Genomic DNA, 230,686 nt, shown 5'->3' with positions numbered 1-230,686 from the left:
GGAGACCCAGTCCGTGCGCTTCCAGGAACGCATCGTGAACCCGCTTAAGTACTGGAAATACTCCAAGAACGACGAAAAGGTCCGCGAATACTGGGACGTGCTCACCAAATACAAAGAGCAGATGTTTCAGCAAACCTCCTCCGTCAAGAGCCCCTGGGTGGTGATCGGCTCCAACAACAAACTCGAGGCCCGCCTCAAGGCTATGCTCTACGTGCTCACCACCATCCAGCACGACGAGTGGAAGAAGTTCAGGCCCCTCGCCAAAAAGAAAACTCGCACCCGCTACAGCAAGACCATCGAAGGCGTCCAATTCAACAACCTGAACTACCGCCAGTTCAAGCTGCTCGAAACCCTGCAAGCTCTCTACGATGCATAAACTCCCCACCGTCGAGGCGGCAGGAAGCCTCACCATCGACAAGAACGACCGCATCCTCTTCATCTTCAAAGACGGAAAATGGGACCTGCCCAAGGGACTCATCGACCGCGGGCGATCCGCCGCCAAAACCGCCCTGCAGGAAACCTGCGAGGAAACGGGGCTAAAGGCGGAAAAGCTACGAGTATTGACGGAGCTGATACAGACCGTGCACCTCTCGAAGTTCGCCAAGACCAAGTCGCTCAAGGAAACCCGCTGGTTCCTCCTGCGCTACAGCGGCTCCGACGCCAGCTTTTCGCCCCAGCGGGACGAAGGGATCGAACACTGCGCCTGGATCCCGCTCTGGGACCTGGAACGCCCCCTCGGCAATTGTCCCGCACGCATCAACTACCTCGTGAACTTCTGGCTCAAGCTCCGCAAGGAGCTAGACTACTAGCTCCCCATCGACCAGCGCTCGCGGCCACCAGCGGCGAACGCTAGCGCCCTCAAACCAACGCCTCCTTCCTCTTCCCGAGGCGGCAAAGGCGAACCCACTATCTGGATACAACAACGGCGACTTACCTTTCGGTAAGCCGCCGTCTGAAGTGGCACGGAGTAAGGGAGTCGAACCCCTAACCTCCTGATTCGTAGTCAGGTGCTCTATCCAATTGAGCTAACCCCGCTTCAGTGGTTAACCGCCGTAGTAGCGATTAGGGTCGAGAAGAAAGTAGCTTTAACGCGTCCTGACAAGGACTTTTTTCAAAAAAAATAAACCGCCCGATTTTCACCGGGCGGCCTCCTTAAAATTCGTGTTGTTTGCGTGAGAAGCTTAGACTTTCGGCAAGCTAGCCGGGATATCCACTTCGTGCGTGTCCTTGCGCTTCACTCGCTGCAGACGAGAACGGCGACGCAACATTCGGTCGAGCTTGTCGACAAGCAGGTCAACTGCCTTGTAGCAATCAGGATCGGCCACGGAAACGTTCATCGACGGGCCATTGATCTCAATATGCCCTTTCGCGATAAACTCGTGCTCGCTGCCGCCCTTACCGTAGACGCATTCTAGTTCAACCTTGACCCGAATGATGCGCTCCTCATGCCTGAAGAGTCGCTCCACCTTATCCGTGACGCTCTGCTTGATTGACTCAGTCAGATCCATGTGGATACCGGTGATAATTAGGTCGTGGTTGTTCTCAGTGTACATGATACTCCTTTGGTTATTAGTTTTTCGACGGAAAGTCCCAGCAATTCAGAGCAATACGTATGGGCTCTAAATACGACCTAGCCATAATAACGGGAGGTTCTTCTGGGATTGGAAATTCAATCATCGAGTCAGTTTCGAAGCTAGAACCGGACGCCTCGCTTTTCAATCTTTCTCGGCGAATTCCGGCATCTTTTTCCAACGACCCGAAGCGGGTCCACCTTGAGTGCGACCTCGCCGATCGAGCCGCGCGAAGCACTGTATTAGACGAGCTGGTACGCCGCATAAGTGAGTCCCCGCAAAAAGGGCCAATCCTCCTCGTCAACAACGCCGGTTTCGGCATCTACGGCGACGTCGTCCAGCACCCTCCCGCCGAACACCTGGAACTTCTCGAAGTGAACGTGTGCGCCCTGGTCGAACTGACCCTCCGGCTACTCCCGCTCCTAAAGGAACGCGGCGGCGCCGTCATGAACATCGCATCTACCTCCGCCTTCCAGCCTACCCCGTACCTCGCGACCTACGGAGCCAGCAAGGCCTTCGTCCTGAACTGGACCCTCGCCCTCGGCGAGGAGCTTAAAGGCAGCTCCGTCCACGCCATCGCCGTCTGTCCGGGCCCCACCAAAACCGAGTTCTTCCAGCGAGCCGGCTTCTCCAAGCGCGTCGTTCCGGCCGGCTATTCCCACCAGCCGGAAGAAGTCTCCCGCATGGCCCTCGACGCCCTCTACCGGCGCCAGCGCTTCACCGTCACCGGAGCGCTCAACAAAGCCGCTTCCCTCTTTTCCTACCTGCTTCCGCTCGCGCTGCGAACCCGCGTGGCCGGCAGGGTGATTCGGCGCTTCCGCCCCAATCCAAACAACTGATATAGATATGCCCGCAACTGAATGGGGATGGCTCGTAACGCCTGAAGAACTCGAGGATTGGATCCTGCAAAACGACGACCACGTCGTCCTGGTCAACAAACCGGCCTTGCTCGTCTGCCATCCTTCCAAAAACGGCCCCTGGTCCTCACTGGCCGGCGCTTGTCGCGAATACCTCCAGTCCGAGCGCTCCCACCTGGTTTCCCGGCTCGACCGCGAAACCAGCGGCATCGTGCTATTCGCCAAGCATCGCCTCAAGGCGCGACACCTCCAGATGGCCCTCGAGCAGCGGAAGGTGGAGAAGACCTACATCGCTATCCTCGAAGGCGAACTAGCCGAGGAAACCCTCGTCGACGCCCCGCTCGGCCCGGACACGCAAAGCATCGTGCGAGCCAAGAACTGCGTTCGCCGCGACGGCAAACGCCAGGAGGCCCAAACCAAGTACACCCCGCTCCACAGCAACGGCCGCTACACGCTCGCAAAGGTCGACCCCATCACCGGCCGCAAGCACCAGATCCGCGCCCACGCCCTGCACATCGGCCACGCCATCGCCGGCGACAAGCTCTACGGACCCGACGAAGGACTCTTCCTCGATTTCATCGAGGACGGATGGACCGAGAAGATGGCCCAGGTCCTGCCCATCAACCGCCACGCCCTGCACGCCTACCGCATGGTCTTCGACATCGAGACCGGTTCCGAAACCTACATAGCCCCGCTCACGCAGGATCTCGTCGACTTCTGCCAGGAGAACCTCGGCCTTTCCCCCGAGGCCCTAGAGGAGATCCTCCAAAGCGTTTAGGCGACCGCCCTCTACTCCATTCCCCCATCTGTAAAGCGATTGTGAATTTACACTTTATTTAACAAGCCAGATGGGTTCTAATCCAAACATGAGATTCAACATGTTTGGCATCATTTCCCTCATGATCTCCGCGATCTTCATCTGGATATACGTGGTAGACTCATTGTGGACGATCGCCCGCTCGTTGGTCGCATAAAGAATAGCTCAGCTGTCCCAAACCTTGATTTTCAAAAAGGCCGCTCTTATCCCGAGAGCGGTCTTTTTTGCGTTCCCAAACAATCAAGGCCGATTCCCCAACGTAGGGTAGCCTTGCACCGTCCACTCCTCCTCCCGCCGTGTCCGACCAACCGAACCTAGATCCCCTTTCCTTGGGCAACGTGAAACGCTTCATCGCTTTTCGCATCCTCTTCAACGCCCGCTTCTACTACCCGGTCTTCACCATCCTCTTTCTCGATTTCGGACTGACGCTGGAACAGTTCGCCATCCTCAACGCAGTCTGGGCCCTCACTATCGTCTTGCTCGAGGTTCCCTCCGGGGCTCTCGCCGACACCATCGGGCGTCGCAACCTCGTCGTCCTCTCCGCCGTCATCATGGTCGCCGAAATGCTGCTGATAGCCTTCGCTCCCATCGGCAATACGCAAGTCGTCTTCTACCTCTTTCTCGCCAACCGCATCCTCAGCGGGGCCGCCGAAGCCGCTGCCAGCGGCGCCGACGAAGCCCTCGCCTACGACTCGCTCAAGGAACACGGACTGGAAAGCCAATGGGGCAAGGTTCTCGAACGCCAAATGCGCCTCCAATCCATGGCCTTCATCGTAGCCATGAGCCTCGGCGCCATCCTCTACGACGTCGACAAGCTCAACGCCGGCATCGAACTCCTCGGACTCGACTGGCAACTCGCCAAGTCGACCGCCATGCGACTCCCCCTCTTCGGCACCCTGGCCCTCGGCCTGCTCGCAGTCCTGACCACCATCGGCATGCGGGAAACCAGCGGAACGGAACCGCTCGGCAACTCCTGGGCAACCGTCAGGAAATCCTTCGCCAACACCCTGCAAGCCGGCTCCTGGATCCTGAAAACGCCCCTCGCCCTCGTCGTTATCTGCGCCGGCATGCTCTTCGACCACATCGTCCGCATGGTCCTCACCCTAAATAGCGAATACTACCGCCAAATCGACCTGCCTGAATTCAGCTTCGGCTTCATCGGCGCCGCCCTGGCATTGCTCGGAACCGTGATGCCCAAGCTTGGCAAAGCCATGGCGGAAAACAGAAGCAAGACCTTCAACTACCTCGTCCTCTGCCTTTCCATCGGCACCGGACTCTGGCTCATGTCGCGCTTCATCCCCTTCTGGGGCGCCTTGCCCATGGCCCTCGTGTACAGCGGCATCTTCCTCAACGGATTCTTCGTCAGCCATTACCTAAACCAAATCACCGACTCCCGCCATCGGGCAACCGTGCTCAGCTTCAAAGGCCTCTCCTTCAACCTTGCGTATGGAGCGATCGGATACATTTACGCCACTACTATCGCGAGTCTGCGGGACAATCCCGATATCGCAGCCCTTCCCGAAACCGAAAAAAGCGGAGCCCTTTTCCAAACCGCATTCACCTGGGGTCCGACCTACTTCGTCGCCCTCGCCCTCGCCGTACTCATCCTGGCCACAATCCGACTCAGGTTCGGACCGGGGACAAACGAAGCCACCCGCTAGGCAACCTCGCTATGGGCCACGAGATCCAGCTCCTGGAACCACTCCGGAAGGCACGCCAGAATTCGCAGCACCGTACCGACATGAATCAACTGGCTCAACGCCAAGCTGTTTTCGCTCACCTGCTGAATGTTCTCCGTGATCGCATCCGATAAGCGAGCCGCCACTTCCAGCCGCACCCTCAGCTGCTTGAACTTCTTGTAATACTCCGTATCCGTTATTTGGACGCGCCGATTCTTGCGCGGACGCATCTCCGACTGCAGCTTTACGATTTGCTCGTTGATCCAGACCTTGCACTCTTCCTGGTAAAAGTTTCGAAACCCGTCCACCGCCTTGAGCAACTGCTCCTGCAAGGCGCGAACCTTGTCCTTGGGAACCACCCGCATCAAAGCCACCAACTCTTGGGACCTCAACAACTCCGGACTCAAGTCCACCGTCTCGGCGTTAGCATGCTTCTGCCCCACCAGCATTCGATGGTTCGTCAAGATATGGCGGAGATGCTCCTGGATATCCATGTACGAAACGTAGCCGATATCGCTCCGCAAAGCGCCCCACTGACGCTCGCAGACCGTCAAAAACTTCTTGCTGCGAACCGCATGCGTCTCCCCTTCGTGCCCGAAGGAATTCGAAGCATAGCCATCCGCCACCTGGTTAAAGGTATCCGAGGCGACCTGGGAAAACTCCTCCAACCTGCTCTGGGCTCCGTCGATCACCTCGTGATAAAACTTTTCGCAATGCTTCTCCAGCTCCTCGAGCTCGTTGACCTCCTTCTTCGGCTCCTCCTTCTTTTTCTTCTGCTCCGCCTCCTCGCTATAATAGTCGTTCAGCGAACTCGAAGCCGGCACGCTCTTAGCCGAACCGTCCTTGAACACCTGCATCGCGATGTAGCAGGCGATCCCGAAAAAGGCGCAGACAGCAACAATCCCCAACACATCAGTGATGGCGTCGCTAGGGTGGCCCCCCGGTAGACTGGCAAGCAGCAACAAATTCATGAGCTAGTGAAAAGGTGGAATCGGTCACCTTCTAACTCGGCAAAATTCGTGCTTTGTTTACCGGAGCGAGAGATTCGAAGCGCCGGGGATACTCCCTAGCGCATCATTAACCTCGTTTTAACAAGCGGAGCGAGCTCACCCACGCGAATCCAAAAGCGTGCCCAACATCTCATGATGGGCCTGGATCACGCGAGCGTTGGCGCCGTACATAGCCTCCGCATTGGCCATCTCCACAATCGGGTTCGGCCCGAAGTCTCCACGAGCAACCTCCTCCGCGGCCTTGTTGTGCTTGCGCACGCTGCGGCCCATTCCCTCTCGAGCCTTTTCGAAGATTGTGGAGGAGCTAGTGGTTACGGGACGGATTGACATGCTTTATTCTAGCAAACCCGATCAAGAAAAACCATCGAGCAAACCGCTCAAAACGCCATGAGCTCCGCACCCTACCGCCTAGCGCCACTCGTGCTTAGGATAACGCCCTTTGAGCTCCTTCTTGATCCCCTCGTAGGAACCCGTCCAAAACGCCGCCAGATCGTTAGTCATCTGGATGGGCCGCATATTCGGAGCAAGCAGCTCCACTCGCGGCTTCGCCCGCCCTTGGCAAAACAGCGGCGTATCCGGAATGTCATACAAGCACTGGATCTTGGCCGACAAGGTCAACTGCCCCTCCGCATCGACCCGCAGGCGAGCGGGCTTCCCGTTGGACAGCTTGATCTTCTCCTCCAACTCCCTCTCCACCATGGCCAGCGTTTCCGGACCTACCCATTCCCGCAAAACCGGCAGCACTTCCTTTCGCTTCAAATCCTTGACGCTTTTCACTCCCTGGCAGCACTGCTCCAAAATCAGTTCGCGAGCATCCTCCTCAATGGGATCGAATCCGTATTCAGAAAACGTGGACGCAATAAAATTCACCTTGCGGATGAAATGCTCAACCTCGTCGTCCCACTTCGCCAACTTCGCCTTGCCGTCGCGAATCAAGCGAGCGAATGCTTCCGCGGCTTTGTCCGGATCCGGCTCGAAGCTTTCCTTGGCAGCGATCTCCAAATCCTGAAAGCGAACCACTCGCCGCTCCACGACCCGCTTCTGCCTTTCATCGAAGGCCGTCTCGACGACATCGCAAAACAGATCGGGAAACAGTTCCTCCAACCAAGAAACCTCAATCGCGGAACAAAGGTTAAAGACCGTATTCACCTGTCCGCCTTGGCGACCGATTTCGTTGACCTCGCAAGCCACGAAGAGCTCCGCATCGCCCACCCTGCTCTCCCGAGCCAGATCCCCTCGGCGATTTCCCACCATCGTGCAACGCAGGGTACCTCGATCCAAGCGACGGCAAACGCGATCGGGAAAACCGAACAACAGGCACTTCCGCACCGCCTCGTCCTTAGACAAATTGCCGGGACTCGCCGCCGACTGCTCCATCAAGCCACTCGCTTCCGCGTATTGAGAAAGCTGATTCGCGATCTTGAGCACCTGCCTCGAACTCTGGGCGTGCACGCCGATCTCCTGGCAGAAGCGCATGTCGAACCGCTCCTGCAACGCAGCTTCCCAAGCCGCCATCTGAGCGATGATATCGCTTCTGCTCGCATCGCCCCAAAGGGCCTCGCGGCGAGCTTCCACCGACTTGTCCACCTTTCTCAGCAAAATGCTGCGCGACTGAGCCAAGGCCGCCGCGAGAGCGATCTCATCGACGCAGCCAAAATCCTGGGCCGCCAAAAGCATCGACGCGTAACGCGGGTGCAACGGAAAGCCGCTCATTTTCCTGCCGCGTCGCGTCAAGCGACCCTCCGCATCGATAGCCTCCAATCCATGCAAGAGCTGAACCGCATCCCGCAACCGCTCCTCGTTCGGACGCTCGAACCATTCGAACGCATCCACATTCTCGATACCGGTCGCCAAGAGCGACAAAAGCATCTCCGAAAGGTCTACGCGACGCACCTCGGGTTCCTCGAAACGAGCCCGCCCCGCGTGGTCTCGCTCGCTCCAAAGCCTGATCGCCCGCCCCGCAGCCGTACGCCCCGCGCGCCCCGCGCGCTGCTTCGCCGAAGCGTCGCTGATCTTCTCGATCCAAAGCGTGTTGATGCCACGCACCGGATCGTAGCGCGCCACCCGAGCCTGGCCGCTGTCCACCACCAACCTCACGTTATCGATGGTCAAAGACGTCTCCGCCACGTTCGTGGCCACGATCACCTTCCGACGGTCGCCACCCTCCAGAGCTTTATCCTGGTCCTGAGCGCTCAGTTCGCTATGCAGCGGGAGCAACTCGAACTCGCGAGCTGACAAACGACTTCCCAGTGCCGCGATCGTCTTTCCGATCTCGAAGGCGCCCGGCATAAAGACCAGAGCATGTCCCTCGCGCTGCTGAGCCAGAGCCTCCACCGTCGCCTTCGCCGCCAACTCCCAGATAGGCAAATCGCTGTTCGCCAATCGGTTCTCCAAGTAGTCGATCGCTACTGGAAAAGTTCGGCCTTCGCTCTTGAGAACCTCGCAGGGTCCCAGATACGCCTCCAGTTCGGAGGCGTCCAGAGTCGCCGACATGATGATCAGCTTCAAGTCCGGACGCTTGCTGCGCTGCAGCATCAAGGCCCGAGCCAGCGTCAAGTCCGCATGCATGCTGCGCTCATGGAACTCGTCGAAGACGATGCAGGAAACGCCCTTCAAGTCCGGATCCGCGATCATGCGACGCAGTAGGATCCCCTCCGTAATGAAGTGTACTTTCGTATCGCGGGAGGCCACGCGGTCGTGCCTCACCTGGTAACCGATCGTTCGCCCTAAGGGTTCGTTCAGTTCCCAAGCGACCCGCTTCGCCAGCATGCGCGCCGCGATGCGACGCGGCTGCAGCACGATCGCCTCGCCACCCTCCAGAAAGCCGCCCCGCAACAAGAACTGCGGGGTTTGCGTGGACTTGCCCGACCCCGTCGGCGCTTCTAGCACCAAGCGATTCGTATCCGAAAGTTTCCTACAAAACTCGGATTCGATCTCCAGAATCGGCAAATCCATAAAACGGGAAGCGGGGCAATTGCCGTCGCTCTACAATACGGCGACCTCGTTGGCCCAGACCTGCTCCAAAGGTTGACGCTCGCGAATAACCGCGACGCGACCGCCCTCACGCACCAGCACCTCGGCGGACTCGGGAAAGCTGTTGTAATTCTTCGACGCCATCGAAGAGCAGTACGCGCCCGCTCCTCCCACTACGAAATAGTCGCCGAGCTTGGCTTCCGTCAAACGGCGCGGGCTCAAGGCCTCCGGATCACCCGGAGCCGGAGTCAAGATATCCCCCGACTCGCAGCAATGGCCGACCACGATGTAATCCTCCTCGCCCCGCTCGGAGTCGTCCGCCGGCAACACCCACATCGGATGCTGGGCCCCGTACATGGAGGGTCGAGTGTTGTCGGTCATGCCTGTGTCCAGCTTTAGGAACTTGTATCCAGATTCTCCCGTCGACGTCTCGTCCTGAACGCGCGAAAGGATCGCAGTGCTATTCGCGACCAAGTACGTGCCAGGCTCTACTTCGAGGTGGATCTTTCGACCCGTGCGAGCTGCAAACTCCTCAAACTCGACCTTCATCTTCTGCCCGATGACCTGCAGGTCCGTGGTCTTCTCTCCCTCGACGCGGCCGACCTTGTAGCCGCCGCCTAAGTTGAGGTTGGTTACCGAAGGAAACTGGTCCACTAGGTCCAAGTTCATGCTTACGACCCGAATCCAAACCTCAGGATCGCTGCCGCTGCCGATGTGCGAGTGGATTCTGAATACATCCAGCTCGTACCGTTCGACCAAAGCCTTCACTTCCTCCAGCTGCTCGTGCCAGATGCCAAAAGACGACGCAGGACCACCCACGTTGGTACGTTGCGTACCGCCGGAGCCGAGACCTGGATTGAAGCGCAAACCGACTTTTCCACCCGGAAGAGCCGCGCCAAAGCGCTTGAGCTGGCTGAGCGAGCAAACATTCACCGATATCCCAGACTCTACCAGGCTATCGAAATCCTCGGGCAGCTCCTGGGTACTCAAGGAGATCCGCTGCGGCTCGATGCCAGCGGCAATGGCCCGACGCACCTCGTATCCAGAGCTCGCATCGAAATGCAATCCCATCGACGCGAACAGGCGCAGGATGTTGGAGTTCGGGCTCGCCTTCATGGCGTAGCGGGCCGTCAAGCCGTAGGCGTTCGGAAAGGCCAACACCTTGGCCGCGCTATCGCGCAACGCTGCTTCGCTGTACACGTAACACGGCGTACCGACCTTGCTGTGGATTTGTTCCGCGAGCTCGCGGTCTATGAAATTCTCTGCGCTCATCTTATCAAAATTCAAAAGCTGCGGCGACTTCTGCCAAGCCGCCATTCGATCCAATGCCCTTACGGCATCCAAGGATACTTCGAGAAGTCTGGCTTACGCTTCTCCAGGAAGGAGCGTTTTCCTTCCGTCCCTTCTTCGGTCATATAATAAAGGTAGGTCGCGTTCCCCGCCAGCTCCTGGATGCCGGCTTGGCCGTCGAGGTCCGCATTGAAGGCGGACTTCAGGCAACGGATAGCCGTCGGGCTGTGCTGCAAGACTTCCTGCGCCCACTTCACCCCTTCCTCCTCGAGTTGCTCGACCGGAACGACCGCGTTGACCAAGCCCATGTCCAAAGCCTCCTGGGCATTGTATTGGCGACACGTATACCAAATCTCGCGGGCCTTTTTCTGGCCGACCATGCGAGCAAGGAAGCTCGCCCCGAAGCCACCGTCGAAACTGCCGACTCGCGGCCCGGTCTGTCCAAAAATCGCGTTGTCGGCTGCGATCGTCATGTCGCAGATCACGTGCAAAACGTGTCCGCCGCCGATCGCGTAACCAGCGACCAAGGAGATCACAACCTTCGGGATGGAACGGATCATCTTTTGCAGGTCGAGCACGTTGAGACGCGGCACGCCGTCATCTCCCACATAGCCCGCATGCCCGCGCACACTCTGGTCTCCGCCCGAGCAGAAGGCGTACTTACCGTCGGTGTGCGGCCCCGCTCCCGTGAGCAGGATCACGCCGATCGACTGGTCCTCGCGAGCGTCGCAAAACGCGTGAAACATCTCGCTTACCGTCTGCGGACGAAAGGCGTTACGCTTCTCCGGCCGGTTGATCGTGATCTTCGCGATACCGTTCCACTTATGGTAGAGGATATCGTGGTACTCGTTGACGGCTTGCCATTCTGCTTGAGACATAGGGCCGGGATTCTGGGATCCGAGGCGACGCCTGCAAGCATGAAGCGAAATTGACTCGCCCCTACAGAAACGACTGGAAATCCGCCGGCAGCTTGGCCTCCAGCTCCATTTCAGCCTGGGTCAAGGGATGCACAAATTTCAGGTAACAGCTGTGCAGCATCACCCGCTCCGGCTGCTGCTTCAGCTTGGGCAAAGGTTTATAGCCGTAAACGGTGTCTCCTAAAATGATATGGCGGATGCTCTTCAAATGGACGCGAATCTGATGCGTGCGGCCGGTGTGGATCCGGCACCGCAGCAGGCAATAGCCCTTGTCCTCGAAAGCCTTCACCAAGGTCCAATCCGTCTTCGCCTCGCGAGCGCGTCCGCGCCCCTCGAAACCGACCCGCATCTTGTGACGCTGGTTAGGATTGCGCTCGATGGGACGCTCCACCGTGCCGCCCATCAGCTCCGGCACGCCGCAAGCGAGGGCCAGATACTCCTTGATCAAGGAGCGCGACTGAAACAGTTCGCTCAAGGCGCGGTGCGCCACGTCGGTCTTCGCCGCCATGATCAACCCCGAGGTTTCCCGGTCCAGCCGGTGCACGATTCCCGGGCGCTCGACGCCTCCGATACCGCTGAGCTGTCCGGCGCAGTGGTGCAGCAAACCGTGGGCAAGGGTCGGCTCAGCCGGTCCCGCTCCAGGATGCACCACCAGCCCTGCCGGCTTGTTGACCACCACCATGTGCTCGTCCTCGAAGACGATATCCAGATCCATGTCGATCGGACTCATGTCGAGCTTCTCGACCCGAGGCATGGAAAACTCGACCACATCGCCTTCAGACAATTTCGTCTTCTTCTCGATCGGCTTGCCATCGACGAGAACCAAGCCCGCCTCGAAGGCTCTTTGAAAATCCGAGCGGCTATGGTCCGGAAAAGCTTCCGACAACATCTTATCGACACGCGCCTTGTAGACGCCCTCGGGAACTTCCCAGCTGATAGTTTCGCTCATTAGATTAAGGCCGCATCAATTTGGGCGGCGTATTCGCGTTTCAAGGACGCGTCGAGTTGAGAATGCTCAAACCCGTTCTTTGCAAATTGACCTAGCTCCTTCTTGCTGAATCCCAAACGCTGGGCCAAGGCTCGATATTCGTCGAGGATGTCGTTGGCAAAGCAGAGCGGATCGTCGGTGCTGATCGTACAAGTGATTCCCGCATCCACCAGTTCCCGCAGCGAGTGCTCTTCCAAGGAACGGAAAACCCCTAGCTTCTCGTTGCTCAAAGGACAAACGTCGAGGACCGCGCCTTCGTCAGCCAAACGCTTGACGAGCGACTTATCCTCCACGGAACGCACTCCGTGTTGGATGCGACGCGAGCCGAGCCGGTCGAGCGCTTCGTAGACCTTGTCCGGACCGCCAAACTCGCCTGCATGGCATTTGATGATCTTACCGGCGTCGCGGCATCGCTTCCATATGGGCGGCGCCCAATCCTCCAAGGCCAGCCACTCCTGCCCATGCAAGTCGATCCCGTCGAGTTCGTCCCATTCGTGCAGCTTATCCAAAATCGGCCGCATCACATCCGTATACCCATTGCGCACCATGCCGCCGATCACCCTGACCTCCAGGCCGGCGGGAGCAGCCGACTTGATAGCGGAGATGATCTCCGGCCCATCCACCCCAATGAACTCGATCATATGCAGGTGAAAGCTGGTCTCCACGTATTTGATATTCAGGGACACCATCTTTTCGAACATGCGCTTGCAAGCGAGGTGGTACCTTTCCGCCGAGTTGAACCAAACCACGGCGTGATCGATCAGCAGGTTCTCGAAATCCACGAAGCTCGGATACCGGTAGCCGGGCTTGCGAAACTCGGGAATAGGAGGAAAGCGTTCCCCGTCGAGTTCGTGCAGGAGCTCGTACGGCAGAGCCCCTTCCACATGCAAGTGCGTCTCCGTTTTCGGGATACGTCGAATAAACTGTTCCAGATCGGGCAGGCTTTCGCTCATACTACTTGGAAACCAAGTTGTTCGGATTGAGCGACAGCAGCTCGTCCGTCACGAACAAGCCATCCTGGCGAATCAAAACGTCGTCGAACCAGATTTCGCCGCCCCCGTAATCCGGTCTTTGGATACAAACCATATCCCAATGCACCTGCGACTTGTTCCCGTTGTTCGCATCTTCGTAAGCCTGACCGGGCGTGAAGTGGAAGGAACCTGCGATCTTCTCGTCGAAGAGGATGTCGCGCATCGGCTCCTTGATGTAGGGGTTGAATCCGATCGCGAACTCGCCGATGTAGCGAGCGCCCTTGTCGGAATCGAGGATCTCGTTGAGACGCTTCGTGTTGTTGGCGGTCGCCTCGACGATGCGTCCTTTCTTGAACTCAAGTCGTATGTCATCGAAGGATACGCCTTGGTAAACCGTCGGAGCATTGTACTGGAGCACTCCCTCCACGCTATCGATCACCGGACAGGAGAACACCTCGCCATCCGGGATGTTGTGCGTTCCCACACAAGCCACCGCTCCGATGCCCTTGATGGAGAACTTCAAATCAGTGCCGGGACCTTTAAGGTGAACGCGGTCCGTCTTCTGCATCAAGGCAGCCAGAGCGTCGCTGCCTTTCTTCATGCGCGAGTAGTCGAGGTTGCAGACCTTGAAGAAGAAATCCTCGAACGCTTCCGAGCTCATCATCGCCTGCTGGGCCATCGCGGAAGTCGGCCAGCGCAAGACGCACCACTTCGTTTTGTTAACCCGCCAATCGAGCACCGGCTTCATAACCTGGGAAACGAGCTGAGCTTGCTCGCTGGGCACGTCGGAAGCCTCGAAAATATTGTTCGACCCACGGAGCGCGATGTAAGCGTCCATGTTCTTCATGCGCTGCAACTCGATGGCGCTTTGGATACGCAGCGATTCCTCCGTCGTCTCCATGGAGAGCTCGCGGTTCACGCGGGCGTGGTTGAGATTCACATACGGGATGGCTCCTATCTCGCGAGCCGAACGGATGAGCTCGACGATGATCTCGTCCGGCACGTCGAACGCGTCGATGAGCACCCGCTCCCCTTCCTTCAGGTTGGTTGAATAGCGCGTCAGGTTTTTGGCCAATTGCGAAAGGCGTGGATCGATCATGCCTACTCTACGAATGCATTTCCCGCCGGGTTGCAACGCTTTAGGTGGAAAGCGGGCCAGCTAGACAGTTAGTTTACGCTCCACCTTTTCGGTAAAACAAACCCGAGACACCGCTTCGTCGAAGTCGTCTGCGCCTCGCATGATGTCGATTTCCAGCCTCAAGTAGTAGAGCGGGATCGAGAAGGAAATCGTATCCGGGATGCGGACCGCGTCCTTCTCCGTCGTCACGATATATTCGAGTCCCGCCGCCTTCGCTTCGTCCACTATCTCCAATAGCTCGTTGGCGTCGAAGCGATGGTGATCCATGAAACGCCGCGTGTAGAGAAGGTTCGCTCCTAGGTTGCGCAAGAACCCTTCGAAGCTCTGCGGAACCGCGATTCCACTGAACGCCCCGATGCGACGGTTCTTCAAGTCCGACAGCTCCAGCCGCTGCGTTCCATTCACCTCCTGCAAGTACTGCGGACGGTGGGCGCACTCGATGATGTCCACCCCGGGATTGTGCTTCTGGATCAAGGCCTCCAGCTCTGGATCGGGCCGTCCATCCGACTTCGTCAAAAAGACGTAGGAGGCGCGCTTCAGGTGCCGCACCGGCTCGCGCAAGATCCCTCGCGGCAACAACTTGCGGTTTCCAAACGGGTTGCTCTTGTCCACCAGCAGCAGATTGAGCCTCCCCTTCAAAGGGAGGTACTGCATGCCATCGTCCAAAATCAAGGTATCGCAGCCAAACTTCTTGATCGCATAGGAACCGCTCTTGACCCGGTCCTTGTCCACCAGCACGACCACGCCCGGCAAATTCTTGGCCAACATGTACGGTTCGTCGCCCGCCAACTCGGAATCCAGCAGCACCCGCTTGCCGTCGCTTACGATCTTGGGAGCCGGCGGTTCCGCCCCGGTCACGTAGGTTCGCCAAAGCTTTTCCTTTAGCGATTCCTTCTTCACCGCCTTGCTCTTGTATCCGCGACTGAGGATCGCCACCTTGCGACCGCGATTGTGCAGCGACCGAGCGAACTTCTCCACTACCGGCGTTTTGCCCGTTCCCCCTACGGTGAGGTTTCCCACTACGACCACCAGGCAGCCCAAGGGCTGGTCCTTGAGGATACGATTGCGGTAGAGGAAAAAGCGCAGGTGTACCAATCCGCCGAATACAAACGAAAGGAGCCTCAACAAGATCTTAAACGCGACCGCTCGTTTGCCGCGACGGCGATCGTTGACCACCTCGACCGCGAACTCCTCCAGCCGATTGAGCATTCGCTTCGTATTGCTGCTACTCATTCGCTAGGTTCGATTTCCGTTAATCTGAGGACGCCCCAAAGTCATAAAACGCCCATGCTTAGACACCCCTTCCCCCCTCGCCAAGACCAATCGCGAAGACCCGCCATTTGAAGCCGGACTGGCGAGCGCCTTCCAAAATTGTACTTGCAAGCCTCCGAATTTGTCCTCATCGACCGAAAAATAGCGACCTTTGCTCCCCACCACCGCTCAAACGGAGCCGGCGGGACCCAGAATCGCGCGCAGACAATTCTCCTAGCCACCTCAGGCAACCAACTTTTTAGCCAGTACATTATATATAATGAAGTCTCTTGTCATCGCGGAAAAGCCGAGCGTAGCTCGCGACCTTTGCAAAGCAGTCGGCGGAAAATTCGCCAAGCACGACGAGTACTTCGAAAGCGACGAATACGTGATCACCTCCGCCGTCGGCCACATCGTCGAGCTCTGCATGCCGGAGGACTACGACAAGCGCGACGCCTTCTGGAGACTGGCAAACCTCCCCATCATCCCCGAAACCTTCAAGCTCAAGCCGATCGAGAAGACCGAGGCGAAGTTCAAGTCCATCAAGAAGCTGATGAAGCGCAAGGACATCGACCAGGTCATCAACGCCTGTGACGCGGGCCGCGAAGGTGAACTGATCTTTTCCTACGTCTATAAGCTGACCAAGTCCAAGCTCCCCGTTAAGCGACTCTGGATGCTGTCCATGACGCCCGCCGCCATCCGCAAGGCCTTCCAAGAACTGCGCGACGGCGAGGAGATGAAAAACCTAGCCGACGCCGCCCAGTCCCGCTCCGAAGCGGATTGGCTCATCGGCATCAACTGTACCCGAGGCGTCACCAAGCGACTCTACGGCTCCCGCGCCGGAAACGTAGCCGGCGTAGGCCGCGTGCAGACCCCGACTCTCGCCATCGTGGTCGAGCGCGAACGTCTCATCGAGTCCTTCCAACCCCGCGACTACTGGCGCATCGTCGCCGACTTCGGCATCACCAACGGCACCTACCAAGGCGTCTACCAGAAGCCGAACTTCAAGAAGGGCGACGACGAACACAACCGCATCGACCGCATTTGGGACGAAGCGGAAGCCAAGCAGATCGCTGCTGCCCTGGAAGGCAATCCGCTAGCCCTCGTATCCGAAGAAAAGAAGAAGTCCCGCCAGGCCGCCCAACGCCTCTACGACTTGACCACTCTCCAACGCGAGGCGAACAACCGCTTCGGCTTTTCGGCCCGCCGCACCCTGCAGCTCGCCCAGTCGCTCTACGAAAAGCACAAGATGATCACCTATCCGCGTACCGATTCCCGAGCGCTACCGGAAGATTATCCCGAAACCGTTCGCAACACGCTGCAAAACCTCGAGTCCTCCCTCGGCGAAATAGCGACGCGACCTGTATCCAAAAATTGGGTAAACCCCAACGACAAGCGAGTCTTCAACAACAAGCAGGTTTCCGATCACTTTGCGATCATCCCAACTGCCGACTCCCACAAGAAGCTCAACGACGACGAAGCCAAGATCTTCGACATGATCAGCCGTCGCTTCGTATCCATTTTCTACCCTAGCGCGGAATTCGCCATCACCACCCGCGTCAGCGAAGTCCAAGGGCACAACTTCAAGACGGAAGGCAAGGTCCTCGTCTCCCCCGGTTGGCTCGAAGTCTACGGCAAGAGTGTAACTGTCGCCGGCGTCGACGACACCCTTCCCGCCCTCTCAGAGCAAGACGGCGACCCCGCCAAAGCCCAAGTCGAGAGCTTCGAAACCCTCGCCGAAGAAACCAAGCCACCTCCCAGATACACGGAAGCGACCCTGCTTTCCGCCATGGAAGGGGCCGGCAAGCTGGTCGAGGACGACGAGCTCGCGGACGCCATGAAGGAAGGCGGACTCGGCACGCCAGCGACCCGAGCTCAGATCATCGAGCGCCTCATCGCCGAGCGCTACATCGAGCGCGACCACCGCGCCCTCTGCCCCACTCCCAAGGCGGAAACCCTTCTCGATTTCCTCACCTGCATCAATGCCGAAGTCCTCACCAAACCGGAACTGACCGGCGAGTGGGAATACAAGCTGCACAAGATCGAGGACGGCGAACTCGATCGCGATGTCTTCGTGAAAGAGATCATCGGCATGACCGAAAAGATCGTAGACAGCATCAAGAACTTCCAGGAGAACGACGACGACCTGCTGCCCAGCGACCTCAAGTCTCCCATCGACGGCCAGCCCCTCTTCGAATCGATGCGCGCCTTCAAAACCAAGGGCGACGTGAAACCGGAAGAAGGCGAAAAGGATACCCGCTTCGCCATCTACAAGATCATCGGCAACCGCAAGATGGAGGTCGAAGAGCTCCGCGAGCTGCTGGAAAAAGGAAAGGTCGGCCCGATCGACAACTTCCGCTCCAAGTCCGGCAAGCCCTACAGCGCCAACCTCTACCTCGACCCCGAAACCCACCGCGTCAAGTTCGACTTCGGCAACGGCGAAGGCGAAAACGGCTCGGTCGACTTTTCTAGCATGACTCCCGTGGCCAAGTGCCCGCGGACCGGAGGCGACGTCTTCGAGACGCCAGCCGCCTACGTCGTGCGCGTCATGGAGGGCGACAAGGAAACGACCCCGATCCGCGTGAGCCGCAAAATCCTCGACCGCGAAATTCCGCTCGACCAGATGATGAAGCTGCTCACCGACGGAAAGACCGACCTGCTCGACAAGTTCTGGTCCAAGCGTACCAAGCGTCCCTTCGACGCTTACCTCACCTTGCAGAAGAGCGGCCAAACGAAGTTCGAGTTCCCGCCCCGAGCCGCGAAAAAGGGAGCCAAGAAGGCCACGAAAAAGGCAGCTAAGAAAGCTGCCAAAAAAGTCGAAACCTCCGACTCGGAATAAGATTTTAGGAATCAAGGCCGTCTTCCCAGCGAAGGCGGCCTTTTTTCTACGCTACGATCATCGGATCGATAGCGCTCGTCATGAAAGTGAAAACCGAGAGCACCGTGGTCGCGAAAGAGTACTTCCAGTCCTGGGAACGCTTCACTACGAGGTAAGCGATTCCAGCGCCGAGAAGCCCGTTCGCCAAAAGCTGCGATCCCGCCAGCAAGGCGATCGTGTCGTAGCCCAGAGCGGAAGATTCAGCGAGGACGTAGAAGCAGGACGAAACCGCCTTGAGGATCGCGAATACGACCGCAGGTAAGACGATCTTTTTGCTCTGGTAAGCAATGACCGCGAGGATGATGAGGAAGAGAAGGCTGAGCAGCATGATCAATCTGGTTCGATAATATGGAGGAGGCTCGCTTCTGCTCATCGGAAGCACAGCCCAAAACCTGAGTTTTCACCCGCAAAACAACTGTGTTTTAACGATTTCCGAGGGATCATCCCCAGAACCTAACCTAGGTAGCGTCCTCCATCTCCGACAAAAAAAGCGGCCCGCATCACAGATACGGGCCGCCCAAGAAAAGAGATTGGAGTCGATTTCAGGCCTAACGGCCGATCGCGAACACCTCGAAGCCGATCTCGCGCAGCTTTTCGTGATCGAGAATGTTGCGGCCGTCGAAGACGAACGCCGGCTTGTACATGCCTTCGTAGATCTTCTTGAAATCCAGCTCCTTGAAGGAATCCCACTCCGTCATGATCGCGAGGCCATGGGCGCCCTTGGCCGCTTCGTAGGGGTTCTCGCAGATGACGATCTGCTTGTTCGGATTTCCTTCCGCATCCGTCTTGGACTCCTTCAAATCCTTGAACATCTGCTCCGGCGACACCTTCGGGTCATGGATGGCGAGCACAGCCTGCTCGTCGAGCAAGTCGCGCCCCACGTACATTGCCGCCGTTTCGCGGGTGTCGTTGGTATCCTTCTTGAAAGCGAAGCCGAGCATGGCGATGCGCTTGCCGTTCACGGTGTTGAAAAGCGTGGAAACGATCTTCTGGGAGAAGCGGCTCTTCTGCCAATCGTTCATGATGATCACCTGCTCCCAATAGGCAGCTACGTCGGGAAGCCCGAAATGCTCGCAGAGGTAGACCAGGTTCAGGATGTCCTTCTGGAAGCACGATCCGCCGAAGCCGACGGAGGCCTTGAGAAACTTCGGGCCGATTCGAGAATCCGTGCCGATCGCGAAAGCAACCTGGTCCACGTTGGCCCCCGTGCGCTCGCACAGGGCGGATATCGAATTGATGCTGGAAATACGCTGAGCCAGAAAGGCGTTCGCAACCAGCTTCGACAACTCGGAGGACCAAAGGTTGGTGGTGATAATGCGGTCCCGAGCAACCCAGTTCGCGTAAACCTCGACCAAGGTCTGGATCGCCTTGAGACCTGCTTCGCTATCTTCGTCGCCGCCAATCAAGACACGGTCCGGATTGCTGAGGTCTTCGATCGCGGTCCCTTCCGCGAGGAACTCGGGATTCGAAAGAACTTGGAACTCCAATCCCGGACGCGAGTTGGCTTGCAGCACCGTCTTCAAACCTTGTGCGGTACGGACCGGCAAAGTCGATTTCTCGACCACGATCTTCGAGCCTTCCGAGTATTCAGCGATGTCGCGAGCACAGAGCTCGATGTACTTCAAGTCCGCCGCCTTGCCCGCTCCCGCGCCGTAGGTTTTCGTGGGAGTGCCCACGCTTACGAAAATGATGTCCGCTTCCTTGATGGCCGCGATCTTGTCCGTAGTGAAAAAGAGGTTACGCCCGCGAGCCGCTTTCACGACATCGTCCAATCCAGGCTCGAACACGGGCAGCTCGTCCGAATTCCAAGCGTTAATGCGCGCTTCGTTGATGTCCGCTACGGTGACCGTGATATCCGGGCACTTGTAGGCGATCATAGCCATCGTTGGGCCACCAACGTAGCCAGCTCCTAAGCAACAAATTTTCATGGTATAGAGAGTTGAGAAATCGCAGCCTCAATAAATCAAGGCCAAGAGAAATAAGGCAAAAGATAGGGTTAAAACCCGATCGATTTGCCGCATAAACCAAGCCTAATTCGTCAAAGCTTCAATAAAACTTTAACAATACCTTTTTACGTCCAACCGATGATCGATCCCGAACGCTTTTGCGAATCGCTCGCCCAACTTGCAACACAAGCTGGTTTCGCCCAGCAAACCTTAGCAGAAATATCTGGATATCCCCTCCTCGCCTTCCAGCGAAACGCTCGCGGAGCAGGCGAATCTCCCTTCCGGCTCTACCTCTCCTCCGGAGTGCACGGCGACGAGCCCGCCGGGCCCCTCGCCATCGCCCGCATGCTTGAAAACGACCTCCTTCCCCAGCGCCTCGAACTCGTCCTCCTTCCTTTCATCAACCCGACCGGATTCGCCTTGCGAACGCGCGAAAACGCTCTCGGCCAGGACCTCAACCGCGACTTCCGTCACCCGAAAAACCAGGAAACGCTAGCCGTCAAAAATCTGATAGACTCGCTGCCGCCGTTCGATTTGAGCCTCGCCCTGCATGAAGACTGGGAAAGCGTCGGCTTCTACATGTATTCAATTTCTCCGGATTCCGATCCCAGCAAAGCCCGAGCGATCCTGGAAGCCGTCGAGCAAGCCGGCCCCCTCGAGCGCTCCTCCCTTATTGACGGCAGTCCGGCCCACGGTGGCCTCATCGACCGTCCTGCAAATTTCGACATCGAAGGCCGCGACGACTGGCCCGAAGCCTTCCTGCTGTATTCAAAGTCTAGGCACGCCCATTATACCTTGGAATCCGCCAGCTCCGCGCCTCTCGAGCAACGTATCGCCCAACATACCGCCGGAGTCCTCCGCGCCATCGAGCTCCATTGCAGCTGAATATTTGAGCGGATTCCCCGTCTAAACTCGCAAATACGCCAAACGCACCAAGACTCCCACGAATATTCGCTCTCAGGTGGCATCCGATGAAACAACAGACGCGCTCGTATCCCGAGCGCTCGGAGGCGACAAGCAGGCCTTCAACCAGCTCGTCACCCTCCACTACGACAAGGTCTACGGGCAAGCGCTCCGTATGACCAAGTCCGAGGAGGACGCTAAAGACGTAGCCCAGCTCACCTGGATCAAGGTTTGGAAAAAGCTCTCCACCTTCAAAGGCGACTCCGTCTTCACCTCCTGGCTCTACCGCATCACCACCTTCACCGCGCTCGACCTCATCCGCAAACGCAACAACAACCGCGAGACCGCCTCCGAGCCCGACTACCTCGAATTCGCAGCCAACAGCGATGCATCTCCCATTGCCTCTCCCGAACAAGTCCGTAACATTGAAGGCAAAGAACTCAAAGCCCGCATCGACGAAGCCCTTTCCAAACTCCCCGAAAAACTCCGCACCGCCCTTCAACTCCGCGAGATCGAAGGACTCACCTACGAAGAGATGGCCCAAAAGCTCAAGTGCAAGACCGGCACCGTCATGTCCCGCCTTTTCAACGCGAGAAAAACCATCCAGAAACACCTAGCAGATTTAGTCTCATGAAAAACTTTCGCGCCCCCCAATTCGCCGCCTTCGCGCTAATCGCCATCTTGGCGAACTGCCTTGCCAACGTCGCTCATGCCGCCGACAGCATCAACATCCGCGCCACCCTCATCCTCGGCTCCAACGAAGGCGGCGGCGTCGACTCCTCCCTCCACCAATACGAGACCAATCTCAAGAAAGTCCTCCCCTTCGACACCTTCAAGAACCAAGGCTCCAGCCGGGCCCGCGTTTCCGTACCCGGTTCCAACATCATCGGCCTCAGCGGCGAGCACGACGTCAGCGTCAAGGTCGACCCCGCCGGCGACGGCAAGTACCGCATCTCCGCCCAGTGGAAACGCAGCGGCCACACCCTCGTAAACACGACCGTAGTCGCCTCCAAGGACCGCCCCACCGTGCTGGTCGGTCCCTCCTCCGGCAACGGCAGGATCATCCTCCTGCTGATCGCCCACTAAAACGCCGATCGGGCATGCATCCGCTTCCCGGACAACAACCCGCCTGCCCCTACTTCTTCGACTTGCGACCGTGGTCCGCCCGGATGAAGAGCCACGCCCCAATTCCCTGGTAGGCCAGGTTCGGAATCCAGAACAACAGCTCCGGCCGCCATTCCGGCTTCCCGTCTAGCCAGCCGATCGAGATCATAGCCAGGTAGTAGAGCAAGCCCATCCCAACGCCTAAGCCTAGGTTCGCCGAAGTTTCCTTGCGCGAGGTCTTCAGGCCCAGGGGAATCGCGATGCACGCAAAGGAAAGCACCGCGAAGCCCATAGCGAAATTCTTGTGGAAAATCATCTTCGCCTTCAGGAGATTCTTGAGGGCCTCTTCCCGCACCTCGCCGGTGGAAGTCGCGGCGATTTCCTTGTAGCGAGCGACCTCCGCCTGCAGCTCGTCGAAGGTCATCCAAGTCAACTTGCGAGCCAGCGTTTCCTCGCCGATGATCTCCGCCATCGGGAACATGAACGGCACGCGGTCCATCGAGAGCGGATAAAACTTCTTCGTGCGAAAACTCTCCGGATCCTCCTTGTCGCGGTACTCCACGATCGTCTGCTCCGTATCGAGCTGCAGCTCGGCGCTACCCTCCAAAAAGGCGAACCTCCCCTTCTCCGCCCGAGCGAAAAGCGTCACCTGGCTCTTCTCATTGAGCTTCCAGATCCAAACGTCGTACAGCATCTCGTTCTCCTTCTCGCCCACGTAGATCACCGTATCCGAAAAGTCCCTTACAAAGGTCTTCTCCACAATAAAGCCCAAGGGGTTGGTCTGGATCGTATTCTTGAGCTCCTGCCGGTACTGCGTCTTCGCCAGCGGCCCATAGTAGAAATTGACCACCAAGGACGCCGTCGTGCCTAAAATCGCCAACAGGAAAACCGAACTCGAAAGCCGGATCACGCTCACCCCCGCCGCCCGCAGCGACGTGATTTCGTTCTCCGCCGACAAACGCCCCATCGTCAGCAATGCCCCCGTGATAAAGCCCATCGGTAGCGCGTAAACGAATACAAACGGCAAAAGCAACCAGGTCAGGCGAAAGAAGGCGCTCAAGGTCAACTGCCCCTCCGCCAACAAGTTGAGCATGTCCTTCACCATGCTCATGGTCAGGATCAGAAACGCGAACATCGCCACCGACGCGAGGCAGGAGGCGAAGACGTTTTTAAAAATGTAGCGATGGATCAAGCTCACCGCCGCCTACACTTATTCCCCGTTCCCCATCCGCAAGCCGAAAACCAGAAGCCCGCCAAATCCCGATCCCCGCGACGCCGCTCCCCAATAAAAGCCGCAACCCAGACTTCCCCTTTCCCCGTTCACGCTTCACCATCGCCCCTTTCAAATGAAGTACGTTCCGGAAAAGCCACCCATCTACGGCGAGTCGCTCGACAGCCTGCAAGACCGATTCCAAGAACTCGGCGAACCCAAATTCCGCGCCAAGCAAGTCCTCGAATGGCTCTACAAGAAACGGGCCAGAAGCTGGGACGCCATGACCAACCTGCCCAAGCCGCTGCGCGAAAAGCTGGCCGCGACCTTCGAAATCGCCCCCTCCAAACGCGTGCTCGCCAAGGAATCCGCCGACGAAACCGAAAAGCTCCTCCTGCAAATGGGCGACAACTCCATGGTCGAAACCGTGGTCATCCGCGCCCCCCAAATCGGCGTCGGACAAGAAAACTCCCGCAAAACCATCTGCATCTCCACCCAAGTCGGCTGCGCCTACGGCTGCAAGTTCTGCGCGTCCGGACTGGCCGGCTGGAAACGCGATCTCTCCGTCGGAGAAATCGTCTCCCAGCTTATCCACGTCTGCCACATGGAAGACGCCACCACCGAGCGAGCCTCCGAAGAGATCGCCTCCTTCGACAACATCGTCGTCATGGGCATGGGCGAACCCATGGCCAACTACAAGAACCTCCTGCCCGCCCTGCGCATCCTCAACGCCGACTGGGGACTCAACTTCGGCGCCCGCCGCATCACCATCTCCACCTCCGGCGTCGTCCCCCGCATCCTCGAGCTGGCCGACGAGCGCGAGCAATTCCGCCTGGCCATCTCCCTGCACGGAGCCACCAACGAAGTCCGCGACCAAATCATGCCGGTCAACCGCAAGTACCCCCTCGAGCAGCTCCTCCCCGCTATCCAGAAGTACGCCCAGACCAAAGGCCGCATGATCACCCTCGAGTTCATCCTCATCGAGGAAATCAACGACACCCTCGAGCAAGCCGACGCCCTCATCAAGATCGCCCTCGACCTCAAAGCCCACGTCAACCTCATCCCCTACAACACCGTCGACGGCCTCGAGTGGAAACGCCCCTCCATCACCCGACAAGACGTCTTCTATAATAGACTACGCAACCGCGGCGTCTCCGTCACCATCCGCCGCGAAAAGGGACACGACATCGCCGCCGCCTGCGGACAGCTCAAGCTCAAGAACGAAGCCGACCTCGCCGTGTAACAAGGGCGGTAGGTTGAGAACCCCTTCGCGCCACCCCCTCAAATTTCAGCTTGATTCACGCAACAAAGCATACATATCAACAAATCCTGATACGTTGATATCTTAAAGCCCTTTTCCAGAAACGCATGAGCCAGACACCCATCAGCCAACTCTTTTCCGCCGAAAAGCCCCTCCTTTCGGTCGAGTTTTTCCCGCCCAAGACGGACGAAGCCCTCGAGGCGCTCATGGACTCCGCCGACGACCTCGCCATCTATCAGCCGGACTTCGTATCCGTGACCTACGGAGCGGGCGGCAGCACCCGCGACCGCTCGGCCAAAGCCTGCGACCTCCTGCGCCAAGACCACGAGTACAACATTATGCCCCACCTCACCTGCGTGGGAGCCAGCCGCGACGAACTCGCCGAAACCATCGACGGCCTCTACCAGTCCGGCTACCGCAACATCATGGCCCTGCGCGGCGACCCGCCCAAGGACAGCGATTCCTTCGTGGTCGCCAAGGACGGCTTCGCCTACGCCACCGATCTCGTGGCCTTCATCAAGGAACTCCACCCCGACATCTCCATCGGTGTAGCCGGCTACCCGGAAAAGCACCCCGAAGCCCCGGACCTCGCCACCGACCTGCGACACCTCAAGACCAAGGTCGACGCCGGAGCCTCCTTTATCACCACCCAACTCTTCTTCGACAACGGCGACCTCTACCGCTTCCTCGACGAAGCCGACAAGCTCGACATCGCCGTCCCCGTCATCCCGGGCATCATGCCGGTGCTCTCCGTCAAGCAGATCAAGCGCATCACCAGCATGTGCGGAGCGAGCCTGCCCGCCGAGCTCGAAAAGCACCTCAACGACGCCGGCGACAACGCCGACCTTGTCCGCCAAATCGGCATTCGCTGGGCCACCGAGCAAATTCAAGACCTCATCGAAGCAGGCCTGCCCGGCGTACACCTCTACGCCCTCAACCGCTCCGACGTAGCCACCGAGCTCATGTCAGCCTTCCGCGCCGCTACCCAAAGCGGAGCCTAGCGAACTTCAACCTCCCGCAAATACCACGCGAAACCCAGCGTCCTCCAGGACTGCCCGGGTTTCTTCGCGTTTGTCGCCCTGGATCTCGATATTGCCGTTCTTTACGGCTCCACCGACGCCGCAACGCTTCTGTATGGTTTTCGCCAATACAGTCTTTTCCTCGGCCGCGATTCCCTTCCAACCGGAAACCACCGTTACCGTTTTTCCGCCGCGGCCCGACTTTTCCCGCTTCACGTCCAAACGGCCTCGGTCCTTCCTCTCCGCCTTGCGAGACGGTTTCGGCTGCGCCGGAGGCGCCGCAGGACCGCTCGGCAAGCCGCCCAAATCCAAGGCACCGAACGGATTCGCGCCTAGATCCTTCCCGCCTTCCGTCGAGATCCGCTTCTTGCCCTTGCCCATCCTAGGAAAAATCCTTTCGCCCTGCGCAACGCCCCTTCGGGATGTCCGTCTCGTGCTGCAACAAGGCCAAGGCCTTCATATAGCTGCGATTCTTGAGAAAGTGCCGCAGTTGCGGGTCGATCTCGCGACGATGCTCCGCCAAGGCCCCGTCGATCTCCCCCATGCTTTGCTTGATCTGGGCCGCGTCCGCTCCCGCGATCGCATCCTTCAGCCTCAGCAACGAATCCTTGATGTGCGTTTCAATCATCTCGATCTCCCAATCAAACGCCCCGCCAGCCCGCCGCAAGCCCGATGTTCACCCAAACGTTACTCCCGTCCAGCCCCGTCGCGAGCCGTTTCATTCATCAAACTATCCCAAAAATCAGAATTCGCTCATGGACCAAGCCATTGTTAACTAATAGCTCCCATTATTTAACCCGTTTTGCTTTACTCCCTACTCCTGCGTGCTTAACGGTGGTGCTTACTTTTTAACAATCTCCCAACACCATCACACCCTTAGGGACATACAGGAATGGTCACATTCGCAACGCGTTCTAACGCTGACTTGATCGATCTCAACTACGAGAAGTGGAAAGCAGACCCCGCTTCGGTAGACGAGAAATGGCAGGCCTTCTTCGAAGGCTTCGAGCTCGCCCTCGCGACCGCTCCCGCCAGAAAAACCGCTAAAGGCTCCTCCGGCGAGGTTACCAGCAGCGCTGCCAAGCAGATGAACGTCTCGAGCCTCATCTACGCCTACCGCAGCCTCGGCCACACCCAAGCGAAGATCAATCCGCTCGACGAGACCACCCCGCAAAATCCGCACCTCGCGCTCGAGGAATTCGGACTGAGCGAAGCCGACCTCGACGCCTCCTTCAACTCCGGGCACTTCCTCGACGGAAAGCCCATGAAGCTGCGCGACCTCATCGACGCCCTCCGCAAGACCTACTGCTCCAGCATCGGCTACGAGTACGTGCACATGCAGAACACCGAGGCCCGCCGCTGGATCCAGACCAAGATCGAGCCCGCCCTCGGCCGCATCGAATTCTCCGACGCCGTCAAGACCCGCATCCTGCGCAAGGTCTTCGCCGCCGAAGCCTTCGAAAGCTTCCTGCACACCCGCTACACCGGCCAAAAGCGCTTCTCGCTCGAAGGCGGCGAAACCCTCATCCCCTGTCTCGACAACGTCCTCGAACACTGCGGACGCCTCGGCATCAAGGAAGTCGTCATGGGCATGGCCCACCGCGGCCGCCTCAACGTCCTCGCCAACACCCTCAAGAAATCCTACGAGTTCGTATTCGAGGAATTCGGCGAAGAGTACATTCCAAATACCGTCGGCGGCGACGGCGACGTAAAATACCACCTCGGCTACGAGAAAGTCATCGAAACCAAGGAAGGCCACTACGTCGAAATCCGACTCGCCTCCAACCCCTCCCACCTCGAAGCCGTCGACCCCGTCGTGGAAGGCAAGGCCCGAGCCCGCCAGCGCATCCTCAACGACACCAAGCGCGACAAGGTCCTCCCCGTCCTCGTGCACGGCGACGCCGCCTTCGCAGGACAAGGCCTCGTCACCGAAGTCCTCAATTCCTCGCAGCTTCCTGGCTACCGCACCGGCGGCACCCTGCACATCATCGTCAACAACCAGATCGGCTTCACCACCACGCCGCAGGAAGCCCGCTCCACGCGCTACTGCACGGACGTGGCCAAGATGATCGAAGCCCCCATCTTCCACGTAAACGGCGACGATCCGCTCGCCGTCGTCTACGTCACCCTGCTCGCTATCGAGTACCGCCAAAAGTTCGGCGCAGACGTCGTCATCGACATGTACTGCTACCGCAAGCACGGCCACAACGAGGCGGACGAGCCGATGTTCACCAACCCGGATCTCTACGACAAGATCTCCAAGCATCCGCCCGTCAGCGAAATCCTCACCAAGCGCCTCATCGAAGAAGGCACCTTGACCAAGGACGAGGTCGCCAAGATCCAGAAGGAATACGAAACCTCCCTCGCCAACTCGCTCGATCGAGTAAAGAAGGCGGCCGAATCCAAGATCGAGGTCAAGAAAGCCCTCGCCGGCTCCAACGCCATCTTCCAGCCCAAGTTCAACTTCGACCCCGTCGAGACCGGCGTCAGCAAGGAGATTCTGAGTACGGTCGTGCAAGGCCTCACCCGCCTGCCCAACCACATCAAGCCGAACCGCAAGATCAAGCGCTTCCTCGACAACCGAAAGACCGCTTTCGAAAACAACGAGCCCATCGACTGGGCCTACGGCGAAGCCCTCGCCTTCGGCACCCTCCTGAACCAAGGCACCCCCGTGCGCCTCTCCGGCCAGGACTCCGAACGCGGCACCTTCAGCCACCGCCACGCCGTTATCCACGACGTCAAGACCGACGAGCGCTACATCCCCCTGCTCAACATCGACAAGGACCAAGCTCGCTTCTGCGTCTACAACTCGCTCCTCTCGGAAGCTGCCGTGCTCGGCTTCGACTTCGGCTACTCGCTCGACTACCCACGCATGCTCTGCATCTGGGAAGCCCAGTTCGGCGACTTCGCCAACGGCGCCCAAGTCATCATCGACCAGTTCATAACCTCTTCCGAATCCAAGTGGGGACGCGTCTCAGGACTCGTGATGCTCCTCCCCCACGGCTACGAAGGCCAAGGCCCCGAGCACTCCTCGGCCCGCCTCGAGCGCTTCCTCCAGTCCTGCGCGGAAGACAACATCCAGGTCTGCAACATGACCAACTCCGCCCAGTACTTCCACGTGCTGCGCCGCCAAATGATGCGCGAGTTCCGCAAGCCACTCGTCATCATGGCCCCCAAGTCCATGCTGCGACTCAAGGATGCCGCCTCGCCATGGAGCAATTTCGAGTCCGGCTCCTTCCAGGAAATCCTCGACGACGATCAAGCAACCGCTTCCAAGACCAAGCGACTCATCCTCTGCTCCGGCAAGGTCTACTACGACCTCCGCAAGAAGCAGGCTGAGATCAAGGACAAACACTCCGCCATCATTCGCGTCGAACAGCTGTATCCACTGCACACCGAAAAGCTCGCAGAGATCGCCGCGAAGTACAGCAAGGTCACGAACCTCGTCTGGTGCCAGGAAGAATCCCAAAACATGGGAGCCTACACCTACATCGCGCCCAAGCTCGAAGAAACCTTCAAGAAGAAGCCCGCCTATGCAGGACGCGGCGAGTCCGCCAGCCCCGCCGTCGGCGTCATGGCCCTCCACAAGAAGGAACTCGCCCAGCTTCTCGAAGACGCTTTCACCCTTTAATTTTTGTAACGACAATTCTGATACAGCATGGCAACTGAAGTAAAAGTGCCCGCCCTCGGCGAATCCATCACGTCCGGCATCATCGCCGCGTGGAACGTTAAAGACGGAGACTACGTCGAAAAGGACCAGGTCCTTTACGAACTAGAAACCGACAAGATCACCTCCGAAGGTCTCGCCGAAGTCGCAGGTGTCATCAGCCTCGCTGCAGCCGAAGGCGACGAAGTCGACATCGGAGCCGTCATCGCAACCATCGACGAATCCGCTGCCGCGCCGGAAAAGTCAGAAAAGTCGGATACGAAGGAAACTTCCGAAGAACCGGCCGCCGAAAAGCCGGCGCCCGAGCAGAAGTCAGACGCCATCTCGCCCGCCGTTCGCCGCATCGCCGAGGAAGAAAAGATCGATCCCGCCACCGTGACGGGCACCGGCAAGGATGGACGCGTCACCAAGGGCGACATGCTCAAGGCAACGCCCGCTTCCCGCATGCCAGCGGAAGAGAGCAAGCCAGCCGCCGCCGCCAAGGCCCCGGCCGCGAAGCCTGCTCCCACCGGCGAGCGCACCTCGCGCAAGCGCATGACTCCGCTCCGCGCCAAGATCGCCGAGCGACTCGTGGCAGCCCAGCAGGAAGCCGCCATGCTCACCACCTTCAACGAAGTGGACATGAGCGCCGTAATGGGACTGCGCAAAAAGTACCAGGACGCCTTCGTTAAGAAAAACGGCGTGAAGCTCGGCTTCATGTCCCTCTTCGTCAAAGCCGTCGTCAACGCCCTTAAGGAAGTCCCAGGCATCAACGCCCAAATCGACGGCAACGAGATCGTACAAAACCACTTCTACGACATCGGCATCGCCGTATCCACTCCGAAAGGACTGATGGTTCCCGTCGTTCGCGACTGCGACCAGCTCAGCCTCGCCGGAATCGAGCAAGCCATCATCGGCTACGCCAACAAAGCCCGCGAAGGCAAGATCGGCATCGATGATCTGCAAGGCGGCGTATTCACCATTACCAACGGCGGCATCTTCGGCTCCATGCTGTCCACGCCGATCCTTAACGCCCCTCAGAGCGGTATCCTCGGAATGCATACGATCCAGGAACGCCCGGTCGCCATCAACGGCCAAGTTGAAATCCGTCCTATGATGTACCTCGCCGTCTCCTACGATCACCGCATCGTCGACGGCAAGGAAGCGGTAACCTTCCTCGTCAAGGTCAAGCAAGCCCTCGAAGATCCAGCCCGCCTCCTTCTCGAAGTTTAACTTCAATCAGCACCTTCTAGACCAGCGAACCTTCGCGATCATTCGCAGTTCCCAAAGACAACATGTCAGATTCGTCCCAATTCGATGTAGCCGTAATCGGCGGTGGCCCAGGTGGCTACGTAGCCGCCATCCGTTGCGCCCAGCTCGGGCTCAAGACTGCCCTCGTTGAAAAGCGCAAAGCCCTCGGCGGCACCTGCCTCAACGTCGGCTGCATTCCTTCCAAGGCCCTGCTCCACACCAGCGAGCAATTCGAGTTCGCCGCCCACAACGCCAAGGCGGCCGGCATCGAAATCGACGGCAAGGTTTCCCTAAACCTGAAGACCGTCATGGAAAAGAAGGACAAGGTCGTGAAGCAACTCACCGGCGGCGTCGACATGCTGGTCAAGAAGCGCGGCATCACCCGCTTCGAAGGACACGGCAAGCTCCTCGGCGAAGGCAAAATCGCCGTCGACGACAAGGAAGCCCTTTCCGCGAAGAACATCATTCTCGCCACCGGCTCCGCCGTCGTAGACCTTCCCTTCCTCAAGCAGGACGGGGAAACCATCGTTTCCAGCGACCAGGCCATCGCCTTCGACTCCGTCCCGGAAAACCTCGTCGTCATCGGAGCCGGCGCCATCGGACTCGAGCTCGGCTCCGTCTGGGCCCGCTACGGCAGCAAGGTCACCGTTCTCGAATTCCTCCCCAACGTCGCCGCCGGCTACGATACGGACGTATCCAAACTCCTCGAGCGCAGCTTCAAGAAGCAAGGCCTCACCATCCATACCGATACGAAGGTAACCGGAACCAAGGAAATCGACGGCAAGCTCATCGTTGTCGCCGAAAAGAAGGGCAAGGAAGTGACCGTCCCCGCCGACAAGGTCCTGGTGGCGGTCGGCCGCAAGCCCTACACCGAAAACCTCGGCCTCGACACCGTCGGCATCACGCCCGACAAACGCGGCTTCATCGAGATCGACGACCACTTCAAAACGAGCGCCGCAGGCGTCTTCGCAATCGGCGACATCGTTCGCGGCCCCATGCTCGCCCACAAAGCGGAAGAGGAAGGCGTCGCCCTCGCGGAAATGATCGCCGGCAAGGCCGGCCACGTAAACTACGACGTCATCCCTAACGTCATCTACACCGAGCCTGAAGTCGCCGGCGTCGGCCTCACCGAGGCTCAAGCCAAAGAAAAGGGCATCGCTGTAAAGGTAGGCAAATTTCCACTACAGGCCAACGGTCGCGCCATCGCGTCCGACGCCACCGATGGCATGGTCAAGATCATCGCCTGCGCCGAGACCGACAAGATCCTCGGCGGGCAAATAGTAGCCAAGGGCGCCAGCGAAATGATTTCCGAAATCGTGACCCACATGGAATACGGCGGCAGCGCCGAAGACCTCGGTCGCACGGTACACGCCCACCCGACCATCTCGGAAGCGATCAAGGAAGCCGGCCTCGCAGTCGACGGAGCCGCCATCCACTCCCTCTAGGTCCGAACCTCGGGCCACGCCGCAGAGCCCGTACTTCTATTCAAACGCTGCTTCTCCAAAGCAGCGTTTTTTTATGGGCGGAACTCCGGTCCGAATTCTCATTGCAGCCATCAGCCCCTCCGATTAGCCCTACTCCTACCGTATCCGTCCCAACGCCGCGATGTACCCACAGATTTCCGAAGCACGAATCCAAGCCGCCATCGAAGAAGCCAAGGCTGCGCCCGCCTACCCCTACCCATGGGACACCCTGGAGAGCGCCTTGAAAAGCGAGGGGCAAAGCTACTTCTGGCTCGTGGGCTACGGCAGCCTCCTTTCCCTTGGTTCCGCAGCCCGCACCATCGACACCTCGGACCGAGCCGCACGGGAACCTGCCATCGTTTTTGGAGCCCGCCGACAATACTCCTACCGCTTCCCCGCAGCCTTCCTGCAAAAACGCTACCAAAAAACAGGCGATTTCGCCGCCCTGGACAGCAAAGCCACCTACCGCCCGGAAGACCGATACAACGGTATCCTCACCCGCGTATTCATAGAAGACATACCCGCCTTCCGCGAAAGGGAATTCGCCTACGGACTCCAGCCCGTGCCCGCCTTCCGCTGGAACTCGCCAAACGCCCCCTATCGCATCGCCTACACCCTCGACTGCCCTGCAAACGCGTCCTCCCCAAGCCACCCCTTTACCGCTGCCAGTCCGCCGCTTCCCGAATACCACAAGATTTGCCGCGACGGAGCGGAAGACGTATCCAAGGACTTCCTACGCTACTTCCTCGACACCACCTACCTCGGCGACGGAGAGACCCCCATTTCCAAGTGGGAAGAATCCTCCGGATTCCTTAAAGCCTAAGCTCCTCACTCAATGAATTCGCCGCCGCACCCCGCTCCTCCCCAATCCTTCTGGAAAGCGAAAGCCCTGCCCGCCCTCCGCAACGCGCTGATCGTTATCCTCGTCCTCGCGTTGCTGGCCGTCGAATTCGGCCCCCAGTCGCCCCTCGTCAAGTACGTCTTCTACGGACTGATCGCACTCTACCTCGGCTCCATCGGTCTCCGAGCCTTCCGCTACCGCAAGCACATCCTCTACTTCTTCGCCCCCGGCACCAAAGAAGCCCTCGGAAGCGACTTCAAACAAGCCGACCGACTCCTCCGATCCGAGCTGAACCGCCTCTCAGAAGGCTACGAGATCGGCTTCGTAAAAGCCTTTGCCAGCGAGTTCCGGCAGATCGACAAATCCGCCCGCAACGAACCCACGCTCCTCGATCGCATTCTCGACTTCGTCGAATACGCCTTCCCGCTGCAAAGCAACCTCATCTCCATCCTCTCCAAGCCGCTCAAGGGAACCGTCAACAAGCGCTCCTTCCGCATCTCCATCGCCCGCTCTCGCCCAGACAACGTCAGCGCCCACGCCTTCTCCCAAAACGAGAACACGCACGACATCCAAGTCGACGAGTCGACCCTCGAGACCTGCATCCGCGAAACCGCATGCCGCATGTACCACGAGATGAACGCCGCGGAGCTCACCACCCATTACGCCGCCTTCCGCCACTACGACCAAGCCTTCCGCATCTGGGAAAAGATCTACCAAACCGGCGAAGCCGACAGCGACGAGTTCGAAGAAGCCGCCCAACAATTTCGACTCGCCCTCGAGGACGACCCCAGCTTCCTCCTAGCCGAGCTCTACCTCGCGGCCATGAACGCCTACCGCCGCACCAACACCGCCTACCTGGAACGCTCCAAAAACCGCCTCACCCACGTCTTGCAGCTTTGCGAGGACAAGGAACGCCTCCCCACCAAAGCCCTCCGCTCCAAATACAAAGGCCTCGCCACAACCCTCCTCTGCTTTCTCACCAACCAGTGGCTCCACCGCATCGGCAAGTACGACAACGAGGAACAAGCCATCCTCATCGCTCGCGACAACCAAGAAAAGGCGAAACAAGCCGTCAAGCTGCTCAAGGACTCCCCCATCGCCCTCCACCAATACGCCTTTTCCCTGCACAGCCTCGAGCAGATCGGCCTGCAAAACCCGCAGTCCCATAAGGAAATCGCCGACTCCTACGCCGCCGCCTACGACCAGTACTCCCGCGCCATCCAAGTCGCCACCGCCAAAAAGGCGCCCGATATCGTGGACCTGAGCTCCGGCAACCGGGCCTACGTCGCCATGTGGCTGGGAGCCATCCTGAGCAAAGAGCCGCAAGCGACGATCCGCCTCGCCGCTTGTGCCAACGAGCCCCTCGCCCACTCCGACGCCGCCGCCAAACTCTGGAAACAAGCCGAATCGGAAATGAAAGCCGTGTTCGCCCGAGCTACCGGAGCGGCCGGCCACTACTCCATCGCGAACCTCATCCTACTCTACGCCCTCATGGGGCGGTTCAAAGAAATCCCCCACTACGGCCGCCTCCTGATCGAAGGCCAGACGAAAGACTCCCCAGAACAGCCGCCCAGCTACCGGCTCCAACAAGTCGAGCAGCTCTCGCCGCAGAACACCGAATACCCCGAAGGCGCAAACGACCTTGCCAGCGCCCTGCTCACCGCCTGCGCCAACGGCGTGCTCACAGCCGAAGAACGGCCCGTTTGGCTCGCCCAGGGTCTCGCCTTCCACGAACGAAGCCTCCGGATAATCCAAGCCAAGGAAGCCCAAAACGTCGAAGCCCAGCGCATTCGCGTCATCAAGCAAATCACCAACCTCCTCAAGCTCATCCACTACTCCAAGCAAGTTTCCAGCTCCGACAAAGAAAACATCTTCCAAAAGCTGGACAACAGCCTGAACGCGCTGCGAAACGCCCAGGAAAACATGGACGAATTCATCTCGCGCTGGCTGCTTCAACTGGAAACCGCCCTGCTCCCCGCCCAAGCCACCCACGCCGATCCGCTCGACGCCTAGAACCATGTCCCAGCAAGCAACCATCGAATTCCTCAACGCCCGACGCGACTGGGCCCTCGCCGCTCCCAAGGACCACGCCCCCATCCTCACCTTGTGCGTGCGCCCCAACGAAGGCGAACGTACCTTCGTATCCAAACTTCAACTCCACCCCGAACAAGGCGTCGTAGGCGATCGCTGGATACGAAAAACCTGGATGTACACCGCCGACGGCAAGCCCGATCCACGCATCCAAGTCTGTATCCTCGGTTCCCGCATCCTGCAGCTCATCCGCCGCGATCCCGACTGCATGACCTACCCCGGCGACAACATCATCGCCGACATGGATTTCTCGGAAGCAAACCTGCCCGTCGGCCAACGCCTCAAGATCGGCACCGCCGTCATCGAGGTTTCCGACGTCTTCAATACCGCCTGTTCCAAGTGGAACAAGCGCCACGGCAGCGAATCCATCAAGTGGATAAACCTCCCCGAAAACAAGCCGCACCGCTTCCGCGGCATCCTCTGCCAAGTCGTACAAGCCGGCGAAGTCGCCCTCACCGACTCCATCCAGAAGCTGTAGCCCAGCCGATCGGATTCGCCGCTAGGCCTCCCCCGCAGCTCCCACCTGACGAAGCCGAACAGGCTTCCCTGCCTCCGGCGGGCTTCTGAAACAAACGCTGCTTTTTCCTTTACTTGGAACGATTCCAATTTTCACTTGATATTTAGAATTATTCCAGTTTGATACTGCGACTTAGAGTTATTCTAAATAAGAACGCCGCCAAAATCCAAATGAACAACGAAGTCAGATCAGAGATCCTCCACCAGAAGCTCGCCGCTTCCGGTCTTCGTTCGACTCGCCAGCGCGAGATCGTATACGACGCGATCCTATCCAAGCGGGACCACCCCACCGCCGACGAAATCTTCGCCCGCGCCAAGCAAGAAATGCCAACCATCTCGCTCGCAACGGTTTACAACTGCCTCGATACCCTCGTCCAGTGCGACCTCGTCAAGCAGGTCCACCTCGAGCGCGAATCCACCCGCTACTGCCCCAACCTCACCGAGCACGCCCACTTCCACGACAACGAGTCGGGCACCATCTACGACGTGCAGCTCGACCCCGCCACCATTTCCCAGCTGACCCACCTCCTCCCCGAAGGATTCGACGTCAGCTCCATCGACATCACCTTCCGCGGCAAGGCAGCCAGATCCTAAACCCAAGCAAAACCTTTCTAAATAACAAACCCGCCAGCCAAAGCAGCGGACAAAACACATTCAGATCATGAGCAACACACTCGAAATCAAGAACCTCAACGTAAGCATCGGCGACAAGCAGATCCTAAAAGACTTCAGCCTCACGGTTCCAAAGGGCGAAGTGCACGCCATCATGGGTCCAAACGGCACCGGCAAGAGCACGCTCGCGAAGGCGATCGCCGGACATCCGGACTACGAGATCACCAGCGGCGAGGTTTATATCGACGGTGAAAACATCCTCGAGCTCGAAGCGGACGAGCGCTCCCGCGCCGGCCTCTTCCTCGCCTTCCAGTACCCGATGGAAATCCCAGGCGTCACCATCGCCAACTTCATCCGCGCCGCCCTCAACGCTCGCCTCCCCGACGACGAGGAGCTCAACGCGCCCGAGTACTACAAGGAACTCTACGCCAAGATGGACATGCTCAAGATCGACCGCAAGTTCACCGCCCGCTCCGTAAACGACGGCTTCTCCGGCGGCGAAAAGAAGCGCTGCGAAATCCTCCAGATGGCCATGCTCAACCCGAAGTACGCCGTCCTCGACGAAACCGACTCCGGCCTCGACATCGACGCCCTCAAGATCGTTTCCGAAGGCGTCAACGCCATGCGCGGCCCCAACCTCGGCGCCCTCGTCATCACTCACTACCAACGCCTCCTCGACTACATCGTGCCTGACGTCGTTCACGTCATGTACGACGGCCGCATCGTCAAGAGCGGCCCCAAGGAACTCGCCCTCGAACTCGAAAGCAAGGGCTACGAATGGGTCAAGGAACTCGCCGGCGAAGCCGCCGCTTCCTAAGCCTCTAGGTTATCAACGAACCTAGCACCTAAAACCTAGAACCAAGTACCCAAATCATGGTTACACCAAATTCAGAGATCGAAGTCGATCGCGAGAAAGGCAATTTCCGCTTCACCGAAAGTCACAAGTACGACGCAGGAATCGGCCTTTCCGAAAAGGTTATCGACTACATTTGCGACGTCAAAGAAGAGGACCAATGGATCCGCGACTTCCGCAAGCGCGCCCTCAAGGTCTTCGAGTCCAAGCCCATGCCCACCAACTGGGCAACCAAGGACCTCGAGAACATCGACTTCGACAAGATTCGCTACTACCTGTCCGGCGGCAGCCGCGCCTCCAAGTCTTGGGACGACGTGCCTGACGACGTGAAGCAAACCTTCGAACGCCTCGGCATCCCGGAAAACGAACGCAAGTTCCTCGCCGGCGTCGAAGCCCAGTTCGACTCCGAAGCCGCCTACTCCAACATCAAGGAGAGCGTCGGCAAGCAGGGCGTCATCTTCATGGGCTCCACCGAAGGCCTCATGAAGCACCCGGAAATCTTCAAGAAGTGGTTCGGCAAGGTCATCCCTACCGGCGACAACAAGTTCTCCGCCCTCAACAGCGCCGTGTTCTCCGGCGGCTCCTTCATCTACGTGCCGCCAGGCGTCAAGGTCAGCCACCCGCTGCAAGCCTACTTCCGCATCAACGCGGAAAACTTCGGCCAGTTCGAGCGCACGCTCATCATCGCCGACGAAGGCTCAGAGGTCACCTACATGGAAGGCTGCACCGCCCCTAAGTTCGACACCGCCACCCTGCACTCCGCAGTCGTGGAACTGGTCGCCATGCCCGGCGCCAAGATCGAGTACGTCACCGTACAGAACTGGTCCTCCAACGTCTTCAACCTCGTGACCAAGCGCGCCATCGCCCACGAAGGCGCCACCGTCAAGTGGATCGACTGCAACATCGGCAGCCGACTCACCATGAAGTACCCAGGCGTCGTCCTCAAGGGCAAGAAGGCTCGCGGAGAAGTACTCTCCATCGCCCTCGCCAACGACGGACAGCACCAGGACACCGGAGCCAAGATGATCCACGCGGCGGACGAAACCACCAGCAACATCATCTCCAAGTCCATCAGCGTCGGCAAAGGCCGCTCCACCTACCGTGGACAGGTCCACATGCCCAAGAACCTCAAGGGCTGCAAAAACAACACCGAGTGCGACGCTCTCCTCATCAACGAGAACTCCCGCACCGACACCTACCCAGCCATCACCGTTCGCGGCAACAAGAACGCCGTGCAGCACGAAGCCTCCGTATCCAAGGTCTCCGCGGAACAGATCTTCTACATGCAGCAACGCGGCCTGAGCGAAGGCGAAGCCATGAGCCTCAGCGTCAACGGCTTCGTCAACGACCTCACGCGCCAGTTCCCCATGGAATACAGCGTGGAGCTCAAGCGCCTCATCGAACTGGAAATGGAAGGCTCCGTCGGGTAGTCCGAATCTTCAAATTTTGAATCTCCAATTTTCAAATACCAAGTGAGTTCACTTACATCAGACACACCCATGAGCGAAAGCAGCGACGCGATCAATCCGATCAAAGAGGCATTCAATCGCCATATCGAAGATCTGGATACAGCTCCAGCATGGTGGAAAAGCAGCAAGGCCGAAGCCTTCGAAACCTTCGAAAACATCGCCCTGCCAACCCGCCGCGACGAGCCCTGGCGCTTCGCCACCGTGAAAGGCCTCGAGCTGGACGACGTCAAGTTCGCCGCCCTGCCTAGCATCAGCGACGCCGCCTCCCTCGTAGCCCGCTCCAACTTCATCGAGAACTTTTCCGGACGCTTCGTCTTCGGCGACGACCAAACCCTGCAAGCCGACCGCATCTCGCCAGAGCTCGCGGAAAAAGGCGTCATCTGGGCGCCCTTCCGCGAAGCGATCACCAAGCACGCCGACATCGTGAAGGACTACTTCATGAAGCAGAAGGCCGACCTTGGCTCCGAAAAGTTCGCCGCCTTGCACCAGGCCTTCATGGAAAACGGAGCCCTGCTCTACGTTCCCAAGGGCGTGGAGATCGAAGACGCCTTCGTCGTCTACAACTGGAGCATCAACGCCGGTTCCGCCATCTTCCCGCACACCCTCGTCATCACCGAGGACTTCGCCAAAGTGAAGCTCGTGGAAGCCAACCTCTCCGCCACCGAAGACGCAGCCGCCTTTTCCTGCGGCGTGAACCACATCTTCGCCGGCGTCGGTTCCACCGTAGACTACACCCTGCTGCAAAACTTCAATGAGCAGACGCTCGGCTTCCAGCTCAACTCCAACGTCGCCGGCAAGGACTCCAACGTTAAGACCATCAGCGTCAACGTTGGCTGCAAGCGCTACCGCTCCGAAACCCACGGCCAAATCAAAGGCTCCGGGTCCAAGGTGGAAATGCTCTCCCTCGCCGTCGCCGACAACGAGCAGGAAATCGACCAGCGCACCTTGCAGACCCACTCCGCCCCGCACGCGGTTTCGGACCTGCTCTTCAAGAACGCGCTCGTAGACAACGCCCGCACCATCTTCTCCGGCTTGATCAAGGTCGACCCCGGCGCCCAGCAAACCGACGCCTACCAGACCAACCGCAACCTCCTGCTCAGCGGCACCGCGGAAGCCAACTCGCTGCCCGGACTGGAAATCGACGCCAACGACGTCAAGTGCAGCCACGGCGCCACGACCTCCCAGATCGAGGACGAAGAGATCTTCTACATGCTCGCTCGCGGCATTCCGCGCGAGAAAGCGCAGGAGTTAATCGTTTACGGTTTCTTCGAGGAGGTCCTCGAACGCATCTCCTGCGAAACCGTAGCGGAAAACGCCCGCCGGATCATCCAAAACAAGTTCACACGCCGCTCCAAGTAGAAGGCGCCCGCCTCACGCAGCCCTGGATCAGCGAACCACAATAGACTACCATGCAAACAGAAGAGCAGCAGCAACGCAGCCTCACTCGCGAGGTTGAAGCGGTACAAATTCCCAGCGGCGAGCCCATCCAGCTCCCCGCTCTCTCAAAAGTACACATCACCCAGCAGTTAGGCGGCAGCTACACGGTCATGACCGACTACGGGCTCGCCCGTATCGACGGTCGCGACGCCGACGCTCTCGGATCCGACATCGCCGCAGAGCAAGCTGCAGCCGAAGAAGCCGCCAAGCAGTCGAAGGCCGAACCCTCCGGCGAAGCCCCCGACGAAGAGGCCATCTGGCAACAGCTCCGCAACGTCTACGACCCCGAAATCCCGGTCAACATCGTGGACCTCGGCCTCGTCTACTCCATGGTCGTCGAAGAAACCGAGAACAGCGCCAACAAGGTCGTCGTGCAGATGACCCTGACCGCTCCCGGTTGCGGCATGGGGCCCGCCATCGCCGAAGACGCCAAGAGCAAGATCCTGCTCGTTCCCGGCGCCGACGAAGCGGAGGTCAACCTCGTCTGGGAGCCAGCTTGGGACCAAAGCATGATCAGCGAAGAAGGCCGCATGATCCTCGGCCTCGTTTAGGCCAACCGCGAGCCCGCTCGCCATCGAAAACTTTGAGCAAAGGCGAGAACTTCAGTTCTCGCCTTTTTCGCCGAATTCCTTGCCAATCGCAGCTTGTTGGCTACCAACAACTACAACCAACAATTTACAAGATGCCCAAAAAAGAAGACAAATCATCAGAATCTCCAATCGGCTCGCAGATCCAGAAGAAGTTCCTGGAAGAGCGTAAGATTTTCCTATGGGGACAAGTTTCCGACGAATCCGCCAAGGACGTCACCGAAAAGCTGCTCTACCTCGAAGCTGACGCTCCCGGCAAAGACATCACTTTCTACATCAACACTCCCGGCGGATCCGTAACCGCAGGCCTCGCCATCTACGACACCATTAAGCTCATCTCCTCGGAGGTAACCGTCGTAGTGACCGGCCTCGCCGCCTCCATGGGATCCATTCTCCTGTCGGCGCCCAAGAAGGGCAACCGCCTGCTCTACCCGCACGCCAAGGTCCTCATCCACCAGCCGCTCATCGGCGGGCAGTTCCAAGGCCCAGCGGTTGACATCCACATCTTCGCCCAAGACATGGAAAAGACTCGCGAAGAGCTCAACCGCATCCTCTCCGAGGCATCCGGACAGCCGCTCGAAAAGATCCAGACCGACACCGATCGCGACTTCTACATGAGCGCCCAAGAGGCCATCGACTACGGTCTCGCCGACAAGATCATCGACAAGATCTAATCCGAACGAAAAATCATTTCAACAAAGCCGCGTATCCAAGATCTGGAACGCGGCTTTTTCATTCCGTAGCGCCGCCCGCCTTAGCCTGTGACCGCGATGCAGGATCGATACCCTAGCCCCACAAAAGCTGCCCTAGCTTCCAGCCGCAAAAGACTGCCAACAAGCAAGCCACGAAACTCCCCGCCGCATTCAAGCCCGCCAAACCATAGTAGCCCCCTTGCAAGAGCTTGAGCGTCTGCAGCGAAAAGGTCGAAAAAGTGGTATAGCCCCCGAGCAAACCGAAAGACAAAAAGAGCGGAACCGCCTCATCCTTGCCCCATCCAAACTTTGAATACAAAGGAAGCAGCAGCCCGATCAAAAAAGAGCCCACGACATTTGCCACCAAGACGCTGAACGGAAAATCCCCCGTCGCCTTCCGGTCCACCCAAAGCACCGTCACGTATCGCAAGCTGCCGCCGAGCGCGCTTCCCAGCCCCACGATAAGTATCGACTTCAAGTCCATGCCGAATCGCTTCGCCTAGCTATCCGCTTCCACCCCTGCGTATCCAAGGATAGCCTCCGCCAAAGCCTGGGCGACTCGCTCCCGATAGCCAGCCGTACTTACCAGCAAGGCTTCGTCATCGTTGGAAACAAACCCGCACTCCACCAAGACTCCCGGGCATTCCAAAGTCTTCAGAACTGCCCAGCGACCCTTTTTAACGCCCCGATCCTCGCGACCCAGCCGCGTCAGCATCGACTTCTGGATAGCGTAGGCCAACTCGAAATTCTGCAGATCCAAGCCGTTCGCAGGATAAGGGATCGCGTCGTCTCCCACTTCCGTGGCCGAACTGCTGGGATAGCCAGCTGGCGTAAACATGTAAGTCTCCAGCCCCACCGGCTCCGGCTTGCCAGCCGCGTTGAAATGCACGCTGACGAAAAGGTCCGCCTTCAAACCGTTGGCAACGCTGGGCCGGTCCTTCAATTCGATATGGCGATCGTCGTAACGGGTGAGCACGACCTTGAAGCCCTGAGCCTCGAGGTGCCCTTGAAGCCGAAGCGAAACGTCGAGCGCCAACTCCTTCTCCTTGATGCCGATCCGCTCGTTCTTGGCGCCGTCGTGAATGCCTCCGTGCCCCGGATCAATCACGATCGTTCCCGCGCCAATGCCTCCGGCCTTCGAGGCTCCAAACGCGGAATTGAGCACGATCCGGCGATCGCTCTCCCCTAGCAGCCAATTGCCGCGAACCCGTTTCAACGGCGCGTCCAAGATGACCTTCACCCCATCGAGCTGAGCGATGCGGCTATCTTCCTTCAGGATCAGCGTCCGGTCTCCCTTGCTCAGCTTCCACTGCTTCGTCTCCGCAAGGCGAGTCGCCTTCGCTCCGAAAAACTTGGCCTGCTCGGAGAGCGAACGCGGCTCTTTCAACCTAGATTGAGCCTCCGCGGCCAAAGCCTCTTCCAACTCCCGAAGTTCCGCCTCGTTCGGTTTGGCGATGTCCTCCTCGCTCGGCACCTCGCTTTGGAGCTCCACCGGAGCAGCCTGGACCGGAGGCACGAATTCCCCCGTCTCCTCGGCCTGGTCGGAGTTCGTGCTCTGGCAACCGCTAAACAAAAAAGAAGCGGCAACGCCTACTACTGTGAGCGTGCCGCTTCGATTGAAAAGATGCATCCGTGTTTTGGAAATCAGCGATCCGTTTCGATCAACTACTCCTTGGCGTCTTCGCCTACCACGTCGTCCGCATCGTCGTCGCCATGATCTTCGTCATGGTGCTCGGAAGCTTCGATTTCGTCGTGGTCGTCGTCCTCGCGGAGGAACTTCGGCTTGCGCTTGTTGGCCGGTAGTGGCGAAACCATTACGTTGATATTGCGGCCGATCAAACGGGGCTGGTTGTCGGCATGCCCCATCGTCTCGAGATCGGCGATCGCGCGGCGAATGGTTTCGAATCCGATTTCCGTGTGCGACATTTCGCGACCGCGGAAGGAAAGAGTGAGCTTGAGCTTGTTGCCCTTGGAGAGGAAGAGCTCGGCGCGACGCAGCTTGGTTTCGTAGTCGTGCTGCTCCACCCGCGGGCGGAACTTGACTTCCTTCACCTTGCTCGAAGTCGTCTTGCTGTCCTTGGACTTCTTCTGCTGCTCGTACACGTACTTGCCGAAGTCCATGATGCGACAGACCGGAGGACGAGCCTGAGCCGCGACTTCGACCAAATCGAGTCCTGCTCCTTGTGCGACTTCCAAAGCCTCTTTTGTGTCCATTACACCGTACTGCTTTCCGTCCGGTCCTACGACTCGGATTTTGGGAACCCGAATACGGTGATTTCGCCGAATTTGGGCGAATGGGTCTACTTTACGTGGGGGTCTACGCTTACCTCGTGGCTTTGGCATTCAATATTTGTACTTCGATTAAATCAAATGAAAGCAGCATCTAATCGCGGCTTTCCCCTCATGATCAACACTAATCACGCCTAAACTCTTGAAATCCAAGTGACAAACGCCCTCCCGCCCAGCCAAATACGAGATTTCCCTTAAACGCTGAAGCTCTCCCCGCAGGAACAGCTCGAGGTCGCGTTCGGGTTGCTGAACTTGAAGCCGCCGGAAATCAAGGCATCCGAATAATCGAGATGCGTCCCCTTCAAATAAAGGGCGCTCTTGCTGTCGACGATCACCTGGGCGCCGCCAAAATCCACCAGGATATCCCCCTTCTTCGCGTTCTCGACGAAGCGCATCTTGTAGGAGAGGCCATTGCAACCGCCGCCGGAAATGCCGACTCGTAAGAACGGCTTGTCCGCCTCCTTGGCCGCGAGCTTCGCGACCTTCGCTACGGCGGCGGCGGTGAGCTTGATCAGGCGCTCGTCGCCTTTGCGAACGCCCTCGGGCAACTGAATTGCATCTTGTTCTGGCACGGCGGGAATATCGGTGCGTCTTTCCGCAAAATCAAGTCCAGCCTGACGCTCGTCCGCGTCCCGCCGCTACTTCATGCGGCAAGCCAACTGGATCGCATGGTGCGTACTGCCCTTGCTGGCGATCCCCTTGCCGGCGATCTCGAAGCCAGTTCCATGGTCCGGACTGACCCGCAAGTGCTTGAGCCCCAGGGTCACATTCACCCCGCTATCGAAATCCACCGCCTTAAAAGGTGCCAAGCCTTGGTCGTGGTAAAGCGCCACCAACACGTCCGCCTGCCCCTTCATGGCCCGTCCAAATGCCGTATCCCCGGGAACGCAATCTTCGATCGACGCGGACGGCAACTCCTCGCGCAGTTCCGCCAGCCACGGATTCAGGCGCTCCATCTCCTCGCTCCCGAGCAAGCCCCCTTCCCCTGCGTGCGGATTCAAGCCGCAAACCAAGATGCGCGGCTGGTCGAAACCCAACCGCTGCCCCAGCTGGCTCGCGGAACGCACGCTGCGCTTAAACGTCAGCTCGTCCAGGGCCGCCGGCACCGCCGACAAAGGGATATGCCAGGTCGCCAAACAAAGCTTCAAGTGCTCGCCCACGAAAGCCATGGTGGGATCTCCACCCCAACGGTCCGCAAAAAATTCAGTCTGGCCGGGAAAGGGATAACCGACCTCCACGCACAAGGCCTTAGAAATCGGACCGGTCACCACCGCGTCGCACTCGCCATCGACGCAGGCCTTGGCCGCTGCCTCCATGGCAGCGATCGCCAAACGTGCCCCCTCGGGGTTCGGCGTTCCGGCAACGAAGTCCGCATCGCTCAAAGCGACCCCGCGCACGCGCCCGCCTCCGGCCGCCTCCAGACGCTCGCACCAAGCCCTGCTTCCAAATACGACGAAGCGGGCATCCCCATAATCCTCCTCTCGCAAGCAGGCCTCGATCAATTCTGGACCGAGACCGGAAGGATCGCCGCAGGTAATAGCTATTCGTCTCATGGCAAATTATTTGGACGAGCGCCCCGGCGTCGCAAAGCCACGCTTGCCGCCGGCAAAAAAGTCGAGAAATCGGACCGCCTCCGGCGACAGTCCCTCGCCCGCGTCCTTCGCCTCAGCTGCTAATACTCGCATATTTCCTGTACCCAGAAAAACCTTACGGTAACACCGCTGCAGCTCCGCGATCGTCTCCTTGGAAAAACCGCGACGTCTCAACCCCACCAAATTCAAGCCGAACAAGGTGTTGCGCTCCGCGAAAATCGTAAAGGGAGCCACGTCCATAGTCGCCGTCGACTGCCCGCCAAACATGACGCTCTCGCCGATGCGGCAGAATTGGTGAATCCCCGAGCAGCCGCCCAGAAAGGCGCTGTCGCCCACGCTCACATGCCCGCCGAGCAGGCTGGCATTGCCCACCACCACTTTGTTGCCCACCACCGAATCGTGGCCCACGTGAGCCTCCGCCATCACGAAGCAGCTCTCGCCTACCACCGTGCAGCCGCCTTCCTTGGTCGCTCGGTTAATAGTAACGCCTTCGCGCAAGGTCGTCTTGTCGCCAATTCGAGCAAAGGTCCTGATCGACGGATCGAAACTCAAATCCTGAGGCAAGCCCGCCACCACGGCAAAATTTCCCACTGTAACCGATTTTCCAATACGAGCCCCGTCCTTGAGAACGGCATGGGCCTCCAGCTTGGAGCCCGCCCCGATCTCCACGTCGCCCTCGACGATTGCATACGGGCCGATCTCAACCCCCTCGCCTAGGATAGCTTCGGAAGAAACGATCGCGCTTGAGTGAATACTCGCCATCGCCTTTAGAAATTAAGAGGTCGTCGGCAGGAGCTGCAGCGCCTGCAAGCGGACCAGGATCAAGCGCAAGGCGCTCGAGTAACGATCCGGAGTGAAGCCCACCCCTTCCAGCAGCTTTGAGATCGGCTTCCATTCCCCGATCTCGATCTCGTCGTGGTTCAAGCGAAACGGGCCGTTGCCGGTCACTCGATAGACATGGATGAACTCCTCCCCCGTCTCTTCGCAGGGAAGCAGCTTGAAAAGCATCTCCAGTTCCTGCTCCGGCTCGTAGCCGAGCTCTTCCTGCAGCTCTCGATGGGCCGCAGTCAAATAATCCTCGCCGCTGTCCACATGCCCCGAGCAGGAAGAATCCCAAGCCCCCGGCCAAGTGTCCTTCGTCTGCGAGCGCTTCTGCAGAAAGACTTCCCCTTCCTTATTGAAGATCAACACGTGCACCGCGCGGTGGCGCAGCTTCTTGGCGTGGGCTTCGGAGCGGGTCGCCTGACCGACGACCTGATCGTTTTCATCAACGATGTCGAAAATATCTTCTTGCATGGAGTGGGAGGAGCGGAAATCTGAGAAGGCTGTTAGAGACAAACGCCAGCAGAGCGCGTACCACGACACGAGTAAAAAAATCTCCGAAATACCACCATGCCAAAAGTTTCCGTAGAACTGATTCACGAAGTCCTCACCAACAACAACCTCGAGCCGGACATGATCCAAGCCGTGCTCAAGCAGATCGAGGAACAAGCAGCGGCGGAAGCGGAAGCGGAAAAGGCCAACAAGGAGCCAACCGTCAAGAAACAGTTCGTCCTCATCGTCTCCGACCCGAACGGCACCATTCCCGACCAGGACTACGTCGGCTGGGTCGCCCAAATCCCCGAAGACGATCCCGTGGGCGAAACCATGGACCGCCTCATCCGCGCCACCTACGAATACAACATTTCCAAGAAAGGCCGCAAGTACCCCTGCAAGACCGTTGGCGAAGCCTGCGAAGCTGTCGGAGCCCGCTTCCTCAAGGAGCAAAACATCGCCATCAAAAACAAGGTCCCGGTCACCGTCGTCAAAACCGACAACAAGATCCCCGAGATCGAGAGCGACTTCTAGCCACCCAGCTTCCCCCCGGAAAGATGGGCTGGCAAAAAGCAGCCAAGAAAACCGCAAGCCGGCGCTCCTTTTCGAGCGCCGTTTTTTTTGGCTCCGCCCAGGACCATGCGCCCAAAGCAAGCTTCCCCTTGAGTCGCTACCGCTTTTGGCTACGCTTGCCTTTCGTCCGCTACTGCGCGTTTGGATCGGTAACCGATTCACCTGCAGCCGCCCTGAAACCTCGTTCGTACCCAAAGGTACAACTCCAACCGACTAGCTTACTATGATTACGAAATCGGCCCCCTCCGAGATAAAGACGCCCTACACGGTCAACCTCGCCGAAGGCGATCCGGAAGAAAAACGCGAGGAGATCCGTCGCTACTTCCACGAAACCTACGACGCCTACGAAGCCCTCTTCGAGCCCCTCCTCGAAAAAGTCGCCTACCGCACCCGCGCCGACGCCCTGCGCCACCCGCTCATTTTCTACTACGGCCACACCGCCACCTTCTTCATGAACAAGCTGGTGCTCGCCAAACAGGTCGATCGCATCAATCCGAGCTTCGAGTCCATCTTCGCCATCGGAGTCGACGAAATGTCCTGGGACGACCTCAACGAGTCCCACTACGAATGGCCCGACCCCGACAACGTACGCGAATACCGCCAAAAGGTTCGCGACTGTATCGACAATCTCATCACAGAGCTCCCGATCAACCTTCCCATCGGCTGGGAGAGCCCCTTCTGGCCCATTATGATGGGCATCGAGCACGAACGCATCCACCTCGAAACAAGCTCCGTGCTCATCCGCCAGCTCCCGCTCGAGCTGCTCGACGGCCAGCACCCGACTTGGAAAATCTGCGACCGGGACAACGCCCCCGCCACCAACGAGCTCATCGAAGTCCCCGGCGGCACCGTCAAGCTCGGCAAGTCCCGCGACGACGCCTACTACGGCTGGGACAACGAATACGGCAGCTACAGCAAGGACGTCACTACCTTCTCCGCCAGCAAGTACCTCGTATCCAATAAAGAATACCTAGAGTTCGTGCAAGACGGCGGATACACCACTCGCGACTACTGGACCGAGGAAGGCTGGAACTGGGTCACCTACGAAAAGGCCACCTGCCCCCGCTTCTGGCTTCCGCAAAAAGACGGCAGCTATAAATTCCGCGCCATGCTCAAGGAAATCGATATGCCTTGGTCCTGGCCGGCCGAAACCAACTACCTCGAGGCTAAAGCATTCTGCAACTGGAAGGCCGCAAAAACCGGTCAACCGGTCCGGCTTCCCACCGAAGAGGAATGGTATCGACTTCTCGACTACAGCGAACTTCCGGACGCTCCTGAATGGGAAAAAGCCCCGGGCAACCTAAACCTCGAAGGCCCTGCGTCCTCCGTGCCCGTCGATACCCACGAGTTCAAGCACGGCTTCTACGACATCGTCGGAAACGTCTGGCAACACACCGAGACGCCTATCCGCGGTTACGCCGGCTTCGAAATCCATCCGCTTTACGACGACTTTTCCACGCCGACTTTCGACACCAAGCACAACATCATCAAAGGCGGCTCCTGGATCTCCACCGGCAACGAGCTCATGCGCGACTCGCGCTACGCCTTCCGCCGCCACTTCTACCAGCACGCCGGCTTCCGCTACATCGTAAGCGACGCCCCCGTAGAAATCCCCGACGACTCCTGGGAAACCGACCCCGAAGTCGTACCGTATTGCGAATTCAACTACGGCAAAGAGTATTTCGGAGTAGCCAACTACCCAGAGAAGATCGCCCAGGTCTGCCTCGACCTCGCCACCAAGCGTCCCCGCGGCAAAGCCCTCGCCCTCGGCTGCAAAACCGGTCGCTCCGCCTTCGAGCTCGCCGCCGGCTACCAATCCGTCACCGGCATCGACTTCTCCGCACGCATGATCCGCATCGGCGTGCAAATGAAGGACAAAGGCTACACCCAGTACACCTTGCCCGAAGAAGGCGAAATCGTCTCCTTCCACCAAGCCAACCTGCAGGACCTCGGGCTCGACTGCGTACGCGACAACGTCGAATTCATGCAAGGCGACCTCGCCAACCTGAAGCCCATCTACACCGGCTACGACCTCATCCTGCTCGATACGCTGCTCGAGCGCTCCTACAACCCCGCCAAGTTCCTCGAGTCCGTTCACGAACGACTCAACGCAGGCGGACTGCTCGTCGTTTCCTCCACCTACGACTGGCAGAAAAGCGTCACCGAACAGGATCACTGGCTCGGCGGCTTCAAGGTCGACGGAGAAAATGTGACCACCCGCGACACGCTGGAAAAGCTCCTGTCGGCCAACTTCCAGCAGCTAGGCGAATCCAGGGACATCGAATACGTGCTCCGCAAGACCGCCCGCACCTTCGACCACAACGTGGCCGAGCTCACCGTCTGGGAGAAGAAGTAGACCCCAGCGCAGCGCCGAACACCAGCCAGCGTCCGCCCTACAGGTTCCATCCCTGAGCGGACGCTTTCTCCAGCGCTCTTCCAAACGATCACAAAAAAAGACGCACCCCAATGGGTACGTCTTTTAGAAATTCAAAATCTCGGCGCCGACGACTAGTTGTCGTACTTGCAGCGGATCATGTTGTTGAAGGCAGCTACCTTCTTCTGGCGACGCTTCGTTTGCGAAGGCTTTTCGAAGTAGCGGTTAGCGCGTACGTCCTTGATGACGCCTTCGCGGTCGAGCTTCTTCTTCAGACGGCGGAGTGCACGTTCTACGGGTTCGTTTTTGCGGATTTTTACTTCGATTGCCATGGTGGAAAAATTGAAAGACGCCCAACAAGGCCGTTTTCCTCGCCCTCGTCAACCCTTTTTCTGGGTATGATCCCCTTCTAGGCTGCGGATCGGCGATTGCTCGAACATTTTGATCTCGCCGCCAAGGGCCAACTCGATCGTCGACTTCAAGGAAGCCCGCCTCAAAGGCTTCGTCAAGTACGCATCCATCCCCGCGGCGAAGCAGAGCTCGCGATCCCCCTGCAGGGCATTGGCGGTCAGGGCTACGATCGGAGTACGCTCGCCTTCCCGCTCCGCCTCCCGGTAGCGTCGAGCGAACTCGTAGCCATCCATTCGCGGCATCTGGCAATCGAGCAAAATCAAATCGAAGGTATCCTTCTCGCAAACTTCCAAAGCATGGACCCCATCCTCTGCCAACTCGCAGTCGTAGCCAAATCGCCTCACCATGTGGGCCGCTAGCCGACGGTTAATCGGATTGTCCTCCACGATCAATATCCGCGAGCTCCGGGTGGGGCCGGCCGCCGCCTCCTTCGGTTCGGCCGCTACGTCGCAAGGAGCTTGGCCCAGCTTGTACAACCACATGACCGACTCCACACTGCGACCGAACTGGCTCGGCCGAATCGGCAAATAGACATGAGCATGCCGCTTCAAGCCAGACTTGACCAAACGCATGCCGTGCTTCGGGTACACGGAAATCCACGCCGCCCCCGACAAGGCCTTGTCCCGGAGGTCACTGGCAAAGCCCGCTTCGCAGACCACTAAGTCGACGCCCACCCCGCAATTTCGCAGCAGCTCCTCGAAAAGCTCCGCCGTGCCCGCGGACAAGCACACGATGTTGCGGCAGAGCAGCTCCCGCTCCACTTGCCGCGCCGCCGTCGCGTTCTCTATATAAAGAAGCGCCACACTTTCCCGTTCCGCCCCTATCGCCGGATACCGATTGCTGCCGCCCGTCCAAGCTTCTGCCTTAACGGTGAACCAAAAGGTCGAGCCCTGCCCTTCCTGGCTCTTCACCCCAATCTCGCCCCCTAAGGCCTTAGCCAGCTGGGAACAGATCGCCAAGCCCAGCCCCGTACCGCCAAACCGACGCGTCGTCGACGAGTCCGCCTGCATGAACGGCTGAAACAAACGCTCCTGCGCCTCCGTCGAAATCCCGACTCCCGTGTCCTCCACCTCGAAGCGCAACTCCTCGCCGTCCGCCGTCCGATTCCAGCTAACGCCCAAGCGCACCCGCCCTTTTTGGGTAAACTTGACCGCATTGCCCAACAGGTTGGCCAACACTTGGCGAATGCGGCCGCTGTCCGAAACGATCGCCAACGGCACCTCCGTATCGATATCGCAGACCACTTCCAAGCCCGACTCGTGGGCCGACTCGAGCATCAGCGTCAGCACCGACTCCACCAGTTCGCGGATCTCGAAACGGCGCTTCTCCAACTCGATCCGTCCCGATTCCAAACGCGAAAAGTCCAAGATATCGTTCAGGATGGAGAGCAAGGCCTCGGCGCTCTGGTTCGCCGTGCTCAACAATTCCCGCTGCTCCGCATCGAGCGTGGAATCCCCCAGCAAAGTCATCATGCCGATCACTCCATTGAGCGGCGTTCGGATTTCGTGGCTCATCACTGCAAGGAACTCGGACTTCGCCCGGGCCGCCTGCAAACCTGCGTCCCGAGCCTTCTCAAGCCTCTGGTTCGAGAGGCGCAGCTCTTCCGTGAGCGACTCCAACGACCGCTTCCGCTCCTCCAGGTGCTCGATCTTCTCGCCGAGCAGCTCGCTCTGCAAACGCACCAAGGTATTCGCCCGCAACAGCCCCACATAGGTCCCGTCCGGATCCGTCACCACCACGTCCTGCCAATACATCCTCTCGTCGCGGGCAAACGCCCTCAGCAGGATCGCCTCCAAGCTCTCGCCCATCACCACCGTCAAGCTGCCGTCCTCCAGGAAATCCCGCACCCTGGAGCGCGAGTGCAACGCAAAGCCGAACTGCGACCCCAGCAGGGCCCCGATCCGCGAACGGCTGCACACCCCTAATACCTGCCCTTCGCTTAAAACTGCAGCGTAACGGCAATCCTCCTTCTGGAAGAACTCCGCAGCCTCCGAAAGAAGCGCGCTCCCGTCCAGGTAGGCCTGCTCCACCATCAGCTTGTACAGCTCAAACTCCCGGCTGGCGGGCGATAACAGTTCGTCGAAATTCATTGGGGTAAACCATCGGACGTTTTACAACTCACGCCAACAACGCTACGTTACAGTAAAGCGCCTTTTGCGTTACAAGACCGCGAAACAGGCGCTTGGGCCCTGTGAATAACTCCTAAAACCTTTCCCTTTTCACGCTTCCCTTTTCCCTCTTCACTGCTCCCCATGTCCAATCCCGCCGAAGGCCCCTTCGTCCATCTCCACAACCACACGCACTACTCCCTTCTCGACGGCTGCGCCAAGCCGATGCGGGCCGCCCAGCGCTGCCTCGAGCTCGGCATGCCGGCCCTCGCCATGACCGACCATGGCAACCTCTTCGGCGCCATCGACTTCTACCGCTCCTGCAAAAAGGTCGGCATCAAGCCCCTCATCGGCTGCGAGCTCTACTACGTCAACGACCACAAGCAATCCGAGCGCCCCAAGCGCGAGCGCAAGCGCACCGACGACATCGGCGACATCCCCGAAGACTACATCCCGCCCAAGGAAGATTTTCCCAAGTACCAAATCCACCACAAGGGCGTCATCGCCAAGGACTTCGAGGGCTATCAAAACCTCTGCAAGCTCGTCTCCGACGCCCACGTAAACGGCGTCTACTACAAGCCGCGCGCCGACATCGAAACCCTCGCCAAGTACTCCAAGGGCCTCATCGGCCTCTCAGGCTGCATCAACGGCGTCGCCGCCCAGTATTTGATTTATGGCGACGAAGAAAACGCCCGCAAGGCTACCGCCAACTTCGTCGACATCTTCGGCAAGGAAAACTACTTCATCGAAATCCAGGACCACGGCATGCCGGTCCAGCGACGTATCATCCCCGGCCTGCTCAAGCTCGCCAAGGAATTCGACCTGAAGGTCATCTGCGCCAACGACTCGCACTACGTCTACAAGGAAGACGCCAGGCCGCACGACGCCCTGCTCTGTATCCAGACGGGCAAGATCATCGAGGACGAAAACCGCATGAAGTACCCCTCCCAGGAGTTCTACCTCAAGAGCCGCCAGGAGATGTACGAGATTTTCAAGGAAGTCCCCGAGTCGCTCGACAACACCGTGCACGTCGCCGAAATGGTCGACCTCGAAATCAAGTTTGGCGAAGACCACTACCCCATCTTCGAGTGTCCCCCAGAACTTGGATACAAGGACGACCACGCCGCCTTCGACCGCATCCTCGACATCTACGAATCCGAGAAAACCAAGGTCAACAAGCAGAACGGCGACGACACCGTCTGCAAGCTCACCCCCGAAGAACGGGCCAAGCACAAGAAAAACGGCTTCGTCCTTCTCGACCTCTGCAAGAAAGGCCTCAAGGAACGCTACGGCGTCGACTACGACAACCGCTCCACCTACGTCCCCAAGGAAGGCCAACGCGAAGACTTCGCCGATTTCGTCTGCGGCCAAATGGACTTCCAGCTCGCCATCATCACCGGCACCGGCTTCGTCGACTACTTCCTCATCGTTTGGGACTTCATCAACTTCGCCCGTAGCCAAGGCATCCCCGTCGGCCCGGGCCGCGGTTCGGGCGCCGGCTGTATCATCGCCTACGTATTGAAGATTACCGACATCGATCCCCTCCGCTTCGGCCTGCTCTTCGAACGAATGCTCAACCTCGAGCGCGTTTCGCCGCCGGACTTCGATATCGACTTCTGCATGCGCCGTCGCGACGTAGTGGTAAACTACGTACGCGAAAAGTACGGCCACGACTCCGTGGCCAACATCATCACCTTCGGTACCTTCGGAGCCAAGATGATCGTGCGCGACCTCGCTCGCGTGAACAACCTGCCGTTCGCCGAGGCCGACAAGATCGCCAAGATGATCCCGGACGAGCTCAACATCTCGCTCGACGACTCCGTCGAGAAGTCCTCCGACCTGCGCAACGAGATCGCCGTCAACCCCGTCGCCAAGACCATCGTCGAACACGGCAAGGTTATCGAAGGCATGGTGCGCAATACCGGCAAGCACGCCTGCGGCATCATCATCGGCGACCAGCCCATCTCGAACCTCGTGCCGGTCACCCTCCAGGAAGGCGACCTCACCACCCAGTACCCGAAAGGTCCTTCCGAAGACCTCGGCCTGCTCAAGATGGACTTCCTGGGCCTCAAAACCCTCACCGTCATCTCGGACGCCCAGGACAATATCCAGCGCACCCGCAACATGCCGGACTTCGATATCGAAAAGGTATCGCTGGAGGACCCCAAAACCTACGACCTGCTCAACGCGGGCAACACCGTCGGCGTCTTCCAGCTCGAGTCCGGCGGCATGCAAAACCTCTGCAAGCAGATCGGCCTTTCCGTCTTCGAAGAAATCATCGCGTTGATCGCCCTGTATCGCCCAGGGCCCATGCAGTTCATTCCCCAATTCATCGAAGGCAAGCGCGACCCCAAGAAGATCCAGATCCCCCACCCCCTGCTGAAGGAACTCGTATCCGAAACCTACGGAGTCCTCGTCTACCAGGAGCAGGTCATGGAGTCCGCCCGTATCATCGCCGGCTATACGCTCGGCGGCGCGGACATGCTTCGCCGCGCCATGGGCAAGAAGATCGCCTCCGTCATGGAAGCCCAAAAGCAGATCTTCGTCGACGGCGCCGCCGCCACCCACGGCATCAAGGAGAAGGAAGCTCTCAACATCTTCGCCATCCTCGAAAAGTTCGCCCAGTACGGCTTCAACAAGTCCCACTCCGCCGCCTACGCGATGCTCTCCTACCGCACCGCGTTCCTGAAAGCCAACTACCCGGTCGAGTTCATGGCCGCCTTGCTTTCAGCGGAACTGGGCAACGCCGACAAGGTTTCCCACTTCATCGACGAAGCCAACAGCATGGGCATCCGCGTCCTTTCGCCGGACATCAACAAGTCCAACGAAATGTTCACTCCCGTGATCGACAGCGAAGAGGACAAGGAAGACGGCAAGCTCGGCTCCATCCTCTTCGGTATGGGCGCCGTCAAGGGCGTCGGCGATTCCGCCGCCAAGACCATCATCGCGGAACGCGACGCCAACGGCCCCTACGAGGGACTCGACGACCTGCTCGAGCGCGTCGACACCAAAGCCGTCAACAAGCGCGTGCTAGAAAACTTGATCAAGACCGGCGCCTTCGACTTCACCGGCGAACCGCGCGGATCGCTCTTCCATCGCCTGGAAGGCGCCATGAACCAAGCCGCCGAAGCGCAGCGCGACAAGGAACGCGGCCAAGAGTCCTTCTTCGATATGATCGTGGAGGAACCCAAGGAAAAGGACGCTCCCCAGTGGGACCTCAGCAAGCAATTCTCCAAGAGCGAAATGCTCCGCTTCGAAAAGGAACTGCTCGGCTTCTACGTCTCCGGGCATCCACTCGATGAATACAAAGGCCTCGCCGAAGCCCTCACCAACTTCGATCTGGAGAAGGTAGACAACCTCGGCGACAAGGTCGAATTCCAAGCCTGCGGCGTGGCTGGTGGCGTCGTCAAGAAGCTCTCCCGCAAGGACAACCGTCCTTGGGCCTTCTTCAACCTCGGCACCCGCAAGACTTCCCTCACCGTCAATTGCTACGCCGACGCCTTCGAGGAATACGGACACAATCTCGAGAACGACAAACTCGTCGTCATCAAGGGCACCGTCATCCGCCGCGACGGCGAAGTGCGCCTCAACGTGCTCGAAGTCCATCCCCTCGACGCCTTCATGCCGGGCCAAATCAAGCACATCACCTGGGTGCTCGATCCCGACAAGGATACCGACAGCTTTCTCTACAAGCTGCGCGAAGTGCTCGACCGCTCCCGCGGCTCCACGCCTAGCGATATCGCCTTCCGCATCACGGACAGCTGTATCACGTCCGCCGCTACGGCCAGCTCGCTGGGCTGGCGCGTGAACACCAAGGAGTGGACCGAGCTGCGAAAGCACAAGGCCGTGGTCGGTTGCATCGTCGAAACCGAACCGGTCAAAGTGAAGCAACGGGAACGTCGCTGGGCTCCGAAAGCGAGCTAGAAGCAAGCTCGCTCGCGGTACCACTCCGCGAGCGCCCACTTTTCGCGCGCCAAATCGAGCGCCGCCCCTCCGTGGCGCGAAATCGGCTAACGGTAGGCCAAAAGATGTCTACCTTATGAACCGACGCGACTGGATCAAATCCGCTTCGATCGCCGTGGGGGCTGCCTGCGTTTCGCAGAAAGCCTTCGCCCAAGATCAAACCTTCACTACAATCTCGAGCTCCCACGGCTACACGAACCTCTCCATCAACGAGAACCAGTTCGGCCCCTCGATCAAGGCGATCGCGGCCATCCGCGCCTCCCTCTTCTACGCCAACGAATATCCGCTCGAAGCCCAAGAGAAGCTCAAGCGACTCATCGCCGCGAAAGAGGACGTCCTGCCTTCGCAAGTCATACTCGGCGCCGGATCGTCCGACATCACCATGGGAGCCGCCACCGCCTTCAGCGCCCCGGGGCAAAACATGGTCAGCTCCGATCCCTCCTTCCACCCGCTCATGCTCTGGGCGGAAAAGTTCGGCGTCGAACACGTCAAGGTCCCCTGGACCGCCGACTACCAAGTCGACCTCACCCGTATCGAAGAATCCATTACGGAAAACACTAGCCTCGCCTACGTCTGCAATCCGGAAAACCCGGTCGGCACCCTCGCGGATCCAAGCGAACTCTACGCCTTCTGCAAAACAGTTTCCGAGAAATGCCCCGTCCTCGTCGACGAAGCCTATATCGACTACGCCGGCGATGTGGACCAGCTCTCCATGATGCGCTGCGTGCGCGAAGGCCTGCCCGTCATCGTCCTGCGCACCTTCTCGAAAGCCTACGGTCTCGGTGGCATGCGCGTCGGCTACGCGGTCACGAGCAAGGAACTCGCGGAAAAGATCGCCAGCTACTACGTCACCGGAATCGGTTGCGGCTGCAGCCACGCATCGCTCGAAGCGGCCATCGCCGCCTACCAGGACCAGGAATGGCTGAAAACCGTCCGACGTCGCACCGCCGAATCCCGCAGCTACCTTTGCAAGTACTACGACTCGATCGGACAAGCCTACATCCCATCGGTCACCACCTTCGTCCTGGCCCCCACCCAAAAGAATTCCAAGATGATCGCCGACGCCATCTTCGGCGCCTATAACCTGAAAATCAGCCCGCGCAGCTACTTCGGCCAAGACTACCTGCGCATCAGCATGGGACGCATGGAACAGATGAACCAGCTCACCGACGCCCTCTCCTATGTTCTCTAAGTCCATCCTCCGAGCGATCCTCGTATCGACCCTTTCACTACTCGCGGCATCCCATCTCCGCTCCGAACCCTCGGCCCACCAACGATTGGCCGCGCTCGGCATCGAACTTCCGCCCGCCTCCAAATCCGTCGCGAACTACCAGCCAGCCGTCCGCTCGGGCGATCTTGTCTTTCTCGCAGGAGCCATCGCCAAAGGCCCCGACCAGCAGTTTATCAAAGGAAAGCTCGGCTCCGACTTCAGCGTAGAGGACGGCTACCAAACCGCCCGGCTCGTCAGCATCGCCCTCCTCGCCGCTCTCAAGGCCGAAATCGGGGACCTCGACAAGGTGGAGCGCATCGTACGGATCGAAGGCTTCGTGAACTGCACCTCCGACTTCGAGCAGCAATCCCTCGTCCTCAATGGCTGCTCGGACCTGCTCGTCGAAGTATTCGGGGAAAAAGGCAGGCACTCCCGCATCGCGATCGGCGCCCAATCCCTCCCCTTCGGAGCTCCAGTCGAAATTTCGGCTATCGTGAAAATCAAGGACTAATCCCGTTCCAAGTCTTTGCTTTTCAAAGCATTTTCACGGAAATCCGTGATATTTTAGGTCGGCAGTTCAAGAACTGCGCAGGGGCGACGATTTCTGCACTATCGCTTTAGCGGTACCCTATGCAGAAAACCAAGTCCAGACCTAGCAAGCACCGCGTCGTCGTCGTCGAAGACGACAATACTTCGCGCAAGCTCATCGCTCGCATCCTCGAGCAAGCAGGTTACGACGTGCTCGAGTGCGCCCACGGCAAAGACGCCCTGCACATCGCCGAAATGAATCCTCCCCGCGCCATGATCGTAGACGTCATGCTGCCGGACACCAAAGGCACCAAGATCGTCCAGGAACTCACCTACAACAAGGACTGCCGCTTCACCAAGTACCTCTTCCTCACCGGAATTCTCTCCAAGCGCTCCGAGAAATCCAATTACTTCTTCGAGATCGACGGGGAACGCTACCGAGCCCTGCCCAAGCCCATTCGCAAGGGCCAGCTCCTGCGCCACCTCGCGGAAGCGGTGATCCACTCCCTCGAGATGGAAGATTCCGAGAGACGGGAACGAGAAGCCGAAAAGCTGCCCCCGTCCGCCTCCCCGAGCAAGAATTCCTCCGGCGAAAACGGGGAAATACCAGACGATCAAGTCATCCTCTCCGAAGGCCTCTACTAGCCTTCCCGCAACGCCCCCGCGAAAAAGAATTCATCTTTTTCCTAGGCGAAGCCCTCTCTTTGCGCTAACCCTCCGCAACTTACACGCGTTTGCCTTCTGATCGGCCGACGCATCGCTCCGGTAGGAAATGACTTTTATCGCGGCGAACCTTAACAACGCCTCACAGGCAATCGGAAGTCGCCAGATCGGAGCCAACGTTCGCAAGACGTGTGGCCGCGACCGCCACTACCGCACACCATATGCCATTCGCAACTCTCGGACTCCGTCCGGAAATCACTGCCGCTGTCGCCGCAAAAGGCTACACCGAGCCCTCCCCCATCCAGGCGAAAGCCATCCCAGCCATCCTCGAAGGACGCGACGTCCTCGGCGGAGCCCAAACCGGAACCGGCAAGACCGCTGCCTTCAGCTTGCCGCTCCTGCAACGCCTCTCGGAATCGAGCTTTAAGAACAAGCGCCCCCGCGCCCTCATCCTAGCTCCCACCCGCGAGCTCGCCGCCCAGGTGCACCAGAGCATCCTCGACTACGGCGACGGCCTAGGCCTCCACTCCGCCTGCTTCTTCGGCGGCGTAAACATCAACCCGCAGATCTCCAAGCTGCGCCGCGGACTCGACATCGTCGTCGCCACGCCCGGCCGCCTGCTCGACCTCTGCCAGCGCGGCGAAGCCAATCTCGGCGCCATCGAAACCCTCGTCCTCGACGAAGCCGACCGCATGCTCGACATGGGCTTCATCCATGACATCAAGAAGATCCTCAAGCTGCTCCCCCACGAGCGCCAAAACCTCTTCTTCTCCGCCACCTACGCCAAGGAAGTAAAGAAACTGGCCGACACCATTCTGCGCAATCCCGTCGAGGTCGAAGTCGCTCCCCGCAACTCCACCGCCGACCAGGTAGCCCAGGAAGCCTACTCCATCGGCCAGAAGAACAAGCGCGAAGCCCTCGCCGCCCTCATCAAAGACGGCGACTGGCAACAAGTCCTCGTTTTCACCCGCACAAAGCACGGAGCCAACCGCCTTGCCAAGCAGCTCAACTCCGATGGCATCACCGCCGCCGCCATCCACGGCAACAAAAGCCAAGGAGCCCGCGAGCGCGCCCTGGAAGACTTCAAGACCAACTACATCCGCGTCCTCGTCGCCACCGATATCGCCGCCCGCGGTATCGATATCGCAGACTTGCCGCATGTAGTTAATTTCGAACTACCGAATATCGCCGAAGACTACGTGCACCGTATCGGCCGCACCGGCCGCGCCGGCAAGAAGGGCAAGGCCATCTCCCTCGTTTCCTCCGACGAGGAAGCCTACCTCGTATCCATCGAGAAACTTCTCAAACGCGAAATCAAGCTCCTCGAGCTCAGCCCCAAGGGTGTCATCGGACGCGAAGCCCAGCGCATCGCCAACCCGCAAAAGCCCAAAAAGGTTCAGCAACAAAGAGGACCACGGCAAGGCGGCCCGCGCCAAGGTGGCGGTGGACGTCCCGACGGCAATCGCTCCGGCAAGCCCTCACGCCGCTCCGGAAAACCGGGCTCCAAGCCCTCCGTCAAGCCTGCGGCCTCCGGCGCGAGCCAAAGCTCAGCCCGCCCCGCAAGCGACTCCGGAGGAACAGCAACTGCTGCCCCCATTCGCAGCCGCCGCAACCGCCGCCCGCCCAACCGTCCCAAGTTCTAGGCCTCGAGCCAGAATCATTGCCCGCGATCCAAGGGCAATCAACGGGGACTCAACTCCTCGATTCTTTCAAAGACGCTCCGCCATTCAGGCGGAGCGTTTTATTGCGCCTACTACAATCAAGCTCGCCGCAACGGGCCTAGAAAGTGCAGTATCCCTCGATGATCCGCACCATTGACGAGGTAATAGACGAACTCGATAGAATCGTCCGCGCCTGCATCGAAACCAATGATCCGCTCGGCTACTTCCCCTCCCTCTACAAACGTGTCACCATCGCAGTGAAGGATGGAATCGACCGCGGATCCTTCGAAGACAACGAGCGTATGGAAAAACTGGATATCATCTTCGCCAGCCGCTACCTCGACGCCTACCGAAGCTTTCGCGAAAGCAAGCAGAGCTGCAAATCCTGGGATGCCGCCTTCCACGCCCGATCCCCGAAACTCGTCACCCTGCAACACCTGCTCCTCGGGATGAACGCCCACATCAGCTTGGACCTCGGCATCGCCGCCGCGCAGGCTGCCGCCGCAGATTCCCTTTCGCTGAAAAACGACTTCCACTCCATCAACCGGATCCTCGGAAACCTCATCGACGATACCCAACAACGCCTCACCCACATCTTTCGCCCACTTGGTTTGCTGGATCGACTCGTCGGTCCCATCGACGAAAAGCTCAGCATCTACAGCATTGCCTACGCTCGCGACAAAGCGTGGACCCAAACCTTGGAGCTCTCCCTCGCCAGCCCCGAAAAACGCGACCAATTGATCGCCGAACGCGACACCGCCGTAGCCCGCTTTTCCGAATGCCTCACTTCCCCCGCCCAACTGAGCGTTCGCCTACTGCTCCTCGTGGTCCGCGTACTCGAGCGCGGCAACGTCGCTTCTCGTATCAAAATACTCAATACCCCGTAAACCCGGACCCTTCCTAAAAAGCTACTTCGCAGGAAAGTAGACCGTGCTCAGAAGCTCTTCCTCGCCTACCGCGCAAGGATCGTTCCGGTACACCTCGAAAGGCGGGCTTTCCTTACTGCCTGCGAACACCTTGGAGCGCTGGTGCATCATTCCCGCCGCCCAGGCGTTGCCAAGGTGGCGATACGCTCCGGTATGGTGAATCGCATAGGCCTTGATTTCGCCCAAAGTCCCCTTCTCAAGCCCTTCGGGGCAAGGCGTGCCAGCGGCCACCGGCAGAGCGATCCGGTAGCGAGTCGTCCCTTCGCTCATGTCGAAACGCTCGTAAAAGCAAACGGGCGGGCCCTCCATTTCAATCCCGAGAGCGCTCAGGATCGAAGCCGCCTGCTGCATGTCCGCGCCCATGCGATCAGAGATCTCGGACAATTTGCAATCCCGGCTCAAGCCCACGTACTCGAAGCCCTCCACCGTTTCGAAACCGGCGAACTTCAAAGTGGACGGCACCTGTCCCAGCTCGACCTGGTCCTTCAACATGCGCAACCCGCGATCGTAGTCCATGGATATCGCCGCCACCATCGTCCGCTTCATCCAAAAAAGGAAAAACGGCAGCGAACCGGACATCGTCCAACGCGTATTGGTTTCGCCACTACCCTCGTCAAAATAAAAGGAGACGGAAGACACCGACTTGAACGGCTTCAAGAAGCTTAGCCGATAGTGGATCTCCTTGTTCTCGACGACATCGAGCACCTCCATCTTGCCGGCGCCGATGATATCGCCGGACCAACTGTAGCTGCGGCCGTCTTCCGCGTACTCCAGCCGACACATCGGCTCCGCCAAGATCCAAGGTGACCAAGCCACCCAGTTCCTGAAATCCTTAACGTTGGAAAAAACCGAGGCTGCGGGCGCCTTGATAGAGATAGTACGTTCGAGACTGAACTTTGGCATGGCAAGTCTTGGCGTTGGGAGTTGGAATACGTGCGCGTAACAGGCCCCAAAGCTAGGCCAGCTTCCCCTCGATGTAAACCCTCATAGGACCGTTGCCGCAAAGATTGCAGATTTAACTGGTCTCCGCCCTCCCCCTTCAAATAAGTGGTCGCAACCATGCGAGTTCTGATCCTAGGAAAAATCTGGCCGGAGCCAAGCTCCTCCGCCGCGGGCACCCGCACCCTCGACCTCATCCGAAGCCTCTGCCAGGCCCGGTGGGAAATCCATTTCGCCAGCGCCGCCCAAACCTCCGAGCACAGCCACGATCTCGCTAGCGACTTCCCCATCGCCACCCACGAAATCCAACTGAACTCCTCCAGCTTCGACGCCTGGGTCGCCCAACTCGCCCCTGACATCGTCATCTTCGACCGCTACATGACGGAAGAGCAATTCGGCTGGCGCGTCGCCCAAGCCCTTCCCGAAACCCTACGCGTCATCGACACCAGCGATCTGCACTGCCTGCGCGAAGCCCGCCACCAAGCCCTCAAGAGCGGAGCCGCCCTCGATCTGCAAAACCCAATCGCCCTTCGCGAAATCGCCTCCCTTCTGCGGGTCGACCTTTCCCTCATCATCTCGGAATACGAGCTGCAGCTCCTCCAAGAAACCTTTCCGATTTCGCCCCCGCAAATCGCCTACTGGCCCTTCGTCCTGCCGGAGCCTGAGACGGCCGCTACCCTCAGCTACGACGAGCGCCAGGATTGCGTCATGATCGGCAGCTTCCTGCACCAACCGAACTGGGACGCCGTACAATTCTGCCGCCACGAAATTTGGCCGCTCATCCGAGCGCAGCTCCCCGAAGCGCGCCTAGACGTCTTCGGCTCCTATACGCCCGAAAAAGCAAAGCAGCTCCACAACGAAAAGATCGGCTTCCACATTCGCGGCCGAGCGGAAAACGCGATCGAAACCCTCTCGCGCTATCGGCTCAACCTCGCCCCCCTACGCTTCGGGGCCGGACTCAAGGGGAAGCTCGCCGACGCCTTCCTCGCTGGGACTCCCAGCATCGCCTCTCCCATCGCAACCGAAGGCATGCTCGGAACCCTCGAATGGGGGAGCAACGTATCCATCGATCCACGACAGTTCTCCGACACTGCGATCAACACCTACACCGAGGAGCCGGCCTGGCTACAAGCCCAAGCTTGCGGTTACCGGATCGCTCGCGAGCGTTTTTCAGAAAGCCATTGGCTCGCCAAGCTGCCTGAGATCCTCGAGCAAGCCTTCTGCGATCGCCATGCCAACCGCCAAGGCAACTTCCTCGGCAAGCTGCTGAACCACCACCAGCATCGCTCCACCGAATTCATGAGCCGCTGGATCGAAGCGAAGCAGAAAAAGTGAAGGCAAAGCCTAGCAGCACTACACGAGCTCCGGAGCCCTTCCAAAAAGACCTGCGCCCACCTCAGCCTCGCGTTGCAGGCTTAGCTTTTTCCAAGACTTAGGCTTTCGAGCCTCGACGAACTGTCGATAAAGGTATTTCTCGCCGTTTCCCGTTTCGACTCAAATTTCCACGCGCTTTTGAATGATTCCATTTTCTACCAGATATCGCTGGGCCTGGCTCGTTTGCCTGCTCCTTCTCATCGGGTTCCTAACCAATAGCCTCAGCAGCTATTTCGTCTCGAAACGCAACGTACGGCGAACCATTGTCGAAACCTCGCTTCCGCTCACTTCCGACAACGTATACTCAGAAATACAGCGCGACCTGCTGAGGCCCATCTTTATTTCATCGCTCATGGCCAACGACACCTTCCTCAAGGATTGGAGTCTGGAAGGCGAATCCAAGCAAGACGCAGTCACCAAATACCTGCACGAGCTAAAAATCCAGTACAACACGATCAGCAGCTTCTTCGTCTCGGAGAAGACGAGAACCTACTACCATCCCCAAGGCATCCTGAAAAAGATACGCGAGGACGACCCACGCGACGAATGGTATTTCCGCGTGCGCGACCTACCTGAGGACTACGAGATCAACGTCGATCCGGATCTCGCCAACCAGGACGAGATGACCATCTTCATCAATTACCGCGTAAAGGATTACCAAGGAAACTTCATCGGAGCCACCGGAGTCGGTCTCACCGTTAACCGAGTCAACCACCTCATCAGCCGCTACGAGGCTAAATACGACCGGCAGATTTACTTCGTGAATACAGACGGAAAGATGGTTCTGCGCCCGTCCAACAGCCCCTTGCTTAACATCCCGAGCTTGCAAGAGATTGAAGGCTTAGCGGAACAATCCTCCGCTTTGCTCAACGGCGAGATCGCCAATCTCTCCTACGAGCGAGACGGCAAGACGCGTTTGCTCAACTGCCGCTTCGTACCCGAACTAGACTGGTTCCTCATTGTCGAACAAACCGAGGACGCCCAGCTCGCCCCGCTCAGAAAAGAGCTCTTGATAAACGTTATCATAGCTCTGCTTACCACCGCCGTCGTTGCATGGATCTTCATCGTATCAATCAAGCGCCACCACGACCGGCTGGAAAGGCGCAACCAAGAGCTCTCCCGGATCAACGACCAAATCGAACGCCAAAAGAAGAAGATCGAACAATCGGCCGCATCCCTTGAAAAAGCGAACGACGAACTATCGCGACTCAACCGGGAAAAAGATGAATTCATAGGAATCGTCGCCCATGACCTGCGCAATCCGCTCAACGGCATCTTAGGGCTCTGCGCGGTGACCGATTTCGACGAAGACGATCCGGTCGAGTTCATACAAGATATCGAGGACAGCGCCAATCGCATGCTCTCCCTTGTCGAAACCCTACTCGATGTATCAAGAATAGAAGGACACGACGTTCAAGTCTCATCGCAACACGTCAACCCGTTCGAACTGGTCAAGAATTCCTGCGCCCAGTTCACGGAGCATGCCGACCGCAAAAACATAAAGCTCTCGATCGAAGGCGATACAAAGAGCGAACTGCGGATCTTCACAGACCCAGACTGGTTCTCCATTTGCCTGAACAACCTCATCAACAACGCCGTCAAATACACGCCTGAATACGGAAAAGTCCAAGTGAAAACCTATGCCGAAACAGGCTCGAACTGTATCGCCATATCAGATACCGGACCCGGCATCAGCGAGGAAGACCAAAGGAAACTGTTCGGCAAGTTCGCGCGTCTTTCCGCTAAGCCCACCGGAGGAGAATCCTCCACCGGGCTCGGCCTCTATCTGGTCAAAAGCATGTGCGAACGTTTGGGCATCGAAATCACGGTTCGCAGCGTCCTCGGCAAAGGAACGACCTTCACTCTCAAAGTGCCTAGCAAGTCCGAAGTCTAGGGGACTAGAAGCGCTTCCAAATCATCCATCTCCAGCTTGGAGTTCAACGAACCGTCTTCCCCAAACAACGCGGCCGCCAGCTCCGCCTTCTCTTGCTGGATCTTGCGAATCTTTTCTTCGACCGTATCCTTGGCTAGGATACGGTAAGCGATCACTTGGTCGGTCTGCCCGATGCGATGGGCCCGATCGATCGCCTGCGCCTCCACAGCCGGGTTCCACCACGGATCGAGCAAGACCACGTAGGAAGCGGCCGTCAACGTGAGCCCCGATCCCGCCGCCTTCAGCGACAAAAGGAAAACCTGTTCGCTCCCATCCCCTTGAAACCGTTCCACCAGCTCGCCTCGATTCTTGGTCTTGCCGGTCAGCTTCAACAGGGAAAGTTGCCGCTTGCGCAGCTCCCCCTCCACGATTTCGAGCATTTGCACGAACTGGCTAAAAACGAGCACCTTGTGCCCTTCCGCAACCAAAGGTTCCAACAAGTCGAGCAGGGCCTGCACCTTGGCCGAAACCTCCGCTTCCTGCCTCGCCGCGCCTTTCAGCAACTTCGCATCGCAGCACACCTGCCGCAGGCGCAACAAGGCCTGCAAGACGTTCAAGCTTCCGCCTTGCCCCTTGGCCGACTTCAGCAGGGCTCGAGCGCTCGCGAGCTCCTCCTCGTAAAGCTCCCGCTGCTCGCCCTCCAGCTCGCAATAGATGTCCTTCTCGATGCGCTCGGGCAACTCCTTGGCAACCTCCCGCTTCAAGCGGCGCAGCAAGAACGGCCGCATCCGCTGACGCAGGTCCGCCAGGGCTTCCTCGCCTCGCGCCCTGCTGTAGTTCACCTGAAAGGTGGGCAAGGGCCCAAACAGGCGAGGCATGGCGAAGCGCATGATGCTCCACAAATCCGTGAGGCTATTTTCGATCGGCGTGCCCGTCAGGGCCAAGCGATGACGTCCACGCAACTTGTAGGCAACCTTGCTGGTCTGCGAGGTCGGCGACTTGATATACTGCGCCTCGTCCAGCACCACCGCATCCCAATCCTGGCCCGTAAACAGCTCCCCATGGATCCGCAGCTGGGCGTAGTTGGCCACCACGATGCTCGACTCCCCGATCCCCTGCTCTACGGAACGAAATAGCTCGGTGCTCAGACCGGTCTTAAACTTGATCGGTTCCTGTACCCAATTATCGGTTACAGACTTCGGGCAAACGACCAGAACCCGAAACCGCGGCTTGCTTCTCTCGGCCAGCCACAGCAGCCAAGCGATCGTCTGCACCGTTTTACCCAGCCCCATATCGTCCGCCAAAATTCCGCCCAATTCCAGCTGGCTCAGCCGACAGAGGTAGGAAAAGCCCTCGATTTGGTAAGGCCGCAAGACGCCTTCCAAAACCTTCGGCACCCTTGGAGCTTCCCGTCCTGACAAAGCTTTGGCCCGAGAGCGAAGCTCCTTCCATCTCGCCTTCCCCAGCATTTCCTCCGCCAGGAGATCCTCCACCTGGCAAAGGTGGATCCGCTGCGAATTGCCGCGATCCGGATCGAGTCCCAAGGAGGACAAGGCTCGGGCGTCCTTCTCGTCGAGCTCGCGATCGAGCCGACACCAGCCCTTCCCGTCGAGCTTTACCAAAGCGCCCTCCGCATCCCGCAGCTTGCGGATCTCCTCCGCGGAAAAGCCTCCCCCTTCGACCTCCCATTGCGCTCGCGCTTGAAACCAGTCGCGATCGGGCGACTCCTCCAAACCAATACGCACCCGGAGCTTCAAGGCCGGCCGATCCCATTTCGCTTCGCTCGGCGCCGGAGCAAAACCTCCCTTGGATCCCCGCGAGCGAACCGGCCGCTCGAACCCGTCTACCCCTTGGATTCCCTTGTATTCGAAATAGTCGAACAAAAGCCCGCTGAAGTCCTCCACGGACTTCGGAGCCTCCTGCTGCAAAACTCGCTTGAGGTCCCGAATCGGTTCCCGTCCCGCAACCCCAAGGCCAGCCCGATTCGACACCAACTTGTAAAGGTCCTTTGGATACAGCAGGTAGCCCGACTGCTTTGCCAACTTCCAGACACGCTCCAATTCCGCCTGCAGCGGGCTCAGGGGCTCCACCTTCGGCGGGGAATTCCGCGTCGGCGAAGAAACCTTGCCCACCAAGCGATCCCGAGCCACCCGCGCCAAAGCGTAGGCGTGGGCGCAATTGAAGAACTCCGCGCAACTGCAGCTCCCGCTCAATCCCCCCGCATCGTTCACCGCGAGGCTCACTTGAAACGCCCCCTCCCGCTTCTCGATCACCGCCCCACGTATCGAGGAGCCGCCCAAGGCATCCACCCGCGCCGCCCCCGCCTCGTACAGTTCGGTCCCCTTCGCCAGGGCCGCAGAATCAACCTGCCCCACGAACTTGGCAAACCGCTGGTCGAATACGAATGGATCCATCGCCGCAATCAGAGGGCTGCCGCCCCAATTTGCAACAACGACTCCCGCCAGAATCGCTCCTTGAGACCCAAAAATCGCTCCGATCTCCCCCTCAATATGACCCTTGATTTTTCCTCTCCGGGCAGCATCTTTGAAAAAATCAATGACGCACGCCCAACACGCCGACCGTAGCACCGGTTCCGCTTTTCTCCAATTCGAGGGGGAAGCCGACGAGGAACCTGACTCGCGAAGATCGAGTTTCTTCACCAGTCACCATCCAGAGCAATCGAGCCGAGCTAACTCGCCAGATCTCCCCAACAGCCGACGATGATTACGCAATTCGTGCTCGCCGTCGCCTTCACCGTAGGCGTTTCCTTCGTCTGTTCGATGCTCGAGGCTCTCATCCTGAGTACCACCATCGCAGATATCGAGTCGCTGAAGAAGCGTCGGCCCAAGAAGGGGGAGCTCCTCGAGTTCCACAAGACCGACCTTTCCAACACAATTTCGGCGATTCTCACCCTCAACACCATCGCCAACACCGCCGGCTCCACCTTGGTCGGCTCCCTCGCCATCCAGATCTGGGACAGCAACGTCATCGGCTGGATCACCGGCATCCTCACCCTCAGCATCCTGATCTTCTCCGAGATTATCCCTAAGAACCTCGGCGTCACCTACCGCATACAGCTCCAGCCCTGGGTCGTTAGCCCGCTCCGCTGGATGAAGATCGCCCTCTGGCCCGCCACCACCCTGACCAACTTCTCCGTGCGCTTCGTGGTGCGGGAAGAGCAAAACAACGAAGACTCCTCCTCCAACGAAGAGGAAATCATCCTGCTCGCCGAAAAAGGGGCCAAGGACGGAACCCTCACCAGCAGCGAGTCGGACATGGTAACCAACGCCCTCAAGCTCGACGAGGAAATGGTGAGCTCCATCATGACCCCGCGCGTGGTGGTGACCGCCCTCGAGAAGACCCTCACTATCGGCGACATCTTCCGCGACTTCCCCAATATCCCCTTCGCCCGCCTCCCCGTCTACGACGAGGAAATCGACCAGATCGTCGGCCTCGTGCGCCGCCGCGACCTGCTCAAGTTCGTAGCCGAGGACCAGGACCGCATCCGCCTCAGCGAGATCATGAACGAAGTGCACTTCGTTCCCGAAACCGTCACCGTCGCCGCCGCCCTGCAAACCATCCTCAAGACCCACCAGCAGCTCCTGGTCGTGGTCGACGAATTCGGCTCCATGGCCGGCGTGGTCACGATGGAAGACATCATGGAATACATCCTCGGGCGCGAAATATTCGAAAAGGACGACGTCGCCATCGACATGCGCGAATTCGCCCGCTCCGAAGCCAAGAGCAAAAGCAACGACGAACCCGCCGAGGACGCCGCCATCACCGAAACCGAGAGCGAAGGCCGAGAAAAATAAGCAGTTTCTTCATGCATGTTGTAGATAAAGCGACCCACGATGGTAGCTACCTACGGGTACTCGGTTGGTGCTTCAAATCGAATTCGCGAGTTGTATCCACCCATGCAATCATCGGGGAAAACCGATTCGCAATCGAAGGCTATGGGCGGAAGAGCGAGGATTTGATCCAGCACTTCGGCGAAGCAGGGCGCGACGCGCGCTTCGATTTCGAGATTCCTACCCGATCGCAAACCTGCGTTATCGAAATAACTTTCGACGACTCATCCACCTCGCGGATCGCTATCGATCTTACAGCAGAAGCCCCCGCTCTGACAGCTCTCGAGCATCGTATCCACAATAAAACCTACAGCGGAAAATTCCTCCTGCTCGACCCTTCGCCGATTGAAAGCGTCCATTTTCTCCCGAAGTCCGACGACCCGAATAAACGCTCTGCTCCGCTTCCCTTCACTGAGTCCAGCGAACAAGGCAAGCGCACCTTAACAATTGAAACCCTCGTCGCCGAAGACTGGGACAGTACAGAACTCGGATTGCTCGTGCAGACCGCTACCGGATCCCATTTGCTCAGCAGTATCGGCAATCTAGCCCGTTCGCTCGACCGGTCCCATCAAATTTGCGCGGAGTTCTTCGAGAGCCTTTGCCAGGCGCAATCCCCTCTAAAAGTTGTGGAGATCGGTTCTCGCGCAAGATCGGGCATCACCCGCAAGCATCAGTTTGGGGAACGGAACGACTATATCGGCTTCGATATCTTGGACGGCCCAAACGTCGATGTCGTGGGGGATATCCACTCCCTATCAAGCTACTTCCCGCTAAAGTCATTGGACGCGATCGCAGGGTTTTCGGTTTTCGAGCATGTCGCGATGCCCTGGAAAGCCGCTATCGAAATCAACAAAGTATTGAAATTGGGCGGACGTTGCTTGTTCCACACGCACCAGACCTGGCCTGTGCACGAGTCGCCCTACGATTTCTGGCGTTTCTCAACCGACAGCTGGAGAGCTATCTTCAACAAGGCATCCGGATTTAAAATCATCGAAGCCGCCTGCGGAGAGGCAGCGACGATCCATCCGCTTATCCAAAGCTCAGGAAGCAAGCAATTCGAAGCAGCGCTCGGCTACCTTAGCAGTTCAGTCCTCGTAGAGAAGATTTCGGATACCAACCTAAATTGGGACGTCGACATCCGCGAAATTCATCAAGAGGAATACCCTGCCTAATCCCTTTTCCCTATGCCATTCTCGCCTCCCTGGACCCACGATCTCGATCCCATCATCTTCCAATTCACCGAGTCGCTCGCGATCCGTTGGTACGGGCTAGCCTACGTGCTCGGCTTCATGGTCGGAGCCTGGCTGCTGCACATCTACTACAAGAAAGGCCTCTCCCCGCTCGATACCAACCAACAGAGCGACCTCTTCCTCGCCATCATCGCCGGCGTCATCGTGGGCGGACGGTTGGGCTACTTCCTCTTCTACTCGCCGCAAACCTTGCTCGAAGACCCGCTCGCCTTCTTCAAGTTCACCGACGGCGGCATGGCCAGCCATGGCGGCTTCATCGGGGTCATCCTTGCCGGATGGCTCATGTCCAAGCGACTGAAGGTTCCCTTCCTCAAGCTCGGCGACATCCTAGCCACCCTCGCCCCTCCAGGCCTCCTGTTCGGTCGCCTCGCCAACTTCCAAAACGGCGAACTCTGGGGCAAGCCCACCGACGGCAGCTGGGGAGTCATCTTTCCCGGAGCCGGCCCCTTTCCGCGCCATCCCTCCCAACTCTACGAAGCGGGACTCGAAGGCCTGCTCATGCTGGTCTACACCCAAGTCCGCATCTGGACCTCGCCCGTGCTCAAGAACCACCCTGGACAGCTGGGCGGCGAATTCCTGCTCGGCTACTCCATCGTGCGAGTGATCGGCGAACAATTCCGCGAGCACGACGCCGGCATCCTGCCCGTCATGGGCCTGAACCGCGGAGCCATCTTGTCCATCGCCATGGCCCTCGCCGGCATCGCCCTCATCGTCTACGCCCGCCGCAAAAAGGCCTCGGCAACAGAACGCTGAGCAGCTCGAAAGGACGGCTAGAGGCAGCCTCGACTAACCCCAGAGAACGCGCACGCCCACGTTCAGGATCACGGCAACGATCAAAGCCGCCGCCACGTCGTCGGCCACCACGCCAAAACCTCCGTGGTAGCGCTGCAGCTTCTTGATGCCCAAGGGCTTCAGGATGTCGAAAAAGCGAAACAGCAAAAAGCCCGCCAGCAGGATCAGAAAGTACTGCGGATGGTGGTTGATCCCGGACAGGCCAAGGAAGCAGATCGGCATCGCCACGAACTCGTCGAGGATGATTTCGCCCGGATCCACCTTCTTCAGGCGCTTCTCCGCCTCGCCGCAGACGCCGATCGCGAAATAGGACGCCGCCGCCAAGAACAAGGCCGCCGCAAAATCGCTCAGGTGGGCCACGAAAACCACGTAGAACACCACGCCCATGACCGAACCCCAAGTGCCCGGGGCCTTGAACTGACCGAGGCTGCCGATGGTGGCCAACTTAACAACTACTTGCTCCGGCCAAAACCGGGCCCATCTTGGATTCTTAATCATCGAAAAATAATGCGTTTCGCTAGTCCTTAAAAACCAGTTCTCCGTACTTCTTGAAGTATTTGGCGCCTGAATACAAAGTCATCACCGTGCAAATCCAGAAGAAGGCACGGCCGACCCACTCGACCCAGAAGGCGATGTCCGACGCGTAGGCTACGCCCCAGCGAACGCAGTCGACCTCGAATACCACCGCGAGCAGAAACCCGCCCAACGCGATGATCTGCGTCACCGTCTTCTGCTTGCCCGCGCTCTCCGCCGCCATGACGACGCCCTTCGTCGCCGCCACCAAACGCAAGCCGGTAATCATAAACTCGCGGCACAAGATCAACAGGAAGAGAAACATCCGGATACCGCCCGCATCCGGCCCCTTGTCCACCAAGGCGACCATGATGCCCAAGACTAGGATCTTGTCGGTCAAGGCATCCATCAGGATCCCGAAGTTCGACACCTGATTCAGCTTCCGCGCCGCATAGCCGTCCGCCCAATCCGTAATCCCAGCGACCACGAAAAGCACGAACGCCGCCGTAGCCGCTCCCGTAAACGACTCCCGCATGAGCCACACGATGACGAACATCATCGGGATCCGGGACAAGGTTAGGAGGTTGGGCAAGTTCATTTGCCGCACTCAAGAAGCTCTGCCCGCCAAAGTAAAGCTCGCTTCCACCGCAAAATCGAATCCCAAGCCACCGTCGGCCCTGCAGTCCCCCGCCAGCCCGCGAGCGGCTTCGCCCCCGCTTCGCAGACCCGCCCTACTCCTCCCACGCCAGGCTTCGCCGCACCGCCTTGCGCCATTTCGCCAAGCGCTGGCGCCGCTCCTCGTCACCCAAGGCAGGCTGGTAACTCCGATCCGCCTCCACCAAGGCGACCAACTCCTCCCGCGACTTCCAAAAGCCAACCGCCAAACCCGCCAAGAAACCCGCCCCCAGAGCCGTCGTTTCCAGGATCTTCGGACAACTGACCTCCGCGCCAGCCACGTCAGCCTGGATCTGCATCAGCAAAGCATTCGCCGACGCCCCTCCGTCCGCCCGCAACTCCTTAAGCTCCCTCCCGGAGTCGCTCTCCATGGCTTCCACCACATCTCCCACCTGGTTCGCAATCCCATCCAAGATCGCCCGAGCAATGTGAGCGGCCGAGCTTCCTCGAGTCAGCCCCATGATGGCCCCACGGGCATGCGGATCCCAGTACGGCGCCCCGAGACCCGTAAAGGCTGGCACCACCACCACGCCATCCGCATCCTCCACTTGGCTCGCCAAGGCCTCGACCTCGCTGGCGGACTTGATCACTCCCAGCTGGTCCCGCAACCACTGCACCGCAGATCCCCCTACGAAAACGCTGCCTTCCAAGGCGTACTCGACCTGGCCGGCGATCCGCCAAGCCACTGTGCTCAGCAAGCGATTGCGCGAAACAGCTGGGCCTCGGCCCACGTTCATCAAAACGAAACAGCCCGTCCCGTACGTGCTCTTGACCATTCCCGGCTGAAAACAGAGCTGCCCGAACAAAGCAGCTTGCTGGTCCCCCGCGATCCCTCCGATCCGGATTTCGCGCCCCCCCGTCACCTCCGCCGCGGTCATCGCCAACTCGCCGCTGGAGTCCACGATTCGCGGGAGAGCCGACTCGGGCACGCCAAAAAGCTCGCGCAGCTCCGCGTCCCAGGAACAGCTTCGCAAATCCATCAATTGGGTGCGGGACGCGTTCGACACATCCGTCACATAGCAGCTCCCGCCGCTCAATTTCCAGACCAGCCAGGTATCGATGGTGCCGAAGCGCAGCCTGCCCTCTTCCGCCAGAGCAGCCGCTTCCGGCCGATTCTCGCGTATCCACTTCATCTTTCCCGCCGAAAAATAGGGATCCAGCAGCAAGCCCGTCCGCTCCTGTATCCAAGATTCCTTACCTGCGTCCCTCAGCGTCGCGCAAAAGTCCGCCGTGCGCCGATCCTGCCAAACGATGGCCGTGCCCAGCGCTTCGCCGGAATCCGCATCCCAGGCCACCACCGTTTCTCGTTGATTGGTGATGCCGATCGCCGCAACTGCGTCCCAACCGCAGTCGGCAGCTTCCAAGGCCTTTTCGATGGAATTCCACTGCGAAGACCAAATCGCCTCCGGATCGTGCTCCACCCAGCCCGGCTTGGGAAAGAGCTGGGGAAACTCTTCCTGCCCCGTCGCTACGATTTGCCCCTTTTCGTCAAGCAACACAGCCCGCGAACTCGTCGTACCCTGATCCAAGGAAAGTATATACTTCACCCCCTCAAACTAGAGAGCCGGACGAGCCGAGAAAAGAGATTAATTCCCCCGCCCCACCGCGGGAGCAGCGAACGCCCGTTCGCAAGGCCAAATCGCTGCTCAAAGAAACAGTATCCACCGTTTCGGTACCATCACCGCCACGCAGCCGCTCAAGGTATTGAGCAACACGTCCAGCTGGCTCGAATCCCGATGCACCATGAACCCCTGCATCCACTCGATGCTCAGACTCAGGCAAAACGAGGCAGCGCCCACCGCCACCAAGACCCCAACGAAGGACTTCAGCCGGCGCCGCGCCGCCGCGGCAAAGCAGATCCCGACCGGAATGAAGCCCAGCGAATTGACGATGATATCGCTGCGATAGCTGGGCTTGTCCAAATTCACCGCGTTCACCGCGTTGAGCACCTTGCGCTTGGCGGGCTCGAAGCGCTCGGGCAACAGCAGCCCCTCCGGAACCGTGGCGCCGCTCAGGTCGAAGACCATCACCGGCTTGGCCCGAGCGAAGGCGCTGGACTTGGCTCGGTAAAAGGCGTCGTAAAGGGCCACGCTCCGAATCTCGCCCGTAAACGGACGCGTCCCGTCCGCGTTGTTCCCGATCGCCAAGCGGCCCACGAACTTGTTGTCGGGACCTAGCAGGGAAAAGTTGCTGCGCGACTCCACGATCTGTCCGTCCACGTAGACATGGGTCTTCTGCCCCTCCGAACTGAGCACCAGCTCCACGAAATCCGTGCCGGAAAACAGCTCCCGATACCCGATTTCGGAATAGCCCCGCTTCACCTGCGCCTTGTCGCGACGGCTGCGCATGGCCAAGTGGTCCTGCCACTGGGAGACCAAGAGCGCCGGCAAGCCTTCGCCCTCCTCCTCGAAAAACTCCAGAAAGACGCCCAAGCCGCTCCCGTTCGGTCGCCCTCGCAGCAAAATCCGAATGGTCACCCCCGACCACGCCCGCGTATCCAATACCGATTCCGCATACGCCACCCCGCGAGCCGACGCCTTTCCCGCCTCGTACTGCCCGTTGAAGCTCCAGGCTCCCGCCTCCGGACGATAGGCCACGTCGTTGTCCGGCGAAAAGGCAAACGGCCACCAGCCGAAGCACAAAGTGACCGCTACCAGCAACAAAAGCACGCTACGCCTGAAGGTCGGCTGCAGCCCCATCGCTAGGCAGACGCTCCTTTACAGGCTGGTTTTGTTGGCTTCTCGATCATGAAAAGCCGGACAAAAACAGCTCGCCCCACTCCGCGCAACCCTTCGATCCACGCAGTTCCCAAAATCGACTCCGCCTCAGAGAACCAAGCCCTAGCGACCGAAATCTCTAGAAAACGTCTTCCATCAAGCTACGCAAACAGGGCTTGCCGCAGTAGTCGTACTCGTGGTCCGTTTCGTCCTTGTTAACCGGATCGTAGGCCCAGTAGCGACGCATCGAAACGAGATCCTCGCTCTTGAGCTTCGTCATCAAGCTCGAGCTCGACCAATCCAGCCGCGTGACCGACTCCATGTCGACCAGGTACTTCCGGGAGGGAATTCCGTGCCGCGTATCCAGCACCAAATAAGCGATCCGCCAGTTTTCCATGTCGAGAATCAAGTCCCCTACCATGCCCAGCGTCTCGTTCTTGCCCACCGCATGGTAGCCGATCACCGAGCGAGCCGAGTGCAAATGCTCGCCCGCTATTTCGCCCATGCGATCGAGATGGTTGCGGATTTCCTCCTCGGTGTGGTCGTAAGCCGTCACCGGCGGCATGTAGCCCGCGTAGCCCAAGCTGCCAAAGAAGGGCCGCTCGTCGTAGATCGCGTGGCGGAAGAAGCGGCGAAACTCCATCTCGTACTTTTCCTCGGCCGGCAAGTGCGCCCCGAAGCCCTCGCATTTGCTCACCTCTTCCACGCTCAAGCGAGTCGGGATCTCCCTGCCGTCCAATCCCAGCTTCGGCACACCTAAGTCCTTAGCCTCGATCAAGCGGCGAGTCACCTGGTCCTCCTCCGTCTTTTCCTCGCTCAAGTAGCGAAGGTTCAAGCGGAAGCCGACCCGCGTTTCCACGTCCAAATAACGCACCCGCCAGTGACGGTCGCCAAACAAGATGTCCTTCACCTTGCCAGCTTTCCCGTCGGTTGCCATGACCGGGTACCCAAACAGATCTTTCATGCTCCGTAACATCGTAATCACTCTCCTCCTTTAACGTTCTACGAAGGCCGAAAAACCACGGACTCCGCCTAGGCTTAAAGGTACTTTCCCCCAGCTAAAACGGCAACTTGTCGCCTAGCCTATTCGAGCAACTGATAATCCTATAAGATAGGCTAAAGCCTCAAGGCAGACACTTAAGAAAGAACCCCGCACGGAGCGCCTCTGAACCGCGGAGCAGAGGATGGCGCCAGCGACTACTTTTGCCCGTAGTAGGCGCCGGGGCCGTGCTTGCGGTCGTAGTGCTTCTTCAGCAAATGGTCCGGAGCCCCGGCCGCGTCCGGATTCGAGGCCAAGGTCTTCGCCGCCATGTCCGCTACGATTTCCAAGGCGAAGGCCGTCTCCACCGCCTTCGCCCCGCTCTTCCCCCAGACGAAAGGGCCATGGTTGCGCACCAAGGCGGCCGTGACTTCCAAGGGATTCACCTCCGAGAAAAGCTCCACGATCACCTTGCCCGTTTCCCACTCGTAAGCCCCTGCGACCTCTTCCTCGGTCATGGCCCGCGTTACCGGTACCGCGCCGCGAAAGTAGTCGCAATGCGTGGTACCCAAACAAGGGATACAGCGCTCGGCTTGAGCAAAAGCTACCGCATTGCGGGAGTGAGTGTGGACCACGGAGGTGATTCCCTTGTCGCCCAACTCGATGAAGAGCCGACGATGCGTGGGCTCGTCGGAAGAGGGACGCAGGTCGCCTTCCACGATCTTGCCTTCCAAGTCGACGATAACCATCTGCTCCGGAGTCAGGGCATCGTAGGGAACGCCGCTTGGCTTGATCGCAAAAACGCCCGCCTTGGGATCAAGCACGCTAACGTTGCCGAAAGTGATATCGATAAGCCCCAGCGATTGCAGTTCCTTGTTCGCCGCGACGCATTCTTCCCTTATTTCCCGGTAGTTCATTTTCAATTACAGTCCCCGGATTCCATAGGCCGCATTGTTCCAGCGGATTTCGTTTTTGAACTCGCGAAGCTTCGTATCCTGGTCGATCAGCAAGTACTCGATACCCGCCATCGCCGCGAACATCTCCATGTCGTCCGCATTCACCGTGTAGCTAAAACCGGTGTGGTGGGCGCCGCCGGCGTAGATCCACGCCGCCGCTCCATCCTGCAGGTTCGGCAGAACTTCCCAAAGCACGCGCGCGACTGGCAGCTTCGGCAAATCCTGTTCCGGAGGCATGGCCTTGACCTTGTTCACCAAGAGCCGGAAACGATTCCCCATGTCCACCACGGAGGCATTGATCGCCGGACCTGACTTGCCATTGAACACTAGCCGAACCGGATCCGACTTGCCGCCGATCCCGAGCGGATGGATCTCGCAGGATGGCTTCGCATCCGCAATCGAGGGACAAATCTCCAGCATGTGAGCGCCTAGGCAGCGGTTTCCGGCCGGATTGAAGTGGTACGTGTAATCTTCCATGAAGGACGTTCCTTCATCGATGCCGCTGGCCATGATCTTCATAGTACGAACCAAGGCGGAAGTCTTCCAATCCCCTTCGCCCCCAAACCCGTAGCCATCCGCCATCAAGCGCTGCACCGGCAAGCCCGGCAACTGGGCCATCCCGTGCAGATCTTCGAAGGTGTCGGTAAAGGCGCCGAAGTCGCCCCCTTCCAGAAAGGCTCGCAACCCAAGCTCGATCTTCGCCGACTCGCGCAGCGAAGCATGCAGCTCCGCGCCCTTCGCGAGCTTGGAGGCAAGCTCGTACTCATCTGCGTACTGCGAGCAAAGCGCGTCGATTTCCGCGTCGCTGATCCCCTTGATCACTTCCACCAAGTCCCCGATACCATGAGTGTTCACCGAATAGCCGAAAACGGATTCCGCCTCGACCTTGTCGCCGCAGGTAACAGCGACCTGACGCATGTTGTCGCCGAAGCGAACGACCTTAAGTTCCTGGCTCGCCGCCCAAGCGCCCGCAACCCGCGTCCAGCGAGCGAACTTGGCGCGAACCGTCGGATCTTCCCAGTGGCCTACGATCACCGCCCGCTCCTTCTCCAGGCGAGCGCAGATGTGGCCGAACTCGCGACCTCCATGAGCGGACTGGTGCAAGTTCATGTAGTCCATGTCGATGCTGGACCAAGGCAAATCGCGAGCGTACTGCGTATGCAGGTGACAAATCGGCTTCGTCAAAGCCTTCAATCCACGTATCCACATTTTGGATGGCGAGAACGTATGCATCCAAAGCGTTACCCCCACGCATTGCGGAGCCGCGCTCGCCTCGCGGCAAACGGAGAGAATTTCGTCCGGAGTCGTGACCAAGGCCTTGAAGACGACTTTCACCGGCACGTTCGCGTCGGAGTCGAGCGAATCCGCTACCGCCTGCGAATCAGCCGCAACTTGCTTAAGGGTCTCTGGACCGTAGAGATGTTGGCTACCGACGACCAACCACACTTCCTTCGTATCAAATGCCGATTTCATGTATTCGTTTTATGGGGATATAATCTAAACTGTTTCGCCCGAAAAAAGCGGACGCTTACTTGCCTTCCTTAATGTCGAGCAACTCCTTCATCACCGGGCCAAGGTCGACCGCTTCAACACCGCCAAAGCTGTCATGAACTTTCTTATACAAAGCGAAGAGGCGATTGTACTGGGCATGCCTGTCGGGATCGGGCTGGTAGCGATCCGGCTTCAGGCCCGTCATGGCCTTCTGGGCGGATTCGAAATCCGCATGGCCACCCTTCTCTTCGCCCGCAACGACCGCAGCAGCGATCGCCGCTCCTAGAGCGCAACTTTGCGACGAAGCGGAAACCAACATCTCGCGACCCGTGATGTCCGCGTAGATCTGCATCAACATAGAATTCTTTTCGGCAATGCCGCCTGCGCAGACGATGCGGTTAACAGGAATGCCGTACTCGCTGATACGCTCCAGAATCATTCGGGCGCCGAAAGCCGTCGCCTCGATCAAGGCGCGATAGATTTCCGCCCGGCTCGTGTGCAGCGTCTGCCCTAGCACCAGACCGGTCAGGCGCTGGTCGACCAGTACGGTACGGTTTCCGTTGTTCCAATCGAGAGCCAGCAAGCCGCTTTGCCCCGGAGCCAACTTGGCCGCCTCTTCCGTCAATTCGACATGCGTCGCATCGTTGCCTTTGCAAACGCCTTCGACCCACCACTTGAAAAGGTCGCCCACTGCGGACTGCCCCGCTTCCACCCCGAAGTAGCCCGGCAGGATGGAACCGCGGACGATGCCGCAGATGCCCGGCACGTCCGGAACCTCGCCGCTCGCCTTGACCACCGCGCAGTCGCAAGTCGAGGTCCCGATCACCTTGACCAAGGTTCCCTCCTCGACGCCGCAACCGATGGCCCCGTAGTGAACGTCGAACTCGCCCATCGCGAGCGGGATGCCCGCTGGCAAACCGAGCCGAGCCGCCCACGCTTCGGAAAGCGTACCGGCGATCTCGGATGCGTCGTAAGCTTTTGAATACAAGCGATCGCGCAGGGCGGCGATCTTCGGATCGAGCATCGCGAGAAATTCCTTGTCCGGCAGTCCGCCCCACTCCTCCGCGTAGAGGGCTTTGTGCCCCGCCGCGCAGACGCCGCGCTTAATCTCCTTGGGATCCGTCACCCCCGCCAACTGGGACGGGATCCAATCCGCGATCTCCACCCAAGAATACGCAGCTTCAAAAACATCGGGCGCCACCTTCAAGCAATGCCAGATCTTGCTCCACCACCATTCCGAAGAGTAGGTATTGCCGCACTTGGCCACGTACTGAGGGCGTTCCTTGGCCGCGATCTCCGTGATGCGCGCCGCTTCTTCGTAGCTCGTATGGTCCTTCCAAAGCCAGCATTGGGCGGCGAAGTTGTCCTTCCACTTCGAGTCGTCCGAAAGGGCCTGGTTGTTCTCGTCAACCGGCAAAGGACTGGAGCCTGTAGTGTCGATGCCAATACCGATCACATCCGCTGGATCGAATCCCGGATAGCTGTCCTTGGCGATCGCAAGCGCCTCGCGTGTGGCTTTGGCAAGAGAGTCGAGGTAGTCAGCGGGGCTTTGGCGAGCGAGGTGGTGGTCGCTGGACGACAACAAGATGCCTTGATTGCCGGAGGGGTAGTTGACGACAGCCGTGGAAACTTCGCCTTCGCCATCCGTTCTTACGATCAGACAGCGCACGGAATTGGTGCCGAAATCGAGGCCAATAGAAAACTTCATGGCAACGGTTCTACCTCTTCCTTTAAGGTTGCAAAAGGTGCCGCCTCCTTAACCGTTAAACAAAAGCTAGGTCGTCGCTGGCCGCCACCCTTTGGATTACTCCACCCCTTGTCCGAAATGCCCCAAAAAGTTTCCATGAGCACCATCGCAGCGGAGGTTGGCGTCTCCAAAGCCACCGTCTCGCTCGCCCTGCGCAACAGCCCGGAAGTATCCGCCGCGATGAAAAAGAAGATCCGCGAAACCGCGGACCGGCTCGGCTACCAACTCAACCCCGCCCTCGGCCAGCTGCTCTCCCAAATCCGCAACCGCGACAGCTACCGGGCCACCATCGCGCTGGTAAACGCCCACTCGGACAACGACTCCCTCAAGAAACATCCGACCATCCCCGAATACGTCGCAGGCATCAACCAGCGAGCCGACTCGCTCGGCTACCGGCTCGATTACTTCTGGCTGAACGACCCTGATCTCAAGGCCCGCCGCCTCAAGTCCATCATGCTGGCCCGCGGCATCAAAGGCGCCCTCGTGGTGGGCCTTATGCACGACTGCCAATTTCCCGAGAAGCTGCTACCCATCGCCGAAGCGCTCCCGCTGGTCATCACCGGCGTGCGCACCCGCAATCCCACCCTGCCCTACGTCTGCGTAGACCACCATGGCCTCGCCCTGCAAGCCGTCGAAAACGCCCTACGCCTCGGCTACCAGCGCCCCGGCCTCGTGCTCGACGAAAAGATCGACCGCCTCGTGGAAGGACGCTTCTCCGCCGGCTACCTCTACGGGCAAATGCGGTTGCCCGAAGACGCCCGCCTTCCGCCCCTCTACCAAACCACCGACGCCGACCAAGACTTCGCCCGCTTCAAGCTTTGGATGGACCAACATCGGCCCGACGTCATTTTCACCCTCTACAACGACGTCTTCCACTGGCTCCACCAACTCGGTTTGGACGCCCCTCAGGACGTCGGCCTCATCCAATTGGAATGGCGCAAAAGCTCCCCCGACTGGTCCGGCATGCGACAGCACAACGACCACACCGGCGAAGCAGCCGTCGACACCCTCGTCGGCATGGTGCACCGCGGAGAAACCGGCCTCCAAGCCGAACCCCGCGCCCTCCTCATCGCGCCCTCCTGGCAAAGCGGCAAAACCACCGCCCCCCAAGCCACCCCGTAGCGCGGAGCTTCAGCCCGCGTCCGCGGAGAATGGATACGCCCCAAAGGGCGAACCACAAAAAAGCCGCTCCCCTGCAGGAAGCGGCTTTCTAATTCTTGAAGCTGAAGCCGAGCCTTAGCTCTCGGCTCGTTTGCCAGCGTCGTCGAGGATGGCTTGCTTGAGCGCTTCCAAGGTTTCCTTGGTCTTGCCCTTGGTAGCTTCCAACTCGTCCGCGCTCGCCACGTCGTCCTTGGCGAAAATGTAGAACTTGATCTTCGGCTCCGTGCCGCTGCCGCGTACCGCGTAGCGGTATCCATTTTCCAACTCCACGAAGTAAAGGTCCTGCTTCGGCACTTCCTTGCCGTCGGGATCGAGCACGGTCTCTACGCCGAAATCCGTAAACTTGGCGACCTTGCTGCCGAGGAACTCCGTCGGCGGGGTCGAACGGTAGGTCTCGAGAATGCGAGCGATCTTCGCCGCTCCGGCCGCGCCTTCGTAAACGAGTTGGCCTAGCCCTTCCAGGAAGTAGCCATTTTTCAAGTAGATCGCGTCCAGGTACTCCAGCATGGAAGTGCCTTGAGCCTTCAGGCTTGCACCGATTTCGCAGAACAGGGCGCAAGCCGCGTTGGCATCCTTGTCGCGCACCGTGTCGTTAGGCAGGTAGCCGTAGCTTTCCTCCCCGCCGAAAACGTAGAAGGTGCTGTGCTTTTGCAGCAGCTCCGCGCGTTCCTTGAGCGACAGGGAATCGTAGTCGGAGACTCCCCCCTTCTCGCAAGCCTCGTCCTGGTAGATGCGCAGCTTTTCGCCGATCCACTTGAAGCCAGTAAGCGTATTCACAACCTTGATACCATGGCTGGTGGCAATCGCATCCTGCAGCGGCGAGGTCACGAAGGTCTTGACCAAGGCGCAATTGTCGCCGCCCGCTTCCGGAATCCAGCCCATTTCCTTGAGCTTGGAAATACGGTATTCCGCCATGATCGATCCGATCTGGTTGCCGGTGAGCAGGACCATCTTGCCGTCAGGCCCCTTCACCGCCACGCCCATGCGATCGGCATCGGGATCGGTAGCCATCAGCAAGTCGCAGTCGTTCTCCTCCGCGAGCTTGGTAGCGAGAGCGAGCGCTTCGGAGTTCTCCGGGTTCGGCGACTTAACCGTAGGAAAGTTGGAGTCGAAGGCGCGCTGCTCCTCCACAACCAGAGGATCCAGGCCGAGCTTCTTGAGCGCCGGCAAAGTCGCCACCGCGCCGGTACCGTGGATCGGAGTGAAAACTGCCTTCAGTTCGGTCTTCTTGAATACGTCCTGATCGATGACGCAATTCGCGACGCACTGGTTGTACGCCTCGTCGAGCTCCGGGCCGAGAATCGTCACCTGCGAAAGGTCGACCTCAATGTATTCCTGCAAGCCAGCGAGCGGGATGGCGTTTACCTGGTCGATCACGCCGGTGTCGTTGGGCGGTACCATTTGGCCGCCATCCGAGAAGTAGGCCTTGAAACCGTTGTCGTGCGGCGGGTTGTGGCTGGCCGTGATGACCACGCCGCAGGTCGCGCCGAGGTGGCGAACCGAGAAGCTGAGCTGGGGCGTGGAGCGCGGCCCTTCGAAAATGTAGGCGTCGCCGCCCTTCTTGGCCCAGACCGATGCGGCGAGCTCGCAGAAGAAACGGGAAAAGTGGCGCACGTCGTGGGCGATGACGAACTTCGGAGCCGCCGCGATGCCCTCGCGCTCGTGGTGAGCTTTGGCGTAGGCGAAGAGACCGAGCGTCGCCCGAACCACCGTGTACTCGTTGAGCATGTTGGAGCCCACGCCCGGGTTAGCAGGCTTGCCGCTTGTATCCATATCTCCCTTCTCCACGGAAGTCGCCGTCAACCCGATGGTGCGGCCGCGCATGCCGCCGGTGCCAAAAGCGATTTCGCGGTAGAAGCGGTTGTTGAGCTCGTCCGCGTTTCCAGCGTCGAGCAATTCGGCTATGCTGGCCAAGGACGTTTCGGAAAGGAACCCGCCCTTGAGCCAAGTCTCCATGTTCTTTGCGGTAGATGGCAACAATCCGCCGCTTTCTTTGAGGGATGCAACTTTCGCGATAAGATCCTGATTCATCAGCGCCCAATAGATTGCCTTGCCCGCTCGGCTTCAACCACTTTCGAAAGCTGAAACAAACGAAAGCGCAAAATTTGGGCATATCTCAATTTCAGCCGGCAAAATTAACATTTGGGCATTGATTGAGCTGTGTATCGCAGCATCTTATCGCCAGCCCTCGCACCATGCCTAGATCACAAAAACAGGAAATAACCTACGTTATCGGCCACAAAAACCCGGACGCAGACGCGATCTGCTCCGCCATCGCCTACGCGAACTTCAAAATTTTGACAGGGCAAAAGGGCTACATCCCCGCCCGCTGCGGCAATACCAACGCCCGCATCGATACCATCCTGGCCAAGTTCAACCAACCCACGCCTCTGCTCCTAGCCGACGTCTCCCCGCGCGTGAGGGACATGATGATCAGCGACGTGGTCAAGGTCCACGAGGAGGCCACCATGTCCGAGGCCTTGCAGCTGGTCGACGAGCATGACGTGCGCGTGCTCCCCGTCGTCGACGACAACAACATCCTTAAAGGCTACCTCTCCATCTTCCAGATGGGAGACTACTTCATCCCGAAGTTCAGCGAACCCCGCTCCATGCGGCACGTCTATACCAGCATCAACGACGTCGCCCGCGCCCTGCAGGCCGACGTTAAGAACCTGCGCGACGAGGACAAGCTGGAGGACATGTACGTCAAGATCGGCGCCATGGACATCCGCTCCTTCGGCAAGTTCAACGGCTCCGACGCCATCCGCGCCGACCAGTCCATCATCATCGTGGGCGACCGTTGGGACATCCAGCAACGCTCAATCCAAATCGGCGTACGCCTGCTGGTCATTACCGGCGGCTTAGGTGTCGACTCCGAGGTGCTCGAGCTCGCCAAGGCCAACGGCGTTTCGCTCATCATCAGCCCCTACGACTCCGCCACCACCGCATGGGCCATCCGTACCGCGTCCAAGATCAAGAACATGATCGAGACGAAGTTCACCACTTTCTCCGCGACCGATCGCATTTCCCGCGTCAGCCGCCGCATCGCCAGCTCCAACGCCCAAGCCTTCTTCGTCACCGAGGACAACGGCCAACTCTCCGGCATCTTCACCAAGACCGACGTGCTCAAGCCGAGCACCACCAACCTCGTCCTGGTCGACCACAACGAGATGACCCAAGCCGTCCCCGGCGCCAACGAGGTGAACATCACCGAAGTCATCGACCACCACCGTCTTGGTTCGATGAATACGCAGCAGCCGATCTTGTTCATCAACGAACCCGTCGGCTCCACCTGCACCATCGTTGCCGACCTCTTCCGCCGCCACCAGATCGAGCCCACGCCCGAAATGGCCGGCATCATGATGAGCGGCATCATCACCGACACCCTCAACCTCAAGGGCCCCACCGCGACCGAGAAGGACGCCGACATCGTCGAGTGGCTCGAGAAGATCGCCGAGCTCAAAGCGGACGACCTCGCCCAGGAAGTCTTCTCCAGCGGCTCCGTCATTCTCTGCATGAAGCCGGAAGAAGTCATCGTAGCGGACCAAAAGTTCTACGAAGAAAACGGCGTACGCTTCTCGGTTTCCCAGATCGAAGAGCTCGGCTTCCAAAACTTCTGGCAAAAGTCCGAAGAGCTTTCGGAAGCGCTGCGCAAGTTCAGCAAGAAGGAGGAAGTCTCCTTCGCCTGCATGCTCGTCACCGATATCAACCGCCACAACTCCCTGCTGCTCGTAGCAGGCGACAAGGAATTCATCGAACGCATCTCCTACCCGGCGGTTGAGAAGGGACTCATCTACGACTTGCAAGGCGTCGTCAGCCGCAAGAAGCAACTCATCCCCTTCATTTCCACCACGCTGAAAGGCGTATCGCTCGCCAACACCAGCAATTAGAGGGCAGCCCGATCGGCAGGCAGCCCTCGGCTGCTTCCGGCATGCGCCCCAGGACGGACCGAGAGCTAAACGCCCTCCGCCAACACGAGGTCGGCTACGATTTCCACCCCGTTGGACGTGAAATTGTGCCTCAGGTGCTTCACCACGCCCAAGGTCGAAATGTAGAGCTCGTCGCCGCTCAAGACCGTCGGAATCGTAAGCACCGAGTTGTACTCCAGATCCGCAAGCGCGTTCTTGAAGCCGCCCGCGAACACGTTGGTCATCTCTCCGCACACGTCGGAAACGATCTCGAAGTCCACATCCTCGTCGTCGAGTCCCGTGATCTTCTTAGCGGCAGACTCCGCAAAGTTCGACTTCATGTACAGGTAGATGATCCCGTTCACGCTGCCCACGAAGCCCACTGAACCTACGAAGATCATGTTCTTCTCGGCGCCTCCCAAATCGGGAAAGGGAGCCTTCCGCCCGGAATAGTCGGCAGCCCCTTCGAACAGAACCTCCTGGCCGAGCATTGTTTCGAAAACGCTGGAAAGCGCTTGGGAGGTGAGCTTGTTTAACTCTGTGTCTGGGATATCCGGGAGACTCATGGGAAATTAGAAATTACAAATCGTCCTTAAGATCAACGAGTTGAGCAACAGGGGCAGAAGATCAAGGAACAATACCTCGAATCCGTTTTTTGCCAAATTATTTCAAGTTCGCCGACGCAATCCCGCCCCAGCCCCCTTCGTTGAGCCCCCAAAAGCCGACAGCCCGCCCAGCCAACCGAATCTACCAATCGCCCCCCTTCCATCGACCATGCCTAACATCGACAGCTTCTACGAAACCGACAAAGCCATCTCCGAGTATCTACTCTTCCACTACGGGACTGCCGACCATTTCCAAGGCCCGCCCGAAGCGCTCGACTTCTCCAAGCGCTGCGCCGAGCTCGCCACCCGCCGCCCGCTCAAGCACGGACGCGCCCTCGATCTTGGCTGCGCCGTGGGACGCAGCGCCTGCGAGCTCTCCGCCTACTTCGAGGAAACCATCGGCATCGACTTCTCCCACGGGCTCATCGAAGCCGCCGAACGCATCCGCGACGGAGCCAGCCTGGAGGCGGAAATCGCCATCGAAGGAGATTTGACCGAGCGGATCACCCTGCAGCGTCCCGCCAACACCCGACCGCACTGCCTGAGCTTCCGCCAAGGAGACGCCCTTGCCCTGCCCAGCGACCTGGGAACCTTCGACTTCGCCCTGCTCGCCAACTTGATCGACCGACTCCCCGATCCCGCCCAATGCCTCCGGAGCATCGGCCAAGCAATCAATACCGGCGGCATCCTCGCCATCACCTCCCCCTACACTTGGCTTGAAGAATACACGCCCAAAGAAAAGTGGCTGGGCGGCTTCCAGCGCGACGGAGCTCCCGTCCGCAGCTACCAAACGCTGCAGTCCCTCCTCGCCCCCGAATTCGACGAGATAGAAGCGCTAGACATGCCCTTCCTCATTCGCGAGCATGCTCGGAAAAACCAATACAGCATCGCCCACGCCACCCTCTGGCGAAAACGCTAGTCCCTCCCCAGCCGACCGCTCCTCATGAAACCGATCCTTCTACTCGCATCCATCCTGGCCGCCTTGCTCGTCGCCTGCAGTCCCCAGCCCGACGACAACACCCTCGTGGTAGGCATGGAACTCTCCTACCCACCTTTCGAAATGTCGGACGAGAACAACCAGCCGGCAGGCGTGAGCGTCGATCTCGCCTACGCGCTCGGTGAACACCTAGGGCGTCCCGTCCGCATCGAAAACATCGCCTTCGCAGGTCTCATTTCCTCCCTGAAGACCGGCAAGATCGACCTCATCCTTTCCTCCATGACGGCCACCGAAGAACGGGCCGGCTCCATCGACTTCTCCGATCCCTATTTGGAAACCGGGCTTTGCCTGCTCGTATCCAAAGACTCTGACATAGAATCCATCGAAGACGCGGACCAAACCGGAAACGCCATCGCCGTCAAGCAAGGCACCACCGGACACCTCTACGCCATGGAGAACATCAAACACGCCCAGGTCCTAGCCCTTGACAAGGAAACCGCCGCCGTCGTGGAAGTAACCCAAGGCAAGGCGGACGCCTTCATCTACGACCAAATGTCCACCTACCGCAACTGGAAGCGGCATCCCGAAACCACTCGCCCCATCCTCGCCCCCTTCAAGACGGAACACTGGGCTATCGGCATCCGCAAAGGAAACGAGGAACTCAAAAATTCCGTGAACGAATTCCTTTCCACCTTCAAGGCAAACGGCGGTTTCGAGCAGCTCGGCGAACGCTACCTAGCGGAAGAAAAGAAAGCTTTCCAGGAAATGGGCTATGCTTTTTTCTTCTAGGAAGTGAGAGCCCTCCTTTTCCAAGACCCGGACTCCGATCCCACCGCCGTCCGAGCCGCGGCCAAGTGGGCCAGCGCCACCCTCGCCCTTTCCTTCCTCTGCCTCCTAGCCCTGGCTGCCTTCGCCTCGCTCGAATACAATTGGAACTGGTCGGCCGTATTCAAATACAAGACCAAGTTCATCGAAGGTTGGCTCCTCACCATCCAAGTATCCAGCGTATCCTTACTGGTAGCCTGCATCATCGGCGGACTCTCCGCCCTCTCCGCCCGCTCGCGTTTCTTGCCGCTTCGCTACCTGTTCAAGATCTACGTGGAAGGCACCCGCGGTACTCCACTTCTCGTACAAATCCTTCTCATCTTCTACGTCTTCGCCGACGCTGCCCACCTTGAAAACCGATACGTGGTCGGGGTCCTCGTCCTTTCGTTCTTCAGCGGCGCCTACGTCTCCGAAATATTTAGAGCCGGCATCGAGTCGATCGGCAGCTCCCAGCTCCTCTCCGCCAAAGCGATTGGATTCACCCCGTATCAAACCTTCCGATACATTATTTTCCCCCAAGCCCTACGTCGCAGCCTGCCGGCCCTTGCCGGCCAATTCGCGAACCTCATCAAGGACTCGTCCCTTCTCTCGATCATCGCCATCGAAGAGTTCACCCTCAATGCCCAAGAAGTGAACACCTCCACCTTGAGCACCTTCGAGAGCTTCTTTCCCCTCGCCGTCGGCTACCTGATCCTCACCCTGCCCATCTTCCACCTCTCCCGCCGCCTCGAGAAAAGGTTGGCCTTCGACTCATGAAGCTCGCCCTCGAAAACCTGAGCAAAAGCTACGGGCAGCACCAAGCCCTCGACGGACTCGATCTCCACTTGGAAAACGCTCGCTGCCTCACCTTGATCGGCCCTTCCGGCGGCGGCAAGTCCACCACCCTGCGCCTCGTGGCCGGCCTGGAAAAAGCGAGCGGCGGACACATCCTGCTCAACGACAAAGCCGTGCCTTGCAGCGAGGAAGAACTCAGAGACTACCGCAAATCGATCGGCGTCGTATTCCAGTCCTACAACCTCTTTCCGCACTTCGATGCCCTCACCAACATCGCCCTTCCGCTGGAAAAAGTCCACGGCGTAGCCAAAGCCGACGCCCAGGAACGCGCCTACGAGCTGCTCGCCCGCTTCAAGCTCGCCGACCACAGCCGAAAAAAGCCCTCGGAACTATCCGGCGGCCAAAACCAGCGCGTGGCCATCGCCCGCTCGCTCGCCCACGACCCGGAGCTTATCCTCTTCGACGAGCCGACCTCCGCCCTCGACCCCGAGATGAGCGCCCAGATCCTAGACGTCATTGAAGAGCTGATACAAAGCGGCAAGGACTGCATCGTCGTCACCCACCAAATGGGATTCGCCAAACGGGCCAGCGATTACGCCGCCTTCATCAGCCACGGAAAAGTCGCCGAATCCGGAACGTCGAAGGACCTCTTCGACTCTCCCCAGAGCCAAGAGCTCCGGCAATTCCTCGAACGGGAACTGAAGTACTAGAGCCCCTTGAAGTAGCTATCCAACAAGGAAACCTTCTTCTTTTTCTTCTTTGGCGGAACTGCAGCCTCCTGGGTTTCCTGGGGAACGGGTTCCACTTTCTTCGCGACTGGCGTCGGCTGGGGCTCCTTCTCCGCCTCCGGCTGCGCCGCACTTGGCTTGGCCTCCGGTTCCTCGGCCATCGCTTTCGCCGTCTTAGAAAGCACCCGCGATGGTTGCGTCTTGGGCAGGCTCTGAATGTCCACGACCGGTCCGATTCGATCGACCAACTCCTCGGCGGCCATAATGACTTCCGCATCCGCAATGGGCTCCGGAGCATCGGCCAACAAGCTTTCGCTCTGCTCGATCAAGTCTTCCGATTTGAGTGAATCGGCTGGCTCTTCCGCCATCTCCTCCGCCGGAGCTGATTCAGCGGTTTCGAGCGATTCCGCCGCGACCAACTCTGAATCCGATTCCAGCTCGCTCTCCTCCGCCAAGGAATTTTCCTCTGCGTTGGTCGTATCCTCCAATGCGGCAGGCTGAAGCGGAGGCCCACTGGAAAATCCATCGTCAGCAATGCTCGCCTGCTCCGCAATCTCCGGTTCCAGATCCGCGGACGGAGCCGTATCATTCTCCTCCAAAACGGGACCAGGCTCCTCGAAAACCGACTCTTCCAAATTTCCAAAATAGGAGGCGGGAGAGCCGCTTTCCTCCTCGCGCTCGGAGTTCGTAAACATGGCATCGGCCTCCACCGCTTCCGAAATATCGAGACCTGCCTCCTCCTCCTCTAACGCGGACGGCTCGCTGCTAGAAGCTTCCGCCTCGATCGCCGCCGGCACTTCCGCTTCCGCGTCGTCAAGGCTCTCGAAATAGGACGGCAACGCAGCCTCCTCCTTCGCCTCCGCAAAATCCTGCCCGGAACTCGCCTCCAAGGCCGGCTCCTCGATCGAGGCTTCGATGCTTCCCGTATCCTCCCCCGCGTCCAAATCGTCGAAGTAGCTGGAGGTTTCCGGCAGCGATTCCGCCTCGAGCCCTTCCTCCCCGTCGAAAGTGCTCGTTGTATCCACCTTTTCGATCAACGGCTCCGCCACCTCCTCCTGTATCTCGTTTTCAGATACACGAGCTGGCGCAAATTCCTCCATCTCGAAAGCAGGCTTCATTTCGATCGCTTCCACGTCCTCGCTTTCAGTGGAAACCATAGGTTGGCTCACCGGAATCCCCTGCTCGATCGCTCGGGCGTTCAGGTTTTCGTTACGGCTTCTCCGTTCTGCCATTTCCTGAAAAATTGATCCGTGTTCTTCCGCGTGTGCCATATGAAATCGAGACTAGCTTAGAGCTCGCAAAGCTCCTGTAAACAATCGATCGACAAGGGAGGGATTAAAGAAATGTTAAAGAGGAACTTGCTCACAAATTCTTTTGCGGGAGCTTCAACTCTCCCCTCCAATCCGACGAATCGCATAGATAAGATATGGCACAGAAGATCAGCTTCCTGAATATCAAAGGCGGCGTGGGCAAAACCTCGCTGCTCGTAAACATGGGCGCTTGCCTGGCCTACATGGGCCGTCGCGTCCTCATCGTTGACTTCGACGCTCAAAGCAACGCCTCCATTTGGCTGATGCGACTCGATCGCTGGAACCTCCTGAACAAGACGCCGGAAAAGTTCCTCCTCAACGTTTTCAAGGACCCGAACTCCAAGCTGTCGGCCTGTATCCAAAAAAGCCCTATCCGCGACACCGATGGCGACGAAATGCTGCCGCGCCTCGATCTCGCCCCCGCGTCCTTCACCCTGATGGACCTGGAACACGAAGTTCCGCAAATCCCCGGCAAAACCTTCTACGAACGTTTCTACGAAGCCCTGGGCGAAATCGAGGACAACTACGACTTCATCCTCTTCGATTGCCCGCCGAACTTCTTCTATACGACCCAGTGCGCCCTGTTCTCATCGGACCACGTACTCGTCCCTTCGAACCCGGACGCCTTGAGCATCATCGGATTCCACCTCCTGGTCGACAAGCTAGCCAAGTTCCGCTCCGACTCCGCTGCCCAGCGCGACGCAGCTGGTGCCCCCAACCCGGAAATAGTCGGCATCGCCCTCAATGCCGTAAAGCCCGGCACCAAGATCCACGTTCCGCTGGAGCGATTCAATGCCCAGATCGACCGGTTCAAGACGCAGAATAAAGTTTCCTCCAAGACCCACATCTACCCGCAGCTCATTCGCCACTCAGTCACTGTCGGCCGCGCCGTGATGCTCGGCATTCCCACCGTCCTGATGTCCAAGCAAGACGCCTCCATCAATCTCGCCGAAGACTACATCAAGCTCACCAAGCACCTCCTCGAACAACTCGGCGATCCCGAGAAAGAGCAGGAAGACGAAGAAGGCTGAGCCAAAATTTTCCGTAAAAACCTCCAATTCCCTAGCATCCGGCTAGAGAAAAGCGCTGAGATACCGTAGGTTCATTCGGAAGAAGGTCCACATCCCCCCTACCTTCCTCCGAAAAACCAGACTTCTCGCGCATGAAAAGCATTAAAAACACGGTCCTCTCCGCGCTCGCGGCGGCGACCCTTGCCCTTCTAGCAGGCTGCTCCAAGCCAGCTCCGCAAATATCGATCGGCATCAATGCATGGCCCGGGTCCGAATTCATCTACCTTGCTAAGGTGAAGGGCTTCTACGCGAAACGAGGCGTCGAAGTGAAGCTCGTCTCCTTCAGTTCCTTGGCCGACGCCCGCCGATCCTTCGAGCTGGGTCATCTCGATGGGATCGCCTGCACCTTGGTCGAACACTGCCAAATCCTGGACAATTCCGACCGCAATCCCCAAATCGCCCTCGTCCTGGACTATTCAGCGGGCGGCGACGTGGTCATCGCTCGAGAAGGAATCCGGAGCTCGGACCAGCTCGCTGGCGCAAGAATCGGGCTAGAAGCGGAATCCCTAGGGGTCTTCATCTTGGCTCGACTGCTTGAGCAAGCGTCCCTTTCGCTCAGAGACGTGGTCCCCGTAAAGAGCGACCAGCTTTCCTTGAAGCGCCAGATGGAGAACGGGGAAATCGATGTCGCTATCACCTATCCGCCCCATTCCCTTTCCATTTCAGAGCTAAAAGGTGCCCGCACGATATTCACCTCCGCAGAAATCCCCAACGAAGTGCTCGACGTGCTCGCCTTTGACGCCGATCTCATCGCGAGGAACGAAGACGCGGTTCGAGCGATTATCTCCGCTATTTACGAAGCCCAGGCTTGGGCGCGCGACAACGAAGCCGTGGCCTACGCCATCATGGCCGAGCGCGAAGGAATTTCTCCCAATGAATTCAAGAGTATCCTAGAAAACGACCTCCAGCTCACCTACCAGGAAGACCAGGCCAAATTCTTCGAAGGCGAAGCGCTGCTGAGCAAAGCGCTGGAAAGATGCGACGCGATCCTGCACGAAACTGGCCAAAGCCAAAAGGTCCCTCGGTTCCAAGGTACCTTCTCACGTACCTTGTACCTTGGCTCCCGATGATCAAACTACCCAAAGGCCAAGCGATTACCCAAGGCAACGCTTCCTCTTTAGGAAGAAGCATTCTCGTGCCCGTGTTCGCGACTGCCCTCCTGCTTTTCGCAGGCATTGTCGCTGTCGCCACCTACACGAGCAACCAACGGTCCCTCGAGCTACAAAAGAACGAGGCCCGCTCCATCGCCCACGCCATCACCTACGCGGTCCAGACCGTTCCGGACCTGCACCAATTGAACCGCTTCGTAACCTCCCTCGGCGGACACTCCAATATCCACTCCATCCACATCGTAAAAGATCCCCAAGGGACTCTAGTGGCATCCACCAACCTCGTTGCCATTGGCAAAAGCGTATCCACTTTCAAAACACTAACACGGCACCCCCTCGACCAAGCCATACTCGATCTTTCCCCCGGAGTATTCTATGAGGACTCCCAATCCCAGACTCTCACCTTCTGCGACCAAGTCGACCTAAGCCGCTGGGAATCGGAAAGCCTATCCACCGTCTACGGCCGCGTCCTCATCTCCCTCGACCACGGAGCAGGCCAGCCTCTGGGCGCCACGCTCGTCTATCTCAATACCGCAGCGGCATCAGCAAGCGTCCTCGTCCTTCTCGTATGCGTCTTTATCCTCCTTAAGCGAAAGGTTCTGCAACCGCTGCAGTCCATCGCCAACGGCCTCGACTCCCACTTCGGAGACGGCCAGCCGTTCCGCACCCCCGACCTGCCCGACAACGAAATCGGACAACTGGCCCGGCACCTCGAAAACACCTTCCAAACGATCATCGAGCAAAACCGCAAGGCCGCCGAGCTCACCCGCGACCTCCTCTTCCAGAAGGACACGCTCGATCACCACGCCATCGTCAGCGAAACCGATGTCCGCGGACGAATAACCTACGCCAACAGGGCATTCTGCGAAATCAGCGGTTACTCCCAGGACGAGCTGATCGGACAAGACCACAGGATACTCAACAGCAGGCTACACCCCGTCGAATTTTGGAAGCACATGTACCGCCAGGTCGACAAAAGGGGCTACTGGCACGGCGAGATTCGAAACCGAACCAAAGACGGGAACTTCTACTGGGGCAACACGACCATCGCCGCTTTCAAGAACGAAAAAGGCGAGATCGAGCGCTACGTCAGTATCCGTACTGACATTACAGCGCTGAAGGAAGCCGAGTTCAACATGCTCAAGAAAAACTCGGAAATAGAGCACGCCTTGCAACTCGCCCAGAAAGCGAAGTTCGATGCGGAGAAGGCTGCTAGGGCCAAGGCTCAGTTCCTCGCGACCATGAGCCACGAAATTCGTACCCCCATGAACGGGCTCATCGGCGTTCTTCACCTCCTGGAAGAAGACTTGCCCAGCGATAAGGTCGAATTGCTGCAAACCGCTAAGAACAGTGCCGACGACCTGCTAGTCCTAATCAACGACATCCTAGACTTCTCCAAGATCGAAGCCGGAAAGATGGAATTGGAATCCATCGAGTTCGATGGCATGCAACTCATCGAAAGCGTTTGCGACCTCCATGCCACCACGGCCCACAACAAGCAAATCGACCTCGCGATCCACTGCGCGCCCGGTATCCAGCATAAACTTACGGGCGACCCGGTACGCATCAGGCAAATCGTCTCAAACCTGATAGGAAACGCCATCAAGTTCACCGAACATGGCTTCGTCGCGGTTGCTTTAGAGATGACAAGCCACTCCTACCGTATCTCGGTTACGGATACAGGTGTCGGTCTAAAGCAGGAAAACGCTCAGGAAATCTTCAGCAGCTTTACGCAAGAGAACGCGAGCACCACCCGCAAGTTTGGCGGCACGGGCCTAGGCTTGTCCATCTGCAAAAAACTCGTCGAATTAATGGGAGGAAGCATTTCCGTAGAAAGCCAAATCGGATCGGGTTCCACCTTTTCATTCGAGATACCAAGATCCGGACCTATCGCGAAAAGTAGATTCGATAAAGCCTCCCTGAAGGGGAAAAACGTTCTCCTGGTCGCGCCCGATTCGCATACCAAGCAGACAGCCGAAATCCATCTCAAGCACTGGGGGCTCGAAACCTTCACCTGGAGCGGAGGAGATGCGCAACTCCCCCGTTTCGACTTTGTAATCCTGGACACCCAATGGGGCAACAGGAAGGAAACGAGCTGGGAGACAATCCAGCCCGCAATCGATCTGGCAGAAAATTACTCCCTGATCGAAATCAACGGAGTCGGAGCAGACCTCACCGAGGCTCATGCGCAGCAAGCCCATAAGCGCCTCAGCAAGCCGCTCAGCCCTCGCAAACTCCTCGAAGCTCTCGACGCCTCTCCCTCGTGCAAGACCCCACGCGGCAAGGAGAGCAGCGAAAACAAGAGCTACGCCCACCTCCGCATCTTAATCGTAGACGACAATTTCACCAACCGCCTCATCGCCTCCAAAATGATGACGCAACGGCACGGCATCAAACCCGACACCGCCGCCAGCGGCACCGAAGCATTGGAAAAAACCCAAAGCGACCGCTACGACCTGATCTTCATGGACTGTATGATGCCCGAAATGGACGGCTACGAAACGACCAAACGCATCCGAGCCGGCGAGTCCGGTCCCTTAAACGTCGAAGCCCCCATTATCGCCCTCACCGCCAACGCCATGACCGGAGATCGCGAAAAATGCGAAAGCGCCGGTATGAACGACTACATGGCCAAACCCGTCGACCCGAGGGACCTCGCCCGCATGCTCGAGTCCTGGAGCGTCAAAGGTCGACAAGCTGCCCCTAAACCTACAGGCCAGAAAACCTTGCCCCTCGACATGGATAAGATCCGCAAGGTCTACCGAGGAAACCATTCCGCCATCATCGAAATGCTGGAGATTTTCGACGAGAGCATCGAAGACAACCTGCATCTCCTCGGCAGAGCCCTCCAGTTCGCCGACACCGAGGAGGACGTGCGCTTCTACGCCCACCGTATCCGCGGCAGCGCCGCTGAGATGGGAGCCTCCCGCCTTTCCTCCATCTCGCAAAAGATGGAAGAGCACTGTCTGGAAAATCGCCTGCAAGCCGCCGAAAGCTGCTTTCCCGCAGTCCAACTTGCAGTCAAGGAAGTTCAAGACGCCATTCGCAACTACAAGCGGGAAAACGAAGCCGTTTAGGACCTTTCTGTGTAAGTCGTTTCCCACTACAGCCAACGGCTCAAAGGCGCAGCAAACCTGCCTTTAAATCTGGAAGGATTTTTTGCAAAACTTAGGGTATTTCACTCGTTCGTTCCCTAGACCCTACCCTTTCTAACCCAAACGCCTCGCAATCTATGATTCGAATCCCTACTTCGCGCCTCCTCGGCACCCTTTTGCTGTCTTGCCTCGCCGCCCTCAGCGCCTCGACCGCGTTTGCCCAAATGGCTATCCTTCCCCAGGCCAGCCCCGCCGCTTCGGTTACGCAAACCGTGGGCATCACCGAGATTTCAGTCAGCTACAGCCGTCCTAGCGTAAACGGTCGCCCCATCTGGGGCGAGCTCGTCCCCTACGGACTCACCAACCTAGGCTGGACCGGCGAAGACGAGGCAGCCCCCTGGCGAGCCGGAGCCAACGAAAACACCGTAGTCACCTTCGAACACGACGCCAAGGTGGAGGGAAAAGCGATCCCCGCCGGAAGCTACGGACTCCACCTCATCGTGGAAGCATCCGGAGACGTAACGGTTATCTTCTCCAAAGACTACCAGTCCTGGGGCAGCTACTTCTACGACCCCGCTAAGGACGCTCTACGGGTGAAAGTGAAATCGCAGCCCCGCCCCCACCAGGAGCAACTCAGCTACAGCTTTTCCGATATCACAAAGTCCAGCGCCGTGCTCTCCCTCGATTGGGAAAAGAAAAGCATCCCTATCAAGATTTCGGTCGACACCGACGCCATCGTCCTCGCCTCCCTCAAGCAGCAAATGCGCAACGCCCACGGCTTTCGCTACCAAAACATCATGGACGCCGCCAACTACCTGCTCGCCAACGACCTCGAGCTCGAGCTCGCCCTCGAATGGTCCGAGATCGCCATCAGCCGCCCTTGGGTGGGCCGCAAGCTGCCGGAAACCTACGAGCTGAAAGCCAAGATCCTGGACAAGCTCGGCCGCGCCAGCGAAGCCGCAGCTGTACGGGCCGAAATCGCTTCCCTCTAAGCGCCTCCACCCTCAGGCGGAAGCTCTTCGATGCGCCCCCTGCCTCTGGGCCGTCGGGCGCCGGTTAAGGGCGATTTAATACTGTTTGGGGTAGAACTAAAAGAGGGATCGGCTGCCGCCCATCCCTCCTGCTTCCCAACCCGTGAACTGTCTCCTCAGGCCTAGTCCTTGGGAGGCCCGGAAGGCAAGTTCGCCACTCGGGACCAAAAGTCCTCGATCATCTCCACCACGCCCATGAACTTCCTCAAGTCCACCGGCTTGGTAATGTAGCAATTCGCATGCAGCTCGTAGCTTTCGTAGATGTCCTTGTCCGCATCGGAAGTCGTCAAGATCACCACCGGCAAGGTCTTCAGCTGAGGATTCTCGCGGATTTCCTTCAGCACCTCAGCCCCGCTCACCTTCGGCAGGTTCAAGTCCAGCAACAGCAAATCCGGGCGAACCGCGTCCGCGTACTCGCCCTCCCGCTTCAGAAACGCCAGGGCCTGCTCGCCGTCCCGGACCACATGAAGTCGATTTTCCAATTTCGCCTGCTGCAGAGCGATTTGGGTTAATCGAATATCGGCCTCATTGTCTTCAACAAGAAGCATTTCGATGGGACGTCCCTTTTCAGTCATAATTCGCTGTTTCTCCTCTATGGATCTTCTAGTCAAGTCTGGGTGACAATCTTGGGCACAATAAGCCAAACTCTGTAAAAAAGCTAGTCACGAGAGCGAATAGGAAAGGCCAGGTAGAAGCAAGCTCCCTTCCCCTCTTCGGACTCGAGCCAAACGAAGCCGTTATGCCGCTGCATGATCTTCTGCACCATGCTCAAACCGATCCCGCTCCCCTCGTATTCACCGCTTGGATGCAGCTTCTGAAAGATCGAAAAAATCTTCTTTTGATACTTTTCCCGGATGCCGATCCCATTGTCCTTTACCGATACTACCGTATAGTCACAGGCCTCCAGCCCTTCCCGAGCGATTTCCGCCGACGAAACCCTGCGGCAGCCCACCTGGACCTTCGGCTTGCCGCTCCGGTTGAACTTGAGGGCATTTCCGATCAAGTTTTGGAATACCAGCGACACCTGATCGATATCGCCGTACACCTCGCCCAAGCGCTCGCTCACCTCAATCTCCGCTCCCCTTTCCTCGATTCGCTTCGCCAGATCGCCCAAGGCCATTTCAAGCGCCTCCTGCAAGCTGAACAGCGACTCGACCCGCTCCCGAGCATCCAGCCTGCAATAATTCAGCAAACTGCGGATCATGTTCTGCAAACGCTTCGCCGCCACCAGGGTAAAATCCATGTACTCGTTGGCGTCTGCGTCGAGCTCTTGCCCGTACCTTTCCTTCAGCAAAAGAAGGAAGCTGGAGATCGTCCGCAACGGCTCCTGCAAATCGTGGGAACTGAGAAAAGCGAAATCGGACAGCTCCTCGTTCGCCCGCTTCAAATCCGTAACCACTTTGGAAAGTTCCTCCTCGGCCTCCTTTCTGTCGTTGATATCCTGAATGGTGCCGGTCATGCGCCGCGGCACGCCCTTCGCGTCGAACGAAACCATTCCGCTCCCTAGAAACCAGCGGTACTCCCCGTTCTTGCAACGCAGCCGATAGTCAGCCGCAAAGGGCGTCCCATCCTGGAAGCTCTTCTCCACTGCGGCGAAGGCGCTCTCCCGGTCGGTCGGGTGGAGCAAGCCCTTGAAGGTCTCCAAAGTCGGCTCCAATTCGCCCGGATCATAGCCGATCAGTTCGTAGAATCGCGGCGACCACCAGGCCTCCACCCCATCCACGTCGAACCAATCCCAGATCCCGACGCTGGCCCCCTCGGCCGCCAGCTGAAAACGTTCCTCGCTGTCCTGCAACGCCTTCTGGGACTCGACCCGTTCTGAGATATCCAGAACCGATACCATGGCATAGCTGTCTTCGGATAATGAATACGGACTGAGCATAACCTCGACCGGCAAGGTGGACTCGTCATTCCGGCTGATCTGCAACTCCCCGTCCGCGCCGAGGCGAACCTGTTCCTCGACCTTCCCGTCCGCGTCGAACAAACACTCCAAAGCGGTCACCACCCGACCGCCCAAAAGCCGATCCACAGATCGCCAGAGAAGCGTCTTCCGCTCGTATCCAAAAATCCTTTCAGCTTCCCGGTTAACCAAGATCACCCTCAAACCGGAATCGACTAGCAGCATCCCCATCGGAGCCTCTTCGACCGCAACGCGAAATCGCTCGTCCGCCTCCCGAGCCGCGTTCTGGCTCTCCACCAGTTCCGTAATCTCGCTGACTACCACGATCACGCCTCGCTGGCTGTTCTCCAATTCGTAGGGCAACCTATCGTAGCGGTGCCACACTCTCTGCCCGCTCTCCGCCACCTTCGAACGTACCCGCCCCAGCAAAGGCTCGCCGCTCTCCAGCACCTCTCGCTCTTCCTCCCAGGAGCGAGCCGATTCCTCTGGCATCAGCTCGCCAGCAGTCTTTCCTTCAACCTCCTCGACTGTCTTCCCTAGGTACGACGCCGCCGCTCGGTTCGCTCGCAAGATACGATTCTCGCTGTCCTTAAACCAAATCTGGCTCGGCGTCGTATCCAAAATCAAGCGCAACTCAGCCTTTTGGCGATTGAGCTGGGCGACGATTTCCTCCTGCCGCAAAAGCCCCTCGATCCAATTGGAAAGCAGCCGCACCGCATCGATCTCGAAGGCCGTAAACGGCTTCGCCCGCGCCTCCGGAGCGCTGAAGTTAATCGTACCCGTAATCTCACCGCCCATTCGGATCGGCGACGCGATATAACTCTCCAAGCCAAGCGTCTTGTAGCAATCCATCTCCGCCCACTCAGATTCGCCCACGTGGTTCGATGCGATACTCCGCCCCGCCTTCATCAGGATATTGCAATAAACCTCGCTCAGCTTGAAGCAATCTCCCACCGAGAGCAGCCCCCTCTCGTCGTACACTTCCCTTACCGAATAGCTGTCTCCAGAAATCTCCGACAGAACCCCCGTCTTCATCCCTAAGGTTTCGCAGGTATCCTTCAAGGCCGCCGCGATCCGCTCGTACACGTCGCTCGACTCCCAATTCCCGATCTCCACCAGCCGCCGAATCAAGCGCTCGCTGGCCTGCCGCTCCTCCTGCAGGTCTACCAACTCGCTAATATCCGTCACCAAGGCCACGACCCCCGTCACCTTCCCGTCCGTATCGACATACGGAATCTTATCCGTCCGAATAGTCCGAGCCTTCCCTTTCTCCGGCGTATAAGTCTCGATGTAGCCGAGCTTGGGAACCCCGCTTTCGATCACGGCCCTGTCGTCCTCAAAATAGGCGTCAGCCTCATCGGGAAACACATCCTTCACCGCCTTGCCTTCCAGCTCTTCGATCGACAATCCCGTCGATTCCGCCGCCGCCTTGTTCACGCGAACGATGTTGTTCCGGTCATCCTTGAACCAAATGTAGGCCGGCAAGGCATCCAGCAAGCTGCGCAATTCGTCGCTGCGAAACTTCAGCTCCTGGCGTTGCCGTTCCACGACGGCGATCAGCTCGTCGTCCGACGAGACACCCTCAGAGTCCCCCGCTTCCCCTTTCTCCATTAGCTCCAGAGCTTGGATCAAACGCCCTTGCGGTCGGAAAAGGTAAGCCGCGGCGCCGCCTAACAAGATCAGCCCCAAAACGAAAAAGGCGGCGTAGCGTCCCATCGCAGGCGGGAGCAAACTCAGCTCCTCCTCCTGCAGCGAACCCACCAGCCAAAAAAAGGCCCCGCAATACCCCGCCGACACGACGACAAGGGTCACCGCGAGCTTGCTGTAGATCCGGCGTTGGATTCGTCGTACAGGCATTTAAGGATTAAGGAATGGACAGCGGACTAATGCCCTCACGCTCATTCACAATCCTCCGATTCTCAAGCCTCTTCAGGCATTTCCTCGAGTGAAATACAGCGTGTCCAACGCCGATGGCATCGCCCTTGGCTCGAAACCAAAAAAAAGCCGAAACGGCGCTCCGCGCTCCGTTTCGGCCAAAAGTTATAGAACGAGCCGCCGCTTACTTCAAGACGCCGAAGTATTCGTTCGCATTGCCGAAGCAAATGTTCTTCACCATACCGCCGACTAGATCCATATCGTGCGGAATCTCGCCGCTGACCATGTCTTGTCCCAGCAGGTCGCAAAGGATGCGACGGAAGTATTCGTGGCGAGGATACGAGAGGAAGGAACGCGAATCCGTCAGCATGCCCACGAAACGCGAAAGCAACCCAAGGTTCGAAAGCGCGTTCATCTGAGCGATCATGCCCTCCTTCTGGTCAAGGAACCACCAACCGCTGCCGAGCTGGATCTTGCCCGCTACAGTGCCGTCCTGAAAGTTGCCCAGCATGGTCGCCATCGCGTAGTTGTCCGACCAATTCAGATTGTAGATCACCGTTTTCGGCAATTGCCCGGTCGTATCCAAGCTGTCGAGGAAGCGGCTCATGCTGCGCACTTGCGGGAAGTCGCCAATGGAATCGAATCCGGTATCCGGCCCCAGACTACGGAACATGCGTGAGTTGTTATTGCGGATCGCTCCCACGTGCAGCTGCATCGTCCAACCGCGCTCCGCATTCCAACGACCCACTTCGCGCATCACGTAAAAGGCAAACGCTTCCTTTTCCGCTTCCGTTGCGTTCGAACCGGAACGGGCCTTGTCGAAGATGGCCGACACTTCCTGCTCGCTGGTTTCCGCGAAGTAGCACCGCTCCAAGCCATGGTCCGACAGGCGACCGCCCATCTCGTGGAAGAAGCTATGCCGCGCCTTCAATGCCGCCAAGAGATCCGCCAGGCTGGAAATATCGCTTCCCACCACACCCGCCAGCTTGTCCACCCAAGCGTTGAAAGCCTCGGCTCGGTCGACGTTCAAGGCCTTGTCCGGACGGAAGGTCGGCACCACTTTCGTATCCAATCCCTGGTCACGAATGGCCGCGTGGTTGGCAAGGTCATCGGTCGGATCGTCGGTCGTGCCTACCACCTTGACCTTGAAGTTCTTCAAGATCCCATGGGCACTGAGATCGTCGCTCTTGAGCTTCTCATTGGCCGCGTCCCAGATTTCCTTGGCCGTGTCCTCGCTGATCAGCACATCGATATCGAAGTAGCGCTTCAACTCAAGGTGGCTCCAATGATACAAGGGATTGCGCAAGGTGTGCGGCACGGTACGGCACCAGGCTAGGAACTTGTCGTAAGGATCCGCTTCTCCGGTGCAGTACGCTTCGCTCACCCCATTGCTGCGCATGGCACGCCACTTGTAGTGGTCGCCTTCCAGCCAGATCTCGGCCAGGTCCGAGAAGCGGCGGTTGTTCGCCACGTCTTGCGGCGGCAGGTGGCAGTGGTAGTCGTAGATCGGCTCGTCCTTCGCGTAGTTGTGGTACAGCTCGCGAGCCGCGTCAGTCTGCAGGAGGAAATCGTCGTGGATAAATGACATAGGAGAGAGGGGAAAACAGGGGTTAGCGACCTAGATCGTCATAGCAGCATAGCCGCCATCGACCACAATCTCGGTCCCTGTTACAAATGAACCCGCCGTGTCGGACGCCAGCAGGAGAGTCGCTCCGACCAACTCCTTGGCCTCGCCGAAACGCTTCATCGGCGTATGGCCCATGATCTGGGCGACGCGCTCTTCGGTGAGCACCTTCTTGTTTTGCTCCGCCGGGAAGAATCCGGGAACGATGGTATTGACGCGGATCTTCTGCGGCGCCCATTCGCGAGCGAGATTCTTGGAAAGGTTATGAACCGCCGCCTTGGTCGCCGAGTAGGTGAACACGCGAGAAAGCGGGATCAAGCCGGACATGGAGCCGACGTTGATGATCGAGCCGCCCTGCCCTCGATCGAGGAAGTACTTGCCGAACACTTGGCAAGCGAGGAAGACCGCCTTGGTGTTGATCTCGAAAAGGCGGTCGTACTCGTCTTCTGGAATCTCGAGGAAGGGAGTCGGAGAGTTCGCTCCGGCACCGTTTACCAGAATATCCACCGCGCCGGACTTTTCCACGACGCGAGCCAACATATCGGAGATGGACTGCTTGCACGCGAGGTCCGCCGTCTCGAAGTACGCGGAGCCGCCAGCGGCTTCGATCTTGGCGATCCGGGCCTCGGCCTTCTCGCGGCTGCGGCCAACCAATACCGTCGTCGTGCCCGCTTTAGCGAGGCCTTCCGCCATCGCTCCGCAAAGCTCGCCCGTGCCGCCGATAACGACCGCGACCTTACCGTTCAAATTGAAAAGGGATTCTAGAAAACTGCTCATAAGGGAAAAATAGAACGCGGGGCGAATCCGCCCCGCGTATTCAAATATGTTATACGTTAGCGAACGACGCGCGCGCCGCCGCCGCCCATGACCTTTTCGACTTCCTTGACGGTCACCATGGAAGTGTCGCCTGGAGTCGTCATCGCAAGCGCGCCGTGAGCCGCGCCGTAGTTGACCGCCTTGGCAGGATCGCCCGTGGTGAGGAAACCATAGATCAAACCGGAAGCGAAGCTGTCGCCGCCGCCGACTCGGTCCATGATCTCGAGCTCTGGGTACTGCTTGGACTCGTGGAACTCGCCCGCGTGCCAGCAGATCGCGCCCCAGTCGTTAACGGTAGCCGTCTTGACCGCGCGCAGCGTGGTCGCCGTGGCCTGGAAGTTCGGGAACTCGGAAACGGCACGCTCGATCATCGACTTGAAGGCGCCGATTTCGATCTTGGAGATGTTTTCGTCCACGCCTTCCACCTCGAAGCCGAGGCAAGCGGTGAAGTCTTCTTCGTTGCCGATCATCACGTCCACGTACTTGGCGATTTCGCGATTCACTTCCTGGCACTTGGCGTGGCCGCCGATGCTCTTCCAGAGCGAAGGACGGTAGTTCAAGTCGTAGGAAACGATGGTGCCGTGCTTCTTGGCAGCCTTGACCGCCTCGATCACGAACTCAGGAGTCGTGTCGGAAAGAGCTGCGAAAATGCCGCCGGTGTGGAACCAACGTACGCCGTCCTCGCCGAATAGCTTTTCCCAGTCGACGTCGCCGACCTTCATCTGGCTCGCAGCCGTCAATCCACGGTCGGGTACGCCTACCGCGCCGCGGATACCGAAACCGCGTTCCGTGAAGTTGAGTCCATTGCGCACTTCGCGACCCAGGCCGTCGTAAGGCTTCCACTGGATCCAGGACGTATCGACGCCCCCTTGCATGATGAAGTCTTCGATCAAGTGACCGACTTCGTTGTCGGCAAACGCCGTCACCACGCCAGCGCGTAGGCCGAAGCACTTGCGCATGCCACGAGCGACATTGTACTCACCTCCACCTTCCCAAGCACGGAAGCTGCGAGCGGTGCGCACGCGGCCTTCGCCCGGGTCGAGACGGAGCATGACTTCGCCGAGGGAAACGATGTCATATTTGCAAGAATCAGCGGATTTGATTTCGATACTCATTTTTAGTTTCTAAAGAGGTTAAGACTTAGCGGTCTGAAAGCTTTCAGGATCCCAAGGTTCAAGCCCGCACTCAACAGCAAGTTCATTAAACGCCTCAATTTCGGCGATTGAGAACAGCAAACCACCGTTCGCTTCCGTCTTCGCAGCGGCGCCGGCTTCGATTTGTCCGGGGAGCAGACAATTTTCGTTTCCGTGGCCCAGAATGTCGTCGATAACCGCCTTCACGTTGGCCGCCTGGTTGCGGCCCTTGGCGAACGCCCCAGCGCTCATGGCATCCGGATGGATGACCTGGAAATAGAAGCAGGCGGTGTGCTTCTCGTCCTCGATTTCCCAGGAGCGGTTGCGAACCGTCGGCAAGGAACCGCCGATGAAGCCGCCCACGATTTCGTTGATAAGGCTCAAGCCGTATCCCTTGTGGGCCCCGAAAGGAATAAGGGCTGCCGCCGTCTTCGGGTCGGTCGTCGGATTGCCGTCCTTGTCGACCGCCGCGTTGGGGGGCAAGGTGCCGCCTTCGCGAGCGATCTGCTGCACGCGGCCCATGGCGATAACGGAAGTGGCCCAGTCGATCACGATCGGGAAACCGACCGCATCGGTCGTCGGGAAGCCCCAGCTGTGCGGGTTGGTGCCAAGCGTCGGGTACTTACCCATGAAGGGAACCACCTCCGCAAGGGCCGCCGTGCAATTCGTGTAGGCAATGTAGCCGCGCTTGGCCGCTTCCATCACGTATCCACCGCCCCAGAGGTAGTGGAAGGCGTTGTCCACGGAAACTTGGCCGATACCGTACTTGTCGGCGAGCTCGATACAAGTTTCCAAAGCCTCGTAGGCAGTTGCCTGGCCGAGCTTGCGGTTCGCGTTCCAAGTCTGGCTCGCCTCGAAACGCGTATCCAACTTTTCGATCTTCGCGTCCGGCACGCAGCCCTGGGAACCGGATCCGAAAAGATGGTCCAGGTGCAAGGCCTTCAAGGCGTTGTGCGTGCGGATGCCGTGCGTCGATGCGTAGGCGGAGAACTTGGCCGCGTAGGCTGCCTCTTCCTGGTTGTATCCGCGATGCTTGTACGCGGCTTCGACGAGGGCGTTATGGGTCGCCTCGGGTACGACTTTAAATAGTTCGCTCATAGGGGGAGTTGATAAAAGCTGATTCGCAGGCGACTAGCGGCGGCCCTTGGGCGGCCAAGGCGCCTTGTTGGCTTGGGCTTCCGCCGGCATGTTGTTGAAGAAGTTGAGCAAGTTGCGAGTGGCCATGCCAGCCTGGCGCTGGACCGACTCGTGCGTACGGGAACCGATGTGCGGAGTGATCACGCAATTCGGCGCCTTCAGCAAAACGTGGTCCGCCGGCGGGGGCTCGACTTCCAATACATCCGCCCCGTATCCGCCTACCTGGCCAGACTCCAGAGCAGCCGCCATGTCGGGAGAGTTTACCAACTCGCCGCGGGCGCAGTTGATGATGACGACGCCCTTCTTCATGGTCGCGATGCTTTCCGCGCAAACCATGTTTTCCGTTTCAGGAGAAAGGTTGGTGTGCAGGCTGAGGATTTCCGCCTCCTTGAAGACGTCCGCAATGCTGTCGAAACGCTCGATCCCCTGCTCCTGGGCGAACTCTTCGGGCCAGTAGATATCGTAGCCGATCACCCGCAGGCCAAAGGCCTTGGCTCGGATCGCCACCTCGCGGCCGATGCGACCGAGACCTACGATGCCGATGGTCTTGCCCATGATCTCGTGGCCGGAAAGACGCTTCCAGTTTCCGCTACGGGTATAATTGGCCTCCTCGACCAGATGACGGAACAAGGAGAGCATCAAAGCGAAGGTGTGCTCGGCCACCGTCGTGTGGTTTACGCCCGGGCAAAAGGTCAGCGGCAGGCCAACCTTTTCGGTATGGGCAACGTCGATCTTGTCCAAGCCGATGCCGTACTTGGAAATGATCTTCAAACGCGGACGGGCCTTGTCGATTACCGCAGCGGTGATCGCGTCGTCGCCGCAAATCATGCCGTCGATATCTCCCACCAACTCGAGCATGCGAGCTTCGCTGAGAGGTCCGCGTTCACGGATGATTTCGAATCGGGAATCCTCGAGCATCTTGTGATGCGGACCTGGAATATCCTGAAAGGATGTAGTTGTAAGAAGGATACGTGTCATGATCGGATAATAATAAGAATGGTTGGGGGGAGATCGATCGTTAGCGTTAGCGCTTCGAGACGCCTGCGACATTCTCGATGTCAGAGACGAAGGAATCGAAATTCGTGTATGAGGCAAGGCGCTCGTTTGCCTCACTGTAGGTTTCCTCGCTCACCAATCCGGTGTCCTTGGCCAGGCCAATGATATACAACGCCACGCGGCGGGCGAAGGCCAGACGACCTTCCGCGCTGATCGAGTAGAAACGGGCCCGCTGCTTGTAGCCGGCTGGCGAGTGGTCGCCCAAGGCGCTCTTCTCGGCGCTGCCGTTGGCAGCGAGGACGTAGAGGAAATTGTATTCAAACCAGTGCATATGATCCGCGTGCGGCGTCAGCCCTTCCAATGCCGCGCGACAGTCTTCCGGGGAAGCGAATACATCCGTATCGAGCTTTTCGAAGCTCAAGGTCGCCCGAATGAATTCCCGAGCCATGGAACGTTCCGACTCGGAATCGCTAAAGGCGCCCGAAACCGCAAGGTCTACCGTGAACTGGTACCAGTCCCGCCAAAGGGCTTGGTCGCCCTCGTCTTGCGAGCTCGAGAGGGCCACGCCCATCTCGTAGGTATAGCGACCGCTGGTCTTGATCTCGAGATTGCCGCCGGTCACCTCCCCCATCACCTGGTAGTTTTCGGAGGACTTTCCGGAGCCGGAGTGGAAGCCGATACTCACGCCAAATTCCTTGCACACCTGCCACTGCCGCTCGATGAGCTCGCGGAGCTTACCATTATCTGGATACGGCATGTTCTTCTGGAAACCGAAGGCCGGCGCCACGAAATTGACCGGCATGCCCATCGCCTCGCAAAGCGACAGCATGACCGCCGTCGTTTCCGGAGTGGTCAAGCCGGGCAGCTCGTCGATGGAGAGCTCGCGCAGGTATTCGCGGCCGACTTGCGTGGTGAACGCCGCCGCGCGGGCCGCTGCGTACTTTTCGTCGCGCGTCTTCATCTTCAACATCGACGGCCAGACGTAACAGAGCAGCGAATACAGTTCGCCTTCGTCTACCGTCAGTCCGCAGTCCGCGACACGCTTGGCAACGGTCTCCACCAAAGCGGCGTCGATATTCGCTTCCACATAAACCTTCTTTTCCTCAAAGCCTTCCGGAACCTCCGTGATCGCCAGCTCGGGCGAAAGGTCGAAAGTGATGTAGGAAGCGAAGAGGCAGCCCTCGACCAAACGGTCTTCCCGCACGTCAAACTTGCCGCCGATCGGCTGGTGGTCGGCATTGAAACTCCAAGGCAAGCCATTCCCATGGAAACCTGTCTTAAGCTTCGCCATCACGCAGCCATGGCTCATGCCTTCCACCGACTGCCCCTGATGCCCTTCCGGAACATTGGCTCCGATGAAGGGAAAAGGAACCGTGTCCAGCGTATCGGCCAGCATCGCGTCCACGTCGAAAACGAGCTCGCGGGGAATGGAGTTCTGGTTGGCCGTTACGCCAATGCCTAGATTAGCCATGGCCCAGTCGACGCCGGGCCAATGCAAGGTCGTGAAGCGAGCACCGATCCCCAAGGTGCTGCGCGAGATCGAGCCACGGGCGGTCGGGAAAATCGTACAATCCTCGTCATGCTCCTGAGCGAGGTTCTTGATGCGGATCAGGTTCTCGAAACTCGCAGGGAAATAGATCGCCCCCTCGTGCGCCACCTTCGGCTCCAGGCCGCAATCGCCGTCGCTGTCCGCGTGCAGCTTCCACGCATGGTCTCCCGTCGCCGACTCCACCAGCGTCCATTCGCCTTGGGCGGTGGAAAAGTGGCTCTTGCTGTGCTCGACCAGCGATTCGCCGGAGGAAATCGCCGCCGCCAGGGCGTCCCAGTCGAGACAGAAGTCGGGGCTCACGCAGGGGTTGTCCGCCAAGCGCAGCTCGTTCCGGAGAAGAAAGTCATTGATAGGTTTCATCGTATTGTCGGTGGAGCAAAGGCGAATTCATCGCCCCCCTGCCACTTGTCGCCTCCTAAAGAATGAGCTTCGACTCTAAGATCAAACCAAATCTCACTCGTGTTTGTTTATAATTATCAGTTATTGCGTTAAATCTGTTTCTGCAAGAAAATTTCCTAGCTGGACGCCCTAACGATCAGCTTCGGCTGGACCATCACGACCGGGTTTTCCTCCGGCGCCTTGCCGCTATCGATCAGCTTTTCGATCAAGCCCACCGACTTTTCGATGATTTCGGCCACGTTTTGGCCAACAGTTGTTAGCGTTGGCTCGCACCATTGCCCAATCTCCAGGTTGTCGAATCCAACCACCGCGAAATCCGTCGGAATCGCGTAGCCCCACTCGCGAATGGCCTTCATGGCGCCGATCGCCACCCGGTCGTTCAGAGCGATGATGGCCCGCGGCGGCGACTCGAGCTGCAATAGGCTTTGGGCCAGGTCGTAGCCGTACTCGTAGGACCAGACCCGACGGCCTTCGATCTTGAGCGAGAGGAAGGACTTCTCCCAATCCATGCCGGACTTCTGGGCAGCCTCCTTCAAGCCGTCGATACGCCGCGCTCCATAGATGGGATCGCTCTCGAGGCCGAGTAAGGCGAAGCTGTCGTGCCCCCGCTGCTGCAAGTGACGCAAGGTCAGCCCCATCGCCGCGGAACGGTCCAAGTCCACCCGCGGCAGCGGAATGTCCCGCAAGGAATCGACCGTCACCACTGGAACCGACTCGCGAGCGAGCCGCGCCAAGATGGGATCGTCCTGCGACAAGGCGGAACCGATCAGGATGACTCCGTCCACCCGGAGCGAAAAGAAATGGTTGATAATGTCCCGCTCCGCCTCGGGAATGCCCGAAGTGATCTCCATCACCGCCCGCAAGCCCCGCGAGCGCAGGCTTTCCTGCAAGGAGGAAATCTTGCGGGCCAAGATGGGAGACTCGATCTCCTGGAAGCAGACCCCGATCAAGCCCGTCTTCGCCCCCTTCAGGCTGCGAGCCATCATGTTGGGCTGGAAGCCGAGGCGATGCATCTCAGACATGACCCGCTCGCGCGTGTCCTCGTGCACCCCGGAATGCCCGTTGAGAATGCGCGACACCGTCCAGCGCGACAGGCCGAGGTACTTGGCGAAGTCGCCGACGGAACGGATGTTGTTTTCTTCCTCGTTGGGAGTAGGCATTCTCGAAAAAACTATAGATCCAAAAGATTAGGCAACCACATAGAGAGCTGCGGCACGTAAGTGATCAACATTAGCCCGATGAACATGGCGATGAAGAAGGGAATCATGTAAGGCGTCACCTTCGCGATGGTCGTCTTGCCCACGCCGCAGCCGAGGAACAAGCAGGTTCCCACCGGCGGCGTGCAAAGGCCGATGCAAAGGTTCGCGATCATGATGATCCCAAACTGCACGTCGTCGATGCCGAGCTGGCGAGCGATGGGCAGGAAGATCGGCGTGAAAATCAACACCGCCGGCGTCATGTCCATGAACGTTCCCACGAACAGCAACAGCAGGTTGATCATGAGCATGATCATCAAGGGATTGTCCGAAATGCCCAGTAGGGCCGCCGACACCGTTTGCGGAATGTTAGCAATCGTCATGATCCAAGACATGCCCGCGCTCGCCCCGATCAAGAGCATGATGACCGCCGTAGTGACGCCGGCCTGCAGCAAGATGTCCGGCAAATCCGCCAGCTTCACCTCCCGGTAGACGACCACCGACAGCAGGAAGGAATAAGCAACCGCGATCGCCGAAGCCTCCGTAGCCGTGAATACTCCGCCCAAAATCCCGCCGATGACGATCACCAGCAGCAACATGCTCAAGATCGCCCGCTTACAGGAAACTAGAATCTGAGCGACGCTGGATCGCTCCCCGGCCTTCAGCTTGTTCTTGGTCGCCACGATGTAGCAAACCACCATCAGCAACAGGCCGACCAGGATCCCCGGCAGCAAGCCCGCCATGAACATGGCCGCGATCGATACGGACCCGGAGGCTACCGCGTAGACGATCATGATGTTGCTCGGCGGGATCAGCAGGCCAGTGGTCGCAGCCGTGGTCGTGATCGCGACGCTGAATTCGTTGTTGTAGCCCTTCTGCTTCATCTCGGGCAGCATGAAGCCGCCGATCGAAGTGACCGCCGCTGCAGCCGATCCAGAGATGGATCCGAACAGCATGCAGGTAAACGTATTCACATAACCAAGACCGCCGGGAAAACGGCCCATCAAGGCCGCCGCGAAATCCATCAACCGACGGGCCATCCCCCCCTTCCCCATCAGGAGGCCGGACAGAATGAAAAAGGGAATCGCCAGCAGGGCGAAACTATCGATCCCGTTGGCCATCTTGGAAGCGACCATCAAACTGGGATCATGCCCGTCCGCCAGCATAGCCAGCATGGAGGCCAAGGCGATCGCCACCGCGATCGGCACGTTCATGAAAAGCAGTACCGTAAAAACGGATACGAGGATAAGGATGACTTCGATCATTACGCGGCCTCCTTTCCGTCTTCAGCTGCGACTGGAGCGAGGCAGGCTTCCACCAACTGCTCGAGCAGGAAGATCACCATGAAAACGCCGCTCACCGGCAGCGCCGCGTACTCCCACCACTTGGCGATGGGCAAGGCCACCATGGTCTGGCCAGAGTCCATGGTCTTCTGCACCAAAGCCCAGCCTCCCACTCCGAAGACCAGAATAGCAAAGACCAAAGTGATCAGCGCCCCGACGATAGCATTCAAGCGGCCGGCCGACGGGTGCAGCTTGCCTGCGAAATAGTCCAAACCGAGGTGGGCCTTCATGCCAAAGGCCACGCTGGCCCCGAAAAGGGAAACCCAAACCAGGAGCAAGCGGGCGAGCTCCTCGCTCCACTTAGCTTGCTGCCCGAGGGCGTAACGGGAAACGACTCCCCAAAGCACATCGAAAACGAGCAGCGTCATCAGGATGATGACCACCCATTGCAATACCTTGGTCAGCTCTTGGCGAACCGCGATGGCTCGCTGCAGTAGTTGATTCTTGGATTCGCTCATTGTGCTTGGGCGGCTTTGATTTTGTTGAGCCAAGGCTCCACTGGCGTTCCCTTCAAGGTAGCCGCGATCGGAGCGCAAGCCGCTTGGAATTCCGCGGGATCGCATTCGACCACCGTCACTCCGGCCGCCTTCACCTTCTCCAGGGACTCGACGGTCTTCTGGGCCCAGAGTTCGCGTTGGTAGACGGACGACTCTTCCGCCGCCGCCTGCAGCCACTCCTGCTCCTGCGGGCTAAGCGAATTCCAAACCTTGAAGCTGATCATCAGCAAATCCGGCACCCGCGTGTGGGCATCGGGAGTGTAGTACTTGCTCACCTCGAAGTGCCGACTGGAGTCGAAGCTTGGCGGATTGTTCTCCGCTCCGTCGACCACGCCCTGGGCCAAAGCCGAATAAAGCTCGCCCCAAGCGATCGGCGTAGGCGAACCGCCCATGGCCTCGATCATGGCGATCGCCATGCGGCTGTTCTGCACGCGAATCTTCATCCCCACCAAATCCTTCGGGCTGCGGATCGGCTTCTTGGTGCTGTAAAAGTTGCGGCTGCCGGAATCGTAGTAACAAAGGCCGCGCAAGCCGAGCGAGTCGCCCACGCTCAATAGCTCGTGCCCGATCTCCCCGTCCAATACGTTCCAGTAGCTCTCGTGGTCGTTGAAAAGGTAGGGCACGCCGAACACGCCTAGCTCCGGAATGAAGTTCTCCATGGCCGCGGTCGAAGTCTTCGTCATGGCCAGCACTCCGCCCTGCAGCTGCTCGATGCACTGGACCTCCGAACCCAAAACGCCGCTGGGGTAAATGTCGATGGTCATGCGACCGCCGGAGAGCTCTTCCAGCCGCTGCTTCATGTGCTCCATCCCGAGATGGACCGGATGCGTCGTGTCCAGTCCATGGGCGAGCTTCAGCACGCGGCCGCTGGCCTGCGACTCTCCCCGATTGGAGGAGAAGAAGGAAAAGACCACACTGCTTGCAAGGACTCCCAACAGGAGCCCAACAGCGAGGAAGGAGAGGGATTTACTATCCATAATGAGGTTTTATCAGGGGAAAGGGTTTCTACGGTCCGTTTCGTTCGAGGAAACGGGCTTGGGTGGAACGGAGAAAATCACACAGGAGTTAGGAAGCAACGCATTTCTCTTGTCTAAACAAAAAGGCTGCCAGTGACACGTCACAGGCAGCCACCTTCCTCGCGGAAAAATCAGAGCGGATTGCCCCAGATATCCGTCTTGGCGCCAGTGTTCATGAGCACGTTGTCCAAGCGCAGCCCCTTGACGTACTGCAGCACGCTCGGCTTCTCCACCCCCTCGAATTGGCAGTCGATCAAATGCACGCCCGTAATCGGGGTATGTTCGTAGCCCTTAAAGTAGAGGGCGTACTTGCTCTTGCGGCTGATCAGACGGCGCACGATCACGTTGCGCACCACTGGGGCAAAGTCGCCCGCGTCCCCTTCCTCGTAGACGAAGTTCACCTTGATGACGGAGTCCTTGACCACGCCCACTTCCACGTCGCGCACGAAGATGTTCTCGATCAAGCCGCCACGGATGGAATTGGTCTTGATGCGCAAGGCGCGATCGAGGTTCGGGCTGCTCATCTCGCAGTTTTCCACGAATACGTTGCGAACGCCGCCGGAAATCTCGCTGCCGATGACCACTCCGCCATGCCCGTCGACCATCTTGCAATTGCGAATTACAATGTTCTCCGAAGGCACGTTGACGCGGCGCCCGTCGTTGTTGCGCCCCGACTTGATGGCGATACAGTCGTCGCCCGTATCGAAATGGCAGTCCTCGATCAGCACGTCCTTGCTGCTCTCGGGATTGCAGCCGTCGTTGTTGGAGCCATGGCTCACCACCGTCACGCCGCGCACCGTCACGTTGCGACAGAGCACCGGATGAATCTCCCACATGGGCGAGTTGATCACCGTCACCCCCTCGATCAGCACGTTTTCGCAGCGATAGGGCTGGATAAAGTTAGGACGCAGGAAATCGCCCTCGCCAAACACGCGCTGCTCTACCGGCACGTGATCCCGACCGTAGTCGAACAGGCGGTTGCGGGCCGGGATCTGCTTGGAGCCACCGGGGGCCGACTTGATATTCCAGCCGAGCCAGTTCTCGAGCGTCGCTTGCCCGTCGAGGGTTCCCTTGCCCGTGATCGCCACGTTCCTCTGCTCAAAGGCGTAAACCAGCGGCGAGTAATTGTAGAGCTCGACCCCTTCCCAACGCGTGAAAACCGCCGGCAAATAGTCCGAGAAATTGGTGCTGAACTTCAAGGTCGCCCCTTCCGCCAAATGCAGGTTCACGTTGCTCAGCAGATGGATCGGCCCCGTATGGTAGGTTCCAGCTGGCACCAGCACCCTGCCCCCGCCCGCCGCGTTGCAGGCGGCAATCGCCTTGGCAATGGCATCGCCAGCCCCGCCCTCGACCCCTTCCTTGGCGCCGTACTTGCGAATGTCGAAATCCCGATCCGCAAACGTCGGAGCCTGGATACGCTCCAGGATCTCCTCCGCCACCAACCACTCGTACGCCTCGTCCTGCGATACAGGCTTCGCCTGCCCGCTTTCCTTGGCCGAGCAGCCCAGCGCCGCGAAAGCCAAAACAGAACCCGCAATCAACCGATCAATTCTTAATCCTCTCATAATTTACTTAGTCTCCAACAATGTCGTAACTTGCAAACCGGCCATCAAGAAAGGCCCGATCCCTTTCGGATCGTTCTCCACTACCGGCTCGCTCATATAATATTCGTAGCTTCCGTCGCGGCCAAAGCCCAAGCCCGCCACGCGACAGATATGGCTCAAGCTCGTTGTCCCGTCCGCATGCACGCGGACAAACTCCTCGAGCATCCCCGCAAAAGCCTTCTCCGCCGCCGTCCCGTACTTCGCGCCGAGCCAGCCATGGTTAACGCCCTTGGCCAACATGTACGTAAACATGCTGCTCGCCGAGGATTCCGGATAATTGCCAGGTGCCTCCGGACGGTCGAGGATCTGGTACCAGACGCCCTTCTGGGGATCCTGTACCTTCACCAAAGCCTCCGCCAAGTCATTCAGTATGCGCCTCAAGTCCGACGCCTCCGGCGACTCCTCAGGCAACATCTCCAGCGTATCCACCAAGGCCATGGCGAACCAACCCAGCCCGCGCCCCCAGAAATATTCGGAACGCCCCGTCTGCGGATCCGCCCAAACCTGCTGGCGCGACTCGTCCCAAGCATGCCAATACAAGCCCGTCTCCGGATCGCGTAGTTCATTTTCGCATACGATAAACTCATGAACCGCCTCGGCCACATGCTTCGAATCGTTGTACGCTTGCTCGTAGCCGACCATAAAGGGAATTCCCATATACACGCCGTCCAACCAAACTTGCCACGGATAGCGCTTCTTGTGCCAGAAGGCTCCGTTCTTGGTGCGGGGATGCTCCGCAAGCTGCCGACGCAAGTGGGCCGCCGCGATCCGGTAACGCTCTTCGCCGGTAGCGGCGTGAAGCTCCAGCAACATCTTCCCGGAGTTGATCTGGTCGATATTGAAGCTATCGTAAGAATAGGTCGCCACCGTTCCATCCTCTTGCACATAGGAAGAAATCACCGACTCCGCCCAGTCCAAATAACTCTGCTGTCCCGTCGCTTCGCCAAGGTCGTGCACCGCCTTGGAAATCAAGCCCGTAGTGTAGCTCCACTTCGCATAGCGCTCCGCCTCCGGATCGTATTCGCCGTGCGCCAAGGTCGCCCCGCGTCGCTGCAGAATAGAATCTCCCATTCGCTTTGTCCAGTAGAGCGCCTTTTCCGCATCGAGCGGACCGGACTTCTCTGCCGTATCCAAGCTTGAATACACGTCGACTCGAGAGGGAATCGTAAGCTTCGTTACCGTCTCCTCCAAGTAAGCCACAAACTCGTCCTTCGACTTGATGCCGTTCGGCTCCTGCGACCATGCGGCCAGAAAAGCGTACTCCACTCCCTTCACCCGTTGCCTAAAAACCGCGAGGTCGTTGAACTCGTCTTCCGCAAAACGATCGAGGTCCTTCTTGCGCAACAGAATTGCCATGCCCAGATCGCTGCCATCCAAAGCCTGCTTACCCCAAGTCGCAAGGTAGGTGAAAGCTTCGCCCGTGATATCCGTCTCCCCTTTGATCAATTCCGTTCCTTCATGCTTCACCAGCCCCGCGCAGAGCTTTCCCGCTTCCTCGGAAGGACGCAGACGAACCCACGTCAGGCGACTGCCCGCATGTATCGACAAATCCGCTACGAGATCCATCTCCGGCTGACCGCTGCCTTCCCAACCATGGTAGGTCGCCCGAAATTGGCTCAGCACCGGGCCATTCTCCAAAATCTGGCAGCTTAGCTTATCCGTCTTGGAAATTCGCTCGGCCTGGCCGTCGACCCAGAGCCCAAAGCCCCCTGCTCCCAGCGACGATCCGACCTTCAAGATATCCATGCCCCACTCCGCCGGCTCGCGGTAGGAATCAAACCCGTCCTGCCCCACGTCCTGCAGCGCCAGCTCATCCGTCAACTTGCCGAAAACGTCGAAGCCATTTCTCCAATCAAGATAAAAGCGGTACCCGACCTTGTCGCTTTCCCAACCGGGCCCCTCGTAGCGGAGGAACCAAGAGTGATCCGTGTGCTCCGGCGGCGTTTCCAGCGACTGCACATTTTCGAAGCGGCCGCCGATGTACTCGCGCCCTTGCCACTCTCCCCCCGTTTTACGGGAGATCTCCGCCTGCGTCCGCTGCTTGAAAACGGCAGGCTTCGCCCCAGCGAGCTCCAGTCGCACGGCCTTACGCTCGACGGGCTGAAAATCGAGCAGCAGGCTCACGGTATCCGCCACGCCATCCCCGCTGCGATCCCAAGACTGGGCAGGCACCGGCTCCTTGCCCGCAAAGGCCTCGATCCCCTCCGCCGCAGGATCGCCCAAGGCCAAGCCGAGATCGACCAAGCGCAAGTGAACCACCTCGTCCACGCGGACCGACTCGGTCGCATTCTCGACCTCGATCCGAGCCAAGGGTTCATGCTTCGAACAGCCCACGAAGGCCATTCCCAGTCCAGCGGTAAGTGCGATTGCTAGCTTCATATAAAAAAAGGAGGATAGTGATTAGCAAAGGGAGAAAGGGAGAACGGATCCAACCGGCACGCCCCCCGGAGCGCCGGAAGGATCCTTAATAATCCTCGCAGATCCTAGAATCCGCAAATCGTTCTCCAAAATTACGTCCCGATGTAACCACTATCCTAAAGTCAAAATGTAGGGTTGGGGCTCTTCCCAACAGCGTCAGCTAAGGCGAACGCCAACCCGACAATTCGAACGAAATAAACGACTCGTATTTAAATTATTACTACAGCGAGAGAAAAGCGGGAGAGGGAATCCCCTCTCCCGCGCAAACTACTAATCTCGTATTATATTATCTATAAACTATTTTGGGATAGAGACCTGGGACTAGAACTTGCCCTTCACGCCGAATAGATACTGGATACCAAAACGCTCTTCAATTTCTAGCACAGTCTGCAAAGAGCCGGCCGCATTCTCAATACGGTAGCCACGGCGGAACGCGGCATTGTTGATGTTGCGAGCATTCGCGAAAAACGACATCCGGTCGTTGATCTTGTAGGCGAAGTCAGCGTCGATAGAGGTGCGCTCCAAACGGTAAAGACCTGCTCTCTGCTCAGCCCCATTGACCTCGAACACGCGTGAACCCGCAATCTCTGGCCCCTGAATATTCCAACGAAGCTTGAAGTCCCATGGCCCACGCTCGAAAAGGTAGCCATAGTTGTACGTTTGCTTGATGAAGTCAGGCAAGTCGTTGGCGTATGGAGAAGCATCCCCCACTTCGGCGTCGGTCGAAAGGAAGGTACCATTGGCGTAGATGCTGGACCCCTTGAAGAAGTCTCCAAACATGTCGAGATCCTGCCTCCAGTTGATCTCCATACCTTGGATCTTTGCCGAGGCGACGTTCGTCGGAACGCTGATTTCATAGTCGAACCCTCCGTTTAGATCCTCTGGATCCAAACCATAGTTGTCGATGTCAGCCTGAGTGACAGGGGTGCGTCCATATACGAAGTCTGGCAGCCCCCAAGTGGTGAGGTCATCAGCAGTCAACTCACGTGTTTGAGTCTGGATGAAGTTCGTCATATCGTTCTGGAAGAAAGACATTCCGAAAAATCCAGTTTCGTCGTAGTAGTACTCTGCAGTGACATCGATGTTGTCTGATTCGCGAGGAAGCAGGCCAGGATTTCTTACCGATACGCGCCCCATGGTAGTATTCGGATCGTTCAACTCATAGCCGGGGTCGGAAGGATCCAAGCCATTGTCATACTGCGGCGCACTGAATTCAGTTACACCGAACATGGAACCGAAGTCAGCGCGGCCAATGGTGTTGGCGTAGCTGAGACGGAGCAAGAGCTTGTCGTTCACGTCGTACTTGATGTGCAAGCTTGGGTGGAAGCTATCGTAGCTATCGGACGCTTGGGTCCTTTCGTAGTAGTAGTCCGTCCTTGAATTGACGTAGTTGTTGGCGCTACCACGCACCGGCATCAAACCGCTGGCGCTGGTTTCCTCGTAGCGTACACCTGTCAAGACAGACAATCTGTTGTCCAGGAACTCGAACTTAGCCATCGCGTAAGCGGCGTTGATGTCTTCATCAAACTCGTAATAACGAGAGATCGTATGGTTGACCGCGGTGCTTTCCTCGAAATCGAACTGATCCCGATTCGCATTGAAGTAATCGTAGAGCTTGCTGCCGCTCGGCCAATCGAAGCCTTCGTATCCAAAATCAATTACCTGATCCTTGAACACGCCGTCTACGAACTGGTCCATCCAAAGCTGCTGACCGTCCTCGTTGTAGCCGTTGTACTCGTAGCGGAGCCTGAATTCAGCCGCTTCGCGGTGCTGACGTGAAGTACGAACACCGAACTTGAAGAAGCCTTGGTTCTCACCAAAGGTGAAGTTACGTTTGGCGTTGGCACGGAAACCAGAGATGACATCGACCGAGTCCTTCGGTTGGTCCCAAAGACGACGAAGCTCAGTCTGCTCGTAGATACGACCACGATTTGGAAGAGGATTCATGTCGGAACCGAAAACCGTGAAGTCGTTCCAAGCCGCAAGCGGCCCTTCTGTCATGTCGAATTCAACGTACTCGTTGTCGATTCGCTCAGCTAGTTCGTATATCATGAACCCGCGATCGGCAGTGCGGTAGTGATTGGTGGCTTCCGATACGCTTGCGCCGTAATCGATCGTCCACTCGCCAAGGTGCTGTTTCACGTTCGCATCGATGTGATACGTGTTACCGAACTTACCACGATAAGAGGCTCCGTGGGAGATACGGTTCGATTCACCAAACGCATACGAGAGGTCGCTAACTTCACCCGTCGGAGCACCCGTGTACGCAGGGAAATCACCGGCGTCTATATCATCTTGAGTGATGTCTCCGAGACCCCAGTCAGTATTACGGTTAACAAAGGTGGAATCGTAGAAGTTCAATTGCCCCTTGAGGCTGAACATCGTGTTGTCGTTAACCTTGTAGTCGAGGTTGGCAGAGAACGACTCGCGAGAAGTCTTCTTAGGACCGTCCTGTAACTGCAAACGAGTGTAGTAGATATCGTCAACATCGCCGTTACCACCGTCAGGCTTTTCCTGCCAATCTCTCCAGCGGAATCGCTTTTGAGGATTGGCCATGTTCGACTGCTTGTAAGTCAAGGCCAGACCGAGACGATCATCCATGAAAACATCCGAGTAACTCAACTCGAAGTTCGGCAGAGTCTTGGAGCGTTCCACATCGCTCGGCCAACCTGGCGACTTACCAGTGATAGAGTAATCAGAGTTAACGTTCAACGACGCCTTGTAACTGAACGTCTTGCCCATCGCGAAAGCGTTCTTACTCACCAAATTTACCGAACCGCCAATGGAGTTCGCAGACATATCTGGTAGCGGCAGCTTGAAAACTTGCAGCTGGTCCACGTTCGCTAGGGAAACCTGCTCGAGCTCGAACCGACGAATCGCATTGCCGGAACCAGCGCTCGCCATCTGCGAACCGTCTACAGTGACCTGAGTGTATGCAGAGCTCATGCCGCGCAGCTTGATGGAGCGTACGTCGGCCGCGACGTACTCAACAGATACGCCGGGGAGATTCTTGAGATACTCTCCAATATTGCCTTCCGCAATTTCGCCAAATGCATCCGCGTCCTGCACGACTACGAGATTGTCTGAACGGCGCTGCTCGTTGAGAGCCATCGCATTCGCATCGTAGTTCTCGCTGCCGTCGACCTCGAAAGCGGCCAATTCGAAGATTTCCTCCTCGTCGACAGCTTCCGCCGCACGACGGGAGACCAGGAGGATGTCGCCGCTTGAGCTAACGCCAGAATCAACGGTCACAGACACCGACTTGCCCCGCATGCCCACGTAGTCCGCAGAGACCGTGTACTCACCGTTAGGGACATTGGAAAAACGGTAAACGCCGTATTCGTCAGTCTTGGTTTCGCGCCCGGTCTCCTCGATCGTTACGACCGCGTTGTAGACGAGCTTGCCAGTAGTTGCGTTCTTAACCTTGCCCCGGATGGAGCCAGTCGATTGCGCAAAGCCGGTCGCAATCATTGCGAACGACAACAGGAAAAACGGGACGTAGCGAAACGCCGCACGCGAAGCGCGGCTCAAGGCCGCGCGTAGGGTAGGTTCTTGGTAGGACATCATAGGTTTGTGATCTTTTGAGGTGCCAAACCCTACACGTGTTTGCTACTGGGGGTAAAAAAAGTGCCCATAGCTGGGCGCAGGGTATCGGCGAGGTAGGATTACGGTTCTGGTAAATCGCTAAACCTGTGTCAACTCGTTTTTATTTACGACGATATCTACACTCGTTACACCCCTAACACGTGGGTGTTTGTTTGCTTTCTAAACATATTCGATGGGCCTAAACTCCCGCCTTATCCGAGGCAACTGGACTTACCGCAGGTCGGTATGTCGTTAAATCAAACTCCTCTGAAACCGACAAACCCTACGCGATTCAACACGTGTTGCGCTAATTTGCGCCCAAGCCCCCAGCCATCTGGAGCCGTGCCCCCAGAGCCTTAAAAAGGTGCCTTCGAGGCGGCCTTGAAGCGGAAGCTCCGCTCCCCCAAGCGATACTCGAGCTCGGTGGCCACGCAATGCAGGCAGAGCCGCTTCAGGCCGCGCTTGGCCGCGAGCTTGTTCTTCTGGAAGTCGCCATAGGTACGGTCGCCCACGATCGGTACGAAGCGTTTCGAGGTTTGGATCCGCAGCTGATGGGTGCGACCCGTAATCGGCATTAGGGTCAAGCGAGCCATCGGCGGCATCCCGCCCAAGGGCTCAACCTTCACCAACTTCGTCTCGGCGCTCAAGCCGCCCCCGACCGACGCCCTCAGCCCGCCTTGGGCCTTCTTGACGCTGATCCGGTCCCGCCACAGCGGAGGTCCGCCGCGAGGCGCTCCGAATACCAGCGCTTGGTAAGTCTTCTTCACCGCCTTCGACTCGAAGGCCTTCAAGACTGCCCCAGCCGTCTCTTCCGCCAGCGAGAGCAGCACGATCCCCGAAGTCGCGGAATCGAGCCGATTCAACAAGTACACCGACACGGAGTCTTCTCCTTCCGTATCCAAAATTTCATACGCTTGCCGCTTCTCGTCGTAGCGAGCAGCCAATAGAGCCTTCCCTTCCTCGCCCTTCTTGTTCGGATGCGAGAGAACTCCCGCCGGCTTTTCCACCGCCAGCAAGCCGTTCGCATCGCAGGCGAGAAGCTTTACTCCCCTCGCCCACCGCAAGCGCTTCGCTATTGCCGCGTAGTCCATATCCGTTCTTCAAGCGCTCCTATCGCGCCACCGAGCAGGCCGCTTCCGCGCACTTCACGCCGTCCAAGGCAGCGGAAACAATTCCACCCGCGAAGCCCGCTCCCTCGCCGCAGGGATAAAGCCCCGGCAGCTCCGGATGCTGCAAGCTCTCCTCGTCGCGCGGAATCCGCACCGGCGAACTGGTCCGCGTCTCGAAGCCGATCAAGCACGACTCCTCCGTAATATACCCCTTCATCGAAGCGCCGAACTGCTCCAGCCCTTCCTTCATGCGCCAGGCGATAAAGTCCGGCATCAGCTCCTGCAACGGACAGCTGGTCAATCCGGGAAAGTAGCTCGTCTCCGGCAGGCTCGCGGAAAGCTTGCCCTTCAAGAAGTCCGTCACCCGCTGGGCCGGAGCCTTCTGGACACCGCCGCCTGACTTCGAGGCCAGGATCTCCATATCCTTCTGGAAAGCCAAGCCAGCCAAAATCCCGTGTTCCGCCTCGTAGCGCTGCGTATCCTCCGGCTCCACCGTCACCACCAAACCCGAATTCGCGAACGGCGAATCCCGACGAGCCAAGGACATCCCGTTCACCACCACCTCGTCGTTCTCCGTGGCCGCCGGCACGATAAAGCCGCCCGGACACATGCAGAAGGAATGCACCCCGCGCTCCTCGATCTTGGTTGCCAGCCGGTACTTGGCCGCCGGCAAGATCCGTGGACGCTCCGTGCCTCGCTCGTAATGGTACTGAATGCTGTCGATCAAGGGCTGGGGATGCTCGATGCGCACTCCCACCGCGAACGGCTTTTGCTCCAGGCGAATCTTCTCCGCGTGCAACATGCGGTAAATGTCCCGGGCGCTGTGCCCGGTGGCCAGGATCACGCCCTCGCCCACGAACTCACGTCCGTCGCCAGCGACCACGCCCACCAGCTTCTTGCCGTCCGCCGACTTCAGCAAGCCCGTCACCCGCGTCTCGAAATGCACTTCGCCACCGGCCGCCAGGATCGACTCCCGCATAGCTCGCACCACGTTGGGCAAAAGGTTGGAGCCGATGTGCGGGTGGGCATCCGTCAGGATCCGGTGCGGTGCCCCATGGGCCACCAAGGTTTCGTAGACGAAACGTACCGGCCCGCGCTTGGTCGCCCGCGTATAAAGCTTACCGTCGGAAAACGTGCCCGCCCCGCCTTCTCCGAAACAGTAGTTCGAGTCCTCCACCACCCGACCTTCGCGCAAGATCGGAGCCAGGTCGAAGCGACGCTTGATCGCGTCCTTGCCGCGTTCCAGGAGTATCGGCCTCCAGCCGAGCTCGATGGCCCGCAAGGCCGCAAACATGCCCGCAGGCCCGCTGCCCACGATCACCAGCTTGCGAACGTTCTCCCCCAGCTTCGCGTAGCTCGGCTGCAAAACGGGATCCTCCGGCAAGGGCCCCGAGGTCGAAACCTCCAGCCGCAGCTGGATCTTCACCGGCGCCTTGCGGGCATCGATCGAATGCTTGCGCAGGCGAATGTCCACGATCGCCTTCGGGTGTATCTTGAGCTTTCGTCCCGCTTTCTTCTTCCAAATCTCCACATCCTCCGACTGTTCCAGCGGGAGCACGATATCTACGGTTTGAATCTGCGGCTTACTCATTTGCAAAAGCCTGATAGCAGCAGCCTTTCCCTATTCAATCGAATAAAAAGCCCCGTTCCGCAAAGATGCCTGCCCGCTCGCCTTTTTTTGGGAATAAACCAAGCTGACTCCCGCTCTTAGCCGTCCGATGGGCCAAACGCCCCGCGACAACGCACAGAACCATGCCGCCAGAACTCCAGACGGTCGTCGACGACCACTACCAAAACCTCTACCGATTCGCCATGAGCCTGACCCGCTCCAGCGACGACGCATGGGACCTCACCCAAGAAGCCTTCCTGCGCCTCGCCAAAAAGCGCTCCTCCATTCGCTCCACCGCCGCCATCAAGTCCTGGCTCTACACCACCCTCTACCGCGAGTTCCTCAGGATCGCCAAACGCGGCTCCCGCTTCGACTCCTGGGAAGACAACGCCCCCGCCGAAAAGGTCGACCACGAGCCAAGCGACCAAGTGAAGGCCAGCGAAGCCCGCGACGTCATGGAATGCCTGCTCGAACTCAAGGACGGCTACCGCCAAGTCGTCTCCCTCTACTACCTCGAATCCTACTCCTACAAGGAAATCGCCGCCATCCTCGAAATTCCCATCGGCACCGTGATGTCCCGACTCGCCCGCGGAAAGGAAATGCTCCGCGCCCAACTCACCCAGCCCAAAGCAACAGCAACCGTCGTCTCCTTCACCGACGAAAAACGAAAGTCCTCGCATGGATAAGCAGGAAGCAAAACTCATTCTCAGCAGCTACACGCTCGGCAACGAACCTGCCGACGACGAGCGCTTCGCCGCCGCCCAACGCCTCGCCGCCACCGACGCCGAACTCGCCAGCTGGTGGAACGCCCAAAAGCAGGCCGACCAAGCCCTCAGCGCCTCCCTGCGCCGCTTCGAGGTGCCGGCAGACCTGCACTCAGCCCTGAAAGTCACCATGGCCGACAAGCAACGCAAGCGCCTCCGCTTCGCCCGGGCCCGCAAATGGCTCTCCATCGCGGCCGTCTTCATGCTTTGCTCGTACCTGTTTTTCGAATACGGAATCGACCGCAGCGACGACTACACCGGCCCTCTCGCCCAGCGCGCCTTTAACTACTCCGTCGACGGGCCGCGCCTCTCCTACTTCGACCGCGACACCAGCAAGCTTCAGACCTGGCTGCTGGACAACGGCTTCGAGCTCCCAGCCCAACTCCCGCCCAAGCTGCTCGCCCTCGAAGGCGTCGGATGCCGCCCGCTCAACTGGTCGCAGGAACGCGTCGCCCTCATGTGCTTCAACACCGATACCGTCTACCACCTCTTCATCGGCATGGAAAACGACTTTCCCGAATTCGAGGCGTCGGAAAAGATTGGATACGCCAGCCAGGAAAACGGCTGGACGGTCAGCAAGTGGAAGGACCAAGACTACCTCTTCGTGCTCACCGCCAAGGCCACCGTCGACGAAATGTCCCAGTTCCTAGCCAGCTACGCTCCGGGAGACGCCCCCCCACAGCGCTGAGCTTTCACGTCCGCTATAGCCTAGGCAAAGGCGGAAGCCAGCGCCCTGGGAGACCCCGGACCCAGTAGCGTCCTAAAAAAGCTCTCCCTGCGAATAGCGCTTCAAGGCTTCCGCGTGGTGGCTCTTCATCTCCATCTCCTCGAGGATCTTGCAAAGGGCCTCCACGTCGAGCGAGCCGGTATCCAGCTCCTCGCCGTCGTGGTGAGTCAGGTTGAAGCCGATGATCTTCCGGTTGAGATCCATCCGATCCTTCAAGGTCGGCAACAGCTCGCGAAAGCGCGGCGGCTTGATCTCGGCCGCATTCGCAAGCACCCCGTCAATATCGCCGTATTCAGTTAACCACTTCACCGCCGTCTTGGGACCGCACCCGGGCACGCCAGGAATGTTGTCCGAGGTGTCGCCGATCAAGCTTAGGTAATCCACCATCTTTTCCGGCGGCAGGCCCCACTTCTCCTCGACTCCCGCCGGATCGAGCTCCCTCCAGCCAAGGCGCGGATTCGCGGTCGGCGGCGGCAGCAAAAGGTGGATACGCTCCGTAACCGACTGGGCAAAGTCCTTGTCGGCGCTCACGATCTGCACCAACGCGTCCGGCTCCTTGGCCACCAAGCGAGTAGCGTAGGCCGCCAGCAAGTCGTCCGACTCCACCCCGTCGAGCTCCACCAAGCCAAAACCCATCGCCCGCGTCAGCTGCTTGATGATCGGGATCTGCTGCTCGAACTCCTCCGGCGTCTCGCCCCGGTTCGCCTTGTACTCCGGCAGGAGCACCAGCTTTTCCTGAGCCCCGCCCAGATCGAAAAACACCGTCACGTGATCCGCCTTCTGGTCGTCGAGCAGCTTCCACATGGAACGAACCCAACCGTACAAGGCGTTCGTAGGAAAGCCGTCGGAGCGACGCAGTTCCTTCACCGCATAGAAGGCGCGGAACGCCATATTGAAGCCATCGATCAGGAGGTATTTCGCCATGACGCAACCAAAGCGACTCACTCCCCTGAATCAAACCCAAAGAAGATCAACCGCTTAGGCAGCGCCGTTCCTCGCCCCCACCAGGAATCGATCCCGGAAAATCCAGAAACGGCCCGTTTTGCCGATGTAGAAGGAGATTGCCGCCCGCCGGCAAAGCCCATCCTGCTATGAAAAACCTAAAGTCGACCCTCACCGTTCATACCGCCATCGCAAGCGCCGCCACGGTTTGCTCCATCGCGTTCATGGCCCTGCCTTCTCTGGCTGCCTTCCGCGAATCGCTTTCCGCCCAGCTGGGCCTCGCCGGACAACTAGGCCTTTGGCTGCCCGTCGCTGCCACCGCCGCCGCCGCCCACGGACTCGCCTACGTCCTGTCCGTCAGGAAAATCGCCGCCCCCTTCCAAAAGCTCGCCACCAACGCCTCCCACTGCGAGCAAGGCTTCGCCTTCAAGACCAAGAGCAACACCAAGGAAGAGGACGTCATCAAGCACGCCATCGAGACCAACAACCTCAAGACCAAGGAAGCCCAGCAAGTCGCCGAGGAACTGGAGGCAGACCTGGAACAACTGAAGTCCAAGCTGGAAGCCGCCGAAGCCAAGATCGAATCGCTCGGCTCCGCCAAGGCCAGCGCCGAAAAGGCCGCCTCCGAGCTGCGTCTGCGCTGCGAAACCCTCAACGCCTCCAAGGTCGCCCTCGAGCTCACCCTCGAAAACGAGCGCAAGTCCAAGATCGGCGCCGAAGTCGAAAAGCGGGCCGAGGAGATCTACTCCCAAATGCAAAAGGCCGTTTCCGCCGCCTCGCTGAAATCCATCTGGCTGCCGAGCTTCGTGCACCAGCTCAAGGGCCCCGCATCCGTCATAAACGAAATCTCCGCCGGACTCCGCAACAACTGCAGCGAAACCCCGCTCACCCAAATCGCCGCCCAAATCGAGCAAATCCACCTCCAAACCGAAAAGCAGCTCGCCACCCTGCAAGGCATCCTCGACACCCAAGTCCTCGAACTGGCCAGCGATCCCCTCCCTCCACAGAGCAAGCAAGCCCGCAGCAACGAAGCCATTAACGCGATCGCAAGCGAAGGCCAAACGCCCTGCGACGAGGACGAGCTCGATTCCGAATTCGACGCTTCGCCCCGCCAAATCGGCCTCGCCATGCCCGAGCCAGTCCGCTCCCCCGCTCGCCTGGAAAGCGCCGAACAACCGGAAAGCCCGCACTCCATCGAAAACGTGCTCGGCTCCATTATCGATCACTTCTCCCCGCTCGCTCCCGATGCCCACCTTTCCTACACAGTCGATACCGAGCTCGGCATCGAGATCGAAGACGACACCCTGCTCGCCCTCATGCGGGCCCTAACGCAAGCCGCCGTCAACTCCGTGGACGAAGGGGAAATCACCCTCGGCGTCGAGCTCACCACCGAGCACCTGGTTTTCGATATCGCTTGCGAAGGCGACATCGTCTTCAGCGATCCAGCCTGCATCGACAAGGCTGGCGTCCACGCTCGCAAGCTCGGCGGCCACATCGACATCGACCGCCCCGGCGAAAACGAGCTCCACTTCAGCTTCTCCTATCCGCTCGAAGCGCCCGCGCCTGCCGAAGAAGATGTCATTGAAATCCAATCACAACGCATCGGCAGCGAACCGCTCAGCTAATCGCAGGGCAATACATAGATTCCAGCCGCCTCGCCGCACCTCGAAAAAAGGCCTCGCCGCACGGAGCGACGAGGCCTGACAACGAATCAAATCGCTAGGCAGCCAAGCTGCCTTTAGAAGCTGAACGAATTGGACAACTGGTACGTAGTTGGATTCGCGATACCATAGACGGGCGTGCTGTCCGGATTGACGCGGATCACTCGCAGCCCGTGTTCGCCGATCGCCCGGCGGGCATTCAGCTGAATCCTCCAATCGACCTTGTCGTCAAAGATCTTCTTGCGGTAGTTCATCATGAAGCTGCCGGTGAGAATGTCGTCGCCGATGAGGCGATTGTCCGGGTCGCTGACCAGCGTTTGCAATCCGGAAAGTCCTGCGATGTCGATATCAACGACCTTTTGCAGCGCGCCGATCGCCTTGCCGCTTTCCCAAGTGAAATTGCCTCCTACGGAAAACCCTTTCATGCGGCCTTCGAGGAACTTGTAGTTCGCGGTCAGCTTCGCGGTGTATTCAGCAAGTCCGAACACGGGCTCTCCATCGCGGGCGATGCCTTCGAGGTAAGGCCCTACCACCTCGTCGATCAAATCGTCGCTGAGCAGCTCCTCGTTTTCAACCTCGGGATAAGCGACGTCCGCAAACTCGCCGTCCTTTTCCAGTCCCATATCGAACCACTTCTTATAGAACGGAGCGCGAAGTTCGAAAAACTCTCGGACACCTCCACCCAACTCGCTGGCCGTTGACTCGAGCTGGCTTACGCTGCCTGCGAACCTCCAGTTGCGATTCGGATTAAAGGTAACTTCCAACTCGTAGCCCTTGGCGATCGACTTTTCCGTTTCAGCGGGATTGTCCGGACGCTCGTATTCTTCGGTCGTGATCTCTCCGTCAGGACCGTAGGTGTACCATTCGGAGGCAAACGCGTTGTTGTTCGGATTGACCCACTCGTCAGGCTCCACGTAAGGAACCTCGGCCTCTGCGGCAGCCGCCATGTCCATGTTGCGCTGGGCTACAATATCCGCTGCAAACAGCGCTTCGCGCAAACGTCTTTCGAATGGCTCGATGCGGAGGCTCGCAGTTGCCGCCCCGCCGCGGCTGTCGGCGTAGAGCTGAGAGGTCTTGAAGGCAGTCGCTTTGATGTGAAGCTTGTCTTCCATCAAACGAAGTCCAATCCCGAAGTCTTCCGTCTCGCCGCTTTGCGGTGGGATCGGATCGTAGTGCGGAGCGAATCGCTGCTGCGTGAGCGCGAAGTTTTCAGAGAAGTTTCCGAACAAGCGCAACCACGGCGTCACATGGTAAACCGCACCGTACGTCATGGTATCGGCGCTGATTTCAAAGGTATCGTAATCAGTGTAGTGATCGCGGCTGTATCCATAAACCCCTTCAGGCTGGGTGAGATCGTCATCTATGCGATTCCAGGTGAGGTTTTCTACCGTATCGGTACGCCATCCTAGCGTGGATACGATTTTACGGTCCCAGAAGAAGCTCTGCAGCGATACGCCCAACCCGTCGCGCTTGGTCGTCGTATAACCGCGTCCGCCGGTAATGTTAACGCGACCCAACTCGATACCGGAATCGTCCGTGACAAAACTCTTGGTCACAGTATCCCAATACATGTAGGAAGCCGGTTCCTTGTCGGGAGCTATATTATCCGGAAGCCCGGTGATGTTTAAGCCGGTATCTCCCATTTGCACAGCATCGCCGATGTACCACATCTGGTGCCAGCGCAAAGCCGAATTGGCATAGTTCATCGTCTCATCGGCGCTGCTTCCGACTTCGAAGGGAGAACCGTAGGCCCCCACCGGTTGGTACTGCCAGCGCCAGGCGAGGCTATCCTCAGTGCCTTCCGTATAAAGCCCTGTCAAACGGTGCGAGCCGAGGAAAGACAGTCGATCCGAAACTTCCGCAAAGTCGAAGTCGTAGTTCATCTGAAACTGAGAGGTCTCGTTCGCCTTGTCCTGGCTTTGACCCAAGTTGCGTCCAAAGATGAACGGGCGCAGGAAGTTTGGATTCTCCTCTCCATCGATGGTGTGCGTGTTTATATCAAGCGAAAGTTGACGCGTCTGCGAGAGGATCGGGAAGTTCTGATCGCGCTGGAAATCCTCCTTCATGTAAGCAGCTGAAAAATAAAGGTCATCGGTGATCTTCTGCTCCAACTCGAAGTAAGCCTTCGTATCATGATCCTTACGATAGCTACCGGGAAGCGAACCAATATCATAATCCATATAAGGAAAGATCTCTTCGCTATCCACCTGCGGATCGGTGAAACCGGTGCGATTCTCGAGCGGGCTCGAGGAACGCATGAACCAAACACGGTCAGCAGTAGCAGGTCGACCACCAGTGATAGTCGCAGAGCTCCAGTTCAGAGCCTTGTCGTCAATCGGCGTCGTCCAGTCAGAGCCATCGAAGGCGATGTAGAGCCCGTGGTCGCGACCGTCCATGTCGTCGCGAATCTGGATATTCTGTCCTTCGATGATCCCACTCGTAGTTCGAGCGCGAGCCTTGCGCGACGGGTCCCAATAGAAATTCTCGGCGAGCTCTTCCTCCGTCATTCCGGGGCCATATTGGTTATATAGATCCAACCAGCCAGAAACATTATCCTGAAGCGGACGGTAGGTCGGAGTGCGGCCGTCGATATGTATATCTTCGTAGCTACCGGTGAGCTTCGTATTTTCAAACGGCTTGTAAGTCGCCGTTAGATAGAAGCGATTATCGTTCTGGTCGGCGTGGTTAAACATATAGCCGTTGTCCGCCGATTTCGCTGCCATGCGGACCGCGAGCTTGTCCTCCACCAATACCCGACCGAGGTCCATATTCACTTGGAAGGTGCCAAAGTTGTCGAGGATGACGTCGACCTTGTTTATATCACGATTCAGATTCGCCCGCTTCGTCGAGGAATTGATCATGCCCGCCGGTTGCCCCAAGCCAAACAGGATAGAATTCGGTCCCCGCAAAAATTCGGCGCGATCCACATTGTAGCGGTCTACGCCCATGATGACGGGCATATAGTTCATGGCCTTGGAAGCGTTGCCCAAGCCGCGAACGCGAACCGAACCTTCGCCGGCATTACGGTCGTCAAAGTCCCCACCGGTATAACCCTGCCGCAAGCCGTCGCTAGTGGTGTCCGTCATTTCAACGGTTTCGGCGCCGGCCACCATTTCGAGAGCTCCGAGCAAGTCCCTCGCTCCTAGGTCGTCCATAAAGTCCTGGGTAAGGACCGAAACCGAAGCGGATACATCTTTCAGTTCCGTGTTCAATCGGCTACCTGCCGTGGTGGCGGTAGCGCGATACCCTTCGTCCTGCGAGGCGTCTACAGTGAAGGGCGAAAGCTCGAAGATGTCTTCATCCCCTTCTGCGTCCTGCGCATACGATGCAACAGGGCTCAAGGAAGCGAGAAGAGACAGGCCGAGCAACTTGCTAGTTTGCTTGCGTTTGGTGGTCATAATCTAGGTTTGTACGTTATTTGTTTTAATAAACGCGGCGCCACGAAACGGAGGCTTCTCACTTTCAGTGAAAACGCCTCTCCTTATGGGAAAGGCTTGTTCCGAAGGGATAACGCAGCACGCGATCTGGGGGGAATATCAGTACGTCTCGATGAATTCGTACGTTGGGGAAGAGAATCCCCAGCATCCCGCTCGGCCTCATTTCCTCAAACCACCCCACCTGCTAATTGTATTATTTAGTACAAACAGAGATGCAAATCTACCAATCTCCCCCAGCCCTTACCACCAACCCCCCACCCGCTCCTCGCCCCCACCCTGCCCGCCTTCCCCACAAAGCTGCAACGGACGAACAAGCCGAGGCCCTCCGCGGCGACTCCGCTTCCCCTACTACAATTAGCATAAACGCCGCGCCGCCTTTTAGCGGTTTCCTCGCCTACCTTGGAGAAGGCACCCCTGCAAACTCCACCCCCACCCCGCGATGTCCCTACCCCACAAAAGCCATCCCTTGCCTCCCGCCAAACGCCGGCCCACCGTGCGCGACATCGCCAAAGAAGTCGGCTTGCACTTCACCACCGTGGCGGAAGCCCTGCGCGACTCTCCCCGCGTGAAGGCCGAAACTAGGGAACGCGTGGCCGCTGCCGCCAAGAAGCTCGGCTACCGGGTCGACCCCATGCTGTCCGCCCTCTCCGCCTACCGTTCCTCGAAACGACAACCCGTTTACCAAGGCACCCTCGCCTGGATCAACTGCTTCGACGACCGGCACTACTTTTCCAACCGCACCGGCTTCTACGGGGACTGCTACCGAGGCGCCTGCCTCCGAAGCGAAGACCTCGGCTACCGCATCGAACCTTTCTGGATGAGCGAGCCGGGCATGACCGCCGGCCGTGCCTCCAATATCCTCGAAAGCAGAAACGTCGCCGGTGTCATCGTCGGCCCCATGCCCCACGGCCTGGACGAACTGAATCTCGTATGGGACAAATTTTGCTCCGTGCGGATCGGCTACTCCATTCGTAATACGAATTTAACTACGATCGTCACCGACCACTTCTCCAATATGAGAATGGTCTACGAGCGCCTGCGCTCCCATGGCTTCCGTCGCATCGGCTTCGCCTGTCCCGCCGACCTCGACGACCGCGTCAACCGCCACTGGTCCGGCTCCTTCTTCGCCATGCAAAGCCGAGAAGAGGAAGCCAACCGCGTCCCCGCCTTCCTCGACCCCGAAATGCACGGCTCTCCCCAAGCCTTCACGGACTGGTACCACCAGAACCGCCCCGAAGTCATCATCTCCGGCGGGGCGCGGAACTACTACAATTTCCTCAACGAGGCAGGCATCGCCGTGCCCGCAGAGGTCCAACTCGTATCCATCCACACCGATGGGCTGGCAAAAGGCCTATCCGGAATCTCCCAAAGCGGCGTCACCGTAGGCAAAGTCTCCATCGACCACCTGGTCGGCTCCATCCACCGCTACAAGGCAGGCATCGAAACCCATCCTAAAACCGTACTGGTAAGCGGCGAATGGCAGGATGGAGAATCCTACAACGGAAGAGCCCAGCCGCCCCTGCCCGCCATTCCCGCTTCGGCCTAGCCCATTCCGGCCTCCCACCGCACCCCCGCAGCCCCAGCCCTGCTCCCTTTTCATACAGGTATGAAAGTTGTTGGGTGGTTACGTCCAGCCGCTCCTGCTGTATTCGTGGCATCAACCGGCGAGCGCCAGCGCGACCCCTCAAGCCTCGGCTGAGGTCGCGCCTGCTGTCCCTCCCAGCTCGCCTACCCCAACCGCCTGACGCCACGCCCACGGCCCCTCCACCAAGGGACCGCCATGCTCCAACGCAGGCAGTCAACAACCCCCAACCCCCACCAGTCAAACTATGACCCACCAAAGAACAAGCGCCGCATCGCTCTGCACCGCTGCCTTCCTCATCGCCGCTCCCCTCGGGGCCCAGACCGCGGACCAGCCGGAAGGGGACGTCTTCGAGATCTCCCCCTTCGTCGTGGAAGCCAACGACAACAACAGCTACCGTGCCACTAACACCCTCTCCGGCACCCGCCTCAACTCCAGCCTCAACGACGTAGCCTCGCCCATATCCGTCTTCACCGCCGAGTTCCTCAAGGACATCGACGCCACCAATATCCAGGAAGCCTACCTCTACTCCGTAAACGTCGAAAACGAAAACGAGTACGCTCCCGACGATTCCGAAGGAGCCTCCGTCTCCACCACCAACCAAAGCCGCGTGCGCGGCCTCATGGCCACCAGCGAGACCCGCGGCTTCTTCGCCAGCAAGTTCCGCGGCGACACCTACAACTCCGAGCGCTTCACCGTGTCGCGCGGCCCCAACTCCATCCTCTACGGAGTCGGCTCCCCGGCCGGCCTGATGAACACCTCCCTCAAGCGAGCCATGGTAGGCCAGGACAAGCTCGGACTCTCCCTCCGCTTCGACTCCGAAAACGGACGCCGCCTCACCACCGACATCAACAAGGTCCTCTTCGAGAACAAGCTCGCCGTCCGCTTCGCCAGCCTCGACCAGGACATCGAAACCTGGAAGGACCCCGAGCGCGACCACGAGCGCCGCCGCTACGGAGCCATCACCTACCGTCCCTTCGAGGGCACCGCCCTCCGGGCCAACTACGAAGCCATGCGCAACGACCGCTCCAAGGCCCGCAGCCAGCTCGTGCGCGACGAAGTCTCCGCCTGGATCGAAGCCGGACGCCCCGTCTACGACCACATCAACGACCGCATCTCCTACGACAACGGCAACACCTGGACCGACGAAGCCACCTTCGACGGCCAGGCCAAGAAACTCTGGGCCCTCTCAGAAGACGAACAGCACCAGCTCGGAATCGACCGCGACAACGGAGGCTTCTACAACGGCAGCGCCAAGGCCTACCTGCACGGACAAATCGAGCTCGACCCCGCCGCCTGGAACGCCATCGAAGATCCCGCCACCCGCCAATGGTACGCCTCCCAAGGCACCCAGTGGCTCATCAACCGCGGACAAGCCTCCTCCGTCGGAAACTTCGACCGCAACGCCGACACCGAAACCTTCGGCCCCGGCGACACCCTCGTCGACCCGAGCTTCAACATCCACGGCTTCGCCTCCAGCACCGAGTACCAAGGAGAAAACTACTCCTTCGTCTGGGAGCAGAAAATCAACGAAAACTTCTTCATCGAAGCCGCCTTCAACCACGAGGAATGGGACCGCTACTTCGTCGATCCGCTACGCGTCAACTCGTCCCAGCTCAAGGCCGACCCCAACTACTACCTCGCCGTCTGGCAGCTCAACCGCACCCTCAAGGACGAAGACGGCGACCCCACCTACGCCTTCGGATCCGAAGTCGTCGAAAACCGTCGCCGCTCCGACGGCTCCTACGACCACCGCGACACCCTCCGGAATCCAGATGGTGAATACGTCTACATCAAAAATCCCAACGTCGGCCGCTACTACGTGGAAGGACACCTCATCGGCTTCGACGAAGACATCGAGCAGGACAACCTGCGCTTCACCGCCTCCTACAGCCTCGACCTGCGCGAACGCAACCAGCTCTTCGGACGCCACGACATCGCCTTCCTCTACCAGGAGGACGAAATCTACCAGTTCCAACGCAAGCTCCGCGCCCACTACGACCTCGACTTCAAGTACGGCCGCGGAGGCGACAATCCTGTATCCATTCAGGAAACACGCAACAACGTCTCCAACCGCTACTACCTCGACCTACCCGGCGACCCCGCCTCCGGTCCCAACAGCATTAACTATCCGCCCAAGTACCACGTAGCCGACACCTTCGAGGTCGGCGGCTTCCGCTCCGACGGCATCCCATCCGCCAATATCCGCGAGCTCACCGGACAAATGGCCGTGCTGCAAAGCCGCTTCCTCAACGACAAGCTCGTCACCACCTTCGGCTTTCGCAACGACCGGGAAACCCTCTACCGCTCCCAAGACCTTCCTTACGCCGAAGTGAACCGCGACCCCGACACCCTCGAGATCCTGCTCGAGCCCATCGCCTCCACCCCGCTCGTCACCCAGGACGGAGACACCGAAACCATCGGCGTCGTCTACCATGCCAACGAATGGCTCTCGCTCCTCTACAGCAAGTCCAGCAGCTTCGATCCGCAAGGCCAGTACCACGACTTCGACAACAATCCCCTCCCCGCCTCCGACGGCCAAGGCGAAGAGTTCGGCTTCATGCTCAACCTCATGGAGGGCAAGCTCTCCGCCCGCGTCAACTGGTTCGAACAGTCCGCCACCGGTGACCTCGAAAACGACTGGAACTACCTGCGAGTCAAAAACACCATCGTCGGCACCACCGAACGCATGATCGAAGACTGGTGGGAAGCCCTCGCTCCCGGCGAGCTAGGCGTCGATCCCCTCGTCGAAGAAGACGGCACGCTCATCGACGTCAGCGCCCGCCGCGCCTGGGCGGAAAATACGCTCGGCCTCTCCATCGACGACTACCAGCCGGAGTCCACCGAGTTCAGCGAATTCCTCCGCGTCACCCGCGACTACCGCTCCGAAGGCATGGAAATGGAAATCTTCGCCCGCCCCACCACCAACTGGGACATGCGCCTCACCGTCGGCAAAGCCAAAGCCGTCAACGAGAAGACCCTGCCAGGCTTCCTCGAGTTCTTCGAACGCCGCAAGGACATCTACGAAAAGTACATGAACCTCCCACGCAGCCCCCTCGACAGCGACTACTACGGTGAACGCGAAGAAGGCGCCCCGCACCCCTTCTCCGATCCCTCCAACGACAACCCGGACTGGAGCCCCACCACCCCACGCGACGCATGGGCCGTCAACCGCAGCGATTCGCTCGGCTACAGCCTCCTGAATCACGGAAATGGATACGCCCGCGTCGCCCTCGCAACCGAAGAGCAAGGCATCGCCACTCCCCGCACCCGCAAATGGCGCGTCAACTTCATCTCCCGCTACAAGTTCAACGAAGGCCGCCTCAAAGGCTTCAGCGTCGGCACCGGAGCTCGCTGGCGCTCCGCCGCCGCCATCGGCTACCTCGGCAAGGAAAATCCGGAGAACCCAAGCGGTATCCGCGTTCCGGATGCAAGCAAGCCCATCAACGGCGACAGCATCCTCGATATCGACGGCTGGCTCACCTACCGCCGCAAGCTCAAGATCGGCCAACGCAATGTCGATTGGCGACTCCAGCTCAACGTCAAGAACCTCTTCGACGACCGCGCCTACATCCCCATCAGCATCGATTCCTACACCGGCGAAGTCGTGCAATGGTCCCAGAAAGCGCCCCGAACCTGGTCCCTCACCAACAGCCTCCAGTTCTAAAACGCTAAGGCCACCCACTTAAACAAAGGAGCAAGCCCCCCGCTTGCTCCTTTTTCGTATCCGCTTCCCTAATACCTCATAACCCCAGGTAGGGCGGGACCGCCGGGCCCGCCGCAACGTCCCCATCAAAAAAATAGAACCCCACCCATGCCCCCCCGCAAAAGCCTTCACCCGCTGAACCTTCCCCCGCGCTCAGATCCCCCGCAAACGCCCTGTCGAATCGCCAAAGCGCGGCAAATCATCTACCCCCAGCTTGTCCGCGAGGCTGAGAAACAGGTTCGTGGTCGGCTGCGCCCCGTAGTTAGCATAGCGGTTACCCTCTACCCCTGCGCCTTGCCCTCCGGAAAGCACGATCGGCAAATTGTCGTGGCTATGGTGATTTCCGTCCGCATTGCCGCTGCCGTAGACGATCATCGTATTGTGCAGCAAGCTATTCCCATCCACATCTTGGATACTGTCTAACTTCTCTAGAAACGAAGCGTAGCGCTCCACGTACCAGCGATCGATACGGGCCACCTTTTCGATCTTTTCCTTATCCAACAAGTGATGCGACAGGTTATGGTGCCCTTCGTTGATTCCGATCTCCTCATGGGAACGATTATCTCCGTCGTGAGCCATCATCATCGTAGCAACCCGCGTCGAATCCGTCTGGAACGCCAAGGCCAACACATCGTACATCATGTCGATGTGCGAGCTATGGGCGCTGGGAATGCCCGAGGGAGATTCCACATCGGGGTCAGGCGCCATGCCGTGCCGTTCCATTTTTTCGATACGTTGCTCAACCTCTCGCAGTCCCGTTAAATACTGGTCCAGCTTTTCGCGGTCTCTGACCCCGAGCCGCGGCTGCAAGTCCGCCACATCCCCCAGCAAGCAGTCCAATACCGAACGCCGATTCATCATTCGCTGCTTTGCGTTGAAGCTACGTTCCCCGTGCGGCCCTTCTCCGAACAACCTCTCGAAGGCCTTGCGAGGATTCGATTCCGGAGCCATAGGCACCGTAGCGGACTTCCAGGAAACATTGTACTGGTAAGCGCAGGAGTAGCCGGAATCGCACAGCCCGCTCGGACGAGAACGATCGCAAGTCAACTCCAGCGACGGATAACGCGTCAAGCTCCCGACTCGCCGAGCCACCTCCTGATCGATAGAGATCCCAGCCCGGATGTCCGTAGGGCTCTTATTGATACGCACCCCAGTAAGAAAAACCCCGTTGGCCCGAGCGTGATCCCCGCCTCCGTCGTCGCCTGGATTGGCGTTGGCATGATCCAATCCTCCCAGAATTTGGATACGATCGCGAAAGCGCTCCAAGGGCTTCATCGTATCGTTTAGTTCGAAACGCCGCTCGTCTCCAGTCGGCCACCACTTTGCAGGAATCGCTCCGTTCGGGAAATAGACGAAACCGAGCCGCAAAGGCGCGCCCGTCGCCGTCTGGGCCAAGCCCTGCGCGGCCGTCTTCGCCACTAAGCTCCGCGGCATCAATGACTCCAACAACGGCAGCGCCACGCAAGCCCCCACTCCCTTGAGGAAGCGACGCCTCCCCAAGGCGACATCCCGTTGAAATCCCATATCCATTCCTCTTTCTCCCCCTTGTTTCATAAGCGCTTAATGTTGTGTGTTCGCCATTTGCTCAGTTTCGAAAGCATCCGATTCGCCGCGACCTCGCTGAAAGGGAACCGAATCGATCGTGGCGCGAATCAATGCCTGCAAACTCCCGTCCTTCTCCTGCAAAACCTCGACCAGCCGATCCACCGTCTCCGTATCGTAATACTCCAACTCGCGCCCCAAGGCGAAGGTCAGAAGCTTTTCGCTCAAACAGTGGAAAAACTCGTAGCTGTGTTGGCTTCGCAGGATTCGCTTCAACTCCTGAATCGTCTCGAAGGATTCCCCGGATATCAGAGTCCCGCTCGCATCGATCTCTTGCCCCAGTTCGGAATCCCGCCAACGCCCCATCGCATTGAAGTTCTCCAAAGCCAAGCCCAAGGGATCCATCTGGTTGTGGCAGGAACTGCAAAGCGGTTTCTCGCGATGGATTGCCAAGGTTTCGCGCAGCGACATCTTACTGAGTTCGTCCGCATCCGCCACGTCTTCCAACGACGAAATGTTCGGCGGCGGTGGAGATGGTGGAGTCCCTAATATATTGTCTAAAATGAATACGCCTCGTTTCACCGGCGAGGTCCGCGTGGGATTCGAAGTCACAGCTAGGATCGTCCCCTGCGTCAGCACCCCGCCTCTAGGACTGTCCGCGGGCAACGCGACACGTCGCATCTCCTCGCCTTCCACGCCCTCGATTCCATAATGCTCCGCGAGCTCTTCGTTCAGGAAGGCATAGTTGCTATCGATCAAATCCAGGACGTTCCTCTCTTCGCGCAGGATGTATTCAAATAGCAACTCCGTCTCCTCGCGCATGGCTCGACGCATGGAACTGGAAAGCTTAGGGCGAGGCTGAGCAAAGGCATTGGTCACGATATCGACCGCATGTTGAAACTGGGCCTGTTCCTCCTCCGTTCGCTCGCTGGCCGGCACGCCCGCGAGCCGATGCAGCACGCGACGGTTCTCCACCACCTCCGGTACAGGATTCTCCCTCAGAAACAGGTCAAAGGCATTGATCGCCACCAGTTCGATATCCCGAGCATGCAACCATTGACCGGCGAAGTTCCTTACGAACGCATCCGATCGCTCGTCCTCCAACAAACGCCCAACCTGCGTATCCAAATTCTCACGCAGGCGACCGGACGCGGCGAGCGCTAACAAGGTTTCGTCCGGCATCGAAGACCAAAGGAAGTACGACAAGCGAGAAGCCAAGCTCCACTCGTCCACCAACGGATAGCGCTCCCCTGGCTGCAACTCCTCCATGCCTTCGTAGCGAAAGATAAAGCGCGGCGAAGCCAGCATCGCCACCAAGACCTGACTCGCTCCATCGATCGCCCCTTTTCCCGGTACCTCCAAAACGCTGTGCCCCAACTCCGTCAACCTCCGCTTGGAGGAAGCCTCCAAAGGCCTCCGAAAAACACGTGGTCCCATGTAGCTCACGAAGTCCTCCAGAAGCGTCCTCTCCGATTCCAAGTCCGAGCCCGTCTCCCCAGCAAAAAGATCAGCCAAGCCCTGGTAGCGGCCTAGGTAGCTCCCTGACCCTTCCCACGTATCCAAATTTCCCATCAGTTCCTCGACCGCCAGCTGCGCCACGTCGAGATACTTCTCCAAGAGCATCGGCGAAATGGTCAGCACCGAACCGATATTGTCGAAGCCCTCTCCCGAGTCGTCCGGCGGGAATAGCGCATCCGTATCCACTTCGACCCCAATCAGGTCCCTAACGGAATTGCGGTACTCGTTCCGATTGAGTCGACGCAAAACCACCGCCCCCGGATCCAACGCTTCCGGATCGATCTCGAACGCCTCCGACTTTATCCAATCGATTATCGTCTTTAGCTCTTCGGCCTCCAGCTGATCCTCGCCGTGAGGCGGCATCAACCCGAACCGCACCCGCTTAAGAACCTTCCCCCAAAGCTCGTGGTTCTCGATCTCCTCGCCTTCGCCAAAGGAGTCCAAAGTCAGCCCTCCTTTCTTTTCCCCGTATCCATGGCAATCGTAGCAATAAAAGTCCATGATCGGATCGATCCTTTCCTCGAAAGATAACTCCAGGACATCGCCCCACAAAGGACGACCTGCTACGCAGACGAGCAAGGCGAACGAGGCGACAGTTAGGCTACGACGAAATTCTTTCAGTTGAAAGCGGGGTTGGGGCAGGCACCGTTATAGACAAAAACGAGACAGGCCCTAGCATACCATTTTCATAACAGTAGTAGCCATGCAGGAAACCGCAAAGGCATGTGCGAATGACGAAGCAGCGACCTCCTACAATTATGCCGATCGCGAAGCTCGCCCCTCCGGCCAACTGATCCCATCGTTCCGAGCAAGCATGACAGTTCCCCCGCTCCCCTCCGCTCCGATCTCCATCGACGCCTTGCAAGCCCACGGCGTAACCGATCCGCAACTACGTATCTTTAACAACAAGGCCTACCTCTACGCCTCCCACGACCACGCCCCCACAAACACCCGTTTCGTCATGCCCGACTGGCAATTGTGGAGCTCCGAAGACCTTCTCAACTGGCAGTACGAAACCACCCTCTCCCCCACCCATACCCATATCGGAAAGCCCTTCGATGGCTGCTGGGCAGGCGATGCGATTTGCAAGGACGGCACCTACTATTGGTGCTTCTCCGTCGTCGACCAACGAACCGGGCTGCACGAAATCGGGCTTGTCTCCGCCCCCACTCCCACTGGCCCCTGGAGCGACCCCGTGGGAGGCCCTTGGATCAAGGGCGACGCTGCGGATACCCACGTCTACGACCCCGGCTTTCTGCAACTGGAGGACGGCACTGTCTATATCGTCTTCGGCGTTTGGGACTACTATATCGCTCGCGTGGCCGACGACATGAGCGGGCTCGCCGAAACCCCACGCAAAATCGAAATTCGCGATCCCGCCGGTCCCTACGGAAGCGGCAAAACCGACGACAAGCCCTTCCTCCACCAGCGCGGCGATACTTTCTACCTTTCCTGGGGCTGCTTCTACGCTGTTTCCAAATACCTGTATGGCCCCTACCAATACAAAGGCTGCCTCGTCGACGAATCGAATATGGCCCCATCCTTTCGGGAAAGGACTTGGCCCCACGGTCCCCAGCAGGGCCGCCACGGGTCCTTCTGCGACTGGAAGGGCCAAAGCTACTTCATGTACTGCGACATGAGCTTTTCGGGAAACCGCTACTACCGCGGATCCTGGATTAGCTACGTCCACTACCGGGCAAACGGCGAAATCGCCCCCATCGAGATCAGCGCCGACGCCGTCGGACGCTACTCCGCCGCCAAGGCGATCTGCCCCGCCAACTACAGCGAAGCCTCCGGTATCCAAAAAGTGGAGAACCCAGACGGAAGCTTTTCCATTCGGGCCCTGCAAGCCGACGCCTCCCTGCACTTTCCCAACATTACCGGCCTGCAGTCAGCATCCGTTGTGGCAACGCTGCGGTTCAACAGAGTTAGCCAAACTCAAACCCTCCAAATCTCCAACGGCAAGAGCCACCCCGGGGACACAATCCCCGTCAGCGCACCGGAGATCCGTTACCCCATCGCCTCCTTCGACTCCGAAGCAGGCTTACGCTTGAGCTTCCACGGCCCCATCGACCCCAGCCTGCAACTCGACAGCATCACCCTAACAGACGCCTAGGCTCTACCTGGAGAGGCAGGCCGCCGAAAACAGCGAAGCTACCCAAGCCCGCAGCCGCTTTTCGGCTTTCACCAAAAGAACCAATAGATCGCTACCGACAGGACAGCCACCACGCCGATCCAGATCGCGAACTGACGATTCTCGCCCGGCGTCGCTTCCATATCGAGCAGCACCGTCCTTCGAGCCGCATCGTAGCCCGATCGGCCTTCGCCTCGAGTCAGGAGCGAGACCCCGAACAAAACGATAAAACTCGCCACCGTCAGGAAGAAGCCAGCATGCAGGAAGTTCATCTGCATGAACTCGAAGCCTAGCGTATCCACAATTCCGCTCACCCAAGCATTGTCCACCGACAGCCACATCAGCACGCCTGCCGTCGTACCGAACAACAGCGTCACGAAACCGCCTACCCGATTCGGGATCGGCGACAGCAACCCGCCCAAGAAGCAGGCCAGCACCCCGCCCACCGAATAGGAGGCAAACTTGGCAAGGTAGTCGAAGAGGAACTTGAAGTTCGGGATGATCCACAAGGCCCAGAAAACCGCGGACACGATCAAGACCACGCCAGCGATTCGTCCCGCCACCACGATCTCGCGCTCGCTCGCGTTCGGCCGCATCGGCTTGTACCAGTCCAGCGTGATCAAGCTAGAAGCCGAACAGAGAAAGGAATCCACCGAACTCATGAGAGCCGCCACCAAGCCCGCCAAGGTCAGCCCTACCATCCCCACTGGCAGCAAGGACCGAATCATCGACGAATAAAGCTGGTCCGGAGACTCGGGCGGCACCTCGAAGAAACCATCCTTCAAAAGCATAATCCCCACCACGCCCGGCATCACGATCAGAAAGATCGTCGTACACTTCAGCAAGGCCGCGAACAATCCGCCCATACGGGCTTGATGAATGCTCTTGGCCGCCATCGCTCGCTGCACCACCGCATGGTTGACCGAGCAATAGTAGAGCGCATGTATCGAAAGCCCAAATACGACCGCCGTCCAAGGGATCTGCGGGTCATCTGCCGGTCGTACCATCGAGAGCAGTTCCACGCCTTCGCTGGCCCGGTACGCCTCCACCTTCTGCAGGAAGACTTCCCAACCGCCAACCGCATGCAGGCCGAACAGCAAGACCATGATGCCACCGGCCAAAAGAATAAACATTTGGATAAAGTCCGTGATCACCACCGCTCGCAATCCGCCGAGGATCGCGTACAGTCCTGTCGTCACCGCTAGGATCAACACCCCCGGCAACAGGCTCTCCCAGCCAAACAGGTCCTGCATCACCCGTCCTCCCGCATAAAGCGAAACCGGAACCGCATTGATCGCCAGAAACAGTATTTGGAACACCGATACGAAGCGGTACGACTCCTTCCCGTAGCGCACGTTCAGGAACTGCGGCGTCGTCACGATCCCTAGCCGAATGTAGATCGGCAGAAAAATGACTCCCATCAATACAAAGCCGAACACTCCCGCCATCTGATAGTTCGCTACCGCAACTCCCATCGCCATCGCCAAGCCCGCCTGCCCCACGAATTGCTCCGCCGAGATATTAGTGGCGAACAGGGAGGCCCCGATCATCGGCCAACGCATCGAGCGCCCGGCTAGGAAATAGTCGTTGGAGTCCTTCACTCCGCGACCGATTCGTACCGTTATCCAAAAGATAAATACGAAATAGCTTAAAACGATTGAGAGATCTAAGGGAAATATATTCATGGGGGGAGAACAAGCGAGAGCGAAACCAGCTCGGCACGGAGCTAGGAAAGCGAGACGGGCAAACCTTGCTGCCCGTCCGGAGAGAATGAAATGCGGGCTAAAGTCAGTCCTCGACCGCTGGCAGCACGCGACTGGCCATAATCGAGCCGACGAACCAAGCGACCATGCCGATCGTCATGTAGAGCTTGACGCTATCGAGCTCGATGGTGTCCAAATAGAAAAGGACCGCGGGAAGAATGGTAAGCAAAAGACCGATACGTCCTAGGATTTTAAATACAGTAATCATTTTCGAATGCGATTAAGGTTAGAACGTCAGAATTTTAGGCTCTCCGAGACTTCATGCTGAACAGCATATAGAGACCTCCGCAAGCCAACCAGCACGGGATCGTGAGGAACCAAGGCGAAACGCCTTTCCCGAGAATGTAATAAAGCGCGATTGCGATCGGCAGCAGCCAAGCGAACAGCACCGCGAAGTTGAACGAGCCCTTGAAGGCGCGCTCATGCAGCTCGACCGCGTCCCCTTTGCTGCGGAAATGCCAATTGAAGAATATGATCGCCCCGATCGGAGCGAGGATCATTCCGTACAGCCCCACGAAATCGAGCAGCTTAAAGGCCAGCGCCGGAAACAGGCCGGCCAAGGTCGCCAAGCCGCCCGCCGCCAAAGTCGCCGCCCGACGCGAAATGAAGGGCAGCATCGCCTGAAACGCCAAGCCCGCCCGATAGATGGTCGGATTCGCCGTGGTCCAGCCTGCCACGATCACGCAAATAATTCCCGCCAGCCCGGTCACGCGCTCGGCCATGGGACCTGCCAGCGGCTCCGCGTTCTGCGTCAGCTTGATTTGCGCGGCCAACATGAAGGCGGCCGCGATCCATGCCACGTAGTGGCCGACGTACATCCCGGCCGAGGTCGCCCAACCGTAACTCTGCTTCTTGGCGAAACGGAAAACGGAAAGGTCCGCCATCCCCATATGCATGGCCGCGTTACACAGCCAGCTGAAGAAAACCACGCTCCAAAATCCCATGGTCGACTCCGCCCTTCCTTCCTGGGCAAAGGCGATCGAGCCGCTCCAAAGCCCGTTCAACTCTTCCCAGCTGGAAACGTCCAGCTGCTTGAAAGCCACCAAGCCGCAAGCCACGAACACCAGCACCATCCAAGGCGAAGCGATATTGGCGAACTTCGCTACCATGTCGTAGCCGAGCGTAGCCACCAGGGCGATCAAGCCGCCGACTCCCAACGCCACCACCACGAAAAGGGCGCTGTTGGGATAAACGTCCGCCATGGCTGGCATCTCCATATTGAACGGGATCCCCACCGCAGTCGCGGAAACCGTAATCATCGCTCCCGCCAGGAAACAAAACAGGACCCCGTTCGCCAAATTGTAGACTTTGACCAAGCCGCCGCCCGCGATCTTCTCCAACTGGAAATAGAGCGTCAGCCGAGCCTTCGTCGCGATCGGAGCGCAGACGTAGCGCCAGCTCAGCACCGCCAGCAGGTTGCCCAAGAGCAGGCCCAGAAATACGTTTTGCAAGGTCACCCCATTGAGAAGAAAAAGCGGGCCGATCATAAACTCCGTGCCGGCCGCATGCTCGCCCGCATACATGCCCCAAAACTTGCCAGCCCCTTTGTGGGCCTTCTTGGGGACGGGCTGACGCTCGTATTCGTTTACGGAGGAGTCGTCGTTCGAGGCGTCGACCGCATTGGAGGAATCGGCTGAGTACATAGGCAAGGCCAGAGGCTTTTTGGGGTTAGGGATCGAAAGGGAAAGGTGACAGCTTCTTGAAAAACAATCACTGAACAAGCAATTCTAACTGTATTAAACGCGCCGCTGGGACGCATTGCTACAAAAGATTCGCCAAACAGTCAGATCCCACCCGGCCCGGCCTAGCGATACGACAGCACGATCCGGTAGCTTCCGCTGCCGATCCCGGGAATGCGCACGATGCCGCCCCGCTCCTCGTAATCGGCCGCGGCGCCGTTCACCGTCACCGCTTTCAGCTGCTCGCCTTCCGGCACTTTCAGCGAAACCGTCGGCTCCGTATTGCCGGGAATCTTCAGATCCACCGACATCGACTCTCCGCGTATTTGCTTTACCGATACCTCAACGGCGCCGCGAATCGTCGGCACGCGCCCTTCCACGAATTCCAGCGAACCGGGCCGCGGCGCAACCGTCATCCGCTCGAAGCCGGGCGTGATCGGACGCACGCCAAGCATGAAGCGGGCAATCGCGTTCCCCGGGGCCGCTCCCCATGCGTGGTTCCAATCCTGATTCGGCTTAAAGGAGTCGTCCCAGGCTTCCAAGGTGATCGTGGACCCTACCTCCAACATGTTCTGCCAGCTGCGAGTTCCCTTCATCGTCATCAACCGCAAGGCCGCGTCCTCGCGCCCGCCTTCGTAAAGCGCCTCGAGCAAATACTGGGCCGCGTAAACGCTACAGGCCAAATCCTTCGATACGATATAGTCCGCTACGCTCTCGTAATGCTGCTCCGGCACCAGACCGAAAGCCAAGGGAAACAAGTTCGCGTGAAAGGCGGAGTGCTCCGTCCCTTCCCCATCCACGTAAAGCCCCGTCTCTTCATCGAAAAGAACCTCGTTGAAACGCGCATAGAATCGCTCCGCCCGCGCTTCGTAGTCGCGGGCCGCAGCTTCCTTGCCCAGCGCCTTGGCCATCTCCGCCATCTGCAAAAGGTTCAAATAGTGAAACGCGTTCACCACCGTATTGATCTCCGTAAAGACGTAGCCGTCGCGCTCACCGGGAGGCCAATCCACGATATCCGCCGACCTGCCGGGGCGCTGGTTGTGCTGCTCGTAAGGATAGCCCACCAACAGCCCGTCCTCGCGAGCTCGTTCCTCCAAGGTCTTCTCTTGCTTCAGACGCTCGTAGATCCGGCGGATCGACGAGATATCTCCCGTATACATAAAGTCCATGCCAGCCATCATCACGGAATGCTGCTTCCACTCCGTCGGCCAGGTTTCGAAATCCATCAGGTACTCATGCGTGTAGCGCCCTAGCGAATACTCGCTGTCGACCGCGTAGTGGGAAAGCATGTTAATATAGGAATCGGCTTCGTAGGGAATGCGCTCCCGATCGCCATCCACATAAATGCCCGCAAAGCTGGTCGCCTTCATGCTATATTTGCACAGGTCCCACAACGCATTGAGGTCCTCGTTCGAAGAACGGAAAAACGACGCGTATTCATCCCATGGATAATGGATAGCCAGCTGGTTCGCCTCCAGCTTGCTTAGCTCGATCCCGTTCGTCTCGATCTCGACGTATCGAAACGGAGCGATCGTCCCGAAACGCCCAGGAATTGCGATGGCAACCGGCTTAGTATTGCGGGCGTCGCGCGGCGGATGCACGCCATAGACGCCATTGCCCTCGCTCACTTCCAAAGGCACTGAATAGTAGCGCACGCTCGAGCGCTGGGGAAGCTCCCGCATCACCCCGGCCTCGCTGCCTCGTTCGCCAAAGTGGACGGTCAGCGTCCCGGCAGCCGAAGCGACCAAGTCGAGCTCCAGATAGCCGAAAGCGACCTTGCCGAAGTCCAACAAATAGCGCCCGGGCTCCAGCTCCACCACCGAATGCGGAGCAACCGGCGTCGCCACCGTCGGATGGGCCGAAGGCGCATCCTCCAGCTTCGCTGCCATAGTGAAGCGCTGCGGCTGCGACCAATGGCCGAGCTCGCTCCCTTCCACGCCCACGCGAACGCGCCACTCGTAAGTCTCCGACGCCGCTAGCGGCTCGCCCGCGTATTCGATTCCCAACGACGCCGCAGAGGCGCGTTCGCCCGTATCCCAGAGCAAGTCCGCCCCTCCCTCGAATCCGGATCCGGCCCGAGCCACTTGGACTTGATAAGCGCTCTGGCGACCGCCCTCGGCCGTAACCGGCACCACCCAAGAAAAGTTCGGAGTCGGATCGACCACCCGCGCCAAGCGCTCCCCTTTCAGCAGCTCGCACCGCAGTTCAAACGGAGCTTGGGTCGCTCCGAGCAGGCTAGAGATAAAAGGCAGCGACATGACCAGGAATAACAAGGGGGACAATTTCATTTTCGAGTAGAGAGCCCAGAGCCCGCCAAAACAGGCCGCTGGAAGGTTCAAAAGGAAAGATTCAGGACGAAACGACTTCAACGTTCCGCCTTTCCATCATTGTAGGAGCAAAGAACAAGATCGGCATCATTTGGCAAGCAAAGCTGGATCGCAGCTCCTTCCGCCTCTCCAAAACCCGCTAGTCATAATCGTCTTCGGAGCGCTCTCCAACCCCACGTGGGAACGCCGCACGATGCCAGCGAGCTGATCCACCGCCACCGCGCCGACCACCTTCGCCTCCTGGTCGATGCCAGCGTAAAAGCCCGCATGGTCGTGTTCCAAGGAAACGGATACAAGCTGGATATCCTCCGGCACCCGCATACGCATGCGCTCGAGAAACTCGGGATAGGAGGTCACCCCGCCGATAATCAAAACCTCCGGCCGATTCAGCCGTATCCACGATTCGAACGCATGGAAATCGTCCTCGTTCTCGCTCAAAAACATCGGCAGGTAACGCTCGCGCTCGGCGCTGTAGCGCCGCAGCTGGAACGCTCCCGACCACTTGTGCTCCACCCGCTTGTCGATCCACTCCTTGCACGCAAAGCCAATCCTCGAAAAACCGAGCGACTCCAGCTGGGAGCAAAGCAGCTTCATGTTGCCGAAGTGATCCGAAACCACATTCGTCAAAGGAACGTCCGGTATCGAGTACCCAATCCGCACCGAGCAAAACGAATCCCAGCGCATATCCAACTTATCGATACTCGGAGGCATCGGGGCCACGATCAAACCGGCCTCCCCACGGCTATGGATGATCTGCGAGGCCCGCTTGGCCGACATGCCCGGCTCCCCGTACCAAAACGGCACCAGCTTGAACCCGAGCTCCCGGCAACGCTCCTTCGCCCCCTCGTAGCACTCCTTGTAGTAGCCCGTCGCCTCGGACTCGAAGTAGTCGGGCGAATGAAACCCGTTTATCCAACTCAGGTTCCCGCGGTAACCCTGCTTCAAGTGGCTGCTGCGATAGCTGCAAAACGCCGACACGAACGGATCCGCCTGGTAGCCGAGGCGCTCCGCTGCCGCCTTCACCCGCTGCGCCGTCTCCCGCTTGACCAAATCCGAATCCTTCAAGGCCCTCGCCACTGTGGTGAAATGCAGGCCCACCTCTTCCGCGATATCGCGGATCGTTACGCGTCTCTTCCCGAGCGTCGCTTTGCTGTTCTTGGAGTTCATAAGGGGCATCCTATCCGCCCCGCCAATTGCGGCCGGGCCACGGCCTGGGTTCAGGACCGATACCCCAAAACTACGCAAGGCCGTCCCCCCTCCGCAAGACCCATAGCGCAAATCCTACAATTAGCTTTCCTTCGCGGCTCCAGCCTACCCCAGCCAGCTCCCGCGCCTGCCAGCGCCGGGCAATCCTACTGTTAGTCCCGGGCCTGCTTTGTCGGCTCCTCCATTCCGCAAGATTCTCCTACCCCCTGCTCCTCCCCGACCCGCAAGGCCGCAGGCTCTCCTCCCTACTCTCCTATGCACACAGAAGCCACAGAACGTTCCCGCAAATCGCCACTCGGTCCCGCCAGCGCCGACCGCATCGAATCCAAGGTGCGCGACCTCCTCTCCCGCATGAGCCTCGAGGAAAAGGTCGCCCAGATGCGCATCGTGCACGCCAACCTCGGCGTCAGCCTCGACGAAGACGGACAGCTCGTCCTCAGCGACCACTTCAAGGAACAGGTCAAGCACGGCATCGCCGGGATCAAGAACCCGGGCGAACACGACTCCCCCCAGGACGCCGCCCGCATCAACAACCTCCTACAAAAGTACCTCGTCGAAAACAGCCGCCACGGAATTCCCGCCCTCTTCGTCACCGAATCCTACAACGGGGTCGACGCCGCCGGTACCACCGACTTCAGCCGCCCCATCAACATGGCCGCCAGCTGGAACCCCGAACTCGTGCGCCGCGTCTGGGACCAAGTCGGTCGCGAGGCCCGCGCTCGCGGCATGCACATGTGCCACTCGCCCGAGGCCGACCTCATCCGCGACCCCCGCTTCGGCCGCATGAGCGAAACCTTCGGCGAAGACACCCACCTCGTCTCCGAGATGGTCGTCGCCGCCGTCACCGGCGTGCAAGGCGACTACCACGGCCTCGCCTCCACCCACATCGGGGCCGTCACCAAGCACTTCGCCGGCTACGGACAAGTGGAAGGCGGACGCAACTTCGCCTCCGTGCAAATCTCCGAGCGAGACCTCGCCGACCAAATCCTCCCCCCTTTCCAAGCCGCCGTCCAACGGGCCAAGACCCTCGGCATCATGGCCTCACACGGCGACCTCAACGGCGTCGCCTGCCACGCCAACAAACAGCTCCTTACCGACATTCTCCGCGACCAGTGGGGATTTAATGGATACACCGTCTCCGACGCCAACGATATCGGACGCCTCTTCTACTTCATGGCCGTCGCCGAAAACGAGGACGAAGCCGCCCTGCTCGGACTCAAGGCCGGCATGAACGTAGACCTCTACAACGAAGACTGCTACGTCCGCCTCCCCCAACTCGCCGCCAAAGACACGTCCCTCATCCCCCTCATCGACCAGGCCGCCGGCAACGTCCTGCGAGCCAAGTTCATTCTCGGCCTCTTCGAAAATCCCTACGCTTCCGAAGAACAAGCCCGCGCCATCAGCCGCAGCCCCAGCGCCCTCCAGCTCGCCCTCGAGTCCGAGCTCGACTCCCTCATCCTGCTCAAGAACGAAAACAAGACCCTCCCGCTCGATCCCCGCGCCACGCCCAAAATCGCCCTCGTCGGCCCCCTCCTCAAACCCAACACCCTAGCCCAATTCCAAGAGGTCGCCGGCGACTCCATAGCGTTCGTAGCCGAAAAAGGCTTCTCCCTCACCAACGGCGACATCAACTACCCCGACCTGCTCACCCCCGAACAGTGCGCCCCCGGCCTCGAAAAAGCCGTGCAAGCCGCCGCCTCCGCGGACGCCACCGTTCTCTTCGTGGGCGGCGACGAGTTTACCGCCAAGGAAGCCTTCTTCGACTTCGCCATCGGCGACCGCGCCTCCATCGACCTGCTCGGCTCCCAAGTCGAGCTCTTCCGTCGCCTCAAAGCCCTCGGAAAACCCGTCATCGTCGCCCTCAAGCACCGCCGCACCCTCGCCATCAACGAACTGGCAGCCGAAGCCGACGCCATCCTCGACGCCTGGGATCCCGGCGAGCAGGGCGACACAGCCATCGCCATGACCCTCTTCGGCCACTCCGTCCCCTCCGGCAAGCTCCCCGTCACCGTGCCCCGCACCATCGGCCAGCTCCCCTTCCACTACAGCCAAAAGAAGATCAACTTCAAGAAAGGCTACATGTTCATGGAAAACGGGCCCCTCTACCCCTTCGGCTTCGGGCTCAGCTACACCACCTTCCACTACCAAGACCTCCAGCTCTCCGCAAAACAAGTGGCAAACGGCGACTCCCTTTCGGCCAGTATCAAGATCTCCAATACAGGAGACCGCCCCGGCAAGGAAGTCGTCCAACTCTATATCCAGGATCCCATCGGCACCGTAGTCCGCCCTGCCAAAGAGCTGAAAGCCTTCCGCAAAATCTATCTCGAACCCGGCGAAAGCCAGACCATCAGCTTCGCGATCGCTCCCGAGATGCTAGCCTGCACCGGGGCCGACAACGTACGGAAAGTCGAAAACGGCGATTTCGTAGTCCAAGTCGGCAGCTCCTCCGAGACCTTCCTGGAACAACGCTTCCAAGTCGTCTAGCCCCGCCCCCTTCGGCCTCAAGCGGGCCGCGTCACGCCCGCTTTCGCCCAACGGAACAAACGAATGCCCTCCAGCAAAAACAAGGGCCAGAAATACAACAACGTCTCCCGATAACCCGTTTTCTCTTGAGCGAACTGGTGGTAGATCACCAGAGCGACCACCAAGTAAGTCAACTTGTGCAACCGCTTCCAACGCTTGCCCCCCATTCGCTTAACAGAGAAGTTGTTGCTCGTCCCCGCCAAGACCAACAGCAACGCAAGCGCGAGCAAACCCGACAAAATAAACAGCTTGCTCCACTCCTCGACAACCCCCTGCCACCCGCCCACGTACGGCAGATAGAGCGCGAAGTGCAGTAGCGCGTAAACGAATACGCTCACCCCGATCTGACGCCGCCGAAAAACCAACGCCTTCGACAGTTCCCACTTCGGAAACAGCTGGCGCACCGGAGTAATGCATAAGGTGACCACCAGCAGCACCACCGCCGCCTTGCCAAGAAATTCCAGCAAGTACTTCGCGGGATCCGCCAAGTAGCCAATCTCCTGCCGCAGCACCGCAGCGCCCGCCAGTACCAACGGGCTGCACAAGGCCGCATAAAGCAGCCACGGACTGCGCCAAAAGCCAGAAATCCGCGACATTCCAACTAGTAATTGCGGCGAAGGTCCAAGCCGTCGTAGAGCCCCGCTACCTGCTCTTCGTATCCATTGAACATCAGCGTGTCCTTACGTCCGCTGAAAAACCCGCCCCCAATCACGCGTTCGCTCCCCTGCGACCAACGCGGATGGTCTACCTTCGGATTCACGTTAGCGTAAAACCCATACTCGCTCGGCTGCAAAGCCTGCCACGTATTGACCGGCTTCGTATCGACAAGGTCGATACGTACGATCGACTTGATGCTCTTAAAACCGTACTTCCATGGCACCACCAAACGAATCGGGGCCCCGTTTTGATTCGGCATCGGCTTTCCGAAGATCCCCGTGGCGAGCAAGGTCAGCTCGTTCATTGCCTCCGCCAAAGTGAGGGCCTCCACATAAGGCCAATCGATCGACCCGCCCCGCTGCCCGGGAGCCACCTTCGGATCGAAGAACGTCGTAAACTTCACGAACTTCGCGCCGCTTTTCGGACTCGCCAACTGCAAGAGCTTGCTCAGCTGGAAGCCGTCCCACGGAATCACCATCGACCAGGCCTCCACGCATCGAAAACGATACACCCGCTGCTCGATGCCCCCTACTCGCTTGATCAGATCGTTGACATCCAGCTTCAAAGGGTTGTCCACCAAGCCGCCGACTTCCAACGTCCAAGGTTCCGTTTTCCAGCCCTTGTTCGCAAGCTTCGCCGGACCATCCTTGTCATAAGAAAACTCGTAGAAGTTGTTGTATCCAGAAACCAGATCGTAGTCAGTGACATCCAAGCCCTCTCCCGAATACTTCGGATTCCGCGTCGTAGGAAACCCCGCCGTGGCGCCGATCAAATTCGGAATCCCCGCCAACGAGCCAGTGCCCAAGCCCACCGCCTTCAAAAATTTCCGTCGGTTCCAGTAATCGCCCTCCGAGATCGCCTCCGACTCCGACAGCTGCCAACTCCTCCTTTTTCCTACGTGCATCGTTCGAAGAACGCACAAACCACCCTTTCATCTGCAAAAAACAGCCCCCTTTCCCCATTCAAGCCCCCACACACATCCCCAATCATCTCCGCAACACGAAACATCCAAGCCCGCAGGCAAGTCAGCAGTAGCCTAGGCGAAGACAAACCCGTAGCGCGGAGCTTTCCCGTCCGCAGAAGCTTCAGCGAAGGCGGAAGCCCGCGACCGCAATGCAAGATCCTACCAATTCACCACTCTCTCCATCCTCTAATTCTCAAATCCCCCCACTTCCCCATCAATCCCAAAAACCAATCTGCGCACATCCGCGTAAATCTGCGGGCCAAAAAAAACACAACCCAATCCACCCCTCATCCCCCAAAACGCCTCCTTGCTCATCAGAGCAATGCCCTCCCTGCATCCCCCCCTAAGAAAAACAATCTGCGCCCATCTGCGAAAATCTGCGGGCAAAACAATCCCTCATAAGTACCATTCGTAGAACAGTCACAGCCCACCACCCACAGCCCACCACCCACAACACACCACCCACAACACACCACCTATCACCCAACCACCCCTCCCATGAAACGCATCCACCTACTCGCCCCCCTTTCACTCTTCGCCCTGCACGTATCACTCTTCTCCGCCACCCGCCTCGCCCGCGATCTGCCAGAGCTCAAATCCCATCTCCAAGCCGCCCAGCCCGGCGACACCATCCAGCTCGCCCCCGGCGAATGGGCCGACCTAGACCTCAAGCTCACCCTCAACGGCACGGCCGACGCCCCCATCACCCTCACCGGCGATACCAACGGCAACACCCGCATCACCGGCCGCTCCCGCATCGCCCTCTCCGGAGAACACATCATTCTCTCCCACCTCGTCTTCTCCCACGCCGAGCCTCCCGCCGACACCGAAGCCCTCGTCTCCTTCCGCACCAGCGACAGCGACTACGCCCACCACAGCCGCCTGCGCCACAGCGTCTTCGACTCCTGCAACCCCTCCGACCCCGCTCGCCGCTACGCATGGGTCCGCCTCTACGGCACCCACAACCGCGTCGACCACAATCGCTTCCGCAACCAAGCCCACAGCGGCGTCACCGTCCAGGTTCGCATGCTAACTCCCGACGCCCAACACCGCATCGACCACAACCACTTCCTCGACCGCCCCAAGGGCGACGGCAACGGCTACGAGTGCATCCAAATCGGCCAAAGCCAAGACTCCCGCAGCCTCGGCTCCTGCCTCGTCGAAAACAACCTCTTTGAACGCTGCGACGGCGAAACCGAAATCATCTCCAGCAAAACCTGCAACAACGTCATCCGCGGCAACCTCTTCTACGAGTCAGCCGGCACCCTCACCCTCCGCCACGGCACCGATAGCCTCGTTGAAAACAACACCTTCATCGGTAACCATAAACCGGATACCGGCGGCGTCCGCGTCATCGACTCCGGCCACACCATCCGAAACAACACCTTCCACAGCCTCACCGGCTACACCGGCGGCATCATCGTTCTCTACGCAGGCATCCCCGACTCCCCCCTCAACGGCTACTTCCCCGCCCACCGCGTTCTTGTCCAAGGCAACCAATTCTACGACTGCCAAGCTCCCCTCATCCAAGAAAAAGGCGGCTACAACGAGCGAGGCCGTACCCTCCTGCCCCAAGACTACCGTATCCAAAACAACACCACACTCGCCACCCCACCCGACCACCACAACCTCCGCCCCCCCGAAGTCGGCCCCGCCTGGCAAAGCCCCCAGCGCCAAACCAACTAAATCCCCCCATAACGAAGGCATCCCCCGTAGCGCGGAGCTTCCCCGTCCGCAGTAGCTTCAGCGAAGGCGGAAGCCCGCGACCGCAATGCAAGATCCTACCAATTCACCACTCTCTCCATCCTCTAATTCTCAATCCCCCCACTTCCCCATCAATCCCCCAAAACCAATCTGAGCACATCTGCGGAGATCTGCGGCCCCCCCAAAAAAACACAACCCAATCCACCACTCTTCCCCCAAGAGCCTCCATGCTCATCGGAGCAATGCTCACCCCGTCCAAACCGAAGTATCCTATAGCCACGAAAAGGCACAAAAACCAAACCGACGAAGGACCTTCGCTATAGCGAAGGCAGATTCAACCTTAAGCCAGCTATCAATTCTCGAATCGGGTCTTCGCCCTGAGTTCAGCGAAGGGATCCAGCGAAGCGATGTTAATTCCTCAGCAGTGCAGGATACCCTCACAGGATCCGTCAAAAATCATCAACGTACGCGGTTCCTCAAAAAACTTCCCCATCAATCCCCAAAAAACAATCTGCGCACATCCGCGTAAATCTGCGGGCCAAAAAAAATACAACCCGATCCTCCCACCCCCCTCATCCCAGCCCCCTTATCTTATCCTACAATTAGCCCCCCACAAGATTCGGCCCCGCCCCCAGTACCGAAGAAAATCCCAGCTCCCTAACCATCCTAGCAATCCCCTTCCCAGTCCATATGCTCCGCACCCTTTCACTTCTCACCCTCCAGCTCACGCTCTTCCCCCTTCTCGCCTCCGCCCAAACCGAGGCCCCCAGCTGGGTCGAATACGCCCGCAGCCAGCACACCGGCGAGCCCGCCCTCCTGCCCAACTACTCCTACGCCGGCTACCAATTCTCCGAACAGCCCATCCCCGACACCCGCGGCTGGCTCACCCTGCAAGTCACCGACTACGGAGCCATCCCCGACGACAACCTATTCGACGACGACGGCATCCGCGCCGCAATCGACGCCGCCATGGCGATCGACCAACCCGTCGTCATCCACTTCCCTCGCGGCAAGTACGTCGTAGGCGTCGGCGAAGAACGCAACCGCTCCTTCGAGATCAACCGCGGCCACATCGTCCTGCGCGGCGAAGGAGCCGACGAAGGCGGCACCGAAATCTACACCCACGAGTACCCCGATCCCAAGCTCCCCGAATCCCCCCGCTTCCACTTCCGCCCCGTCGGAGCCAAACCCCGCCACTTCGACCAAACCGTCCTCGCCAAACCCACCGGCGAAATCCCCCGCGGGTCCTTCACCCTCACCGTCGACAGCGCCAAGAAGCTCTCCGTCGGCCAATACGTCACCCTCTTTCACCAAAGCAAGGAAGCCATCGATGCCCGCCTCGACGGCCTCGAATGGCATCCCGCCTGGTCCACCGGGAAATCCGGCATCCGCATCCGCGAGGAACACCTCATCTCCGCCATCGACGGCAAGCGCGTCACCTTCAAGAACCCCGTCCAGCTCGGCATCCCAGCCGGAGCCGGCACCACCGAAATCTGGCCCTACGCCCCCCTGCAAGAAATCGGCGTCGAAGGCATCCGCTTCTCCAGCGGCTGGGCCTCCTACCCCCAAGACTTCAAGCACCACCTCAACCACGCCGTCGACTACGCCTACCGCGGCATGCACCTCACCGACGTCGCCAACAGTTGGATACGCGACTGCGAATTCGACTCCTGGAACGTCGCACTCGTCATCGACAATGCCCTAGCCGTCACCGTAGAAAACGTACGCTTCTCCGGCAAGCCCGGCCACACCACCACGTATCCACGCGACAGCTACGGCGTGCTCTACAAGGACATCGTCAACGAGACACCCACCTGGCACGCCCTCGGCTTCCGCTGGACCAACACCGCCTCCGTCTACCAAAACTGCGTCATGCTCGAAGACCAGTCCATCGACTGCCACGGCTTCCATCCCTACGCCAACCTCTTCGACAACATAAACGGCGGCCGCTTCACCCACAACGGCGGAGCCTGGAACGCCTACCCCAACGGCGGCCAAGACTTCACCTTCTGGAACTTCGTCCACAACGCCTCCGCTCCCCAAACCAGCTACGACCTCTGGTCCATCGCCCAGCGCAAGCTCCACAACTACATCCGCCCCTACTTCGTCGGATTCCGCAGCCCCGGAGAAACCGTTACCTTCGAAGACGAAGGCCTCATGGAGCTCAAGGACCAGGAAGCCTATCCCCGCTCCCTCTTCGACGCCCAACTCCAGCTCCGCCTCTACGGCGCCTACATGAGCGCCACCAGCTCCGCAGCCGGACACCCAGCCGCCCACGCCAACGACCGCGACCCCAGCACCCATTGGATCTCCCAAGGCGACACCGCCAACCAATGGCTCCAACTCGATCTCGGCATCGAAAAGCAAGTATCCGCAGTTCAGATACAAGCCCCCTGGAGCGCCGCAGCCGCCTTCACCGTCGAAGCCTGGATCGCCGACGCCTGGCAACCCATAGCCACCGCCCCAGAAACCAGTCTCCAACTCACCCTCCCCCTCGAAAGCCCCATCCGCGCCCGCAAGCTCCGCCTCGTCTTCAAGCCCGGCCAAGACCGCGACCACCCCATCGCCATCACCCAATTCCAAGCCAACAACTAAATCCCTCCCCATAACGAAGGCACCCCCCGTAACGCGAAGCTTTCCCGTCCACAATCCTCCCCGCCGACGGGTCCTCCAACTCGTCCGCAGACTTGTCCGCTGGCATGTCCGCAGTAGCTTTACTGCAAAGGCGGAAGCCCGCACCACAGTGCAAGATCCATTCTTTCTAACCACACAAAGTACAAAAGCCTAACAAACAAAGGACCTTCTCCATAACGAAATCATCCCCGTAGCGCGGAGCTTCAGCCCGCGACCGCAGTGCAAGATCCCGTCCGCCAACTTGTCCGCAAGAGCCTTACCAAAGGTGGAAGGGCTAGCGAAGGTGGATCCTACCTTAAGCCCCCAACCGACACTCGAATCGGGTCTTCGCCCTGAGTTCAGCGAAGGGATCCTCGCCCTGAGGCCTGCCGAAGGGATCCAGCGAAGCGATGTTAATTCCTCCGCAGTGCAGGATGCCCTCACAAAATCCGTCGAAAATCATCAAAATACCTGCGGTTTCGCCCCACACTCACTCCCCCCCAAAAAAACAATCTGCGAACATCTGCGGAGATCTGCGGGCCCAAAAAACAAAACCCACTCCCACCAACATCACCCTCACCACTGCCTTGCTCATCAGAGCAATGCCTACCTCTACACCTGCCCCCAAAAACGAAAAAATTAGCGTACTTTTGCGTCATGTTTCGTCGCTTCGCACCTCAAGTGTCGGTCGAGAAACCCAACTCCATTTATCCAAAATTATTAGCGTTCATTCGCGTCCACGCTAGTCCGCCATAGCTCAAAGAGCGACGGCCGGATTCGCGGTTCCAAACTTCTCATCTTTCTCGGTACGCTGTCCAAGTTCCTCATCTCCCTCGGTACGCGGTTCCTCCCAAAGACCAGCAAGCAGTCAACCTGCGACTAAGCGGTGCAGATCGGATCGACTTCCAGTCAACGCGAGCTCGAGCAAACCAAAGCCACAGGCCTAAGCGCAAACAACTCTACCCAATCGTACTTTCACGTAAATTAGCCTTGTCTCCAAGCAAGTCCGAAATAGTTTCCCTTGCATGGAAAAGCGCGGACTAACAGGAGAATCCCCAAATGTGCTATTACCCGAAAAGCGCGCATAACACCGGCCATAGCCTGCTATTCCGACAACTTAACGGTCAAAAAGTGCTACCGAGCGTAGCGACATGATCACAAGAGCCCAATAACACCCTACGTGTTAGTCGTACCAAAAGCGCGCATAAGTACTGTTCAGTAAAAATGAATCTCACATTTCGACAACTCATTTGGCTCCATCCTATGCTTGCGTTATTGCACGGTCAGTCCGAACTTGGAATCGACGTATCGGCCGTGTCCGAGGTGGTCGGAATCCAAGAAGCTGCATCCTGCACAAACGTCAAATTAGATCTTCCTCCGGAGTTTTCAGAATGGGTTGCTTTGTTTGCAATCGAAGCAGGTTCCCCAAACAACTTCGTTAGCGAGCGCAGTGGCGTACTGATAGTTCCTGCGGAAATATACGACAACATAGCGATCATTGGAATCGCAAAGCACCGTATTGTCACGAACTTACCACCATCAGGACTTCATCGTTACCATGCAATAATCCAACGAGACGACTTATTAGAAGCTTCGATCGAGATAGAAACAATGAAGCTTTATTTCTTAGCTTCACCAAAGCACAATAAAATAGAACAACTAGCAGATCTACCATCCTCAAAGATCGAGGACATGACCATATCTAGCATTGTTGCCATAAAAAAACTCAAACTGAACCAGACGGTTACAATTCCGGCAGCTCCGCCGCCTCCATCGTGACACCTTAGCGTTAGCCAATAAAATTTTGCAAAATCAACTTTACAAACCTGACAAGGAGAAACCGAGGCACCGCCAACTGAAACGCTTAGTCTTGGCACTGCGAGACATGAATATGTCTGAAAATGCTATTCAAGAAGCAATAAACTGCAAAAAGAATGAGACATTGAAGAGGCACCTCGTTTCAGCAGCTGTAATCTATTACTCCAGGCCGTTTTCGTCCGGTCGCAACTGGACAAAGATCTCGTCTACCTGGGAAAAATTTGAGAAGGAAGTTTATAGGAATTTACACAAATCCATCAATAAATGGAGAAATACATTTGTAGCACACACCGACGATGAGCTCCACGAGTTGGAGTTTATAAAGAAGGGATCAGTCGTCAGCTTCATCTCTAAAGAAGGAAAACATATCGAAAAGACAGCATCTACACATGGAGAGCTTCTAAGGATACCCGATTTCGATTTTCAAAAATTGGAGGATTTTTTGTCATTATGCAGATTCCAAATCGACCGAATGAACAGAAAAATCAGAGAAGAGAAAAACAAGTTGTTCCAGGAGTTTGAGAAATCAGATAAAGACTAACGAATCGTTCTATACCACTCCGGCCTATGCTCCGCGCTGACCTCGCGTATGGCCTCAGCGTTAGACAAAAATAATGAACCCAAGAAGAAGTCCAACTTTCACGAATCTATGCTGGATTTCCGCTTTCATTTTAGTTCCAGCCAGTCTCTTTATCTCAGAAAAAACGAAGGGAATCGACCCATGGGGATGGAATAAAGGAATACTCTTTTTACTTTTCCTTCCTATTATTAACGCCACCAGCTTCATTCTTTGCGTCATCGGTTTTCTTAGAAACGAAAAATGGGTATTATTTAGATCAATACTCCTAATTATCCTACTGCTTCCTGCACTATACATATACAATATTCGATAGGAAATTCACTCCAAATACCAATATACTACAATCCTGATGAAACAATGCATACAACTTCGACAAACACCCGACTCTTTAAAAACGAACCCTAAGAAATCCACGATCTCAGACATGGAGGCCGAGCTTAGGCCTCGTCGTATGGACCTTCTGTTAGCAGAAACGCAATGATAGATCCAAAGATGTTCACAGCGTCGTTAGAAGCTGGAGACAAAGAACTCGCATGTCACTCGATCTGCGATGTCGCTGAGGACATCTTCTACGCCAAAGGAGCTGACGCAATTCCAGCTCCTCTGAAGACAGTATTCGCTGTCGAGACGTTTCACGGACAAGAAACCAATGGAGGCTTAGAGCAGTATCTGACCAACGGTCATGAATCATTGGCAGTTTACGCTGCCTCAGCACTCGAGAGAGTTGGTCTCGATCTCCCCTCGAAAATCCTACGAAGCGTCCTGGAACTATTCCCTGAAGAAATCAAAGAATCTAAAGAACCGAACTACTTAGACTATTTTGATGAAATCGAAGACCAGAAAGGCTCTGAATACATCGGAAACAATATAGAACAGGAGCTTTGGGATTGGTACCACGGTGGAAACAAAGAAACCATCCAGGACAAACTACACGATTGTATCGTATCGAACGAAGAACGATTTATAAACCAACCCTAACAAGCCATTCTAGGCGAGCAGCGCGAGCGCTCGTCCCCTGCACTTGACGATATGAGAACAATAATCACAATTCTAACGACCTGCACATTGGCCATCTCGGGCTGCAAAACCACCGATCGCCCAATGGCTGATGAGAGCTACGAAACCCCAAATCCACTACTTCAAGATCGTCCCGCTGACCTGAAAGACGTAGACGTCAAACCAACAATCATTCGCGCAGGTGATCCGAAATTGCCAATCGACTTTCAGGGCGAAATTAACGCCGTTGTAAGCTTCATTGTTACAAGAGAAGGTAGACCAATCGGGCCACACATAGACAAGACCAATCACCCTGAATACAATCCCCTTGTTCTATCATTCGTTAACACATTCGAATTCAATCCCGCGCAGTACGACGGGGAAAGTGTAGCCGTCCGGGTGACCCTTCCGGTCAATCTAAGCAATTAGTCATATCAAGTCGTGTGATCCAATACGCTACAGTCGCTCCTCGACTTCCACCCATGCATCCACTATTCGTTGTTCTACGAAAAATAAGATGTTCGAATCAATATGGATAGTCGGAGTCGCGATTGTGCTATGGAAAGTATTTGTCATAACATATGGATACAAAACAGGAAAAAGACTAAACAGGACGAAAGAAGGAATTATACTGACTCTTGCATTCGATTTCCTTGGATTGATCATTCTTTGGGTCATGGGCCCAAACAAGCAAAACTCATTCAAAGAAGAGTAGAACAATATAGGGACCTTCGAACCGTAGGTTCGCATTGGCCCATGGTTGAACAAGCCGCGGTCCGGGGCGGACATAGCCGGATACGCTATATGCGTTTTGCTTTTCCCGAGCTTCCTCCACTGGAAGCGCTTTTTCGTCTTCGGGCGAGACCTTGGCACGAGCCAGAGACGAACCCCAGCCCGAAGCGAGCCGAAAAAGCGATTCTCGGCGGCCGAATCGGGTCGTTTGGGAGTGTATCGGAAAGAGGGTGACACGGGGGCAGCTCCGGACGACGCGCTTCGCTCGGACTTCTCATGCAGCGGCGCACTTGCGTTCGGGAAGAAACGACTTCTTGACGCTTTAGCGTCATGCCGTCAAAGTAGGCCATATGAGCAAAGCTACACTTTACCTGGACGAAGCAGTCCATAACGCATTGAGGATCAAGGCCGCAGAAACCAGACAGTCGATGTCTGACCTCGTAAACGATGCACTTAAGGCAGCGTTGCGAGAAGATTTGGAAGACATCTCGGATTGGAAAAAGAGAAAAAAAGAAAAAACAGTAAGCTACGACGAACTCCTTTCCCAGCTCCAAGCAGATGGCACTATTTGACCTGAAGTTCGCATCTTCCGTCCGAAAAGACCTAAAAAAGATCCACAAAAAGGAAGTAATAAAAATTCTTTCTGAGATCCAAAAGTTAGCTGAAGATCCAAGACCCACCAACTGCAAAAAGCTTACCAACGAAGAGCTTTATCGAATACGAATCGGAAATTATCGTGTTATATACGAAATTTCCGACGAAAGACTTATAGTTCACGTTATCAAGGTCGGACATCGAAAAGACGTATATAAAATTTAGCTCGAGCCAGACGGCATACAATTCCGGCATACCCTCACCGCACCCCTCACCACCGGTAAGTTCGTAATCGCCACTTAGTCCTAAGCGTCAGGCTAAAACAAGAAACCAAGAATACTATGACCAAATTGAAACTGTTCGTCGCGCTCGTCCTCACCGCGTTGATGATTATCATCATCGTACAAAACACGGAACCTGTCGACACAGACATCCTCTTCCTGACGATTACTATGCCGCGGGCAGCCCTTCTCGCCTTCGCAGGCTTCCTCGGCTTCGGCCTTGGCATCCTCACCTCATTTTTCCTTTCCGGAAAAATCATCAAAAAAAGCTGAACCAGAAAAAGCGTTCCGGTTCAGCTGGCGTTCCCAATGAGGCTCGCGCCAAACGAAGCCTTCCTCCCCTAGCAGCAGTCCACCTAGTCCGAACGCCCAAGGGCCTTAGCGCTTGGACTTCTTCTTGCCCTTCTTGCCGGACTTTTTCTTGAGCTTACCTTTTGCCTTTTTGGACTTGGGGGTCTTGGACTTGGATTTCTTGGACTTGGACTTTTCCTTCTTTTCCTTGTCCTTCTTGGCGGCCTTCGACTTTTCCTTCTTCGCCTTGTCCTTGCCGGAATCCTTCTTCTTGGACTTCGGCTTCTTCGCGGCGATCGCCTTTTTCGTAGCGTCCTTTGGCGCGGCTGCAGGCTGCCGTGCGCTGGCCGGTTCCAGGGCCTTTGCCGCCTCGATGAGCCCGCTTGCACGGACGGGGCCAATTCCCGACACGGAGCAAAGGCTTTCTACACTTGCGTTAGCCACCTTGGCGACCGTCGTAAATCCCATTTCCGCAAGCGCCGAAGCCATGGATGGCCCAACCCCTGCGATTTTAGTTAAATCAGTATTCATATCGTAGTTACATTCCAGATAGGGCATCGCACCCTGCGATCCAGACCAGTAAACGGGAATAGCAAAGCAAGTCAACTCGGAGCGCTCTGCCGGCGGGACAGCCTTGCCAACGATACAAGAAGTCGTTTCCAATACCCTAGACTCCTACAAACGCCCCCATCTCCGCCGAAGAGACTCCTCCGCATGCCCCCGTCTCCCACGCCTTCCAGTACCGACAATCCAAACTGGACGCCTTCGACCTCGTGAGGCTTTCCACGATAGGGCGTCCACTCGTATTCATTCAGCTAATACCCAATATTGCTCAACAACCAAGGAACCCAACAGTGATATGCGATACATGATAAAAGAGAAATTCTGGTCCTGGGGAGATGACTTCCACATCAGCGACGAGAACGGCGAACCGGTCTTCTTCATCGACGGCCAGGCTTTTTCCTGGGGAGACAAACTCTCCTTCCAAGACCTTCAGGGCAACGAGCTGGCCTTCATCGAACAGAAGCTGCTCACCTTCCTGCCGAAGTACGAGATCTACCGCAACGGAGCGCTCTTCGCCGAAGTCCGCAAAGAGTTCTCCTGGTTCAACAAAAGGTTCACCTTGGACGTGCCCGGCCCCAACGACTACACCATCGAGGGCTCCTTCTGGGCCCACGACTTCCGCTTCCTCCGCTCCGGCAACACGGTCGCCACCGTCTCGAAAGCGGTCTGGTCTTGGACCGACACCTACGGAATCGATATCGCAGAGGGCGAGGACGATGTCTCCATCCTCAGCGCCTGCATCGTCATCGACCAAGTCCTGCACGACGAAAAGAATAACGGTAGCCACTAGGAAGCGCCCCAAGGAAGCATTTGGGCAAAGTAAAAGCCCGCCAGAGCTAAGCTCTGAGCGGGCCTCTTTGATAGCAGGAGTACCCCTACTCCTATGTCGCTATCGTGTATGTTTTATACCCCAAAAAATCTGTAACGAAGCTTGGCTTCGTATCGGTTAGGCCTCTCGGCTGCCGATGTGAGAACTATACGATATTCCTTGTTAATTGTGAAATACCTTGTTCCTACCGACACCATAGGATGTGCCTATGGTTCTTGCTTGATTGCTCTAAGCCCCTACCCTGCATTTACTTACCGCCACTGAGCATCCCTCCGGAGGGTCGCTGCTTGCCAAACATTTTCCGGAATAATTCGAAAAACGGGGCTTGGGGCGGGCAGCGCCTAGCGCAGCTTGCGGGCAAACATCTCCAAGCTCAGGCTGAAGCCCTGCCCAGCCAGCACGGGATCGTAGCGGTGCCCCTCGTCCCTCACGAACGCGTGGGCTCCGTTGAACTCGTGCCATTGGAAGTCCCGCTCCGCTGCCTCCAAGGCCTCCTTGATCAGCCTCCGCCCTTCCAGCGGCACATGGGGATCCTGCCGTCCGAAGATCATCAAAAGCTCGCCGGATATCTCAGGGATGCGGTCCAGCGAATCGTCGTTCATGCCGGCCCCGAGGGACCGCTTATGGATATCGGTCGGATAAAAGCAGGCCGCCGCCCTCACCCGCGGATCCATGGCAGCCCGGAATGCCAGGTGCCCGCCGATGCAAAATCCGATCGTCCCCACCTTTCCGCTGCAGCTCGACAAGCTCTCCAACACGGAAATCGCGGCGCTCGCGTCCGCGTCGTAGGCCGCGATGCTTTTCGTCGTCTTCAGCTCGTTTCCGCGATCCGTCCCTTCCTTGTCGTAATGGTAGGCCACCCCCGGCTCCTCGTACTCGTGATAGATCTCCGGCACGCAAACCACGTAGCCATGCCCCGCCAGGAAGTTGGCGATGCGAGCGATCGGTCCGGTCATCTGGTAGATCTCCGAATAGAGGACTAAGCCCGGAAAGGCACCCTCCGCATTCGGGCGGAAGAGGTGGCAGCGCATCGGGCCGCTCGGCGTTTCAACATCTCGGTACTCGGCCTCGCAAATTGTCATGCCCCCTTGCTGCAGATTAGCCCGCAAAAGACAACGCGATTAGAACCGAATGACCCCGTCGACCGCGCCACGCTAGACAGCTTCCGCACCCCTGCCTTGCGGCAAGGCCTTCTTCTCGCCTCGCTCGTTCACGCAAACGTAGGCGACATGGGTTGCGAAAATTTCCTCTCGCTCCCCCGCTTCCGTCTTGCGACTCACCTCCACCGCGTAACGCACCGAACTGGTCCGCCGCTCCACAAGGCGACAGCGAAACCTCAGAATTTCTCCCGCCCCCACCGACTTGCGGAACTGCAGCTGATCCATAGCCACCGTTACGAACAGCTGCTGGGGAAAGTCGGCGCACACGGCGATATAGGCGTATTCGTCGACCCACTTGAGCATGTTTCCCCCAAAGAGGAAACCGTGGTGGTTCAGGTGTCCCGGGTGTACGAGCTTGTAGTTATCCATTCGATACCGCCTCCCTACTTCAATAGCCCGCGCAGTGAAACTCGAGCTCCGGCACCAAGGGCGACGCCAACTCCAGGGTACTGAAGAAGTGCCGCACATACAGCGCCACGTCGTCTCGATGCTCATCCGTCACGATCACGTGCGAATCCGCCTTGAGCAAGACGATGCTGGCTGCATCCGAACCGATCTTTTCGCGAATCAGCTCCACTCCCGTCGCATCCACTACCGGATCCTTGCGTGCCTGCACCACGAGGCAAGGGCATCGGACCTGCGGCAACGATTCCTCGCACCGGGAAATCAACAGCCCCAGCTGCCTTACGCCTTTCACGTAGTTCCGCGTGTAGTTGATCTCTGGATTCGCCGGCAGGTTCTCCACGTACTCCACCTTGCCGATATCGATATGCAGGTTCTGCAGCATCCCGTTCCACACGTCCGCCGCCCCGGCCAAGCCTGCCCGATGGTCCTTCAAGCGGAAAGCGGGATTGATCGCCACTACCCCGGCCAGCTGCGATCCCAATTGCGAGGCCTTGAGCAATGCCAGCAAGCCGCCCATGGAAAAGCCGACAAGGTACACCGTGTCATGCAGGCAAGCCATTCTCAGGTAGGCAGTGTGCACGGAAAACAACCAATCCTTCCAGCTCGTCTCCGAAAGATTGAGCGGGGCCGTGCCATGCCCCTCGATCCGCAACCCGTGGCAGTGGTAGCCATGCTCGCTAATCGCTTCGCCGAGGTAGCGCATCTCCATGGGAGCCGCCATGTATCCATGAACCAACAACACGCCAGCCCGCACTTTTCCGTCCTTAGGCAACAAGTCGAACGGCTCGCCGACTTCCAAAGGCTTGGACAATTCCGGGTCGTAGTGCTCGCGATAGGCCCGCTCGAAACTCCGAGCCTCCTCGCGCTTCAGCTCGTCCGCCAGGATGCAGCGAGCCCCTCGTTCGTCCTGGTTCACGTTTCGCTTCAGAACCTCCACGCATTCGGACAAGGGTTCGAACTCGTTGGCGATAACCTTGGTCGTCAGCCGCAAACGGATGTCGTGGAAGGAAGCGGTTTCGTGGAAACGCCCTCGGTTGATCCAGTAATAGTCGCCCTGATCCTCCAGCACGCCTTCCCGAACGCTCTCCCTCACGATGCTCTGCAGTGCTTCGCTCTCCAGGCCGGAGCACACCTCCACGCAAGTCCGGTACAGCTTCGACTGCAGGCGGCACATTCCATTCTTCTTGAACTCCAGCGCCGTTAGCAACAAGGCCCGGTGAAAGCTTCGCTTCAGCACCCGTTGCTCCTTGGCCCACAATAAGCCGGAGCAGAAAAGGTGGTCGAAGTTCACCTCCACGTTGCGATAGATCTCCCTCATGAAAGCTCGCGTCAACTGGTCGCGCTGCGAACGCACAGTCTGGTCCAGCTGCTGCGTTTCACCCTGCAGACGCGCCAAGAGTCGCGGCACGAACCCACGCGGCGACAAATACGAACGCAAGGGAATCGCCGGACAAAAGTGAATCTTCATATCCGTCTTGCTCAGAAGGATACGCCCCTCGACCTTAAGCTCCTCCTCCAAGCGCTCGGGCAAATCCGAAAACAGCGTCCGAGCCAGTTGGGACACGAAATTCTCCTGCGGCCGGATCGGATAGTAGGTAATGTTCAACGGCAGCACCACCAGCTCCCGCCGGGAGACCTCCTCCGGACCGGCGAAGCGGTATTTCTCCTCGTAGGCGTGCATCGTCTCCGCATCGCCCTCCTCGTAGGCTCGCAAGTAACGCAGTCGATGCGACTCCGCCTGCAGCGCCAGCACCGCAGCGCCGGTTCGCGGCGGTCCCCGGTACCCGGGCGAATCGATAATGAAGTTCCCCTGGTCCAGGAACTTCTTGTTCTTCACCATCGTTCCTTCCGGGTAGATCACCCAGTTTTTTCGCCCCGTCATAAGGTCGCCCACGATCATCGCGTCGCGCTCTTCCTCCTTCGTCGAAACCGCGCCCAAGCGCGAAATATAGCGTCCCAAAAATCCGGTGAACAAGCTGTAGTGCGCCAAGGTCCGAGCGCTTTCCTCACGCAACTTATAGAGCAAGTAAGGAATGATAAAGGTCTCCACCCGCGTGAAGTGGTTGACCACATACAGCGTTGGATGCTCGCTCAGGTTCTCCAAGCCATCCACCCGCAGCCGCACCCCGAGGGACCTCTCCAACACATCCATGACCTTCCCCGTGGCCTTCCAGGTCAGCCGCGAACGCACTCCCACGTCCCGCGGTTTCTCGAAAGGGAAAAAGCGAGCTTGCTTCCCCTTCTCCGCTTCCGGTTCGTCGGGGCGACTCAACTCGTTCAACTGGAAATAGCGTCTCAGCATTCTCGATACGCGTCGGGTTCGGATTCGATGATTCCGTCTTCCAACCAAGTATATTCGCCGCCCAGCACCCGCTTCGCCATGGCGTTGCCCGACCGGTCCGCGTTGCGCTTCAAGCCGCGGTAGTGTTCCTCGATCCTCAGACGGGATTGACGGGAAAAGAGCTTCGCCAAGTCCATGGGCGACTTGTCCTGGGGAGCCCGGTCCACCAAGCCTTTCGCGTAGCTGCACGTGGTCGCGATGGCGAAGAGCTCGGTGCCGATCTCCATCAAATGCCCGAGGATGTTTTGCCGCTTCTCTAGGCGGTCCTGATACAATCCCATGAAGTGGAAAATCGTGCGGGCCAATCGGTGCGACGCCGCTTCCACGTACTTGAACTCGGAAGCCAAGAGGCCGCCCTCCTCGTGGCTGTGCCAAGCGCTGCCGTTCACCCATTGCCGCGGGTACCAGCCGCTGTAGTAGGCCGCGACGCCCATCCCCGCACGGAACTTTTCCGCGATCGGTACATGGTGCTTGAGCAGCCCGGCCGCAACCCGAAGGTGCGGGTCCATGGCTTCCCGAGCCAGAAAGAGCTTCATCACCTCCGTAGTGCCTTCTATGATACGGTTGATGCGACACTCGCGCATCATGCGCTCGACCGGGAATCCCGGTTCCCCTCGAGCCCGTAGCGAGGAGGCCTTTTCGTAACCCCGGCCTCCCCGCAGTTGCATAGTATCGTCGACGACTTTCCATGCCATTTCGCTGCAGAACAGCTTAGCCATAGCGGCTTCTATCCGGATGTCCTTATCGCCCTGGTCAGCCCAGTGCGAAGTCAGAAAAGTAATAGCTTCCATGGCCAAAGTATTGGCCGCGATGGAGGCGATCTTGGTACGGCCCGCTTCATGCATGCCAATCGCCGCACCCCATTGCTTGCGATGGTTTCCCCAGCGCCGCGCAATCGACAGGCATTGCTTCGCCATCCCTGTACAGGCGGCAGGCAAGGTCAGGCGACCCGTATTCAAAGTAACCAACGCCAACTTCAAGCCCTTGCCCTCACCGAGCAAAATATTCTCACGCGGGACCTTGACCTTGTCGAAACGCAGCAAGCCATTCTCGATGCCGCGGATCCCCATAAAGTCGCAGCGATGGACGACCTCCACCCCGGCCCAGCGAGTCTCCACGATAAACGCCGTGATCTGCTTCCGCTCCTTGCCTCGTACCACCTTAGGCGGCGTTTGAGCCATCACCACGATCACGTCCGCGATCGTTCCGTTGGTGCACCACAGCTTGGTCCCGCTGAGAATGAAATGCTTACCGTCCTCGCTCGGGACCGCCGTGGTCGACATCTGGGCCGGATCCGAGCCCACGTCCGGCTCGGTCAAGGCAAAGGCCGAAATAGCGCCTCTCCGAAAGAGAGGCAGGTACTTTCGCTTCTGCGCCTCCGTTCCGAACAGCTTCAGCGGCTGCGGCACGCCGATCGACTGGTGAGCGGAAACCAGCACCGCGGTGCTGCCGCAATGGGATGCGAGCATCATCATCACCCGATTGTAGTTCACCTGCGAAAGCCCCAAGCCGTCGTACTTTTCCGGTATCTTCATTGCGAATACACCTTGCCGCACCAACTCCTCCACCACTTCGGGAGGGATGGTCCGCGTCTCGTCCACCTTCTCCGGATCCAGATGGTCCACCAAATAGTCCGCCAGCGAACGTATCAGGCGATCTCCTCGCTCCTTCTCCAGGTCATCCTGAAACGGGAACGGCGTCAGCAGCTCCGGCAGAAACTCGCCCATGAACAACTTGCCCGCGAAGCTCGGCTTCTCACCCTTCGCCTCCCGAGCCGACTCCGCCACCTCCAGGGCCTCCCGCTGCTGCCGGTTCATCCGGGACGTATCGATCAACATCTCATCCTCCGAGCCCGCAGCCGCGCCTTCCGTTTCCTTTATATCCTTCATCCTATCGCTTTCCGTTTAAGGTTCGTCCATTGGCCCTAAGCCGTTTCGTAGAAGCGACGCCCCGACCGCTCCATCTCCAGCAACAAGCCCGAAGGCTCGTAGCGTTCTCCAAATTTCTTCTGCAAAGCCTCCAAGGCACGGCAAACGTCGCTCAAGCCGCGCTCGTCCGCATAGCGCAAAGGCCCTCCTCGGAAGGGCGGAAACCCCGTTCCCATGATCATCGCCATATCCAGGTATTCCGGCGTATGCACGATATCTTCCTCCAGGCAGCGAGCCGCCTCGTTCACCATGCAAAGCAAGGCCCGGTCCACGATTTCATCCGTATCCAAATCGTGGTGATCGGTGTGGAGCCGCTCCTGAACGGCCTTTGCCAGCTCACTGATCGTCTTGTCATTCGGCGTGCGCTCCTTGCCCTTGTGCAGATAAAACCCCTTGCCGTCCTTCTTACCGAGCAAATGGCCTTCTTCGTAAACGGCCTTCATGATATCCGCCACCCGCATGCGCTTACCGTAAGCCTTCTCGAGGATAAGAGCCACCTTGAGCCCCACGTCGATCCCCACCTCGTCCGCAAGCGCGAAGGGTCCCATCGGCAGGCCGAAATCCTCCAGCACCTTATCGATGCGCTCCATGGACGTCCCTTCCTGCAGCATATAGGCCGACTCGTTGAGGTACGGGATCAGGATCCGGTTCACCAGGAAGCCGGAACAGTTGTTCACCACGATCGGCGTCTTGCCCAACCGCCGCGTAAGATCGATCACCTTGGCAATCGCCTCCTGAGCGGTCTTAGGGCCCGCAATCACTTCCACCAAGGGCATCCGGTTTACCGGATTGAAAAAGTGCATCCCTACCAATCGCTCCGGATGCACCAAGCCTTCGCCCAGATCGACGAGGGACAAGGAAGAGGTATTGGTAGCGATCACCGCATTGACCGGTATCCGCTTTTCAACGTCACGCAGCACGGAGCGCTTGACCTCCAAGTCCTCCACCACCGCTTCGATCACCAGATCCACCTTGCGAAATCCCGTGTAGTCCACGGTCCCGGAAATGCGGTGCATCTTCACGTTCAACTCGTGGGGACGCATCTTGCGACGCTTGACCATTTGCTGGTAATAGCTGTTCGCCTCCGCATATCCAGCCGCGATCGCCTCCCACTTGATGTCTTTCATCCGCACCGGAATATCCTGGGAACTGAGCAGCCAGGCGATCCCACCCCCCATCACTCCGGCGCCCAAGACAGCTGCGGAACGGATCGGCTCCGGATGCAAGGTATCGCCAATGCCAGCGTCCTTCTTCAAAGACTCGTTCGTATAGAAAAGCTGTACCAGGTTTTTGCTTACATGAGTCGAGCAGAGCTTGGCGAAGACTTTCGCCTCGCGAGCGAAACCAGCCGCCCCACCGCGTACAAAGGTTTCTCGCACGACCTCGAGGGCTGCCTCCGGAGCTGGATACTTGCCCTTGGTCCTCCGCTCCAAATTCTGGCGAGCCTTGCGGTAGACCAGCCACCTTCCCAGCGGCGTACCGCTCAGGAAGCGATCTCGAACGCTCCCCTTTCGCGTGGTCCGGCGGTCCATGGAAGAATTGAGCAAGAGCTCCTTCACGAAGTCCTGCACCGCGTCTTCCACGAATTCGTGGGCCATCAGCCTATCGGCTAAACCGATCCTCACGGCCTTCTTGCCGTCGATCGACCTGCCGGAAAGGATCAAGTCGAGGGCCTGCGGCAACCCGAGCAAGCGCGGAAGCCGCTGCGTGCCGCCCCAACCGGGAATGATCCCTAAGGTAACCTCGGGCAAGCCGAGCTTGCACTTCGGGCTGTCGCTCACTAGCCGATACTGGCAAGCCAGGGCGCACTCCAAGCCTCCGCCGACGCCGGCGCCGTCGATCACCGCCACCGTCGGAAACGGCAGGTTTTCGAGCCGGCTGAAGACCGCTTGCCCGAAACGGGCTTTGCTCTCCCCTTCTCCCTCATCCTTAATCTTGGCCAATTCCCCGATATCCGCTCCCGCGATGAAGATCCCGGGCTTACCGCTCATCAACAGCAGAACCTTGATGTCAGCTTGCTTGGATACAGCGTCGAGCGTATCCAAAAACTCCTTCATCACCGGGTAGGAAAACTTGTTAACCTTTTCCTCGGGCAAATCGAATACCAGCCGAGCAACGCCCTGCCCGTCTACGTTCATCTTAAATGCTTCCGTTTCCATATCAGGCTACCTCCAATGCTAATGCTGCCCCTTGACCGCCTCCCACGCAGAGCGTAGCCAGCCCCTTTTCCCTGCCGCGTCGCTTCAACTCCTTCAGCAAGGTCAACACCAGCCTCGCTCCGGTCGCTCCCACCGGATGCCCCAAGGCGATGGAACCGCCATTTACGTTGAGGCGCTCCCGGTCGAGTTCGCCCAAGGCCTCGTCCCGACCTAAATACTCCCGGGCGAAAGCGCGCGAGGAAAAGGCTCGCTCGTTGGCGATCACTTGGGCGGCGAAGGCTTCGTTCAACTCCACCAAATCGAAATCGCGCAGCCGCATGCCCGTCTTCTTGAAAAGCTTGGCCGACGCGTAAGCAGGCCCCAAGCCCATGCGCTCCCCTTCCAGGCCCGCGTAGCAGTAGTCGCGCAGGTAACCGAGCGGATTCAGCCCTAACTCGCGAGCCCGACTCTCGCTGGCAACCAGCACAGCTACCGCTCCGTCCGTAATTGGACAAGCGTTCCCCACCGTGACCGTACCGGTTTCGCGGTCGAAGTATGGACGCAGCTTAGCCAGCGCCTCCAGCGATTGGTCGCCTCGCGGCCCTTCGTCTTTGTAGTGAACATTTCGATACTCCGGATAAACAGGAAGCGGCACCGTCTCCTGTTCGAAAACGCCATTCTCGCTCGCCCGACAAGCCTTGCGATGGCTTTCCAAGGCGAAAGCGTCCTGCTCCTCGCGGGTGATATGGAAATCACGCACCAGCAATTCCGCGGTCATCCCCATGTTCATCCCGCAAACTGGGTCCGTCAGCCCCTGCTGCACTCCGACGATCGGAGCCAAAAAGCGCGGACGAAAGGCCAGCAGGGCCTTGAGCTTCTGCATCAAGCTGCGAGCCCGAAACAATTGAGTGAAGATGCCCACCATCTCCCGCCGGTAAAGAAAAGGAATATTGCTCATCGACTCCGTACCGCCGCAGATCGCGAGGCCGATCTCCCCAGCCTGGATCTTGTTGGCCGCCGTGGTGATCGATTCCATGCCTGAAGCGCAGTTTCGCTGCACCGTGTAGGAGGGCATCTGCTTGGGCAGGCCCGCCTTCAGAGCGATCACGCGAGCGACGTTGGCCGCGTCCACCGGCTGGGCCACGTTGCCGAATATCAATTCGTCGACTTCCTCGCCGCTCAGCTCCGCTCGGGCTAAGAGCTCCTTGACCACTACCGCGCCCAGATCGTCCGCCCCGAACCCGCTCAGAATTCCACCGGCCTTTCCAAAAGGCGCCCTTACGCCATCTATGATCGCAATTCGTTCCTTCATAACACTACGTATTTATAATCCACCTACGGCCGAAGCCTCCCCGCACCACAGGCTAAACGCCCATGATATTTCCGTGGCTCGAGTAGATGGCGTTGATTTCGGCCTGGTAACGGCCTTCGACGACATGCCGACGAATCTTCATGGTCGGCGTAAGCTCTTCCCTCTCGATACTGGGAAGCCCATAGATGCAGCGATAATCTCGGATCCGCTCCCAAGCGTTAAGATGCTCGTTGACCTTAGCGATCCGCGCATCCAAGCGGTTCGCAATCCCCAAGCGCATCAACGCGTCCCGCTCCAGCGTTTCGCCTTCCACGCAGCCGTCCACGCATCCCACGCTCGCAGGATCGAGGAACAAGAGGGCGCTCACGAAAGGCTTTCCCTCCGCGACCACCATTGCCGTATCCACCAAACGGGACTCGATGAGAGCCAGCTCGATGGGAACCGGCGAAACGTACTTTCCGTTCGAAGTCTTGAGCAGCTCCTTCACCCGCCCATCGATCACCAAAAAACCTTCGCGGTCCAGGTGTCCCAGGTCTCCCGTGTGCAGCCATCCCTTTTCGTCGATGACCTCCCGCGTAGCCTGCAAGGCATGATGGTAGCCGAGCATGATGTTCTCGCCCCGAGCCAAGATCTCGCCGCTCTCGTCCACCTTCACGTCCACTCCGGGAAAGGGCTGGCCCACAGTGCCGATCTTGTTATGCCCCGGATAGTTCGTCGCCAATACCGGCGCCGCTTCCGTCAAGCCGTAGCCCTGGTAGACCGGCAAGCCGATGTTCAAGTAGAAGCGGTGCAGCTTGGGAGCCAAGGCCGCCCCGCCCGCGATGACGCGCCGGAAGCGATTCCCCAAACCGAGGCGAAACTGTGAATAGACCAGCTTGTCCGCTAGCCGATCCCGCCAGTCCTGCGCCCGATCCGGATCCAATCGGAAGGCTCGCCGGATCGCCCAACGAGCGATGAGGCGCTTGAGCAAAGGCTTCGCCTCCGCCCCGTCGCGCAGCTTTCCGTAGAGCTTCTCCAGGAGCCGCGGCACCATGGTCATGGTCGTAGGACGCACCTCTTTCAAGCAAGTACCCACATTTTGGATATCGTCCACGAAGCAGACCGGCACCCCAGAACACAGGTAGAAATAGACCACCATGCGCTCGAAGACGTGGGCCAAGGGCAGGCAGCTCAAGGCTACGTCCTCAGAAGGGTCCATCGGGAATCGCTGCCCCGATGCGCGAATTTGCGACAGCAAATTCGCGTGCGAAAGCTCGACCCCCTTGGGCGAACCCGAGCTACCACTCGTATAGATAATGGTCGCGATCGCATTGGGATCCAGGTCCTCTAGCATGCATTCTAGAACCTGAGGATCCGTATCCGCTCTCGCCCTACCAATATCGATAACGTCCTGGTAACTTAAGTGATGTTCGCTCCGATCGGAGTCAACGTTCGCAGAAATGACTAAGCCCAGCCTGCCAAGGTGCGGCTGCACGCGGGCGTAGGCCACCGGGCCATCGACGAAAACGGCTCGCATGCCGCTGTCCTCGATCTCGTAGGCCAAGTTGTCCTCGGCCACGTTTACGAAGACCGGCACCGTGGCGCAGCCTGCCGCCATGGACCCAAGGTCCACCACCAGCCAACGCGGGGAAGAATTCGCTATAATCCCAACTGTATCTCCTTTGTGAATACCAAGCTGCAAAAGCCCGGCGGCAAAGTGCTGTACTTCGTCGAGAAACTCGTTCGAGCTCACGCTCTCCCAGCGTCCGTCGTGTCGCTCGCTGGCGACGCGGCTGGCGTCGTTAGATCTTAGTGTAAGTTCGACCGAGTGAGGTAATGTTTCGGTCGTGTTTCGCATGGCTGTTTACCCGCGCTGTTCTTGTTGAGACAGGGTTACTTGCCTCTTGTTTCAAGCTATCCATTTCAGGGCTTTTGTCCATCTGGAACGGTCGAAATGAGGGGTATTCTCCATACGATTTACGCCCATTCCTTCGGACAAAACCTTAGGGACTAGAAGCGCTCCAAGCGCGGGGGATAACATCGCCCTCGTATCGACATCTCCGATACCGATTTCGCGCTTCTCTATTAGAGCGAGCAAAGCTTCCTTCCCCCTAATTCAGCCCTTATCCAAAGGTCCCTAGGGTCAGGCTAGAAGGACTACTTAGGACCTCCGTCGCCAATACCGTGTCGCGCCTCGAAACGAAAAGCGACGCCCCAAAAAACGAGCGAGGCTTACTCGTCCTCGCTCAAGGCCTGCAGGTCGACAATCTCGCCGTCCTCGTCCACCGAAACCGAAAACTGGATCGGCCGGCAGCACACTTGGCAGTCTTCCACGAACTCCTGGGACGACAGCGTGCAATCTACCACGATTCCTACCGACTCTCCGCAATAGGGACAGGGCACCGTACGATCTTGCTCAATATTCATACTAGGCCCGAAGCCTACAGCCAATCTCCCAGAACGCCAGCGCGAATTGCAGGCAGGCGCCCGAAGCCGCGCCTATTGCCCGAACATCCGGCGAAAGGTAAGGTTCACCCGAGGCCTCGACACCTTGGCCGTCTTCGGCACCTGATGCTGCCAGCGAGCTTGAGTCTCCCCTCGCATCACCAGCAAGCTCCCATGCTCCAGCTGCACCGATACCTTCTCCCGACTCTCCTTGTGGCGAAAGTCGAAACGACGCTCCGCCCCGAAGCTAAGGGAGGCGATGTTCGAGTTTCTCCCCAAGCCCTTTTCGTCGTCGTGATGCCAAGCCATGCCCTGCGAGCCGTCTTGGTAGAGGTTCAGCAAACAGGAATTGTAGCGGCCCCCCGCCCAAGCCTCCACCTTCCCCTTCAGTTGACGCAGCTCCTCCGTCCAAACCAAGGCCGTACGGGTGCGGCCGGAATAGGTGTAGTCGAAATTCCGATCGCCATACCAAGCGACCTTACGGGCAGTCACTATATGGCGTCCATAAATCACCGCCTCGTCGTGCTTCCACGGAATCTCCTCCAAGAAGTAGCGAAGCCAAGCATCGGCCTCCTCCCTCGCGAACAAAGGCCCAAAGTAAATCGACTCCCCGTCCCGCGGCAAAACGTTGCGCGGCTCTCCCGCATCGGCTCGCCCTATCCCCAACTCGAACTGCTCTTCCATAATCAAAAACACGACGGAGCTTTCACCGGCTCTTACCACAGCTTACCCTTCACCTCGCAAGCGAAGCCACCTGATTCTTGCTGCCCTCCACGCACGGCGCCCGAAAACGCGTACCCACGCGATCACTACACCGTCCACATCCCATCGTCAGCCCCTCTCGCCCCTCACGCTTTCCAAGGATCCAGCAAGCTCGCCTGCATGCTGCGAGCGAAACTCCGGATGCGCTGCGCGTCCTCCCCAGCTCGGGCCTTGATCCGGACTCCGTACACGATGCCAAAAAGGTTCGCCGCCACCTCGTCCACTGGCGTCTCCGCCTTCAACTCGCCCGCGACTCGGGCCCGCTCCAGCCGTTCCGCGATCCAGCCTTCCGAAAACTGCACGTAATGCTTCAGCACGGCTGCGATTTCCGGCTTGTCCGGAGCAACCTCCAGCAGCGAATTCACCACGAAACACCCGCGCCAACCGTTTTCGCTCAAGGCGTCGTCCAGCATCTCCGCAAACAAGGTCTCGATCTGCCCCAGCGGTGAGTCCACCGCCTCCGCCGACTCGTACATGGGCCCGCACATCTCCGCGTAACGATGGATGCACTCCACGAAGACGCCGTCCTTGCTTCCGAAACTCGAATAAAGGCTGCCCGCCAAAACGCCCGTCTCCTTCACCAAGTCCTTGATGGACACACCCCTATACCCTCGCTGCCAAAACAGGGAGGTCGCGGATTCCAGCAATTTCGCTCGATCGTACTTGAGAGGACGGGCCATGGAAACCGATCAAATCCAATTTGATTGATTGTTCAATAACTTATTGACAGCGACCCGCAGTCAAGGTTTTTGGTTGGTCGTTCAATTAACTTCTAAAGCAATCCAAGAACCACTGCACCCATGACATCCAAAATACAGAACCAAAGCGCCTTCGTAACCGGTAGCAACCGAGGCATCGGACGCGCCCTCGTCGAGGCCTTGCTCGCCCGCGGAGCCGCCAAGGTCTACGCCGCCGCCCGCGACACCGACTCCCTTTCCGAACTCGTTTCCCAGCATCCCGACCGCGTCGTCCCCGTGGCGCTGGACGTGACCGATCCCCAGCAAGTCGCGGCCGCCTCCGACATCGCCCAGGACGCGTCCATCGTCATCAACAACGCCGGCGTACTCGCAGGCGGCGACCTCGTCACGGGCGACCTGGAAGGCTTCCGCAGCGAATTCGAGGTCAACTACTGGGGCCCCCTCTACGTCACCCGCGCCTTCGCCCCCGTCCTGGGCCGCAACGGCGGCGGCTCCCTCGTCACGATTTCAAGCGTAGCGGGACTCTCCAACTTTCCCGTCATCCCCAGCTACAGCGACTCCAAGGCCGCGGCCCATTCGCTCATCGTCGGAACCCGCTTCGCTCTCGCCGCCCAAGGCACCACCGTGATCGGCGTGTATCCAGGACCTGTAGACACGGAAATGGCCAAAGGCATGGAAATGCCAAAAGCCACTCCCGCCTCCGTCGCCGAAACGATCCTCGATGGAATCGAAAACGGAACCGAAGACATCCTCCCCGACGCCTTCGCGGAAGGCTACCAAGGCCCCTACGAAGCCGGCCAAAAGACGCTCGAACGCCGCATCACCGAGATGCTCTCCCAACCCGCCTAAACAGCGGGCTAGAGAATTTCAGCAACGCCTTCCCGCCGCCCCTAGCAGCCTCGCCTGCTAGGGGCTTGCCTTTGCCGCAACGAAGCAAAGCAATAAAAAGATCCTGGCCGTACCCGCGACCAGGATCTTAATACCATACGACTGTACTACGAAAAACTAGCTGATGGTATCCACGTTGTTACCGAGGTTCAGGTAGTCGATAAACTCCTGCGGATCCGTTCCGTTGAGAAACTCTTCCAAGTTCGTGTAACCATCCTTGTCCGCGTCCGCGGCGCCATCGGCTGCATCCTTGGGATCGAGGCCATGCTCCTTCTCCCACTTGTCCGGCATGCCGTCACCGTCCTTGTCGGAAGGCACTTCCTTTTTGGAGTATGTAAATTCTGGGTACCCGCCCACCTCCTCCGGATTCCTCAGGATACCGTCGCGAACGAGAACCTTGTTGCTACGCACCATCTCGACCACTCGCGTATCCACCGCGTCGCGACGCGGCAGGGTCGCTCCCACCTTGGCCAAAACCGATTCATAGGCCTGCTCCGCCGTTTCCTGAGCCACCGGCCAACCAACGAAAGGCGTATTCACTCGAGCCAAGCGCTCGAGCTCCGCGTCCGCTTGCATCCCCTTCCAGTTGTCAGCCGTAACTCGCTCGCTGCCTTCCATCACGTTTCCAGCCACGTACCACTTGCCCGGACGCTTCTCGGCCTTGGGATACCAGCCACCATCCGCCCAGGCGCTGCCTGGCGAATACATGTTGCGAACGCCGGGCCCCACACGGGCGATGGTTTCCCTCATGTTCTCGTTGGTCGCGGGCCCTGGCTTGTAGTAATTGTTGATGGCGTTGATCTCCGAAGTTTCGTCGCCGCCATCCATGGTGCGGTGCGCCCAATTATAGATGACATTGTTGCGGTAGTCGAAACGTCCGGACATGCCGATCGAAGGGTTGCGGCCCGTGTTGCAGGCAAAGAGGTTGTGGTGAAAGGTCGCGTCCTCACCGCCCCAAGTCCCGCCGAACTCGTGTCCCGGCCCCAAGCCTTCGCTCGATACGACCCATTGGATAGTGAGATTCTTGACCGGATACTTGATGGAGCTGCCATCCGGCATCTTCTTCATGTTGCGATAGAGCGAAATCCCCTCGTCGCGACCCCAGCTGACCGAACAGTGGTCCACGATGATGTCGCTCTCGGGATTGCCGCCAATGTTGTCGGATCCCTGACCGCCCTTCGGATCGCCGCGACGCACCCGTAGGTGGCGCAGCACTACGTTGCGAGTGTTGATGTTGAGGGAGTGATTCTTGATACAAATTCCGTCGCCCGGAGCCGACTGGCCCGCGATCGTGATGTCCGGATTGTCGATATCCAGATCGGACTCCAGCTCGATAATCCCCGCCACCCGAAAGATCACCATGCGGGCCCCTTCGGCTTCGATCGCCGCCCGCAAGCTGCCAGGTCCGCTGTCGTTGAGATTCGTAACCGCGATGGCCCGACCGCCGCGGCCGCCAGGCGTGAACATGCCGCCCCCCCATGCTCCGGGAAAGGCCGGAACCACCTTGTCCATGCGAATCGGATGCGGCGGGATCTGCCCGGACTCTGGGGCACCCGAAACGAGATCGAGCGGCGCCATGACCAACGCCAAAGCCGCGCCGACTGCCGCGCATGCTTGCTTAGAAAATGCCCGAACCGGGCTTGGGAGTATCGATGGGGTGTTTTGTTTCATTTGAAATAGCCTTATTTCCAATTCGTATTTCACGAGAGTCCTAAAAGTCAAACCCTCAGTTGAGAAAAGCTGCAAAGTAAGCGGACCTTGAGATTCCCGCAGCCAGAATAAAACATCTGGAAAGGTGCCCCAAGGGGATTTTAATCGTTGAAATATATATTATTTCATTCCCCAATACAGAAAATCCTAGACGCTTATTCGCCCCAAGCCCCGTCGCCCCTTCGCGAGACAAGGGTTCTAGAAACATCAAAGCCTGTTACTCCTAGTCGAGCGATCCCGCCTCGCACAACCCATCAATGAAATCCACTCGACGTTTCCCACTCTCCCCGAGATTCGGCAAGCTCGCGGCTGCAGCAGTCGCCTGGCTTGCGCCTCTCGTTTCCGGCCTGCACGCCCAGGATCCCACGCCTATCAATTCCGAAACGATCGACCTGAAGCCCTTCGAGGTGAAAGCCAAGCGAGTCCTTCCCAAAAACCAGCTCCTTTGGGCCTTCCAGAAAAAGGAATGGCAGTACGCCCAGCTAGGTGACTTCGAGATCCTCTCCTACGCCTGGGAAGGAAACGCGGAGCGCTACCTGAAGGACTTCCAACGCTTTCGGGACGCTCTCAGCATCGCCTGGCCCATCCCCCTCCAACCCCTCGTCCAAAACACCATCATCCTCTGCGGGGCCGACAAAACGTTCGACGAATTCACCCCCGCCGAAAAAAAGCAGCGCAACGGGATCTTCAGCCACCTCTTCTACGATGGCGAAAAAGCGGCTATCGTGCTCGACCTGCAAAAGTCCTTCTACGACGCCGAACTGCAAAATCATTTCGTACGCCTCGAGGTCGACCACCGGCGACTCCTCTATCGCGAATACATACGGCTCCTCTACGCGCAAAGCAGAAACGCTCCGCCCCCATGGCTCATCGAAGGCAATACCCAGATCATCATGGACATGGACGTCTACGACCGGATCATCAAATTCGGATTCCTCGACGTGAAACGCGGACGCCCCAGCCCCGACGATATTCCCGATTCCGCCAAGGGATTTCTCCAAGTGGTCGACGACTTTGGCACATCCTTAGATTCCGATGAGATCGAGGGAGAAGGCGACGTCGCCGAAACCGACGATAGCGACCCCTTCGCCAGCGACGACGAAGAGATTGGCGAAGGCACCCGCGTCACTCTCGAAAGCGTGCTTCCCTTCTGGACCGCAGACCCACCCTTCCACATAGCCCTTGCCAACAAGAGCCTCATCCCCCTCGAGGAGATGTTCGCCTTCAGCCCCGAACAGTACCGCGAGCTCAATCCCCTCGTCGATATGGCCTGGGCCAAGCAAGCCCACGCCTTCGTCCACTATTGTAAGTTCGGGGCCGACCGGAAACACGAGCAAGCCTTCCAAACCTTCGTGCAACGCATCAGCAAGGAGCCGCTCACAGAGGAGCTATTCCAGGAGTGCTTCCAGATGAGCTACGACGGGATGCTTGAAAAGCTGAGCGGACACATCAGGTATCCATACCATAAATACAACTACTACAAGCTATACAAGGACCAGGGAATCACCGCCGAAAAAGTCACGTTCCGCGAGCCCAGCCCCAACGAAGTTGGACGCATCGTCGGCACTGCCCAGCTGGCCGCCGGAAAAGTAGAGGAGGCGATTAGCACCTTCCGCGAAACGATCGAAAGACTCGAGCCCTTGACCGATTCCCCCAGTCCGGAATTGCTCTCCTCCCTCGCCCAAGCCGAACTGCAAGCTGGACTCCGCTCCTCCGCCCGAGAACGCCTCGAGGCCGCGGCCCAAAGCGGCAGCCGCTTGCCGTCCACCTGGACCACCCTCGCTCGCCTCCGCTTCGAGGAACTGAAAACCCAGCACGGGCCCGACGGCCAGATCCCGCCCGATGCGCTGGCAAAAGTCCTCGTTCCCCTTCTCATGGCCAGGAAGCTCGAACCCGCCGTTCCGGAAACCTACGAGCTCATGGCAGCAGCATGGCAACGCAGCGCCATACCGCCAAACCTCGTCCAAGTAGACCTCCTCAGCGAAGGCGTAGTGAAATTTCCATACAACACGCGGCTCGGCCTACAAGTTGCTCAATTCTACCTTCGCGCCAACAGCCCCGAAAACGCCCAGAAGTGCGCCGACTTCGCCCTCCGACACTGCGCCGACCCGCTTCAGCGCTCCCAGCTTTCCACCTTTCTCCGAAATATCGAAACCACGGGTCAATCCCGCAGCGCTCCAGCCCCCAAAGCCAACAGCTGAGCTCCGCTCGCCGCCCCCGTCGGCGAAGCCTTTCCCAATTGAAAACAATGAAACTAGCAAAACCTCACCGAACTCCCTTCCTACAAAAGATGCCACGGGTCCTACAGCTCACCGGCATTGCCGCCCTAGGGCTCTGCCTCAGCGCTTGCAACGACGACAGCTCATCCAAGTCCTCCCAAAGCTCCGCAGCCATCGGCTGGGACGACCTGCCCCAGATCCTCGAGCAGATTGAAGCTCCCACCTTTCCTGATCGCGACTTCTCCATCGTCGACTACGGAGCAGTCCCCGACAACTCCAGCGACATCAAGCCCGCCATCGACCAAGCCATCGCCGAAGCCCACGCCGCCGGCGGCGGACGCGTGCTCGTGCCCGCTGGCGACTGGTTCATCGCCGGACCCATCCACCTCAAAAGCAACGTCAACCTCCACCTCTCCGAAGGCGCGACCGTCAACTTCAGCACCGTCCCCGAAGACTACGAGCCGCTCGTCTACACCCGCTTCGAAGGCACCGAAGTCATGAACTACTCCCCGCTCATCTACGCCTACGAGCAGGAAAATATCGGCATCACCGGTAAGGGCACCTTCCACGGCCGCGCCTCTCGCGACAACTGGTGGACCTGGTCCAAAGACGCTCGCCCCCACATCAACAAAGCCCGCCAAATGGCCGAAGACGGCGTCCCCACCGAAGAACGCGTATTCGGAAACAACACCGGCCTGCGGCCCGTATTCGTACAACCATACAAGTGCAAGAACGTCCTCATCGAAGGCGTCACCTTCCGCGACTCTCCCATGTGGTTCGTCAACCCCGTGCTCTGCGAAAACGTCACAGTACGCGACATGACCGTCATCGGCCTCGGACCCAACAACGACGGCTGCAACCCCGAGTCCAGCAAGAACGTGCTCATCGAAGGCTGCTACTTCGACACCGGCGACGACTGCATCGCCATCAAGGCCGGACGCAACGCCGACGGCCGCAACATCGGTGTCCCCACTGAAAACGTCATCATCCGCAACTGCAAGATGCTCGAGGGCCATGGCGGCGTCGTGGTCGGCAGCGAGATGTCCGGAGGCGTGCGCAACGTCTTCGCGGAAGACTGCGTCATGGACAGCCCCCACCTCGAACGCGCCCTACGCATCAAGAGCAACACCTTCCGCGGCGGCTTCGTTGAAAACATCCACTTCCGCAACGTCACCGTCAGCGAAGTCGCCGACGCCGCCTTCCGCATCAACCTCTACTACTGGGGCGAAAACGGCGACCACTACCCGACCGTGCGCAACGTCAGCATGGAAAACGTCATAGTTGAAAAAGCCCCACGCGCCTTCTACTTCCACGGCCGCGAGGAGCTCCCCATCCAGGACGTGCTCGTCAAGAACTGCCAGTTCAACAACATCTCCCAACCCAGCGTCATCACCGGCATCGAGAACCTCAAATTCGAAAACGTCCGCATCAACGGCCTCCCCAAGAACCAATAATCGACACCGCCGCGCTGCCCAACCCGTAGCGCGGCGCTTCAGCCCGCGACCACGCTGCAAGATCCCCTCCACCCAAACGCAGGGCTACCGCTCGCGGCAATCCGCCCACATAAAAACTTCAAAACCCTACACGAGTTTGTTCTAGCCGACTATCGCAGAGCGCCTTTCCTTCGAACAGGCCATCAACCCCTTCAATCTACCCATGAAGCTTCCCCTTGCCCTCGCATTACCTGCCCTATTCACATCGCTCGCCCTCGCGGGCTCGCCCACTGCCATCGATCGCCAAGCCGTGGTCGCCCGCCACAATCCCCAACTAAGCGCCATCGACTACGGGGCCCCGCTCACCGTAGGCAACGGCGGCTTCGCCTTCACCGTCGACATCACCGGCCTGCAGAGCTTCGGCCAAGCCTACCACCAAAACGCCATCCCGCTGGAAACCCTCGCACGCTGGTGCTGGGTTAGCGAACAAAACACCGAAGGCTACACCCTCGCCGACGCCAGCGTCGAATTCCTCCAGCCCAACGGCAAGACCATCCTCCTGCCCTCCCGCGGCACCAGCACCGAGGCCGGACTTTGGCTGCGCCGCAACCCGCGACTCCACCCCCTCGGCCAACTGTCCCTCGTCTGGGACGACGCCCCAAGCGGACAACTCGCAGAGTCAGACATCCAATCCCCGCAACAAAGCCTCGACCTCTGGCAAGGCGTCATCACCAGCCGCTTCCAGTTGGCTGGCCAACCCGTCACCATCGTAACTGCCTGTGATGCCGAAACGGATACGATTGCCGTAAAAATCGATTCCCCACTCGTCGCCCAAGGCAAGCTGCACGCCCGCCTCGACTTCCCCAAAGGCCACGACCCTGCCGTTAAAAATACGCCTGGCCTCGACTGGTCCGCCCCCGAATCCCACCGCACCACCCTCCTCGGTTCGCGCACGATCAACCGCGAAGTCGAAAGTACCCGCTACTTCGCCACCTGCTCCAACGAGTTCCAACAAGTGGATACACACTCCTTCCTCATCGGCAAAGCCCCCAATCCCCAGAAACCAAACGCCAGCAGCCAACAAAGTTTCACCCTCCGCTACGCCCCCTTTGCGGACGACGCCCCCAGCTACCAAACCGCCCTTAGCCGCTGCCAAAGCCGCTGGGAACGCTTCTGGTCAACCGGTGCCGCCGTCGACTTCGCCGGTAGCGCCAACCCCCTCGCCGAAAAGCTGGAGAAGCGAATGATCCTCTCGCGCTACCTCACCGCCGCCCAAAGCGTCGCCCCCATCCCTCCCCAAGAAAGCGGACTCACCTGCAACACCTGGTACGGCAAGCACCACACCGAAATGACCTGGTGGAACATCGGCCACTTCATCCCGTGGGGAAAAAGCGAATACGCGGAAATAAACCTGAGCTGGTTCCTCGACAACCTCCCCAACGCCCGCCTGCTCGCCGAAAGCCGCGGCCTGCGCGGAGCCCGCTGGTCCAAGATGACCGGCCCCGACATGCGCGAAAGCCCCGGCGGCAACCCCATGATCTTCTGGAACCAGCCCCACCCCATACACCTTAGCCACATGCTTTGGAAGCAGTCCGGCAGCGACGAAACCCTGCGCCGCTATGCCGACCTCGTCCTCGAAACCGCCGACTGCCTCGCCACCATGCTTCACTTCGACGAAGAACGCGGCGAATACCTGCTCGGCCCTCCCCTCTGGATCGCCCAAGAAATCCACGACCAAGCCACCAGCCAAAACCCCTCCTTCGAGCTAGCCTACTGGCGCTGGGCCCTGCAAATCGCACAAGAGTGGCGAGAAGCCCTTTCCCTGCCGCGTCACCCGGACTGGGACCACGCCATCGCCCACATGCCCGAGCTCCCACAAACCCACGGCATGTACGTCGCCCTCGAGTCGCATCCAGATACTTGGGACAACATCGACAGCCGCCACGACCATCCCCAGATGCTCATGCCGCTAGGATTCCTCCCCGAAACCGATTACGTCGACCGCGACACCATGCACGCCACCCTCGACGGCGTCATCGCCCACTGGGATTGGGAAGCCAAGATCTGGGGCTGGGACTACCCCATGATCGCCATGACCGCCACCCGCCTCGGCCGTCCCGCCGAAGCCATCGAAATCCTCCTGCGCGACGGCCCCAACAACGTCTACAACGCCAACGGCCACTGTCCGCAAGGCAGCGACCGCGTCCGCCGCAGCGCCAACCAGTCTCGCCCAGAAATCGCCGTCTACCTGCCCGCCAACGGATCCTTCCTCTCCACCCTAGCCCTCATGATCGTCGGCTGGGAAGGCTGCCAAACCGAGCACCCCGGCTTTCCCAAGGACGGCAGCTGGACCATCAAAGCCGAAGGCCTCAGTCCGCTTCTTTAAAAAAACGCTCCTAATATGCTACTAGTATTCGCACTTTTGGCTGCCGCCTCCCCCTTTCGCTCCACCTCCCCCGAGACGCTGGGCCAGCAGCTCCGCTACCAACCGGACAACGGCGCCTTCGTCGCCATCCACGATTTCGAGCGCTTCAACCGCCCGCTCTACGGAGGCAATACTGCCTTTCGCGTCGACGGCGGCGACATCCCGGAGTTCGTCCTCTACCTCCCCGGACGCGGCGGCAACCTGCGTTTCGCAATCCAAAGAGGCGACACCACGAAATGGATACACGAGGCCGACAACATCGAACCACGCTACGTCCCCGGCTCACTCGCCTATCGTATAAAAGATAAACTGCTCGAAAACGCCGAGCTCGAACTGACTGCCCTTGGCAGTTACCAATCCGAGAGTTTCTTCGTCCAGATCGACTGCCCCAACGCGCCCAAGGACCTCCGCATCCTCGCCGTCTACGGCGGACTGAACGGACAGAGAGGAAAACGTGACGGCGATATCGGAACCGAAGACGTGCCCATCAGCGAATGGTTCCAACTCAAGCCAGAGTTCTGCCGCGACAACGTATTCACCTACTCACCACAAGGCCAAAGCTACCGTCTCACCGCTCCCAAAGGCCGCATCCAAGCCTCCCTTTCCCAGGACGCGAAACTGAAAGTCGTCGACGCCGCTTGCTGGCAAGACCCGGAACGACTCGCCCAGCAAGCATCGATTCCTACGCCCGTCCAAACCGACCGTCCCCTTATTGTATCCACGAATCAACTAAACGGAGACAAACTCTACTTCTCCTGGGAAAAGCTTCCCAGTGAATCAGAAGCTTCTCAGAGCATCACCCCCGATCAACTCCCCGAGCGCTACGCCGCCAACCAAAAGATCCGCCAGCAGCGCGCCAGCCAACTCGAAGTCCACACCCCCGATCCCTATTTCGACGCCGCCGTAGCCGCCCTTTGCATCGGGGCCGACGCGACCTGGGACGAGCCCCAGCAAGCCGTCATGCACGGAGCCATCGCCTGGCGCCGCAAGCTGCTGGGCTGGCGTGGCCCCTACGCCATGGACGCTCTCGGCTGGCACGACCGAGCGAAAGCCCACCTGGAGTACTGGTCCACCCGCCAAGACACCTCCCCTATTCCCGACAAAATCCCAGGTCCCGACGAAGACGGAAACCTAGCCCGCGCCGAAGCCGCCCTACACAGCAACGGCACCTTGTCGCACTCCCACTACGACATGAACCTCGTCTACTTCGACGCCCTCTTCCGGCACCTCCGCTGGACCGGCGATATCGAATTCGGCAAACAACTCTGGCCCGTCATCGAACGTCACCTGGCCTGGGAACGTCGCCTCTTCCGACGCGAATTCGAAGTCGCCGGCGAAAAGCTCCCGCTCTACGAAGCCTACGCCGCCATCTGGGCGAGCGACGAGATGAGCTACAACGGCGGCGGCGTCGCCTACACCTCCGCCTACAACGCCTTCCACAACCGCGAAGCCGCCCGCCTCGCTCGCCTAATCGGCGAAGACCCAAGCCCTTACCTCGCCGAAGCCGAAGCCATCGAAAAGGCCATGCGCAAGCTGCTCTGGGTTGAGGACGGAAACGCGTCCTACTTCGCCGAATACAAAGACTGGATCGGGCTGCAACGCCAACACAAAGCCGCCGGAGTCTGGAGCGTCTACCACACCCTCGACAGCCAAGTCCCCAGCCCCGAAGAAGCGTATCAAATGACCCGATACGTCGACCAATCCATTCCCCACCGCCGCCTCTCTTACCCGCAACTCTCCGACCAAAATCCAATCTGGGTTTTCGCCAGCTCCCACTGGTTTCCCTACGACTGGTCCGTCAATAACGTCGTCATGGGCGAAAACATACACACCGCCCTCGCCTACTGGCAAGCGGGACGCCCAGAGGAGGCGTGGAGCCTGACCAAGGGCTCCCTCATCGCCAGCATGTTCGCCGGTATCTGCCCCGGCAACGTCGGCTCCATGAACTTCCTCGACGCCTACCGCGGCGAATCCCAACGAGACTTCGCCGACGGCTCCGGCGTCACCTCCCGAGCCGTCGTCGAGGGACTCTTCGGCGTCCAGCCAAACCTCCTCGAGCAAAGCCTTACCCTCCGCCCCGGCATCCCCAACCACTGGGACTTCGCCCAACTCAAGCACAGCTCCATCGAGCTCGACTATCAAAAGTCCGCCACGACGGTCAGCCTCTCCGTGACCACCCAATTCCCGCCGCAGACCGAGCTCATCCTGCAGCTCCCGCTCGGCACCGCCCCCGACAGCATTCGCCTCGACGGCCAAAGGCCCCGCTCCCTCACCACCCTAAACGAAAACGGACACGGCTATCTGGAAGCTCGCTTCGCCCCCAACAAGCAAAGCTACACCCTAAGCTATTCCAACGAGGAAAAAGCAGCCTTCACGCCTCCAGATTTCAAATACACGCCACCCGTTACAGTTGAGCCCGTCGACTGGACCCAATCCATAGCAGCCTCCCGCACCACCACCGTTGACCTCGGCAAGAGCTTCAACGCCAAGGTCACCGATATCTTCCAGCAAGAGTACCGCAGTCCACGCTCTCCCTTCACTTCCCTCGCCATCCCGAAGCAAGGCATCGGCGGCTGGGCCGGCGCCTATAAACGGCAATACGAAGTCAACGACCAAGGACTCCGCCAAGCCGCTGCAGCCAAGCAAGGCCAAATCCATCTGCCCAACCAAGTCCCGCTCGCCAGCCCGCCTGGCCCAAATGAGAACAACATTGCCTTCGTCTCGCTCTGGGACAACTACCCCGACGCCATCGACCTCCCGCTCAGCGGAAACGCACGCCGCGCCTACCTGCTCTTGGCAGGATCAACCAATTGGATGCAGTCTCACATCGACAACGGTGTAGTTGTTTTTCACTACACCGACGGCAATCGAAGCGAGCTTGCCCTCCACAACCCCACCACCTGGTGGCCCATCGACCAAGACTACTTCGTCGACGACTTCCAGTTTCAACACCCCGGCCCCTTTCCGCTCCGACTTGACCTCGCCAGCGGAAACCTCCGCCACTACGACCCCGATTCCACCGCCGACCAAGCCTACTCCATCGTCGGCGGATCCGCTACCGTACTCGCCCACACCCTCGATCCGCAAAAGCAGCTTTCCCACCTCGAGCTGAAAGCCCTTTCCACCGAAGTCGTCATCGGCCTCATGGCCCTCACCCTGGAAAAATAAAGCTCATCACCAAAAGCATTGGAAATTGCCGAATGTTTTGCAGGGCCGTCACTTGCGACGTGCCGTAATTCCCGACCCTAGAGCCTGCAACGCGGCGTGGAGCAAGCTCCAGCCCTACGGCATCGCCATCAACAAAAAGCATTTCCCGCAAAGTGGAGAGGAGCCGAAAATAAAGCCGCCGCCCACTCAATATTTCAAATCAAACCAACATACATAAAATGCTTAACAAACGAAATTTCACCGCACTCCTCGCATCCGCCTTGCTCGGCTTCTCGCCAGCCAGCCAAGCCGCCGACGCGGCCTTGCCCACGGAACAAGCGAGCGCCATCGTCAAGCCCATGCGCTTCATGGACGAGGAGCAAACCCAACGCGCCATTGAGCTGACCGCCAACTACCTACGCGAGCTCGCGACCCTCGACGCCCAACGCAGCGCCGCGCTCGCAGCCAGCGGCGAACCCAGCGACGCCGCGCCCGAAATCCACCAGCAAACCGCCGACGCCTGGAAAACCCACCGCCGCTTCGCCATCGCCCTACGCGACGCCTACGTCGCCCAACTCAATTCCCTCATGGCCCCCGGCCGAGTAGACCGCGTGAAGGACGGCCTCACCGGCGATTGGTACCACCTCGAGCTGCAGCGCTTCGACCGCCTTGCTCCGGACCTCTCGTATCCAGAACGCGCCCACATCGTCGGCCTGCTTGAAGAGATGCGCGAAAATGCGATGCTCGAGATCCAACCCAAGCTCCAGCTCCAATGGGCCCACAAATACCGCGGCATTATCAACAACTACATCGCCGCCCAAGGCCACGACTTCCACGCCCTCGCCAAAGCCTACAAGGAGACCTACGAAAACTAGCCCGTTCCCTTCGTCCTGCATAAGGTTAGACGTTCGCTGGTACGCCGCATTTACCCGGCTCTACAAAGAGCTTTCTCACCTCAAGGCAGGAATCGAACGTAGCGAATTTCCAAACCGAAGAAGCTATGACATTTTTTGCCCTCGCCTAAGAAGCGGCGCCACTCAAAATCCTCCTCATGCTGTACCCTCGCCCCCTCTGGTTTCGCACCTTGTTCAGAGGAACGAAAACCGCCCTCCTGGCCTGCTCCCTACTATCGTTCCCAGGACACGCCCAGAACGAAACGCAACACGAATCCTCTCCACTCCAGCTCGAATACCGAGACGATTCGGGCAGCAGTACTCCCATAGCTGGAATCGAGCTCAAAGAAAATTCCATCTCGCTGTACTACATCGGCCCCGACAGCAGGAAAGTCTTCGTGAAGGACACTTCGCGCATCGCCCTCCAGCGGAAGACCTCCAAGGAACAGCTCCTCTACCAACCTGAACGCTTTCGGAAAAGAGTTTCAAGTACCCGAACCTCTCCGAACGACGCTCCCGGGGCCATTGTCTACACATACATAGATCAAGACGAAGCGCTCGAGGTCTGGCCAAATTCCAGCGATCAAATCGTCGCCTTCCTCATCTCCTTCAAGAGCAGCGACAGCTACCAGCTCCACGCATTTATCGACGCGAGGCAACTCCCCGAGAAAGCCATTACGAAAACAATTCACTTCCCGTCTATTTCGGAAAGCGAACTTTCGGAAAAAGCGCCCTACCTGATCGCCTACGGACTCGACGGTCCCATTCCCGTCGCCACCAAGTCTCGTATGCTAACCCAGCTCTATCCACTGCCGGAGACTTGGGACAATCCCTCCGACCAAATATCGATCTTGCGGCGAGCCGCCCGCAACGGACGAATAGACGTATTAGAAAAACAGTTACCCCGCATCTCATTGCGAAAAAACGCTCTGGCCGACCTAAAGAACTACTTACTCTACATCGCCGCCTTCCACGGGCAAATCGACACCGCAGACTACTTGCAACGCGCCGGAGCCGATCCAGCGGAAAAAATATTCCCAATCGATTCTCGACGATATAAACTGGAATCCGAATTCCCCGGAACATCTCTCCGCAGCTCCCTCAATGCCACCATCACGAACGGCTACACTAAAACATTCGAACTGCTCCTAGAGAACAGATCAAAGAAATCGCAACTCCCGAATCCTGGGAGCCTGCTCACCAGCAGCTTAATCCTCAAACGTTATGACATTGCAAAAGTACTGGTGCAGAACGGTGCCAATCTCGCTCAGATCGCCCACGAAATAGACTACTTTTTGCAACCAACTTTAAAAGATCAGCAAGCCGACTTAGCAGGACAACTCATCCTACCCTTAATTAAAACGGTTAACCATAATTCCACTTTCATAAACAGTGTCGCCCCCTCTATCAGCCCTGCGATCCTAGCTCAATTGCATGCGAAAGGAGCCCCTGTCGATTTACCCGACGAGAATGGAAACACACCTCTTTTGCTGGCAGCCGGTTACGGCAATATCCCCGCCGTCTGCTGGCTGCTTGACCACGGAGCGAACCTAGAATCCATAAACCTAGCCGGACACACCGCCCTACAGTACGCCATCGTACGACAACAGAAGGAAGCGGCAGCCTGCCTTATCGAGCAAGGAGCGGACTCAAACAAAGAAGGCCCCCACGGCCTAACGCCACTCATGTTCGCGACTCTCTTCGACGCTCCCGAAGTAGCTGCCAAGCTCATGGAAAACGGAGCTACCCTAAATCTCTCTTCTCAAGCCCTCGACGAAACCCTTATCGCGATCGCATCCCACGATCTGGCTCCGATCCTGCACCAAGCCCTCGAGCAAGGACTCGACGAAACGCATATCGCAAAAGGGATCTGGCCCCTCGACTGGATGCTCCAATACTACCAAGCGGAGGCTTGCCTCAAAGCCATCGACTCCAGCGAAAAACTTTCCAAGACTCCAATCCAGAGCGATCACTACTCCCTAAGCATCCAAAGCCTGGATACGGAATGGCTTAAGCGTTCCTTCAAAATAGAGGATCGTCCTAAGCGGCTTAGCGTCCGCTGCCTGATCGACACCAACGGCTCGCCGCACCTTGTCCAAATTCGAAACGATATGCCGCCCGTCTCCCGAGACCTTGCGAAACACCTCGTCGAAACGTTTCAGCTAAGCCGAAACCTGATCCCCTCGAACTCGCAGCTCATCCTCGCAGAATTCGAAATCCACAGTGATTCCGAAGAATTCGAATTTCCCTTCGATATCCGTACCCAAGCCCTCTACGCCATAGACCTCCCCGCCCTATGAACCAACTCCGCAAAATGCAAACGACCTACTCCCTTCGAATCCTCCTTACTCTCCTCATCATAAATGCCGCAACCTTAGCCCCAGCCTCAGTCTACAACGTCAAGAACTACGGGGCGAAAGGGGATGGCCAAACGATCGACAGCGACGCCATCAACGCAGCTATCGACGCTGCGGCGGCAAACGGAGGCGGCACCGTGCTACTGCCGGCCGGCGACTACCTTTCCTACACCCTGCGACTTAAAAGCAACATCACCCTCAAGATCGATGCTGGGGCAACTCTTATCGCCGCCGAGCCGACCGCGGACCGAGGCTACGACGCTCCCGAGCCCAACGCATGGAACCAGTATCAGGATTTTGGACACTCCCACTTCCGCAACAGCCTCATCTGGGGCGAGGGCCTAGAAGGCGTTTCCATCCTCGGCCCCGGCAAGATCTTCGGGCGAGGCCTTAGCCGTGGCAACGGTCCTCACGCAGCGCCATATGGATCCCCGCCACCACCCGCTATCGATGGCCTCTTGCCAGACGTTCTAGCAGCCGATGGCGACTTCGAAATCCTCCACCGTCCCGATATCGTGCCCGGCCCCTTCGGTCACCCCAACGCTCGCGACACCCTCGCCGATGGAATCGCCAACAAAGCCATCGCCCTGCTGAGCTGTCGCAACGTTACGATGCGCGACCTCACCATCCTGCATGGCGGACACTTCGCCATCATCACCACCGAGGTCGACAACCTCACTATCGACAACCTGCTCATCGACACCAACCGCGACGGCATCGACATCGACGCCTGCCAAAATGTCCGGATCTCCAACACTTCCGTCAACTCGCCTTGGGACGACGCCATCTGCCTCAAGTCCTCGCACGCGCTCGGCCGGCCACGCACCACCGAAAACGTCACCATAACCAATTGCGCCGTCAGCGGCTACGACGAGGGCACCCTCTACGACGGCACCCGCAAACGCACCTGGAAAACGCGAGGCGGCCCGCACGGCCGCATCAAGCTCGGCACCGAAGCGGGCGGCGGCTTCCGCAATATCACAATTTCGAATACGACCTTCGACCACTGCCGCGGCCTCGCCTTCGAGCAAGTAGACGGTGGCGTACTGGAAGATATCACCGTATCCAATATCACCATGCGCGACGTGCAAAACGCGCCCATCTTCATCCGCCTCGGAGCCCGCCTGCGCAACCCCGACGCCACCGGCCCCGGCACCGTCTCCAGAATCCTCATCGACAACGTCACCGCCTGGAACGTCGCTCCCGAACACGGAATCATCATGGCCGGCCTCGAAGGCCACCCCATCGAAGACCTAGTCCTATCAAACCTGCAATTTCACTACCGCGGCGGAGGCACCGCCGCACAGGCTCAACGCATCGTTCCCGAGTTCGAGCGCGACTACCCGGACCCCTACAATTTCGGAACGATGCCCGCTTGGGGCATGTTCGCCCGCCACGTCAAAAACCTGCAGCTGCGCGGTGTGGAGTTCCGGGCCATCAGCTACGACGCCCGGCCCGCAATCCTACTCGACGACGTACAAGGAGCCCGCGTCAGCGACCTTCACATATCCGGCGACTACAACGAAGATGCTTGGGCTACGAGCAATGTATCCAAATTTCACGCGCGCGACACAAGCGGACTGCAAAACGGGCCTCAACTCTGAGAAGACGCTCTCATCGACGGTTCAATAATCAATCCTTTCTTGCAATCGCGTGACCAGCGCGCCCTCACACGCCGCAAGCTCCTACAACGTATACTTCCAACCTTCGCGCGGCTCCGGCGAACGGATGTACCGATCGGCTTCCGGCACCCCGATGGCCCGCATGTTCTCGTTGTCCCACTGGATAGTCTTGCCCGTTCTCAAGGCGAGATTCCCCAGCAAGACCCCTTCGTTCAAGGCCGCCCCGTACTCGAAGTCGGCATTGGCGCGGCGACCTTCCTTGATCGCATTGAAAAACTCGTTGTAGTGGCTGCCCTTGATGCGCGGCAGGCTCTTCGGCGGCAGGTTCTTGCGAAAGTCCTTCCAACGCGCCTCCGGCAAAACCAAGGGGGCAGACTTGGCTCGCATGTCTGGAAAGTACAAGGCCCCTTCCGTACCCACAAAATACATACCGGCGCTCTCCTTCAAGGGATCGCCTTCCGGCCAAAACCGAAGGTTCTCAGGCAAATGCGGCTGCCCATCCTTTACGCCACTATACCACTGCACCCTTATCGGCTTGCGGCCGCCCTTCGCTCCATAGCGGTAATCGACCTTGCACCAACGCGGCGTACCCACTTCCGACATACGCGGATTGATCCCCGAAACCGTCTGCGGGGCCCCTAGCTCGAAACAAAATTCCAGCACGTCCCACATGTGGGCTCCGATATCGCCCAAGGGACCATTGCCGAAGTCCCACCAGCCTCGCCAACTCAAAGGCAGGTAGATATTATTGAAGGGACGGTAGCGGGCCGGCCCGAGCCACAGATCCCAATCCACTCCATCCGGAATCGGCTCCTCCGGAGCATCCGCTTCGTAGGTATGGAAATCGCGCTCCTTAGGTCGGTTCGTCCACAGATGGACCTCCGTAACCTCGCCCACGACTCCCGCGTCCAGCCACTCCTTGAGCACGCGCAGTCCCGCGAAGCTGTGGCCGTGCACTCCCAGCTGGGTGGTCACCTTGTACTTCTTAGCGGCCGCTCGCAGGGTGCGGATTTCCTCGATCGTATGAGCCATCGGCTTCTCCAAATAAACATGGTAGCCACGCTGCATCGCCTCCATGGCAATAGGAAAATGGGTATGGTCCGGCGTCGTAATGCCCACCGCATCGATTCCCTTGCCAAGCCGGTCGAACATCACCCGAAAGTCCCGAAAGCGCGGCACGTCAGGAAACATTGAATACGTCTCCGCTGCCCGACGATCATCGACATCGCAAAAGGCGACGGTGTTCTCCGAACGGTTTCCTTGGGCCGCATGTACCCCGTGCCCTCCCACGCCGATGTAGGCGACGTTGAGTTTGGCGGCCTTGCCCGGCTTGGCCGACAAGGACGTGATCGAGGGGAAGCTGAGCAAGCTGCTCGCATAGAGGGAGGTCTTGACGAAGTTTCTTCTATTCATTCGGGGTGCAGGGGTTAAGCCTCGGGTGAAGCCGTACAATCAAACGATCCAACACGAGTTTGCCAACCTAAACTGCGACCCCGACCGCAATCTCTAGCAGGCTCCCGCTCCGCACCTACCCAGCGGTCCGCAAGGCTGCACCTTCAACGTCAGGCACGCTCGACAGCAGGCTTTCCACTTCCCGCAAAGTAGCGATCGAGGTGTCGCCGGGCGTCGTCATGGAAAGGGCCCCGTGAGCGATGCCATAGTCCAAGGCCGTCGAAAGCTCCCCATAGCGCATCAGGCCATAGATCAAGCCGCTGGCAAAGCCGTCACCGCCCCCGACTCGATCGAGGATCTCCAAATGCTGGAATTCCCGGCTGTAAACGAAACGGCCATCCTGCAAACCAATGGCTGCCCAGTCGTTCACGCTGGCGCTCCTCACCTTGCGCAAGGTCATCACCAGGGCCCGCAGATTCGGAAAGCGCTCCGCCACCAACGGAGAACTGGCCCGAAAAAGCGCTTCGTCGCTCAAAGGGCTTCCTTCCGCTCGCTCGGTGAAAGCCAAGCCCAAGCACTTCTCGTAATCGAATTGGCTCCCGAGCAGGTAATCGGTATGGGCCACCACCGCCCGCAAGGTCTCCTGCACCTTGGCCGCATCGAAGCCGTCCCGCTCCCACAGCGAACTCCGGTAGTTCAAGTCGCAGCTCACCACCGCGCCCGCCGCCTTCGCCGCGCGACATGCTTCCAAGGTCAGCTCCGCAGTGCCCGGCCCCAAAGCCGCAAAAATGCCGCCTACGTGCAGCCAACGCGCCCCTTGCCGCTCAAACAATTCCTTCCAATCGACATCGCCGGCCTGCATCGAAGCGGCCGCCGTGTGCCCGCGATCCGAGACGCCGATCGCCCCCCGCAGACCGAAACCGCGTTCCGTGAAGTTCAAACCGTTGCGAGCCTTCATGCCCGTCCCGTCGAATGGAATCCAGCGGATGAAGCTCGTGTCGACCCGCCCCTTCTCGATCAACCGCTCCAGCAGGCGGCCGATCTCGTTGTCCACCAAGGCCGTAACCACGGTCGTCTTCATACCGAAGCACCGACTCAGGCTGCGACTCACATTGTACTCGCCGCCCCCTTCCCACACGTGAAAGTTTTCCGTTTCACGAATGCGTTCGCAGCCGGGATCAAATCTCAACATCACTTCGCCCAGCGATACGCAATCGAAGCGACAATCCTTTTCTCCAGCGGGGTAGGTAGAGCTCATGGTTTAAAACCATCCATCGTTCGACCCGGCAAAGTCAAGCCCTAACACGTGTTGGTTTCGTTTTACGTTCGACTTCCCGAAGGTCGATTGCCGTCCCGCCACGCGGCCACCGCAGCACCGGTTCAAGCTCAGCGCTACGACTTCCGCCTAAGGCGACGCTAGACAGCCTCACTCCCCTAGCTTCCAGACGCGAGCAAAGCTGCTCCCTTTCTCGTCGAGCTCGATGGTGAAAATCGCTTCGCCTTCGCTCTGCGGCCGCAGACTGCCTGAGGCCTTCCAGTCGCGCAAATCGTCCGAGCGCTCGATCTGGTATTCGCTGCCGGGACTCACGCCAAATGCCACTTCGACCCGGCCCTCCTGCGCTCCGCTAAAGTTGGAGACCGCCACAGGCCGCGCGACGCGAAGGCCAGTATAGTCGGCCTCCATCCACGTGCCTCCCGCGTGCAGGTTGTTATTGTCGCGGTGGTCGTAATAAGCCACGTGCTCGTGCGAGGACCCCGTGCCCCACGGAGTGCGGCACGGCGTGGAAACCCAGAGCGGTTCCCAAACCACCACTCCAACTCCTCCAGCGTCGATGACCTCTTGGGTCAGATCCACGTAGTAGCGACGCTGCATTTCCGGGCTCAAGGGTAGGTACTGCGGATCGGGATCGGAAATGATGTTCGCCAGCCCATCGATGTTGGCTGTATCCCACGGGTACCCCGTTTCCAGAACGATGGATCCATATTGTGGATACTTAGCTTTAAAGGCGCGAAGGATGTCGCCCATTTCCCGGATCGATCCCTTGTGCCAGGCATAATAATAGGAGATGCCCGCTAAATCGAAATCAGTGATCCCAATCCGCGTCATGCGATCAAAGAAGGACAGCATCGCATTCGGATCCGCCACATGCAGCGCTATTTTCGGATCGATATCAGAGCGCTGGCCGCACTCCCGCACGGCGCGGATCCCCGCATTCCAAAGCTTAGACAAACGCTCGTCCGAATCGCGCCAGGTCCCTCCGCCTTCTATCTCCATAAACCCGTTGGGCTTGCGGTGCACATGCAACTCATCCTGCAAGAGGATCCCGGAATTCGACTCGTTCCCCAAGGTCACGATTTCCGGCATCAGTCCGTCCGCATCGAGGCCGTCCAAAACCGCGACCACGTATTCATAAAGTCGTTGCGCCAAGGCATCGTCGTCCGCCGCCACGTCGCCCCAATCCCGAGGAATCACCTGCCTACCGGGATCCGCCCAAAAGTCGGAAAAATGGAAATCGAGAGCGACTGCCATGCCAGCTTCCTTGGAACGGCGTATCGTTTTGGTCACGTCCTCCAAATTGCTGTACTGGGCTTTCACCGCCTCAGTCGCGCGCGGGATGTCTTCCTGCCAGTACGGATCGTTCCACAAGCGTACTCGCACCAGATTCGTTCCATGCTCCGCCATGTTTACAAAGGGATCCACCACTGCGTCGCCCTCACGGAACACCGCACCGCAGTCCTCCATCTGGTTCACGTAGGAAAGATCGTTCCCAAAATAGAAAACCTCCGCATCCGCACAAAGGAAGCCTGCCGCAAAGGCGATTCCCAACGACAAAACGTTTCTAACTTTCATACTTTCAACTCCTTCTCGTTTTCCTGACTGGTAACGACTGGATCGGCTTCCGCTACCTTGTATTCCACTGACGCCTCGACCAAACCCTCGCTCTCCGCCCGTACCTGAAACGAATCGCAGCCAGCCGGACGACGAACGACCACGGACGCGATTCCAGATTCAGCCGACACATCCAAAGGGCCAACAATTTCAGCGCCGTCCGAAACGGCAAAGCGGATCCTTGGCGAAGACAGCTTACACAAAGTCCCCCTCGCATCGATGACGCGAGCGTGGGCAAAGAGTACGTCCGTCGTATCCAAACTTCCACTCACGCCACAGTCGTCCACGTTCAAGACGAGCGATGCAGGTTCCTTTGGCGTTGAGACCGAATGTCGCGCTAGGACCTCGCCTCCCAGCGAACCGACCGCCTCCAGAGTACCCGCTTCGAAAGCTGGGATCGAAAAAACAAAGGGCTTGCTGGGAAGCTGCTGCTCGCCGCCTACCGCCGCCAATCGCTGCGTGCCTAGACTCCTGCCATTCAGCGTCAGCGATACTGCTTCGCAATTGCTGAACACTAGCACATCCAAAATCGAATCCTCCACCCAACGAGAAGCGATATACACCATCGGTCCCCCATCCCATGCGGAACCACCACCTTCCGCAAAGCCACGTTGGCTGCGGTAGAAGAAGTAGGAATACTTCGGCAAGCGGTGCACGTCCATCACTCCGCAAGCCGCACGAGTCGGATGATACCCACGCGGGTAATCGTACATGGACCACAAACCATCCGTCACCGCCGGAGAGCTCAAGGTGTCGTTCAAGGCCACGATATGATTGCGGGCTTGCTGACGCAGACGTTGCTCACCTGCCCCACGAAACGCCCGACTATTGCTCGACTCCTCCAGCAAACCAGAACCGGTTTTCTGGTCGAAGCCTTCGTTCGCAGCATAGAATTCCCAGTCACCGTACTCGGCAATCACCAAAGCTTTATCGCCATTCTCCCAACTGTGGATCTGCCCATGCTGCCTGGAGTGGATATACACGTCAAAGCGATCCAGCCACCCACACACAAACATCTGGTCCCCCGGATACTCTTCATGTCCAATAGCCTGAAGCGTATCCATAAACTCATCATCCATAGCCGTCTCGTTGAGCGACAACTCCCAAAACACCACGCAAGGATGATTGCGATCGCGGCGGATCAGCTCACGAGCATTGCGATAGCAGGCGGCGCGAAACGCCTCGCCCCCCAAATACTGCCAACCGGGAATACAGTTCATCACCAATATCCCAAGCTCATCGCACGCGTCCAAAAACGCCGGCGACTGCGGATAGTGCGACAAGCGCACGTAGTCGAAACCCGACTCCTTGATCCGCTTCGCATCGCGGTACTGCGCCGCATCCGACAACGCGTATCCGATTCTTGGATAATCCTGGTGCCGATTCACCCCACGTGGGCGAACTCGGCTTCCATTCACTGTCAAGCCGCCGCTGCGCGACACCTCGATCCAACGTACCCCAAAACGTTCCCGCGTCCTGTCGCGCAACTCACCACCCTCTAGCACATCGACCTCGATCCAATGCAATTGCGGGAGTTCGATGCTCCAGAGCTTCGGTGATTCAAGGCCAATATCAAACTCTTCGGAACGCGTCGCTGCGGCTTCAACCGAAAGTCCAGAGCGGCGTCCCTCCGCCACCACGAGTCCGTTCTCCTCGATAATCCGGTAGGCCAAATCAAACTCCCTGCTTTCCGCGCTCTCATTACCGATATGCACGCCGACCGCCAAAGTGGCCGCCTCTTCGCTCGCAGCCAATGTCCGCACGAAAATCCCGCCGCTCGCGACCGCGTTCGCAGCTACCGCATCGGTAACGTACAGGTCCGCGCAGGTCCGTAGCTCGACCTTGCGATACAAGCCGCCGTAATAGCAAAAATCGAGTTCCCCGATCGGCTTCCCGGGCGGGACCTCCTCGTTGTCGCGATTATCCAAGATCACTTGCAAGACATGCTCCTCTCCATCCACTAGCTGAGCGGTTACGTCGATCTCGAAAGGCAGGTAGCCGCCAGAATGGCTCCCCACTTCCTGCCCGTCCAGAAGGACCCGAGCCGTATGCATCGCAGCGCCGAAGTAGAGCTTGTACCGACACCTAGACTCCGGCGTATCGACTTTTACCTTACGCTGGTACTCGCAGAGCCCATGCCAGCGCTTCTGGCCATCGAGATCGGATACGAAAGGGCTATGCGGCAGATAGACTGGCTCCCAGTCATCCGAGCAGTCCATTCTCCTAAAGAGCCAACCGCTCTCTAAATTTTGACTGTTACGTCTCATAGTATTGTAAAAAGCAGCAGCCGCCCTCGAGATCCCGTCACACGGAATTGCGCTCGATCAAGCGGACTGGCATTTTGACTGAATGCGTATCGACAGTCTCACCCAGAGTAAGTCGATCCAACATAGTTACAGCAGCCTCCGCCATATCGCGGAGCGGTTCTTCGATAGCCGTTAGCGGCGGAATGATTAGTTCCGAAATCCCCTCGTTCTCGCCACCGATAATCGAAATGTCTTCCGGGACGCGCAGCCCCATCACGTAGCTAAGCAAATGGATACACTCCATCGCTTGTAAGCTCGTACCCGGAACGTAAATACAATCCACCCCGCTTCGCACGAGGCGCGTCACCACGGCAGGATCGTTTCCAGAGCTTGCCGGCACGAACAAGCGCTCGTCCACCTCGAGCCCGGCCTCCTCGATCGCCGCTCGGTAGCCTTTCAAGCGTTCTGCAAACCCCGGCCCTTCGCCGCCGAAGCAAGCGAGTCGCTTCTTGCCGCAATCGATGAAATGCTTCGCCGCCAAGTAGCCGGAATTGTAGTGGTCCGAATAGACTCGGTACTGCTTATCCGTTACCTCAAACTTATCCATGTAGACGACAGGCAAGCGCTTCTCGATGCTTTTGAGAAATTCGAGCAGCTTCGTATCGTAGGTCACCGCCACGATCCCATCGAGGAACAATCCGGGCAACTCCTCGAAAGGATCCGTCGGCAACACGACGCCGATCTTCCGCTTGGAGAACGCGAACGAAAGGTGCGCCGTCAGGGTTGCCGCGTAACCTTCCACCCGGTCCGTGAACTTCGGATCGCTCAAGATCGCCACTTGGCGCGAGCGCACCGAAACCTGCGGCTTCAAGTCCAGCTCCTTCGCTGCCTTGAGGATAGCGTCGCGGGTCTCAGGCTTCACGCGGTCACGGTTGTTCAACACGCGACTCACCGTGCCTGGTGAAAAGCCTGTATGCTTAGCGAGGTCGTAGATGGTGACCTTCTTTGCTGGCGTATCCGCCTTCGAACTACCTTTTTCCGATTTCTTCATCTCAGCTTATACAGCGCCGCGTCGCTCTTCGAGGGCGTCTCGAATGTCGTAGGCCTTCTGTCTGGTTAAGGGATAAAATACGAGGACCACCATCGCGAGCAAGGCCCATACCGCCGTCGAGATCGACAGGAACAGCCGCAGCGTCAGGATGCTCTCATCGCTCTGCTCGCCGCCGAGCTCCGCGTTGAACCCGGAGATCTGCAGAGCCAAGCCCATACCGAGGATAGAGGCGGAGTAGCCCACCTTTTGCACCCAAAGATACACGCAACTAAACATTCCTTCGCGGCGCTGCCCGTGCCGCAATTCGTCGTCATCGCAAACGTCCGCCACCATCGACGGCAGCAGCACCGTAATGGCGATCCAGATCGGGCCGCAGAAGATCGGGTCGATCAAGATCTTCCAAGGATTGCCGGGCGTGTAGAGCACCCACTTGCCAATCGAGCCCACGAATACCATGCCGAAGATAATTGCGAGCGCGGTACGCTTGCCGAACTTGTTGGCCAGCCAATTGACCGGATACAAGGAAAGCATTCCCACTACCGCGTATCCAGTAGAGAGGATACCCTTCCATTTAGAACCTTCCGCGATATCGCCGTCGAACATGTAGTAAACGATCAGGTAATAGTCCGTGCTGGAAGCGAACATGCCTGCCACTATCTGGAGAGCCGTGAGCGAGATCAGCACTACAAACGCTCGGTTGCGCAGGGAATGCTTCACCGAGACCCAAAACTTCACCTTGTTCTGCTTGCTGGTAACCTTCGCGTAGTAGCGTTCCTTCACGAAGAATCCGGGTATCATGCCGAAACCGGCCAGGATCACGATCCCCACCAGCCAGCCCACGGCGCGAATGCCGAAAAGCTCCTCTTCCGACGACCCCCACCATTTCGCGGCGGTTATGAAGAACGGCAGGGACGCCAGGAAAAACAACCACTGGTAGCCAGCCTCGCCCACCTTGCTGAAGAAGCCGCAAAACGCCATCACCCTCGTGCGCTCCTTGTAGTCGGGGGTCATCTCCAAGGTCAACGCCGTCAGCGGAACCGAGAAGACCGTGTAGCAAGTGTAGTAGATGATGAGCGTAGTGATCAGGTAGCCGACCATCCAACTCTCGCTCAAACCGCCCGGCACCATCCAGATCAAGCCGAAGGCCAAGCCTTGCAGAACCGCTCCGATCACGATCAAGGGGCGGCGACGTCCCCAGCGGGTATGCAAATTGTCCGACACGAAGCCCATCAAGGGATCGGTAAACGCATCCCATAGGCGCGGCACTGAAAGGGCCACTCCCAACAATACGGGATTCAAGGCCAAGGTCATCTGATAGACCGGTACCGCGAAGCTGTTCACCGCAATATTGCCGAAGAACTGGGAAAAGTATCCCAAGCCCAAGGCGGACTTTTCGCTAAACTTGACCTTGTCCTCGGCCTTGGTCACCCGGTCCTCGCCCTCCCCCTTTACGCGCGTCGCCGCTGGGACGAAGGTGGGTTCCGGATTATCGCTAAGTTCTGACATCTTGTGTATCGGTGCGTAGTGGGCCTATGGGGACGGCATGCTCTCTCGCAGCTGTCGCCCCGTCAATGGATTTGCCTGCCTGAAAACGAGCTAGAAGGAGAAGCGGGTCGTGAGCATCACCTTGCGTGGCTCCTGCAAACCGACGCGCTCGGGGCGACTGGAATCCCACCAGGCAACCGTGTAAACTTGGTGCTGATCTTCGTCTAGAAGATTGGATACATTGAGCTGAATCTCGATATCCGTTGGCTTCCCGAAAAGATCGCGAGTGAACTCGTATCCAGCCGAAAAGTCCGTTAGGAAAAGGTTTTCCCCTTCAATCAACTCCCCGCCGACCATGCCGATCACGTTCGTATCCTGATAGCGAGCGCCACCGCCGACATAAAGTCCCTTCAAGCCGCCCTCGCTAAACTTGTAGTTCGTGTACAAGCTCGTGCCGTAGCCGCGCTCTCCCCGAGCCGGCTGGCCGTTGAAGGAGGTCGCCTCGTCGATACCGTCCATCATCCAACCGATATGGTTGCCGAGCGTATCCCAGTCCCCGCCGCCAAAATTGTAGTCGGCGCCCGCCACCTCGAGCCAATAGGCCGTGTTCTCGGCCGCCCAGGCATCGACTTCGGACATGATATTGTCCTTCACGACGTCCGTCTTGGAGAAGTTGAACGAAACCCGCCAGTTATCGGTGGGATTGGCGATGACCTCCAACTCCCACCCCTTGGAGAAGCGGTCTTCGAGATAGGCATTCGCATCGAGGATACGCGCGTCGCGCTCCGCAGCCGTGATCAAGTCGGAATTAAAAAAGGCCCGAAGGAAGGTGTTGTTGCGATTCGTAACGTCCGCCTGGATATTTCCCCACTCCGAGGTATTCTCGTAGTCCGTTTCATAGTAGTTGAAGTTCGCATACAGCTTCCCCTCCATCAGGTCGAATTTCAGTCCGATGTCGGTGCCGGATCCTTCCGGCATAGGAGGCAGCCCTCCGCCGATAATCCTCTGGTTCACCGATGGAAGCTGACGCGTGTTGGACTTATTGGCATAGATCGAAACCTTATCGGTCAAGTGATAGACGGCGCCGATCGTCGAGGTGTCGGCGCTGAAGCTCTCCTTTGTTACGTTCGCCGTATCAAGGATATACCTACCGCCGCTGTCACGAGTCGAACCGAAGCTCGTATAGTCGAGCGAGTCGCTACGGAATCCGAATGTCGTAACAAGATCCCCCTCGAAGAAATAGCTCTGCAAGGCAGCCAGCAAGGTGTCCTGCGTTTGGTCGGAATTGTTGATCTCTTGGTTCGGCGCCCATCCCGAGGTCAAGCTCGCGCCGGAAACGGGATCAACCATCCCTACGATCGGCGTTTGCCAGCTCGAGGCACGGATATCTCTGGAGTTTCCTTCCTCGAAATAGTAGCGACGGAAAACGCGATTGGAGTCGAACTCCGCGTAGCCGCTCGCTTCGTCCCAATCGACCGCAAAAGGCGCGCCTTCGAACACTTCCGCGTCCTCACGATTCAAATACTCGCGCCAAGAGCGTTGGGCCATCACCGCGAAACGGTGGTTCGCGAACTCACCGGTCTCGAAACTGTAGGCAGCCGTAGCCCGCAGATTGTCGATGTCCGTGGTATTGGTTCGGCGTGTCCAGTTATTCTCGATGTAAAGCTGCCCTGCGTAAGGATTGGCGTCCCAAGTCGGCAGCCAGTTGCTGGCATCGCCCCAGATATTTGTGGCGTCGCCCATGTAGCCGTAACGGGAAAGGTTTCCGCCATTTGGATCGTAGCCGAGAAACTCGCTATTTTGGTGATTGTATGATAAATCCAAATACAGATCGTCGGAAGCCTGCAATTCGTAGTTGACCGTATAAGTATCATAATCCGTGAAACGCTGGGCACCAGGACCGCCAGGGTTCGTCTCGAAGGGAAAGAGCTGCAAGTTCTCCTCCGTCATCTCGAGGTGGCCCCAGCTTTGGTTCGCCAGATAGGTGAACGGCATGCTTTGCCAGTTCATCAGTTCGCCCGAGTTCTCGACGTAGACGAGGTGCTCGCTCCAAGTCTGGCGGATCGAATCGCTCACCGGCCAGTCCCATTGAGCCCCGTCGTAAGTGGGGCGTCCCGCTTCGCGCCAAGCCCATGCCTGGTCAATCACTAGCCAAGGCCGGGCCACGTTGTCTTCCACCTTACCGGTCTCGAACTCCGCTTTCAACATCGACTTCTCACTTGGTTTCCAACGGGCCGCCAAGTGCAGGCGATCCGCTTCGTAGCTCTCGAAGTTACGCCAACCTTCGCTGTCCTCCGTCATCGCATTCAGGCGGATGGCAAAGACGTCCTCCACCAGCACACGGTTCAAGTCCACCGTACCGCGCAAGCGATCCCAGCTGCCTACCGAAAAGCTGACTTCGTCCTTCAAATCGCCGAAGGAAGCCGACTTCGTAGTTGTATTGACGATACCGCCCGCCGACCCGAAGCCGAATAGGATCGAGTTTGGGCCGCGGGACTGGTCCACGCGCTCCACGTTATAGAAGTCCGATGAGGTTTCCCAGTCGAAGTAGTTGCGGGCGTAGCTCGCCGGCAGACCGCGGATCCGCAATTGCCACTCCTCATTGCCGATCATGGGATTGCCGTTGAAGTTCGGAGCAGCATCCCCGTAGTCGGGCACGGAATTGTTCGAGTAGAGGATCACGTCCTTCATGCTCGTGGCACCGATGTCCTCGATGAATTCCGCCGTCAGAACCGAAATCGCCGCCCCCGTGTCCTTGAGCGAAGTGTTGAGGCGACTGCCCGCTAGCGTGCTGGTCGCCCGGTAGCCCTGGTCGCTGTCAGCTGTCACTTCGAAGGGCGAAAGCGTAAATACCTCCTCCTCGCTCTCTTGAGCGTGGGAAAGGGAAAGCGCGCCGCCGAAGCAGAACGCCGAAAGGGCAACGCTGTAGCGCTGCAGCCGCTGGGAACGATCTTGGGTGTAGTCTGGTTTCATAACGAATGAACTTGTTCGGGGTTCAACAAGCCTCCCTCGATCGCTGGAAATACAAACTCGCAGCTACAAAAAAAAGGGAACGCCTGGGGATTTTGGGTAGTGGAAAAACAATAGAAGCCGCGCCCCTCCACGCTTTCGCGCTTTCAGAACTCGAGCCTCATTTTGTTACTGTTATACTTTTCATAAAACTGTTTTACACACATCCGACAAGAAGATTCTGCGTGGTCGCACGGAGCGGCAAGGAGCGCGAGGCGCCGAACGCACCTGCTTGCCCGGTGTAACTCTCAGTTGCTCAGTGACTCCGAACAGGCTCGCCCTCCTCGCCCCATTTCGACTGGGAACTAAAAATTTTGTCCGCTAAAACGATTGAAAACAGAAAGCATTTCGACTCAGATCACCCCGTGACGCACTAGACGCACACTCGCTGAGCCCCTTTCCCGCGTTCCCCCTCCCCACTTCCAAAAAGCAGAACCCTAAAAATACAGCATGAAACCTAACACGTGTAAGGCCATTTCATTGGCTTGCCTCATGGCGCCGACTCTTGCGACGGCCGCCCTTTCCTCCAACGAAGCGATCGCCAGCGTGCAGTTGACCAACCCCAGCGACTACCAGCGCCTGGACGAAGTCATCTCCTTCGACCTCTTCGACCTCGGCCTGCGCAAGCAGGACGAACGGGCCCGACAGCTCGTAGCCATGGAGGGAGAGCTCTCCCTTCCCAGCCAATCCGTCGACGACGACGGCGACGGCGACTACGACCGCTTCCTCGTGGGTCTCGACTTCGCCCCCGGCCAAAGCCGCGACATCGAAATCCTGGTCGCTCCCGCCGTGGCGAACGCCAATGCCTTCCCCAAGCGTACCCAAGCCGAAATTTCCCGGGCGGTAGGCGGCAAGTGGGTCGGCCAAGTCTACGAAGGCGGCACCGGCTTCGAAAACGTGCAAAGCCTCACCCCTCCCGCCCAACACAAGGACCACTCCCTCTACATTCGCTACGAAGGCCTCGGCATCGAGTCCGACAAAGTCGCCTACCGCATCTACCTCGATAAGCGCAACGGCTTCGACATCTTCAGCAAGACCCAGCACGAGCTCGCCTTGCACAAGATCGGCCAGGACGGTTTCGAGTCCTACCACCACCTGGCCGACTGGGGCATGGACACCCTCAAGGTCGGCAAGTCCCTCGGCACCGGCGGCTACGGCCACTGGAACGGAAAAGGCGTGGACATCGTCTCCGAAGTCGACGGCTGGGACGCCAGCATCAAGGAAAACGGCCACCTCCAATCGTCATTCACTATCAAGTACAAGGGTTGGGAAATCGCCGACAAGAAGGTCGACCTCGACGCCACCCTCTCCATGAAAGCGGGCAGCCACCTCGTGCATGTGGATCTTGAATACAGCGAAGTCCCGGGCCCCATCGCCATCGGACTCGTCAAGCACCCCAATACCGAGCTCATCGAAGGCAACCGCGACATCTCCAACTTCGGGGCCTGGACCTACATCGCCAGCTGGGGCAAGCAAAGCCTCAACGACGACCACCTCGGCATGGCCGTCTTCTTCCGCAAAGGCAGCCTCGAAGCAGTCACCCAGGACGAGGCGAACTACGTCGCCGTAGTCGAAACCGGCAACACCGGCTACGACTACTATTTCTGCTCCACCTGGGAAAAGGAACCCAACGGCATCAAGAGCAAAGCGGACTTTATCGCCTTCCTCGACCGCCAAATGGAAAAGCTCACCATCCCCGTTCGTAAGGAAGTTGTCACTACGCTCGACCTCGCCAACAAGCAAGGCGCCCTCACCGCCGAACGAGCCCTCGCCTACAGCCTGCAAATGTCCGAGTCGGAAATGAAACGCCTCGGCTACGGCCTCGCCCTCGACAACTTCGATCCAGACCGCGAACGCGCCGCCAACTGGACCTACACCACCGGCCTGCTCATGCAAGCCATCGACGACACCGCCGCCGCCGCCCAACGGGCCGACCTGCGCAGCTACGCGGACAAGGTCATGGCCTCCTTCATCGAAGACGACGGAACCATCACCGGCTACAAGAAGAGCAGCTACAACATCGACATGGTGAACTCCGGCAAGTACCTGCTCCGCCTCTGGGAACGCACCGGGGAGCAAAAGTACAAGATCGCCTCCGACCACCTCCGCGCCCAGCTCGAAGATCATCCGCGCACCTCGGAAGGCGCCTTCTGGCACAAGCAAATCTACCCCAGCCAGCTATGGCTCGACGGGGTCTACATGGGCATGCCCTTCCTCGCCCACTACAGCCAGCTCTTCGAAAACGGCGCGGAAACGAAAACCGCCGTGCACGAATTCGAAATCGCCCGCAAGCACATGCGCGACTCAAAGACTGGCCTCTACTACCACGGATGGGACGAGTCCAAAGCCCAGTCCTGGGCCAATCCGTCCAACGGCCTCTCCGAAGAATTCTGGGGACGCGGCTACGGCTGGTACAGCATGGCCCTCGTCGACGTCATGGACTTCATTCCGGAATCCCAGAAGGACCTGCGCAAAACCATGGTCAAGCTCATAGAAGAAGTCGCCGATTCCCTCCTCGGCGTCCAAGACCCAGAGACCGGAACCTGGTACCAAGTCCTCAATAAGCCGGAACATCCCGCCAACTATACCGAGTCCTCCGCCAGCTCCATGTTCGTCTACTTCATGGCAAAGGCCATCAACGAAGGGTATTTGTCCGACAAATACAAAGACGCCGTCCTCAAAGGCTACCAAGGGATCATCGACGAATTCATCACCTTCCACGCCGACGGTTCCCTCAGCCTAAAAGACGTCTGCAAGGTAGCCGGACTCGGCTTCGGCCGCGACGGCAGCTTCCATTACTACATGACCGAAGAGATCGTCGACAACGGCCCCCACGGAGTTGGCCCCTTCATCCTCGCCGGACTCGAAGTCAGCAAGCTGCTCCAATAGCGCAATCCGCGCCCCAGCGACAAAGCTCGCAATTTCCAATCCACAAAAAGGGATGCCATCCGGCATCCCTTTTTCGTACCTAACGCTCCCGCCAACTGAGCGTACCCTCGATAACCTGCGAGCCCAGCTGCACGTTTTCAAACTCTAGGCCGACCGCGTTCTCCACGATAAAAGGAGTATCCACGCTCTCGATACGAATGTTCTTAAACAGCACCTCTCGCAACGGCGAAGCCTGCGGAGCATGAGCCTCGAAGACCACCTTTACCTTCTCAACCGTCATATCCTCGAAAACGATATCCCGGTAAGTCGCAGGGAAATTGCCTCCCAGCTTGCTCGGATAGTTCAACTGAAACCAAAAAAGCGTGTCGAAGGAACCGACCTCGAAATTGCGCAAGCGGATCTTTTCCACCAAGCCGCCTCGGTCTAGATTCGACTTGAAACGAAAGGCGGACATGCCGCTGCGCAAAACGTTATCCGTGAAATACACATGGCTAATGCCACCCGACATTTCGCTGCCTAGCCCGATCCCGTCCTCTCCTCCGAGATCGTTGTTGCGCACCACGATGTGAGTGCTGGGGATACCAATCGTGCGCCCATCCAGATCCCGACCGGACTTGATCACCACGGAATCGTCCCCGGTACGAAAAACGTTGCCCTCCACTAAGACCAGCGAGCTCGACTCCACGTCGATACCATCGTTGTTCGGAAAGTGGCTATCGATTCGCAAGTTTCGCACCGTGGCGTGCTTCACGTAAACCAAGTGATTCACCCAAAACGGCGAATTCACCACCTTGTATCCAGAAAGAAAAACACGCTCGCCGCCAAAGACCTGCACCGTTGGAGGACGCAAGAACGTTCCCGCCCCAAATTGCCGCTCCTCCACAGGAGCCCCTTCGAAGCCCATCTTCCGTAGCCGATGGACATCAGCTTCCGCTTTCGTATACCAAGCAAGGAACTCGCTCTCCGCATTCCCATCGATCGTTCCCGTCCCCGTAATCGCTACATCCTCTACGTCCCGCGCGTATATCAACGGCGAATAAGTATAGAGCTCCGTTCCTTCCCAACGCGTTTTCACCACCGGCAAATAGTTCGCCGCCTCGCCGGAAAAGAGCAACGTCGCCCCTTCCGAGATATGTAGCTCGATCCGGCTTCGCAGATGGATCGGCCCCTGGCACCGCCACTCCCCGGGCGGGATCACCACCTGACCTCCACCTTCAGCGCTCGCGGCTTCGATCGCCGCGAGGATAGCCGGCCGAGCGTCCACGCTCCCCGACTTCGCCCCAAAGCTCTCGATCGAAACGCTTCGCTGCGGAATCCGCGGCAGCTCTACCGCCTCCACGATGGCGTCCGCCACTGCCCAGTCAGCCGGAGCGTCCGTTGAAAAGTCTGCCGCAGCCCATCCCTCCAAGCAGGGTAAGGCAGCAGCGATCAGCAAGGAAAAGGATCTACCAAGTCTCATAGTCTAAATCGGGGTTGTTCGCTTCCGTTAGGGGTGAAAGGGTTGGGGCGAAGCGAACTGTCACCAAAAAGCAAACACGCGAGGCTGTCAACGAACCCGCACGCCGCGTCGGCAAAAGCTCGCTCGCAGCTGCCAAAGAGCGGCTGCGGTAACCCTGCGGTAAGGTTTCCTCTGCTAGAGTTGCGCTTGCTAGCATGGAAAAGGACTCACCCTCAAAAGTAAGCCGTTCGATTGTGGCAGGGGTGACCCTGGCCTCTGTTCTCTCGTGGACTGGTTGCACAAGCCACTCCTATCGCAAACGGGCCGACAAGTCCGCCTACCAGGTCGTCTCCCAAGTCGAGCAGAAGATCTTCGGCGAAGCTTCCGACTTCTCCATCGCGACCGAGTACACCGGAAGGAACCCCAAAGACGTCCGCATCGAAGAAATCTTCGCGGACCGCAGCGCCGAGGGACAGCTCACTCTCAGCTTGGCCGACAGCATCGCCATCGCCACCCAAAACAGCCGACAGTACCAGAGCGCCAAGGAGCGGCTCTACCTCACCGCCCTCAACCTTACCGGCCAACGCCACGCCTTCCGGCCTCAATTTTTCGCCCGTAGCTCCGCGCGCCGCAGCGTCAGCGCCGACGGCGTCAAAACCGACTCCATCGGGACGGACGTCGGGGTCGGCCTGCTCCTCGCCACCGGAGCAAACCTGAGCCTCAATCTCGCCAACGACATCCTGCGCTTCGTCTCCAGCCCCAGCGGCGAATCCCTCTCCTCCGCCCTCAGCTTCAGCATCTCCCAGCCCTTGCTGCGCGGCGCCGGCAAGCAAGTCGCCGCCGAACGCCTCACCCAAGCCCAGCGGGACGTGATCTACGCCGTCCGCGACTTCGCCCACTTCGAGAACGAGTTCATGGTATCCATCGTCATGGACTACTTCCGCCTCCTCCAGCGCAAGGATACCGTCTACAACGAATACAAGAACTACCAGTCCCGCATCAAGTCCACCGAGTACCTCAAGGCCCGCTCGGTCGACCGCGCCAAGGCCCTCGACGTCAACCGCGCCGAACAATCCGAGCTCTCCGCCCGGAACCGCTATATCAATTCCATCGTCAACTACCGCAACTCCCTCGACCGCTTCAAGATCAGCCTCGGCCTCGCCCAAACCGTCGAGATACGCCTGCAAGACTCCGAGATGGAAGCCCTCAAGGACCGCGGGCTCATCCCGCACGGGCTCGAAGCCGCCCAAGGCTTCCAGCTCGCCACCCAATACCGGCTCCCCCTGCTCAACGAAATCGACCAGTTTGAAGACGTTAAACGCAAGACCATCATCGCCGCCAACCAGCTCAAGCCGAGCCTCGGCTTTTCCGCCAGCGCCTCGGTCGACAGCCTCGACGACAATCGCTACGACCAATTCGACTTCGATCGGGTCCGCCGCGACGTAGGCCTCTCGCTCGACCTGCCCTTCAGGGACGTGTCGCGCCGCAACAACTACAGAAGCGCCTTGATCGGTTTCGAGTCGGAGATCCGCTCCTTCAGCCTCACCCTCGATCAGCTGCGCACCCAGATCGAAGAAAGCTTCCAAAACCTCGAACGCCTCCGCCAAAACTACGAGATCCAAACCAACGCAGTCGCCCTCGCCGAAAAAAGCGTGCTCGGCGCCCAGCTCTCCATCGAAGCTGGCGAAGGCATCTACCGCGACCTCGAAGACGCGCAGGACAACCTAATTTCCGCCCAAAACGCCCAAACCGGAGCCATCGTCGACTACCTCGAAGCTCGCCTCGGGCTCCTCATCCAAATCGGTATCATCGATACGGATACCGAACGATTCTGGTTAACCGACGCGAGCAAGGTTAGCCTTTCCACCACCGACCGCTCCGCATCGCTCTCCCAAACGATCCAGAGCGATGGCAGCGTCATTACGCCAGAACAACTTTTCGAGCTATAAGAAATGAACGACACGCCCAAGGAACAAACCTCAGCCAAACCTGCCATGATCAAAGAGCTCATTCAGAAAACCCGCTCGTTCGTGACCAAGCGCTACCGCCAACGGCCCATCGCCACCTCCCTCGCCGGCGCCGCCATCGTCGCCCTCCTGTTCTTCTCCCTGTTCAGCGGCGATTCCAGCAGCGACGCCTTCAACTACCACACCGTCACCCGCTCCGACTTCCTCGTCAGCATCGTCGAAGGCGGTTCCCTGCAGGCAGTCAAGGAAGTCACCGTGCGCAACCAAGTCGACGGCACCTCCCGCATCATCTACATCATCCCAGAAGGGACCTTCGTGAAAAAGGGAGACCTGATCGTACAACTCGATACCGCCGAAGCGGAAAAGGACCTCAACGAACAACTGCTTCGCTACGAAGACGACAAGGCCGACGTCATTAAATCCAAGACCGACGTCACCATCACCCGCAGCGAGGTGGAGAGCGACATCCGCTCCGCCGAGCTCGCCGTCAAGTTCGCCGAAATGGACCTGCAAAAGTTCGAGCAAATCGAAAAGGAACAGGAAATGCGCAACGCCCAGATCGAAGTCTTCACCGCCGAGGAATCCCTCAAGCTCGCCGAAGAAAAGCTGGACTGGTCGGAGAAGCTAACCGTCGAAGGCTTCGAGACCAAAGGAAACCTGGACCGAGACAAGCTCGCCGTCACTAAACAGACCCTCAGCCTCGAAAAGGCCAAAAGCGTCAAGAAGATGCTCTCCGACTACGACCTCGCGAAGTTGGAAGCTGAATACAGGTCGAAGCTCGAGGAAGCCAAGGAGGAACTCAACCGCGTCAAAACCCAAGGCAACAGCAAGATCCTGCAGAACCAAGCCAACTACGAAAAAGCCGAACGCAAGCTCGGCCTCAGCGAAGCGAAGCTCAAGAAGATGCAGGAGCAAATGGAGTCCACCAACATCCGCGCTCCCCAAGACGGCCTTATCGTCTACGCCAAGCCTAGCAGCCGCTACAGCCGCGAGTCCATCATCGAAGAAGGAGCCGAAATCCGCCAACGCCAGAGCATCGTCACCATCCCCGACACCTCTGCCATGAAGGTCGTGGTCAAAGTCCACGAATCCCACGTCAATCAACTCAAGGTCGGACAAGTCGCCTTCGTCGTCCTGGACTCCATGCCCGACAGCCGCTTCCAAGGCCGCGTCACCAAAATTGCGATACTTCCCGACCAGCAAAGCTCCTTCGGAAACTCCAACCTCAAGGTCTACGACACCGAAATCGTCATCGAGGACAAACTCCCCGACGTTAAGCCAGGCGTATCCGCCAAGGCGGAAATCGTCGTCACCAACCTCAAGGACGTAATTACCGTACCCATACAATGCGTGACCACCATCAAGGGTAAGCAAGTCTGCTTCGTCAAAGGCATCGGCGGCCCCAGCCCCAAGGAAGTCGAGGTCGGCCTCTTCAACAACAAGTACATCGAGATCGTTTCCGGGCTGGAGGAAGGCGATCGCGTACTGCTCTCGCCCCCGATGGACGGATCCATCGACCTCGGCGGCGCCATCGTAGGCGAAGACGAAACCATCGATGTCGAACCGCGCGAAATCGCTCCCCCCGCCGAAGCGGAGCCTCCGAGCCAGGAGCGACGCAACCCGAATCGCGAGCGCTCTCCCGACCGCCCTCGAAAGGAACGCCCCAACGCCGAGCCGCGCTCCGACACTTAGACCGCCCGCCTCCATGATCTCAGAACCCAAGACCATCATCGAAATCCGGGATATCGAAAAGATATTCCAAGTCGGCGAAGTACAAGTACGCGCCCTGCGAGGCGTAAACATCGCCATCGAAGAAGGCTCCTACGTCGCCATCATGGGCCCCTCCGGCTCGGGAAAGTCCACCATGCTCAATATCCTGGGCTGTCTCGACCGCCCAACCAAAGGCCAATACTTCCTCGGCGGCGAAGACGTATCCGTGATGGACGACGACACCCTGTCCACCATCCGGGGCAAGCGCCTGGGATTCATCTTCCAGTCCTACAACCTCATCGCCCAGCTCACCGTTATCGAGAACATCCAGGTTCCCCTGCTCTACCAAGGCGTCGACCTCAAGGAGCACGAGCAACGCTGCATCGACCTCGCCAAGCTGGTCGGACTCGCCGAACGCCTCGACCACCGCCCCACCCAGCTATCCGGCGGCCAACAGCAACGCGTCGCCATCGCCCGCTCCCTAGTCAACGACCCGCTCATGATCCTCGCCGACGAACCGACCGGTAACCTAGACTCTAAAACCGGAACCGAAGTCCTCGAGCTCCTCGACAAGCTCAACGCCCAAGGCAAAACGATCGTCATGGTCACCCACGACGACGACATCGCCTTCCGCGCCGACCGCGTCATCCGCATGAAAGACGGCCTCGTCGACAGCGACGTCCGCAACACGCAAAAAGTGAAACCATGAGCGCCCCCAAGCTAAACCAGCACCGCATCGTGACCTCCGTGCTCTTGGGCATCAAGAGCCTCATGCTGCACAAGCTCCGCTCCGGCCTCACCATGCTGGGCATGATCTTCGGCGTCTGCTCCGTTATCGCCATGCTCGCCATCGGCGAAGGAGCCTCCCACGAAGCCCAAGAGCGCATCAAGCGGCTCGGCTCCACCAACATCATCATCAACAGCGTCAAGCCCCCCGAGCAACAGGACTCCGGCTCCAACAGTTCCAGCTTCGCCCTTAGCTACGGCCTCACCTACGACGACGCATCCCGCCTGCAGTACACCATCCCCAACGTGGAAAGCGTGCTGCCTATGCGTATCATCCGCGACAACGTCCGCTTCAGCCAAAACCAGGAGCCCTGCCAAGTCATCGGCACCCATCCCCAATACGCGAACATCCAAAAGGTCCAACTCGTCTCCGGCCGCTTCCTCGCCGCCATGGACGAAAAACACCAACGCAACGTCTGCGTCATCACTTCCGGGCTCGCAAGACGACTCTTCACCTACCAAGACCCGCTCGAATCCACGATCCGGATACAAGACGTCTACTACCAAGTCGTCGGCATCATCAACGAAACCGGCACCTTGGAACAGCGCCCGCAACAAGGCGAATCGGAAGGGGAAGCCCTCGACAACAACGTCTACATTCCCCTCTCCACCGCCCGTTCCCGCTTCGGCGAAACCATCGTACGCAGCAACGCCGGAGGCTTCAGCGCCGAGACCATCGAGCTCCACCGCATCATCGTCAAGATGGCCAATACCGACGCCGTCATCGCTGCCGAACAACAAATCGCCAGCCTCCTGCGCCGCTTCCACGAACAAAACGACTTCGAGCTAATCGTTCCCCTGCAGCTTCTCAGAGAGGCGGAAGCAACCAAGCGCATGTTCAGCATCGTGCTCGGCTCCATCGCCGCCATATCGCTCATCGTAGGCGGTATCGGAATTATGAATATCATGCTCGCAACCGTTACCGAACGCACCCGCGAGATCGGCCTCCGTCGTGCTCTCGGCGCCAAGAAGCAAGACATCGTGTCCCAATTTCTAATCGAAACCGTGGTGCTGTCCATCGGAGGCGGCCTCGTCGGCGTGATCCTCGGGGTCCTCGTACCTGTTCTCGTATCCATTTCGACAGACATGATTACGATCATAACCCCCTGGTCCGTCATCCTAGCCTTCGGCATCTCAGGCTTAACCGGCATCGCCTTCGGCATTTACCCCGCCTCCCAAGCCGCCGAGCTCGACCCCATCGAAGCCCTCCGCCACGAGTAACAAGAGATCCGCAGCGCAGCCCCCTAGGGCTGTCGCCACTGGAAACAAAGCTCAAAGAGCGAAGGCTGCTCGCGACACGCCGCAAGCGCACCACCGGTCCGCACCTTCGTGCTCTACAAGTCCCGCCCGTATCCGCAAAGGTCCGCTACCAAACCGTCAGCACGACTACCGAGACGTAGGGCTGGCGCTTGTCGCCACGCCGCAGTGCAGGATTGCGTCATGGTGCGAGCAGGAACCCTCGTTAGCGCTCAGCGGGATTCCCACAACAGGGTGATGAACCCCCAAAAAAAGAGACGCAGAGGTCCCCACCTCCGCGTCTCCTATACTCCATACTATGAAAAGTGTTTCTAAAAGCTGTTACCGGCTGCCAGCCAGTTCAGGTAATCCTCCAAATTCGTGTATCCATCGCCATCGGGATCCTCTGCCCCGTCCGCCGCCGAACTAGGATCGAGCCCCTTGCTCAGCTCCCATTGATTCGGCATGCCATCCCGGTCCGTATCCCAATTCTTGGGACGATGGATTTCAGGGTACTCCTCCCATCCGCCCACGTCAGCCTGCGAATCAGGCAAACCGGGCAAGCCGGACTTGCTTCCCACGTAGCGAGCCGTGCCGGTACGCACTTCCTCGATTACTCGCTTATCGTGATCGTCCAACATCGGAACGTTGCATCCCACATCAGCCAAGACGTTCTCGTAAGCTTCCTCCGCGCTGTGCGTCGTCACGTACGATTCGAAGAACGGTTCCTCCACCGTGGCCGGTGCCGGCTGGGTCCCTCGTACGCGAACCCCTTCCAGCTTACCTGCCGGTCCTTCCGGCCCCGCCACGCCTTCCATGATATTTCCGGAAACGTAATATTGCTGCGGACCGAAGGAAGGGTTCTCGAACTGAGGGTTGAGATAAGTCAACACCGACGAAGCGGGACCCGGCTTGTAGTAGTTGTTCACGAAATTCACTTCCCGAGCGCCGCCATCCGTGGTGCGATGCTTCCAATTGTACACTACCATATTGCGGATATCGAGACGACCCGCGTGACGGTTCGCCTGGTCGATCGCTCCCGCAAGCGACCAGTTTCGGCCCGCGTTGTGAGCCAGCAAGCTGTGGTGAAAGCTCCCCACATCGCCACTGATCGAGCCCGCGAAACCGTGCCCGGAATTGGAGCCATACTTGCGATGTCCCGCAATATTCAGCGCCTCCGAAATCAAGTTTCTCTGGAACGTGATATTCTTGGCCCCTCGCGAACTGAACGCCTCGTCGATGCTCCAGGATATCGAGCAATGATCCACGATACTGTGATCTCCGCTCGCCAGGCCCATTCCATCCATGGTCTCGCCCGATAGGTCGCCCATCCGCAAACGGATGAAACGAACAATTGTATCACGACTTCCAATACCACCAAAAGTATAGTTGCGAATACAGATGCCCTTGCCCGGAGCCGTCTGCCCAGCAATGGTCAAAAACTCGTTCTCCTCCTTAAAGACCAGTTTCGACTCAAGAGAGATGAGACCCGATACGTCGAAGACCACCGTGCGCGGACCCGTCGCTTCCACCGCAGCCCGCAATGAGCCCGGACCCGAATCGTTCAAGTTCGTGACGTGCAAAACGCGGCCGCCCCGACCGCCGATAGCGAAGCGTCCATACCCTTCCGCCGTCGGAAACGCGAGGTGACGCACGCGAAACCGCCAGACATCGCCACGCGTGACCTTCCCATACTGGTCGATAGAATCCACTCTCCAAGCGTAGTGAAGCAAGGAGTTGTTCGGTTCGATTGGCACACTCATGGACCCGCCATTCTGAATCGAATTGAAAAAGCTGTCCGAATGCTTTTCCGCCAGCGAGAGACGACGCACCGCTTCCTCCGGATCCTTATCCGAGGTTATGAAAACGTTTTGAGTTACGGCCGATTCAGCCGGAGCCCACTGCAGCTTGACGCTACCGCTATCGCCATTCGCATGCCTTTCGAAATTCGCAGGCGTGGGCTTCAACGCTCGCTTGCTGGCATCGTTGTCGTCGATCGCGAAACCATTTAGAACCACGCTTCCCGCGCCTTCCGCCGCAATCCGAACCACAACCGATTTTCCCTTCTTCGCCTCGAAGCTGACAAACGAAGTGGCTAGGTCATCGTTTACCGTGGGCTGCGTCGCAGGAGCCACCTCGCCCACTCGCGAGTCGTCCACCCAAATCGAATACATCGCAGGAGCAGCGCGCCCCATGGCACTGTGGAATCCAGTAAAGGTATGCCTGCCCGGCTGCAACCCGCGTAGTTCCAGCTCCAATACAGAACTCTCGCCTCCGCTCGCTACCACCGCATCCGCGCCCAAAGTCAGACCATTCACCACCGCAGCTTTGTTTCCCACGAACTCGAGCTGACCACCCTTGACTCCCGCTCGCAAGGCGACCTCAACTCCATCGAAGCGTCGGCTCGTGGCACCCTCCGCGACACGCCAGTTCTCCCAACGATCCGTCTCCATGTCAGCGCGTCCTTGCGTATTTAAGTCAACCCGCAAAGGACGCTCGGCGACAGCGGCTGAAGCCGAGCATGCGAGTATGATAGCGGCAAGCGCGGGCGAGAGTTTCGATTTAATATTGGGGCATTCAAACATGACAAAAACAATGAATTAAGGAGCAACCGCAGCGGTGGCTCCAAGGACTGGATACACGGATTCCAAAAGACGTATTACTTATTCTTCGCCGCGGCTTCGGCTAATTGACGCAGGGTGCGAGTCGCCTCTTCGCGCACGCGGCGAGATCCGTCGTTCTTCTCCACGAAACGGAGCCAATCCTCCAATTCAGGATCAGGCAAAAAGCCGGACATCGCATCCAAGGCCTGACGCCGGACGCGGTAGTTAAGGTGTTCTGCCGTAACTTTCAGCAAAGTCGGAGCCAGCTCCGGAGTCGTTACCCCATCGAGCAGTTCCAAGAAATCTTCCTGCACCCGAGGATCGTCCGTCGAGTGAAAAGCGGTGATTGTAGCTCTCACCACATCATCGTCCAAACCGTCCGCCATGCGAAGGATTCTCAAGGCCGCCAACTTCGACTTAGCGTCCATTTCCTCGTCGAACATGCTCCGCCGCGCCCGATCGACATGGTCCGCCGTGGCCGGCATGAATCCACGTACCGCCATGGTCCAGCGCATCTCCTCTACGTCGCTCTCGAGGTAACCCGATCCGCTGTCATTAAAACGAGAATACGTTTCATCGGTTTCGGCAGCCTGGCTTCCCGATCCGTAGGCGCTGCCTCGCGGGTGGTAGCCGCCGCCCTGCAGATAAGCGAGCTCGCGCTCGAGTTCCTCGATTCGCTCCAAGTGATTTTCCTCGGCAGATTCCGCCTCCTCAAATCGATCGTAGAAGCTAACCGCAAGCGCCACCGCCGAGCAAAGCAAAGCGGAAAGCGAGAGTAAGCCTGTCGTACCTTCTTTCATGGGAATCAATCTCTAGGGTTTCTAGCTTAACATGCTAATCCTTATCGGAAGATTACCGAAAAAACTTGCTCCTGGTTTTAGCGCCGCAAGCAAGAAATCTGTTGCGAAATGCAGCGTACAAGTATCGATTTCCTCCCTAGCCCCGACGGTGAAATGAAGCTACTCCTTGTTGAAGATTCCAAACGACTGCGCGACTCCCTAGCACTCGGTCTCCGAAAATCAGGATACGTCGTGGACCTGACTGGCGACGGAGCAGAAGGCTACTGGATGGCTACCCACGAGCAGTACGACGTCATCGTCCTCGACATCATGCTGCCAAACATGGACGGACTCAGCATCCTCACCCAGCTACGGGAAAAGCAGGTCAATACCTGCATCCTCATGCTCACCGCTCGCGACAAGGTGGAGAATCGCGTCGAAGGCCTGAGCAAGGGAGCCGACGACTACCTGGTCAAACCCTTCGCCATGGACGAGCTCCTGGCGCGGATCGACGCCCTTTGCCGCCGCAGCTACAACATCCGAGCCTCGCACATCAAGTGGGGACCCGTCACCCTCGATCTCTCCAAGCGCACCGTCTCGGTCAACGAAGCTGAGCTTGCCCTCAAACCTCGGGAGTATCGCATCCTTGAATACATAGCCATGCGCTCCGGCGAAATCGTTTCCAAGTCCGACATCGAATCCCGCATCTACGACGACAACGCCGAGCTCCGCAGCAACGTCGTCGAATCCGCGATCTCATCCATTCGCCGAAAGTTCGACGCCGTCGGCCACCCCTGCCCCATCGAAACGCGCCGCGGACTCGGCTATCTAATCGAAAAAGCCTAAGGTGAATACGATTCGCGCAAAACTGGCGATCGGCCTCACCCTCTGCTTCGCTACCCTCCTGGCATTCGGCGGTTACGCCGTCTTCTACAGCGCCAAAAAAGGCGTCTACCAACGCATCGACGAAAAGCTGCAGATCGACGCCTACTCGATCATGTCCGCCACCTACCTCAAGGACGACGAAAAGGTGGAACTGCATTTCACCGTTAGCCTTCTCAGGCAATTCAGCGGCGAAGTGCAAAGCGCCTACTACCAAATCTGGGAAGGCGAAGAGCAAACCATAAAAAAGTCCGAGTCGCTGCGCCGCAAGGAACTGCCCAAGCCGGAAACCGTTACCCGTACGGCCACCTTCTGGAACATGAGACTGGACAATGGCCTCCACTGTCGCGCCATCGCGGTCCGCTACGGCCCCAAAGAACGAGGCCGCGACCGCTACACCAAAGGCAAGGAAGAATCCCTCGTCCTCGTCGTCGCCCAAAACATCGAGGAGGAACGCGCCGCCCTCGCCAGCTTAAGAAACAGCCTCGCGGGCGTCGCCCTTCTCATCCTCGTCGTCACTCCTATCCTCGTCACCCTCGTCCTGAGGCAGGGACTTTCCCCCCTCGACGCCCTCGCCAGCAAAACCGGCCGCATCGAGTCCCACACCCTCTCCCAACGCTTCTCCGTCGAAAAGCTACCCGGCGAACTCAAACCCATCGCTTCCCAGCTCAACCAGTTGCTCGACCGCCTCAGCGTATCCTTCGAGCGAGAACGCACCTTCAGCGCCGACGTCGCCCACGAACTCCGCACCCCAATCGCCGAACTTCGAAACATCGCCGAAGTCGGCCTAAAGTGGAAGGATCCCGAATCGGCCGAGGACTACCAGGCCGCCATCGAGATCGCCACCCAAATGGAACGCATCGTCAACCAGCTCTTCGAGTTGATGCGTTGCGAAAGCGAACAACTGGTCGTATCGAAAAAAGAAATACTGCTCCCAGACTTTATCGAGGCCCTCTGCGCCCGCTACGCACCCGCCGCCAAGGCCAAGGGGATCGCCGTGCAACTCCAAGTTCCACCCGACGCCAAATTCGAGTCCGACCCGGAAATGCTCCAACGAGTGGTCGGCAACCTCATCGACAACGCTATTTCCTACTCTCCAGCTCAAAGCGAAATATCCATCCAGTTCGACAGCGAAACGCGCTCACTTCAGGTCGCCAACCCCACCCCGGACCTCCAGGCATCCGACATCTCCTTCCTCTTCGACCGCTTCTGGAGAAAGGACCAGGCCCGCGCCGACGGAAGCCATAGCGGCATCGGCCTCTCGATTGCCCACGCCTTCGCCGAACGCCTTGGCCTCTCGCTCGATGCCCGCTTCGAACAGCCCAACTGCATTGTATTCAAATTATCAGGATTCAACCTGAAAAAATAGTAGAGCCGTCGCTCGCGCCGCCGCTTTTGTTGATAGACTCAAAAATAGCGCCCATATCAGGCGCGGTAATCCTTTGATAAGGTTGCTTCTGCTAAACTTGGATTATGCTCCCGTTTAGCCTCGCTCCTTACCTCTCCCGAAAAAACGCCCTCGCGTCCGCAAGCCTTTCCCTGATCGCCGCGATTTCCATCGCTACGACACCAAGTCATGCCGCCACCCCCGCAACGGTAGCGGCCGCATCGCAAGCCCAGATCGACCAGAAGAATTACCCGCAGTGGTGGACCGCAAGTCTGCCCGCGGAAATTAAGAAAAACGTTGAGGAGAAAGGCAATAAACTCGCCAGCAAGCTCGACCTCGCTTCTCCCTCCCAAACCCAAGCCGTCGCTAGACTTATTGCCCAGCACTATGGACGCGTCTGGGCATGGCACCAAGAAGTCGACCCAGAACTCGACGCCACGTGGGACGATTGGGACCTAGCCCGCAGCAACCTCGACGGCAAGGAGAAGGACGAGCTCAAGGCCCTCGCCATCATGAGCGAACGCATCGATCCCATCTACGCCCAGTTCACTCCGCAAATCCAAGGATTCCTAGCTGAGCTGCGAGCGGAAATCGGCGAAGAGAAAACAATCCAACTTTTGGATACGCTCACTCGTTCCCCCGGAGCGCCCCGTACCTACAATGCCTACCTCGCCATGGTTCCTCAGATGACAGAAGACGAAAAAGCGATCATCTGGAATCGACTCGCCCAAGCCCGCGAAGACTCCCTCGCCTGCTGGAGCAGCAAGCGAATCATAAAGATTTTCAAGAAGTACAAAATACGCAACGAGTTCTCCATCGACTACTTCGGCTACGGCTACCGTAAGCACTACCAAGCCTGGATCGAAGCCTCCAAGAAATAGCGAACCGATCCCCAGTCGCTTCCACCTAGCAATCCTAAGGAACGATCCCTTCCATGAAAACAAAATCACTTCAAAACCGCTTGGCTCAAGCGAGCCGTTCAGGAATCAACGAAGAATCCCTACCACGCTTTATCAATTCTAAAGAATTGATCGCCTTCCTTCATACCACTGCGGACGAGCTGAGCAAAAACAGCGAAAGGCTGAAAAGTGACGGCAAAAACGAAAGCGCTGAAATCGACGAAAATATCGCCATCTACTTGCGCGAATGCCTCATCGATGAGCTCGCCGAAACACTAGGCATCGACGTTTAACCACCGGTCCCAATAGCAGCCCCGGAATATTAGCCGGTTTCAGCACTCGAATTCCCGCTCACCCTCCACCAGGCCGGACCAGCTGGGACCAACGCGTCTTCGCTCGGCTCCAAGTCAAACGGGTTTCGTTCCCCTCCCTTATCGGCTGCTAGCACGCTAGCGGCAGCATAGACTTTTCCTCACTTAGCCTCGCCGCCGCTAGGATGGTAGCGGTTGTTGCAGCCTAATTAAGATCCAGCAAACCCTTAAATTCAGCCTCCAGCCCTGCCGCTGCCTTGATTTCTTCCGACACCTCCGGACCATTGTTTTCCCATGTGTTTCCCGGGCCATTGGCATTGGTGGAAAACTTTTGCGCTGGGCACCAATTGTCCCGTACGTAAATGAAGGACGAACCTTCGTCGAGGTAGAGGTAATTCCAATGGTTCGGGTCGTGTACGTAGGCTGGCGTATACAGTGAGTGAATACTGTTCTCGCTGATTACCGACTTGGGCTGCGGCGAGAGCGTATAGATTCCGCCCACATCGTACATGTGTTTGGCAAAGTGATGGATATGGTTCGCGTGGATACGGTTGTTACGCATGCAATTGACCGACCTGGTCCATCCCCAGCCCATGCTAATTCCCGTATAGGCCACGTGGCTGATCTCGTTATGGGAAATTTCGATTCCCCTCACGTACCCAGCCGCGATCCCTACGCAGCCCCAGTCTTCCGTCGCTACATCCGTGACAAGATTGTTCGAGATACGAGCATCACTACAAATCTCCCGCTCATCCGCCGGATCGTAGGGCACGTGCGTTTCGATCCCTCCATCCTGAAACGAACCGATAACCACACCATTCCCCCCGATGTCGCGAAACACATTTCCTTCTACAACCGCTCGCTGCGATCCGAAGAGGTAATCCAATCCCGACGCCGCCAAGTGTTGGAATACGCAATTTTTGAATACAATGTCGTCGCCCGCATAAACGCTCACCGCAGCGGGCTGACGCCCGATCCAGGCCTGATTCTCCAACTTCGCCTTATCCGGTGTCCCGGGAATCTTCAGCTTGTACGCGTCGTACATGTAAAATCCGGCCTGCAAGGGAACGTGCCCTGCTTGCGAGGGACGCAGCCACGTCGTATGCTCGAAACGGATACCGTCGAACTGCACGTGCGTGACTGGCGCATCCAGCGATCCCTCGACCGTAACCAGCGTTTCCATCGCCGGAGCGACCACCTCCGCACTCGCCATGTCTTGTCCGTCCTTGGGCCAATAGTAGACCAGCCCAGCATTCTCGTCCAAGTACCATTCTCCAGGCTCGTCCAGAAACTCGATACGGTTTGCGAGATAATAGGCCGAGCTGCCATTGTCCGCGCTGTAGAAGCCCGGCCTGCCCTTGTTCGCCAACACAACCGGCGGCCAAGGATGCTCGAACTGCACCCGGCTTTCCGGCTCGTGAAAGGAAATGCGGGCCCGCCCTTCATCCGGAAAGGCCTCCAAGGTCTTGACGCGCAGGATCGCAATTGCCCACATCTGATGGATCACGAACTCCATTCCTTCCGGATCGGAAAAGTCGCCAAACTCCGGCAGCTCGATCCAACCGACCCGCTCCTCCTTGTCCCAATCCAAGATCCGCTTGAGGTCATCGTTATCCACTTCTTGGGCACGCACCGCTCGTTCGCCCTCGACCCAGAGCTGGCGAAAGGAGAAACGGTTCGCGTTCTTGCGCGGCGTCTTCGCCACCCAGAGCTTACCCTTGGCCGTCGGATTCAGACCAGGAATAGAGACCTCCGCCCGACGCCATCCTGTAACCTCCACGCCACCCGACAAGATAGGCGATGCTCCGGCAGCAGCCTTGAATACAGTAGGACTATCCGCTGTACCCGAATCTTCGGTACGGACCAGCAAGGGTTCTATCAATTCGTACTTTCCGTCCGCCAATAGAATCTCGATCCCATCTGAAATCGAATCGTCATGCAAGCGACGGAGTTCGCGGGCCTGGCGCTGCGCCGCGGCGATCCGCTTGTGAGGCGCTTCAAACGACCCATCACCCGACTCCGCCGCTTCCGGCGAAACCCAAATCTGCCGCGGTCCGGCAAATGTCGTTTGCGAAATTGCTAAAATCGATGCCAAGGCTAGTAAAATTTTCTTTTTCATTAGGTTGAAGTTTCTTTGCCCACGAAGGGCACTAAGGATATTAAGGTTTTCAAATTTAGATCTTCGTGTCTCTTGGTGCCCTTCGTGGGCAAAAGTTCTTTACTCCGTTCCCTGGAACACCTTCTTCAAATACCGTGTATTCGCTCCAAAATTACCGACGACATTCCGCACATCGTTGGCGTCGCGCGAGCGCTCGATCACCAGCCAACCGCTCCAGCCCATCTCATCCAAAGTCGCTTTTACCGCCTCCATATCGAGACGCTCATTGCGCTCCAGCCAAACCCCGTCCTCATCGGTCGCATGGATCATGCAGATCCGGTCCTTCCCAAGTGTCTTTAGCTCCTCGATCAAATCCCGACCATTCTGCAAGGCATTGGCAAAGTTGAAGAAGATCTTGATATTCGGAGAACCCACATCCTCCAGCAATTGCACGTCCCCTGCCGCATCGTAGGCCGTCTCGATACCAATTACGACATTGGCCGCCTCCGCCATCTCGGCAGCCATCTTGAGTCGCTCCACCACCTTCGGCCGCAACTCGGGAAACTCCACCAAGTTCGACTTCACCCCTAAAGGCAAAAACGCCGTCTTCACCCCCATGATTTCCATGGAGTTAATCGTGTCCCGCACCAAAACGTCCACCCCATCTCGCTCCGCAAAACTTTGGGCGTAGAAGCCGGACATAGCGATCGCGCAGACCTCCACGTCATGCTTCGCGATTTCATCCCTCATCTTGCGACGCTCGATCGGATTCATCAGCTTGCTATCGAAAGTGGGACGATTCCCCAAGCCACCCATATCCAGCTCCACGCCGTCCGCTCCAATCTCCCGGGTCCGAGCAAACGCTCCCAGCTTCTGCCGCTTCAGTATCATCCAATCGCATACAGCGATCTTGTAACGCTGGTCCGCAAGCCATTCCGCTGCCCGAAGATCAGGCAGCAAACACGCAAGGGCGATCACGCATAGCGCTGCCTTATTTCCAGAAACAGCGAAGAGCTGCGAGTGAGCGCTAGCCCTTCGAGATGCTTCACCAATCCAAGATAACCAATTTCTCATAAATCTATAAATTTCGCGTGTATTAGCGTCCATTCGCGGTTCCAAACGTCGCGCTACTCGTAGTTCACCCTTGCCGCCTCGGCTGCATCTTCTCCTGCATCCAAAGGTCGGATACTAAAGCGCATTTCATAATCGCCCGCTGGCAAGGCGTACTTCTCCAGCACACTCGGACCGCAGCTGCTGTTGCCAAGCCCGCACTGGGCCACATCAAGAGAAAGAACAATATCCCCCCGCTCCTTTAGCTCATGCGCGTGCTTCGCCGCTGAAAGGTCCTCCTGGGCAAAGCGCAGCGCCGAGGCGCTCAATTGCATGCCTTCCGCAACAACCAGGACTCCCGGTCCAGCTTCGGACCGGCGCAAGCTCAGCCAACGCACACCTTCCTTGTTCCCCGTCTCCTGCGGACGTGGATACGGCACGTACTGCTGCCGCACGGTGCTTCGCCAAACGTTAACTGGCGTACTGTCCTTCCGATCAACGTAGTTTTCGTGAGGACCGTGACCAAACCAGCTCAGCTGCTCCAAGCCGTCATCCAGAAACAGCCGAATACCCAGTCGCGGCAAATAAGGAAGCCCTTCCGAACAGCTAAATTGATTCTCCACATCGATTGAACCATCTCCACGAATCGTCCAAAGAGCCACGTGCTCAATGCTCCCTGCTTCCGCTACGCCTCGCGTGCGGGCTTCGAAAAGCACGGTTTTCTCATCACCTTGCACAAGCCGAACCGAAACGACCTCACGGTTAATTCTATCCAGCCCCGCCCTCGACCAATCCTTGGCGAGCCATTTGCCAAATCCCTTGTCGTTGTCAGTGTAAGCTCGATACACCTGCAACATAGGCTGTTCGTTTCGGGCCAGGACTTCTTGCCCACCATACTTCAGCGACGAGAGCGTGCCCGTGCGCTTATCTAGAACCGCCTCGAAACCGCTACCGCTCACTGTCCAACCTTCGGAAGCATCCGTCACTGCCAGGCTAGAAAACCGAGACTGGTCCACTGGCTCGACTCGCGCCTTCTCCGTATCCAGTTCGAACTGCTCCCAAGCGATTTCATGCCCAGCCGCTGCCCAAGCCGTGTCCTCCCTTAGCCGAATCGAAACCCGCAACCAATAATCCTTCAGCGGCGAAAAACGCGCTTCCAGCCCCTCAAGATTAACGGAAACGTTTGCACCGGCTCCGGGCTCCACCGCCGGCAAGTCCAAGTCACCCGAAGCAACCGTCTCCCCATCGGAGATGACTTCCCAAACTCCATCGAAGGCATCGAGCCGCCTGTGATGGTTGCGGTTGATCAGCTTTAAAACCACGCCCTTCGGATCGAGCGAAACCGCCTCCACTGCCACCGGCTCGTACACCTTTTTCAGCTGCCAGTACTTGGGATTCAGCGAACGGTCCGCAAAGATCACTCCGTTCAGACAAAAGGCCTTCAGATTCGGGGTATCCCCAAAGTCTCCGCCGTAAGCGATAAAACGCTCTCCTGACTTATCCGTCTTATATAGCCCTTGGTCGACCCAATCCCAGATAAACCCGCCGAGCATCCGCGGGTGCGAATAGATCTCGTCCCAGTACTCCTTGAGGTTTCCAAGGGAATTTCCCATGGCATGCGCGTATTCACTGGTCAATACAGGTCGATGGTCCGACTCGTCTCGGGCAATATCGAGCAGTCGTTCCCAACGCGCATTCTCCGCTCGCTCATCCATGGAATCCTCCGGCAAGCCGGGATTCAAATAAGCGTCCTGCGTACGCGGATAGAAACGGCTGATCACGTCCACCGTATCCGAATCGCGGCTACGGTCTTCGAACGTGTAAGAGACATCCTTAGTCGCGAGATCCCGCTGCGCCCCTTCGTAGTGAATGGGCCGCGTCGGATCGAACTCCTTCAGCCAAGCCGACACTGCCGCAAAGTTCGGTCCATAACCGGATTCATTCCCCATCGACCAGAAAACGATGCTCGGAAAATTCTTGTCCCGCTCCGCCATGCGAACCGCTCGATCCAAAAACGCCGCCTGCCAGTCTGGCTGGCTGGCTAGGTAGCCGCGAAGTCCGTGGGTTTCGATATTGGCCTCGTCCATCACGTACAAGCCGTAGCGATCGCAGAGTTCGTACCAACGGGGATCGTTGGGATAGTGCGCCGTTCGCACCGCGTTTACATTGGCCCGCTTCATGAGTTCGATGTCCTGAATCATGCCTTCCAGGGTCATCTCACGGCCGAGTTCGGGATCGTGCTCATGCCGATTAACCCCGCGTAAACGAACAGGCTTCCCATTGACCAGAAACTGCCCTTCCCGAATCTCCAGTTCGCGAAAGCCCACATCGCAGGCAGTCGCATCCACCACTCGACCCTTCTCGTCCTTCAGCGACAAGGTCATGCGATAAAGATAAGGCGTTTCCGCAGTCCACTTATGCGGATTCTCAACCTTGGCGTTCAACCAACCGAAAAGGCGCCGCCCACGCTGAGGAGTCCGCCGCACAAGCACGCCTGTCTTGTATCCAGCATTCAATACCTCCTTAGCATCGTGACCGATCGGAGCGTTAAAAACGGAACTCCCTTCCGCGTCATAAAGCGACGCTTCAAGCGTCCATCCTTCAAGCGACTCTCCCTCCGGCGCCGCGAGCTCCGGTTCAATCGCAAGATAAGCATCGCGGTAATCTTCGTCCAATTTCGTACGCACCCCGAAATCCGCGATGCGAGCCTTAGGCGTGGCATAAAGGTAGACCTCGCGGTGGATTCCTCCCAGACGCCACATGTCCTGATCCTCGAGGTAGCTCGCATCGCTCCACTTATAAACTTCCACCGCGATCTGGTTCGCCCCGGGGCGGACATAGCTGCTCAGGTCAAACTCCGCAGGAGTCATACTCCCCTGGCTGTAGCCCACCTTTTCGCCATTCACCCACACATAAAAAGCGCTCTGCACTCCCGCGAAGTGTAACACGATCCTCTGCCCTTCCCATGCGGCCGGCACATCAAAGCTGCGACGATAGGTGCCCACTGGATTCCGCTCTTCGAAAGCCGTATACGACGCCTTAGGCTCCGTGGTAACCCGCGGCGGGTCGATGGCGTGCGGATACCCTGCGCTCACGTAGATCGGCGTACCGTATCCATTTACCTCCCACACGGCTGGCACCTCTAGCGTCGCCCACTGCGAATCGTCGAAATCCGTCCGGTAAAAATCACGCGGCCTTTCCTCCGGGCGCCGAACCCAATTAAACCGCCACTCCCCATTCAGAGATTGAAAACGCTCCGACTGCTCCCGCTCTCCATCAAAAGCCCGCTCCGCGGTCGCATAGTTAAAGAAGTGCGCCCGTGCCGGTTCCCGATTGATCTGCAAGACATGCTGATTCTCCCAGTCGGGCGTCGCACAGGAAGAAAACGCCACCCAGAGTCCAGTAAACGCCGTAGCGCGGAGCTTTAGCCCGCGACCACATTGCAGGATCCTTCTTCCCAAACGCGGGCTAAAGCTCCGCGCTACGCTAACCTCCCTCTTCACAGCTCCACCTCCATCGATTCCCCTTTGTCCAATACGATCTTCACAGTCTTCCCCCTATAAACCAATTCCGTCCTCGTTCCGTGGATACTCTTTACTCTTACTGTCTTCACTTCCCCTGCGCTCCAGCTGAGATCGACTTCGAAACCGCCCCTAGCCCGCAAACCACGCACCTCCCCCTCGCTCCAAGCGCTGGGCAAGGCAGGCAGAACCGTTATCCGTCCCACTTCGCTCTGCATCAGCATCTCCGCAATGGCGGCTGTTCCTCCGAAATTCCCATCGATCTGAAACGGCGGATGAGCGTCGAAGAGATTCGGATACGTGCCGCCCTCCCACGGTGAGTCTTTGCTACGCGGCTTGGCTGGCTTGAAAAGCTGCTTCATCAACTTGTACGCACGATCCCCGTCGCCGAGACGAGCCCACATGCTGATTTTGAAAGCGAGACTCCACCCCGTGCTGCCATCGCCCCGCACATCCAGCGTCTTACGGGCCGCAGTTGCGAGCTGCGGGGTGCGAATCGGGTCGATCTCGTTTCCTGGATACAGTCCCCAAAGGTGAGCAATGTGACGATGCTGAGGATCCGCCTCGGGATATTCCTCCAGCCACTCCAATAGCCGACCATCGCGCCCAATACGCGTAGGAGCCAAGCGCGGCAGAGCCGATTCCACCTCCGCCTTGAAGGCCGCATCCTTCTCCAGAATCTCTTCCGCTGCGACACAGGCTTCGAACAGGTAACGCAACAACTGCTGGTCCGCCGTTGGACCCATGCAGACATGCACCTTGTTGCCCGCGTCATCGATAAAAGCGTTTTCCGGAGAGTTGGAAGGAGAGGTCACCAGCCAACCCGATTTCGGATCCTCGATCAAAATATCCAGGTAAAACTGGGCCGAGCCCTTAAGAATTGGATACGCCCATTCCAGAAAGGCCCTGTCTTCCGTATAAAGATAGTGATCCCACAAATGCTGACACAGCCAAGCCGAGCACGACACCGTCGAGCCCCAGCTGGCCGATTCCCCCGGCGAGGTATATCCCCATGGGTTCGACAAGAGAAACGAAACCCAACCATCGGCATCATAATAAGCTCGCGCCGTCTTACCTCCGGGCTCCACCAGCGACTCGATCAAGGCAAACAAAGGCTCGTGCAACTCCGACAGATTGCACACCTCCACCGGCCAATAGTTCATCTGCGCGTTAATGTTTGTATGCCAATCTCCGTTCCAAGCCGTCTGCGTCTTCTCCGCCCAGATCCCTTGCAAGTTCGCCGGCAGACCTCCCGGCCGCGAGGAGGAGATGAGCAAGTAGCGACCGAAGTCGAAATAGAGCGCCGCTAGATCAGGATCCTCCTGCCCGCTCGCCACACGTCGCAGCCTCTCTGGCGTCGGGAACGTTCGCCCTTTTTTCGTATCCTTTCCTTCGATACGGATTCCGACCCGATCATAGTAGGAACGAAAGTCATCCTCATGCGCAGCCTTCAACGCCTCGTAGCTTTTCCCAGCTGCTGCCTGCAAATCCGCTAAAGCAGCCTGCCGGGCATCCGTGACGCCCCGCCCTGCGAAGGTCCTGATATCCGTGGCGGCGGAAAACAACAGCACCGCTTCGTCCGCGCCCTCAACCCGGATCATGTCGCCCATCTGGATGACCTTCCCGCCAGTGGCCTGCACTTTCAACACGCCCGCATAGCGCACTCCCTCCTGGATGATTTCCGGCGTGATCTCTGGGCTCTGCTTTCCGCCCTCGTATCCATTATTCAATTGCCCATACATGAGCAAGGAATCCGCTCCGATAGCCTCTACCGAAAACCGCTCCTCGCGCTGCAACGCCACTTCGAAGCCGATGGAGCCCTCTCGGTCGGCCGACAACCGCAGTGCAAAGACCTCGTCGGGCGCCGAGACAAAACCTTCGCGACGATAGTTCACTCCTCCGAGCTCGTACGCTTGCGAAAAAAGAGCGTCCGCCAATAACAGCTCGCGGCGGTAGCCGCTCGGCTCTCCCTCATGCAGCATCGTGAGCTTCATCTTTCCCAAGGTCTGGTAGCAACCGTAGGGCACGTTCTTACCCCTGCCATGCCCCGAGCCATCGCCCGCACAGGTGAAGTTCGCATTCACCAAGGCTTCCGCCTCGAAATTCTTTCCCTCCAACAGCAAACGCTTGATCTCCGGCAAAGCCTTGTAGGCATCCAATCGATCCGCGTTCTGCGGCGACCCCGACCACATGCCATTTTCGTTGAGCACGATGGTCTCCTCAAAAACGCCGCCATACAGCATCGCTCCCAAACGGCCATTCCCCAGCGGCACCGAGACCGTAAACGCTTCCGCCGGTTCATCGAACAAGAGCGAGCGTTCTGGAATCTCTGCCCAAACCCCAGTCGCCACCGAGCCCAAAATCAAAGCCGTAGCGCGGAGCTTCAGCCCGCGTCCGCAGCGCAAGAGCCACCCGCCAAATCGCGGATTTAAGCTCGGCCCAACTGAATCAAATTTTCGTATCCAAATATTCATTTCAAATCCTCCGATGTCGCCAATGCGATCACACGCCCCTCTTCCCCAACCGCGCAGTAGAAGTGATACACCACACCGTCATGCTTCAAAAGCCACGGCTTGTGGGCAAACTGCTTGTCGAAAGGCTCGCTGGGCTCGACCAGGTGCGGGCCCTCCCATTTCGTCCAATTGACGAGATCGTAGGAAGCCGCAAAGGTGTCGAAAGCCCCCGGCTTCCA

At 58.4% G+C, this 230,686-nt stretch carries 172 protein-coding genes and 1 tRNA gene (2 of these 173 running past the window's edge); 80 read left to right on the top strand and 93 right to left on the bottom strand.

Annotated elements, in window-relative coordinates; all coding sequences use genetic code 11:
* Window positions 1–376: the final stretch of a polyphosphate kinase 2 gene (locus QEH57_RS01505; protein ID WP_309004896.1), read on the top strand. 482 nt of this gene lie to the left of the window's left edge; only the last 376 of its 858 coding nucleotides appear in the window; its start codon lies off the left edge, out of view; the stop codon is at window positions 374–376.
* Window positions 369–809: an NUDIX domain-containing protein gene (locus QEH57_RS01500; protein ID WP_309004895.1), complete on the top strand. Its 441-nt coding sequence runs from the start codon at window positions 369–371 to the stop codon at window positions 807–809. Before QEH57_RS01505 ends, QEH57_RS01500 begins: the two co-directional genes overlap by 8 nt.
* A 149-nt stretch (window positions 810–958) precedes the next feature.
* Here the strand turns inward: QEH57_RS01500 and QEH57_RS01495 are convergent.
* Together QEH57_RS01495 and raiA are read right to left on the bottom strand one after the other, a co-directional pair.
* Window positions 959–1,035: transfer RNA gene (locus QEH57_RS01495), tRNA-Arg, on the bottom strand.
* Window positions 1,036–1,181: 146 nt separating this feature from the next.
* Window positions 1,182–1,553 (bottom strand): ribosome-associated translation inhibitor RaiA, encoded by a 372-nt coding sequence (raiA, locus tag QEH57_RS01490; RefSeq protein WP_191617581.1) that lies wholly within the window; start codon window positions 1,551–1,553, stop codon window positions 1,182–1,184.
* A 59-nt stretch (window positions 1,554–1,612) separates the two neighbouring features.
* Between raiA and QEH57_RS01485 the strand changes: the two genes are divergently transcribed.
* From QEH57_RS01485 to QEH57_RS01475, 3 genes are all read left to right on the top strand, one after another.
* Window positions 1,613–2,410 carry an SDR family NAD(P)-dependent oxidoreductase gene (locus QEH57_RS01485; RefSeq protein ID WP_309004894.1) on the top strand — a complete coding sequence of 266 codons (798 nt, stop codon included), beginning with the start codon at window positions 1,613–1,615 and terminating at the stop codon, window positions 2,408–2,410.
* A 7-nt stretch (window positions 2,411–2,417) separates the two neighbouring features.
* The gene (locus QEH57_RS01480; RefSeq protein ID WP_309004893.1) at window positions 2,418–3,206 is read left to right on the top strand and encodes an RNA pseudouridine synthase; all 789 of its coding nucleotides are present in this window, start codon (window positions 2,418–2,420) and stop codon (window positions 3,204–3,206) included.
* A 335-nt stretch (window positions 3,207–3,541) separates the two neighbouring features.
* On the top strand, window positions 3,542–4,906 hold the full coding sequence (locus QEH57_RS01475) for an MFS transporter (protein WP_309004892.1): 1,365 nt from the start codon (window positions 3,542–3,544) through the stop codon (window positions 4,904–4,906).
* Here the strand turns inward: QEH57_RS01475 and QEH57_RS01470 are convergent.
* From QEH57_RS01470 to lpxK, 9 genes are all read right to left on the bottom strand, one after another.
* Window positions 4,903–5,895, bottom strand: a complete 993-nt coding sequence (locus tag QEH57_RS01470; RefSeq protein WP_309004891.1) for a hypothetical protein — start codon at window positions 5,893–5,895, stop codon at window positions 4,903–4,905. The genes QEH57_RS01475 and QEH57_RS01470 overlap by 4 nt on opposite strands.
* Before the next feature lie 135 nt (window positions 5,896–6,030).
* Window positions 6,031–6,264 carry a hypothetical protein gene (locus QEH57_RS01465; protein WP_309004890.1) on the bottom strand — a complete coding sequence of 78 codons (234 nt, stop codon included), beginning with the start codon at window positions 6,262–6,264 and terminating at the stop codon, window positions 6,031–6,033.
* A 78-nt stretch (window positions 6,265–6,342) separates the two neighbouring features.
* Entirely contained in the window at window positions 6,343–8,889 is a 2,547-nt protein-coding gene (hrpB, locus tag QEH57_RS01460) for an ATP-dependent helicase HrpB (protein WP_309004889.1), read from the bottom strand.
* Window positions 8,890–8,919: 30 nt separating this feature from the next.
* Window positions 8,920–10,179 (bottom strand): diaminopimelate decarboxylase, encoded by a 1,260-nt coding sequence (locus QEH57_RS01455; protein WP_309004888.1) that lies wholly within the window; start codon window positions 10,177–10,179, stop codon window positions 8,920–8,922.
* Window positions 10,180–10,238: 59 nt separating this feature from the next.
* Window positions 10,239–11,075 carry a 1,4-dihydroxy-2-naphthoyl-CoA synthase gene (menB, locus tag QEH57_RS01450; protein ID WP_309004887.1) on the bottom strand — a complete coding sequence of 279 codons (837 nt, stop codon included), beginning with the start codon at window positions 11,073–11,075 and terminating at the stop codon, window positions 10,239–10,241.
* 61 nt (window positions 11,076–11,136) lie between these two features.
* Window positions 11,137–12,063: an RluA family pseudouridine synthase gene (locus tag QEH57_RS01445; protein ID WP_309004886.1), complete on the bottom strand. Its 927-nt coding sequence runs from the start codon at window positions 12,061–12,063 to the stop codon at window positions 11,137–11,139.
* Complete coding sequence (locus tag QEH57_RS01440; protein WP_309004885.1) at window positions 12,063–13,055, bottom strand: adenosine deaminase; 993 nt, start codon at window positions 13,053–13,055, stop codon at window positions 12,063–12,065. Before QEH57_RS01440 ends, QEH57_RS01445 begins: the two co-directional genes overlap by 1 nt.
* Before the next feature lies 1 nt (window position 13,056).
* Window positions 13,057–14,172, bottom strand: coding sequence for an aminopeptidase (locus QEH57_RS01435; RefSeq protein ID WP_309004884.1), 1,116 nt, complete (start codon window positions 14,170–14,172; stop codon window positions 13,057–13,059).
* 60 nt (window positions 14,173–14,232) lie between these two features.
* Window positions 14,233–15,444, bottom strand: a complete 1,212-nt coding sequence (lpxK, locus tag QEH57_RS01430) for a tetraacyldisaccharide 4'-kinase (protein WP_309004883.1) — start codon at window positions 15,442–15,444, stop codon at window positions 14,233–14,235.
* 298 nt (window positions 15,445–15,742) lie between these two features.
* On the opposite strand from lpxK, the gene QEH57_RS01425 reads away from it, so the two are divergent.
* Window positions 15,743–18,301, top strand: a complete 2,559-nt coding sequence (locus QEH57_RS01425; protein ID WP_309004882.1) for a DNA topoisomerase III — start codon at window positions 15,743–15,745, stop codon at window positions 18,299–18,301.
* A 46-nt stretch (window positions 18,302–18,347) separates the two neighbouring features.
* Here the strand turns inward: QEH57_RS01425 and QEH57_RS01420 are convergent, their stop codons facing one another.
* Window positions 18,348–18,668, bottom strand: coding sequence for a hypothetical protein (locus QEH57_RS01420; protein WP_309004881.1), 321 nt, complete (start codon window positions 18,666–18,668; stop codon window positions 18,348–18,350).
* A gap of 220 nt (window positions 18,669–18,888) precedes the next feature.
* On the bottom strand, window positions 18,889–20,268 hold the full coding sequence (locus QEH57_RS01415; RefSeq protein ID WP_309004880.1) for a UDP-glucose 6-dehydrogenase: 1,380 nt from the start codon (window positions 20,266–20,268) through the stop codon (window positions 18,889–18,891).
* 156 nt (window positions 20,269–20,424) lie between these two features.
* Between QEH57_RS01415 and QEH57_RS01410 the strand changes: the two genes are divergently transcribed.
* From QEH57_RS01410 to QEH57_RS01400, 3 genes are all read left to right on the top strand, one after another.
* Window positions 20,425–21,171, top strand: a complete 747-nt coding sequence (locus tag QEH57_RS01410) for a M14 family metallocarboxypeptidase (protein ID WP_309004879.1) — start codon at window positions 20,425–20,427, stop codon at window positions 21,169–21,171.
* 76 nt (window positions 21,172–21,247) lie between these two features.
* The gene (locus tag QEH57_RS01405; RefSeq protein ID WP_309004878.1) at window positions 21,248–21,823 is read left to right on the top strand and encodes a sigma-70 family RNA polymerase sigma factor; all 576 of its coding nucleotides are present in this window, start codon (window positions 21,248–21,250) and stop codon (window positions 21,821–21,823) included.
* A complete protein-coding gene (locus QEH57_RS01400) occupies window positions 21,820–22,275 on the top strand; it encodes a hypothetical protein (RefSeq protein ID WP_309004877.1) in 456 nt (151 codons plus the stop codon). The genes QEH57_RS01405 and QEH57_RS01400 overlap by 4 nt, the downstream gene beginning before the upstream one ends.
* A gap of 49 nt (window positions 22,276–22,324) precedes the next feature.
* Here QEH57_RS01400 and QEH57_RS01395 read toward each other — a convergent pair whose 3' ends face one another.
* Window positions 22,325–23,491, bottom strand: a complete 1,167-nt coding sequence (locus QEH57_RS01395) for an LptF/LptG family permease (RefSeq protein WP_309004876.1) — start codon at window positions 23,489–23,491, stop codon at window positions 22,325–22,327.
* Between the two features lie 148 nt (window positions 23,492–23,639).
* Here QEH57_RS01395 and rlmN point away from each other — a divergent pair, with 148 nt between their 5' ends.
* Complete coding sequence (rlmN, locus tag QEH57_RS01390; protein ID WP_309004875.1) at window positions 23,640–24,746, top strand: 23S rRNA (adenine(2503)-C(2))-methyltransferase RlmN; 1,107 nt, start codon at window positions 23,640–23,642, stop codon at window positions 24,744–24,746.
* A gap of 125 nt (window positions 24,747–24,871) precedes the next feature.
* Window positions 24,872–25,765 (top strand): methylenetetrahydrofolate reductase [NAD(P)H], encoded by an 894-nt coding sequence (metF, locus tag QEH57_RS01385; RefSeq protein WP_309004874.1) that lies wholly within the window; start codon window positions 24,872–24,874, stop codon window positions 25,763–25,765.
* Between the two features lie 6 nt (window positions 25,766–25,771).
* Here the strand turns inward: metF and QEH57_RS01380 are convergent, their stop codons facing one another.
* Window positions 25,772–26,164, bottom strand: coding sequence for a translation initiation factor (locus tag QEH57_RS01380; protein WP_309004873.1), 393 nt, complete (start codon window positions 26,162–26,164; stop codon window positions 25,772–25,774).
* A gap of 1 nt (window position 26,165) precedes the next feature.
* Complete coding sequence (locus QEH57_RS01375; RefSeq protein ID WP_309004872.1) at window positions 26,166–26,411, bottom strand: hypothetical protein; 246 nt, start codon at window positions 26,409–26,411, stop codon at window positions 26,166–26,168.
* 264 nt (window positions 26,412–26,675) lie between these two features.
* On the opposite strand from QEH57_RS01375, the gene QEH57_RS01370 reads away from it, so the two are divergent.
* From QEH57_RS01370 to QEH57_RS01315, 12 genes are all read left to right on the top strand, one after another.
* A complete protein-coding gene (locus tag QEH57_RS01370; RefSeq protein ID WP_309004871.1) occupies window positions 26,676–29,414 on the top strand; it encodes a 2-oxoglutarate dehydrogenase E1 component in 2,739 nt (912 codons plus the stop codon).
* 27 nt (window positions 29,415–29,441) lie between these two features.
* A complete protein-coding gene (gene odhB, locus QEH57_RS01365) occupies window positions 29,442–30,662 on the top strand; it encodes a 2-oxoglutarate dehydrogenase complex dihydrolipoyllysine-residue succinyltransferase (RefSeq protein ID WP_309004870.1) in 1,221 nt (406 codons plus the stop codon).
* Between the two features lie 62 nt (window positions 30,663–30,724).
* Window positions 30,725–32,125, top strand: coding sequence for a dihydrolipoyl dehydrogenase (gene lpdA, locus QEH57_RS01360; protein ID WP_309004869.1), 1,401 nt, complete (start codon window positions 30,725–30,727; stop codon window positions 32,123–32,125).
* A 160-nt stretch (window positions 32,126–32,285) separates the two neighbouring features.
* Window positions 32,286–32,966 carry a hypothetical protein gene (locus QEH57_RS01355; protein ID WP_309004868.1) on the top strand — a complete coding sequence of 227 codons (681 nt, stop codon included), beginning with the start codon at window positions 32,286–32,288 and terminating at the stop codon, window positions 32,964–32,966.
* A 12-nt stretch (window positions 32,967–32,978) separates the two neighbouring features.
* A complete protein-coding gene (locus QEH57_RS01350; protein WP_309004867.1) occupies window positions 32,979–34,997 on the top strand; it encodes a hypothetical protein in 2,019 nt (672 codons plus the stop codon).
* Between the two features lie 4 nt (window positions 34,998–35,001).
* Entirely contained in the window at window positions 35,002–35,553 is a 552-nt protein-coding gene (locus QEH57_RS01345; protein ID WP_309004866.1) for a hypothetical protein, read from the top strand.
* A gap of 209 nt (window positions 35,554–35,762) precedes the next feature.
* Window positions 35,763–36,185: a transcriptional repressor gene (locus QEH57_RS01340; protein WP_309004865.1), complete on the top strand. Its 423-nt coding sequence runs from the start codon at window positions 35,763–35,765 to the stop codon at window positions 36,183–36,185.
* A gap of 67 nt (window positions 36,186–36,252) precedes the next feature.
* Window positions 36,253–37,020, top strand: a complete 768-nt coding sequence (sufC, locus tag QEH57_RS01335) for a Fe-S cluster assembly ATPase SufC (protein WP_309004864.1) — start codon at window positions 36,253–36,255, stop codon at window positions 37,018–37,020.
* A 56-nt stretch (window positions 37,021–37,076) separates the two neighbouring features.
* The gene (gene sufB / locus QEH57_RS01330) at window positions 37,077–38,486 is read left to right on the top strand and encodes a Fe-S cluster assembly protein SufB (protein ID WP_309004863.1); all 1,410 of its coding nucleotides are present in this window, start codon (window positions 37,077–37,079) and stop codon (window positions 38,484–38,486) included.
* 69 nt (window positions 38,487–38,555) lie between these two features.
* The gene (gene sufD / locus QEH57_RS01325) at window positions 38,556–39,884 is read left to right on the top strand and encodes a Fe-S cluster assembly protein SufD (protein ID WP_309004862.1); all 1,329 of its coding nucleotides are present in this window, start codon (window positions 38,556–38,558) and stop codon (window positions 39,882–39,884) included.
* A 50-nt stretch (window positions 39,885–39,934) separates the two neighbouring features.
* Window positions 39,935–40,513, top strand: coding sequence for a putative Fe-S cluster assembly protein SufT (gene sufT / locus QEH57_RS01320; protein ID WP_309004861.1), 579 nt, complete (start codon window positions 39,935–39,937; stop codon window positions 40,511–40,513).
* Window positions 40,514–40,644: 131 nt separating this feature from the next.
* Window positions 40,645–41,223: an ATP-dependent Clp protease proteolytic subunit gene (locus QEH57_RS01315; RefSeq protein WP_309004860.1), complete on the top strand. Its 579-nt coding sequence runs from the start codon at window positions 40,645–40,647 to the stop codon at window positions 41,221–41,223.
* A 112-nt stretch (window positions 41,224–41,335) separates the two neighbouring features.
* On the opposite strand, the gene QEH57_RS01310 is transcribed toward QEH57_RS01315, so the two are convergent.
* From QEH57_RS01310 to QEH57_RS01280, 7 genes are all read right to left on the bottom strand, one after another.
* Window positions 41,336–41,725 carry a CrcB family protein gene (locus QEH57_RS01310; RefSeq protein WP_309004859.1) on the bottom strand — a complete coding sequence of 130 codons (390 nt, stop codon included), beginning with the start codon at window positions 41,723–41,725 and terminating at the stop codon, window positions 41,336–41,338.
* 15 nt (window positions 41,726–41,740) lie between these two features.
* Entirely contained in the window at window positions 41,741–42,871 is a 1,131-nt protein-coding gene (locus QEH57_RS01305; protein ID WP_309004858.1) for an N-acetylmuramoyl-L-alanine amidase, read from the bottom strand.
* A gap of 35 nt (window positions 42,872–42,906) precedes the next feature.
* On the bottom strand, window positions 42,907–43,584 hold the full coding sequence (gene infC / locus QEH57_RS01300) for a translation initiation factor IF-3 (protein ID WP_309004857.1): 678 nt from the start codon (window positions 43,582–43,584) through the stop codon (window positions 42,907–42,909).
* Window positions 43,585–43,724: 140 nt separating this feature from the next.
* Entirely contained in the window at window positions 43,725–44,102 is a 378-nt protein-coding gene (locus tag QEH57_RS01295) for an iron-sulfur cluster assembly accessory protein (RefSeq protein ID WP_309004856.1), read from the bottom strand.
* Between the two features lie 66 nt (window positions 44,103–44,168).
* Window positions 44,169–45,083 (bottom strand): 4-hydroxythreonine-4-phosphate dehydrogenase PdxA, encoded by a 915-nt coding sequence (gene pdxA, locus QEH57_RS01290; RefSeq protein WP_309004855.1) that lies wholly within the window; start codon window positions 45,081–45,083, stop codon window positions 44,169–44,171.
* Between the two features lie 6 nt (window positions 45,084–45,089).
* The gene (gene lpxA / locus QEH57_RS01285; protein WP_309004854.1) at window positions 45,090–45,884 is read right to left on the bottom strand and encodes an acyl-ACP--UDP-N-acetylglucosamine O-acyltransferase; all 795 of its coding nucleotides are present in this window, start codon (window positions 45,882–45,884) and stop codon (window positions 45,090–45,092) included.
* 12 nt (window positions 45,885–45,896) lie between these two features.
* A complete protein-coding gene (locus QEH57_RS01280) occupies window positions 45,897–46,418 on the bottom strand; it encodes an NUDIX domain-containing protein (RefSeq protein WP_309004853.1) in 522 nt (173 codons plus the stop codon).
* Window positions 46,419–46,514: 96 nt separating this feature from the next.
* Here QEH57_RS01280 and QEH57_RS01275 point away from each other — a divergent pair, with 96 nt between their 5' ends.
* Complete coding sequence (locus QEH57_RS01275; protein ID WP_309004852.1) at window positions 46,515–46,970, top strand: hypothetical protein; 456 nt, start codon at window positions 46,515–46,517, stop codon at window positions 46,968–46,970.
* 262 nt (window positions 46,971–47,232) lie between these two features.
* Window positions 47,233–49,365 (top strand): 5-histidylcysteine sulfoxide synthase, encoded by a 2,133-nt coding sequence (gene ovoA / locus QEH57_RS01270; protein WP_309004851.1) that lies wholly within the window; start codon window positions 47,233–47,235, stop codon window positions 49,363–49,365.
* A gap of 152 nt (window positions 49,366–49,517) precedes the next feature.
* Here ovoA and rpsU read toward each other — a convergent pair whose 3' ends face one another.
* Window positions 49,518–49,715 (bottom strand): 30S ribosomal protein S21, encoded by a 198-nt coding sequence (rpsU, locus tag QEH57_RS01265; protein WP_008103948.1) that lies wholly within the window; start codon window positions 49,713–49,715, stop codon window positions 49,518–49,520.
* Window positions 49,716–49,763: 48 nt separating this feature from the next.
* The gene (locus QEH57_RS01260) at window positions 49,764–51,884 is read right to left on the bottom strand and encodes an ATP-binding protein (protein ID WP_309004850.1); all 2,121 of its coding nucleotides are present in this window, start codon (window positions 51,882–51,884) and stop codon (window positions 49,764–49,766) included.
* Window positions 51,885–52,046: 162 nt separating this feature from the next.
* On the opposite strand from QEH57_RS01260, the gene dnaE reads away from it, so the two are divergent.
* The 6 genes from dnaE (at window position 52,047) to QEH57_RS01230 (ending at window position 60,814) form a co-directional block, all read left to right on the top strand.
* Window positions 52,047–55,826, top strand: a complete 3,780-nt coding sequence (gene dnaE / locus QEH57_RS01255; RefSeq protein ID WP_309004849.1) for a DNA polymerase III subunit alpha — start codon at window positions 52,047–52,049, stop codon at window positions 55,824–55,826.
* Between the two features lie 115 nt (window positions 55,827–55,941).
* A complete protein-coding gene (locus QEH57_RS01250; protein WP_309004848.1) occupies window positions 55,942–57,057 on the top strand; it encodes a histidinol-phosphate transaminase in 1,116 nt (371 codons plus the stop codon).
* Entirely contained in the window at window positions 57,047–57,586 is a 540-nt protein-coding gene (locus tag QEH57_RS01245; protein WP_309004847.1) for a RidA family protein, read from the top strand. The genes QEH57_RS01250 and QEH57_RS01245 overlap by 11 nt, the downstream gene beginning before the upstream one ends.
* A gap of 119 nt (window positions 57,587–57,705) precedes the next feature.
* Window positions 57,706–58,248, top strand: coding sequence for a response regulator (locus QEH57_RS01240; RefSeq protein ID WP_309004846.1), 543 nt, complete (start codon window positions 57,706–57,708; stop codon window positions 58,246–58,248).
* A 239-nt stretch (window positions 58,249–58,487) separates the two neighbouring features.
* Window positions 58,488–59,909, top strand: a complete 1,422-nt coding sequence (locus QEH57_RS01235; RefSeq protein ID WP_309004845.1) for a DEAD/DEAH box helicase — start codon at window positions 58,488–58,490, stop codon at window positions 59,907–59,909.
* A 158-nt stretch (window positions 59,910–60,067) separates the two neighbouring features.
* Window positions 60,068–60,814 carry a DUF5995 family protein gene (locus QEH57_RS01230; protein ID WP_309004844.1) on the top strand — a complete coding sequence of 249 codons (747 nt, stop codon included), beginning with the start codon at window positions 60,068–60,070 and terminating at the stop codon, window positions 60,812–60,814.
* 21 nt (window positions 60,815–60,835) lie between these two features.
* Here the strand turns inward: QEH57_RS01230 and QEH57_RS01225 are convergent, their stop codons facing one another.
* Window positions 60,836–61,756 carry an SRPBCC family protein gene (locus QEH57_RS01225; protein ID WP_309004843.1) on the bottom strand — a complete coding sequence of 307 codons (921 nt, stop codon included), beginning with the start codon at window positions 61,754–61,756 and terminating at the stop codon, window positions 60,836–60,838.
* 156 nt (window positions 61,757–61,912) lie between these two features.
* Here QEH57_RS01225 and QEH57_RS01220 point away from each other — a divergent pair, with 156 nt between their 5' ends.
* Both QEH57_RS01220 and QEH57_RS01215 read left to right on the top strand, forming a co-directional pair.
* Entirely contained in the window at window positions 61,913–63,127 is a 1,215-nt protein-coding gene (locus QEH57_RS01220; protein ID WP_309004842.1) for a glycosyltransferase family 4 protein, read from the top strand.
* 181 nt (window positions 63,128–63,308) lie between these two features.
* Entirely contained in the window at window positions 63,309–65,060 is a 1,752-nt protein-coding gene (locus QEH57_RS01215; protein WP_309004841.1) for a sensor histidine kinase, read from the top strand.
* On the opposite strand, the gene QEH57_RS01210 is transcribed toward QEH57_RS01215, so the two are convergent.
* Entirely contained in the window at window positions 65,057–67,453 is a 2,397-nt protein-coding gene (locus QEH57_RS01210; protein WP_309004840.1) for a DEAD/DEAH box helicase, read from the bottom strand. The genes QEH57_RS01215 and QEH57_RS01210 overlap by 4 nt on opposite strands.
* A 306-nt stretch (window positions 67,454–67,759) precedes the next feature.
* Here QEH57_RS01210 and QEH57_RS01205 point away from each other — a divergent pair, with 306 nt between their 5' ends.
* From QEH57_RS01205 to lgt, 3 genes are read left to right on the top strand one after another with little or no spacing between them, the layout of a single operon-like run.
* Window positions 67,760–68,854 (top strand): hemolysin family protein, encoded by a 1,095-nt coding sequence (locus QEH57_RS01205; protein ID WP_309004839.1) that lies wholly within the window; start codon window positions 67,760–67,762, stop codon window positions 68,852–68,854.
* A gap of 11 nt (window positions 68,855–68,865) precedes the next feature.
* On the top strand, window positions 68,866–70,062 hold the full coding sequence (locus tag QEH57_RS01200; RefSeq protein ID WP_309004838.1) for a methyltransferase domain-containing protein: 1,197 nt from the start codon (window positions 68,866–68,868) through the stop codon (window positions 70,060–70,062).
* A 12-nt stretch (window positions 70,063–70,074) separates the two neighbouring features.
* The gene (gene lgt / locus QEH57_RS01195; RefSeq protein ID WP_309004837.1) at window positions 70,075–70,893 is read left to right on the top strand and encodes a prolipoprotein diacylglyceryl transferase; all 819 of its coding nucleotides are present in this window, start codon (window positions 70,075–70,077) and stop codon (window positions 70,891–70,893) included.
* A gap of 33 nt (window positions 70,894–70,926) precedes the next feature.
* On the opposite strand, the gene QEH57_RS01190 is transcribed toward lgt, so the two are convergent.
* The 8 genes from QEH57_RS01190 to QEH57_RS01155 all read right to left on the bottom strand — a co-directional run bounded on the left by QEH57_RS01190 (window position 70,927) and on the right by QEH57_RS01155 (window position 79,971).
* On the bottom strand, window positions 70,927–71,430 hold the full coding sequence (locus QEH57_RS01190) for a phosphatidylglycerophosphatase A (protein WP_309004836.1): 504 nt from the start codon (window positions 71,428–71,430) through the stop codon (window positions 70,927–70,929).
* 19 nt (window positions 71,431–71,449) lie between these two features.
* Complete coding sequence (gene pgsA, locus QEH57_RS01185) at window positions 71,450–72,043, bottom strand: CDP-diacylglycerol--glycerol-3-phosphate 3-phosphatidyltransferase (RefSeq protein ID WP_309004835.1); 594 nt, start codon at window positions 72,041–72,043, stop codon at window positions 71,450–71,452.
* Between the two features lie 133 nt (window positions 72,044–72,176).
* Window positions 72,177–73,667 carry a glycerol kinase GlpK gene (gene glpK, locus QEH57_RS01180; protein WP_309004834.1) on the bottom strand — a complete coding sequence of 497 codons (1,491 nt, stop codon included), beginning with the start codon at window positions 73,665–73,667 and terminating at the stop codon, window positions 72,177–72,179.
* Window positions 73,668–73,766: 99 nt separating this feature from the next.
* Window positions 73,767–74,819, bottom strand: coding sequence for a VanZ family protein (locus QEH57_RS01175; protein ID WP_309004833.1), 1,053 nt, complete (start codon window positions 74,817–74,819; stop codon window positions 73,767–73,769).
* Window positions 74,820–74,976: 157 nt separating this feature from the next.
* Entirely contained in the window at window positions 74,977–75,801 is an 825-nt protein-coding gene (locus QEH57_RS01170) for a PRC-barrel domain-containing protein (RefSeq protein ID WP_309004832.1), read from the bottom strand.
* Between the two features lie 233 nt (window positions 75,802–76,034).
* Window positions 76,035–76,733: an L-ribulose-5-phosphate 4-epimerase AraD gene (araD, locus tag QEH57_RS01165; RefSeq protein WP_309005297.1), complete on the bottom strand. Its 699-nt coding sequence runs from the start codon at window positions 76,731–76,733 to the stop codon at window positions 76,035–76,037.
* Between the two features lie 6 nt (window positions 76,734–76,739).
* Window positions 76,740–78,245, bottom strand: a complete 1,506-nt coding sequence (araA, locus tag QEH57_RS01160; protein ID WP_309004831.1) for an L-arabinose isomerase — start codon at window positions 78,243–78,245, stop codon at window positions 76,740–76,742.
* Between the two features lie 55 nt (window positions 78,246–78,300).
* Complete coding sequence (locus tag QEH57_RS01155; protein WP_309004829.1) at window positions 78,301–79,971, bottom strand: ribulokinase; 1,671 nt, start codon at window positions 79,969–79,971, stop codon at window positions 78,301–78,303.
* A 117-nt stretch (window positions 79,972–80,088) separates the two neighbouring features.
* Between QEH57_RS01155 and QEH57_RS01150 the strand changes: the two genes are divergently transcribed.
* Complete coding sequence (locus tag QEH57_RS01150) at window positions 80,089–81,132, top strand: LacI family DNA-binding transcriptional regulator (RefSeq protein ID WP_309004827.1); 1,044 nt, start codon at window positions 80,089–80,091, stop codon at window positions 81,130–81,132.
* Window positions 81,133–81,246: 114 nt separating this feature from the next.
* Here QEH57_RS01150 and QEH57_RS01145 read toward each other — a convergent pair whose 3' ends face one another.
* A complete protein-coding gene (locus tag QEH57_RS01145) occupies window positions 81,247–83,202 on the bottom strand; it encodes a phospho-sugar mutase (protein WP_309004826.1) in 1,956 nt (651 codons plus the stop codon).
* A 164-nt stretch (window positions 83,203–83,366) separates the two neighbouring features.
* On the opposite strand from QEH57_RS01145, the gene QEH57_RS01140 reads away from it, so the two are divergent.
* On the top strand, window positions 83,367–85,061 hold the full coding sequence (locus tag QEH57_RS01140) for a putative manganese-dependent inorganic diphosphatase (protein ID WP_309004825.1): 1,695 nt from the start codon (window positions 83,367–83,369) through the stop codon (window positions 85,059–85,061).
* Between the two features lie 65 nt (window positions 85,062–85,126).
* Here the strand turns inward: QEH57_RS01140 and QEH57_RS01135 are convergent, their stop codons facing one another.
* Window positions 85,127–85,645, bottom strand: a complete 519-nt coding sequence (locus tag QEH57_RS01135) for a chemotaxis protein CheX (RefSeq protein WP_309004824.1) — start codon at window positions 85,643–85,645, stop codon at window positions 85,127–85,129.
* A gap of 208 nt (window positions 85,646–85,853) precedes the next feature.
* Between QEH57_RS01135 and QEH57_RS01130 the strand changes: the two genes are divergently transcribed.
* Genes QEH57_RS01130 through QEH57_RS01115 form a run of 4 tightly spaced genes read left to right on the top strand, consistent with a single transcriptional unit; the run spans window position 85,854 to window position 88,930 of the window.
* Complete coding sequence (locus QEH57_RS01130) at window positions 85,854–86,603, top strand: putative 4-mercaptohistidine N1-methyltransferase (RefSeq protein ID WP_309004823.1); 750 nt, start codon at window positions 85,854–85,856, stop codon at window positions 86,601–86,603.
* A 24-nt stretch (window positions 86,604–86,627) separates the two neighbouring features.
* Window positions 86,628–87,410 carry a transporter substrate-binding domain-containing protein gene (locus QEH57_RS01125; RefSeq protein ID WP_309004822.1) on the top strand — a complete coding sequence of 261 codons (783 nt, stop codon included), beginning with the start codon at window positions 86,628–86,630 and terminating at the stop codon, window positions 87,408–87,410.
* A 3-nt stretch (window positions 87,411–87,413) separates the two neighbouring features.
* The gene (locus QEH57_RS01120) at window positions 87,414–88,202 is read left to right on the top strand and encodes an amino acid ABC transporter permease (protein WP_309004821.1); all 789 of its coding nucleotides are present in this window, start codon (window positions 87,414–87,416) and stop codon (window positions 88,200–88,202) included.
* A complete protein-coding gene (locus tag QEH57_RS01115; RefSeq protein WP_309004820.1) occupies window positions 88,199–88,930 on the top strand; it encodes an amino acid ABC transporter ATP-binding protein in 732 nt (243 codons plus the stop codon). The genes QEH57_RS01120 and QEH57_RS01115 overlap by 4 nt, the downstream gene beginning before the upstream one ends.
* Here the strand turns inward: QEH57_RS01115 and QEH57_RS01110 are convergent.
* Window positions 88,927–90,180: a hypothetical protein gene (locus QEH57_RS01110; protein ID WP_309004819.1), complete on the bottom strand. Its 1,254-nt coding sequence runs from the start codon at window positions 90,178–90,180 to the stop codon at window positions 88,927–88,929. The two genes, QEH57_RS01115 and QEH57_RS01110, sit on opposite strands and share 4 nt — an antisense overlap.
* 194 nt (window positions 90,181–90,374) lie before the next feature.
* Here QEH57_RS01110 and QEH57_RS01105 point away from each other — a divergent pair, with 194 nt between their 5' ends.
* From QEH57_RS01105 to QEH57_RS01090, 4 genes are all read left to right on the top strand, one after another.
* A complete protein-coding gene (locus tag QEH57_RS01105) occupies window positions 90,375–91,289 on the top strand; it encodes an AAA family ATPase (protein WP_309004818.1) in 915 nt (304 codons plus the stop codon).
* Window positions 91,290–91,420: 131 nt separating this feature from the next.
* Window positions 91,421–92,398 (top strand): ABC transporter substrate-binding protein, encoded by a 978-nt coding sequence (locus QEH57_RS01100; protein ID WP_309004817.1) that lies wholly within the window; start codon window positions 91,421–91,423, stop codon window positions 92,396–92,398.
* On the top strand, window positions 92,395–95,514 hold the full coding sequence (locus QEH57_RS01095) for an ATP-binding protein (RefSeq protein ID WP_309004816.1): 3,120 nt from the start codon (window positions 92,395–92,397) through the stop codon (window positions 95,512–95,514). Before QEH57_RS01100 ends, QEH57_RS01095 begins: the two co-directional genes overlap by 4 nt.
* 155 nt (window positions 95,515–95,669) lie before the next feature.
* Window positions 95,670–96,524, top strand: coding sequence for a DUF2911 domain-containing protein (locus QEH57_RS01090; protein WP_309004815.1), 855 nt, complete (start codon window positions 95,670–95,672; stop codon window positions 96,522–96,524).
* Between the two features lie 161 nt (window positions 96,525–96,685).
* Here the strand turns inward: QEH57_RS01090 and QEH57_RS01085 are convergent, their stop codons facing one another.
* The 17 genes from QEH57_RS01085 to QEH57_RS01005 all read right to left on the bottom strand — a co-directional run bounded on the left by QEH57_RS01085 (window position 96,686) and on the right by QEH57_RS01005 (window position 122,351).
* Window positions 96,686–97,138: a response regulator gene (locus QEH57_RS01085; RefSeq protein WP_309004814.1), complete on the bottom strand. Its 453-nt coding sequence runs from the start codon at window positions 97,136–97,138 to the stop codon at window positions 96,686–96,688.
* Between the two features lie 83 nt (window positions 97,139–97,221).
* Window positions 97,222–100,320 carry a PAS domain S-box protein gene (locus tag QEH57_RS01080; RefSeq protein WP_309004813.1) on the bottom strand — a complete coding sequence of 1,033 codons (3,099 nt, stop codon included), beginning with the start codon at window positions 100,318–100,320 and terminating at the stop codon, window positions 97,222–97,224.
* Between the two features lie 202 nt (window positions 100,321–100,522).
* Window positions 100,523–101,926 (bottom strand): glucuronate isomerase, encoded by a 1,404-nt coding sequence (gene uxaC / locus QEH57_RS01075; RefSeq protein WP_309004812.1) that lies wholly within the window; start codon window positions 101,924–101,926, stop codon window positions 100,523–100,525.
* Between the two features lie 30 nt (window positions 101,927–101,956).
* Window positions 101,957–102,739, bottom strand: coding sequence for an SDR family NAD(P)-dependent oxidoreductase (locus QEH57_RS01070; protein WP_309004811.1), 783 nt, complete (start codon window positions 102,737–102,739; stop codon window positions 101,957–101,959).
* A gap of 56 nt (window positions 102,740–102,795) precedes the next feature.
* Window positions 102,796–103,893, bottom strand: coding sequence for a sugar kinase (locus QEH57_RS01065; protein WP_309004810.1), 1,098 nt, complete (start codon window positions 103,891–103,893; stop codon window positions 102,796–102,798).
* Between the two features lie 18 nt (window positions 103,894–103,911).
* Window positions 103,912–105,009, bottom strand: coding sequence for an Ldh family oxidoreductase (locus QEH57_RS01060; RefSeq protein WP_309004809.1), 1,098 nt, complete (start codon window positions 105,007–105,009; stop codon window positions 103,912–103,914).
* A gap of 33 nt (window positions 105,010–105,042) precedes the next feature.
* Complete coding sequence (locus tag QEH57_RS01055; protein WP_309004808.1) at window positions 105,043–106,026, bottom strand: phosphoglycerate dehydrogenase; 984 nt, start codon at window positions 106,024–106,026, stop codon at window positions 105,043–105,045.
* Window positions 106,027–106,072: 46 nt separating this feature from the next.
* Window positions 106,073–107,953: a tagaturonate epimerase family protein gene (locus QEH57_RS01050; RefSeq protein WP_309004807.1), complete on the bottom strand. Its 1,881-nt coding sequence runs from the start codon at window positions 107,951–107,953 to the stop codon at window positions 106,073–106,075.
* A 155-nt stretch (window positions 107,954–108,108) separates the two neighbouring features.
* Window positions 108,109–109,152 carry a LacI family DNA-binding transcriptional regulator gene (locus tag QEH57_RS01045; RefSeq protein ID WP_309004806.1) on the bottom strand — a complete coding sequence of 348 codons (1,044 nt, stop codon included), beginning with the start codon at window positions 109,150–109,152 and terminating at the stop codon, window positions 108,109–108,111.
* An 11-nt stretch (window positions 109,153–109,163) separates the two neighbouring features.
* A complete protein-coding gene (locus tag QEH57_RS01040) occupies window positions 109,164–110,453 on the bottom strand; it encodes a TRAP transporter large permease (RefSeq protein WP_309004805.1) in 1,290 nt (429 codons plus the stop codon).
* The gene (locus QEH57_RS01035; protein ID WP_309004804.1) at window positions 110,453–110,989 is read right to left on the bottom strand and encodes a TRAP transporter small permease; all 537 of its coding nucleotides are present in this window, start codon (window positions 110,987–110,989) and stop codon (window positions 110,453–110,455) included. The genes QEH57_RS01040 and QEH57_RS01035 overlap by 1 nt, the downstream gene beginning before the upstream one ends.
* Window positions 110,986–112,005 (bottom strand): TRAP transporter substrate-binding protein, encoded by a 1,020-nt coding sequence (locus QEH57_RS01030; protein WP_309004803.1) that lies wholly within the window; start codon window positions 112,003–112,005, stop codon window positions 110,986–110,988. Before QEH57_RS01030 ends, QEH57_RS01035 begins: the two co-directional genes overlap by 4 nt.
* A 170-nt stretch (window positions 112,006–112,175) precedes the next feature.
* Window positions 112,176–113,609 carry a glycoside hydrolase family 28 protein gene (locus QEH57_RS01025; RefSeq protein WP_309004802.1) on the bottom strand — a complete coding sequence of 478 codons (1,434 nt, stop codon included), beginning with the start codon at window positions 113,607–113,609 and terminating at the stop codon, window positions 112,176–112,178.
* A gap of 3 nt (window positions 113,610–113,612) precedes the next feature.
* Window positions 113,613–116,027 (bottom strand): glycoside hydrolase family 88 protein, encoded by a 2,415-nt coding sequence (locus QEH57_RS01020; protein WP_309004801.1) that lies wholly within the window; start codon window positions 116,025–116,027, stop codon window positions 113,613–113,615.
* Between the two features lie 360 nt (window positions 116,028–116,387).
* Entirely contained in the window at window positions 116,388–119,633 is a 3,246-nt protein-coding gene (locus QEH57_RS01015; protein ID WP_309004800.1) for a TonB-dependent receptor, read from the bottom strand.
* Between the two features lie 374 nt (window positions 119,634–120,007).
* Window positions 120,008–120,742 carry a pseudouridine synthase gene (locus QEH57_RS01010; RefSeq protein WP_309004799.1) on the bottom strand — a complete coding sequence of 245 codons (735 nt, stop codon included), beginning with the start codon at window positions 120,740–120,742 and terminating at the stop codon, window positions 120,008–120,010.
* A gap of 19 nt (window positions 120,743–120,761) precedes the next feature.
* Window positions 120,762–122,351 (bottom strand): FAD-dependent oxidoreductase, encoded by a 1,590-nt coding sequence (locus QEH57_RS01005; protein ID WP_309004798.1) that lies wholly within the window; start codon window positions 122,349–122,351, stop codon window positions 120,762–120,764.
* A 161-nt stretch (window positions 122,352–122,512) separates the two neighbouring features.
* Here QEH57_RS01005 and QEH57_RS01000 point away from each other — a divergent pair, with 161 nt between their 5' ends.
* Together QEH57_RS01000 and QEH57_RS00995 are read left to right on the top strand one after the other, a co-directional pair.
* Window positions 122,513–123,055, top strand: a complete 543-nt coding sequence (locus tag QEH57_RS01000) for an RNA polymerase sigma factor (RefSeq protein ID WP_309004797.1) — start codon at window positions 122,513–122,515, stop codon at window positions 123,053–123,055.
* A complete protein-coding gene (locus QEH57_RS00995) occupies window positions 123,048–123,821 on the top strand; it encodes a hypothetical protein (protein WP_309004796.1) in 774 nt (257 codons plus the stop codon). The genes QEH57_RS01000 and QEH57_RS00995 overlap by 8 nt, the downstream gene beginning before the upstream one ends.
* A 72-nt stretch (window positions 123,822–123,893) precedes the next feature.
* Here the strand turns inward: QEH57_RS00995 and QEH57_RS00990 are convergent, their stop codons facing one another.
* Complete coding sequence (locus QEH57_RS00990; RefSeq protein ID WP_309004795.1) at window positions 123,894–124,784, bottom strand: 5'-3' exonuclease H3TH domain-containing protein; 891 nt, start codon at window positions 124,782–124,784, stop codon at window positions 123,894–123,896.
* Between the two features lie 167 nt (window positions 124,785–124,951).
* Here QEH57_RS00990 and QEH57_RS00985 point away from each other — a divergent pair, with 167 nt between their 5' ends.
* Window positions 124,952–126,427 (top strand): hypothetical protein, encoded by a 1,476-nt coding sequence (locus QEH57_RS00985; protein ID WP_309004794.1) that lies wholly within the window; start codon window positions 124,952–124,954, stop codon window positions 126,425–126,427.
* A gap of 113 nt (window positions 126,428–126,540) precedes the next feature.
* Here QEH57_RS00985 and QEH57_RS00980 read toward each other — a convergent pair whose 3' ends face one another.
* A complete protein-coding gene (locus tag QEH57_RS00980) occupies window positions 126,541–129,861 on the bottom strand; it encodes a TonB-dependent receptor plug domain-containing protein (protein WP_309004793.1) in 3,321 nt (1,106 codons plus the stop codon).
* 478 nt (window positions 129,862–130,339) lie between these two features.
* Here QEH57_RS00980 and QEH57_RS00975 point away from each other — a divergent pair, with 478 nt between their 5' ends.
* Window positions 130,340–131,446 (top strand): LacI family DNA-binding transcriptional regulator, encoded by a 1,107-nt coding sequence (locus tag QEH57_RS00975; protein WP_309004792.1) that lies wholly within the window; start codon window positions 130,340–130,342, stop codon window positions 131,444–131,446.
* A gap of 283 nt (window positions 131,447–131,729) precedes the next feature.
* Window positions 131,730–135,149, top strand: a complete 3,420-nt coding sequence (locus QEH57_RS00970; protein WP_309004791.1) for a TonB-dependent receptor plug domain-containing protein — start codon at window positions 131,730–131,732, stop codon at window positions 135,147–135,149.
* A gap of 192 nt (window positions 135,150–135,341) precedes the next feature.
* Here QEH57_RS00970 and QEH57_RS00965 read toward each other — a convergent pair whose 3' ends face one another.
* On the bottom strand, window positions 135,342–136,742 hold the full coding sequence (locus QEH57_RS00965; RefSeq protein WP_309004790.1) for a DUF1552 domain-containing protein: 1,401 nt from the start codon (window positions 136,740–136,742) through the stop codon (window positions 135,342–135,344).
* A gap of 6 nt (window positions 136,743–136,748) precedes the next feature.
* On the bottom strand, window positions 136,749–138,749 hold the full coding sequence (locus tag QEH57_RS00960) for a DUF1592 domain-containing protein (RefSeq protein WP_309004789.1): 2,001 nt from the start codon (window positions 138,747–138,749) through the stop codon (window positions 136,749–136,751).
* A 313-nt stretch (window positions 138,750–139,062) separates the two neighbouring features.
* Between QEH57_RS00960 and QEH57_RS00955 the strand changes: the two genes are divergently transcribed.
* Window positions 139,063–140,364 carry a family 43 glycosylhydrolase gene (locus QEH57_RS00955; RefSeq protein WP_309004788.1) on the top strand — a complete coding sequence of 434 codons (1,302 nt, stop codon included), beginning with the start codon at window positions 139,063–139,065 and terminating at the stop codon, window positions 140,362–140,364.
* Window positions 140,365–140,432: 68 nt separating this feature from the next.
* On the opposite strand, the gene QEH57_RS00950 is transcribed toward QEH57_RS00955, so the two are convergent.
* The 5 genes from QEH57_RS00950 to QEH57_RS00930 all read right to left on the bottom strand — a co-directional run bounded on the left by QEH57_RS00950 (window position 140,433) and on the right by QEH57_RS00930 (window position 147,318).
* Entirely contained in the window at window positions 140,433–142,067 is a 1,635-nt protein-coding gene (locus tag QEH57_RS00950) for a sodium/solute symporter (protein ID WP_309004787.1), read from the bottom strand.
* 103 nt (window positions 142,068–142,170) lie between these two features.
* Complete coding sequence (locus QEH57_RS00945) at window positions 142,171–142,353, bottom strand: hypothetical protein (protein WP_309004786.1); 183 nt, start codon at window positions 142,351–142,353, stop codon at window positions 142,171–142,173.
* Window positions 142,354–142,387: 34 nt separating this feature from the next.
* Window positions 142,388–143,788: a hypothetical protein gene (locus QEH57_RS00940; RefSeq protein ID WP_309004784.1), complete on the bottom strand. Its 1,401-nt coding sequence runs from the start codon at window positions 143,786–143,788 to the stop codon at window positions 142,388–142,390.
* 161 nt (window positions 143,789–143,949) lie between these two features.
* Window positions 143,950–146,112 (bottom strand): alpha-L-rhamnosidase C-terminal domain-containing protein, encoded by a 2,163-nt coding sequence (locus QEH57_RS00935; protein ID WP_309004783.1) that lies wholly within the window; start codon window positions 146,110–146,112, stop codon window positions 143,950–143,952.
* A 126-nt stretch (window positions 146,113–146,238) separates the two neighbouring features.
* Window positions 146,239–147,318 carry a LacI family DNA-binding transcriptional regulator gene (locus tag QEH57_RS00930; RefSeq protein WP_309004782.1) on the bottom strand — a complete coding sequence of 360 codons (1,080 nt, stop codon included), beginning with the start codon at window positions 147,316–147,318 and terminating at the stop codon, window positions 146,239–146,241.
* Window positions 147,319–147,612: 294 nt separating this feature from the next.
* Here QEH57_RS00930 and QEH57_RS00925 point away from each other — a divergent pair, with 294 nt between their 5' ends.
* Entirely contained in the window at window positions 147,613–149,841 is a 2,229-nt protein-coding gene (locus QEH57_RS00925; RefSeq protein ID WP_309004781.1) for a glycoside hydrolase family 3 N-terminal domain-containing protein, read from the top strand.
* A gap of 17 nt (window positions 149,842–149,858) precedes the next feature.
* On the opposite strand, the gene QEH57_RS00920 is transcribed toward QEH57_RS00925, so the two are convergent.
* A complete protein-coding gene (locus tag QEH57_RS00920) occupies window positions 149,859–150,476 on the bottom strand; it encodes a ferric reductase-like transmembrane domain-containing protein (protein ID WP_309004780.1) in 618 nt (205 codons plus the stop codon).
* Window positions 150,477–150,481: 5 nt separating this feature from the next.
* Window positions 150,482–151,441: a protein-methionine-sulfoxide reductase catalytic subunit MsrP gene (msrP, locus tag QEH57_RS00915; RefSeq protein WP_309004779.1), complete on the bottom strand. Its 960-nt coding sequence runs from the start codon at window positions 151,439–151,441 to the stop codon at window positions 150,482–150,484.
* A 558-nt stretch (window positions 151,442–151,999) separates the two neighbouring features.
* Here msrP and QEH57_RS00910 point away from each other — a divergent pair.
* The 9 genes from QEH57_RS00910 (at window position 152,000) to QEH57_RS00875 (ending at window position 161,092) form a co-directional block, all read left to right on the top strand.
* Entirely contained in the window at window positions 152,000–153,187 is a 1,188-nt protein-coding gene (locus tag QEH57_RS00910; protein ID WP_309004778.1) for a polysaccharide lyase 6 family protein, read from the top strand.
* A 708-nt stretch (window positions 153,188–153,895) separates the two neighbouring features.
* Window positions 153,896–155,800: a DUF4955 domain-containing protein gene (locus QEH57_RS00905; RefSeq protein ID WP_309004777.1), complete on the top strand. Its 1,905-nt coding sequence runs from the start codon at window positions 153,896–153,898 to the stop codon at window positions 155,798–155,800.
* Window positions 155,801–157,081: 1,281 nt separating this feature from the next.
* On the top strand, window positions 157,082–157,597 hold the full coding sequence (locus QEH57_RS00900; protein ID WP_309004776.1) for a hypothetical protein: 516 nt from the start codon (window positions 157,082–157,084) through the stop codon (window positions 157,595–157,597).
* Between the two features lie 106 nt (window positions 157,598–157,703).
* Window positions 157,704–158,177: a hypothetical protein gene (locus QEH57_RS00895; protein ID WP_309004775.1), complete on the top strand. Its 474-nt coding sequence runs from the start codon at window positions 157,704–157,706 to the stop codon at window positions 158,175–158,177.
* A 516-nt stretch (window positions 158,178–158,693) separates the two neighbouring features.
* Entirely contained in the window at window positions 158,694–159,194 is a 501-nt protein-coding gene (locus QEH57_RS00890) for a DUF4375 domain-containing protein (protein WP_309004774.1), read from the top strand.
* A gap of 123 nt (window positions 159,195–159,317) precedes the next feature.
* Window positions 159,318–159,641, top strand: coding sequence for an energy transducer TonB (locus tag QEH57_RS00885; RefSeq protein ID WP_309004773.1), 324 nt, complete (start codon window positions 159,318–159,320; stop codon window positions 159,639–159,641).
* 653 nt (window positions 159,642–160,294) lie between these two features.
* Window positions 160,295–160,516, top strand: coding sequence for a hypothetical protein (locus QEH57_RS00880; protein WP_309004772.1), 222 nt, complete (start codon window positions 160,295–160,297; stop codon window positions 160,514–160,516).
* The gene (locus QEH57_RS24920) at window positions 160,503–160,763 is read left to right on the top strand and encodes a type II toxin-antitoxin system RelE/ParE family toxin (RefSeq protein WP_343224736.1); all 261 of its coding nucleotides are present in this window, start codon (window positions 160,503–160,505) and stop codon (window positions 160,761–160,763) included. Before QEH57_RS00880 ends, QEH57_RS24920 begins: the two co-directional genes overlap by 14 nt.
* A 116-nt stretch (window positions 160,764–160,879) precedes the next feature.
* Entirely contained in the window at window positions 160,880–161,092 is a 213-nt protein-coding gene (locus QEH57_RS00875; protein ID WP_309004771.1) for a hypothetical protein, read from the top strand.
* Between the two features lie 105 nt (window positions 161,093–161,197).
* Here the strand turns inward: QEH57_RS00875 and QEH57_RS00870 are convergent, their stop codons facing one another.
* Entirely contained in the window at window positions 161,198–161,641 is a 444-nt protein-coding gene (locus tag QEH57_RS00870; protein ID WP_309004770.1) for a helix-hairpin-helix domain-containing protein, read from the bottom strand.
* A 337-nt stretch (window positions 161,642–161,978) separates the two neighbouring features.
* Here QEH57_RS00870 and QEH57_RS00865 point away from each other — a divergent pair, with 337 nt between their 5' ends.
* A complete protein-coding gene (locus QEH57_RS00865; RefSeq protein WP_309004769.1) occupies window positions 161,979–162,464 on the top strand; it encodes an LURP-one-related family protein in 486 nt (161 codons plus the stop codon).
* 380 nt (window positions 162,465–162,844) lie between these two features.
* Here QEH57_RS00865 and QEH57_RS00860 read toward each other — a convergent pair whose 3' ends face one another.
* The 10 genes from QEH57_RS00860 to QEH57_RS00815 form a co-directional block, all read right to left on the bottom strand.
* Entirely contained in the window at window positions 162,845–163,585 is a 741-nt protein-coding gene (locus QEH57_RS00860) for a dienelactone hydrolase family protein (RefSeq protein ID WP_309004768.1), read from the bottom strand.
* 72 nt (window positions 163,586–163,657) lie between these two features.
* Window positions 163,658–164,032 carry a hotdog domain-containing protein gene (locus tag QEH57_RS00855; protein WP_309004767.1) on the bottom strand — a complete coding sequence of 125 codons (375 nt, stop codon included), beginning with the start codon at window positions 164,030–164,032 and terminating at the stop codon, window positions 163,658–163,660.
* A 19-nt stretch (window positions 164,033–164,051) separates the two neighbouring features.
* Window positions 164,052–166,370 carry an alpha/beta fold hydrolase gene (locus QEH57_RS00850; protein WP_309004766.1) on the bottom strand — a complete coding sequence of 773 codons (2,319 nt, stop codon included), beginning with the start codon at window positions 166,368–166,370 and terminating at the stop codon, window positions 164,052–164,054.
* Complete coding sequence (locus QEH57_RS00845) at window positions 166,364–168,298, bottom strand: acyl-CoA dehydrogenase family protein (protein WP_309004765.1); 1,935 nt, start codon at window positions 168,296–168,298, stop codon at window positions 166,364–166,366. Before QEH57_RS00845 ends, QEH57_RS00850 begins: the two co-directional genes overlap by 7 nt.
* 35 nt (window positions 168,299–168,333) lie before the next feature.
* Complete coding sequence (locus tag QEH57_RS00840) at window positions 168,334–170,496, bottom strand: 3-hydroxyacyl-CoA dehydrogenase NAD-binding domain-containing protein (RefSeq protein WP_309004764.1); 2,163 nt, start codon at window positions 170,494–170,496, stop codon at window positions 168,334–168,336.
* A 1-nt stretch (window position 170,497) separates the two neighbouring features.
* A complete protein-coding gene (locus QEH57_RS00835; protein WP_309004763.1) occupies window positions 170,498–171,787 on the bottom strand; it encodes a thiolase family protein in 1,290 nt (429 codons plus the stop codon).
* A 52-nt stretch (window positions 171,788–171,839) separates the two neighbouring features.
* Window positions 171,840–173,624 (bottom strand): long-chain fatty acid--CoA ligase, encoded by a 1,785-nt coding sequence (locus QEH57_RS00830; protein ID WP_309004762.1) that lies wholly within the window; start codon window positions 173,622–173,624, stop codon window positions 171,840–171,842.
* A 374-nt stretch (window positions 173,625–173,998) separates the two neighbouring features.
* On the bottom strand, window positions 173,999–174,193 hold the full coding sequence (locus QEH57_RS00825; protein ID WP_309004761.1) for a CPXCG motif-containing cysteine-rich protein: 195 nt from the start codon (window positions 174,191–174,193) through the stop codon (window positions 173,999–174,001).
* Between the two features lie 72 nt (window positions 174,194–174,265).
* A complete protein-coding gene (locus QEH57_RS00820) occupies window positions 174,266–174,934 on the bottom strand; it encodes an alpha-ketoglutarate-dependent dioxygenase AlkB (protein ID WP_309004760.1) in 669 nt (222 codons plus the stop codon).
* Between the two features lie 125 nt (window positions 174,935–175,059).
* The gene (locus QEH57_RS00815; protein ID WP_309004759.1) at window positions 175,060–175,653 is read right to left on the bottom strand and encodes a TetR/AcrR family transcriptional regulator; all 594 of its coding nucleotides are present in this window, start codon (window positions 175,651–175,653) and stop codon (window positions 175,060–175,062) included.
* A 120-nt stretch (window positions 175,654–175,773) separates the two neighbouring features.
* Here QEH57_RS00815 and QEH57_RS00810 point away from each other — a divergent pair, with 120 nt between their 5' ends.
* Window positions 175,774–176,520 (top strand): SDR family oxidoreductase, encoded by a 747-nt coding sequence (locus QEH57_RS00810; RefSeq protein ID WP_309004758.1) that lies wholly within the window; start codon window positions 175,774–175,776, stop codon window positions 176,518–176,520.
* 156 nt (window positions 176,521–176,676) lie between these two features.
* Here QEH57_RS00810 and QEH57_RS00805 read toward each other — a convergent pair whose 3' ends face one another.
* Complete coding sequence (locus QEH57_RS00805) at window positions 176,677–178,137, bottom strand: hypothetical protein (protein WP_309004757.1); 1,461 nt, start codon at window positions 178,135–178,137, stop codon at window positions 176,677–176,679.
* Between the two features lie 389 nt (window positions 178,138–178,526).
* Between QEH57_RS00805 and QEH57_RS00800 the strand changes: the two genes are divergently transcribed.
* The 7 genes from QEH57_RS00800 (at window position 178,527) to QEH57_RS00770 (ending at window position 192,347) form a co-directional block, all read left to right on the top strand.
* Window positions 178,527–180,470, top strand: coding sequence for a hypothetical protein (locus QEH57_RS00800; RefSeq protein WP_309004756.1), 1,944 nt, complete (start codon window positions 178,527–178,529; stop codon window positions 180,468–180,470).
* Between the two features lie 89 nt (window positions 180,471–180,559).
* Window positions 180,560–181,942 (top strand): glycoside hydrolase family 28 protein, encoded by a 1,383-nt coding sequence (locus QEH57_RS00795; RefSeq protein WP_309004755.1) that lies wholly within the window; start codon window positions 180,560–180,562, stop codon window positions 181,940–181,942.
* Window positions 181,943–182,144: 202 nt separating this feature from the next.
* Complete coding sequence (locus QEH57_RS00790; protein WP_309004754.1) at window positions 182,145–184,307, top strand: hypothetical protein; 2,163 nt, start codon at window positions 182,145–182,147, stop codon at window positions 184,305–184,307.
* 15 nt (window positions 184,308–184,322) lie between these two features.
* Window positions 184,323–187,514, top strand: coding sequence for a DUF4450 domain-containing protein (locus QEH57_RS00785; protein ID WP_309004753.1), 3,192 nt, complete (start codon window positions 184,323–184,325; stop codon window positions 187,512–187,514).
* 218 nt (window positions 187,515–187,732) lie between these two features.
* Window positions 187,733–188,368 carry a DUF3826 domain-containing protein gene (locus QEH57_RS00780; RefSeq protein WP_309004752.1) on the top strand — a complete coding sequence of 212 codons (636 nt, stop codon included), beginning with the start codon at window positions 187,733–187,735 and terminating at the stop codon, window positions 188,366–188,368.
* Between the two features lie 176 nt (window positions 188,369–188,544).
* Window positions 188,545–190,686, top strand: coding sequence for an ankyrin repeat domain-containing protein (locus tag QEH57_RS00775; RefSeq protein ID WP_309004751.1), 2,142 nt, complete (start codon window positions 188,545–188,547; stop codon window positions 190,684–190,686).
* 14 nt (window positions 190,687–190,700) lie between these two features.
* Window positions 190,701–192,347, top strand: a complete 1,647-nt coding sequence (locus QEH57_RS00770; protein ID WP_309004750.1) for a glycosyl hydrolase family 28-related protein — start codon at window positions 190,701–190,703, stop codon at window positions 192,345–192,347.
* Window positions 192,348–192,428: 81 nt separating this feature from the next.
* Here QEH57_RS00770 and QEH57_RS00765 read toward each other — a convergent pair whose 3' ends face one another.
* The 7 genes from QEH57_RS00765 to QEH57_RS00735 form a co-directional block, all read right to left on the bottom strand.
* Complete coding sequence (locus QEH57_RS00765) at window positions 192,429–193,778, bottom strand: Gfo/Idh/MocA family oxidoreductase (RefSeq protein ID WP_309004749.1); 1,350 nt, start codon at window positions 193,776–193,778, stop codon at window positions 192,429–192,431.
* 115 nt (window positions 193,779–193,893) lie between these two features.
* Window positions 193,894–195,015: a sugar kinase gene (locus QEH57_RS00760; RefSeq protein ID WP_309004748.1), complete on the bottom strand. Its 1,122-nt coding sequence runs from the start codon at window positions 195,013–195,015 to the stop codon at window positions 193,894–193,896.
* 168 nt (window positions 195,016–195,183) lie between these two features.
* On the bottom strand, window positions 195,184–196,608 hold the full coding sequence (locus QEH57_RS00755; protein WP_309004747.1) for a glycosyl hydrolase 53 family protein: 1,425 nt from the start codon (window positions 196,606–196,608) through the stop codon (window positions 195,184–195,186).
* Window positions 196,605–198,866: a glycoside hydrolase family 2 TIM barrel-domain containing protein gene (locus QEH57_RS00750; RefSeq protein WP_309004746.1), complete on the bottom strand. Its 2,262-nt coding sequence runs from the start codon at window positions 198,864–198,866 to the stop codon at window positions 196,605–196,607. The genes QEH57_RS00755 and QEH57_RS00750 overlap by 4 nt, the downstream gene beginning before the upstream one ends.
* An 85-nt stretch (window positions 198,867–198,951) precedes the next feature.
* Window positions 198,952–199,944, bottom strand: coding sequence for a LacI family DNA-binding transcriptional regulator (locus QEH57_RS00745; protein WP_309004745.1), 993 nt, complete (start codon window positions 199,942–199,944; stop codon window positions 198,952–198,954).
* Window positions 199,945–199,950: 6 nt separating this feature from the next.
* Complete coding sequence (locus tag QEH57_RS00740) at window positions 199,951–201,450, bottom strand: MFS transporter (RefSeq protein ID WP_309004744.1); 1,500 nt, start codon at window positions 201,448–201,450, stop codon at window positions 199,951–199,953.
* 90 nt (window positions 201,451–201,540) lie between these two features.
* On the bottom strand, window positions 201,541–204,402 hold the full coding sequence (locus tag QEH57_RS00735; RefSeq protein WP_309004743.1) for a TonB-dependent receptor plug domain-containing protein: 2,862 nt from the start codon (window positions 204,400–204,402) through the stop codon (window positions 201,541–201,543).
* A gap of 486 nt (window positions 204,403–204,888) precedes the next feature.
* Here QEH57_RS00735 and QEH57_RS00730 point away from each other — a divergent pair, with 486 nt between their 5' ends.
* On the top strand, window positions 204,889–207,327 hold the full coding sequence (locus QEH57_RS00730; RefSeq protein ID WP_309004742.1) for a glycoside hydrolase family 88 protein: 2,439 nt from the start codon (window positions 204,889–204,891) through the stop codon (window positions 207,325–207,327).
* Between the two features lie 79 nt (window positions 207,328–207,406).
* Here QEH57_RS00730 and QEH57_RS00725 read toward each other — a convergent pair whose 3' ends face one another.
* Complete coding sequence (locus QEH57_RS00725; protein WP_309004741.1) at window positions 207,407–208,786, bottom strand: glycoside hydrolase family 28 protein; 1,380 nt, start codon at window positions 208,784–208,786, stop codon at window positions 207,407–207,409.
* 194 nt (window positions 208,787–208,980) lie between these two features.
* Here QEH57_RS00725 and QEH57_RS00720 point away from each other — a divergent pair, with 194 nt between their 5' ends.
* The 4 genes from QEH57_RS00720 to QEH57_RS00705 are packed head-to-tail and all read left to right on the top strand — an operon-like array spanning window position 208,981 to window position 214,449.
* A complete protein-coding gene (locus QEH57_RS00720; protein ID WP_309004740.1) occupies window positions 208,981–210,714 on the top strand; it encodes a TolC family protein in 1,734 nt (577 codons plus the stop codon).
* A 3-nt stretch (window positions 210,715–210,717) separates the two neighbouring features.
* Window positions 210,718–212,424 (top strand): efflux RND transporter periplasmic adaptor subunit, encoded by a 1,707-nt coding sequence (locus QEH57_RS00715; protein WP_309004739.1) that lies wholly within the window; start codon window positions 210,718–210,720, stop codon window positions 212,422–212,424.
* Between the two features lie 13 nt (window positions 212,425–212,437).
* On the top strand, window positions 212,438–213,151 hold the full coding sequence (locus QEH57_RS00710; protein ID WP_309004738.1) for an ABC transporter ATP-binding protein: 714 nt from the start codon (window positions 212,438–212,440) through the stop codon (window positions 213,149–213,151).
* Entirely contained in the window at window positions 213,148–214,449 is a 1,302-nt protein-coding gene (locus QEH57_RS00705) for an ABC transporter permease (protein WP_309004737.1), read from the top strand. The genes QEH57_RS00710 and QEH57_RS00705 overlap by 4 nt, the downstream gene beginning before the upstream one ends.
* 347 nt (window positions 214,450–214,796) lie before the next feature.
* On the opposite strand, the gene QEH57_RS00700 is transcribed toward QEH57_RS00705, so the two are convergent.
* Window positions 214,797–216,917, bottom strand: coding sequence for a hypothetical protein (locus QEH57_RS00700; protein WP_309004736.1), 2,121 nt, complete (start codon window positions 216,915–216,917; stop codon window positions 214,797–214,799).
* Window positions 216,918–217,123: 206 nt separating this feature from the next.
* On the bottom strand, window positions 217,124–217,867 hold the full coding sequence (locus QEH57_RS00695; protein WP_309004735.1) for a hypothetical protein: 744 nt from the start codon (window positions 217,865–217,867) through the stop codon (window positions 217,124–217,126).
* 153 nt (window positions 217,868–218,020) lie between these two features.
* Here QEH57_RS00695 and QEH57_RS00690 point away from each other — a divergent pair, with 153 nt between their 5' ends.
* The 4 genes from QEH57_RS00690 (at window position 218,021) to QEH57_RS00675 (ending at window position 221,307) form a co-directional block, all read left to right on the top strand.
* A complete protein-coding gene (locus QEH57_RS00690; protein WP_309004734.1) occupies window positions 218,021–218,692 on the top strand; it encodes a response regulator transcription factor in 672 nt (223 codons plus the stop codon).
* Window position 218,693: 1 nt separating this feature from the next.
* On the top strand, window positions 218,694–220,097 hold the full coding sequence (locus tag QEH57_RS00685) for an ATP-binding protein (protein ID WP_309004733.1): 1,404 nt from the start codon (window positions 218,694–218,696) through the stop codon (window positions 220,095–220,097).
* A gap of 104 nt (window positions 220,098–220,201) precedes the next feature.
* The gene (locus QEH57_RS00680; protein ID WP_309004732.1) at window positions 220,202–220,996 is read left to right on the top strand and encodes a DUF3826 domain-containing protein; all 795 of its coding nucleotides are present in this window, start codon (window positions 220,202–220,204) and stop codon (window positions 220,994–220,996) included.
* A 53-nt stretch (window positions 220,997–221,049) separates the two neighbouring features.
* Window positions 221,050–221,307 carry a hypothetical protein gene (locus QEH57_RS00675; RefSeq protein WP_309004731.1) on the top strand — a complete coding sequence of 86 codons (258 nt, stop codon included), beginning with the start codon at window positions 221,050–221,052 and terminating at the stop codon, window positions 221,305–221,307.
* 223 nt (window positions 221,308–221,530) lie between these two features.
* On the opposite strand, the gene QEH57_RS00670 is transcribed toward QEH57_RS00675, so the two are convergent.
* The 5 genes from QEH57_RS00670 to QEH57_RS00650 form a co-directional block, all read right to left on the bottom strand.
* The gene (locus tag QEH57_RS00670) at window positions 221,531–223,444 is read right to left on the bottom strand and encodes a right-handed parallel beta-helix repeat-containing protein (protein WP_309004730.1); all 1,914 of its coding nucleotides are present in this window, start codon (window positions 223,442–223,444) and stop codon (window positions 221,531–221,533) included.
* Window positions 223,445–223,543: 99 nt separating this feature from the next.
* Window positions 223,544–224,383, bottom strand: a complete 840-nt coding sequence (locus tag QEH57_RS00665; RefSeq protein WP_309004729.1) for a sugar phosphate isomerase/epimerase family protein — start codon at window positions 224,381–224,383, stop codon at window positions 223,544–223,546.
* Between the two features lie 167 nt (window positions 224,384–224,550).
* Window positions 224,551–227,865: a glycoside hydrolase family 2 TIM barrel-domain containing protein gene (locus QEH57_RS00660; RefSeq protein WP_309004728.1), complete on the bottom strand. Its 3,315-nt coding sequence runs from the start codon at window positions 227,863–227,865 to the stop codon at window positions 224,551–224,553.
* Between the two features lie 107 nt (window positions 227,866–227,972).
* Complete coding sequence (locus QEH57_RS00655) at window positions 227,973–230,303, bottom strand: glycoside hydrolase family 95 protein (RefSeq protein WP_309004727.1); 2,331 nt, start codon at window positions 230,301–230,303, stop codon at window positions 227,973–227,975.
* 161 nt (window positions 230,304–230,464) lie between these two features.
* Window positions 230,465–230,686: the 3' end of a glycosyl hydrolase gene (locus tag QEH57_RS00650; RefSeq protein ID WP_309004726.1), read on the bottom strand. 4,215 nt of this gene lie beyond the right edge of the window; 222 of the gene's 4,437 nt are visible here — the last part of the coding sequence; its start codon lies beyond the right edge, outside the window; it ends in the stop codon at window positions 230,465–230,467.

It is taken from the genome of Pelagicoccus sp. SDUM812005, from assembly GCF_031127875.1.
In the GTDB taxonomy this organism is placed as follows: Bacteria; Verrucomicrobiota; Verrucomicrobiia; order Opitutales; family Opitutaceae; genus Pelagicoccus.
The sequence above is the reverse complement of the archived record's forward strand: the minus strand, read 5'-3'. Positions and strand labels throughout refer to the sequence as shown.

Excerpts from the sequence above, each read along its gene's own strand:
- araA (WP_309004831.1), bottom strand. The coding sequence starts at position 78,245 with ATGAAATCGGCATTTGATACGAAGGAAGTGTGGTTGGTCGTCGGTAGC.
- QEH57_RS00920 (WP_309004780.1), bottom strand. The coding sequence starts at position 150,476 with ATGTCGCGGATTTCTGGCTTTTGGCGCAGTCCGTGGCTGCTTTATGCG.
- QEH57_RS01140 (WP_309004825.1), top strand. The coding sequence starts at position 83,367 with ATGCCTAGATCACAAAAACAGGAAATAACCTACGTTATCGGCCACAAA.
- QEH57_RS00780 (WP_309004752.1), top strand. The coding sequence starts at position 187,733 with ATGCTTAACAAACGAAATTTCACCGCACTCCTCGCATCCGCCTTGCTC.
- QEH57_RS01215 (WP_309004841.1), top strand. The coding sequence starts at position 63,309 with ATGATTCCATTTTCTACCAGATATCGCTGGGCCTGGCTCGTTTGCCTG.
- QEH57_RS00970 (WP_309004791.1), top strand. The coding sequence starts at position 131,730 with ATGACCCACCAAAGAACAAGCGCCGCATCGCTCTGCACCGCTGCCTTC.
- QEH57_RS00925 (WP_309004781.1), top strand. The coding sequence starts at position 147,613 with ATGCACACAGAAGCCACAGAACGTTCCCGCAAATCGCCACTCGGTCCC.
- rlmN (WP_309004875.1), top strand. The coding sequence starts at position 23,640 with ATGAAGTACGTTCCGGAAAAGCCACCCATCTACGGCGAGTCGCTCGAC.
- QEH57_RS00980 (WP_309004793.1), bottom strand. The coding sequence starts at position 129,861 with ATGACCACCAAACGCAAGCAAACTAGCAAGTTGCTCGGCCTGTCTCTT.
- QEH57_RS00965 (WP_309004790.1), bottom strand. The coding sequence starts at position 136,742 with ATGAAACAAGGGGGAGAAAGAGGAATGGATATGGGATTTCAACGGGAT.
- QEH57_RS00835 (WP_309004763.1), bottom strand. The coding sequence starts at position 171,787 with ATGAAGGAACGAATTGCGATCATAGATGGCGTAAGGGCGCCTTTTGGA.
- QEH57_RS01440 (WP_309004885.1), bottom strand. The coding sequence starts at position 13,055 with ATGAGCGAAAGCCTGCCCGATCTGGAACAGTTTATTCGACGTATCCCG.
- QEH57_RS00860 (WP_309004768.1), bottom strand. The coding sequence starts at position 163,585 with ATGACAATTTGCGAGGCCGAGTACCGAGATGTTGAAACGCCGAGCGGC.
- QEH57_RS01115 (WP_309004820.1), top strand. The coding sequence starts at position 88,199 with ATGAAGCTCGCCCTCGAAAACCTGAGCAAAAGCTACGGGCAGCACCAA.
- QEH57_RS01380 (WP_309004873.1), bottom strand. The coding sequence starts at position 26,164 with ATGGGCAAGGGCAAGAAGCGGATCTCGACGGAAGGCGGGAAGGATCTA.
- QEH57_RS01110 (WP_309004819.1), bottom strand. The coding sequence starts at position 90,180 with ATGGCAGAACGGAGAAGCCGTAACGAAAACCTGAACGCCCGAGCGATC.
- raiA (WP_191617581.1), bottom strand. The coding sequence starts at position 1,553 with ATGTACACTGAGAACAACCACGACCTAATTATCACCGGTATCCACATG.
- QEH57_RS01100 (WP_309004817.1), top strand. The coding sequence starts at position 91,421 with ATGAAAAGCATTAAAAACACGGTCCTCTCCGCGCTCGCGGCGGCGACC.
- QEH57_RS00705 (WP_309004737.1), top strand. The coding sequence starts at position 213,148 with ATGAGCGCCCCCAAGCTAAACCAGCACCGCATCGTGACCTCCGTGCTC.
- infC (WP_309004857.1), bottom strand. The coding sequence starts at position 43,584 with ATGCCAAAGCCACGAGGTAAGCGTAGACCCCCACGTAAAGTAGACCCA.
- QEH57_RS01375 (WP_309004872.1), bottom strand. The coding sequence starts at position 26,411 with ATGATTGAAACGCACATCAAGGATTCGTTGCTGAGGCTGAAGGATGCG.
- QEH57_RS00680 (WP_309004732.1), top strand. The coding sequence starts at position 220,202 with ATGCTCCCGTTTAGCCTCGCTCCTTACCTCTCCCGAAAAAACGCCCTC.
- QEH57_RS01035 (WP_309004804.1), bottom strand. The coding sequence starts at position 110,989 with ATGAGCGAATCCAAGAATCAACTACTGCAGCGAGCCATCGCGGTTCGC.
- QEH57_RS01340 (WP_309004865.1), top strand. The coding sequence starts at position 35,763 with ATGAACAACGAAGTCAGATCAGAGATCCTCCACCAGAAGCTCGCCGCT.
- QEH57_RS00740 (WP_309004744.1), bottom strand. The coding sequence starts at position 201,450 with ATGTCAGAACTTAGCGATAATCCGGAACCCACCTTCGTCCCAGCGGCG.
- QEH57_RS00765 (WP_309004749.1), bottom strand. The coding sequence starts at position 193,778 with ATGAATAGAAGAAACTTCGTCAAGACCTCCCTCTATGCGAGCAGCTTG.
- lpxK (WP_309004883.1), bottom strand. The coding sequence starts at position 15,444 with ATGAGTAGCAGCAATACGAAGCGAATGCTCAATCGGCTGGAGGAGTTC.
- QEH57_RS01005 (WP_309004798.1), bottom strand. The coding sequence starts at position 122,351 with ATGAGTAAGCCGCAGATTCAAACCGTAGATATCGTGCTCCCGCTGGAA.
- QEH57_RS01205 (WP_309004839.1), top strand. The coding sequence starts at position 67,760 with ATGATTACGCAATTCGTGCTCGCCGTCGCCTTCACCGTAGGCGTTTCC.
- QEH57_RS01090 (WP_309004815.1), top strand. The coding sequence starts at position 95,670 with ATGATTCGAATCCCTACTTCGCGCCTCCTCGGCACCCTTTTGCTGTCT.
- rpsU (WP_008103948.1), bottom strand. The coding sequence starts at position 49,715 with ATGGCAATCGAAGTAAAAATCCGCAAAAACGAACCCGTAGAACGTGCA.
- QEH57_RS01065 (WP_309004810.1), bottom strand. The coding sequence starts at position 103,893 with ATGAGTATCGAAATCAAATCCGCTGATTCTTGCAAATATGACATCGTT.
- lpdA (WP_309004869.1), top strand. The coding sequence starts at position 30,725 with ATGTCAGATTCGTCCCAATTCGATGTAGCCGTAATCGGCGGTGGCCCA.
- pgsA (WP_309004835.1), bottom strand. The coding sequence starts at position 72,043 with ATGAACTTGCCCAACCTCCTAACCTTGTCCCGGATCCCGATGATGTTC.
- QEH57_RS01200 (WP_309004838.1), top strand. The coding sequence starts at position 68,866 with ATGCATGTTGTAGATAAAGCGACCCACGATGGTAGCTACCTACGGGTA.
- QEH57_RS01445 (WP_309004886.1), bottom strand. The coding sequence starts at position 12,063 with ATGAGCGAAACTATCAGCTGGGAAGTTCCCGAGGGCGTCTACAAGGCG.
- QEH57_RS01305 (WP_309004858.1), bottom strand. The coding sequence starts at position 42,871 with ATGCATCTTTTCAATCGAAGCGGCACGCTCACAGTAGTAGGCGTTGCC.
- QEH57_RS01190 (WP_309004836.1), bottom strand. The coding sequence starts at position 71,430 with ATGATTAAGAATCCAAGATGGGCCCGGTTTTGGCCGGAGCAAGTAGTT.
- QEH57_RS00945 (WP_309004786.1), bottom strand. The coding sequence starts at position 142,353 with ATGATTACTGTATTTAAAATCCTAGGACGTATCGGTCTTTTGCTTACC.
- uxaC (WP_309004812.1), bottom strand. The coding sequence starts at position 101,926 with ATGTCATTTATCCACGACGATTTCCTCCTGCAGACTGACGCGGCTCGC.
- QEH57_RS01400 (WP_309004877.1), top strand. The coding sequence starts at position 21,820 with ATGAAAAACTTTCGCGCCCCCCAATTCGCCGCCTTCGCGCTAATCGCC.
- QEH57_RS01465 (WP_309004890.1), bottom strand. The coding sequence starts at position 6,264 with ATGTCAATCCGTCCCGTAACCACTAGCTCCTCCACAATCTTCGAAAAG.
- QEH57_RS00855 (WP_309004767.1), bottom strand. The coding sequence starts at position 164,032 with ATGGATAACTACAAGCTCGTACACCCGGGACACCTGAACCACCACGGT.
- QEH57_RS01070 (WP_309004811.1), bottom strand. The coding sequence starts at position 102,739 with ATGAGCAGTTTTCTAGAATCCCTTTTCAATTTGAACGGTAAGGTCGCG.
- QEH57_RS01085 (WP_309004814.1), bottom strand. The coding sequence starts at position 97,138 with ATGACTGAAAAGGGACGTCCCATCGAAATGCTTCTTGTTGAAGACAAT.
- QEH57_RS00815 (WP_309004759.1), bottom strand. The coding sequence starts at position 175,653 with ATGGCCCGTCCTCTCAAGTACGATCGAGCGAAATTGCTGGAATCCGCG.
- QEH57_RS00905 (WP_309004777.1), top strand. The coding sequence starts at position 153,896 with ATGCTCCGCACCCTTTCACTTCTCACCCTCCAGCTCACGCTCTTCCCC.
- QEH57_RS01455 (WP_309004888.1), bottom strand. The coding sequence starts at position 10,179 with ATGAGCGCAGAGAATTTCATAGACCGCGAGCTCGCGGAACAAATCCAC.
- QEH57_RS24920 (WP_343224736.1), top strand. The coding sequence starts at position 160,503 with ATGGCACTATTTGACCTGAAGTTCGCATCTTCCGTCCGAAAAGACCTA.
- QEH57_RS00825 (WP_309004761.1), bottom strand. The coding sequence starts at position 174,193 with ATGAATATTGAGCAAGATCGTACGGTGCCCTGTCCCTATTGCGGAGAG.
- QEH57_RS01155 (WP_309004829.1), bottom strand. The coding sequence starts at position 79,971 with ATGAAGTTTTCTATTGGCCTCGATTTCGGCACCAATTCCGTGCGCTGT.
- araD (WP_309005297.1), bottom strand. The coding sequence starts at position 76,733 with ATGAACTACCGGGAAATAAGGGAAGAATGCGTCGCGGCGAACAAGGAA.
- lgt (WP_309004837.1), top strand. The coding sequence starts at position 70,075 with ATGCCATTCTCGCCTCCCTGGACCCACGATCTCGATCCCATCATCTTC.
- QEH57_RS00840 (WP_309004764.1), bottom strand. The coding sequence starts at position 170,496 with ATGGAAACGGAAGCATTTAAGATGAACGTAGACGGGCAGGGCGTTGCT.
- ovoA (WP_309004851.1), top strand. The coding sequence starts at position 47,233 with ATGATTACGAAATCGGCCCCCTCCGAGATAAAGACGCCCTACACGGTC.
- QEH57_RS00990 (WP_309004795.1), bottom strand. The coding sequence starts at position 124,784 with ATGGCGAAATACCTCCTGATCGATGGCTTCAATATGGCGTTCCGCGCC.
- QEH57_RS01235 (WP_309004845.1), top strand. The coding sequence starts at position 58,488 with ATGCCATTCGCAACTCTCGGACTCCGTCCGGAAATCACTGCCGCTGTC.
- QEH57_RS01175 (WP_309004833.1), bottom strand. The coding sequence starts at position 74,819 with ATGGGGCTGCAGCCGACCTTCAGGCGTAGCGTGCTTTTGTTGCTGGTA.
- QEH57_RS01500 (WP_309004895.1), top strand. The coding sequence starts at position 369 with ATGCATAAACTCCCCACCGTCGAGGCGGCAGGAAGCCTCACCATCGAC.
- QEH57_RS00755 (WP_309004747.1), bottom strand. The coding sequence starts at position 196,608 with ATGAAAGTTAGAAACGTTTTGTCGTTGGGAATCGCCTTTGCGGCAGGC.
- QEH57_RS00745 (WP_309004745.1), bottom strand. The coding sequence starts at position 199,944 with ATGAAGAAATCGGAAAAAGGTAGTTCGAAGGCGGATACGCCAGCAAAG.
- QEH57_RS01355 (WP_309004868.1), top strand. The coding sequence starts at position 32,286 with ATGTACCCACAGATTTCCGAAGCACGAATCCAAGCCGCCATCGAAGAA.
- QEH57_RS00720 (WP_309004740.1), top strand. The coding sequence starts at position 208,981 with ATGGAAAAGGACTCACCCTCAAAAGTAAGCCGTTCGATTGTGGCAGGG.
- QEH57_RS00710 (WP_309004738.1), top strand. The coding sequence starts at position 212,438 with ATGATCTCAGAACCCAAGACCATCATCGAAATCCGGGATATCGAAAAG.
- QEH57_RS01470 (WP_309004891.1), bottom strand. The coding sequence starts at position 5,895 with ATGAATTTGTTGCTGCTTGCCAGTCTACCGGGGGGCCACCCTAGCGAC.
- QEH57_RS00940 (WP_309004784.1), bottom strand. The coding sequence starts at position 143,788 with ATGTACTCAGCCGATTCCTCCAATGCGGTCGACGCCTCGAACGACGAC.
- QEH57_RS01275 (WP_309004852.1), top strand. The coding sequence starts at position 46,515 with ATGCCAAAAGTTTCCGTAGAACTGATTCACGAAGTCCTCACCAACAAC.
- QEH57_RS00880 (WP_309004772.1), top strand. The coding sequence starts at position 160,295 with ATGAGCAAAGCTACACTTTACCTGGACGAAGCAGTCCATAACGCATTG.
- QEH57_RS01040 (WP_309004805.1), bottom strand. The coding sequence starts at position 110,453 with ATGATCGAAGTCATCCTTATCCTCGTATCCGTTTTTACGGTACTGCTT.
- QEH57_RS00770 (WP_309004750.1), top strand. The coding sequence starts at position 190,701 with ATGCAAACGACCTACTCCCTTCGAATCCTCCTTACTCTCCTCATCATA.
- QEH57_RS01105 (WP_309004818.1), top strand. The coding sequence starts at position 90,375 with ATGGCACAGAAGATCAGCTTCCTGAATATCAAAGGCGGCGTGGGCAAA.
- QEH57_RS01000 (WP_309004797.1), top strand. The coding sequence starts at position 122,513 with ATGCCGCCAGAACTCCAGACGGTCGTCGACGACCACTACCAAAACCTC.
- QEH57_RS00895 (WP_309004775.1), top strand. The coding sequence starts at position 157,704 with ATGAATATGTCTGAAAATGCTATTCAAGAAGCAATAAACTGCAAAAAG.
- QEH57_RS01425 (WP_309004882.1), top strand. The coding sequence starts at position 15,743 with ATGAAGTCTCTTGTCATCGCGGAAAAGCCGAGCGTAGCTCGCGACCTT.
- QEH57_RS01410 (WP_309004879.1), top strand. The coding sequence starts at position 20,425 with ATGATCGATCCCGAACGCTTTTGCGAATCGCTCGCCCAACTTGCAACA.
- QEH57_RS00985 (WP_309004794.1), top strand. The coding sequence starts at position 124,952 with ATGAAAAACCTAAAGTCGACCCTCACCGTTCATACCGCCATCGCAAGC.
- QEH57_RS00760 (WP_309004748.1), bottom strand. The coding sequence starts at position 195,015 with ATGAGCTCTACCTACCCCGCTGGAGAAAAGGATTGTCGCTTCGATTGC.
- pdxA (WP_309004855.1), bottom strand. The coding sequence starts at position 45,083 with ATGAGACGAATAGCTATTACCTGCGGCGATCCTTCCGGTCTCGGTCCA.
- QEH57_RS00850 (WP_309004766.1), bottom strand. The coding sequence starts at position 166,370 with ATGCTGAGACGCTATTTCCAGTTGAACGAGTTGAGTCGCCCCGACGAA.
- QEH57_RS01220 (WP_309004842.1), top strand. The coding sequence starts at position 61,913 with ATGCGAGTTCTGATCCTAGGAAAAATCTGGCCGGAGCCAAGCTCCTCC.
- QEH57_RS01480 (WP_309004893.1), top strand. The coding sequence starts at position 2,418 with ATGCCCGCAACTGAATGGGGATGGCTCGTAACGCCTGAAGAACTCGAG.
- QEH57_RS00890 (WP_309004774.1), top strand. The coding sequence starts at position 158,694 with ATGATAGATCCAAAGATGTTCACAGCGTCGTTAGAAGCTGGAGACAAA.
- QEH57_RS00910 (WP_309004778.1), top strand. The coding sequence starts at position 152,000 with ATGAAACGCATCCACCTACTCGCCCCCCTTTCACTCTTCGCCCTGCAC.
- QEH57_RS00875 (WP_309004771.1), top strand. The coding sequence starts at position 160,880 with ATGACCAAATTGAAACTGTTCGTCGCGCTCGTCCTCACCGCGTTGATG.
- QEH57_RS00950 (WP_309004787.1), bottom strand. The coding sequence starts at position 142,067 with ATGAATATATTTCCCTTAGATCTCTCAATCGTTTTAAGCTATTTCGTA.
- QEH57_RS01045 (WP_309004806.1), bottom strand. The coding sequence starts at position 109,152 with ATGCCTACTCCCAACGAGGAAGAAAACAACATCCGTTCCGTCGGCGAC.
- QEH57_RS01260 (WP_309004850.1), bottom strand. The coding sequence starts at position 51,884 with ATGAATTTCGACGAACTGTTATCGCCCGCCAGCCGGGAGTTTGAGCTG.
- QEH57_RS01130 (WP_309004823.1), top strand. The coding sequence starts at position 85,854 with ATGCCTAACATCGACAGCTTCTACGAAACCGACAAAGCCATCTCCGAG.
- sufT (WP_309004861.1), top strand. The coding sequence starts at position 39,935 with ATGCAAACAGAAGAGCAGCAGCAACGCAGCCTCACTCGCGAGGTTGAA.
- QEH57_RS01025 (WP_309004802.1), bottom strand. The coding sequence starts at position 113,609 with ATGAGAGGATTAAGAATTGATCGGTTGATTGCGGGTTCTGTTTTGGCT.
- QEH57_RS01245 (WP_309004847.1), top strand. The coding sequence starts at position 57,047 with ATGTTCTCTAAGTCCATCCTCCGAGCGATCCTCGTATCGACCCTTTCA.
- QEH57_RS01280 (WP_309004853.1), bottom strand. The coding sequence starts at position 46,418 with ATGCAAGAAGATATTTTCGACATCGTTGATGAAAACGATCAGGTCGTC.
- QEH57_RS01060 (WP_309004809.1), bottom strand. The coding sequence starts at position 105,009 with ATGAGCGAACTATTTAAAGTCGTACCCGAGGCGACCCATAACGCCCTC.
- QEH57_RS00975 (WP_309004792.1), top strand. The coding sequence starts at position 130,340 with ATGTCCCTACCCCACAAAAGCCATCCCTTGCCTCCCGCCAAACGCCGG.
- QEH57_RS01345 (WP_309004866.1), top strand. The coding sequence starts at position 35,002 with ATGTCCCAGCAAGCAACCATCGAATTCCTCAACGCCCGACGCGACTGG.
- menB (WP_309004887.1), bottom strand. The coding sequence starts at position 11,075 with ATGTCTCAAGCAGAATGGCAAGCCGTCAACGAGTACCACGATATCCTC.
- QEH57_RS01135 (WP_309004824.1), bottom strand. The coding sequence starts at position 85,645 with ATGAGTCTCCCGGATATCCCAGACACAGAGTTAAACAAGCTCACCTCC.
- QEH57_RS01020 (WP_309004801.1), bottom strand. The coding sequence starts at position 116,027 with ATGAAGCTAGCAATCGCACTTACCGCTGGACTGGGAATGGCCTTCGTG.
- QEH57_RS00670 (WP_309004730.1), bottom strand. The coding sequence starts at position 223,444 with ATGAAAAAGAAAATTTTACTAGCCTTGGCATCGATTTTAGCAATTTCG.
- QEH57_RS01145 (WP_309004826.1), bottom strand. The coding sequence starts at position 83,202 with ATGAATCAGGATCTTATCGCGAAAGTTGCATCCCTCAAAGAAAGCGGC.
- QEH57_RS01050 (WP_309004807.1), bottom strand. The coding sequence starts at position 107,953 with ATGAAACCTATCAATGACTTTCTTCTCCGGAACGAGCTGCGCTTGGCG.
- QEH57_RS00865 (WP_309004769.1), top strand. The coding sequence starts at position 161,979 with ATGATAAAAGAGAAATTCTGGTCCTGGGGAGATGACTTCCACATCAGC.
- sufB (WP_309004863.1), top strand. The coding sequence starts at position 37,077 with ATGGTTACACCAAATTCAGAGATCGAAGTCGATCGCGAGAAAGGCAAT.
- odhB (WP_309004870.1), top strand. The coding sequence starts at position 29,442 with ATGGCAACTGAAGTAAAAGTGCCCGCCCTCGGCGAATCCATCACGTCC.
- QEH57_RS00735 (WP_309004743.1), bottom strand. The coding sequence starts at position 204,402 with ATGAAACCAGACTACACCCAAGATCGTTCCCAGCGGCTGCAGCGCTAC.
- QEH57_RS00995 (WP_309004796.1), top strand. The coding sequence starts at position 123,048 with ATGGATAAGCAGGAAGCAAAACTCATTCTCAGCAGCTACACGCTCGGC.
- QEH57_RS00715 (WP_309004739.1), top strand. The coding sequence starts at position 210,718 with ATGAACGACACGCCCAAGGAACAAACCTCAGCCAAACCTGCCATGATC.
- QEH57_RS00930 (WP_309004782.1), bottom strand. The coding sequence starts at position 147,318 with ATGAACTCCAAGAACAGCAAAGCGACGCTCGGGAAGAGACGCGTAACG.
- QEH57_RS01015 (WP_309004800.1), bottom strand. The coding sequence starts at position 119,633 with ATGATGTCCTACCAAGAACCTACCCTACGCGCGGCCTTGAGCCGCGCT.
- QEH57_RS00775 (WP_309004751.1), top strand. The coding sequence starts at position 188,545 with ATGCTGTACCCTCGCCCCCTCTGGTTTCGCACCTTGTTCAGAGGAACG.
- QEH57_RS01080 (WP_309004813.1), bottom strand. The coding sequence starts at position 100,320 with ATGCCTGTACGACGAATCCAACGCCGGATCTACAGCAAGCTCGCGGTG.
- QEH57_RS00810 (WP_309004758.1), top strand. The coding sequence starts at position 175,774 with ATGACATCCAAAATACAGAACCAAAGCGCCTTCGTAACCGGTAGCAAC.
- lpxA (WP_309004854.1), bottom strand. The coding sequence starts at position 45,884 with ATGGCGAGTATTCACTCAAGCGCGATCGTTTCTTCCGAAGCTATCCTA.
- QEH57_RS00700 (WP_309004736.1), bottom strand. The coding sequence starts at position 216,917 with ATGGAGACGGATCGTTGGGAGAACTGGCGTGTCGCGGAGGGTGCCACG.
- dnaE (WP_309004849.1), top strand. The coding sequence starts at position 52,047 with ATGTCCAATCCCGCCGAAGGCCCCTTCGTCCATCTCCACAACCACACG.
- QEH57_RS01415 (WP_309004880.1), bottom strand. The coding sequence starts at position 20,268 with ATGAAAATTTGTTGCTTAGGAGCTGGCTACGTTGGTGGCCCAACGATG.
- QEH57_RS01210 (WP_309004840.1), bottom strand. The coding sequence starts at position 67,453 with ATGGATCCATTCGTATTCGACCAGCGGTTTGCCAAGTTCGTGGGGCAG.
- QEH57_RS01055 (WP_309004808.1), bottom strand. The coding sequence starts at position 106,026 with ATGACACGTATCCTTCTTACAACTACATCCTTTCAGGATATTCCAGGT.
- QEH57_RS01125 (WP_309004822.1), top strand. The coding sequence starts at position 86,628 with ATGAAACCGATCCTTCTACTCGCATCCATCCTGGCCGCCTTGCTCGTC.
- QEH57_RS00695 (WP_309004735.1), bottom strand. The coding sequence starts at position 217,867 with ATGAAAGAAGGTACGACAGGCTTACTCTCGCTTTCCGCTTTGCTTTGC.
- QEH57_RS01435 (WP_309004884.1), bottom strand. The coding sequence starts at position 14,172 with ATGATCGATCCACGCCTTTCGCAATTGGCCAAAAACCTGACGCGCTAT.
- sufD (WP_309004862.1), top strand. The coding sequence starts at position 38,556 with ATGAGCGAAAGCAGCGACGCGATCAATCCGATCAAAGAGGCATTCAAT.
- QEH57_RS00750 (WP_309004746.1), bottom strand. The coding sequence starts at position 198,866 with ATGGACTGCTCGGATGACTGGGAGCCAGTCTATCTGCCGCATAGCCCT.
- QEH57_RS00790 (WP_309004754.1), top strand. The coding sequence starts at position 182,145 with ATGAAGCTTCCCCTTGCCCTCGCATTACCTGCCCTATTCACATCGCTC.
- QEH57_RS01310 (WP_309004859.1), bottom strand. The coding sequence starts at position 41,725 with ATGGACTTGAAGTCGATACTTATCGTGGGGCTGGGAAGCGCGCTCGGC.
- msrP (WP_309004779.1), bottom strand. The coding sequence starts at position 151,441 with ATGCACGTAGGAAAAAGGAGGAGTTGGCAGCTGTCGGAGTCGGAGGCG.
- QEH57_RS01170 (WP_309004832.1), bottom strand. The coding sequence starts at position 75,801 with ATGAAAGATCTGTTTGGGTACCCGGTCATGGCAACCGACGGGAAAGCT.
- QEH57_RS00805 (WP_309004757.1), bottom strand. The coding sequence starts at position 178,137 with ATGGCGCCGCTCGATCTCGTTTCGGGTGCCCCAGAGTCCGGGCAGATC.
- QEH57_RS00690 (WP_309004734.1), top strand. The coding sequence starts at position 218,021 with ATGAAGCTACTCCTTGTTGAAGATTCCAAACGACTGCGCGACTCCCTA.
- QEH57_RS00960 (WP_309004789.1), bottom strand. The coding sequence starts at position 138,749 with ATGGACTTTTATTGCTACGATTGCCATGGATACGGGGAAAAGAAAGGA.
- QEH57_RS01370 (WP_309004871.1), top strand. The coding sequence starts at position 26,676 with ATGGTCACATTCGCAACGCGTTCTAACGCTGACTTGATCGATCTCAAC.
- QEH57_RS00675 (WP_309004731.1), top strand. The coding sequence starts at position 221,050 with ATGAAAACAAAATCACTTCAAAACCGCTTGGCTCAAGCGAGCCGTTCA.
- QEH57_RS00800 (WP_309004756.1), top strand. The coding sequence starts at position 178,527 with ATGAAATCCACTCGACGTTTCCCACTCTCCCCGAGATTCGGCAAGCTC.
- QEH57_RS01240 (WP_309004846.1), top strand. The coding sequence starts at position 57,706 with ATGCAGAAAACCAAGTCCAGACCTAGCAAGCACCGCGTCGTCGTCGTC.
- QEH57_RS01485 (WP_309004894.1), top strand. The coding sequence starts at position 1,613 with ATGGGCTCTAAATACGACCTAGCCATAATAACGGGAGGTTCTTCTGGG.
- QEH57_RS00795 (WP_309004755.1), top strand. The coding sequence starts at position 180,560 with ATGCCACGGGTCCTACAGCTCACCGGCATTGCCGCCCTAGGGCTCTGC.
- QEH57_RS01030 (WP_309004803.1), bottom strand. The coding sequence starts at position 112,005 with ATGGATAGTAAATCCCTCTCCTTCCTCGCTGTTGGGCTCCTGTTGGGA.
- QEH57_RS00830 (WP_309004762.1), bottom strand. The coding sequence starts at position 173,624 with ATGCGAAACACGACCGAAACATTACCTCACTCGGTCGAACTTACACTA.
- QEH57_RS01230 (WP_309004844.1), top strand. The coding sequence starts at position 60,068 with ATGATCCGCACCATTGACGAGGTAATAGACGAACTCGATAGAATCGTC.
- QEH57_RS00885 (WP_309004773.1), top strand. The coding sequence starts at position 159,318 with ATGGCTGATGAGAGCTACGAAACCCCAAATCCACTACTTCAAGATCGT.
- QEH57_RS01250 (WP_309004848.1), top strand. The coding sequence starts at position 55,942 with ATGAACCGACGCGACTGGATCAAATCCGCTTCGATCGCCGTGGGGGCT.
- QEH57_RS00730 (WP_309004742.1), top strand. The coding sequence starts at position 204,889 with ATGAAACCTAACACGTGTAAGGCCATTTCATTGGCTTGCCTCATGGCG.
- QEH57_RS01315 (WP_309004860.1), top strand. The coding sequence starts at position 40,645 with ATGCCCAAAAAAGAAGACAAATCATCAGAATCTCCAATCGGCTCGCAG.
- QEH57_RS00935 (WP_309004783.1), bottom strand. The coding sequence starts at position 146,112 with ATGAAATTGTCCCCCTTGTTATTCCTGGTCATGTCGCTGCCTTTTATC.
- QEH57_RS01350 (WP_309004867.1), top strand. The coding sequence starts at position 32,979 with ATGAATTCGCCGCCGCACCCCGCTCCTCCCCAATCCTTCTGGAAAGCG.
- QEH57_RS00900 (WP_309004776.1), top strand. The coding sequence starts at position 157,082 with ATGCTTGCGTTATTGCACGGTCAGTCCGAACTTGGAATCGACGTATCG.
- metF (WP_309004874.1), top strand. The coding sequence starts at position 24,872 with ATGAGCCAGACACCCATCAGCCAACTCTTTTCCGCCGAAAAGCCCCTC.
- sufC (WP_309004864.1), top strand. The coding sequence starts at position 36,253 with ATGAGCAACACACTCGAAATCAAGAACCTCAACGTAAGCATCGGCGAC.
- QEH57_RS01420 (WP_309004881.1), bottom strand. The coding sequence starts at position 18,668 with ATGCTGCTCAGCCTTCTCTTCCTCATCATCCTCGCGGTCATTGCTTAC.
- QEH57_RS00845 (WP_309004765.1), bottom strand. The coding sequence starts at position 168,298 with ATGAAGGATATAAAGGAAACGGAAGGCGCGGCTGCGGGCTCGGAGGAT.
- QEH57_RS00955 (WP_309004788.1), top strand. The coding sequence starts at position 139,063 with ATGACAGTTCCCCCGCTCCCCTCCGCTCCGATCTCCATCGACGCCTTG.
- QEH57_RS01150 (WP_309004827.1), top strand. The coding sequence starts at position 80,089 with ATGCCCCAAAAAGTTTCCATGAGCACCATCGCAGCGGAGGTTGGCGTC.
- QEH57_RS00870 (WP_309004770.1), bottom strand. The coding sequence starts at position 161,641 with ATGAATACTGATTTAACTAAAATCGCAGGGGTTGGGCCATCCATGGCT.
- QEH57_RS00725 (WP_309004741.1), bottom strand. The coding sequence starts at position 208,786 with ATGAGACTTGGTAGATCCTTTTCCTTGCTGATCGCTGCTGCCTTACCC.
- QEH57_RS01095 (WP_309004816.1), top strand. The coding sequence starts at position 92,395 with ATGATCAAACTACCCAAAGGCCAAGCGATTACCCAAGGCAACGCTTCC.
- QEH57_RS01225 (WP_309004843.1), bottom strand. The coding sequence starts at position 61,756 with ATGCCAAAGTTCAGTCTCGAACGTACTATCTCTATCAAGGCGCCCGCA.
- QEH57_RS00785 (WP_309004753.1), top strand. The coding sequence starts at position 184,323 with ATGCTACTAGTATTCGCACTTTTGGCTGCCGCCTCCCCCTTTCGCTCC.
- hrpB (WP_309004889.1), bottom strand. The coding sequence starts at position 8,889 with ATGGATTTGCCGATTCTGGAGATCGAATCCGAGTTTTGTAGGAAACTT.
- QEH57_RS01010 (WP_309004799.1), bottom strand. The coding sequence starts at position 120,742 with ATGGACTACGCGGCAATAGCGAAGCGCTTGCGGTGGGCGAGGGGAGTA.